The 230,686-nt window shown below is 64.6% G+C and carries 192 protein-coding genes, 1 tRNA gene and 1 pseudogene (1 of these 194 cut by a window edge); 89 read left to right on the top strand and 105 right to left on the bottom strand.

Annotated features, from left to right (window positions below; all coding sequences use genetic code 11):
* The 4 genes in view from NCR37_RS14680 to NCR37_RS14665 are tightly spaced (each overlapping or abutting the next) and all read right to left on the bottom strand, a layout consistent with a single transcriptional unit that may run on beyond the window.
* A protein-coding gene (locus tag NCR37_RS14680) for a dipeptide ABC transporter ATP-binding protein (protein ID WP_250473608.1) crosses the window boundary here: on the bottom strand, positions 1-1,191 show its 5' portion. 711 nt of this gene lie to the left of the window's left edge; only the first 1,191 of its 1,902 coding nucleotides appear in the window; it begins with the start codon at positions 1,189-1,191; the stop codon falls past the left edge of the window.
* Entirely contained in the window at positions 1,188-2,174 is a 987-nt protein-coding gene (locus NCR37_RS14675) for an isoaspartyl peptidase/L-asparaginase family protein (RefSeq protein WP_250473607.1), read from the bottom strand. The genes NCR37_RS14680 and NCR37_RS14675 overlap by 4 nt, the downstream gene beginning before the upstream one ends.
* Positions 2,171-3,175, bottom strand: coding sequence for a MurR/RpiR family transcriptional regulator (locus tag NCR37_RS14670; RefSeq protein ID WP_250473606.1), 1,005 nt, complete (start codon positions 3,173-3,175; stop codon positions 2,171-2,173). The genes NCR37_RS14675 and NCR37_RS14670 overlap by 4 nt, the downstream gene beginning before the upstream one ends.
* Positions 3,132-3,341, bottom strand: coding sequence for a hypothetical protein (locus tag NCR37_RS14665; RefSeq protein ID WP_250473605.1), 210 nt, complete (start codon positions 3,339-3,341; stop codon positions 3,132-3,134). The genes NCR37_RS14670 and NCR37_RS14665 overlap by 44 nt, the downstream gene beginning before the upstream one ends.
* A gap of 9 nt (positions 3,342-3,350) precedes the next feature.
* Here NCR37_RS14665 and NCR37_RS14660 point away from each other — a divergent pair, with 9 nt between their 5' ends.
* Both NCR37_RS14660 and NCR37_RS14655 read left to right on the top strand, forming a co-directional pair.
* Positions 3,351-4,616, top strand: coding sequence for a mechanosensitive ion channel family protein (locus tag NCR37_RS14660; protein WP_250473604.1), 1,266 nt, complete (start codon positions 3,351-3,353; stop codon positions 4,614-4,616).
* 155 nt (positions 4,617-4,771) lie between these two features.
* Positions 4,772-5,740: a LysR family transcriptional regulator gene (locus tag NCR37_RS14655; RefSeq protein WP_250473603.1), complete on the top strand. Its 969-nt coding sequence runs from the start codon at positions 4,772-4,774 to the stop codon at positions 5,738-5,740.
* A 16-nt stretch (positions 5,741-5,756) separates the two neighbouring features.
* Here the strand turns inward: NCR37_RS14655 and NCR37_RS14650 are convergent, their stop codons facing one another.
* Entirely contained in the window at positions 5,757-6,053 is a 297-nt protein-coding gene (locus NCR37_RS14650) for a YciI-like protein (RefSeq protein ID WP_250473602.1), read from the bottom strand.
* Between the two features lie 160 nt (positions 6,054-6,213).
* Here NCR37_RS14650 and NCR37_RS14645 point away from each other — a divergent pair, with 160 nt between their 5' ends.
* Both NCR37_RS14645 and NCR37_RS14640 read left to right on the top strand, forming a co-directional pair.
* Positions 6,214-6,450: a hypothetical protein gene (locus NCR37_RS14645; RefSeq protein WP_250473601.1), complete on the top strand. Its 237-nt coding sequence runs from the start codon at positions 6,214-6,216 to the stop codon at positions 6,448-6,450.
* Between the two features lie 162 nt (positions 6,451-6,612).
* Complete coding sequence (locus NCR37_RS14640; protein ID WP_250473600.1) at positions 6,613-8,436, top strand: OmpA family protein; 1,824 nt, start codon at positions 6,613-6,615, stop codon at positions 8,434-8,436.
* A gap of 83 nt (positions 8,437-8,519) precedes the next feature.
* Here NCR37_RS14640 and NCR37_RS14635 read toward each other — a convergent pair whose 3' ends face one another.
* Positions 8,520-9,008: a hypothetical protein gene (locus NCR37_RS14635; RefSeq protein WP_250473599.1), complete on the bottom strand. Its 489-nt coding sequence runs from the start codon at positions 9,006-9,008 to the stop codon at positions 8,520-8,522.
* Positions 9,009-9,222: 214 nt separating this feature from the next.
* On the opposite strand from NCR37_RS14635, the gene NCR37_RS14630 reads away from it, so the two are divergent.
* Positions 9,223-9,477, top strand: coding sequence for a GlsB/YeaQ/YmgE family stress response membrane protein (locus NCR37_RS14630; protein ID WP_175941172.1), 255 nt, complete (start codon positions 9,223-9,225; stop codon positions 9,475-9,477).
* A gap of 51 nt (positions 9,478-9,528) precedes the next feature.
* Here the strand turns inward: NCR37_RS14630 and hutI are convergent, their stop codons facing one another.
* Together hutI and hutU are read right to left on the bottom strand one after the other, a co-directional pair.
* Positions 9,529-10,749 carry an imidazolonepropionase gene (gene hutI / locus NCR37_RS14625; RefSeq protein ID WP_250473598.1) on the bottom strand — a complete coding sequence of 407 codons (1,221 nt, stop codon included), beginning with the start codon at positions 10,747-10,749 and terminating at the stop codon, positions 9,529-9,531.
* Positions 10,746-12,419: a urocanate hydratase gene (hutU, locus tag NCR37_RS14620; protein WP_250473597.1), complete on the bottom strand. Its 1,674-nt coding sequence runs from the start codon at positions 12,417-12,419 to the stop codon at positions 10,746-10,748. Before hutU ends, hutI begins: the two co-directional genes overlap by 4 nt.
* Positions 12,420-12,664: 245 nt before the next feature.
* Here hutU and NCR37_RS14615 point away from each other — a divergent pair, with 245 nt between their 5' ends.
* Positions 12,665-12,874 carry a hypothetical protein gene (locus tag NCR37_RS14615; RefSeq protein ID WP_250473596.1) on the top strand — a complete coding sequence of 70 codons (210 nt, stop codon included), beginning with the start codon at positions 12,665-12,667 and terminating at the stop codon, positions 12,872-12,874.
* Positions 12,875-12,901: 27 nt separating this feature from the next.
* Here the strand turns inward: NCR37_RS14615 and NCR37_RS14610 are convergent, their stop codons facing one another.
* The 3 genes from NCR37_RS14610 to NCR37_RS14600 form a co-directional block, all read right to left on the bottom strand.
* Entirely contained in the window at positions 12,902-15,871 is a 2,970-nt protein-coding gene (locus tag NCR37_RS14610; protein WP_250473595.1) for a putative bifunctional diguanylate cyclase/phosphodiesterase, read from the bottom strand.
* Positions 15,872-16,036: 165 nt separating this feature from the next.
* Entirely contained in the window at positions 16,037-16,822 is a 786-nt protein-coding gene (locus NCR37_RS14605; protein WP_175941162.1) for an N-acyl amino acid synthase FeeM domain-containing protein, read from the bottom strand.
* Positions 16,823-17,296: 474 nt separating this feature from the next.
* Positions 17,297-17,719 (bottom strand): hypothetical protein, encoded by a 423-nt coding sequence (locus tag NCR37_RS14600; RefSeq protein WP_159834340.1) that lies wholly within the window; start codon positions 17,717-17,719, stop codon positions 17,297-17,299.
* Positions 17,720-18,020: 301 nt separating this feature from the next.
* Here NCR37_RS14600 and NCR37_RS14595 point away from each other — a divergent pair, with 301 nt between their 5' ends.
* Positions 18,021-19,259, top strand: coding sequence for an EAL domain-containing protein (locus tag NCR37_RS14595; RefSeq protein WP_250473594.1), 1,239 nt, complete (start codon positions 18,021-18,023; stop codon positions 19,257-19,259).
* Between the two features lie 785 nt (positions 19,260-20,044).
* On the opposite strand, the gene pip is transcribed toward NCR37_RS14595, so the two are convergent.
* A complete protein-coding gene (pip, locus tag NCR37_RS14590) occupies positions 20,045-21,016 on the bottom strand; it encodes a prolyl aminopeptidase (protein ID WP_250473593.1) in 972 nt (323 codons plus the stop codon).
* Between the two features lie 139 nt (positions 21,017-21,155).
* On the opposite strand from pip, the gene NCR37_RS14585 reads away from it, so the two are divergent.
* Positions 21,156-21,869, top strand: coding sequence for a lysophospholipid acyltransferase family protein (locus NCR37_RS14585; RefSeq protein ID WP_250473592.1), 714 nt, complete (start codon positions 21,156-21,158; stop codon positions 21,867-21,869).
* Here the strand turns inward: NCR37_RS14585 and NCR37_RS14580 are convergent.
* Positions 21,866-22,234 (bottom strand): response regulator, encoded by a 369-nt coding sequence (locus NCR37_RS14580; RefSeq protein ID WP_206469330.1) that lies wholly within the window; start codon positions 22,232-22,234, stop codon positions 21,866-21,868. The two genes, NCR37_RS14585 and NCR37_RS14580, sit on opposite strands and share 4 nt — an antisense overlap.
* A 190-nt stretch (positions 22,235-22,424) precedes the next feature.
* On the bottom strand, positions 22,425-23,363 hold the full coding sequence (gene pcaQ, locus NCR37_RS14575) for a pca operon transcription factor PcaQ (protein WP_250473591.1): 939 nt from the start codon (positions 23,361-23,363) through the stop codon (positions 22,425-22,427).
* 112 nt (positions 23,364-23,475) lie between these two features.
* Between pcaQ and pcaH the strand changes: the two genes are divergently transcribed.
* The 3 genes from pcaH to NCR37_RS14560 all read left to right on the top strand — a co-directional run bounded on the left by pcaH (position 23,476) and on the right by NCR37_RS14560 (position 25,174).
* Positions 23,476-24,177, top strand: coding sequence for a protocatechuate 3,4-dioxygenase subunit beta (gene pcaH, locus NCR37_RS14570; RefSeq protein WP_175941150.1), 702 nt, complete (start codon positions 23,476-23,478; stop codon positions 24,175-24,177).
* A 2-nt stretch (positions 24,178-24,179) separates the two neighbouring features.
* Complete coding sequence (gene pcaG / locus NCR37_RS14565) at positions 24,180-24,770, top strand: protocatechuate 3,4-dioxygenase subunit alpha (protein WP_250473590.1); 591 nt, start codon at positions 24,180-24,182, stop codon at positions 24,768-24,770.
* Positions 24,771-24,856: 86 nt separating this feature from the next.
* Positions 24,857-25,174, top strand: coding sequence for a DUF2288 domain-containing protein (locus NCR37_RS14560; protein WP_250473589.1), 318 nt, complete (start codon positions 24,857-24,859; stop codon positions 25,172-25,174).
* 13 nt (positions 25,175-25,187) lie between these two features.
* On the opposite strand, the gene NCR37_RS14555 is transcribed toward NCR37_RS14560, so the two are convergent.
* Positions 25,188-26,279, bottom strand: a complete 1,092-nt coding sequence (locus tag NCR37_RS14555) for an AI-2E family transporter (RefSeq protein ID WP_250473588.1) — start codon at positions 26,277-26,279, stop codon at positions 25,188-25,190.
* A gap of 169 nt (positions 26,280-26,448) precedes the next feature.
* Here NCR37_RS14555 and NCR37_RS14550 point away from each other — a divergent pair, with 169 nt between their 5' ends.
* Positions 26,449-26,973, top strand: coding sequence for an OmpA family protein (locus NCR37_RS14550; RefSeq protein ID WP_175941142.1), 525 nt, complete (start codon positions 26,449-26,451; stop codon positions 26,971-26,973).
* On the opposite strand, the gene NCR37_RS14545 is transcribed toward NCR37_RS14550, so the two are convergent.
* Genes NCR37_RS14545 through NCR37_RS14535 form a run of 3 tightly spaced genes read right to left on the bottom strand, consistent with a single transcriptional unit; the run spans position 26,970 to position 31,783 of the window.
* Positions 26,970-28,964 (bottom strand): acetyl/propionyl/methylcrotonyl-CoA carboxylase subunit alpha, encoded by a 1,995-nt coding sequence (locus NCR37_RS14545; RefSeq protein ID WP_250473587.1) that lies wholly within the window; start codon positions 28,962-28,964, stop codon positions 26,970-26,972. The genes NCR37_RS14550 and NCR37_RS14545 overlap by 4 nt on opposite strands.
* 18 nt (positions 28,965-28,982) lie before the next feature.
* The gene (locus tag NCR37_RS14540; protein ID WP_250473586.1) at positions 28,983-30,590 is read right to left on the bottom strand and encodes a carboxyl transferase domain-containing protein; all 1,608 of its coding nucleotides are present in this window, start codon (positions 30,588-30,590) and stop codon (positions 28,983-28,985) included.
* Between the two features lie 11 nt (positions 30,591-30,601).
* The gene (locus NCR37_RS14535) at positions 30,602-31,783 is read right to left on the bottom strand and encodes an isovaleryl-CoA dehydrogenase (RefSeq protein WP_250473585.1); all 1,182 of its coding nucleotides are present in this window, start codon (positions 31,781-31,783) and stop codon (positions 30,602-30,604) included.
* 163 nt (positions 31,784-31,946) lie between these two features.
* Between NCR37_RS14535 and NCR37_RS14530 the strand changes: the two genes are divergently transcribed.
* Positions 31,947-32,687, top strand: coding sequence for a TetR/AcrR family transcriptional regulator (locus NCR37_RS14530; RefSeq protein ID WP_250473584.1), 741 nt, complete (start codon positions 31,947-31,949; stop codon positions 32,685-32,687).
* On the opposite strand, the gene NCR37_RS14525 is transcribed toward NCR37_RS14530, so the two are convergent.
* Positions 32,680-33,573: a ferritin-like domain-containing protein gene (locus NCR37_RS14525; RefSeq protein ID WP_250473583.1), complete on the bottom strand. Its 894-nt coding sequence runs from the start codon at positions 33,571-33,573 to the stop codon at positions 32,680-32,682. The genes NCR37_RS14530 and NCR37_RS14525 overlap by 8 nt on opposite strands.
* Before the next feature lie 87 nt (positions 33,574-33,660).
* Positions 33,661-35,034: an MFS transporter gene (locus NCR37_RS14520; RefSeq protein ID WP_502800534.1), complete on the bottom strand. Its 1,374-nt coding sequence runs from the start codon at positions 35,032-35,034 to the stop codon at positions 33,661-33,663.
* 499 nt (positions 35,035-35,533) lie between these two features.
* Here NCR37_RS14520 and NCR37_RS14515 point away from each other — a divergent pair, with 499 nt between their 5' ends.
* A complete protein-coding gene (locus NCR37_RS14515; RefSeq protein ID WP_250473581.1) occupies positions 35,534-36,325 on the top strand; it encodes an ABC transporter substrate-binding protein in 792 nt (263 codons plus the stop codon).
* Positions 36,326-36,565: 240 nt separating this feature from the next.
* On the top strand, positions 36,566-37,681 hold the full coding sequence (locus tag NCR37_RS14510) for a succinylglutamate desuccinylase/aspartoacylase family protein (RefSeq protein ID WP_250473580.1): 1,116 nt from the start codon (positions 36,566-36,568) through the stop codon (positions 37,679-37,681).
* Positions 37,682-37,694: 13 nt separating this feature from the next.
* Here NCR37_RS14510 and NCR37_RS14505 read toward each other — a convergent pair whose 3' ends face one another.
* Positions 37,695-38,063, bottom strand: coding sequence for a nuclear transport factor 2 family protein (locus NCR37_RS14505; RefSeq protein WP_175941123.1), 369 nt, complete (start codon positions 38,061-38,063; stop codon positions 37,695-37,697).
* 256 nt (positions 38,064-38,319) lie between these two features.
* Here NCR37_RS14505 and NCR37_RS14500 point away from each other — a divergent pair, with 256 nt between their 5' ends.
* Positions 38,320-39,513 carry a porin gene (locus NCR37_RS14500; protein ID WP_250473579.1) on the top strand — a complete coding sequence of 398 codons (1,194 nt, stop codon included), beginning with the start codon at positions 38,320-38,322 and terminating at the stop codon, positions 39,511-39,513.
* Between the two features lie 55 nt (positions 39,514-39,568).
* On the opposite strand, the gene NCR37_RS14495 is transcribed toward NCR37_RS14500, so the two are convergent.
* The 4 genes from NCR37_RS14495 to NCR37_RS14480 all read right to left on the bottom strand — a co-directional run bounded on the left by NCR37_RS14495 (position 39,569) and on the right by NCR37_RS14480 (position 44,729).
* A complete protein-coding gene (locus NCR37_RS14495; protein ID WP_250473578.1) occupies positions 39,569-41,209 on the bottom strand; it encodes a bifunctional aspartate transaminase/aspartate 4-decarboxylase in 1,641 nt (546 codons plus the stop codon).
* 65 nt (positions 41,210-41,274) lie between these two features.
* Positions 41,275-42,966 (bottom strand): aspartate-alanine antiporter, encoded by a 1,692-nt coding sequence (aspT, locus tag NCR37_RS14490; protein ID WP_250473577.1) that lies wholly within the window; start codon positions 42,964-42,966, stop codon positions 41,275-41,277.
* Positions 42,967-43,312: 346 nt separating this feature from the next.
* A complete protein-coding gene (locus tag NCR37_RS14485; RefSeq protein WP_250473576.1) occupies positions 43,313-44,374 on the bottom strand; it encodes an alkene reductase in 1,062 nt (353 codons plus the stop codon).
* Positions 44,375-44,435: 61 nt separating this feature from the next.
* Positions 44,436-44,729, bottom strand: a complete 294-nt coding sequence (locus NCR37_RS14480; RefSeq protein WP_250473575.1) for an ArsR/SmtB family transcription factor — start codon at positions 44,727-44,729, stop codon at positions 44,436-44,438.
* A 611-nt stretch (positions 44,730-45,340) separates the two neighbouring features.
* Between NCR37_RS14480 and NCR37_RS14475 the strand changes: the two genes are divergently transcribed.
* From NCR37_RS14475 to NCR37_RS14450, 6 genes are all read left to right on the top strand, one after another.
* Positions 45,341-46,624, top strand: a complete 1,284-nt coding sequence (locus NCR37_RS14475) for an efflux RND transporter periplasmic adaptor subunit (RefSeq protein ID WP_250473574.1) — start codon at positions 45,341-45,343, stop codon at positions 46,622-46,624.
* Positions 46,625-46,686: 62 nt separating this feature from the next.
* Positions 46,687-49,926, top strand: coding sequence for an efflux RND transporter permease subunit (locus NCR37_RS14470; RefSeq protein ID WP_250473573.1), 3,240 nt, complete (start codon positions 46,687-46,689; stop codon positions 49,924-49,926).
* A gap of 1 nt (position 49,927) precedes the next feature.
* Positions 49,928-51,403 (top strand): efflux transporter outer membrane subunit, encoded by a 1,476-nt coding sequence (locus NCR37_RS14465; protein ID WP_250473572.1) that lies wholly within the window; start codon positions 49,928-49,930, stop codon positions 51,401-51,403.
* Complete coding sequence (locus NCR37_RS14460) at positions 51,400-52,695, top strand: paraquat-inducible protein A (protein ID WP_250473571.1); 1,296 nt, start codon at positions 51,400-51,402, stop codon at positions 52,693-52,695. Before NCR37_RS14465 ends, NCR37_RS14460 begins: the two co-directional genes overlap by 4 nt.
* Entirely contained in the window at positions 52,692-54,293 is a 1,602-nt protein-coding gene (locus NCR37_RS14455; RefSeq protein WP_250473570.1) for a PqiB family protein, read from the top strand. The genes NCR37_RS14460 and NCR37_RS14455 overlap by 4 nt, the downstream gene beginning before the upstream one ends.
* Positions 54,293-54,889: a PqiC family protein gene (locus NCR37_RS14450; RefSeq protein WP_250473569.1), complete on the top strand. Its 597-nt coding sequence runs from the start codon at positions 54,293-54,295 to the stop codon at positions 54,887-54,889. The genes NCR37_RS14455 and NCR37_RS14450 overlap by 1 nt, the downstream gene beginning before the upstream one ends.
* Before the next feature lie 53 nt (positions 54,890-54,942).
* Here NCR37_RS14450 and NCR37_RS14445 read toward each other — a convergent pair whose 3' ends face one another.
* Positions 54,943-55,407, bottom strand: a complete 465-nt coding sequence (locus NCR37_RS14445; RefSeq protein WP_250473778.1) for a glycine zipper family protein — start codon at positions 55,405-55,407, stop codon at positions 54,943-54,945.
* A gap of 446 nt (positions 55,408-55,853) precedes the next feature.
* Here NCR37_RS14445 and NCR37_RS14440 point away from each other — a divergent pair, with 446 nt between their 5' ends.
* On the top strand, positions 55,854-56,246 hold the full coding sequence (locus NCR37_RS14440; RefSeq protein WP_250473568.1) for a DUF6232 family protein: 393 nt from the start codon (positions 55,854-55,856) through the stop codon (positions 56,244-56,246).
* 47 nt (positions 56,247-56,293) lie between these two features.
* Here NCR37_RS14440 and NCR37_RS14435 read toward each other — a convergent pair whose 3' ends face one another.
* From NCR37_RS14435 to phnS, 5 genes are all read right to left on the bottom strand, one after another.
* On the bottom strand, positions 56,294-58,747 hold the full coding sequence (locus tag NCR37_RS14435; protein ID WP_250473567.1) for a glycogen/starch/alpha-glucan phosphorylase: 2,454 nt from the start codon (positions 58,745-58,747) through the stop codon (positions 56,294-56,296).
* Between the two features lie 223 nt (positions 58,748-58,970).
* Positions 58,971-59,741, bottom strand: coding sequence for a 2-aminoethylphosphonate ABC transport system, membrane component PhnV (phnV, locus tag NCR37_RS14430; RefSeq protein ID WP_250473566.1), 771 nt, complete (start codon positions 59,739-59,741; stop codon positions 58,971-58,973).
* A gap of 43 nt (positions 59,742-59,784) precedes the next feature.
* The gene (gene phnU, locus NCR37_RS14425) at positions 59,785-60,696 is read right to left on the bottom strand and encodes a 2-aminoethylphosphonate ABC transporter permease subunit (RefSeq protein WP_250473565.1); all 912 of its coding nucleotides are present in this window, start codon (positions 60,694-60,696) and stop codon (positions 59,785-59,787) included.
* Positions 60,674-61,750, bottom strand: coding sequence for a 2-aminoethylphosphonate ABC transport system ATP-binding subunit PhnT (gene phnT, locus NCR37_RS14420; protein ID WP_250473564.1), 1,077 nt, complete (start codon positions 61,748-61,750; stop codon positions 60,674-60,676). The genes phnU and phnT overlap by 23 nt, the downstream gene beginning before the upstream one ends.
* Entirely contained in the window at positions 61,747-62,835 is a 1,089-nt protein-coding gene (gene phnS / locus NCR37_RS14415) for a 2-aminoethylphosphonate ABC transporter substrate-binding protein (protein ID WP_250473563.1), read from the bottom strand. The genes phnT and phnS overlap by 4 nt, the downstream gene beginning before the upstream one ends.
* Positions 62,836-63,010: 175 nt before the next feature.
* Here phnS and NCR37_RS14410 point away from each other — a divergent pair, with 175 nt between their 5' ends.
* Entirely contained in the window at positions 63,011-63,892 is an 882-nt protein-coding gene (locus tag NCR37_RS14410) for a DMT family transporter (protein ID WP_250473562.1), read from the top strand.
* Positions 63,893-63,904: 12 nt separating this feature from the next.
* Here NCR37_RS14410 and NCR37_RS14405 read toward each other — a convergent pair whose 3' ends face one another.
* The 5 genes from NCR37_RS14405 to NCR37_RS14385 form a co-directional block, all read right to left on the bottom strand.
* Positions 63,905-65,077, bottom strand: coding sequence for a L,D-transpeptidase (locus NCR37_RS14405; protein WP_502800533.1), 1,173 nt, complete (start codon positions 65,075-65,077; stop codon positions 63,905-63,907).
* A gap of 650 nt (positions 65,078-65,727) precedes the next feature.
* A complete protein-coding gene (locus tag NCR37_RS14400) occupies positions 65,728-66,189 on the bottom strand; it encodes a hypothetical protein (protein ID WP_250473561.1) in 462 nt (153 codons plus the stop codon).
* Between the two features lie 188 nt (positions 66,190-66,377).
* The gene (locus tag NCR37_RS14395; RefSeq protein ID WP_250473560.1) at positions 66,378-69,791 is read right to left on the bottom strand and encodes an ATP-binding protein; all 3,414 of its coding nucleotides are present in this window, start codon (positions 69,789-69,791) and stop codon (positions 66,378-66,380) included.
* Between the two features lie 127 nt (positions 69,792-69,918).
* Positions 69,919-71,676, bottom strand: coding sequence for a S10 family peptidase (locus NCR37_RS14390; RefSeq protein WP_250473559.1), 1,758 nt, complete (start codon positions 71,674-71,676; stop codon positions 69,919-69,921).
* Between the two features lie 60 nt (positions 71,677-71,736).
* Positions 71,737-73,338, bottom strand: coding sequence for a S53 family peptidase (locus tag NCR37_RS14385; RefSeq protein WP_250473558.1), 1,602 nt, complete (start codon positions 73,336-73,338; stop codon positions 71,737-71,739).
* On the opposite strand from NCR37_RS14385, the gene NCR37_RS14380 reads away from it, so the two are divergent.
* A complete protein-coding gene (locus tag NCR37_RS14380) occupies positions 73,337-73,525 on the top strand; it encodes a hypothetical protein (RefSeq protein WP_250473557.1) in 189 nt (62 codons plus the stop codon). The two genes, NCR37_RS14385 and NCR37_RS14380, sit on opposite strands and share 2 nt — an antisense overlap.
* Positions 73,526-73,596: 71 nt before the next feature.
* Here NCR37_RS14380 and NCR37_RS14375 read toward each other — a convergent pair whose 3' ends face one another.
* Both NCR37_RS14375 and NCR37_RS14370 read right to left on the bottom strand, forming a co-directional pair.
* Positions 73,597-74,499: a DUF72 domain-containing protein gene (locus tag NCR37_RS14375; RefSeq protein ID WP_250473556.1), complete on the bottom strand. Its 903-nt coding sequence runs from the start codon at positions 74,497-74,499 to the stop codon at positions 73,597-73,599.
* A 40-nt stretch (positions 74,500-74,539) separates the two neighbouring features.
* Positions 74,540-74,938, bottom strand: coding sequence for a GFA family protein (locus NCR37_RS14370; protein ID WP_250473555.1), 399 nt, complete (start codon positions 74,936-74,938; stop codon positions 74,540-74,542).
* A 112-nt stretch (positions 74,939-75,050) separates the two neighbouring features.
* Here NCR37_RS14370 and NCR37_RS14365 point away from each other — a divergent pair, with 112 nt between their 5' ends.
* Positions 75,051-76,382: a GNAT family protein gene (locus tag NCR37_RS14365; protein WP_250473554.1), complete on the top strand. Its 1,332-nt coding sequence runs from the start codon at positions 75,051-75,053 to the stop codon at positions 76,380-76,382.
* Here the strand turns inward: NCR37_RS14365 and NCR37_RS14360 are convergent.
* Positions 76,363-78,417, bottom strand: coding sequence for a tetratricopeptide repeat protein (locus NCR37_RS14360; protein ID WP_250473553.1), 2,055 nt, complete (start codon positions 78,415-78,417; stop codon positions 76,363-76,365). The genes NCR37_RS14365 and NCR37_RS14360 overlap by 20 nt on opposite strands.
* 402 nt (positions 78,418-78,819) lie before the next feature.
* Between NCR37_RS14360 and NCR37_RS14355 the strand changes: the two genes are divergently transcribed.
* The 9 genes from NCR37_RS14355 (at position 78,820) to NCR37_RS14315 (ending at position 88,318) form a co-directional block, all read left to right on the top strand.
* On the top strand, positions 78,820-79,524 hold the full coding sequence (locus NCR37_RS14355; protein WP_250473552.1) for a 2Fe-2S iron-sulfur cluster-binding protein: 705 nt from the start codon (positions 78,820-78,822) through the stop codon (positions 79,522-79,524).
* 9 nt (positions 79,525-79,533) lie between these two features.
* Entirely contained in the window at positions 79,534-80,523 is a 990-nt protein-coding gene (locus NCR37_RS14350; RefSeq protein WP_250473551.1) for an FAD binding domain-containing protein, read from the top strand.
* Positions 80,520-82,739, top strand: coding sequence for a xanthine dehydrogenase family protein molybdopterin-binding subunit (locus tag NCR37_RS14345; protein WP_250473550.1), 2,220 nt, complete (start codon positions 80,520-80,522; stop codon positions 82,737-82,739). Before NCR37_RS14350 ends, NCR37_RS14345 begins: the two co-directional genes overlap by 4 nt.
* A gap of 101 nt (positions 82,740-82,840) precedes the next feature.
* A complete protein-coding gene (locus NCR37_RS14340) occupies positions 82,841-83,428 on the top strand; it encodes a nucleotidyltransferase family protein (protein ID WP_250473549.1) in 588 nt (195 codons plus the stop codon).
* A gap of 127 nt (positions 83,429-83,555) precedes the next feature.
* On the top strand, positions 83,556-85,064 hold the full coding sequence (locus NCR37_RS14335; RefSeq protein ID WP_250473548.1) for a UdgX family uracil-DNA binding protein: 1,509 nt from the start codon (positions 83,556-83,558) through the stop codon (positions 85,062-85,064).
* Positions 85,065-85,181: 117 nt separating this feature from the next.
* Positions 85,182-85,676, top strand: coding sequence for a hypothetical protein (locus NCR37_RS14330; RefSeq protein ID WP_250473547.1), 495 nt, complete (start codon positions 85,182-85,184; stop codon positions 85,674-85,676).
* A gap of 162 nt (positions 85,677-85,838) precedes the next feature.
* Positions 85,839-86,447: a glycosyltransferase family 9 protein gene (locus NCR37_RS14325; protein WP_250473546.1), complete on the top strand. Its 609-nt coding sequence runs from the start codon at positions 85,839-85,841 to the stop codon at positions 86,445-86,447.
* Between the two features lie 19 nt (positions 86,448-86,466).
* Positions 86,467-86,628: a hypothetical protein gene (locus NCR37_RS14320; protein WP_244829287.1), complete on the top strand. Its 162-nt coding sequence runs from the start codon at positions 86,467-86,469 to the stop codon at positions 86,626-86,628.
* Between the two features lie 148 nt (positions 86,629-86,776).
* Entirely contained in the window at positions 86,777-88,318 is a 1,542-nt protein-coding gene (locus NCR37_RS14315) for a methyl-accepting chemotaxis protein (protein ID WP_250473545.1), read from the top strand.
* Positions 88,319-88,338: 20 nt separating this feature from the next.
* On the opposite strand, the gene NCR37_RS14310 is transcribed toward NCR37_RS14315, so the two are convergent.
* Positions 88,339-89,538: a M20 aminoacylase family protein gene (locus tag NCR37_RS14310; protein WP_250473544.1), complete on the bottom strand. Its 1,200-nt coding sequence runs from the start codon at positions 89,536-89,538 to the stop codon at positions 88,339-88,341.
* Positions 89,539-89,934: 396 nt separating this feature from the next.
* On the opposite strand from NCR37_RS14310, the gene NCR37_RS14305 reads away from it, so the two are divergent.
* On the top strand, positions 89,935-91,095 hold the full coding sequence (locus tag NCR37_RS14305) for a metallophosphoesterase (RefSeq protein WP_250473543.1): 1,161 nt from the start codon (positions 89,935-89,937) through the stop codon (positions 91,093-91,095).
* Between the two features lie 288 nt (positions 91,096-91,383).
* Here NCR37_RS14305 and msrB read toward each other — a convergent pair whose 3' ends face one another.
* The 3 genes from msrB to NCR37_RS14290 are packed head-to-tail and all read right to left on the bottom strand — an operon-like array spanning position 91,384 to position 93,656.
* Positions 91,384-91,890: a peptide-methionine (R)-S-oxide reductase MsrB gene (gene msrB, locus NCR37_RS14300; RefSeq protein WP_250473542.1), complete on the bottom strand. Its 507-nt coding sequence runs from the start codon at positions 91,888-91,890 to the stop codon at positions 91,384-91,386.
* Between the two features lie 45 nt (positions 91,891-91,935).
* On the bottom strand, positions 91,936-92,697 hold the full coding sequence (locus NCR37_RS14295; protein WP_250473541.1) for an ABC transporter permease: 762 nt from the start codon (positions 92,695-92,697) through the stop codon (positions 91,936-91,938).
* Positions 92,694-93,656 (bottom strand): ABC transporter ATP-binding protein, encoded by a 963-nt coding sequence (locus NCR37_RS14290; protein WP_250473540.1) that lies wholly within the window; start codon positions 93,654-93,656, stop codon positions 92,694-92,696. The genes NCR37_RS14295 and NCR37_RS14290 overlap by 4 nt, the downstream gene beginning before the upstream one ends.
* 82 nt (positions 93,657-93,738) lie before the next feature.
* Between NCR37_RS14290 and NCR37_RS14285 the strand changes: the two genes are divergently transcribed.
* A complete protein-coding gene (locus NCR37_RS14285; protein WP_250473539.1) occupies positions 93,739-94,218 on the top strand; it encodes a 2,4'-dihydroxyacetophenone dioxygenase family protein in 480 nt (159 codons plus the stop codon).
* Positions 94,219-94,234: 16 nt separating this feature from the next.
* On the opposite strand, the gene NCR37_RS14280 is transcribed toward NCR37_RS14285, so the two are convergent.
* Both NCR37_RS14280 and NCR37_RS14275 read right to left on the bottom strand, forming a co-directional pair.
* Complete coding sequence (locus NCR37_RS14280) at positions 94,235-95,389, bottom strand: DUF2827 domain-containing protein (protein WP_250473538.1); 1,155 nt, start codon at positions 95,387-95,389, stop codon at positions 94,235-94,237.
* Complete coding sequence (locus NCR37_RS14275; protein WP_250473537.1) at positions 95,386-96,522, bottom strand: DUF2827 domain-containing protein; 1,137 nt, start codon at positions 96,520-96,522, stop codon at positions 95,386-95,388. Before NCR37_RS14275 ends, NCR37_RS14280 begins: the two co-directional genes overlap by 4 nt.
* 403 nt (positions 96,523-96,925) lie before the next feature.
* On the opposite strand from NCR37_RS14275, the gene NCR37_RS14270 reads away from it, so the two are divergent.
* The 3 genes from NCR37_RS14270 to NCR37_RS14260 all read left to right on the top strand — a co-directional run bounded on the left by NCR37_RS14270 (position 96,926) and on the right by NCR37_RS14260 (position 99,839).
* Positions 96,926-97,777: a 3-hydroxybutyryl-CoA dehydrogenase gene (locus tag NCR37_RS14270; protein WP_250473536.1), complete on the top strand. Its 852-nt coding sequence runs from the start codon at positions 96,926-96,928 to the stop codon at positions 97,775-97,777.
* A gap of 148 nt (positions 97,778-97,925) precedes the next feature.
* Positions 97,926-99,098: an AI-2E family transporter YdiK gene (ydiK, locus tag NCR37_RS14265; protein ID WP_250473535.1), complete on the top strand. Its 1,173-nt coding sequence runs from the start codon at positions 97,926-97,928 to the stop codon at positions 99,096-99,098.
* Between the two features lie 189 nt (positions 99,099-99,287).
* Positions 99,288-99,839: a DUF6572 domain-containing protein gene (locus tag NCR37_RS14260; RefSeq protein ID WP_250473534.1), complete on the top strand. Its 552-nt coding sequence runs from the start codon at positions 99,288-99,290 to the stop codon at positions 99,837-99,839.
* A 77-nt stretch (positions 99,840-99,916) separates the two neighbouring features.
* Here NCR37_RS14260 and NCR37_RS14255 read toward each other — a convergent pair whose 3' ends face one another.
* From NCR37_RS14255 to NCR37_RS14245, 3 genes are all read right to left on the bottom strand, one after another.
* Positions 99,917-100,624: a hypothetical protein gene (locus tag NCR37_RS14255; RefSeq protein WP_250473533.1), complete on the bottom strand. Its 708-nt coding sequence runs from the start codon at positions 100,622-100,624 to the stop codon at positions 99,917-99,919.
* Between the two features lie 137 nt (positions 100,625-100,761).
* Positions 100,762-102,477: an AMP-binding protein gene (locus NCR37_RS14250; protein ID WP_250473532.1), complete on the bottom strand. Its 1,716-nt coding sequence runs from the start codon at positions 102,475-102,477 to the stop codon at positions 100,762-100,764.
* A gap of 21 nt (positions 102,478-102,498) precedes the next feature.
* Positions 102,499-103,632, bottom strand: a complete 1,134-nt coding sequence (locus NCR37_RS14245; protein WP_350029064.1) for an acyl-CoA dehydrogenase family protein — start codon at positions 103,630-103,632, stop codon at positions 102,499-102,501.
* A gap of 103 nt (positions 103,633-103,735) precedes the next feature.
* On the opposite strand from NCR37_RS14245, the gene NCR37_RS14240 reads away from it, so the two are divergent.
* Both NCR37_RS14240 and NCR37_RS14235 read left to right on the top strand, forming a co-directional pair.
* A complete protein-coding gene (locus NCR37_RS14240; protein WP_284506885.1) occupies positions 103,736-104,800 on the top strand; it encodes an AraC family transcriptional regulator in 1,065 nt (354 codons plus the stop codon).
* A gap of 49 nt (positions 104,801-104,849) precedes the next feature.
* Entirely contained in the window at positions 104,850-105,011 is a 162-nt protein-coding gene (locus NCR37_RS14235; RefSeq protein WP_250473529.1) for a hypothetical protein, read from the top strand.
* Position 105,012: 1 nt separating this feature from the next.
* On the opposite strand, the gene NCR37_RS14230 is transcribed toward NCR37_RS14235, so the two are convergent.
* On the bottom strand, positions 105,013-105,687 hold the full coding sequence (locus NCR37_RS14230) for a hypothetical protein (RefSeq protein WP_244849881.1): 675 nt from the start codon (positions 105,685-105,687) through the stop codon (positions 105,013-105,015).
* Between the two features lie 240 nt (positions 105,688-105,927).
* Complete coding sequence (locus NCR37_RS14225) at positions 105,928-107,223, bottom strand: MFS family transporter (RefSeq protein ID WP_250473528.1); 1,296 nt, start codon at positions 107,221-107,223, stop codon at positions 105,928-105,930.
* 310 nt (positions 107,224-107,533) lie between these two features.
* Here NCR37_RS14225 and NCR37_RS14220 point away from each other — a divergent pair, with 310 nt between their 5' ends.
* The gene (locus NCR37_RS14220; RefSeq protein ID WP_250473527.1) at positions 107,534-108,556 is read left to right on the top strand and encodes a DUF2891 domain-containing protein; all 1,023 of its coding nucleotides are present in this window, start codon (positions 107,534-107,536) and stop codon (positions 108,554-108,556) included.
* Positions 108,557-108,571: 15 nt separating this feature from the next.
* Here NCR37_RS14220 and NCR37_RS14215 read toward each other — a convergent pair whose 3' ends face one another.
* Positions 108,572-108,889 carry a YnfA family protein gene (locus NCR37_RS14215; protein ID WP_250473526.1) on the bottom strand — a complete coding sequence of 106 codons (318 nt, stop codon included), beginning with the start codon at positions 108,887-108,889 and terminating at the stop codon, positions 108,572-108,574.
* A 112-nt stretch (positions 108,890-109,001) separates the two neighbouring features.
* On the opposite strand from NCR37_RS14215, the gene NCR37_RS14210 reads away from it, so the two are divergent.
* A complete protein-coding gene (locus NCR37_RS14210; protein WP_250473525.1) occupies positions 109,002-110,360 on the top strand; it encodes an MATE family efflux transporter in 1,359 nt (452 codons plus the stop codon).
* 4 nt (positions 110,361-110,364) lie between these two features.
* Here the strand turns inward: NCR37_RS14210 and NCR37_RS14205 are convergent, their stop codons facing one another.
* Complete coding sequence (locus NCR37_RS14205) at positions 110,365-111,405, bottom strand: alpha/beta fold hydrolase (protein ID WP_502800528.1); 1,041 nt, start codon at positions 111,403-111,405, stop codon at positions 110,365-110,367.
* 143 nt (positions 111,406-111,548) lie between these two features.
* On the opposite strand from NCR37_RS14205, the gene NCR37_RS14200 reads away from it, so the two are divergent.
* Genes NCR37_RS14200 through NCR37_RS14190 form a run of 3 tightly spaced genes read left to right on the top strand, consistent with a single transcriptional unit; the run spans position 111,549 to position 113,106 of the window.
* Entirely contained in the window at positions 111,549-112,307 is a 759-nt protein-coding gene (locus NCR37_RS14200) for a DNA/RNA non-specific endonuclease (protein ID WP_250473524.1), read from the top strand.
* Positions 112,300-112,560 (top strand): hypothetical protein, encoded by a 261-nt coding sequence (locus tag NCR37_RS14195; RefSeq protein ID WP_175941054.1) that lies wholly within the window; start codon positions 112,300-112,302, stop codon positions 112,558-112,560. Before NCR37_RS14200 ends, NCR37_RS14195 begins: the two co-directional genes overlap by 8 nt.
* A 27-nt stretch (positions 112,561-112,587) precedes the next feature.
* Positions 112,588-113,106, top strand: coding sequence for a methylated-DNA--[protein]-cysteine S-methyltransferase (locus tag NCR37_RS14190; RefSeq protein ID WP_250473523.1), 519 nt, complete (start codon positions 112,588-112,590; stop codon positions 113,104-113,106).
* Positions 113,107-113,180: 74 nt separating this feature from the next.
* Here the strand turns inward: NCR37_RS14190 and NCR37_RS14185 are convergent, their stop codons facing one another.
* The 3 genes from NCR37_RS14185 to NCR37_RS14175 form a co-directional block, all read right to left on the bottom strand.
* Complete coding sequence (locus NCR37_RS14185) at positions 113,181-113,885, bottom strand: OmpA family protein (RefSeq protein WP_250473522.1); 705 nt, start codon at positions 113,883-113,885, stop codon at positions 113,181-113,183.
* 186 nt (positions 113,886-114,071) lie between these two features.
* Positions 114,072-114,470, bottom strand: coding sequence for a DUF2968 domain-containing protein (locus NCR37_RS14180; protein WP_250473521.1), 399 nt, complete (start codon positions 114,468-114,470; stop codon positions 114,072-114,074).
* Positions 114,467-114,712 (bottom strand): DUF2968 domain-containing protein, encoded by a 246-nt coding sequence (locus tag NCR37_RS14175; RefSeq protein WP_250473520.1) that lies wholly within the window; start codon positions 114,710-114,712, stop codon positions 114,467-114,469. The genes NCR37_RS14180 and NCR37_RS14175 overlap by 4 nt, the downstream gene beginning before the upstream one ends.
* Positions 114,713-115,436: 724 nt before the next feature.
* Here NCR37_RS14175 and NCR37_RS14170 point away from each other — a divergent pair.
* From NCR37_RS14170 to NCR37_RS14160, 3 genes are all read left to right on the top strand, one after another.
* Complete coding sequence (locus NCR37_RS14170) at positions 115,437-116,948, top strand: ATPase domain-containing protein (protein ID WP_250473519.1); 1,512 nt, start codon at positions 115,437-115,439, stop codon at positions 116,946-116,948.
* Positions 116,945-117,301 carry a response regulator gene (locus NCR37_RS14165; RefSeq protein WP_250473518.1) on the top strand — a complete coding sequence of 119 codons (357 nt, stop codon included), beginning with the start codon at positions 116,945-116,947 and terminating at the stop codon, positions 117,299-117,301. The genes NCR37_RS14170 and NCR37_RS14165 overlap by 4 nt, the downstream gene beginning before the upstream one ends.
* Positions 117,302-117,419: 118 nt before the next feature.
* Positions 117,420-117,671, top strand: a complete 252-nt coding sequence (locus NCR37_RS14160) for a CsbD family protein (protein WP_250473517.1) — start codon at positions 117,420-117,422, stop codon at positions 117,669-117,671.
* A gap of 106 nt (positions 117,672-117,777) precedes the next feature.
* Here the strand turns inward: NCR37_RS14160 and NCR37_RS14155 are convergent, their stop codons facing one another.
* The 4 genes from NCR37_RS14155 to NCR37_RS14140 form a co-directional block, all read right to left on the bottom strand.
* On the bottom strand, positions 117,778-118,557 hold the full coding sequence (locus tag NCR37_RS14155) for a fumarylacetoacetate hydrolase family protein (RefSeq protein WP_250473516.1): 780 nt from the start codon (positions 118,555-118,557) through the stop codon (positions 117,778-117,780).
* A 50-nt stretch (positions 118,558-118,607) separates the two neighbouring features.
* Positions 118,608-120,815, bottom strand: coding sequence for an acetate--CoA ligase family protein (locus NCR37_RS14150; protein WP_250473515.1), 2,208 nt, complete (start codon positions 120,813-120,815; stop codon positions 118,608-118,610).
* 90 nt (positions 120,816-120,905) lie between these two features.
* Positions 120,906-122,162 (bottom strand): formyl-CoA transferase, encoded by a 1,257-nt coding sequence (gene frc, locus NCR37_RS14145; protein ID WP_250473514.1) that lies wholly within the window; start codon positions 122,160-122,162, stop codon positions 120,906-120,908.
* Between the two features lie 31 nt (positions 122,163-122,193).
* On the bottom strand, positions 122,194-123,960 hold the full coding sequence (locus NCR37_RS14140) for a thiamine pyrophosphate-binding protein (RefSeq protein WP_206469230.1): 1,767 nt from the start codon (positions 123,958-123,960) through the stop codon (positions 122,194-122,196).
* 337 nt (positions 123,961-124,297) lie between these two features.
* Here NCR37_RS14140 and sucC point away from each other — a divergent pair, with 337 nt between their 5' ends.
* Positions 124,298-125,488, top strand: coding sequence for an ADP-forming succinate--CoA ligase subunit beta (gene sucC / locus NCR37_RS14135; protein ID WP_250473513.1), 1,191 nt, complete (start codon positions 124,298-124,300; stop codon positions 125,486-125,488).
* A gap of 11 nt (positions 125,489-125,499) precedes the next feature.
* Positions 125,500-126,372 (top strand): succinate--CoA ligase subunit alpha, encoded by an 873-nt coding sequence (sucD, locus tag NCR37_RS14130; RefSeq protein ID WP_250473512.1) that lies wholly within the window; start codon positions 125,500-125,502, stop codon positions 126,370-126,372.
* A gap of 81 nt (positions 126,373-126,453) precedes the next feature.
* Here the strand turns inward: sucD and NCR37_RS14125 are convergent, their stop codons facing one another.
* From NCR37_RS14125 to oxlT, 5 genes are all read right to left on the bottom strand, one after another.
* Positions 126,454-127,185 (bottom strand): GntR family transcriptional regulator, encoded by a 732-nt coding sequence (locus tag NCR37_RS14125; RefSeq protein WP_175941041.1) that lies wholly within the window; start codon positions 127,183-127,185, stop codon positions 126,454-126,456.
* Positions 127,175-127,396, bottom strand: a complete 222-nt coding sequence (locus tag NCR37_RS14120) for a hypothetical protein (protein ID WP_250473511.1) — start codon at positions 127,394-127,396, stop codon at positions 127,175-127,177. Before NCR37_RS14120 ends, NCR37_RS14125 begins: the two co-directional genes overlap by 11 nt.
* A 115-nt stretch (positions 127,397-127,511) precedes the next feature.
* A complete protein-coding gene (locus NCR37_RS14115) occupies positions 127,512-128,525 on the bottom strand; it encodes a 2-dehydropantoate 2-reductase (protein ID WP_250473510.1) in 1,014 nt (337 codons plus the stop codon).
* 157 nt (positions 128,526-128,682) lie between these two features.
* Entirely contained in the window at positions 128,683-129,630 is a 948-nt protein-coding gene (locus NCR37_RS14110) for a LysR family transcriptional regulator (RefSeq protein ID WP_250473509.1), read from the bottom strand.
* A gap of 22 nt (positions 129,631-129,652) precedes the next feature.
* Complete coding sequence (oxlT, locus tag NCR37_RS14105) at positions 129,653-131,005, bottom strand: oxalate/formate MFS antiporter (protein WP_250473508.1); 1,353 nt, start codon at positions 131,003-131,005, stop codon at positions 129,653-129,655.
* 404 nt (positions 131,006-131,409) lie between these two features.
* On the opposite strand from oxlT, the gene NCR37_RS14100 reads away from it, so the two are divergent.
* Both NCR37_RS14100 and NCR37_RS14095 read left to right on the top strand, forming a co-directional pair.
* Positions 131,410-132,354 (top strand): LysR family transcriptional regulator, encoded by a 945-nt coding sequence (locus NCR37_RS14100; RefSeq protein ID WP_206469568.1) that lies wholly within the window; start codon positions 131,410-131,412, stop codon positions 132,352-132,354.
* 97 nt (positions 132,355-132,451) lie between these two features.
* The gene (locus NCR37_RS14095; protein ID WP_250473507.1) at positions 132,452-132,796 is read left to right on the top strand and encodes a hypothetical protein; all 345 of its coding nucleotides are present in this window, start codon (positions 132,452-132,454) and stop codon (positions 132,794-132,796) included.
* Between the two features lie 98 nt (positions 132,797-132,894).
* Here NCR37_RS14095 and NCR37_RS14090 read toward each other — a convergent pair whose 3' ends face one another.
* The gene (locus NCR37_RS14090) at positions 132,895-134,346 is read right to left on the bottom strand and encodes an aldehyde dehydrogenase family protein (protein ID WP_250473506.1); all 1,452 of its coding nucleotides are present in this window, start codon (positions 134,344-134,346) and stop codon (positions 132,895-132,897) included.
* A gap of 279 nt (positions 134,347-134,625) precedes the next feature.
* On the opposite strand from NCR37_RS14090, the gene NCR37_RS14085 reads away from it, so the two are divergent.
* Complete coding sequence (locus tag NCR37_RS14085) at positions 134,626-135,012, top strand: RcnB family protein (protein WP_250473505.1); 387 nt, start codon at positions 134,626-134,628, stop codon at positions 135,010-135,012.
* 56 nt (positions 135,013-135,068) lie between these two features.
* On the opposite strand, the gene NCR37_RS14080 is transcribed toward NCR37_RS14085, so the two are convergent.
* A complete protein-coding gene (locus NCR37_RS14080) occupies positions 135,069-135,428 on the bottom strand; it encodes an H-NS histone family protein (protein WP_250473504.1) in 360 nt (119 codons plus the stop codon).
* A 723-nt stretch (positions 135,429-136,151) separates the two neighbouring features.
* On the opposite strand from NCR37_RS14080, the gene NCR37_RS14075 reads away from it, so the two are divergent.
* Positions 136,152-137,249 carry a lipopolysaccharide biosynthesis protein gene (locus tag NCR37_RS14075; protein WP_250473503.1) on the top strand — a complete coding sequence of 366 codons (1,098 nt, stop codon included), beginning with the start codon at positions 136,152-136,154 and terminating at the stop codon, positions 137,247-137,249.
* A 622-nt stretch (positions 137,250-137,871) separates the two neighbouring features.
* Here the strand turns inward: NCR37_RS14075 and NCR37_RS14070 are convergent.
* The 7 genes and pseudogenes from NCR37_RS14070 to NCR37_RS14040 all read right to left on the bottom strand — a co-directional run.
* A pseudogene (locus tag NCR37_RS14070) lies at positions 137,872-138,135 on the bottom strand (phage tail fiber protein); the annotation flags it as partial.
* A 1,122-nt stretch (positions 138,136-139,257) separates the two neighbouring features.
* On the bottom strand, positions 139,258-139,812 hold the full coding sequence (locus NCR37_RS14065) for a phage tail protein (protein ID WP_250473501.1): 555 nt from the start codon (positions 139,810-139,812) through the stop codon (positions 139,258-139,260).
* Between the two features lie 49 nt (positions 139,813-139,861).
* Positions 139,862-139,938 (bottom strand) — tRNA-Ile (locus NCR37_RS14060).
* A gap of 132 nt (positions 139,939-140,070) precedes the next feature.
* Complete coding sequence (rpoD, locus tag NCR37_RS14055; RefSeq protein ID WP_206469201.1) at positions 140,071-142,125, bottom strand: RNA polymerase sigma factor RpoD; 2,055 nt, start codon at positions 142,123-142,125, stop codon at positions 140,071-140,073.
* Positions 142,126-142,529: 404 nt separating this feature from the next.
* Positions 142,530-144,413, bottom strand: a complete 1,884-nt coding sequence (gene dnaG / locus NCR37_RS14050) for a DNA primase (RefSeq protein WP_250473500.1) — start codon at positions 144,411-144,413, stop codon at positions 142,530-142,532.
* A 21-nt stretch (positions 144,414-144,434) separates the two neighbouring features.
* The gene (locus tag NCR37_RS14045) at positions 144,435-144,881 is read right to left on the bottom strand and encodes a GatB/YqeY domain-containing protein (RefSeq protein ID WP_159835794.1); all 447 of its coding nucleotides are present in this window, start codon (positions 144,879-144,881) and stop codon (positions 144,435-144,437) included.
* Between the two features lie 253 nt (positions 144,882-145,134).
* A complete protein-coding gene (locus NCR37_RS14040) occupies positions 145,135-146,562 on the bottom strand; it encodes a BaiN/RdsA family NAD(P)/FAD-dependent oxidoreductase (protein ID WP_284506884.1) in 1,428 nt (475 codons plus the stop codon).
* On the opposite strand from NCR37_RS14040, the gene tsaD reads away from it, so the two are divergent.
* Entirely contained in the window at positions 146,455-147,492 is a 1,038-nt protein-coding gene (gene tsaD, locus NCR37_RS14035) for a tRNA (adenosine(37)-N6)-threonylcarbamoyltransferase complex transferase subunit TsaD (RefSeq protein WP_250473775.1), read from the top strand. The genes NCR37_RS14040 and tsaD overlap by 108 nt on opposite strands.
* Before the next feature lie 4 nt (positions 147,493-147,496).
* On the opposite strand, the gene NCR37_RS14030 is transcribed toward tsaD, so the two are convergent.
* The 5 genes from NCR37_RS14030 to NCR37_RS14010 form a co-directional block, all read right to left on the bottom strand.
* Entirely contained in the window at positions 147,497-148,123 is a 627-nt protein-coding gene (locus tag NCR37_RS14030) for a glutathione S-transferase family protein (RefSeq protein ID WP_250473498.1), read from the bottom strand.
* A 179-nt stretch (positions 148,124-148,302) separates the two neighbouring features.
* Complete coding sequence (gene folE2 / locus NCR37_RS14025; protein WP_250473497.1) at positions 148,303-149,100, bottom strand: GTP cyclohydrolase FolE2; 798 nt, start codon at positions 149,098-149,100, stop codon at positions 148,303-148,305.
* A gap of 150 nt (positions 149,101-149,250) precedes the next feature.
* Entirely contained in the window at positions 149,251-151,161 is a 1,911-nt protein-coding gene (gene dxs / locus NCR37_RS14020) for a 1-deoxy-D-xylulose-5-phosphate synthase (RefSeq protein WP_250473496.1), read from the bottom strand.
* Positions 151,162-151,247: 86 nt separating this feature from the next.
* Positions 151,248-152,135, bottom strand: a complete 888-nt coding sequence (locus tag NCR37_RS14015) for a polyprenyl synthetase family protein (protein ID WP_250473495.1) — start codon at positions 152,133-152,135, stop codon at positions 151,248-151,250.
* Positions 152,132-152,449: an exodeoxyribonuclease VII small subunit gene (locus tag NCR37_RS14010; RefSeq protein ID WP_250473494.1), complete on the bottom strand. Its 318-nt coding sequence runs from the start codon at positions 152,447-152,449 to the stop codon at positions 152,132-152,134. The genes NCR37_RS14015 and NCR37_RS14010 overlap by 4 nt, the downstream gene beginning before the upstream one ends.
* Before the next feature lie 320 nt (positions 152,450-152,769).
* Here NCR37_RS14010 and NCR37_RS14005 point away from each other — a divergent pair, with 320 nt between their 5' ends.
* On the top strand, positions 152,770-153,876 hold the full coding sequence (locus tag NCR37_RS14005; RefSeq protein ID WP_250473493.1) for an aromatic ring-hydroxylating oxygenase subunit alpha: 1,107 nt from the start codon (positions 152,770-152,772) through the stop codon (positions 153,874-153,876).
* Positions 153,877-153,979: 103 nt separating this feature from the next.
* Positions 153,980-154,849 carry a sulfurtransferase gene (locus NCR37_RS14000; protein ID WP_250473492.1) on the top strand — a complete coding sequence of 290 codons (870 nt, stop codon included), beginning with the start codon at positions 153,980-153,982 and terminating at the stop codon, positions 154,847-154,849.
* A 6-nt stretch (positions 154,850-154,855) separates the two neighbouring features.
* On the opposite strand, the gene NCR37_RS13995 is transcribed toward NCR37_RS14000, so the two are convergent.
* The 3 genes from NCR37_RS13995 to polA form a co-directional block, all read right to left on the bottom strand.
* The gene (locus tag NCR37_RS13995) at positions 154,856-155,731 is read right to left on the bottom strand and encodes a dienelactone hydrolase family protein (RefSeq protein ID WP_250473491.1); all 876 of its coding nucleotides are present in this window, start codon (positions 155,729-155,731) and stop codon (positions 154,856-154,858) included.
* Between the two features lie 228 nt (positions 155,732-155,959).
* A complete protein-coding gene (locus tag NCR37_RS13990) occupies positions 155,960-157,339 on the bottom strand; it encodes an NAD(P)/FAD-dependent oxidoreductase (RefSeq protein WP_250473490.1) in 1,380 nt (459 codons plus the stop codon).
* A gap of 153 nt (positions 157,340-157,492) precedes the next feature.
* The gene (gene polA / locus NCR37_RS13985; protein ID WP_250473774.1) at positions 157,493-160,231 is read right to left on the bottom strand and encodes a DNA polymerase I; all 2,739 of its coding nucleotides are present in this window, start codon (positions 160,229-160,231) and stop codon (positions 157,493-157,495) included.
* 1 nt (position 160,232) lies between these two features.
* Between polA and NCR37_RS13980 the strand changes: the two genes are divergently transcribed.
* Positions 160,233-160,982: an LOG family protein gene (locus NCR37_RS13980; protein ID WP_250473489.1), complete on the top strand. Its 750-nt coding sequence runs from the start codon at positions 160,233-160,235 to the stop codon at positions 160,980-160,982.
* Between the two features lie 269 nt (positions 160,983-161,251).
* The gene (locus NCR37_RS13975) at positions 161,252-162,097 is read left to right on the top strand and encodes a hypothetical protein (RefSeq protein WP_250473488.1); all 846 of its coding nucleotides are present in this window, start codon (positions 161,252-161,254) and stop codon (positions 162,095-162,097) included.
* Between the two features lie 49 nt (positions 162,098-162,146).
* On the opposite strand, the gene NCR37_RS13970 is transcribed toward NCR37_RS13975, so the two are convergent.
* Positions 162,147-163,673, bottom strand: coding sequence for an AMP nucleosidase (locus NCR37_RS13970; RefSeq protein ID WP_206469192.1), 1,527 nt, complete (start codon positions 163,671-163,673; stop codon positions 162,147-162,149).
* 177 nt (positions 163,674-163,850) lie between these two features.
* On the opposite strand from NCR37_RS13970, the gene NCR37_RS13965 reads away from it, so the two are divergent.
* The 3 genes from NCR37_RS13965 (at position 163,851) to NCR37_RS13955 (ending at position 166,160) form a co-directional block, all read left to right on the top strand.
* Positions 163,851-164,261: a hypothetical protein gene (locus NCR37_RS13965; protein WP_250473487.1), complete on the top strand. Its 411-nt coding sequence runs from the start codon at positions 163,851-163,853 to the stop codon at positions 164,259-164,261.
* 91 nt (positions 164,262-164,352) lie between these two features.
* Complete coding sequence (locus NCR37_RS13960; RefSeq protein ID WP_250473486.1) at positions 164,353-165,324, top strand: homoserine kinase; 972 nt, start codon at positions 164,353-164,355, stop codon at positions 165,322-165,324.
* A gap of 14 nt (positions 165,325-165,338) precedes the next feature.
* A complete protein-coding gene (locus tag NCR37_RS13955; protein WP_250473485.1) occupies positions 165,339-166,160 on the top strand; it encodes a BPSS1780 family membrane protein in 822 nt (273 codons plus the stop codon).
* 90 nt (positions 166,161-166,250) lie between these two features.
* Here the strand turns inward: NCR37_RS13955 and NCR37_RS13950 are convergent, their stop codons facing one another.
* Both NCR37_RS13950 and NCR37_RS13945 read right to left on the bottom strand, forming a co-directional pair.
* On the bottom strand, positions 166,251-166,424 hold the full coding sequence (locus tag NCR37_RS13950) for a DUF3563 family protein (protein ID WP_175940956.1): 174 nt from the start codon (positions 166,422-166,424) through the stop codon (positions 166,251-166,253).
* A gap of 135 nt (positions 166,425-166,559) precedes the next feature.
* Positions 166,560-167,720, bottom strand: coding sequence for an extracellular catalytic domain type 1 short-chain-length polyhydroxyalkanoate depolymerase (locus NCR37_RS13945; protein ID WP_250473484.1), 1,161 nt, complete (start codon positions 167,718-167,720; stop codon positions 166,560-166,562).
* Positions 167,721-168,008: 288 nt separating this feature from the next.
* On the opposite strand from NCR37_RS13945, the gene NCR37_RS13940 reads away from it, so the two are divergent.
* Complete coding sequence (locus tag NCR37_RS13940) at positions 168,009-168,698, top strand: phosphatase PAP2 family protein (protein ID WP_250473483.1); 690 nt, start codon at positions 168,009-168,011, stop codon at positions 168,696-168,698.
* Positions 168,699-168,714: 16 nt separating this feature from the next.
* On the opposite strand, the gene NCR37_RS13935 is transcribed toward NCR37_RS13940, so the two are convergent.
* Positions 168,715-169,539 (bottom strand): TOBE domain-containing protein, encoded by an 825-nt coding sequence (locus NCR37_RS13935; protein ID WP_250473482.1) that lies wholly within the window; start codon positions 169,537-169,539, stop codon positions 168,715-168,717.
* 222 nt (positions 169,540-169,761) lie between these two features.
* Between NCR37_RS13935 and NCR37_RS13930 the strand changes: the two genes are divergently transcribed.
* Together NCR37_RS13930 and NCR37_RS13925 are read left to right on the top strand one after the other, a co-directional pair.
* Positions 169,762-171,345, top strand: a complete 1,584-nt coding sequence (locus tag NCR37_RS13930) for an inorganic phosphate transporter (RefSeq protein WP_250473481.1) — start codon at positions 169,762-169,764, stop codon at positions 171,343-171,345.
* A gap of 281 nt (positions 171,346-171,626) precedes the next feature.
* Entirely contained in the window at positions 171,627-171,785 is a 159-nt protein-coding gene (locus NCR37_RS13925; protein WP_040050372.1) for a DUF3309 family protein, read from the top strand.
* 93 nt (positions 171,786-171,878) lie between these two features.
* On the opposite strand, the gene NCR37_RS13920 is transcribed toward NCR37_RS13925, so the two are convergent.
* Both NCR37_RS13920 and NCR37_RS13915 read right to left on the bottom strand, forming a co-directional pair.
* Entirely contained in the window at positions 171,879-172,193 is a 315-nt protein-coding gene (locus NCR37_RS13920; protein WP_250473480.1) for a hypothetical protein, read from the bottom strand.
* Positions 172,194-172,229: 36 nt separating this feature from the next.
* Positions 172,230-172,460 (bottom strand): hypothetical protein, encoded by a 231-nt coding sequence (locus NCR37_RS13915; protein WP_250473479.1) that lies wholly within the window; start codon positions 172,458-172,460, stop codon positions 172,230-172,232.
* Between the two features lie 265 nt (positions 172,461-172,725).
* Here NCR37_RS13915 and NCR37_RS13910 point away from each other — a divergent pair, with 265 nt between their 5' ends.
* The 3 genes from NCR37_RS13910 to NCR37_RS13900 all read left to right on the top strand — a co-directional run bounded on the left by NCR37_RS13910 (position 172,726) and on the right by NCR37_RS13900 (position 174,247).
* Positions 172,726-172,995 (top strand): DUF2866 domain-containing protein, encoded by a 270-nt coding sequence (locus NCR37_RS13910; protein WP_250473478.1) that lies wholly within the window; start codon positions 172,726-172,728, stop codon positions 172,993-172,995.
* Between the two features lie 92 nt (positions 172,996-173,087).
* Complete coding sequence (locus tag NCR37_RS13905) at positions 173,088-173,525, top strand: MbcA/ParS/Xre antitoxin family protein (RefSeq protein ID WP_250473477.1); 438 nt, start codon at positions 173,088-173,090, stop codon at positions 173,523-173,525.
* A complete protein-coding gene (locus tag NCR37_RS13900) occupies positions 173,522-174,247 on the top strand; it encodes an RES family NAD+ phosphorylase (protein ID WP_250473476.1) in 726 nt (241 codons plus the stop codon). The genes NCR37_RS13905 and NCR37_RS13900 overlap by 4 nt, the downstream gene beginning before the upstream one ends.
* Before the next feature lie 7 nt (positions 174,248-174,254).
* Here the strand turns inward: NCR37_RS13900 and NCR37_RS13895 are convergent, their stop codons facing one another.
* From NCR37_RS13895 to NCR37_RS13875, 5 genes are all read right to left on the bottom strand, one after another.
* Entirely contained in the window at positions 174,255-175,604 is a 1,350-nt protein-coding gene (locus NCR37_RS13895) for a DNA topoisomerase IB (RefSeq protein WP_502800527.1), read from the bottom strand.
* An 82-nt stretch (positions 175,605-175,686) separates the two neighbouring features.
* Complete coding sequence (locus NCR37_RS13890; protein WP_250473475.1) at positions 175,687-176,424, bottom strand: metallophosphoesterase; 738 nt, start codon at positions 176,422-176,424, stop codon at positions 175,687-175,689.
* Positions 176,425-176,595: 171 nt separating this feature from the next.
* Positions 176,596-178,809, bottom strand: a complete 2,214-nt coding sequence (locus NCR37_RS13885; RefSeq protein WP_250473474.1) for a c-type cytochrome — start codon at positions 178,807-178,809, stop codon at positions 176,596-176,598.
* On the bottom strand, positions 178,806-180,401 hold the full coding sequence (locus tag NCR37_RS13880) for a GMC family oxidoreductase (RefSeq protein ID WP_250473473.1): 1,596 nt from the start codon (positions 180,399-180,401) through the stop codon (positions 178,806-178,808). The genes NCR37_RS13885 and NCR37_RS13880 overlap by 4 nt, the downstream gene beginning before the upstream one ends.
* Before the next feature lie 65 nt (positions 180,402-180,466).
* Positions 180,467-180,964, bottom strand: a complete 498-nt coding sequence (locus tag NCR37_RS13875) for a sugar dehydrogenase complex small subunit (protein WP_250473472.1) — start codon at positions 180,962-180,964, stop codon at positions 180,467-180,469.
* 75 nt (positions 180,965-181,039) lie between these two features.
* On the opposite strand from NCR37_RS13875, the gene NCR37_RS13870 reads away from it, so the two are divergent.
* From NCR37_RS13870 to treY, 9 genes are all read left to right on the top strand, one after another.
* Positions 181,040-181,693 (top strand): DUF1345 domain-containing protein, encoded by a 654-nt coding sequence (locus tag NCR37_RS13870; RefSeq protein ID WP_250473471.1) that lies wholly within the window; start codon positions 181,040-181,042, stop codon positions 181,691-181,693.
* 401 nt (positions 181,694-182,094) lie between these two features.
* Complete coding sequence (gene glgA, locus NCR37_RS13865; RefSeq protein ID WP_250473470.1) at positions 182,095-183,744, top strand: glycogen synthase GlgA; 1,650 nt, start codon at positions 182,095-182,097, stop codon at positions 183,742-183,744.
* 383 nt (positions 183,745-184,127) lie between these two features.
* The gene (locus tag NCR37_RS13860; protein WP_250473469.1) at positions 184,128-187,526 is read left to right on the top strand and encodes a maltotransferase domain-containing protein; all 3,399 of its coding nucleotides are present in this window, start codon (positions 184,128-184,130) and stop codon (positions 187,524-187,526) included.
* A 105-nt stretch (positions 187,527-187,631) separates the two neighbouring features.
* On the top strand, positions 187,632-191,012 hold the full coding sequence (gene treS / locus NCR37_RS13855; RefSeq protein ID WP_502800532.1) for a maltose alpha-D-glucosyltransferase: 3,381 nt from the start codon (positions 187,632-187,634) through the stop codon (positions 191,010-191,012).
* Complete coding sequence (gene glgB, locus NCR37_RS13850; RefSeq protein ID WP_250473467.1) at positions 191,005-193,233, top strand: 1,4-alpha-glucan branching protein GlgB; 2,229 nt, start codon at positions 191,005-191,007, stop codon at positions 193,231-193,233. The genes treS and glgB overlap by 8 nt, the downstream gene beginning before the upstream one ends.
* Positions 193,234-194,032: 799 nt before the next feature.
* Positions 194,033-196,258: a glycogen debranching protein GlgX gene (gene glgX, locus NCR37_RS13845; protein ID WP_250473466.1), complete on the top strand. Its 2,226-nt coding sequence runs from the start codon at positions 194,033-194,035 to the stop codon at positions 196,256-196,258.
* Between the two features lie 82 nt (positions 196,259-196,340).
* Complete coding sequence (gene treZ, locus NCR37_RS13840) at positions 196,341-198,236, top strand: malto-oligosyltrehalose trehalohydrolase (protein WP_250473465.1); 1,896 nt, start codon at positions 196,341-196,343, stop codon at positions 198,234-198,236.
* Positions 198,233-200,440 carry a 4-alpha-glucanotransferase gene (gene malQ / locus NCR37_RS13835; RefSeq protein WP_250473464.1) on the top strand — a complete coding sequence of 736 codons (2,208 nt, stop codon included), beginning with the start codon at positions 198,233-198,235 and terminating at the stop codon, positions 200,438-200,440. Before treZ ends, malQ begins: the two co-directional genes overlap by 4 nt.
* Positions 200,437-203,385, top strand: coding sequence for a malto-oligosyltrehalose synthase (gene treY, locus NCR37_RS13830; RefSeq protein ID WP_250473463.1), 2,949 nt, complete (start codon positions 200,437-200,439; stop codon positions 203,383-203,385). The genes malQ and treY overlap by 4 nt, the downstream gene beginning before the upstream one ends.
* Before the next feature lie 55 nt (positions 203,386-203,440).
* Here treY and NCR37_RS13825 read toward each other — a convergent pair whose 3' ends face one another.
* Positions 203,441-204,802 (bottom strand): hemolysin family protein, encoded by a 1,362-nt coding sequence (locus tag NCR37_RS13825; RefSeq protein ID WP_250473462.1) that lies wholly within the window; start codon positions 204,800-204,802, stop codon positions 203,441-203,443.
* 61 nt (positions 204,803-204,863) lie between these two features.
* A complete protein-coding gene (locus NCR37_RS13820; protein ID WP_250473461.1) occupies positions 204,864-205,982 on the bottom strand; it encodes a sensor histidine kinase in 1,119 nt (372 codons plus the stop codon).
* A gap of 865 nt (positions 205,983-206,847) precedes the next feature.
* Between NCR37_RS13820 and NCR37_RS13815 the strand changes: the two genes are divergently transcribed.
* From NCR37_RS13815 to NCR37_RS13770, 10 genes are all read left to right on the top strand, one after another.
* Positions 206,848-208,113 (top strand): flippase, encoded by a 1,266-nt coding sequence (locus tag NCR37_RS13815; RefSeq protein WP_250473460.1) that lies wholly within the window; start codon positions 206,848-206,850, stop codon positions 208,111-208,113.
* Positions 208,114-208,376: 263 nt separating this feature from the next.
* The gene (locus NCR37_RS13810) at positions 208,377-208,556 is read left to right on the top strand and encodes a hypothetical protein (RefSeq protein ID WP_250473459.1); all 180 of its coding nucleotides are present in this window, start codon (positions 208,377-208,379) and stop codon (positions 208,554-208,556) included.
* Positions 208,557-209,126: 570 nt separating this feature from the next.
* The gene (locus tag NCR37_RS13805) at positions 209,127-210,278 is read left to right on the top strand and encodes a glycosyltransferase (protein ID WP_250473458.1); all 1,152 of its coding nucleotides are present in this window, start codon (positions 209,127-209,129) and stop codon (positions 210,276-210,278) included.
* Positions 210,279-210,288: 10 nt separating this feature from the next.
* On the top strand, positions 210,289-211,368 hold the full coding sequence (locus tag NCR37_RS13800) for a glycosyltransferase family 4 protein (protein WP_250473457.1): 1,080 nt from the start codon (positions 210,289-210,291) through the stop codon (positions 211,366-211,368).
* A 32-nt stretch (positions 211,369-211,400) separates the two neighbouring features.
* A complete protein-coding gene (locus NCR37_RS13795; protein ID WP_250473456.1) occupies positions 211,401-212,591 on the top strand; it encodes a glycosyltransferase in 1,191 nt (396 codons plus the stop codon).
* A 23-nt stretch (positions 212,592-212,614) separates the two neighbouring features.
* A complete protein-coding gene (locus tag NCR37_RS13790) occupies positions 212,615-213,679 on the top strand; it encodes a glycosyl hydrolase (RefSeq protein WP_250473455.1) in 1,065 nt (354 codons plus the stop codon).
* Positions 213,680-214,091: 412 nt separating this feature from the next.
* A complete protein-coding gene (locus NCR37_RS13785) occupies positions 214,092-216,449 on the top strand; it encodes a polysaccharide biosynthesis tyrosine autokinase (RefSeq protein WP_502800526.1) in 2,358 nt (785 codons plus the stop codon).
* 127 nt (positions 216,450-216,576) lie between these two features.
* A complete protein-coding gene (locus tag NCR37_RS13780) occupies positions 216,577-218,010 on the top strand; it encodes an O-antigen ligase family protein (protein ID WP_250473453.1) in 1,434 nt (477 codons plus the stop codon).
* Between the two features lie 81 nt (positions 218,011-218,091).
* On the top strand, positions 218,092-218,433 hold the full coding sequence (locus NCR37_RS13775; RefSeq protein WP_040049973.1) for an FKBP-type peptidyl-prolyl cis-trans isomerase: 342 nt from the start codon (positions 218,092-218,094) through the stop codon (positions 218,431-218,433).
* 10 nt (positions 218,434-218,443) lie between these two features.
* Complete coding sequence (locus NCR37_RS13770) at positions 218,444-219,247, top strand: AraC family transcriptional regulator (RefSeq protein ID WP_250473452.1); 804 nt, start codon at positions 218,444-218,446, stop codon at positions 219,245-219,247.
* Positions 219,248-219,283: 36 nt separating this feature from the next.
* Here NCR37_RS13770 and purF read toward each other — a convergent pair whose 3' ends face one another.
* The 11 genes from purF to NCR37_RS13715 form a co-directional block, all read right to left on the bottom strand.
* Entirely contained in the window at positions 219,284-220,831 is a 1,548-nt protein-coding gene (purF, locus tag NCR37_RS13765; protein WP_250473451.1) for an amidophosphoribosyltransferase, read from the bottom strand.
* 133 nt (positions 220,832-220,964) lie between these two features.
* The gene (locus tag NCR37_RS13760; protein ID WP_250473772.1) at positions 220,965-221,498 is read right to left on the bottom strand and encodes a CvpA family protein; all 534 of its coding nucleotides are present in this window, start codon (positions 221,496-221,498) and stop codon (positions 220,965-220,967) included.
* Between the two features lie 12 nt (positions 221,499-221,510).
* Positions 221,511-222,347 carry an SPOR domain-containing protein gene (locus tag NCR37_RS13755; protein WP_250473450.1) on the bottom strand — a complete coding sequence of 279 codons (837 nt, stop codon included), beginning with the start codon at positions 222,345-222,347 and terminating at the stop codon, positions 221,511-221,513.
* Positions 222,348-222,385: 38 nt separating this feature from the next.
* On the bottom strand, positions 222,386-223,696 hold the full coding sequence (folC, locus tag NCR37_RS13750) for a bifunctional tetrahydrofolate synthase/dihydrofolate synthase (RefSeq protein WP_250473449.1): 1,311 nt from the start codon (positions 223,694-223,696) through the stop codon (positions 222,386-222,388).
* A gap of 78 nt (positions 223,697-223,774) precedes the next feature.
* Positions 223,775-224,647: an acetyl-CoA carboxylase, carboxyltransferase subunit beta gene (accD, locus tag NCR37_RS13745; RefSeq protein WP_250473448.1), complete on the bottom strand. Its 873-nt coding sequence runs from the start codon at positions 224,645-224,647 to the stop codon at positions 223,775-223,777.
* Positions 224,648-224,711: 64 nt separating this feature from the next.
* Entirely contained in the window at positions 224,712-225,515 is an 804-nt protein-coding gene (gene trpA / locus NCR37_RS13740; protein WP_250473447.1) for a tryptophan synthase subunit alpha, read from the bottom strand.
* A 71-nt stretch (positions 225,516-225,586) separates the two neighbouring features.
* The gene (locus NCR37_RS13735; RefSeq protein ID WP_250473446.1) at positions 225,587-226,414 is read right to left on the bottom strand and encodes a DNA-methyltransferase; all 828 of its coding nucleotides are present in this window, start codon (positions 226,412-226,414) and stop codon (positions 225,587-225,589) included.
* Between the two features lie 7 nt (positions 226,415-226,421).
* Complete coding sequence (trpB, locus tag NCR37_RS13730; RefSeq protein ID WP_250473445.1) at positions 226,422-227,615, bottom strand: tryptophan synthase subunit beta; 1,194 nt, start codon at positions 227,613-227,615, stop codon at positions 226,422-226,424.
* A 46-nt stretch (positions 227,616-227,661) separates the two neighbouring features.
* Positions 227,662-228,330 (bottom strand): phosphoribosylanthranilate isomerase, encoded by a 669-nt coding sequence (locus NCR37_RS13725; RefSeq protein WP_250473771.1) that lies wholly within the window; start codon positions 228,328-228,330, stop codon positions 227,662-227,664.
* Positions 228,327-229,130, bottom strand: coding sequence for a tRNA pseudouridine(38-40) synthase TruA (gene truA / locus NCR37_RS13720; RefSeq protein WP_250473444.1), 804 nt, complete (start codon positions 229,128-229,130; stop codon positions 228,327-228,329). Before truA ends, NCR37_RS13725 begins: the two co-directional genes overlap by 4 nt.
* 1 nt (position 229,131) lies before the next feature.
* Positions 229,132-230,686, bottom strand: a 1,555-nt coding sequence (locus NCR37_RS13715; RefSeq protein ID WP_250473443.1) for a FimV C-terminal domain-containing protein, incomplete at its 5' end; no start/stop codon positions are given.

Genomic DNA, 230,686 nt, shown 5'->3' with positions numbered 1-230,686 from the left:
GTCGAATTCGATCGAACCGCTCTGGCTTTCCACCAAGCGCAACAGCGAGCGCCCGGTCGTCGATTTTCCGCAGCCCGATTCGCCGACGAGCGCGAGCGTTTCGCCGCGGCGCAGATCGAAGCTCACGCGTTCGACAGCATGCACCGCCGCCGTCATGCGCCCGAAGATGCCGCTTCTCACAGGAAAGCGCGTGACGAGATCCTGCACGCGCAAAATCGGCTGACTGGTTTCATCGACGGCGGGCTGCACCTCGTGCTCCACTGCCGCCGATGGCCGCAGCGCGCTCGCGTCGTCAGGAGCCACGTCTGCCGGAGCGACTTCGAGAATCGGGAACTTGGCGGGACGGTCGGTGCCGTGCATTGCGCCGAGCGTCGGCACCGCAGCGAGCAATGCCTTCGTGTATGCATGCTTCGGGTTCCGAAACAGTTCGTCGGAGCGGCCCTCTTCCACTTTCTCGCCGCGATACATCACCAGCACGCGGTCCGCCACTTCCGCTACCACGCCCATGTCGTGCGTGATGAAGATCACCGCCATGTTCATTTCGTCCTGCAAGCCGCGCACGAGTTGCAGAATCTGCGCCTGAATGGTCACATCAAGCGCGGTGGTCGGTTCGTCGGCAATCAGCAGCGCGGGCTTGCAGGAAAGCGCCATTGCGATCATCACGCGCTGGCGCATGCCGCCCGACAACTGATGCGGATAACGCGCGAATACGCGGCGCGCTTCGGGAATGCGCACGAGATCGAGCAGCCGCAGCGCTTCGGCGCGCGCCTGTGCGCGGCTCTTGTTCTGATGCAGCGCGATGGCCTCGGCAATCTGGTCGCCCACCGTGAACACCGGATTGAGCGATGTCATCGGCTCCTGAAAGATCATCGCGATATCCGCGCCGCGCACGCCGCGCATCGTCGCCGACGACGCGCGCGTGAGGTCGAGCACCTGTCCGCTGCGCCGCCGGAACGCGATGCTGCCCGATGCAATGGAGCCGCCGCCATGCTCGACGAGCCGCATCAATGCAAGCGACGTCACGGATTTGCCCGATCCCGATTCGCCGACGATCGCGAGCGTCTCCCCGCGATCCACGTTGAACGTGATGTTGCGCACCGCTTCCACGGTCCGCGAGCGCGAGCGGAATGTGACGGACAGATCGCGCACGTCGATGACGCGCGAGTCCGGCAGGGTCGGCGTCGCGCTCATGAGCGGTAGATGGCCGTGACCGCCTGCTCGCCGACTCGCGCGAACCCGCGATACATGCCTTCGGTGTTGAACGGCAGCGTGACGTTGCCGCGCGCATCGACGGCGATGAGCCCGCCGCGTCCGTCGATACGCGGCAGCTTTCTCATCACGACGTCTTCCGCAGCGGCCTGGAGCGTCAGGCCGCGATATTCCATCTGCGCGGAGACGTCGTAGGCCGCGAGCATGCGGATGAACATCTCGCCGGTGCCGGTGGTCGATACCGCGCACGTCGCGTCGTTCGCGTAGCAGCCCGCACCGATCAGCGGCGCATCGCCGACGCGGCCCGCTTGCTTGTTGGTCATGCCGCCCGTGGACGTGGCCGCCGCGAGATGGCCTCGTGCATCGAGCGCTACTGCGCCGACCGTCCCGAACTTCTTCTTCGGATCGATGGGGTCGTCCTCGCCAGTCTGGTGCGACTCTTGCGCGGCTCGCGTGGCCGCATCGTGATCCAGTAGCGTGCCGGACTGGCCCCGCGCGTTGAGCCATTGCTGATAGCGCGCATCGGTATGAAAGTACGACGGATCGACGAACTGCAGCCCTTGCGCCTGCGCGAACGCCTCCGCGCCTGCACCGGTGAACATCACGTGCTCGCTCACGTCGAGCACGCGGCGCGCGGCGCGCACGGGGTTTCTCACGCGCGTCACGCAACTGATTGCGCCGGCGTCTAGCGTCGCGCCATCCATGATCGACGCGTCCAGTTCGTGCGTGCCCGCTGCGGTGAACACCGCGCCGTGGCCCGCGTTGAAGAGCGGACAGTCTTCGAGCAGGCGCACGGCTTCGGTCACGGCATCGAGCGCGCTGCCGCCATCGGCGAGCACGCGCTGGCCCGCGCGCAAGATATCGCCGAGCGCGGCGTGATAGCGCGCTTCGGCGTCGGTGCTCATGGCCGAGCGCAGGATCGTGCCCGCGCCGCCGTGAAGGGCGATGACTGGAATGGCGCTCATGTTTCGCGCGGCTCCGTGTGAGTGTGTCGTTTGGCGGATGCGCGACGCGGCGCGCGCGCGGACGTAGCCGACTGCGCAACTGAAGGCACGGCTGGAGCCCCGTTCAACATCGGCGGCGCGACGAGCCACGGCAACACGAATTCGGTGAGGCCCGATGCCGCTTCCACCGAGCGTTTTGCGCGATGCGCGACTGCGTCGCACAGTGCTTCGATGACGGCGAGCACCGCCGTATCGCAATTGGCGGCAAGGCGGCGCTCGGCGCGGATCGTCAGTACGAGATCCGCGATGCTTGCGAGCGGCGACGCGCCGCTGTCCGTGAGCGCCACGACGCGCACGCCCCGCTGCCGCGCTTGCCGCGCGAGCACGATGGTGTCGTCGACATAGCGCGGAAATGCGAGGGCGACGAGCACGTCGTCGCGCGATGCCGTAAAGAGCCGCCGAGCCGCATGCGACGGCCCGCCGTGGAGCGCGAGCGACTGCACGTTCGCGCAGTACGGCGTGAGGCCGTGTTCCATGAGACCCGCGAGAAACGCGCTCGCGCCGTAGCCGAGCACGAACACGCGTTGCGCGTTCAGGACGGCCTCGACGAGCGCTTCGGCCTTCGCGGCATCGACCGAATTTTGCGCGAGACGCACGTTGGCTGCTGCCTGCGCGAGCGACGATTCGAAGACTTCGGCGCCGCTCGCCGGCGATTCCAGCGACGAGCGCAGACGTTCGACCGGCGCGATGGTCGCCTCGAAGCCGCGCACGAGCGCCTCGCGGAACGCCGGATAGCCCGAGAAACCGAGCGCCCGCGCGAAGCGGTTCGCCGTCGCGATCGAGGCGCCGACGGCGTCCGCCAGTTCGTCGATGCGCATGGTCGCCGAGCGGAACAGGTTCGCCAGCACGAACGCGCCCATGCGCTGATGAATTGGCGTGAGCATCGGCATGGCGGCGGCGATGCGCGTCGAAATCAGCTCATCGGCACTCGCGGGCGAAACGACCGGTGGGCGGCGGGACATACGCGGCGGCAGGCTGCTCGGAAGTCGTGGTGAAAGTATGTTTACCCAAAACCGCCGCCGAAAAAAATTCATTTTCATCGGACTGGGGTTTTCGATAAGCGGACTGTGCGTTCAACGAGCCGTGCGCGTTCATGCACAATACGGGACGCATCACTTCTTTGGCCATGATCCACGCATGAATCTCGACTGGCTTCCAGACACGCTTTCACGGCATCTTCCGACGCAGCCCTGGGCGCAACTCCTTCTCGGGCTCGTCGCCCTCTTCGTCATCGCCGAGTTCGCGCAATGGGTCATCGCGCGCGTGCTGCTGCGTATCGCGCACCGGCTGCTGGTGCTGGCCGGTCATGCGGCGTGGGATCAGGCGTTCATCCGGCATCGCGCGTATCACCGGCTCTGGTATGCGGCGCCGTTCGCGGTCGTCGCCCTCGGCATCGGCGAAGTCCCGCATATCGGACACTGGGCGACGGCCGTGGCACGCGTCGCGCACGGCGCGGCATGGGTGTGCGTGTTCCTCGCGACGGGCAGCGCGCTCTCGGCGTGGCAGGACGTCTACGCCGCGAGCAAGGAAGCGCAGACGCGCTCGATCAAGGGCTACATTCAGATCGGCAAGCTCGCGCTCGCGCTGATCTGCTTCGTGCTGGTGCTGTCCATTCTCATCGACCGTTCGCCGCTCTGGATGCTCTCCGGGCTCGGCGCCCTCTCCGCCGTGCTGCTGCTCGTCTTCAAGGACACGCTGCTATCGCTCGTCGCGAGCACGCAACTCACGTCGAACGACATGCTGCGCATCGGCGACTGGATCGAAATGCCGCAAGCACTGGCCGACGGCGCGGTGCGGGACATTGCGCTGCATACGGTGAAGGTCCAGAACTGGGACAACACGATCACGACCGTGCCCACGTACAAGCTCTTTTCGGAGAGCTATCGCAACTATCGGCACATGTTCGAATCGGGCGGGCGGCGTATCAAGCGGACCATGCGGATCGACGCGCAATGCGTGCGCTTTCTCACCGATGAGGAGACGCAACGCATGATGCGCTTTCGCCTGCTGCACGATTATCTGCTGCAAAAACAGACGGAAGTCGAACAGGCGAACCGCAATCTCGGCGAACTCGCGGCCGAGCCTGCGAACCGGCGGCGGCTCACGAACATCGGCACATTTCGCGAGTACGGGCTCGCGTACCTGAAGCATCATCCCGAGATACGGCAGGACATGGCGATCATGGTTCGGATGATGGAGCCGGAATCGCAGGGCATTCCGGTCGAGGTCTATTGTTTCACCGCGACGACCGCGTGGACGCAATACGAGCGCATTCAGGGCGACGTGTTCGATCATCTGCTCGCGATCCTGCCCGAGATGGGCCTGCGGCTCTATCAGGCGCCTTCGGGCACCGACTTCGCCGGCGTCGCGGGGCGTCTGCGCGGCGAAATGCCGACGCTCTGAGGCACTGAGTTTTCTGCCGGAAGAATCAGGCAAGAATCGTCCAGTTTTGTGTATTCACGCATCGCGCACCGGTCCTTACGATGTGACCATTCGCCGATGCGCCCTCGGCTTGCCGGGCGCGCATCGCCATCCATCGCGAACAAGGAAAACTCACCGTGATCGATCGCGTCCATGCCATGCGTGTCTTTACGCGTGTCGTCGATACGAACAGCTTCACGCGCGCCGCCGAATCGCTCGGCATGCCGCGTGCAAGCGTCTCGACGACCGTGCAACAACTCGAAGCGCTCGTCGGCGTGCAACTGCTCGCACGCACGACGCGGCGGCTGAACCTGACCGTCGACGGCGCCGCCTACTACGAACGCTGCGCGCAGATTCTCGCCGACATCGACGAACTCGAATCCGGCTTCGCCGCGGGCGAAGAACGGCTGCGCGGACGCCTGCGCGTCGAGATGCCGGATACGGTCGCGACGTCGATCGTCGTCCCCGCGCTGCCGGAGTTTCACGCGCGTTATCCGCAGATCGAACTGTCGATCGGCATCGGGATTCGCAATGTGGATCTCGTCGGCGAAGGCGTCGATTGCAGCATTCAGCTGGGCGAATTGCCCGATTCGGGGTTGATCGCGCGGCGGCTCGGCATGCTCGAACAGGTGACGTGCGCGAGCCCCGCTTATCTCGAGAAGCACGGCACGCCCGCGACCCTCGATGAACTCGCGCAGCATGTCGCTGTGAACTGCGTGCCGGAGAAAAGCGGCCGCCCCGCGGATTTCGAATTCGACGTGGATGGCAAGCCGTTCACCGTGAGCATGCGCGGCTTCGTGCAGGTCGCCGACGAGCACGCGTACCTCGCGTGCGGGCTCGAAGGGCTCGGCCTGATCCAGCCGCTTTCCATCGCGGCGCAGCCGTATCTGCGCTCCGGACAACTGCGGGAAGTGCTGCCGCAATGGAAATCGCCGCCGCTCAAGGTGTCGGTCGCGTTCCTGAAAAGCAGGCAGGCGACGCCGCGCGTTTCCGTTTTCGTCGACTGGCTCGCGGAATTGTTCGAACGCTCGCAACAGATGGACGACACGCTCACGAGCCTCTATCGCGCGGCACGGCGTCGGCCCGAGGAAACGGCGGACGCCTGAGCCCGCCGCCTTCGGTCTAGCGAACGGGCGTGGCCGCGTCCTCGCCCACCACCGTGTTCCATTTGCGCACTTCCCAGCGTTCGACCAGTTTGTTCGTCACATACGGATCGTTGCGCGCGAACGCTTCGGCGGCGTCGGGCGAGTCGCCTTGAAACAGCAGCATCGCGCGATCCGCCGGCGCATCCAGCGCGCCCGCCAGCACGATCTCCCCGCGCTCGACGGCTTCCCACGCCAGCTTCAGATGCGCATCGCGATATTGCGCGCGGCGCTCCAGATAGTCCGCGCACAGGTGATAAACCAGCAGATAGTGCATGTGAATGTCTCCTTGCTTGAAGTCGTGCCATAGCCCGAACGGCTATCCGATGGAATTTTGCCCCGTTTGCGGGCAATTTTGAGATTCAATCAGAACCGTCTGATCGTCAATCGTTACAAGATGGCACATCATGCGCGGGTACTCGAATCAGGACCCTCCCATGTATCGCGATCAACCTCCCTGCAACACCTGCGCGAAGCACGATTGCCGCTCTTGCGCGTGGACCTCGCCGCTCGACGCATCGTATCGCAGATTCATCCACGCCCATTCCGTCTTGTCGTTGCTCGCCGTCGCTGCGCGCAATCTCGACACGCCCGCCGCGAAGCCGTCGTGGTTCGAGGGCGTGAAGGCGCGCCTTGCGCGCATTTTTTCGGATTCGTCCGCGCGTTCGCGCTAAAAACGAGCTGTCAAGCGTTGCAAGCGCCTTCTTTAATGAAGTGGCGTGCGCGCGGCACATATGTAAAGAAATATCCCGTCAACTTTTCAGGATACCTGCACATATAGAATGCGCACGTCATTGCGCCCGCGCTCGGCGTCATAGTAAAAGGATAGGCAGTCGATGAGTATCAATCTGGTTCAGGCGGTCAACACCGCGATCTCCGGCGAGATTGCGGAACAGTTGTCGCAGAAGTTCGGCATTCCTGCGCAGATCGTGCAGCAACTGGCCGCGCGCACCGCGCCGGGGCTGGTGGCCTCGGTGATGGACCGGTCGGCGCTCGCCGACGGCGCGCGTGCCGTGTATTCCGTCATCATGTCGCCCGACGCGAACGCCTTCGTGGCCGAGCAGTTGCGAAACGTCATCACGACGACCGCCGGCCTGAAGCATCTGGAGGCGTCGGGCCATCTGCTCGCTTCCCGCGCGACGGGCCAGCGCATCGACGCGCTGACCGACGCGGTGTCGGCCGAGACCGGCGTGCCCGTACAGGCCACCTCCGCGCTTGCGGGCATGTTGTCGGCCATCATGTTCGGCATTCTCAAGCATCACTTCCTGCTTTCGCAGGCGAACCTGTCGCAGTTGCCGGCCTTGCTGCGCGACCAGATCGGCGAAATGCGCGCATCGCTCACGCATAACGCGGCGAGTGCAATCGGCGTGGGCAACGTGGATGGCTTCGTGAGCAGCATCGGCGCGCGGCTCGACGCGGTCGGATCAACGCTGGATCTCGCCGACGAGCCTCCCGTGCCGGCAGCGGGCTCCGCGAGCTACGCAACACCCGCGCCGACGCGAAACACGCCGCCGGTCGTCGCGCCCCCGCCTCCGCCCGCGCCCCCCGTGGCACCGCCGCCGACGATGTCCGCGCCGCTGCGCGCCCCCGTGCGCAAGCCCGCGCCGAAGCGGTCCAACAAGGCGGTGTGGCTGCTTTTCGCGGTGCTCGCCGCGATTCTCGCGCTCGTGTATTACCGCGGTTTCACCCACAACCCGAACGTCGATCTGAGCTCGAACGCGGCAACGACGCCCGTTGCGACGGTCGCGCAGCCCGCTTCGCAGGCCACGGCCCCGGTGGACACGGCGTCGACCGCTATCCCCGCTTCCGTCTCGGCCGCCGCCGCCCGTTCCGGCGCGGCGAGCGAAGCAGCAGCCAGCACGCCGGTTGCGGCAGCGAAGGACGCGCAGATGGTGTTTTCCGTCAATGAAGCGGGCGTCCCGTCCATTCAGGCGACGGTCGGCACGGACGCTGAAAAGCAGCAGCTCGTTGCGGCGCTAGAGCATCGTTTCGGACAAGGCTACAGCGCAGAAGTGACGGTGGCGCCGGGTACACCGCCCGCCCCGTGGCTTGCGCGGCTCAAGGAATTGACGCCGTTGATGGCGGTGCCGGGCGCGGAGGCGAAGGTCATCGGCTCCAAGGTCGAGTTGAGCGGCGCCGCGGCGGACGCCAAGCTCGGCTGGACCGAGCGCCTGAAGAACTCGCTCGGCGGCATGTTTCAGGTCAGCTCGTTCGACGTGGACGGCGCGGTGGCGCGCGCCACGCAATCGTTTCGCAGCGCAATGAAGACGCTGCTGGCCACCGACGACGCCTGCTCCGGACCGAAACTCACGGCGGTGCTCGACCTGCAGGTGGTCAACTTCGGACGTTCGAGCGCCACGGTGCCGGAAGGCGCGGCCGCGACGCTCGGCGAAACGGCGCAGTTGCTTAAGAATTGCGCGGCGAAAGGTTCGATGGTGAACCTCGACATCGCGGGCTATTCGGACGGCGTAGGCGCGCCGCCCGCGAAGCTGGAAATGTCGAGAGAACGTGCGCAGGCTGTCCGCGCGTTTCTCGTGAAGAACGGCGTGCCGCCGCAGTCGCTCACGGCGACGGGCTACGGCGACGCCAACCCTGTGGCCGACAACGCGACCGCCAGCGGACGCTTCGCGAACCGTCGAATCGAGTTCGTCGTGAAGTAAACGCTGCCCGCTCTAGCGCACAGAAGAATGCCGTCACGTTCGCGTGACGGCATTTTGTTTTTCGCGGCAAGCGCGCCAGCTGCTTAATTCGGCTTGGCGAAGTCGTTCTCGGCCCACCGCTCAGCGCTCGCCTTGTTCAGCTTGAACGCCGGCGAGACGCGTACGTGCGCCAGTTGCGCACCGAACGCATCGATGGCTTTCAGGTCGGCGTACGGGTCGTCGTCATCGGGAACGATATCGAGCGTGACCGTGATCTCCTCGCCGCGCACGTCGATCGTGACGTTCTTGTGCAGCATCGCGTGACGCTGTTGCTCATGGCGGCGCAGCACCTCGGAGGCCGTCTTTACTAGCGTGCGGAACGCGGCGGCGTCCAGCGGCTTCGGGTTCTTCTTGTCGCGGCCCATCGTCCACGGCCCGACGAGAGCAGGTTCCGCCTCGCCCGCCTGAATCATCTCGACGGCCCAGCCGTCGTCATCTTCGTTCTTGATTACGCGGGCGGTCCAGCCGTCGTCGCGCCAGAGGCGGTCTTCGTGAAGCGGCTCGTCGGTGGAAGGGATTGCGGAGTCGGTCATCGTGCGGTGCAGTGTCTGTGCGTGAAGCATGCAACGAATTCTACCTGCTGTATTGCGTGGCATCCCGCGTGCTACCCGCATTAGCCGAACGGCCTATGCCGTCCACGGCCGGCGCGGCCATACTTAAACGCGACCGGCCGTGCTACGTTGAAGCACCGGGCGACGCCCGGACCCTATCTGCTAACACGCAGCAATTACGTGAAGGAGCAACCGCATGCTTGCATTCATCGGTACCTTGATCGTTGGACTGGTCGTCGGTCTGATCGCCCGCGCCATCAAGCCGGGCGACGACAGCATGGGCTGGATCATGACCATCGTGCTCGGCATTGCCGGATCGCTGATCGCGGGATACGTGGGTCGGGCGCTCGGCTGGTATCAGCCGGGACAGCCTGCGGGATGGATCGCATCGGTCATTGGCGCGATCATTCTGCTCGTCATCTATGGGATGGTGCGCGGACGGCGCGCTTAAGCACGCAATTAGCGGAAAGCCGCGCCCCGTCGCAAGCGTCGGGGCGTCGTGTTATCCGGCGAGCGTATCGAAGGCGATTTCCTCGCCTTTCCGAACGACCCGATTCGGCAGCGCGCCGCCGAGCCAGTATGCGAGTTCCGCAGGCCGGTTGATGCGCCAAGCCACGAAATCGGCCGCCTTTCCCGCCTCCAGCGAGCCATGCGTTTCCTTTAGGCCGAGCGCCTGAGCGGCGTGAATCGTGACACCCGCCAGCGCTTCCTCCGGCGTCAGGCGGAATAGCGTGCAGCCCATGTTCAGCATCATGCGCAGCGAGAGCGCGGGCGATGTGCCCGGATTCAGATCACTCGCCAGCGCGATCGGCACGCCGTGCCGGCGCAGCGCGTCGACGGGCGGGACTTGCGTTTCGCGCAACATGTAGAACGCGCCGGGCAGCAGCACAGCGACGGTCCCGGCGTGCGCCATCGCGATCGCGTCGTCCTCCGTCATGTATTCCAGATGGTCCGCCGATAGCGCCTCGTAGCGCGCCGCCAGCGTCGCGCCGCGCAACGACGACAACTGCTCCGCGTGCAGCTTGACCGGCACGCCGAGCTCGCGCGCCGTCCGGAACACGCGCTCCACCTGCTGCGGCGAGAACGCGAGATGCTCGCAAAAGGCATCGACGGCATCGACGAGACGTTCATCGACGAGCGCCGGCAGCATGCTTTCGCAGACGTAGGCGATGTAGTCGTCCGCGCGGCCCGTGTACTCGGGCGGCAGCGCATGCGCCGCGAGGCAGGTTGCGCGCACCGTGAGCGGCAGCGCGCCGGCGAGACGCCGCGCGACGCGCAGCATCTTGCGTTCGTTCGCCAGGTCGAGGCCGTAGCCGGATTTCACTTCGATGGTCGTCACGCCGTCGCGCATCAGGGCCAGCGCGCGAGAGCGGGCCGCGTCGAACAACGCGTCTTCGCTCGCTTCGCGCGTCGCTCGCACCGTGCTCGCGATACCGCCGCCGCGCGCCGCGATTTCCGCGTAAGTCGCGCCTTCGAGACGCGCCTCGAACTCGCCGCTTCGCTCGCCGCCGAAGACGAGGTGCGTATGACAATCGATCAGCCCGGGCGTCACCCACGCGCCGCCGAGATCGACTCGCTCGCAACCGCTATCGCGCGGCGCATCGGCAAGCGGCCCGATCCACTCGATGCGCCCGCCGTCCGTCAGAATCGCGGCGTTCTCGATGGTCGAATACCTGCCGCCTGTCATCGTTGCCGCGTGACAGTGATGCCAGAGCGTGCTCATCGCGAAATCATCGGCAGATCGAGGTTCTGCTCGCGCGCGCATTCGATTGCGCTGTCATAGCCCGCGTCCGCGTGGCGCATGACGCCGGTCGCCGGATCGTTGTGCAGCACCCGCGCGATGCGCTCGTCGGCTTCGCGGCTGCCGTCGCACACGATCACGACGCCTGCATGCTGCGAAAAGCCCATGCCGACGCCGCCGCCGTGGTGAATCGACACCCACGTCGCGCCGCTTGCCGTGTTCAACAGCGCATTGAGCAGCGGCCAGTCGGAGACGGCGTCGGAGCCGTCCTTCATCGCTTCGGTTTCGCGATTCGGACTTGCGACCGATCCCGAGTCCAGATGATCGCGCCCGATCACCACCGGCGCCGACAGTTCGCCGTTGCGCACCATTTCGTTGAACGCGAGGCCGAGCTTCGCGCGCTGGCCGAGCCCGACCCAGCAAATGCGCGCTGGCAAGCCCTGAAAGCGGATGCGCTCGCGCGCCATGTCGAGCCAGCGATGCAGATGCGCGTCATCGGCGATCAGCTCTTTTACCTTGGCGTCCGTCTTGTAGATGTCCTCGGGATCGCCCGAGAGCGCCGCCCAGCGGAACGGCCCGACGCCGCGGCAAAACAGCGGCCGGATATACGCGGGCACGAAGCCGGGAAAGTCGAACGCGTTCTCGACGCCTTCTTCCTTGGCCATCTGGCGGATGTTGTTGCCGTAATCGAACGTCGGCACGCCCTGCTCACGGAACGCGAGCATCGCGCGCACGTGCTCCGCCATCGACTGCTTCGCGGCCTTCACGGTCGCCGCCGGATCGCTCTGCGCGCGGTCGCGGTATTGCGTCCACGTCCAGCCTCGCGGCAGATAGCCGTTCAGCGGATCATGCGCGCTCGTCTGGTCCGTGACGAGGTCCGGCCGCACGCCGCGCCGGACGAGCTCGGGCAGCACGTCGGCGGCATTCGCGCACAACGCGACCGACACCGCGCGGCCCTCCGACGTGTAGCGGCCGATGCGCGCGAGGGCATCGTCGAGATCGCTGGCTTGCTCATCGACGTAGCGCGTTTTCAGACGAAAGTCGATGCGGCTCTGCTGGCATTCGATGTTCAGCGAGCACGCGCCCGCAAGCGTTGCGGCGAGCGGCTGCGCGCCGCCCATGCCGCCTAAGCCCGCCGTGAGCACCCAGCGACCTTTGAGGTTGCCGCCGTAATGCTGCCTTCCCGCTTCGACGAACGTCTCGTACGTGCCCTGCACAATGCCCTGGCTGCCGATGTAGATCCAGCTCCCCGCCGTCATCTGCCCGTACATGGCGAGCCCTTTCGCGTCGAGCGCGTTGAAGTGCTCCCAGTTCGCCCAGTGCGGCACGAGATTCGAATTCGCGATGAGCACTCGCGGCGCGTTCTCATGCGTGCGGAAGACGCCGACCGGCTTGCCTGACTGGATCAGCAGCGTTTCATCGGATTCGAGGCGCTTGAGCGTCTCGACGATTTTGTCGTAGCAGGCCCAATCGCGCGCCGCCCGCCCGATGCCGCCATAGACCACGAGTTCGTTCGGATTCTCGGCGACGTCCGGGTCCAGATTGTTCATCAGCATGCGCAGCGGCGCTTCGGTCAGCCAGCTTTTCGCGTTGAGTTGGCTACCGCGCGGCGCGCGGATCTGGGTATCGCGGAAACGGGAGGAAGAAGTCACGGTGGCTCCTGCACACGGGCATTGAGGGGTTCACCGCATGTTCTTGTATATACAACTTGCGTTGTATTAGGGAATTCCCGACCATTCCGCAGCATTCTTCGCCCCTTCTTGTATAGACAGGAAATGCCGCGGCGCGCACGGTGAAGATACCGCGAATGATGAAACCGGCCGGCTATTTCATCCGCGTATTTTGGCCGGTTATGTTGAAGGCCGTTCCGCAATGCCCCGATTGAGACAAACGCGATATGAGCACACTCGAAGCTTTTCACGCAGTCATCACAGACGATAATGCGCCGCAAATCATTCGCGATCACGTTGTCGATGCGCTTCAATATGCCCTTCGAAATCACGCCGGCTATTTCACGCGCAAAGAACTGCAATGGCTTGCGCAATGGGATGACTCGCGCATTCCCATTGCGGCGGAAAAGATTCTGAGTGAAATGAAGGCGGCCTGAGCCCGGCCGCCAAAAACGCGCCGATTATCAGTGCGTGCTTGCGGCGCGCGCGCGCCGCTCGAAGTCGATGGCAATGGCCTGCGCCGGTTCCGACAGACACTGCACGAAGCTGACGACCTCCGGGTCTTTGACGAAGCTCGCCGCCGAGCGTGCCGCCAGAATGGCCGAACTGTCCTGCGGCCGCGCGACCAGAAAGCCCTGCACGTAATCGACGCCGATTTCCTGCAACGCGCGCAGCGTATCGATATCTTCGACCCACTCCGCCACGCTTCGCATGCCGAGATTGCGCGCCAGCGCGACGATAGCCTCCACGATCGCGATATCCGCCGGATGCTCGCACATCGAGCGCACGAATTCGCCGTCGATCTTGAGCGCATCCGCCGAAAGCGACTTCAGGTATTTGAACGACGTATAACCCGCGCCGAAATCGTCGAGCGCGATCTTGCCGCCCATCTCGTGAACGCGCGCAATGAAACGCTGCGTGTTTTCGAGGTCGTGCAGCGCGACGCTCTCGGTAATCTCGAGGCACAGATACTGGACGACCGACTGGTGCCGCGCGAAGAGCGCGAAGATGTCCTCCATGAACTGCTCGTCGTTGAGCGAGCCGCCGGACAAGTTCACGCAGATGAACTGCGTGTTCTTCAATTCGTGGCGGTGCGTCTCGATCCATTCGAGCAGCGTCGAAATCACCCAGCGGTCGATCGCCGCGATATTCCCCGATTCCTCCGCCGCCACAATGACCTTGCCCGCCGGCAGCGTTGTCCCGTCGGGCGCGCGCATGCGCAGCAGCACTTCGAAGTTCAGCGATTCGTTCGGCGCGCGCAGCGACATGATCGGCTGCATCACGAGAAAGAGGCCGGGCGGCAGGCGATTGCGGCCCAGCGTTTCGACGAGCTTCAGTTCTTCCGCGCGTTCCTCGAACGCCGCCGCGCCCTTGCGATACGTGACCAAGTGCGTGTGCGCGACCTTCTTGGCTTCGCGGCACGCGCGGTCGGCGTGCGAAAGCGCGTCTTGCACGCGCACGCCCTGCGAACATTCCACGAGCCCGATCGACGCCTTCACCTGAAACGCGCGATTGCCGACCTGATACGGCGCGTCGCTCAGTATGGAGATGAGCTCGCGGCATTGCGCGATGGCGTCTTCGATCGACGTGTCGTTCATCACGCATACGAACTCGTCGCCGCCAATGCGGCCGACCGGATAGCTGCGCGCAAAATGCGCCCGCGTGCGCGCGGCAACTTGCCGCAAGACTTCGTCCCCGCTGCGATGCCCGAAGAGATCGTTGACGAGCTTGAAGCGGTCGAGATCGACATACGCGAGCGCCCAAGGCAGCGATTCCTCGTTCTGCGCGGCGATCGCTTTCTCGACGCCGCGGCGGTTCAGCGAACCGGTGAGCGGATCGTGTTCGGCGAGAAAGCGCAAGCGCTCGACCGCTTTCGAACGTTCGGTCGTGTCCTGCAGTGAACCTTCTATCCAGCCGTTCGAGCGTATAGCCTTCAGCAGGTAGCGCCGCTCGCCGGTGCCGCGTTCCACCGAACCGCTCATTTCCAGTTCGCCGTCGCTGCCCTTCGACGCAAGCGCCTGCAACGCGCCCCACGCGCCGGGCTCGAAGTAGTCATGCCAGTGACGCAGCTTGTACTCGCCTTTTTGCAGGTCGAGCATGGCGCGCAACGCGGGGTTGGCGCGGACGAAGTGGCCGTTCTCGTCGAGCGTGAAGAGCCCGATGGGCGTGACTTCATAGGTATTGCGCAGTTCCATCTGCGCCTGCCGGCGGACGTCGCGTTCGGCGCGCATCTGCTCGGCGATGGCGAACGCGGCCATCATGCTCGACGACAGCGCGGCCATGACCGTGTTGACGCCGCTCAGGAGCAGCTTCACGCCGAACGCGGCCCCGAGCACCTCCGAAAAAGTGGCGAACAGCACGATGGCAAGCGACGCGACATACCACAGCACGGTCCGCGAACGCGCCATCCACACGAGGCGCACGAGGAAGAACACCAGCACGCAGATGCCGAATCCCGCGATGATCCACAGCGTCGGGATGAACAGCGAATAAGGCAACGCGAGCGCCGCCACTAGCAGCACGATGCCCACGTACTGAATGACCCTTAGCAGCCACCGATAACCGACCACGCGTAGCTCGCGACGGAACAGCTGCGCAAAGAGCGCGGCGGTCAGCAGATAGTAGGCGGCGAACGTGATCTGCCGCAGCGGCATCATGAATTCCGACGGGAGCACGCGGCCGAGCCACTGCATGTCCCAACCCATCGCGTTCGCGCAGAGCCGAAGATTGCCGACGAGCCATACCGCGAAGATGACGTACGTCCACTCGCGGTTGATGAGAGCCGTGACGAAAACGAAGACGGCGAGCGTCAGGAGGCCGCCCGCGATCAGACCGGAGCTTTCCTGAAAGTCGAGCGCGGAACTGCGCAGGCCCTGCCAGTCCCACGCGAGCGCGTTGATCTGCGCCGGACCGGAATACGTGCCGCGGCAAAGGATGGTCTCGGGTTGCGCGAGGCGTCCCGCCTGAATGAAAAAGCCGGCCTTGACCGGATGCATCGACCCGCTCGCCGAATCCCGGTCGGCGCGGCCGAGCGGAAGCAACGTTGCTGCGTCCCAGCAGGCAAGCGTTTGCGCATGACGCGAAGGCAATTCCACCGTGGTCGTCAGCTCGCCGCCCATTGGGGGCGCAGTGAACATGAACCACACGGGCTTCTCAGAAAGATGGGTGCTGTAACGCTGGACGGGCGCCGCTCCGCTCAGCGCAGTGAGCGCCTCGGCGGGCTGCAACTGCTCGCCTTCGTCCGCCACGACGCGCAGCGGCAGCGCAATGGCCCCGCGCGATTCGTACTGGCGCGGCAGGAAGTAAAGCGTGGCGATGGTGCCGATCGCGATGAGCAACGGCACCGCATAGACGGCAACCGCGTACAGCGCGTCGTCGATCCACGAGCCGCTTCTTTTGAATCTCGATAAGGAAGCTGGAATAACCGACGCCATACCTGGACAACCCCCGTTCACGCCGCCAGCGCCCCGTCGCGCCAGCATTGGCGAACAGCGGGACGGCACGCCGTCACCGCTGCCTTTTTGGCCAACCGGACCGCGCCGGGGTCCGGTTAATTACTTTTTACCTTCGTTGGTGCAACCCTAAAAACGGCGGTGCCATTAACGGCCATAAGCCATCAACGGCGCCTCCGGGCATCCTACCGTTTCCCAATCAAAAGATAAATCGACAGATTGCAGATCGATGTCCGGATGATGCGTGTTCACCATATAGTTGAACAATGGATGACGCGCTTCTTCCCAACGCTGCCGCGCGACAGCCACTTCTTTCGCCAATACTCGGTGCGGTAACCCACCGACATGCGACATCGGCAGATATTCATTCGCACCGAAAACATCTCTGAACAACATTGCCTCATATTCGCGGTCGAGCGGCGCGCGCGCGGTAATCACCATCCAGTCGATGTCGTGCAATTCGCAGAACATCCACAACGCCTTGCACAGCGCCACCTTCACGACACGGCCGACCATGCCGCCCGCCACTCCCAGCCGCGTCGCTTCGGCGAGACGGCTCGTCGCGAGGTGATCCGGCAGCGTGATCGACTGTTCGACGGCGAGCGGGCCGTACGCATTGGTTTGAATGCGCATGGTGCCGAGCGGCGCGCCGTCGAGCTTCGACTCCGCGAGCAGCACAGCCGTGCCGGGATCGCGATCGGAACGCTCGACCGCCATTTTCTCGGCGAACTCCGGCAGATGCCGCCCATAAGCAGAACGTCGGATGCTTACGGCTTTTTGCAGCCCGTCATCGTCGCGGACGATACGAATAGTAAACGGCATGCGCTCGGTTTTCTGAAGCGAGGGCACGACCGTAAGCGTCGGGCGAAGCGCGCTGTCGAATTGATTTGCTTGGTTGACGGCGGCGTGATTGGCAAGATCCAGACGTTCCATTTGTTAAACCCCATTTTTTCTCGGCGATTAGGATGTGCCGCGTGATGAGGGCTGATGGTAGGTAGGACCCTCAATGCGGCGTGTCGAGCCTCTCACGAAGTCAAATAACGGGGTGCGCGCTTGCCGCTGTTCAGGAGCAACTTTCGGGCAATGTCGGTGGAGGAAAGCTTCTAAAACGAATTATCGACCGGTAGGCTTCGACAAGCGAATAAGCATCTGCCGTACGGGAATAATCGTGCACGAAAATGGTGAACCGAAACGAGGGCAAGCCAGAGACAAAACCCCGCGCGAGAGGCAATTCGAAGAATAGCTGTCAATGCAGAAATAAGACATGACTCTTAAGCGGTTGCGAAATAGAAAACCACCGACGGAAACGTTTGCGCGGTCGCATTCGACGCTGACAGACGCCGTCAAAAGAAAACGCGGATCCAGCCGCAGCCGCTATCCGCGTTCGTGGAGCTGGCAGAGGCCGCTTTAGTCTTCTTCGTCGAGCCAGGGAATATCGACGTCTGTAATGAAGGCGACCATGGCGAGCGGGCGGCCTTCCTGGCGGCCGAGATTGCCGTCTGCGCGCTGCCATTCGCACCGGAACACCGTGCCCGGCGTGTCGGCGAGCAGCGTAACCGTGCGGATCTCGTCCGGATCGTTCTCTTCGACCGGGCCGTCGAGCGAGACGAGCAATTGCTGCGGCCAGACACCGTCGGCGGGATCGTAGATCTTGTCGCCATCGTGGATGACGACGTGCGCCTCGACGCCGATGGTCGCCGATGCCTCCACGATCATCTTGCCGAGCGCGCGCAGCACCGCGGTGGCGCGGCCCGAGTTGGCCTGACGGATCGCAAGATCGCCGCGCGTCAGCGCCTGCTCAAGTTTCGGATTGGTTTTCTGTTGCGCCATCGATGTCTCTCTTGAAGTTCGAATGCAGCGTTCGACGAGCCGCGCGCCAGGTAGTTGCAGCGCGATCGTATCACCGCAACCTCAAAGATAGGTCGCGGGACGTGGACCGGCAAACCCGGCGCGCCCTCAAGTTCGTGTGGGTCACGCCGATAACGTGTGCATCCCATTTCAAGTTTTGCATCGCCGCCGTGCTGCCGTTCTCCGATCTGTGTGCCGACCCGTGCGCGTCCTCGTCTGTTCTGGCTGACGACCGCTGGCGGGCGCGCGCCTGCCGCGCCCCGCGCGAACGGGTGAAAGATTGATGCGGCGCGCCGAAGTCGTCGACGGCATCACGCTCTCGACGCACGTCCAGCCCATCTTCAGCCTTTCGCATCAACGCGAAATCGGCTATGAGGCGCTGCTGCGCGGCAAAAAAGTAGCGAGCGATGACGAACCGCTAATCGGTCCGTTCGATCTCTTCGGCCGCGCGATCGTAGCGGGCACGGTCGTCGAGCTGGACCGCCTGAGCCATCTCACGCATCTGCGCAGCGCCGCCGGCTTCTTGCCGAGCGCGCAGTGGCTCTTCGTCAACATGAATCCGGCGACCTTCACCGATCCGGGCTATGCGCGCGAATTCGCGCAGCACACGCGCGATGCCGGGCTCGCGCCGGAGCAGCTCGTGATCGAAGTGCTGGAGTCAGGCGGCATCGATGTCGAACGCATTGCCGGCGCGACGCGGGCGTTTCGCGCGGAGGGCTTTCTCGTCGCGGTCGATGACTTCGGCGCCGGCCACTCCAACGTCGACCGGCTGCTGACGATGCGCCCGGACATCGTCAAGCTCGATCGCAGTCTCATTCGCGTGCAAAACGCGCAGAAGCGCGCGCATCTGAGCGACTGGGTGCTGCCGAAGCTCGTCGATCTGCTGCATCAGTCGGGCATGTTCGTGGTGGCGGAAGGCATTGAGACGCGCGAGGATCTGCTGCTCGCCGCGCGTGCCAACGTCGATTTCGTGCAGGGCTATCTCCTCGGCAAGCCGAGCGAAGGGCTGATGCCGGGCGGCGCGGCTACCGCGTTGATCGAGGAGGCTTTCGACACGCTCGCGCAGACGCGCCGCACCGAGCGCCTGACGCGTGACCTCTTGCTGATGCCGTATCGCGCCGGGCTCGCGCAGGCGGCGCGACGCCTCGCGGGCGGCGCGAGCGGCGAGTCCGCGTGCGCCGAGATTCTGGCGCTGCCGAGCACCGTAAGCTGTTTCTTTCTCGACGAAGCCGGCCGTGAGTTCATGCCCGCGCTGCCCGGCGTCTGCGCGAAGCGGCGCAGCGAGCGTTTCGCGCCGATTGCGGATCCGTCGCGCGGCCGCTGGGATAATCGCTCGTATTTCGTCGATGCCTGCGCGCAGCCGCAGCAGGTCATCACGTCGGCGCCGTATCTGTCCGTGACCGGCACGTCGCTGTGCGTGACGCTCGCTATCGCCACGCGGCGCGGGGAGCGGACCATCGTCGCGGGCGTCGATCTGGACTGGCGACGTCTCGCGGAAGCCGCGCGCACGCCGTTGCCTTGATCGGTCGTCTGCGCACGCTAGCAGGCAGGTGACGGGCCGCGCTTGCCATCGTCGCAAGCAGAACCTTTGACTGGCGAACGCTCGCCGATGTCGCCCGCACCGCTGCCTTCAAGGCTCGTCCGCATCTTCACCGGCAGGTGGCGAGCAACTCGCTCTGTCAGCCTCGCGTCGTCCTGCGGCGACCGCACCACCTTCCCCTGCGCAACTGCCGACTCGCAACCGCTCGCCGAAGCCGCGCGCACGCCGCTGCCCCGATCGCTCGTCCGCACACGCTAGCAGGGAGATGACGGGACACGCTTGGCCATCGTCACAAGCCCAAGCCTCGACTGGCGAAGGTTGGCGAAGCCGCGGACGCCGCTGCCTCGCTCGTCCGCCCACGCCAGCAGACAGGTGACGCGCTCGCCATCGTCGCAGGCGCAACCCTTAACAGGCGACCGCTCGCCGAAGCCGCGCGCACGCCGCTGCCCCGATCGCTCGTTCGCACACGCTAGCAGGCAGGTGACAGGACACGCTTGCCATCGTCACAAGCCCAACCCTCGACTGGCGAAGCCGCAGACGCCGCTGCCTCGCTCGCTCGTCCGCCCACGCCATCAGACAGGTGACGCGCTCGCCATCGTCGCAAGCGCAACCCGTAACAGCCGACCGCTCGCCGAAGCCGCGCGCACGCCGCTGCCCCGATCGTTGAACTGCGCACGTCACCCGCCGGTGACATTAGCCTCGCCATCGTCGCAGACGCGACCGTCGACTACCGACGACGCGCCGCCGACGCGCCGACGCCCGCCCCTTCACACACCGCGAATCGCTTCCGCAAGCGCCGCCGCGCCCGTGCGCAGCGCCGCCACGTTGCCCGGCTCGAACGTCCAATGTCCCGCGCCGCTCACGACGGCCAGTTCCGCGCCCGGCCACTGCGCCGCGAGCGCCACCGCCTGATCCGCCGGACACACCATGTCGAAGCGCCCGTGAACGATTCGGCACGGCAGATGCGCGATGCGCGCGACGCGCGGCAACAGCGGCGTCGGCGGCAACTCTTCCGCCATGTAGTGACGCTCGAGCAGCGCCATGGACACCGCGGCGGCGTTGGCTTCGGCGCTCGGCCGCTTGTCCTCGTCGGCGGGTTCCGTGGCCGGCTTGTTGACGACCGATAGCGTCGTTTCATACAGCGTCCACGCTCGCGCGAGCCGAGCGCCGGCCTCGTCGAAGCGCGCAAGCGGCGCCTCGGTGAGCGTCAGAATTTCCTGTGCGTTCGCCGGGCGCTGGCCGCATGCGGTTTCGATCGCGTCGAGAAACGCGCGGTGCGCCTCCGGAAACACGCGACGCACGTCCCACAGGAACCAGTCGATATCCTCCTGGCGCGCGAGGAACACGCCGCGCAGCAGAAAGCCCGTGCAACGTTCCGGATGCGCGACGCCGTACGCGAGTCCGAGCGTCGTGCCCCACGAACCGCCGAAAATCGCCCATCGCTCGATGCGAAGCGCGACGCGCAGCTTTTCCATGTCGCCGACGAGCGCGTCGAGGCCGTTGTGTTCGAGCTTGCCGAAAGGCGTCGACTTGCCACAGCCGCGCTGGTCGAAGAACACGACGCGCCACGCGTCCGCGCCGAGCACCTCCGCCCACTTCACGTTCATCGCGCCGCCGGGGCCGCCGTGCACGACGAGCAGCGCGGGCGCGTCGCGCGGGCCCTGCGCGCGCCAGTAGATCGAATGTCCGTCGCCGACGTCGAGCATGCCCTCGTCGAAATTAACCGGCACTGCATCCATCGCGTCTTTCCCGAAAGTGTTGAATGGCGACCATTGTTGCATTCGGACACGGGAGAGCGCATGAAAGCTCCCGAAAGAGCGATACGCTATGCTTCTGCCCTTACCCGCCTTCCTTCAATTCGATACCTTCCCACGCCCGATGCGCCGCACTCTCGTCAAGTGGCTCTTCGCTACCTATCTGCTGGGCAGCGGCACGCTCTGGTCCATCCTGATCCTGCCGCTCTTCCCGTTCGTCGGCCGAAACGGGCGCTACTGGCTCGCGAAGCTCTGGTGCCGCGCGATGGTCGCGATGATGCGCGTCATCGCCGGCGTGACGTGCTCGGTCGAAGGGCTGGAGCATCTGCCGCAAGGACCGTTCATCATCCTGAGCCGGCACGAATCGACGTGGGAGACGCTTGCGTTCATGGCGCTCTTCCCGCGCCGCATCAGCTTCGTCTTCAAGCGCGAACTGATGAAGATTCCGTTTTTCGGCTGGGTTTTGCGCGGTCTCGACATGGTGAGCCTCGATCGCGGCTCGATCCGCCAGGCGCATCAGGCGGTCACGCGGGAATGCGCGGCGCGGCTCAAAAAGGGCGATGCCGTCGTCATTTTTCCGGAAGGCACGCGCGTTGCCCACGATGCGCCGCTCAAGCTCGCCTCGGGCGGCGTGCGGCTCGCCTGCGCGACGAAAGTACCCGTGGTGCCGGTCGTACACGACGCCGGGAAGGTATGGCCCGCGAAAGGCTGGCCGGACCGCGGCGGGCACATTCGCGTGATCGTCACGCCGCCGCTGCCGCTGGATTGCGAAATTCCTCAGGAATTGAACCGGCTCGCGCAGCACCAGATGGACGACGCGCTCGCCGAACTACGTTAATAAAGCGGGCGTTTCTTCGCAGCGCACAGCCGGTTCACCGCCGAGAGCAACGTTTCCGTGTCCACCGGCTTGCGCAGATACCCGTCGTAGCTGACGAACGCGGGCGGGTTCGGATGCCCCGAAATCATCAGAAACGGAATGTGCGCGAGCGACGCGTCGTTTTTCATCGTCTGGCAGAGCAGCGCGCCGCCTAAGCCCGGCATCATCCAGTCGGACACGACGATGTCCACCGCCTGCTCGCCAAGGATCGATAACGCCCGGTTGCCGTCGAATGCGCTGAGGACAGTGCAATCCTCGCCCTGCATGCAGAGAGTCCAGGCTTCGATGGTGCTGGGGTCGTCGTCGACGAGAAGTACGGTCTTCATGGTGCGAACGGTGCGGGCACGGGTTGAATGCGGGAACGAGGGCCGGGCGGCAGCGAGTGGTTGACCGTGAACGTTTGCTTTGGATGCCGCGAGCACGCCATATTCGCCCTTTCGTCATAGTATTTTGTTCCCGCGAAATTTGCGCGGTAAATGCTGCCTGAGCAAACAGCGGGCCGCGCGCAGGCGTCGGTCATTTGGTCGCCGCGCGCGAGCGTCCCGCCTCGCGGATGGCATCCACGAGCGATTCCTCCACCGCCGTGCGCGCGGCGTCGTTGCGGCGAATAAGTCCGATGGGCTCGTCGGTGCCGGCGAACGGCATCGGCAGCGCGACCAGCAGCCCGAGCGCGATGTCGTGCTCGACCGCGCCGGCAGGCACGAACCAGACGGCGTCGTTATGAAGCGCGAGCGAGCGTCCGAGCGAGACCGACAGCGTTTCGACGAGCGCCGTGAGCGCATGCGCGCCGAACGCGGTCAGCATGCTCTCGGCGGACTGCCGGATGAGCGTGCCGAACGGCGGCACGACGATGGCGAAGCGCGTGAGCAGCGCCGGCGTGAGCGGCGTTTCGAACACGAGCGGATGATCGCGCCGCACCGCCACCGCGAGCGGCTCGCGATAAATCTGCTCGAACGACAGCCCGTGCATGGCCTCCGGTTCCGACAGCCGCCCAACCACCAGATCGACTTCGCCGGCCTTCAGACGGTCGAGCAGCGGCGCGTTGGAGTCGGTCTGCACGCTTAGCGAGACCGCGGGCCATTGCTGCCGGAAGGCGGCGAACGCGGGCGGCAGCAACGCGTTGGCGACCGTCGGCAGCACGCCGATCGACACCGCGCCCGGCACGTCTCCGCGCTCCCGCAGCAGCATGTCGACGCCCTCGCGCAGCGATGCCACGCACGCGCTCGCGTGCGGCGCGAAAAGCCGCCCCTCGCGCGTGGGCACCGCGCCACGCCGTCCTCGCTCGAAGAGCCGCACGCCTAGAATGGATTCGAGTTCGCCGATCGTTTTCGACACGGCTGGCTGCGTGATCGACAGGCTATCGGCCGCGCGCTGGACGCTGCCGAGTTGCGTCACAGCCAGGAAGCACTGCAAGTGTCGGAACTTGACGCGCGTGTTGGTGAAGTCCGTATCCATGAAGAGCCGTTATGGTTCGCCGCATAAAACGTCATTTTCCATAACTCGGCGCGTTCGATAAAGTAGTCGCCAGAAATATCCTATTCACGTCACATCATCAGGAGACAGTGACATGACGTCCCCCATTCTCACGCCGCGCGACTGGGAATCGCATCCGCCGTACTTGTCGCCGGGCTACCGGTCGTCGGTGTCGCGCAGTCCTTCGCTGCCGCTCATCCCGCTCAAGGAAAACCTGCGCAACCGCCGCGTGCCCGTGTACGGCGCGGACGATCTCGGCATGTACGACAACGACCTCACGCGCAATGCCGCGAAAAACGGCGCGCCGCTCGGCGAGCGCATCATCGTGACGGGCCGCGTGCTCGACGAAGGCGGTCGCCCCGTGCGCAACACGCTCGTCGAAGTGTGGCAGGCGAATGCCGCCGGGCGCTACGTGCACAAGGCCGACCAGCACGACGCCCCGCTCGACCCGAACTTCCTCGGCGCGGGCCGCTGCCTGACCGACGATCAGGGCCGCTACCGCTTCATGACCATCAAGCCGGGCGCGTATCCGTGGGGCAACCATCCGAACGCGTGGCGGCCGAATCACATTCACTTCTCGCTCTTCGGCGAATACTTCGGCTCGCGCCTCGTCACGCAGATGTACTTCCCCGGCGACCCGCTGCTCGAACTCGATCCCATCTTCCAGGGCATTCCGGAGCATGCGCGGCATCGCCTGGTTTCGCGCTTCTCCATCGATACGACGCAGGAAAACTACGCGCTCGGCTACGAATTCGACATCGTGCTGCGCGGCCCGGACGAGACCCCGACGGAGTGACCATGACGACCCTCAAGCAAACGCCCTCGCAGACCGTCGGACCGTATTTCGCATACGGCCTCGTGCCCGAACAGTACAACTTCGACCTGAAGAGCCTGTTCACCGCATCCGCGGCGGACCGCGAAGTGCCGGGCGAGCACATTGCCGTGGTCGGCAACGTGTTCGACGCGGAAGGCAAGCCGATCGGCGATGCGCTGATCGAAGTCGCCCAGGCCGACGCGAACGGCCGCTACGTGCAAAGCGTGGAAGAAGCGCGCGAGTCGGGCTTTCGCGGCTTTGCGCGCGTCGGCACCGGCACGGACCCGAAGCTGCGCTTTATCGTCGATACGGTGAAGCCCGGCGCGACCGCCGACGATTCCGCGCCGCACCTCGACGTGATCGTGTTGATGCGCGGCATGCTGCTGCACTCGTACACGCGCATTTACTTCGACGACGAAGCCGAAGCGAACGAGAAGGACACCGTGCTGCAAAGCGTGCCGGCCGAGCGCCGCCACACGCTGATCGCGAAGCGCGAGCCGGGCACGGCCTCGACCATTTACCGCTTCGACATTCATCTGCGCGGACCGAACGAGACCGTGTTCTTCGACCTGTAATCGCTGCTCGTCGCCTAGGCGGCAAAGAAGGCGTCCGGCACTGCGCTATAGTGTCGGACGCCTTTCGTTTTTATCGCATTCCCGCCATGACCGACGCCGCCAACGCCGCCAATCCCAGCCCGCTCTATGTGAAGCTCCTCGCCGAAACCGCGCAGATCGGCTGGTCGGAACTCGAACGTTTCTTCGCGAAGGGCGTGCTGATCTGGGTGAAGCGCGATCTCGATCTCGTGAGCGTGGCCGAAGCCGTCGCCAGCGACGACACCCGGCAGGTCACGCAATGGCTTTCGGCGGGGCTCGTCGAGCGCGTGCAGGCCGAAACAGCCGCCGATCTCGCCGCGCGCGATCCCGAGTTGTGGGCCGTGGTCGTGTCGCCGTGGGTGTGCGTGCAGGAACGCGGCGACTGACTCAACGCACGGATCAGGCGCGAATCCAGTCGGTCCACAGCACGACGAGAATCGTCATCAGCGCCGGACCGATGAAAAGCCCGAGCAGCCCGAAGGTCTCCGCGCCGCCTAGAATGCCGAACAGCACGAGCAGAAACGGCAGGCGCGTCGAACCGCCGATCAGCACCGGCCGCACGAAGTGCTCCGAGACGAACACCACGACGAGCCCGAAGATCGCCACGCCCGCCGCCGCGACCATCGAGCCTTGCGCCAGCAGCCACAATGCCGAGCCGAGAAAGACGATCGGCGCGCAGAACGGCAGCATCGCGGCGACCGCCGTCAACATGCCGAGCAGCGTCGCGTGCGGCACGCCCGTCACGGCGTAGGCGATGCCGAGCAATGCGCCCTCGCCCAATCCCACGACTACCAGTCCGACGACCGTGCTGCGCACCGAATCGGCCATGCGCTGCAAGAGCGCCGCGCCGTCCGCGCCCAGCGCGCGCCGCGAGCCCGCGATCAGTTGCCTGCCGAGCTTCGCGCCCGCCTGAAAGATGAAGAAGAGCGTCATCAGCATGAAGCCGAAGATCACGAGGCCATGCACGACGCGGCTGCCGAAGTGCCGCGTCATCGCCACGAACGTCGCGCTGTGCAGGTTCTTGACCGCCGGCGACGATTCGAGCGGCGTCGCGAGATTGGCCTGCCACCAGTGCGCGACCTGCTGCGCGCCGGTCGGCAGCCGCTGTATGAACGCGGGCATCGGAATGCCGGTGCGCAGGACGTCATGGAACCATTGCAGCATGTCGTGCGCTTCGTCGGCGGTCTGCGCGGCGACGACGGCGAACGGCACCACGAATAGCAAGCCGACCGCGAGCGTCAGCAGCACCGCGAGCAGCGTATGACGCTGCCGGAAGATTGGACGCCGCTCGAGCCAGCCGAACGCCGGCCACAACGCAATAGCGATCACGATGGCCCAGACGACCGCGGGAATGAAGGTGCGCGCGGTGTAAGCCGCGACCAGCACGAGAACGGTATAGAGCACCGCCGACGCCGCGCGCTGCATCCTGCGCGTGCGATCGGCCGCTTCAGCCGCGGCGGGCGTGTTCTCGGTGCGCGAAGAAATCGCCATGAAAGGAGCCTCTGAGGGAATCGACGACAAGCGAAAGCGATAGAGCCGGGTGCATTGTAATCGCACGATTCGTTCCACTCCGCGCCAACGATTGATGCAACGTTCTTTACAAAACTGCGCTCAGTCGTCCCTATAATCGCGGCTCGGGCATCAACGCAGGAATCTCGGAATGGTCGGCAAAGGCTTACTGGCGGTAGCAGCATGTGCGTCGCTCGCGCTGTTGACGGGCTGCGGGACCAAGCTGGACCGCTCGACGGAAGAGCGTCTGAATGCGCAATACGGCATCTCGATGCAGCAGGTGAACGGCGGCGTGGAGATGCGGCTCCCCGAAGTCGCGCTTTTCGATACCGACGAAGCGGAGATTCGCCGCGGCAGTCTGCCGGCGCTGGACCGCGCGGCAACTGTGCTCAAGCGCAGCATGCGGCCCGTGCTGATCGAAGGCCACACCGATAACGACGGCACGCTCGCCTATAACAAGACGCTTTCGCAGGCGCGCGCGGAAGCGGTCGCGCGCGCGCTGATCGCGCGGGGCGTGCCGGCCGAGCGCCTCACGACCAAGGGCATGGCGTATCTGCGGCCCATCGCCAGCAACGACACGCCGCAAGGCCGCGCGATGAACCGGCGCGTCGAGATTCTCGTGCGCGCGGAGAGCGAAGAAACGCTGCTCGGCCGCCCGCCGAAGAAGAAGCGCTAGGCCGGCTGCGCTTCCAGCACGAGCAGTTGCGAGCCGTCGGCGACCTGATCGCCGACATCGAAGAGAATCTCGCCGATCTTGCCCGCCGTCGGCGCGACGATCGTGTGCTCCATCTTCATCGCTTCCATCACGATCAGCGGCGCGCCCTTCTCCACCGACGCGCCCGCTTCCACCAACACTGCAATCACCTTGCCCGGCATCGGCGCGGTCAGACGCCCTTCGTGCTCGGCGTCGCCTGCGTGCGCCATCAGGTTCTGCCATTCGAAAGCGAACGCCGCGCCTTCGTAAAAGACGTGGAACGTGTCGCCGTCCGTGAAGACATGACCTTTGATGAGCGCATCGTCGAGCTGGACCGTGAACGACGTTTCTCCGCGATGCGACCAGTCGAAGCGCGCGGTTTTCCCGTCCCATTGCAGGCGCTTTTCGCGATCTTTCGTGAAGACGACCTTCAGCGATTCATCCGTGTCGGCCGCGCGCCAGTTCAGGTCCTGGCTGTAGCCGCCCGCCATGCGCCAGTGCGAGAGCGCGTCCCACGGCGAATGGCCGTGCGCTTCGCCGCCCTCGCGCGTGAGCAGCGCGGCGCACGCGAGCGCGAGCGCCTTGCCGCGCGATACCGGCGACGGCGCAAAGAGCGCATCGCGATGACGCTCGATGAGGCCCGTATCGAGCTCGCCTTGCGAGAACGGCTCGCTTTTCACGATCCGTTGCAGGAACTCGACGTTCGTCTGCAAGCCGACGATCTCGCACTGCGCGAGCGCGCGCGCCATGCGAGCGAGCGCATCGCGGCGGTCGCGGCCATGCACGATCAGCTTCGCGATCATCGGATCGTAGAACGGCGTGATGGCGTCGCCTTCGCGCACGCCGCTGTCGATGCGCACGTTGCCATCGAGCGTGAATTCGACCGCTTCCGGCAGCGCCAGATGCTTGAGCGTGCCCGTCGACGGCAAGAAGCCGCGCGACGGACTTTCGGCATAGATGCGCGCTTCGATCGCGTGGCCGTTCACGCGCAGCTCGTCCTGCTTCAGCGGCAGCGGCTCGCCCGCTGCCACGCGCAATTGCCATTCGACCAGATCGAGCCCCGTCACCATCTCCGTCACCGGATGCTCGACTTGCAGCCGCGTGTTCATCTCCATGAAATAGAACTGGCCGTCCTGCGTCATGATGAACTCGACCGTGCCCGCACCGACGTAATTCACGGCGCGCGCAGCGGCAACGGCGGCTTCGCCCATCGCGCGGCGCGTTTCATCGGCGAGGCCGGGCGCGGGCGCTTCTTCCAGCACCTTCTGGTGACGCCGCTGCACCGAGCAATCGCGATCGAACAGATACACCGCGTTGCCGTGCGTGTCCGCGAAGACCTGCACTTCGACGTGTCGCGGACGCAGCAGATACTTCTCGATCAACACGCGATCGTTGCCGAAGCTCGACGCCGCCTCGCGTTTGCACGACGCGAGCGCCTGCGTGAAGTCCTCGCTGCGCTCGACCACGCGCATGCCCTTGCCGCCGCCGCCCGCGCTCGCCTTCAGCAGCACCGGATAACCGATGCGGTCCGCTTCGCGTTGCAGCAGCGCCGCGTCCTGATCGTCGCCGTGATAGCCGGGCACGAGCGGCACGGATGCGGACTGCATCAGCGCCTTCGCCGCGGCTTTGGAACCCATCGCGCGGATCGCTTCCACCGGCGGCCCGATGAACACGATGCCCGCCTGTTCGCACGCATTGGCGAACGCTTCGTTCTCCGAAAGAAACCCATAGCCCGGATGAACGGCCTGCGCGCCGGTCGCTTTCGCCGCTTCGACAATGCGCTCGATGCGCAAATAGCTCTCCGACGCAGCCGATCCGCCGACGTGCACCGCTTCATCGCAGACATCGACGTGCTTGGCTTTCGCATCCGCATCCGAATACACGGCGACGCTCGCCACGTTCAGGCGCTTCGCGGTCGCCGCCACGCGGCATGCAATCTCGCCGCGGTTCGCAATCAGTATCTTGTTGAACATGGGCATGAGGTCCGTGAGTTACATCCGGAACACGCCGAAGCGCGTGTCTTCGATAGGCGCGTTCATCGTCGCCGCGAGTCCGAGGCCGAGCACGTCGCGCGTCTGCGCCGGATCGATCACGCCGTCGTCCCACAGGCGCGCGCTCGCATAGTACGGATGGCCTTGCGCCTCGTACTGCTCGCGAATCGGCGCTTTAAACGCTTCCTCATCTTCCTTCGACCATGTGCCGCCCTTCTTCTCGATGCCGTCGCGCCGCACGGTCGCGAGCACCGACGCGGCTTGTTCGCCGCCCATCACCGAGATGCGCGCATTCGGCCACATCCACAGGAAACGCGGCGAATACGCGCGGCCGCACATGCCGTAGTTGCCCGCGCCGAACGAGCCGCCGATGATGACCGTGAACTTCGGCACTTTCGCCGTTGCCACCGCCGTGACCATCTTCGCGCCGTTACGCGCGATGCCCTCGTTCTCGTACTTGCGGCCAACCATGAAGCCCGTGATGTTCTGCAAGAACACCAGCGGAATCTTGCGCTGGCAGCACAGTTCGATGAAATGCGCACCCTTCAACGCGGATTCGGAAAACAGAATGCCGTTGTTCGCGACGATACCGACCGGATGCCCCCAGATATGCGCGAAGCCGCAAACGAGCGTGGTGCCGTAACGCGCCTTGAACTCGTCGAACGCGGAATCGTCGACGATGCGCGCGATCACTTCGCGCACGTCGAACGGTTTGCGCGTATCGACCGGAATCACGCCGTAGACGCTCTCCGGCTCATAACGCGGCGGCCGCGGTTCCTTGAGCGCCAGCGTCGGCGCTTTGACGCGATTCAGATTACCGACGATGCTGCGCGCGATGCCGAGCGCGTGCGCGTCGTTCTGCGCGAGATGATCGACGACGCCCGAGAGCCGCGTGTGAACATCGCCCCCGCCCAGGTCTTCCGCGCTCACTTCTTCACCCGTTGCTGCTTTTACAAGCGGCGGACCGCCCAGGAAGATCGTGCCCTGATCTTTCACGATGATCGATTCGTCGCTCATCGCGGGCACATACGCGCCGCCTGCCGTGCACGATCCCATGACGACGGCGATCTGCGCGATGCCCTGCGCCGACATGTTCGCCTGGTTATAGAAGATGCGGCCGAAGTGATCACGGTCGGGAAACACGTCGTCCTGATTCGGCAGGTTCGCGCCGCCCGAATCGACAAGATACACGCACGGCAAGCGATTCTGCTCGGCGATTTCCTGCGCGCGCAGATGCTTCTTCACCGTGACCGGATAATACGTGCCGCCTTTCACCGTGGCGTCGTTGCAGACGATTACGCACTCCTGCCCCGCAATGCGCCCGATGCCGGTGATGATGCCCGCGCCCGGCGCTTCATCGTTGTACATGCCGTACGCCGCGAGTGGCGAGAGTTCGAGAAACGGCGTGCCGGGATCGAGCAACTGCGCGATGCGATCGCGCGGCAGCAGCTTGTTGCGCGACAGATGACGGTCGCGCGCCGCCTGCCCGCCGCCTTCCGCGATCTTCGCGACCTTCTCTTTCAGGTCCGCGACGAGTGCTTCGAGCGCGGCCGCGTTGCTGCGGAAATCCTCGCTGCGCGGATTCAGCTTCGATTCGATGATGGTCATGACACGCGCCCTTATGCCGTCTCTGCAAACAGTTCGCGCCCGATCAGCATGCGGCGAATTTCGCTCGTGCCCGCGCCGATTTCATAGAGCTTCGCATCGCGCCAGAGACGCCCGACCGGATATTCGTTGATATAACCGTTGCCGCCGAGAATCTGAATCGCTTCGCCCGCCATCCACGTCGCTTTTTCGGCGGTATAGAGGATGACGCCTGCGCAGTCCTTGCGCACGTCGCGCACGTGGCCGGTGCCGAGCGTATCGAGCTGGCGGCCCACGGCGTACAGATAAGCGCGGCACGCTTGCAGCGTCGTATAAAGGTCCGCGACCTTGCCTTGAATGAGCTGAAATTCGCCGATGGCTTGCCCAAACTGCTTGCGGTCGTGAATATACGGCACGACCGCGTCCATGCACGCGAGCATGATGCCCGTCGGACCGCCCGCGAGCACGGCGCGTTCATAGTCGAGACCGCTCATCAGCACCTTCACGCCGCCGTTCAACGCGCCGAGGATGTTCTCTTTCGGCACTTCGACATTTTCAAACACGAGCTCGCCCGTATGCGAGCCGCGCATGCCGAGCTTGTCCAGCTTCTGCGCGACGGAAAAGCCTTTCATGCCCTTCTCGACGATGAACGCGGTAATGCCTCTCGCGCCCGCTTCGATGTCCGTCTTCGCATACACGACGAGCGTGTCGCAATCCGGGCCGTTGGTGATCCACATCTTCGTGCCGTTGAGCACGTAGTGGTCGCCCCTTTCGTCGGCGCGCAGCTTCATGCTGACCACATCCGACCCGGCGTTGGGCTCACTCATCGCCAGGGCGCCGACGTGCTCGCCGGACACGAGCTTCGGCAGATACTTGCGCTTCTGCGCTTCCGTGCCGTTGCGATGAATCTGGTTCACGCACAGATTCGAATGCGCGCCGTACGACAGCCCGACCGACGCCGACGCGCGCGAAATTTCCTCCATTGCGACCATGTGCGCCGTGTAGCCCATGTTGGCGCCGCCGTATTCCTCGGACACCGTCATGCCGAGCACGCCGAGATCGCCGAATTTTTTCCACAGGTCCATCGGGAACTGGTCGGTACGGTCGATTTCCGCGGCGCGCGGCGCAATCTCCTTCGCTGCGAAGTTGACGAGCGTATCGCGCAACATGTCGATGTCTTCGCCCAGCGCGAAGTTCAGGCCCGGCACGGTGCTCATGGGTGTCTCCTCGATATACAGTGGGGTCGGCGTACCTGAATCTGAGCCTGGCTCACAACGGGCAGCTAACCGAATGGTGGCTTATTTCACGCTCAAATCGGGTAGCCGTCAATAGGGTTTTGAGCTACGCTCACATTTGTTCCCGACAATCTTCGGCACGATCATGTCCACGCAATCCACCGCCACCGGCCGCCGCACGCCCGCCGGCGTCAAATCGCAGCAACGCGTGCGCGACATCCTGCAAGCAGGCCGCGATGTCTTCGCCGAAAAAGGCTACGACGCGGCGACCACGGCGGAAATCGCGCAGCGCGCGGGCATTTCGGAGGCGACCGTCTTCAGCTACTTCAGCGGCAAACGGGCGCTGTGCGCGCGCGTGATCGCCGACTGGTATGACGAGATCATCGACGCGTTCGAAAGCGGGTTGCCGCGCGAAGGCTCCGTCAGGCAACAGTTCGCGTTCATCGTGCGGACGCATTTGCGGCTGATGCTCGTCAACGGCACCGGCTTATGTTCGCTGGTGCTGTCGGAAGGCCGCACGAAACAGCATGATCTCTCGGACACGCTGACTGAATTGCAGCGCCGCTACACCGCGCCGCTGATGGACGTGCTCGCGCGCGGGCAGGCGCTCGGGCACATACGCGCGGACGTGTCGCTACGCCTTTTGCGCTCGCTCGTTTTCGGGCCGATGGAGCATGTGCTGTGGGACGCGACGCTGGCGAAGCGCCGCCTGAGTCAGGCTCAGATCGAGACGACGGCGGATGAACTGGTGGACGTGTTGTGGGCCGCGCTGCAGCCGCCGGACGCGCAGCTCGCGGCGCTGGCACGGTTCAGGCAGGACGTGGAGGATGCGTCGCGGCGGTATGAGGAGCGTGCGAAAGGTTCCGGACCGGGTTCGGCTACTTAACAAACCGCCGCGCCAGCCGCGCGAGCATCGGCACGGTGGTCGGGCGCAGCAACCGCGCGTCGTAGCCCGCCATGCGACGCTCGTTCTCGACGAGACACAGATCGATCAACGCGCCCACCGACACGTTCCCGGCCACCGAATCCCCGACATTCGCCGGGAAATTCGCGTCCTGCGCCGCGCCGCTCTTGTCGAAACCGCGCGCAAGCGAGATGCGATCCCGGATCAGCGAAAGCCACACGCCCGCCGTCTTCAGCAGGAAGCCGGGCTTGCGATACCACGGCAAGCTGTGCCGATACCACGCCACCCAGTTCGCAAAGAACAGGATGTGCCGCGCCTCTTCCTGAATTACCGGCTCGAACGTCTCGACGAGCGCTTCCGGAAAATAGCCGGACTGACGCGCCGCCTCGAAAAGACCGAACGCGAAGAAACTGTCGATGCACTCGCTGTAGCCCGTGAGCATCCACGCGCGCAAGGCGTCGTCAGGCGCCGGATACGGCGGCTCGGGCGCGAGTTCGATGCCGTACGCCTCGACGAGCTTCGACAGCACGAGCTTGTGCCGCGCCTCCTCGCCGCCGTTCATGCGCAGCGCTTCGTTGAGCAGCGGATCGGCGACGCTCGCCGCATAGGTCGCCACGCGAATCGACGCCCGGCCTTCGGTCTGCACCGCGATATCCCAGATGGGCAGCGACGTGACGCGCCTGAGCGCCGCCGGGTCCAGCTTCGGCCACTCGATGACGGCAGGCTTATAAGGATTGTGCGTCGTCAGCAGCATCTCGCAGAACATGCGCTTGTGCATCTCGGAACCGATCCTGATCCGGCCTTCGGATCGATAGATCCAGTTGCGCATCGCATGATCTGCTTCGACTGGGGTGAGCGTGTCGGACATATTCGAATAGTGGGCGGCTATAAGGAACGTCCTGCGGATTCTGGCATACAGAACGCTCACACGCAGCAATCGGCACGCCGCTTCGTCTCAATGCGAGATCTTCTCCAGCGCCATGTCGCGCGTTCTCGGCCCCATCAGCCCGATTGCCGCCATCACGATCAACATGGCGCCCGCGCTGAACACGAACACGCCCGTGGTGCCGAAACCCTTCAACACGCCCGCGATGATGAAGGACGTGAAGATCGCGGAGAACCGGCTCCACGAATAGACGAAGCCGACCGCGCGCGCCCGGATGCTGGTCGGAAACAGCTCGGCCTGATAGGCGTGAAAGCTGTACGACATGATGTTCGAGGACAGCGTGAGCCCGACGCCCATCGCAATGAGAAACGCGGCGTTCGACGACTGGCTGAACAGCAGCCCGCACACGATATTGGCCGCCGCCATCGCGACGATCGCCGTCTTTCGCTCGATCTTGTCGGCAATCGCGAGGCCGATCATCGGACCGATGGGCGCGGCGATCGCGATGATGCTCGAATACATCAGGCTCGACGTCACCGTAATGCCCTGCTTGATGAGGAGCGTCGGCACCCAGTTCGCGAAGCCGTAGAAGCCGACCGTCTGAAACACGTTGAAGATAATCATCATCGTCGCGCGCTTGCCGTAGGGCGGGCGCCACATGCGGGCGAACGAGCCGCCTTTCGCGCTCTCGGCGTCCAGAACCGGCTCCGGCTCGGCGGGCGGCGGCAGCGGCTTGCCGTATTCGCGTTGCACCTGCGCTTCTAGCGCGGACATCACGCGGTCGGCTTCGTCCAGCCGCCCCTTCTGCGCGAGCCAGCGCGGGCTTTCGGGCAAGCGGCGGCGAATCCACCAGACGAAAAGCGCGCCATGCGCGCCGATCACGACGACCCAGCGCCAGCCGTCGATGCCGAACGGCGCGTGCGGCACGAGCAGATACGCGAGAAATGCGACCACCGGCACCGCCATGAAACCCACCGCCTGCTCGCAGGCGAACGCGCGGCCGCGAATGTGCTTCGGCGCGAGTTCGGAGATATACGTGCCGATGGTCACCAGTTCCACGCCGATGCCCACCCCCGCCATGAAGCGCCAGAAGTTGAGGCCCGTCGCGGTCTCCTGAAACGCCATCACGACGTTGGCCGCCGTGTACCAGAGCAGCGAATACGTGAACACCGCGCGACGGCCGAAGCGGTCGGCGAGCCAGCCGCACGCCACCGTGCCGATAAAGAGCCCCGCGAACAGCGACGCGATGAAGCTCGCCACGCCCGTCATGCCGAAGAAGCCGTTCGTAGTCGGCGTCAGAATGCCGCTTCGCACGAGGCCCGGCGCGACATAGCCCGAATACAGCAAGTCGTAAAGCTCGAAGAAGAACCCGAGACTCAGCAGCACGACGAGCGTCCATACCGTGCGCGTGGCCGGCAGACGGTCCAGGCGCGCGGAAATCATGCCGGCGGACAGCGCGGGCGCGGCCGCATCGGCGGATGCGCGGCGCGTTTGCGCCGCGGGGGAGGTTGCCATCGGTGTCGTCTCCTGATTCATGTGTGGCTCGCATCGGGCCATGCGCGCGGGCTTTCGTCGCGCTATCGAACAAAGTCGCGCCAAGTGAAGGCCGCATCTTAACCGGATGGATCATTCGTGCCGAGCGTCGCCTTTTGGCGCAGATCCGCTGTTCATCGGCCGCAAACGCGTGTGCCGCGCCCAGCGCTTCTGCACCGATGCCGAAATAATCCTGTGCGCCGTAAGGAGGAAGTGCTCTAATCCACCGCTATTCGGGGTTTCACTAGGTCCCGAACTATTTTGGCTTGGTAACCTTCTGCCGATTCTGCACGGACACGATCCGCGGAATGCGCGCCTTCCGGCCTGTTTCAGGCGACCGCCCGCCTCGCCGGACGGCACCGGAACGAGACCTTCCGGGCCGAACTGACCACCTTCTGGAGTTAAAACAGTGAAGAAACTGCTTGCCGCCTTGTCGATGTCCCTTCTCGCCGTCACGTCGTTCACCGCCGTCACGGCCCATGCCAAGGACTATTCGACGATCCGCTTCGGCGTCGACGCAAGTTATCCCCCGTTCGAATCGAAGGGTTCGGATGGCAAGCTGGTCGGTTTCGACATCGATCTCGGCAACGAAATCTGCACGCGCCTGAAGGCCAAGTGCGTGTGGGTGGAGAACGATTTCGACGGCATGATCCCCGCGTTGAAGGCGAAGAAGTTCGACGGCGTGCTCTCGTCGATGTCCATGACGCCGCAACGCGCCGAGCAGATCGCTTTCTCCAGCAAGCTCTTCAATACGCCGACGCGCCTCGTCGCGAAGAAAGGCAGCGGCATTCAGCCGACGGCCGACAGCCTGAAGGGCAAGAACGTCGGCGTCGAGCAGGGCACGATTCAGGAAACCTACGCCAAGACGTACTGGGCGCCGAAGGGCGTGACCGTCACGCCTTACCAGAACCAGGATCAGGTCTACGCCGACCTGACCTCGGGCCGTCTGGACGCCGCGCTGCAAGACGCGGTGCAGGCCGACATCGGCTTTCTGAAGACGCCGCGCGGCGCGGGCTTCGACTTCGCGGGCAAGGATATCGTCGACGAGAAGATCCTCGGCAATGGCGCCGGTATCGGTCTGCGCAAGGAAGACACCGACCTGAAGGCGAAGATCGACAAGGCGATCGCCGACATCATCAAGGACGGCACGTACAAGAAGATCGAGAAGAAGTACTTCGACTTCGACGTGTACGGCGGCTAATTCTCCGGAAGCAGCCAAAGACCGAACGGGCTCCGCGGAGCCCGTTTTTTATTGCGCGCCGTACATCCCGTGCCGACAAGCCGGCCGCCCGCCACGCCGATTTCGGCTAAGATCGAACGTCTGAGGCGGCGCCGGCGGACGGAGACACCGCGGCGCCCCACTCGCCCCGCACTGGAGCGCCTCAGCCTGTCCAGCAACCATCGAGGCAAGACCTCGCGCACTCGCGTGCGCGCGAACACTATGCAGACCAGAACCCACCAGCTCATCTCGCCGACGCTCGGCACCTCACGCAGCATCGCCAGTTTTCATTACGGTCCGGGTGACGGACAGAAGATCTACATTCAGTCGTCGCTGCACGCGGACGAACTGCCGGGCATGCTGGTCGCGTGGAAGCTGCGCCGCCAGCTTGCCGCTTTCGAAGCCGCCGGCAAGCTGCGCGGCGAAGTGGTGATCGTGCCGGTGCCGAATCCCATCGGCCTCAATCAGTTCCTGCACGGCAATCTGCTCGGCCGGTTCGATACCAACAGCGGCCACAACTTCAACCGCAATTTCCACGATCTCGCCGCGCTGATCGCGCCGCGCATCGAAGCGCGCCTGACGAACGACGCGGAGGCCAACCGCCTCGCCGTGCGCGCCGCGATGAAAGAGGCGCTCGACGAACAGACGCCGCGCACCGAGCTCGAATCGCAACGCCTCGCGCTGCAAAAGCTCTCCTACGACGCGGACGTCGTGCTCGACCTGCACTGCGACCTTGACGCCGCGCTGCATCTGTACACAAACCCGGACATCTGGACGGAAGTCGAGCCGCTCGCGCGTTATCTCGACTCGAAGGCATCGCTGCTCGCGCTCAATTCGGTCGGCAATCCGTTCGACGAGATTCACAGCTTCTGCTGGTCGGATCTGCGCGCGCGTTACGGCGATCGCTTCCCGATCCCGAACGGCGGCATCTCGGTGACGGTGGAATTGCGCAGTCAGCATGACGTGTCGCACGAACTCGCGGACAAGGACGCGCAGGCTATCGTCAACTACCTGATTCACCGCGGCGTGATCGATGCGCCCGAAGCGCCGCTGCCCGCGCTCGCGTACCCCGCGACGCCGCTTGCCGGCGCGGAGCCGATCGTGGCGCCCGTGTCGGGCGTACTCGTGTTTCGCGCGCAAGTGGGCGCGTTCATCGATGCGGGCGAAGCGATCGCCGATATCGTCGATCCGCTGACCGACACGGTGACCACGGTCAAGTGCAGCACCTCGGGCGTCATGTACGCGCGGCATATCACGCGCTTCGCGACGGCGGGTCTCGAAGTCGCGCGCATCGCGGGCGCGAAGGCGTATCGCACGGGCTCGCTGCTTTCGGCCTGATCGTTTCTTAGTTTTAGAAAGCCATGAGACCGCATTGCGCCGCGACCACGCGCCAGGCGCCTGCGGTCTCGCCCCACGTCCGCGTATAGCGCAGGCTGCCCGTAAACGGCGCGCCGCCGAACGTGCCCGATATCGCCACGCGCGTCACCGTGATCGCAAACGCGCCGTACACGCGGATGCTCTGCTCCTCGATACTCAGCGTGTCGATTCGCTGCATGCCATAGCGATGTCCGTTCAGGTCGTCGGCCTTCGTCCAGACCTTGCCCGTTGCGTCGACGAAGCTCAGATCGTCGGCGAGAAGCGCATCGAGCGCTTTCACGTCTGAGGCGATCATCGCCTGTCTCAGCCGTTCCTCCAGTTCGCGGATTCCCTGTTCGTCCATGTCCATGCGCTCGCGGTAATGAACCGCCAGCATAGCGCGGCCGCGCGTGCGCGCGTTGGCACAGCTGAGCGCGATGCGCCAGCCCCGTTGCACCTGCGAGACACGCGAGGTCAACGTAAACCCTGTCACATTTCGTTCTTCAGTCATCGCTACATTTGCGCCCGTCGCCGCCACGCGCCAGCCAGAGCGCGACGCGCCGCAGACAGGCGCTGCCCTCGCAGCGCACCACACCGCGAACTCACTGACGGAGCATGTTTTGAAGAAGAATCTTTTGGCTACTGCCGCCCTCGCCGCTTTCGCCACGATGGCCACGTCCGCTCATGCGCAGAGCAGCGTGACGCTGTACGGCATCATCGACGCCGGCATCAGCTATGTGAACAACAGCTCGACCAGCACGACGCGCGCCGGCAAGTCGCTCGTGAAGTACGACGACGGCGTGGCTCAAGCCAGCCGTTGGGGCATGCGTGGCGCCGAAGACCTGGGCGGCGGCCTCAAGGCGATCTTCACGTTGGAGAACGGCTTCAACAGCGGCACGGGCACGCTCGGTCAGGGTGGCGCGGAATTCGGCCGTCAGGCCTATGTGGGTATTTCGAAGAACGACGTCGGCTCGCTGACCTTCGGTCGTCAATACAGCTTCAGCACCGACTATCTCGGCTCCGCGTATTCCATCGGCGGCCAGACCGTCGCCGGCAACTACGCGTACCACATGAACGACTTCGACCAGTTGACGTCGAGCCGGATCAACAACGCCGTCAAGTTCTCGAGCGCGAACTTCTACGGCTTCACGTTCGGCGCGTTGTACGGCTTCTCGAACACGGCCGGCGCGTTCGCGGGCACGCCCAACACGACGGTCGGCACCACGACCACGCAGGGCTCGTCGCGCGCCTACAGCTTCGGCCTGAACTACAAGGCCGGTGCGCTCGGCATCGGCGCGGCGTACACGGACATTCACTATCCGACGGCTGCCACGCCGGCATTCAGCTCGACGATCGCCAACATCAACACCACCGGCACCACCAACAACGCGAAGGACCTGCGCTCGTTCGGCGTCGGCGCGACTTACGCCTTCGGCGCGGCGACGGTCTTCGGTCTGTGGACGAACACGCGCTTCGAGCCGATCGTCGGTTCGAGCTCGCGCATCAATGCGTTCGATATCGGCGGCAAGTACGCCATCACGCCGGCGATGACGGCAGGTCTCGGCTACACCTACATGGACCTGTACGACAACCTGAAGGGCCACTGGCAGCAGATCGACGCGAGCTTCGACTATGCGTTGAGCAAGCGCACCGACGTGTACCTGCTCGCCATCTATCAGAAGGCTTCGGGTTCGAACAACGGCGTGGAGAATCAGGCGTCGATCGGTTCGTCGTCGTCGAGCTACTTCGGCACATCGGGCGCGGGCGAGAACAATCAGCTGGCGTTCCGCATCGCCATGCGCCACAAGTTCTAAGCGTCGCGCTCGATGAACCGAACAATCGGGCCGCCTTGCGCGGCCCGATTGCTTTCTACTTGCCCTTCTTGCCGTTCTGCGCGTGATATTGCGCGACGTGCTCGTCGAGCATCTTGCGAATCGCGCGGCCAATCTGCATGTAGTCGCTTTCGTTGAGATTGGCGAGCGACACGCGTCCCGAAGGATGCTGCGTGCCGAAGCCGCGCCCCGGCAGCAGCACGACGCGCGCTTCCTGCGCGAGCCGGAAGAGCAGCTCTGTCGGCTTCGTGTTCTTCATGACCCAGTCGACATAGTCGCGCCCATACATGCGCTCGCCGAGGTATTCCATATCCAGAATCGTGTAGTAATCGACGAGATTCTTGTCGTCGTCTTCCAGCGGAATACCGATCTCGCGATAGAGCGCCTGCTTGCGATTGCGAATGAGCCGCTTCAGCGCGTTCTTGTACGCGTCGGGCGTGTCCATGAGCGCGAAGAGCGAGAACAGCACCATCTGCACCTGCTGCGGCGTGGAGAGGCCCGCCGTGTGATTCAGCGCGACCGTGCGGCTATCGGCCACCAGCCGGTCGATGAACTTCAGCTTGTCGGGCTCCGTCGTGATGGATTCATAACGCTCGTGCAAGATCGCCTTCTGCTCTTTCGGAAGCGCGGCGAGTTGTTCATCGATGATGTTCTCGCGATGCGTGGCGATGGTCCCGAGCCGCCAGCCGGTCGCACCGAAGTACTTCGAATAGGAGTACACGAGAATCGTATTCTTCGGACAGAGCGCGAAGAGCGACACGAAGTCGTCGGCGAAGGTGCCGTAGACGTCATCGGTCAGAAGAATCAGATCTGGCCGTTCTTTCACGATCTCCGCGATATACCGCAGGCTCTCGTCGTCCATCTTCACGGAAGGCGGATTGCTCGGATTCACGAGGAAGAACGCCTTGATCTTCGGGTCGCGCAGCTTGTCCAGTTCTTCTTTCGAATATTGCCAGCCTTGCGCGACGTCCGCGTTGAGATTCACGACTTCGAGCTTATAGTCGTTGAGCTTCGGAATCTCGATATACGGCGTGAAAATCGGCATGCCTAGCGCAATGGTGTCCCCTTGCTTGATGAGGAAATTCTCGCGCATCGTGTTGAAGATGTACGTCATCGCGGCGGTGCCGCCCTCGACCGCGAAGATGTCGAATTCGCCGACGAACGGATGCTTGCCGATCATCTCGCGCCGCAGATATTGCCCGACGATGACCTCGGACAACTTGAGCATGCGGTCCGGCACCGGATAATTCGACGCGAGAATGCCCTCGCACATCTCGTAGAGGAAGTCGCCTGCGTTGAGGCCGAGCTGATCTCGCACATACGACACCGCGCCCGTCAAGAACGCGATGCCCGGCGTCCCCTTGTTCTCGCGCGCAAAGATTTCGAAGCGTTCTTCGAGACCTTCATGCTTCGGAAAACCGCCTATGCCTTCGGGCATGTACGCGAAAGAACGCTCCGATTCGCGCATTGCGAAAAGACCGAGTTGCCAGAAGCCATGGCGCGGAATGGTCGCCAGGAAATTCGGATTGCCGCGGCCCGCGTTGAGCATCGCCACGTTCGCGGGACGCTCCACCACGCCGCCGCCCGCTGCCTTGATGAGTTCGTCCTTAAGTTCGAACGGGCTGAGCGAGGCCATCGCTGCACGATCGTCGGAACCGGACTTCGAGGACTTTGACATCCAACACCCCCAGTAAAAGAGCAATCAGGTACAGGAAAAAACGATGAGACACGCAGCGTCCGTCTTCACGTGATCAGCATCACCATGACCATCCCCCAGATGGTGAGCAGCGTATTGCCGACCGCATACGTGACCGTGTAGCCCAAGCCCGGCACCTGACTCTTGGCCGCATCGCAGATCATGCCGAGCGCAGCCGTCGTCGTGCGCGCGCCCGCGCAGATGCCGAGCAGAATTGCGGGATGGAATTTGAAGACGTATTTGGCGATATACATGCCGATGATGAGCGGCACAGACGACGCGAAAATACCCCATAAAAACAGGCTCACGCCGAGCTTCTGAAGGCCCGCGACGAAGCCCGGCCCCGCCGATATGCCGACGACCGCGATGAAGACATTCAGGCCCACTGAATTCATGAACCAGATGGTCGGCGACGGAATGCGGCCGAACGTCGGATGGATCGCGCGCAGCCAGCCGAAGATGATGCCCGCGATCAGCGCGCCGCCCGCCGTCGAGAGCGTGATCGGCACCGCGCCGAAGCGGATCACGAATGCGCCGACGAGCGCGCCGAGTGTGATGGCGAGCCCGACGAACGCCATGTCCGCCATGTCGCTCGGGCGGTCGATGACGCCCACTGCGTTCGCCACCGCAGTCGTATCCTGCGTGCGTCCGACGAGCGTCACCGTGTCGCCGCGATACAGCTTGGTGCTCGGCAGCACGGGAATCAGCGTCTCCGTCGCGCCACGCTTGATGCGCCGTATGAACACGCCGCGCGCGCCCGGCGTTTGCCCCAGTTCGGCAAGCGTGCGCCCTTCCACGTTCTTGCTGGTGATATAGACATCGACGCCTTCGACTGGCACTGCGAGCAGTTCGGCGTCATCGACCTCGGTCGCGGTGCCGCCGATGAGATCGATGAGATGCTCCCGCCGCCCGACGACCGCGACGACATCGCCCGGCTGAAGCACATCGTCGAGCTTCGCTTCCTGAATCTTGCCCTCGCGCCGTATGCGTTCGACGAAAAGCCGCGCGCCGGCGGGCCTCAGCGCCTCCAGCTGGCTCACGCTCATGCCGGCTGCGCGGCCCTGGTCGGCGACGCGATACGCGCGCAGCGCGAACTGGTGCCATCCGCTGCCCGGCCCGCCGAGTTCGGCCGTTCCGCCGAGCTGTTGCTCGTAGTCCTTGCACGCGGCAACGAGATCGATGTTCAGCAGCTTCGGCCCGAGCATCGCGAGAATGATCGCGGAGCCGATGGTGCCGTAGATGTAGGTGACGGCGTACGCGGTCGGCATCGCGTCGAGCAATGCCTTGGTCTCGGTGGCGGGCAGGCCCAGGCGATTGATCGCGTCGGTGGCGAGGCCCATCGACGCCGAGATGGTCTGCGATCCCGCGAAGAGTCCGGCCGCCGATCCGACGTCATAGCCCGCGATCTTCGCCGCGGCATACGGTGCGGCGAGACAGAGCACGCACTGGATAACCGAGAAAAGCGCCTGCGGCAAGCCGTCTTTCGCGATGCCGCGCACGAATTGCGGGCCGACGCCATAGCCGACCGCGAACAGAAACATCAGAAAGAAGACGGCCTTCACATTCGACGAGATGGCGATGCCGAGTTGCCCGATGGCGATGGCGGCGAGCAGCGTCGCGGTCACCGCACCGAGGCTGAATCCTTTGAACGATTTTCCGCCGACCCAGTACCCGATGCCGAGCGAGAGAAAGATGGCGATCTCCGGGTAACTGCGCAGCGTTTGCGTAAGCCACGACATATGCGCTCCTTTGCGGGATGAACCCGAGACCGTCAGATGCCCGACGGGCACGGGAGAAACGTAAGGAATGAGCGGCGTCTTGAATCGTTCATGACACGAATCGCGGCATGCGCCGGGTTGGTGTCGTTCCGGCGCGGGTGCGCGTGGTTGAGAACGGCCGGCAGAAAGTCAAACGCACCAATACACTATTTTCGCGGCGCGGTAGAGAGCGAAAATGATAATTTCGAAGCGCGTTCGGAGAGATGAGGTCGTTGCACGACGTAGCAGCGCATGAGACCGACCGTGAGGCGAAAAAAAACAGCGGCCGAAGCCGCTGTTTCACAAACATACGCAAAGCGTGCGTTGCTTACTCTGCCGTCTCCAGCAACGGGTAATCCGTATAGCCCTTCGCACCCGGTGCGTAGAACGTCGTGGTATCCGGCTGATTCAGCGGCGCGTCGATCTCGAAGCGGCGCACTAGGTCCGCGTTCGCAATGAACGGCTTGCCCCACGCCACGGCGTCGGCATCGCCACGCTCGATGATGGCCTCGGCGCTTTGCTTCGTGAAGCCTTCGTTGGCGATATACACGCCGCCGAATGCCTTCTTCAGTTGCGGTCCGAGGCTATCCGGACCTTCCGCCTCGCGCGCTGCGATGAAGGCAATCTTGCGCTTGCCGAGCTCACGCGCGACATAGCCGAAGGTGGCTGCGCGGTCGCTGTCGCCCATGGTATGCGAATCGGCGCGCGGCGCGAGATGCACGCCCACGCGATCCGGGCCCCACACCGCGATGCACTCGTCGACCACTTCGAGCATCAGGCGCGCGCGATTTTCGATCGGGCCGCCGTACTCGTCGGTGCGCTTGTTGGTGCTGTCCTGCAGGAACTGGTCGAGCAGATATCCGTTCGCGCCGTGCACTTCCACGCCGTCGAAGCCCGCGCGCTTCGCGTTCTCCGCGCCCTTGCGATAAGCCGCGACCACGCCTGCGATCTCATCGAGTTCCAGCGCGCGCGGCGTGACGTAAGGACGCTGCGGACGCACGAGGCTCACATGTCCTGCTGCTGCGATCGCGCTCGGCGCGACCGGCAGTTCGCCGTTCAGGAAGATGGGGTCCGAAATGCGGCCCACGTGCCACAACTGCAGGAAGATCTTGCCGCCTGCTTCATGCACGGCGCGCGTGACGAGCTTCCAGCCTTCGACTTGCTCGTCCGACCAGATGCCCGGGGTATCGGCATAACCGACGCCCTGCGGCGTGACGGAAGTCGCTTCGCTGAGAATGAGACCGGCCGATGCGCGATCGGCGTAGTACTGCGCCATCATTGCGTTCGGCACGCGTTCGACGCCTGCGCGCTGGCGCGTGAGCGGCGCCATGACGATGCGGTTCTTGAGCGTGATTGCGCCTACCTGAAGCGGATCGAAAAGAGTCGGCATAACGATAAGATATCCTAATTGAATTGAAATGATGCTGTCGCCTCGAAGCGCATCCGCACGCTCAAAGATTCCCGATGGAATCGCGAAACGCCTGAATGACCGCTTCGTCGCGCTTGAAGAACACCCACTGCCCTACGCGCTTGGTGGTGACGAGCCCGGCTTTATGCAGAGTGGCAAGATGCGCGGAAACGGTGGACTGCGACATGCCGCAGCGCCCATCGATCTGGCCCGCGCAGACGCCATGCGACAGCGGCAGTTCCTGATCGGGGAAATGTCGCTCCGGCTCCTTCAGCCATTCGAGAATCTCGCGGCGAAGGGGGTTGGCAAGGGCCTTGTGTATTGCGTCGATGTCCATTTCGTTGTTCGTGCGCCTGACGGCCGGCACATGCGGCGGTGAGCACGCACGTTCCAAATCGTCTTGAAGCGAAGTATATATCGTTAATTTGCGATATGCAAGTCGACACGTAACCCGGAATGAAGGCAGAGAAAAATTCGGGCGTGTGCATAGTTGCGACTATTGTTTCCACAATCGATATATCCGTCGCGAACGATAATAAGTAATCCCTACATTCATGCACGGTGACGATTCGTCAGCCTTTAGCACCGCGCACGCAGAGGCATTCCTTCGCCCGTGATCCCCACCAAATTTTTTATGGCGTTTTGGATCGTCTTCGTTTATTACTGAACTCATCGAAAACGTCACGCCTGACGGTGGAAAGCCGACCTTTCCGGCGCTTCGCACCGTTACGATCGGAGTCCGCTAACACATCACAAGTATCAGGCTCGCGCTCATTGACGTCGCTTGGCCATTCGGTTGTATCGATGGCGTCGCTCGGGAAGCCGATGCTTCCGCGGCACGCCGTCGTTTAGTACGCAGTCGCCAATTGCATCGCGCGAGCATGCCGTGGCGAGCACGCGTCAGCGCGTTCGCTCCCGACTATCGGCCATCCCAGGGGGGAGGCGCTCATGGCGTTCATGTGCAAACAGATGCTCGACTGCAAGCGGTTCTACGAACTGCCGCGCCGGATGCTCGCACTGCGCTTGCGTTGCTCTGCCTCGATCGTGCTGCTCGCGCTCGCGGCGTGCAACAAGCCGCCTCCCGAAGCGCCGCGGCCGGCCGTCGATGTCACCGTCGTCACCGTCACGTCAAAGTCCACGCCAGTGAACTTCGAGTTCACCGCGCAGACACAGAGTTCGCGCGAAGTGGAAATACGCGCACGGGTCGACGGCTTTCTCGAGAAGCGCATGTACACCGAAGGCGCGCTGGTCGAAGCCGGACAGGTGATGTTCCTCATGGACAAGCGCCCCTTCGAGGCCGCATTGCAAACGGCCAAGGGCGCACTCGCGCAGCAGCAGGCGCGGCTCTTCGTCACGAAGCAGAATCTCGCGCGCGTGGTGCCGCTCGCCGCGATGAACGCGTTGAGCAAGAAGGATCTCGACGACGCCACCGGTAATGAAAAGCAGGCCGAAGCCGCCGTCATCGCCGCGCAAGGCGAAGTGCAGACCGCGCAACTGAACCTGAGCTATACGACGATCCGTTCGCCGCTCAAGGGGTTGTCGAGTTTTGCGCGCGTGCAGGAAGGCAGCTACGTCACGCCGACGCAATCGGGCCTCCTCACCTACATCTATCAGTTGGACCCGATGTGGGTGAACTTCAGCATCTCGGAGAACGAGTTGTTGAGATGGCGCGAGGAGATCCGCAAAGACGAACTGCACTTTCCGCCCGGAAACAAGTTCGATGTGACCGTCATTCAGGCAGACGGATCTGTCTACCCGCAAACTGGCCACATCGACTTCACGAATCCGGCGTTCAGCACGGAGACGGGCACGTTCCTCGTGCGCGCGGTGTTCGCAAACCCGCGCGGCACGCTGCGCCCCGGCCAGTTCGTGAAGGCGCGCGTGGCGGGCGCGGTGCGCCCCAACGCCATTCTGGTGCCGCAGCGCGCGATTCTGCAGGGCGCGAAAAGTCATTTCGTCTGGGTGCTCGATGACCAATCCAAGCCGCGTCAGCGCGTAGTCGAAGTCGGCGAATGGCATGGCGACGACTGGTTCGTGACGAGCGGCCTGAAGGCGGGGGAGCGCGTGATCGTCGACGGCGCCGTGCGCGTCGGAGCCGATTCTCAAGTGCGCGTGGTCAGCGCGCCGACGCCGGGCGAAGCACCGGCAGCGGCGCCAGCCGCGACGTCCGCTCCCGGCGCGCAGGCGTCCCTGACCCAAACAAAAAACGAAGGCGGCGGCACCGAGAAGTGATCTGAAGAGCCGACTACCGGAAGCAATGGAAGCATCGGAAGCACGTCGCGCGGAAGAGGCCAATGAACATCTCACATTTCTGCATTGACCGCCCGATTTTTGCCTCGGTCATTTCCATCGTCATCACGCTGGGCGGCGCGCTTGCGATGCTCGCGCTGCCGACAGCGCAGTATCCCGACATCACGCCGCCGCAAATCACCATCTCCGCGACGTATCCGGGCGCGAGCGCCGATGTCGTCGCGAACAACGTAGCCGCGCCGATCGAACAGCAGGTCAATGGCGCCGACCGGATGATCTACATGAGTTCGTCGAGTTCCTCGACGGGCAACCTGACCATCAACGCGTACTTCGAGATCGGCACCAACCCGGAGCTGGCGCAAGTGGACGTGCAGAACCGCGTCAACCTCGCGTTGCCGCAACTGCCGCAATCGGTCACGGCGCAAGGCGTGCAGGTGCAGAAGAAGTCGCAGGCGTTCATGATGGTGATCGCCATCTATTCGCCCGACGAGCGTTACGACGCCACCTATATCGCCAACTACGCGAACGTCTACGTGCTGGATGCCCTCAAGCGCATTCCCGGCGCGAATCAGGCGAGCATATTCGGCACGCCCGATTACGCCATGCGCATCTGGCTCAAGCCCGACCGCATGGCGCAACTCGGCGTTACGGCCGCCGATGTGCAGACAGCCGTCGCCAACCAGAACCAGCAGTTCGCGGTGGGACGCCTCGGGCAATCGCCGACGGGCGCGCCCGTCGAGCAGTCGTTCGCGGTGACGACATCGGGGCGGCTCACGGAGCCGTCGCAGTTCGAGAACATCATCATCCGCGCGGAGTCGGGCGGCGCGGCTATCGTGCGTCTGAAGGACGTGGGCCGCGCGGAACTCGGCCAGAAAGACTATTCCATTCGCAGCCGCTTTCAGGGCAAGTCCGCGACGGTGCTCGCGGTGTATCAGCAGCCGGGCGCGAATGCGCTCGACGTCTCGAAGCAAGTGCGCGCGCGTCTCGCCGAAATGAAGAAGTCGTTTCCGGAAGGCATCGACTACCAGATCGCGATGGACACGACCGAATTCACGCGGGCCTCCATTTCCGATGTCGTGCATACGTTCTTCGAAGCGGTCGTGCTCGTGGTGATCGTCGTGTTCGTGTTTCTGCAAAGCCTGCGCGCCACGCTGATTCCGGTGCTCGCGGTGCCCGTGTCCATCGTCGGCACGTTCATGGGCATGTCGGCGCTCGGCTTCTCCATCAACATGCTGACCCTCTTCGGCATGGTGCTGGCTATCGGCATTGTCGTGGACGATGCGATCGTCGTGATCGAAAACGTCGAGCGCAACATGACGGTGCACAAGCTCGATCCGAAGGCGGCCGCGAAACTTGCGATGGACGAAGTGGCCGGGCCGGTGGTCGCCATCGTTCTCGTGCTGTGCGCCGTGTTCGTGCCCGTGGCGTTTCTCGGCGGCATCACGGGGCAGATGTACAAGCAGTTCGCCATTACCATCGCGATATCGGTCATCATCTCGGGCATCGTCGCACTGACCTTGTCGCCTGCCCTCGCCTCGCTGCTGCTCAAGCCGGGGCATCACGAGAAGAAGGGCTTCTTCCGCTGGTTCGACCGCCAGTTCGCGCGCATGACGGCGGGCTACACGTCGGTGGTGCGCGTCGCGATTAAACGCTTCGTCATCGCGTTGTTGCTGTTCGTCGGAATGATTGCGCTTGCTGTCGTCATGATGCGCGACATTCCCACGGCGTTCCTGCCGCCCGAAGATCAGGGCTATCTGCTGGGCGCGGTCATCATGCCGGACGCGGCATCTTTGGATCGAACGGGAGAAGTGTCAGACCGCGTCACCGAATATTTCCTGAAGCAGCCGGCAGTCGGCAGCATCGCGACCGTCGACGGCTTCAGTCTTCTTGACAGCCAGAACAAGAACAATGCGTCGACGTTCTTCGTGGGCTTCAAGAGCTTCGACGAGCGCTACAAGTCCGCGAACATCCGCACGCAGAACGCGCGCTCCGTGCTGGTCGATGCCTACAAGGCGCTCTCGCAGATCAGGGAAGGCATTGTCGTGCCGCTCAATCCGCCGTCGATACCGGGCCTCGGCACCACGGGCGGCACGGAAATGTGGATTCAGAGCAAGGGCGACGCGCCCACCGCGCAGTTCGCGGCGATCGTCGACGACTTCGTGGCCAAGGCCAAGCGCCGGCCTGAACTGACCGGCGTCACGTCGACCTTCAACGCGGCTTCGCAGCAGTTGCTCGCGGACGTGGATCGCGACAAGGCCGAGACGCTCGGCGTGCCCGTCGAGGACGTGTACAGCGCGATGCAGACGATGTTCGGCTCGCTCTATGTATCGCAATTCAACCGGTCGAGCCGCCTCTGGCAAGTGATCCTTCAGGCCGAGCCTTCGTATCGGCTGCGGCCCGACGATCTCACGCAGATCTTCGTGAAGAGCAAGAGCGGCAGCATGGTGCCGCTCAAGTCGGTGGTCAACACGCGTTACGTCACGGGGCCCGACCTCATCACGCGCTTCAACAACTTCCCGGCAGTCAAGATCACCGCGAACGCCGCGCCCGGTTATGCGTCCGGGCAGGTCATCCAGGCGCTGGAAGAAGTGGCTGCCGGATTGCCGTCCGATTACGGCATTGCGTGGAGCGGCGAGGCGTTCGAAGCGAAGCAGTCGGGCAGTTCGTCGGCACTCGTTTTCATATTCGGGCTCGTGATGGTGTTCCTGATTCTCGCCGCCCAGTACGAGAAGTGGAGCCTGCCGTTCGGCGTCTTGATGGCCGTGCCCTTCGCCATCTTCGGCGCGCTGCTCGCCATCCTGCTGCGCGGGCTCAACAACGACGTGTATTTCCAGATCGGCCTCACCATGCTCGTCGCGCTGGCCGCCAAGAACGCGATTCTCATCTTCGAATTCGCCGTGATCAACCGCGAGTCGGGCAAATCCGTGTTCGACGCGACGATGATTGCCGCGGAAGAACGTCTGCGGCCGATCGTCATGACATCGCTCGCGTTCATCCTCGGCTGCGTGCCGCTCGCCATCGCGACGGGCGCATCGGCGAACAGCCGGCATTCCATCGGCACAGGCGTGATCGGCGGGATGCTCGGCGCAACGGTCATCGCCGTATTCTTTATTCCGATGTTCTTCTACGTGCTCGAAACGATGTCCTCGCGCTCGAGCAAGAAAAGCGGACACGCCCCGCCGGCCGCGGCCGCGCCGGCACACGCTTCCGATGCCGCGCAAGCTCACGGCGCATCGGGCGGCGGCGCCGACGCGCGGCCTTCCGCTCCCAACGAGGGGAACTGACATGCGGCGCGCCCGGCTCTTTCTCTCGCTCGCGGGTCTCGTCGGCGTCGTGTCGCTGAACGGCTGCCTGCTCGGGCCGAACTATTCGCGCGAGCCCGTGCCGACGCCCGCGACCTTTCGCTTCGCCGCCACCGAAGTCGCCGACACCGCGAACACCGAATGGTGGAAGCAGTTCCAGGACCCTGTTCTCGACGACCTCATCGCCACCGCGCTCGTCAACAACAAGGACGTGAAGATAGCAGCGGCGCGCGTCGAACAGTTCATGGGCCAGTTCGTCACGACGCGCTCGGCGCTGTTCCCGCAGATCTCGGCAGGCGCGACGGCGGGACGGCAGCGTATCTCGCAGGCGGGACCGCAGCCTACGCTGCCGGGCGTCGGACCGGTCTTCAACGACTTCGAGCTTTCGGTGTCGGCGGCGTGGGAGATCGACCTCTTCGGCCGCATTCGCAGGCTGACGGAAGCGGCGCGCGCGAATCTGCTGTCGAGCGAGGAGGCTCGCCGGGCGACGATCCTGTCGCTCGTGGCATCGGTCGCGTCGTCGTATCTGAACCTGCGCAGCCTCGATCAGCAGCTTGCCATCGCGAAGGCGACCACCGAAAGCCGCGCGGAATCGGTGCACGTGTTCACGCTGCGCTTTCAGGGCGGCGAAGTCTCGCAGATGGAACTCGCGCAGAGCCAGTCCGAATACGAAGCCTCGCTCGCCACGATTCCGCAACTGGAAACGCAAATCGCGCAGCAGGAAGACGCGCTTTCCATCCTGCTCGGCGACAACCCGCGGCCGATCGTGCGCGGCCGCGAACTCGGCGCGCTCGCCACGCCCGTGATTCCGGCGGGACTGCCTTCCGATCTGCTCGAGCGCCGGCCCGACCTGCTGCAGGCCGAGCAGAACCTGATTGCAGCGAATGCGCTCATCGGCGCGGCGCGGGCGCTGTACTTCCCGCAAATCTCGATCACCGGCTTGTTCGGCACGGCGAGCGGCCAGTTCTCGTCGCTCTTCACCGGGCCGTCGCGCGTGTGGTCGTTCGCGGGCGCGGTGACGCAGCCCATCTTCACGGCGGGCAACATCTCCGGTCAGGTGCAGACGGCCGAAGCGCAGCAGCGGGCTGCGCTGCTGTCGTATCAGAAAGCCATTCAGGTTGCCTTTCAGGAAGTCGACGACGCGCTCATCGCTTCCGAAAAGCTGCACACGCAGCTCGAAGTGCAAGGCCGCCAGGTCACGGCGCTCAGCACCTATGCGCGGCTTGCGCGGGCGCGCTACGAGGGCGGCTATACGAGCTACATCGAAGTGCTCGATGCCGAGCGCAGTCTCTTCGACGCGCAACTTGCGCAGACGCAGACGCAGGCGGCCGCGCTCACGTCCTTCGTCACCCTGTACAAGGTGATGGGCGGCGGCTGGGTCGTCGAGGCGGACAAGATGACCGGACAGGCGAGCGCGGGCACGAACGCTCCAGCCGGGACCGCTCAGGCGCTGCAATGAGCACGCTGCCATCCGCGCCGGCCGCCTCGAGCGGCGCCCGTCCGCTGATCGCGTGCCACGAATGCGATCTCATTCAGCGGGAGAATCCGGTGCCGCCCGGCGGCGCGCTGACCTGCTGCCGATGCGGCGCCGTGCTCTACCGGCGCCGTCGAAAGGGATTCGACCGCGCGCTCGCCTACGCGCTCACGGCCTGCGTGCTGTGGATCATCTCGAACGCGTTTCCGATCGTGGGTCTTTCGGTCAGCGGCTCGCTCGTGCGGACCACGCTCATTGGCGCGGCGCGCGTGCTGTATCGCGACGGCATGTGGCCGCTCGCCGGGCTCGTCTTCTTCACGACGGTTCTCATGCCCGGCTTGCAGGCGCTCGGCATGGTCTGGCTGCTGCTGCCGCTGCACTTGAATCGCAGGCCGTGGCGCGCGTATGCCGTCTTCCGCCTGCTCCGCGTCGCGCGCGAATGGGGCATGACCGAAGTGCTGATGCTCGGCCTTCTCGTCGCGGTCGTGAAGCTCGCGCACATCGCGTCGGTGGTGACGGGTCCGGCGCTGTGGTCGCTCGCGGCGTTGATGCTGCTGCTCGTCGCGGCATCGTCGGCATTCGACGAGCGGGCCATGTGGGCGCGCATCGAAGGCGCGCCGCCCGGCATGCCGGCGGACACGCCGCTGCAGGGCGCGACCGCCGCCGCCAACGGCATTTTCATCTGCCACGACTGCGGCCTGTGCACGCGCGGCGCGCGCCGGCACGCTCACTTGTGCTGTCCGCGCTGCGGCGCGCGCGTGCATCTGCGCAAGCCCGCCAGCCTGTCGCGCACATGGGCTTACCTGAGCGCGGCCGCTGTCCTCTACATCCCGGCCAACACGCTGCCGGTGATGAACACGAGCTCGCTCTTCGGCGCGCAGAAGGACACGATTCTGAGCGGCGTCGCCTATCTGTGGCAGTCGGGGTCGTGGCCGCTCGCCATTATCGTGTTCATTGCGAGCATCGCGGTGCCGATGCTCAAGATCCTCGCCATCGGCTATCTCGCCGCGAGCGCCAACCTGCACATGACACAGCGCAACGAAACGCGCGCCCGTATCTACCGGATCGTCGAACTGGTGGGCCGCTGGTCGATGCTCGATATCTACGTGATCGCGGTGCTCGTCGCGCTCGTGCAGTTCAGCGCGGTGGCGACCATCGAGGCCGGTCCCGCGTCGATTGCGTTCGGCGCGGTCGTCGTGCTGACCATGCTCGCCGCCATGTCGTTCGATCCGCGCCTCATCTGGGACACCGCGACGCCGCGCAAGGAGGCACGATGAGCACGCCGGACGAGACGCCCGACGCCGAGGTCGTGCCGAGACGCCGCTGGCGCATTCCGTGGGTGTGGATCGTGCCGGCCATCGCGGTGGCGATCGGCATCTGGCTCGCGGCGCAGGCCGTGCTCGCACAAGGGCCGACCGTCACCATCAGCTTCAGAACCGGCGAAGGCCTCGAAGCGGGCAAGACGAAGATCAAGTTCAAGGACGTGGAAATCGGGCTCGTCAAATCGGTGGCGCTGTCGAAGGACTATTCGCGCGTCGTCGCCACGGCGGAGCTGACGCGCGACGCCAGCAAGATGCTCGTCGACGACACGCGCTTCTGGGTCGTGCGGCCGCGCGTGGCGGGCGGCTCGGTCTCGGGCATCAGCACGCTGCTTTCGGGCGCGTATATCGGCATGGACATCGGCCGCACGAAGCGCGAGCGGCGCGACTACGTGGGCCTCGAAACGCCGCCCGTCTTCTCGAACGACGTTCCGGGACGGCAGTTCATTTTGAAAGCGGCGGATCTCGGCTCGATCGATGTCGGCGCGCCGATCTACTTCCGTCGCCTGCAAGTGGGCCAGGTGACATCGTTCGAACTGGACCCGGACGGCAGCGGCGTCACCCTTCACGTCTTCGTGAACGCGCCGTACGACCGCTATGTGAACGCGGATTCGCGCTTCTGGCAGGCAAGCGGCATCGACCTCACGCTCAGCACCGACGGGCTCAAGCTCAACACGCAGTCTCTGGTTTCGATGGTGATCGGCGGCCTCGCGTTCGAGACGCCCGCAGCATCGCTGACCTGGGCCGAGGCGCCCGCGAACACGACGTTCTCGCTTTTCCCGACGCGCGCCGACGCGCTGCGCGTGCAGGAGCGCATCGTCGAGACGTACTCGTTGGACTTTCACGGCTCCGTGCGCGGGCTTGCTGTCGGCGCGCCGGTGGATTTCCGGGGCATCACCATCGGCGAGGTATCGGCCATCTACACGCGCTTCGATCCGGCGACGCGGCAGATCAGCATTCCCGTCGACGTGAGGCTCTATCCGGAGCGATTCACGTCCCGTTTCGCCAACGGCGCGAAGGGCGGCCGGATGGTGAGCGACCCGCGCGCGCTCGCGGAACTGCTGGTCGCTCGCGGCTTACGCGGACAGTTGCGAACGGGCAGTCTGCTCACCGGACAACTGTACGTGGCGCTCGACTTCTTCCCGACTGCGAAGAAGGCGAGCATCGACTGGAACCGCACGCCGCCGCTTCTGCCCACCACGCCGAGCGGCCTCGCGTCGTTGCAGGATTCGGTCAACCGCATCATGACGCGCATCGACAAGCTGCCGATCGAGGAACTCACGGCGAGCGCGAAGCAGACTCTCGACAACACCAGTCATCTGATGAGCAACCTGAATACGCAGATCGTCCCGCAAGCCGCGACGACGCTCGCCGCCGCCCGCGCCGCGCTCGATGCCGCGCATTCCACGCTCATGCCCGATTCCGGCCTGCAGCAGGACACGGCCGAAGCGGTGCGCGAACTGACGCGCACGGCGGCCTCGTTCCGCAGTCTCGCGGACTATTTGCAGGAGCATCCCGAAGCGCTGCTGCGCGGCAAGCCGGAGGACAAGAAGTGATGCGCGCCGCTCTCGTCTCCGTCGCTTTGTCCGTAGCTTTTTCCGCCGCGATCTGCGCGGGCTGCGCGTCGCCGCGCGCGAGCTTCTACCGGCTGAGCGCGGAACCGTCGCTTACCGCGACGACCCATTTCGCACCGGGGCGGCCGCTGATCGTCGGCCCCGTGACGGTGCCGGAACTGGTCGATCGTCCGCAGATCGTCACGCGCGATTCGGCCAACCAGGTCACGCTCAACGAATACGCGCGCTGGGGCGCGCCGCTCAAAAGCAGCATCGCCGATGCCATTGCCGGGGATCTCACGCTGTTGCTCGGCTCCGACCGCGTGGCGGTGGCGTCGCGCGCGGTGGCGGACGCACAGGCGTGGCGCGTGCGCGTCGATATCCAGCAGTTCGAATCCGTTCCCGGCGAAACGGTCGTGATCGATGCTCAGTGGACCGTGCGCAGCGTCGCCGGCGACACGGCGCAGAGCGGCCGCTCGGTCGTGCGCGAACCGGTGACCGGAACCGGCTTCGATGCGCTCGTCGCCGCGCATAGCCGCGCGCTCGCGAGCGTGAGCCGCGACATCGCGGCCGGAATCGGCCGCGGCGCAGGGCCGTGAGGCGCGATGCCCACGAACCCGGCCGCGAGTGGATGCGTCGGACCGTCCCGGCGCTACTGGATCGAATAGCCGCGCCCCTGCATGCAGGCGGCCCACGCCCGGTAGTAGGTGTCCATCGCGCCCTGGCTTTGCGCCTGCGCGTTCGCCTGCTGCGCGCGCCGGTTCTGCCGCGCTCTCGCGCCGCCCGCCATGGTGCCGGCTGTCGCGCCGATGGCCGCGCCCTTGCCTGCATCGCCCGCAATGGCGCCGATCACTGCGCCGCCCGCCGCACCGCGCGCCGCGCCGCCCACGCGCTCGCCCCCGCCTACTGCTGGACCGGAAGGCGGCGGCGGCGCGGCGGACGCCGTCGCGGGATCGATGCCGGTGTTGCTCTTGGCCCAGCTGTAGCACGCGCCGTCGTCGCTCTGCTGTTGCTGCGGGCTCTGCCCCTTCGACGGATAAGCGATCGGCTTGCTTTGCGCCGCGACGTTCTGCGCCAGCGCGGCGATCACGACGGCACTGACCGCGCGCCCTCTCATTGCATTCATGGTGACTCCTTGTCCTCGTCGACCACGTTCGAGCACTGCGCATGCGATGCAGTTAATCACGCGCTCGACATTCACAGGGACCGCATGTCGTTACGTGATGCGCGAACGGGCACACGTACCCGCTCGTCGCGCGGATACACGAACATTAAAGGCGCTTTGCACCGCTCAGTCCAGCGATGTTTGCGCATCGCCAGTCGAACGGATGCGGCATGAACGAAGTGCCAACAACATGCGATATATGTTTCGGCATCCGAACTGAATAAGTTGGCGAAACGCTTATAAGGCTACTTTCGCAAAGAAGCTTACCGGCTGACAGATTTCGACAGCCGGAGTCCGGCGGCCACTTACAATTCCCCTCGTTCGCGACTTCTTCGCTCAACTCCGGCGTCTGGTAATCTGCCCGGTTTCTTCGCCGTCAATACATAATCGAACCGCTTATGGATACACCCTTCAACGAACGCGGCGTGACGCTCTCGCGCGCCGGCCTCTCCGCTTCCGGACAGATGATTCCGCTGCGCGAATTGCGCGCGGCGCGGGTCGTGAAGGTCGAGCGCAAGAAGCCGCTGCCTGTCGTTATCGCGCTGATCGGACTGGTGGCGCTCGGCGCCGGGTTCGTGACCGGCTCGGGCGCGGCGCTCGTGCTCGGCGTGATGATCGTCGTGGTCGGTTATTTGTCGTGGATCACGCAGGACGTGATCTACCAACTGATGGTCACGACTTCCGATGGCGAGCGCGAAGTGCTGATTACGAAGGATCAGGAATTCGCGGACCGCGTGGCGGCGCTCGTCGGCGAAGCCGTCGCAAAGCACGCGGCACGGCCGCAGGTCTGACGCAAAGCCGGCCGCACGGTCCCGCGCGGCCAGCGTGTCGACGCGCATCAAGTGAAACTCAAGGGCTCCACGTGCCAGATTTCCCGCGCGTACTCGGCGATCGTGCGGTCCGATGAAAAGATGCCCATGCCCGCTACGTTCTCGATGGCGCTTCTCGTCCACGCATCCTTGTCGCGGAACTTGAGATCGACTTCGCTCTGCGTCTTGTCGAAGCTCTCGAAGTCGGCGAGCACCATGTAGTGATCGCCCCAGTCCACGAGCGTGTGGAAGATGTCATAGAAGCGATGCGGCTCGTCCGGCGAAAAATGCCCGAGACGGATCTGGTCGAGCGCGAGCTTCAGCTCCGGATTCTCTTCATAGATCAGCCGCGGCCGATACCCCGCCGCGCGCAGCGATTCGATTTCGTCGGTCGTATTGCCGAAGATGAAGATGTTTTCGCGCCCGACCGCTTCGCATATCTCGATGTTCGCGCCGTCCAGCGTGCCGATGGTCAGCGCGCCGTTGAGCGCGAGCTTCATGTTGCCGGTGCCCGAGGCTTCGGTGCCCGCCATCGAAATCTGCTGTGAAAGATCCGCAGCCGGAATGATGAGTTCCGCGACGCTCACGCCGTAGTTCGGAATGAAGCCGATCTTCAGCCGGTCGCCGACGAGCGGGTCCGAATTCACCTTGCGCGCGACCTCGTTGATGAGCTTGATGATGTTCTTCGCCATCTTGTAGGCCGACGCCGCCTTGCCCGCGAACATCACCACGCGCGGCGTCCAGTCCCGTTCCGGATTCTCGCGAATGCGGTTGTAGCGCACGATCACATACAGAATGTTGAGCAACTGCCGCTTGTATTCGTGAATGCGCTTCACCTGCAGGTCGAACAGCGCCTCCGGATTGATGATGGCGTTGGCTTCGCGCCGCGCGCGTTCCACGAGACGCAGCTTGTTGGCGAACTTCGCGTCGTGGAATGCCTTGCGGAACTCGGGATCGTCGCGCCATTCACGCAGGCGTCCGAGCTCGAAGAGGTCCGTGCGCCAGCGCGGCCCGATGCGCTTGTCGATCAGCGACGACAGCGACGGACTCGCCTGCGCGAGCCAGCGTCGCGGCGTGATGCCGTTCGTCACGTTCGTGAAGCGGTCCGGATACATGCGCGCGAAGTCGGAGAAGATGTTCTGCACCATGAGTTGCGAATGCAGCTTCGAGACGCCGTTCACCTTCTGGCTCGCGACGATCGCGAGATGCGCCATGCGCACGCGGCGCTGGCCGAATTCATCGACGAGCGAGATACGGCGGATCAGCTCGACATCGCGCCCGAACTTCTCCGTGACCTGTTTCAGGAATTGCGCGTTGATCTCGAAGATGATCTCCAGATGCCGCGGCAACAGGCGCGCGAGCATCTCCACGTCCCACGTTTCGAGCGCTTCCGGCATCAACGTGTGATTCGTGTACGAGAACATCTGCTGCACGAGCTTCCAGGCCTTGTCCCACGGCACGCGGTGCGTATCGACGAGCAGGCGCATCAGTTCGGGAATGGCCAGCACCGGATGCGTGTCGTTCAGATGCACGGCGACCTTCTCCGCGAGCCGGCCGAAATGCGTGTGCGTGCGCTGATAGCGGCGAATCAGGTCCTGCATCGTCGCGGACACGAAGAAGTATTCCTGACGCAGACGCAATTCCCGGCCGGCCTGCGTCGAATCGTCGGGATACAGAAGACGCGACACATGCTCGGACGTGTTCTTCGCTTCCACCGCGCGGCGGTAGTCGCCCTGATTGAACGCAGAGAGATCGAATTCGTCGGTCGCGCGCGCGGACCACAGGCGCAGCGTGTTCGTCGCCGTCGTCGCGAAGCCGGGAATGACCGTGTCGTAGGCCATCGCGTTGACGTGCTCGGTGTCGATCCAGTCGATGCGGTCGTCGTGCTGCACCGTCCGCCCGCCGAAGTGCACGGTGTACACCACTTCCGGCCGCGGGAATTCCCACGGGTTGCCCGCGCGCAGCCAGTAATCGGGCATTTCGACCTGATTGCCGTCCACGATCGTCTGCCGGAACATGCCGTATTCGTAGCGGATGCCGTAGCCGAAGCCCGGCACGCCGACCGTCGCCATCGAATCCAGAAAGCAGGCCGCGAGCCGCCCGAGACCGCCGTTGCCGAGCGCGGCGTCGGGTTCAAGATCCTCTAGCGTGGCCAGATCGACGCCGAGACTCGCGAGCGCGTCGCGCACTTCGTCGTGAATGCCGAGCGCGAGCAGCGCGTTGGTGAAGGTGCGGCCGATGAGAAATTCCATCGACAGGTAATAGACGCGCTTGACGTCCTGCTCGTATTGCTGGCGCGTCGTGCGCATCCAGCGCGCGACGAGCCGGTCGCGCACGGCGAGTTCCGCCGCATGCAGCCAGTCGCGCGGCTGCGCGGTCGCCGCGTCCTTGCCTACGCCGTACATCAGGCGGTTCGAGATGGAGCGCCGCAGCGCCTCGACGGTGCTATTGAGCTGGTCGAATTCCAGGTCGACTGATGTCATCGAAACCTCCGGTGTTTTCAACTTATGCAACGACAGCGACGGGCGCCGCGAGTTCGGCCGGATTTCGCATGACCGACTGATTTCGCGCACAGGCGCGCGGACGCGGTCGCCCGAAAAAGGCAGGTTACGCCAGTTTTATTTTTTTTGGTATGACGAGCCGTGCGAAGGTTTCTGCCTGTGTGGCGCGAAAACCCGGTAAATTTTATTTCGGATATCGAAGTATCTAGCCTTCACGACGCGGCGCACGGCCCGCGATCACGAAGAGCGCGGCCAGCGAAACGGCCAGCAGAATGAAAGAAAGCGCCGACGCGGGCAGATAGTAGCCGCGATTGACCTGCCCGACCACGACGATAGGCACGGTCGCGAAGCCCGGCGGATACACGGTGAGCGTCGCGCCGAGTTCGCCGAGCGACAGCGCGAAGCCGAGCGCGAGGCTCGCCCGCACGGCGGGCAGCAGTTGCGGCAGCACGACGCGGGCCAGCACCATGCGCGGCGGCGCGCCGAGACTCGCGGCGGCTTCGCGCAGCGTGGTCACCTCCGGGCGCAACGCGGCGGCGGCGCAGCGGTAGCAGAACGGCAGCACGAGCGCGAGCTGCACGAGAACGACGATGGCCGCGGACCCGGACAAATCGACCGGCCGCTTGTGATACGCGATCAGCACCGCGAGCCCCAGCACGACGCTCGGCACGCCGCTGCCCGCCATCGCCACGGCATCGACGAGGGCGCCGAGCCCGCGACGGTCGCGCCCTTCGAGCGCCAGCGCGAGCCACAACCCGAGCGCGGTGCCGAGCACGGCGACGGCGAAGCCGGTCGTGAGGCTCGTCGTGAGCGCGTCGAATTCGCTGGATCCGAGCCGCGCGAACCAGCGCGCGCTGAAGCCGTCAGGAAGAATCGTGCCCGACCAGTGCGACGCCACGCTCGACAGCGCGACCACGATCACCGGCAACACGAAGAGCCAGAAGCACACGAGCGCGACAAGACACAATGCCGTCATGCGCAACAGCGAGACCGGTTTGCAAGACGCCGAAAGCTGCATGTCAGCGACCCTTCGTGCGCGCATCGACGCGGCGGTACAGCGCGTAGAGCGAAAGCGACATCAGCAGCATGACGACCGAGCCCGCCGCCGCCGCGCGCAGGTCGAGATCGACCGTAGCGGCGCTGTATATGGCGATGGGCAAGGTAATCAGACGCGCGCTGCCGAGCACGAGCAGAACGCCGAATTCATTCAACGTCAGCAGAAAGCACAGAATGGTCCCCGCCGCGATGCCCGGCCACGCGATCGGCAGCACCACTTTTGTCCCGACCATCCAGCCATCCGCGCCGAGGCTTTTCGCGGCTTCGACGAGACGCATGTCGAGCGTGGCGTAGGAAGCGAGCGTCGGGCGCACGACGAACGGCGCATAGAACACGACTTCGGCCAGAATCACGCCGCCGATGCCAAACAGGAAATCGAGCGGCGGCGCTTCCAGCGCGAACATCCGCTGCAAGCCGATACTCACCGCGCCCTGCGATCCGTACAGGAAGATCAGCGTGAACGCGACGAGAAACGACGGAAACGCGACGAAGAGTTCGAGAAAGCGCGTGAGCAGCTTCGCGCCCGGAAACGGCCGGAAGAACAGCATCGAAGCCAGCGCGACGCCGAGCAGCGAGGCAATCGACGCGCTCGCGAAGAGAACGCCGAGCGTCGTGCCGATCACGCCGCGCGTCTCCGGGTTGCCGAAGAACGCGGTGTAGGCATCGAAGGTAAGGCCGTGCGGACCCGTTGCACTCAGCCACACGAGGCGCGCGAGCGGATACACGACGAGCGGCCCGAGCACGACGACGAGAATGAAGAGCAACTGCCACTGCGCGCGCTTTTCCCGACGCTGCGCCGCCGCCCGATGCGCGGCGAAGTTGCTCTCGTTCGCTGCCGTTCTGGCGACGCTGTCAGGGACGAACAAGGACGACATCGTCAGCCTCGAATCGAAGAGAAACGCGCGCGCCCTTTTCGGGCATGCGCGCGTGGCCGCGCTGCATCGTGACGAGCACGGGCTCGCCGGGCAGCGCATCGAGCGCGACGGCAATGGACAGCGCCGCGCCGTACCAGTCCACCGATGCGACCGTGCCGTGCAGCGGGCCATCGCCGAGCGGCGCAATCGCGAAACGCTCGGGACGGATGCACGCAAGACGCTCGCGCTCGTCGTGACGCGCATCGCCGACCGGATAGACCACGCGCGGCGGCAGCAGATTCGCCGCGCCGAGATAACGCGCCACGAAGCCGTCGTTGGGCGCGTCGTAGAGCTCGCGCGGCGAGCCGAGTTGCGCGATGCGGCCATCGCGCATCAGAAGCGTGCGATCGGACAGCACGAGGGCGTCGTCCTGATCGTGCGTCACGCAGACGATCGTCAGATTCGGCAGACGCTCGTGCAGCGACTTCAGTTCGCTGCGCACGGACGCGCGCAGATTCGCGTCGAGCGCGGAGAGCGGTTCGTCGAGCAAGAGCACGTCCGGCTCGATGACGAGCGCGCGCGCCAGCGCCACGCGCTGCTGCATGCCGCCGGAAAGCTGCGCGGGCATGACGTGACCGGCATCGGCGAGTTGCACGAGCTTGAGCGCATCGGCGACGCGGCGCGCGATTTCCGCCGCTTTCAGCTTGCGCGCGTGCAACCCGAAGGCGACGTTCTCGAACACGGACAGATGCGGGAAGAGCGCGTAGTTCTGAAACAGCAGGCCGAGATTGCGACGATGCGCGGCTACATGCGTCAAATCCCGCCCGGCGATGCTGAGCGTGCCCGCGAGCGCGTCCGCGTTGACGAATCCTGCGATGAAGCGCAAAAGCGTGGTCTTGCCGCAGCCGCTTCGGCCGAGCACGGTCAGGAACTCGCCGCGCTCGATATTGAGCGTGAGGTCGTCGAGCACCGTGCGCGCGCCGAAGCGCACGGTCAGGCGCTCGATGCGCACGCCGGATGTCGCGGCGAGCGCCGGTTCCTCGCGCGCCGCCGGCGACAGTGCAATCGTGCTCACGACTTCGGCTTCACGACTTCGGTTTGCTTCCCCGAATTGCCGATGACTTCGTTCTTCCATCGGTCAGTCCAGCCGGCCTTCTTCTGCATCACCTGATTCCAGTCCACGGGAATCAGCTTGACGCCGGAAATGGCCTGCTTGACGGTGTCGCCGTTCTTGCCGGCGAGCGGCACGTCCGTGCGCGCCGGGATGCCGTAGATATCGGGCACTTTCGCCTGCACGTCGGCCGACATCAGATAGTCGATCAGCTTCTTTCCTTCCGCGTGATTCGGCGCGCCCTTGATGAGACCGATGGCGTACGGAAGCTGGAACGTGGTCGGCGCTTCGCCTGCGGCGTGCGAGAGAAAGAGCGGCTTGATCGACAAACCGCCGTTCGCGGCATCGTCGAGATCCATTTGCAGGTCGCCGTTCGCGAACGCGATTTCGTTACGCGAGAGCAGCACGTCGAGATAACCCGTGCCCTTCGTGTGGAACTTGGCGCTTTGTTCGAGCGACTTCAGATAGTCGAACGCCTTGTCCTCGCCCATCAGCGCGGACGTCAGGATGATGACCGCCATGCCGTCGCCGGCGGTGGCAGGGTTCGAATACGCCACCTTGCCCGCGTAGTTCGGATGCAGAAGGTCCGCGAACGTCTTCGGCGCGGTCTTCGTGACTTCCGGATTGATCGCGAAGGAGAAGTAGTTGTTCACGAACGTGGCCCACGCGCCGTCCGGCGCCTTCGCGATGGCGGGCACGTTCTTGTAGTTCACGCTCTGATAGTTTTGCAGCAGCCCGCTTTGCGCGGCCTGTTGAATGAACGGCGGCAGCGTGACGAGGACATCGGCCTTCGGCGAGTCCTTCTCGACGGTCGCTCGGTTCACCACTTCGCCGCTTCCCGCCGTCACTATATTCACCTTCACGCCTTCTTTCTTCTCGAAGGCGGGCAGCACGTCCTTATAGAGATTCTCGAGGCCGTCGGCGGTGTACAAAACCACCGCGTCGGCGGCCAGCGCGGGCGTCGCCGCGAATGAAGCCAGTGCAGCCAGTGCAATCGATGCGCACGCGCCGGGCAGCAGCCGGCGCGCGAAGGATGAATCGCGGGTCATGTAGAGTCTCGTGGCTGGATGACAGAGGACGGTAGAGCCGAAGCATTGCAGAGCTCTGTGACATCGGCGTGACTGCGCGGCGCTGTCATGTGCGGCTTCGGCAGTGCACGGTTGAACAAGACGGCGCGCGTGATTGCGTCGATACTGCTGCCTTTCCGGTCTGCCACACTCGCTCATGCTCTCCTTGCTCATCGCGCCCGTATTCGTGTTTCTATGGTCGACGGGCTTTATCGTCGCGCGGGCGATCACGCCTTACGTCGACCCGAATCTATATCTGCTCGCGCGCTTTAGCGGCACGGCGCTGCTGTTCGTCGTGCTGGCGCTCGCTGCCCGCGTGGCATGGCCGAATGCACGGGATGCCGCGCGGCATCTCTTCGCGGGCGCGCTGCTGCAAGGCGTGTATCTCGGCGCGGGCTACTGGGCGGTGGCGCAAGGTCTGGGCGTCGGCGTGATGGCGCTGCTGGGGGCGCTTCAGCCGCTTTTGACGGCGGCCATCGCGGCGCGCGTGTTCGGCGAGCGGCTTTCGGCGCGATCGTGGAGCGGGCTGCTCGTGGGTCTCGCGGGCGTCGGGCTCGTTCTCGCGCCGAAGCTCGCGCAAAGCGGCGCGCCGGCGGCCCATACCGCGAACGCCGCGCCGCAATGGCTCGTCGTGACGGTCGCGGTAGTGTCCGTTTTCGCGATCACCGCAGGCACGCTGTATCAGAAGACATCGCTCGCGAGCGCCGATATCCGCAGCGCAAGCGCGCTGCAAAACGCGGGCGCGGCCATCGTCGCGGCGGTGCTCGCCCTGTCGCTCGGCGAACACCGCTTCATTCCGACGATGACGACGTGGGCCTGCATCGCGTGGGGCGTGCTCATGCTCTCGGGCGTCGCGACGACGCTGCTCGTGTGGATGGTCCGGCGCGGCGATGCGTCGCGCGCGACGGCCCTGCTCTTTCTCGCGCCGCCGCTCGCCGCGCTGATGAGCTTTCTCGCGTTCGGCGAGACGCTAGGCGTGGTGCAATTGGCGGGCTTTGCCGTCGCGTTGGCGGGCGTAGTGCTCGCGCGGTCGAAATAGCGTTCGCCGCGTTCAGTCGACGGAATTCGCGCCCACGGGCGTACGTGCCCGCGCCGCCTTGCCCGGTCCGGGCGACCACGCCGGCCGCGCCTTCGCGCCGCTATCGACGACGACGAGGTAATGCCCCGCCCACGGCGTCGTCTGCCGCGTGGGCTTCAGCACCCACATGGATTCCCCTTCGGCCGCGCGCGCTTCGTACTGCGCATCGAGGATGCCGTGGTGATCGAAAAACGCGTTGAGCGTCGACGGGATGCGCACGCAGCCTTTTGAATGCCGCATGCCAAGTAGCGGCTCAAGCTTTTCGGGATCGGTGGCGTGCATCTGGAAGCGCATCGGCGAGACGCCGCCTTTGCCCCAGCCGCGTTCGCCATCGGCCCAGCCGAAGTCGTAGATGCGCATGTCGCGCGCTCCGTACCCGCGAATTTTGAATTCGTTCTCCGTGCCCTCGGCGCGAAAGTCCATGTTGCCCGGCACGTGCTGGAAAACGCCGAGCGGCGTCAGGAAGTGGTCGTATGTGCCGGGCCGTCCGGTCGATACGGGCGATGCGCCGATCATCGACCAGGCATCGCCCGGCTTCGCGCGAAAGTAGACGAAGAGCGCCTGCACGTTCTCGCTGCGATCGACGAGCACGACGAATTCGTTTGCAAGTGCGCCGTGGCCGTGATCGTCGAGCGCATGCTGCAGGAGGCGGCCATTAGCCTGCTGTGCGGCGAGCGGCACGTTCAGACGGCGATCCACTTCTTTCGCGAACGTCTGACGCATCGCGTAGGCGCCCGTCGCCGGCAGGCCGGTGCGCTGCGCGACGTTCGGCTCGGGCGGCTCCGGCGGAAGCGGGACCTCGGGCACGGCGGCTTCGGATGCGGCGGATGCGGCCTCGGCGGCTTCGGCGGCTGATGCTGCGGATGCTGCGGATGCTTCACTTGCTGCGGGTGCTTCGCTTGCCGCTGACGGGCCGCTTCCGGCCGATGCTCTGCGTGCCGTTGATGCCTTGCTTGCTGCGGGTGCTTCGCTTGATACGGGTGCTTCGCTTGCCGTTGATGCCCCGCTTGCCGCTGATGCCCCGCTTGCCGCTGATGCCCCGCGTTCCGCTGATGCTCCGCCTTCCGCTGATGCCCGGCTTGCTGCCGATGCACCCAATCGCGCTGACGCCGCCGATGCGCCTTGCGGTGTCATTGGCACCGGCATCGCGGGCAACGCGCGAGGCGGCGCGCTCGCTACCTGCGGCGCACTGGCGCTGCGCAAAAGCGGCGGCGCGGGCGGTAGAAGCGCAGGGGCGACGCGTCCTTGCACGACCGACCCCGGTTCCGCGCGAGCTTGCGGCATGCAGGCGAACAGTGCGATCAGTGCCGCGACCCCGATGATTCGTGCGCCGATTGGCGTCTCGTTGTTTCCTTCGGGCTGCATTGAAAGATCCGCTTGAGCCTCGACCACGGACGGTTCGCTGGACCGTCCGCTGGAATGAGCGCGCATCGACGAAGAAGCCGGTGCTTTCGATGGCACCGGCTAGCTGTGATGTTGAGTTCGTCACTATGGTGGAAGCAAGGTCTGTTCCGGCGCGGTGGTGCGATTGGAGGGATGCGCGATGGCGCCGTACGAGTGCGGCAGTGCGCGGCTCGCGGCTCGCGGTTCTCGATTCTCGATTCTCGATTCTCGATTCTCGATTCTCGATTCTCGATTCTCGGTTCTCGGTTCTCGGTTCTCGGTTCTCGGCTAGCAACTGGCCGTGCGCGTCGCGCTCGCCATTCGATGCGTGGCGGGGTGCCCGCGTGCCCGGTTTTGCATTCGGCGTTTTGCGTTCTGCCTTTTGCGTTGGCGTTTGCATCCTTCCTACCCCGTTAGAACCCCTGACAAGACATACTAGAAAGATTCGGAAAGAGATTCGCCCAGTCCCCCGCCATCGCCGACTGCGCGGCCTTAAGCGTCATGTCGCCGGTGCACACGCAACGCTTGAGATAGACCGCGAGCCGCTCCTTGCGACGTTGACCGTCGCGCCCTTCCCAGCGGCGCACATCCAGGTTGGCGGGCGAATTCGGCGAGCCGCCGAGCAGCACCGGCATGCGGTGATCCAGCGCGTATTCCGACGCGAACGAAGCATCGATGCTTCGCTGCTTCAAGAGCCGCTCCTTCTGGCGCATCTGCGTCTCGAAGGACGGCAGCACGCGATCGACGTAACCGGGCACGCAGATGGTGTCGACGATGGTGGCCTGCGTGACGTGCGGGTCGAGCCAGTCCGGCTGCTGCGCGCGCGCCGCATCGGTGCGAAGCGTCGCCGCCGTCGCGATGAGCGCGAGAAGCACGAAGGCCGCCGCCCGGACGACGCCGCGAGAACGACGACGGATTGCGTATGTATCCCTTCGATTCATGCCTCGTTGGCGCAAGCTGATCGCGCGGCCAACGCATGGCCGCTAATTCGAGATGAACGGAGGTTCAATTAGAACACACGATCGCGAACATACGATCGAGACGCGGCGCGCAAGCGCGTCGGTCACACGGATGGCCGCGCAACGGCGGCGTCGAGCGCGGCATCGAGTGTCAGGGCGGCATGCTCGAAGGCGGCGAACGATGCGTCAATCGAAGCATCGTCCTCGCCGTTGCGATCTTCGTCGATGGCGCGGTCGCAGTCGCGCTGAAGGGCGACGCACGTCTCTTTGAACCGCGCCGCGCCGATGACCGCCGCCGCACCCTTCATCCGATGCGCGATCTCGCGCAGGCGCTCGTGATCGCACGCGTTTCTCGCCGCATGAGCCTCGTCGAGATCGTGCGCGTTGGCCGATCGGAGCGTTTCGAGGAGCGTCGCGGCCTGATCGCCGAAGGTGGCGAGCGTCGCGGAGTCGAAAGGCGGCGTGGTGTCGGCGTCTGGTGTGACATCGCGGGTCTGTTGCGGGGGCGTCGACCGCGTTGTCGTGGCTTGTGTGGTCTCGAACGCCGCCGTCGCTTGCATCGCGGGCGCAGGCCTGGCGGGCACACTCCAGTCGGCTTCTCCAGGTCGCTCGCTTTCAGCGAAACGTCCCGCCTGCCCTGGTCCAGTTTCCCGCTCGTCCATGCTCCCCGCGACCGCCTGCGCATGCTTCCCCGCAGCCGCCGCCGCAAGCGCATCGCGCAGCGCATCCAGGCCGATCGGCTTCACGAGACACATCGTCATGCCCGCCGCCACCGCGCGCCGGGCCGCTTCGGGCTGCGCATTCGCCGTCAGTCCGACAATGGGCGTCGCGCGTGCGCCGAACGCGTGCGCCGCCTCGTCGGCGCGGATGGCTTCGGCCAGTTCCTCGCCGCTCATCTCGGGCATCGAGCAGTCGGTGAGAATCACGTCGAACGCGCCCGGATGGTCGCGCCAGCGCGCGAACGCGCTGCGGCCGTCCACCGCGAGTTCGGTCGAGCCGCCGAGCAGCCGGATCTGTCCGTCGAGCACCATGCGGTTCGCGGGATGATCGTCCACGACGAGCACGCGCAAGCCCCTGAGCGCACGCGCGGCCTCGGGCGCCGCATCGCGCGTTTCGGAAGGCTGTGGCTGCGCCGTCTCCTGCGCTTCGGGAAACGCGGCGCGTACCGTGAAGCGGGTTCCCTGTCCGGGCGTGCTGGCAAACGCGATGCTGCCGCCCATCATCGACACGAGCCGCTTGCAGATGGTGAGCCCGAGCCCCGTGCCGCCGAAACGCCGCGCGCCGCCGTCGTGGGCCTGCACGAACGGCGTGAAGAGCGACGCCTGCCGCTCCGGCGCAATGCCGACGCCCGTATCCGACACGACCAACGTGACCGCGCGCTTGCCGTCGCGCGGCGGCGCGACATCGCACGCCAGCGTGACCGCGCCGGCATCGGTGAACTTGATCGCGTTCGACAGCAGATTGCCGACGATCTGCCGCAGCCGCTGCGCGTCGGCCACGATCCACGCCGGACCGTCGCGCTCGCCGTGCCGCTCGACGACGAGCGCGATGCCCTTCGCCCGCGCCGCCGGCTCGTAGATGGCCGCAACGCCCGCGATCCACGCAAAGAGCTCGACCGGCGACGGCGCCAGCACGAGCCGCTCGGCTTCGATCTTCGCGACGTCGAGCAGATCGTCGATCATGCCGAGCAGATCGCGCGCTGCGTGATGCGCCGTGCGCAGCGACCGCTCGGAGGCTTCGCGGTTGCCGGGCGCGCGCAATTCGAGTTCGAGCAGGCCGAGCACCGCGTTCATCGGCGTGCGGATTTCGTGGCTCATCGTCGCGAGAAAGGTGGACTTCGCGCGGTTCGCGGTCTCCGCTTCCTCCTTGGCGACGCGCATCGCGTTTTCAGCGGCGATGCGTCGCACGATCTGCGCGCGCAGCGACACCGCCCACCCGGCGAGCACAAGCACGAGCGCGCCACCGAGCGCCGCGCCCAGCTCCACGCGCGGGCGCCTTTGCTCCCACAATGTTTCGGGATGCTCAGCAAGCTGCCAACGGGCACGAATGGCTTCGAGTTCGTGAGGCGGCAAGGCCGCGATCGCGCGATTCAGAATGTCGAGCAACACCGGCTGATTGCGCGCGACGAGAAACACGTGCGGCGACGGCTTCGACGACAGCACGCCGCTGATGTCGAGCCTGCCGCGATACGGATTGCCGATCGCGTAATTGGCGAGCTTCATGTCGAGCAGCGCCGCGTCGGCCCGGCCGTTGGCGACAGCGGCGAGTTGGCTTTCGATCGAACTGACTTCGACGATGCGGGCCGTCGGCGCCTTGCCGGTCAGCGTCGGCGGCGCGGGAAGGCCGGCGGGCAACGCGACGCGCTTGCCGGCGAGCGCGGCGGCATCGGCGAGCGGCGGCGAGCCCGAGCGCGTCACGATGGCGACAAGCCCTTCGCCGAACGGCACCGACGCGACGAAGTCCGGATCGTCAGGACCGCGCGGCACGCTGATCGGCAGGAATGCGGATTCGCCGGTCTTCACGTCGCGCTCGATCCGCGTGATATCGCGGCGCAGGCGTCCCTCGAAGCGCAGCCCGGTCGTGCGCGAGACCGCCGCGAGCAGGTCCGGCGCGAGACCGGCGGGCTGACCGCGCGCGTCGCGGAACATGAGCGGTGGCGCGTGCGACAGCATCGAGTAATAGACGACCGGATGCGCCGCGATCCACGCCTTCTGCGCGGGCGTCAGTTCGGGCGTGCCCTGCGCCGAAACTGCCGTCATCGCCACTTCCCAGCGAGCGCGGGCCACGATCATGAAGCGCGGCGGCAGGCGCGCCAGCGCGGCATCGACCCGCTGCGCCAGCGCTTGCGCGTCGGGCCGGGCTGACGCGAACGCGAAGCTGTAGCCGCTCTCGTCGAAGGGCGCAAAGCCCGTGACCGCGAGACCGGGCAAATCGAGGTGTCCGATGCAGTACGCGGCAGCCGTCACGTCGCCGGCGAATGCATCGGCCTGACCGAGCGAAACCGCGAGCAATGCCGAAACGGTATCGGGGTAAGCTGCGAGCGTCATCGAAGGATACGCGGCCGCAAGCCGCGCGGGCGATGTCTGCGTCTGCACGTACGCCATGCGATGTGTGGCCGCGTGCTTTGCAAGCGGCTCGACGATGACCGTCTTGATGGGCAGATAAGGCCGCGAGAGCAGCAGCGGGCCGCCGGGATCGTCGCCGGTCGCGCCGGTGGCCATGTCGATTTCGCCGCGCGAGAGCGCGTCGAGGAGCGCGGCGCGATTGGGATAGCGCCGCCATTGCGGCGCCATCCCGAGCGATTCGGCGACCGCCTGCGCGAACTCGATGGAGACGCCGCGCGGCGCGGCGTTCGCGTCCGGGCCCGCGGCGACATCCAGCGGAGGAACCATGCCCGGCACCGCGCCGATCACGAGCCGCGCGGCGGCATGAGAAGCGCCCGCCGTCAGCGCCGCGAGGAGCCATGCGACAGCGAGCAGAAAGCGCAACGCGCGTTGCGGCCTCGAAGAATGCGACACGCTGCACCCCCAATCCGAGCGGTGCAGCTAGTGTGTCAGAAAGCGCAGGACGCGCCAATCGGACAGCGGACGAGCCTTTGACACGTTCGCGCGTGCCGTTGCGATAACCGAAACGGCACGCGCCGCCTTACTGCGCGTTCTCCGGCGAAAGCGCCTTGCCCGCCTTGTCCGCCGTGATCTTCTGCAGCGTGATGATCCGGCTCATCGCTTCGTGGTTCGACGTCGCTTCGCTATACATCTTCGCGAGATCCGCCTTCAGTTGCGTGCGCGAACCGCCGTCCAGATAGACCATGTGTCCCGACGGATAGAACGTCGCCGAGAGGTTCTGCCGCACGGTCTTGTCGATGAGCGGCATCTGCTGAAGATCGAGGATGGTCTGGTAGAACGGCGTCACGAAGTCGTACATGCCGTTCGCGGCCAGCACCTTCAGATCCACGTTCAGCGCCATCACCGCGGCCAGATCGCCCGCCGTGTACAGCACGACGTTGCCCTTCGCATCGACGCCCTTCTCCTCACCGGTCGGATCGGTGTGCTTGAAGTCCCAGTTGATGAATGCCTGATCGTTGAGGTCCGTGAACGAAGACGTGGACGTGAACTTCAACTGCTCGTTCAGATAGCTGTTCCACATCGCCGTGTACACGCCGCTCACCGCCGTCATCGTCGGGTCGTTGCCGCCGCTGTTCGGGTCGATCTTGCCCGCGATGCCCGTCGATACCGCCGTCACGCGTCCATCGTAAGAGCCGAGCGACTCGCCTTTGGACTTCAGCAGCGTCGTCAGGAACAGCGAGTTGCCGCGGCTGTCGTAGGCGGCGATGTCGAGGCTCCACGCGAGCAGCGTCACCTTGTCGATGCCCGTGTATTCGGCGAGCTTCTCGACGACTTCGTCGTCCGTCTGCGGGAACTTGCGCAGCGCGTTCAGATAATCCGTGCGCGCGAATTCCGCGACTTCCTCCATGAAGTTGAGCAGGTTCGTCGGCGTCGGATGCACACCGAGCTTCTTGTGGTACCACGCATCGGCGGCGGCGGTCGGCAGCGCGCCCACCGGATTGCCCGCCTGCCGGTAGTCGAGAATCGACGATTGCAGCGTAATGCCGTTCAGATCGACGCCATCTTCGTGCAGCCGGTACGCGAGCACGCAACTGCGCGCCGTGCCGTACGATTCGCCGAACAGAAACTTCGGCGAATTCCAGCGGTTGTTCTTCGTCAGATAACGCTTGATGAACTGCTTGATCGAATCGGCGTCCTGATCGACGCCCCAGAAATCGCGGTTCTTGTTCGGCGCGATCGCCGCCGAATAGCCGGTGCCCACCGGGTTGATGAAGATCAGGTCGCTCTTGTCGAGCAGGCTATCCGGGTTGTCCTCCATCTCGTACGGCGCGGGCGGCGTGAAGCTCGGCATGGCCGTCTTGATGCGGCGCGGCCCGAACGAGCCGAGCAGCACGAACACCGACGACGAGCCGGGCCCGCCGTTATAGAAGAACGTGAGCGGGCGCTCTTCCTCCTTCGCGCCGTCCTTCGTGAACGCGACGTAGAACATCTTCGCGTCCGGCTTCGAGCTGCTCGGGTCCACCGTCACCAGATGGCCGACGGTCGCGGTGTACGCGATCTTCTCGCCGCCGATGGTCGCCGTGTGGTGCGTGATCGCGGCGTTCTCGTCGGCTTCGGTGGCTTCCACGGAGTCGTCAGGGCCGTTGCCGTAGGCGACCGGATCGAAATACGGCTGGTCTTTCTTGCCCGTGCTCCTGGCGGGTGTTTTCGCCGCCCGTTCGCCCGCCGCGGGCTCGTTCGCCTCGGCCGGCCGCGGCGCGACGGCGCCCGCATCGGGCGCGACGCCCGTGCCGGTGTGGCCGTGAATCGTCTTCGTTGTCAGTGGATCGGAGTTCATCGTGGTCGCTCCAGAATCATCGTCGTGGTTGTTGTTCACTGTCGTGCCTCCGCTTGTGGCTCAGCTCGTGCTCGACTGCCGTGCCTGGCCGCCGGCGGGCGTGAGCGCGGCCGCGATCTTCCCGCCGTCGGGGCTGCCTAAACCCGTGCATGCATCCCATCCGGCCGATGCCGCAAAGCTGCCGTTATTGCCCTGCGTGATATCGCGAAACGCGGTCTTCGCCTTGTACAGCTTCGGATTGACGAAGCCGCTCGGCGCGCCGTTGATGGCGTTGATCCGCGCGATCAGCGCGGCCCACAGCGGCGCGACGGCGCTCGTCCCGCCGACGACGGTTTCCTCGCCGTCGATTACGACTTCGTAGCCGGTTTGCGGCGATGCGTCGCCGGCCACGTCAGGCACGCCGCGCTTCGAAAGCGGCGTGTGCTTGCCGCCCGTGTGCGCGACGCTCAAGCCCTTCTGCCACGCGGGCAGCGCAAAGACCGCGCTGACGCCGCCGCCGCCCGAGCCGCCCTGATCGCCGTCGTTCCACACCACTTCATGCGTGATGGACTGCGCCGAGGTCGCGAGGCTCGTGCCGCCGCAGCCGAGCACATAGGGGCTCGACGCCGGGAAATCGACGTGGTTCGAGCCGTCGCCCACGCCGTCCGACGAGCCGCTGTCGCCCGCTGCCGCGCACACCGTCACGCCGAGCGCGGCGGCGCTTTGCAGCACGTCGTTGAACGCGTTGATGGACTGCGAGGTCCAGTTCGTCTCCGGCCCGCCCCAGCTGATCGACACGACGGACGGCTTGTTCGTGTTGTCATGAATCGCGCGGTTGACGGCATCGACGAAACCGGCGTCGCTGTTCGGCGCGAAATACACCGCGATGCGCGCGCCGGGCGCGATGGCACCCGCGATTTCGATATCCAGCGTCACTTCGCCGTCCGGCCCGTTCGGATTGCCGGTCGGCGCGTTCTTCGCGTTGTCCACGCTCACCGACACGACTTTCGGCGACTTCACGCCGAGCTTCGCGAAGTACGCGGAAAGATCGGTGTCGCGATAGCCGCCCCCGAGTTCGATGATCGCGATGCACTGGCCCGCGCCATCGCCTTCGGGGAAGTCGTAAAGAGCGGCGAGATCGACGGGCGAAAACGACGCGGGCGTGACGCCGCGCGCCGGCTTGAACGGCGGCCGGAAGCGGAAATGCGGGCGCGCCTGCGGCCGGCTGTCGAGGCCGAGCACGGCGGTGACCGCGTCGTGGATATCGTCCGGCACGTTCACCGGGCCGCTGCGCCCGCGATACTCGCCGATGTTGTGATGCTGGAAGCGTTCGAGCTTCACGTCGAACGCCTTCTGGAACTGCTCGATGCTGCCTTTGAGCACGACGCTGCGCGTGCTCGGCTCGGCGCGCACGACGGTCAGGCCGTTCTCTGCGGCGAAATTCTTGATCTTCTCGACATCGTGCTCGGATGCGCCGAAGCGCTTGTCGAATTCGTCTCGCGTGACGGACTGCGCGGGGGCATCGCCCGCGTCGATGCGCGCCATCATCTGGCGAAAGCCCGCTTCGTCCTTGCGCCGCAGCATGACGATGACTTCGATCTGCTCGCCGAGGTCGCACGCGCCGATGCACTTCGCGCCCTCGGGATGGGTTTTCTCGCTGCCGCTAACCGGTTGCTTCGCCATGGTATCGATGCTCCTCGTAGGCTTTGAAGGTCAAAGGTTCTCGATCCTGCCGCTCGTCGCGCATCCGGCGCGCGTGCTTCGCTCGTCGCTTTCTCAAGCGCTTTTTCTTTCGCGCGAAGCACGCCGCTTATCGTCTTATTTTCCTGACGTGAATGCAATCGATGCAATGAGTCGGACCGTTGAATGAAGAATGCAGTTCCGGCGGGACAATCCGTGTCCCGGTCGATTCGGACACGAATTAGCTCGATGCGACACGTTTCAGCCGCCGTTTTCGGGCTTCACGCCGAGGCGTTCCATCAGGCGGCGGGCATCGAAAGGCGCTTGTACTTTCTGATCGTTGTCGAAGTAGCAGTACACGTCGCGCGATGCGCGGCGGCGCGCGGCCGCCGTCGAAATAAGCCGCGCGTCCTCGACCTGCCCGCCCGCCGCCCATCGCTCGATGCGCCGCGCCCAGCCGTCGAGCGCGTCGTCGGAATACGCGCCGCCGTAAAGCGTTTCGGTGCCGTGCAGCCGCAGATACATGAAGTCGGACGTGAGGTCTTCGGCATACGGCCAGTCCGCCACCGAATCCGATACGACCAGCGCCGCGCCGTACTTGCGCAGAAGCCGCACGAAGGCATCGGTGCAGAAGCTCGGATGGCGGATCTCGATGGCATGGCGCAGCGCCCGCTTGCGCCGCGCCTCGAACCACGGCTCTTTCACGCGCGTGTCGTGCTGCTGGGCGAGCGCGGCGGCGGCGTGCGTGTCCTTCGGCAACAGTTCGAGAAACCGTTCGAACGATTCGGGCTTGAAACTGAAGTTCGGCGGAAACTGCCACAGAAAAGGCCCGAGTTTCTCGTCGAGCGCGAGCACGCCCGAAGCGAAGAAATTCGCGATGGCGGGAATCGCCGTTTCATCGCGGAAACGCAGCATGTGGGTCAGATAGCGCGGCCCTTTCACGCTGAAAACGAAGCCGTCCGGCGTGGCCTCGTGCCACGCGCGCCAGCTCGTGAGGCTTTGCAGCGAATAATGCGATCCGTTAATCTCGACCGTCTGCACCGCGCGCGACGCGAATTCGAGTTCGCGCGCCTGCGCGAGCTTCTTCGGGTAAAACACGCCGCGCCAGCCGGCATAACGCCAGCCCGAAATGCCGATGCGAATGCGTCCCTCGCGTCCCGGCATGGCGCTCACCTTTCGGGATGCAAACAACGGCGGAGCGCGATCATGCCGTCCGTTCCTCGGCGTATTCCGGGCGCGCGCCACTCGGCAGCCACGGCTCGCGGTGCATGCACCAAAGTTCGTAGGTCGGCTCGAAGAGGCCGGCTTCATCGAATGCGCCGAGCGGCAGATCCACTTCCGGGCGGCTCACGAACTCCATATACGCCACCGATCCGCACGCCGGACAGAAATGGCGCCGCCCGTCTTCCGAGCTTTCCCACGTTTTGAGCGCGCCGCTCATTTCCACTTGATCGCGAGGAAAGATCGCGTACGCGCCGAACGCCGAGCCGTGCACGCGCCGGCACGTCATGCAGTGACACAGCGCGACGCGCCGCGGCGCGCCCTTCGCGCGAAAGCGAAACGCGCCGCACGCGCAACCGCCTTCGTAGATCTCGCTGTTCATGGCGTTTCTCCACCACCGGGTCGAAGTGTCGAGCGAGAAGCACGTCCTGCGCCCGCTCTCGTGAAGCGGCACGGTTTGTTACGATAGCCGTTCACGATCGGAGACGGCACTCATGAGCACCTCGGGCACCATCGGCACCATCGGCAACCCCATCGCCTTACCTCTTCTGAAGCTGCTTCCCGGGCCGGGTTCGGAATTCGGTCCCGCCGCGTCCGACCTCGCCGCGCATGTCCTGTCCCACGCCCGTTTCGACTCGGCGGCCAACGCGCCGCTGCCGCGCGAGACCTTCGTCTCCGTCACCGTGGACGAAGCGATGTCGGACGAGTACGTGTTCCCGCTCGGCGATACCGGCCAGTCGGTCGTGCTGACGGGCTACCGGATCGCGGCGGGCTTCATCGCCGAACGCGCCGCCGACGAATGGCTCGAACTAGCGCACAAGGCGCGCGTCGCGCAGGGTTTGCCGGCCGCGCCGCAAGCCGACGAACCGCCGCTCGCGCCCGACCCCGCCGAGGCCGATCAACTGCTCGACCGCGCGCTCGAATGCGCCCAGCGCATTCTCGATCCGGTCGCGAGCCAGCCGGTCGCATCGCTCTTCGAAGCGCATTACCGGGGCGGACGCGAGTTCCTGCGTCTTTCGTGGGAAGGGCTGCCGGAAGATCTCGTGCCGGAATCGCGCCGGCCGCTTGCCGCGCTCGCGTCGTCGGTGGAAAGCGGCGAGCGCCGCGAAAAGCGCGACTATGATCCGTACGGCCTGCAAGGCACCGACGACTACGACGTGGACCGCCCGCTCGCCTATCGCGAGAAGATCGGCCCGCTGCTCTTCACCATGACGTATCGCCACGAGTATCCGCAAGTCGACGACGAGCGGCTCGGCACCGCGTTTGCCGTCTTTCATGAAGCGGGCAGCGATATCGTCGCGGCGGCGGTCGAACTGAAGCTCGTCAAGGTGCCGCCGCTCACGAAGAGCGCCGATCTCGTCTACACGCTCGACACCTATTCGGGCGAAATGCTCTCGCTCGCGCTGGCATCGACGGAAGCGCTCGGGCACGAGCGGCTCTGCGAAATCTACAGCACGCACCGCGTGATCTACATCAGCAAGTGGGAAGTGCGTAAGCCGTGGCGCGGCGAAGGGCTCGGCGTCGCGCTTTTGCATCAGGCGCTGGAGCGCCTTCCCGCCGATGTCGACGGCCGCCCGAACGCGCTGTGCGTCGCGCCGGAGCCGTATCAGACGGACATGCGCCACTTCGAGAAGCTGCCGCCGGTTTTGCGCGAGGAGCTGCGAGCGCCCGCGCGCCGGCTGGAAGCGCATCTGACAAACTGGCTCGAAAGGTCGAAGCTGCCGATCGCCATGCATTTCTTCGTGCCGATGGCGAAGCACGCGGGCATCGGATCGGCGGGCGAGAACGCGCGGTGGATCGACCGGATCATGGAGAGCGAGGCGTAACGCCTTCAAGGCGACGCCACTCGGCGAGCGCATCGGCGACGCCCTCGATCACATCGCCCCACTGACCCGGCGCGCGCTGGCGGAAAAGCCGCGCGCCCGGGTACCACGGCGAGTCGTCGCGGCGTTCCAGCCAGCGCCAGCAGGCGTTCGCGCACAGGAGTATCCACACCGGCTTGCCCAGCGCGCCGGCCAGATGCGCAACCGCCGTATCCACCGAAATCACCAGGTCCAGTGACGCGATGATCGCGGCCGTATCGGCGAAATCGGCGACGTCGTTCATCAGGTCGAGCGGGCGCAGCCGGGCGGGCAGCGCGGCAAGCTGGGCGCGCGCGGTCGGCCCTTTTTGCAGGCTCACGAACGTCACGCCGGGCGTGTCGAAAAGCGGCTCGCACAGAGGCGCGTCGAGCCAGCGGCGGCTGAACGCGCCGAACGAGTCCGGCATCCACGGGCGCGGCTCGCCCGACCATGCGATACCTACCTTCGGCGTATCCGGCAAGCGGCTCCGCCAATACTCGATGCGCGATGCGCTCGCGTGCAGATAAGGCGTCGCGCGGGGAATCGTGTCCAGCGTCGTGCCGGCGCGCGCGGGCAGGCTCATCAGAAAGCACCAGTAGTCGTGCGGCGGCAGCGCGGCGAGCGCATCGGGCGTGACGCATTGCATGGTGAATTGCGAGGTGACATCGGCGGATTCGAGCAGCGCGACGAGCGCCGGCGGGCAGACGACTGTGAGCTTCGCCGCGCCTTGCGCCTTCAGCATCGGCAGATAGCGGATGAACTGGATGCTGTCGCCGAAGCCCTGCTCCGTGACCACGAGCAGCGATTTGCCCGCGAGCGGTTCACCGCGCCATTGCGGATACGGAACGTCCGGCGGAAGAACCGAACGCTGCGAGAGACGCGCGTCGTAGCGGGCTTCGAAGCATGTCCAACCTTGCGCGAAGTCTCCCGCGCGCAAGAGCGTCGTCGCGAGATTGAGCCGCGCATCGGCCGATTCGGGATCGACGCGCAGCGCTTCGCGGAACACAGCCTGCGCCTCCGCCGAACGCGCGCCGTCCTCGCGCAGCAGATTGCCGAGGTTGATCAACGCGGCGGCAAAGCCCGGCCGAAGCGCTAGCGCCCGGCGATACGATGCTTCGGCTTCCGCCAGCCGCTCGCGACGGCCGAGCGCGACATCGCGATAAATCACGTTCGCCAGGTTGCAGTGCGCGTCCGCCGAATCCGGCTCGATGGCAAGCACCCGCCGATAGGCCGCTTCGGCGTCCTTCAGGTAGCCGAGCGCGTCCAGCACGCCGCCGAGATTGTTCAGCGCGCCGGCGAAATCCGGGCGCAGCGCGACAGCATTCCGGTAGGCGCTGCGGGCATCGCCGAGCGACGCTCGCGCGGTGTGCGCGTTGCCGAGATTGAAGTGCGCGTCCGCCCAGTCCGGACGAGCGGCGACAGCCTGCCGAAGGTGCGCGACCGCTTCATCGAACCGGCCGGCATCTTTAAGCAGATTGCCGAGGTTGTTATGCGCTTCCGCGTAGCCGGGCCGCGCGGCCAGCGCTTGCCGGTATGCCGCCTCCGCTTCGGGCAGGCGGCCCGCGTGCGCGAGCAACGCCGCCAGGTTCAGATGCGCTTCCGCGAAATCCGGTTTCAGGCGCAGCGCCTGCCGAAACGACACTTCGGCTTCGTCCATTTGACCGAGCTTCTGCGACACGTTCGCGAGGTTGTAGTGCGCCTCGACGAAATCCGGCCGCAGTTCGATCGCCCGGCGATAGAGCGCCCGCGCCTCGCTCAGGCGGCCGCGCGCGGTCAGCGCGCTCGCGAAGTTGCTGTACGACCCCGCGTCGTTCGGATGCTCTTTCATCGCGCGTTGCCAATAAGCATCGGCCAGTTCGTGACGATCGGCACGGAACGCGCACATCGCCGCGAGGTTCAGCACTTCGCTCGTGGCGGGATGGCGCGCGAGCATGGGCGCGAGCAGCGCGAGCGCGTCGGCGAAGCGGGCGTTCGAATAGTGCGAAAAGGCGGCGTGATAGCGATCGGCGTCGGCTGTCATGGACGAATTCGGAGCGGACTGCGTGCGATTGTGCGACCTGCGCGGCCGAAAAAACGTCACAAAGTGCGCCTCGTCCCTGACAAATACCGAAACGATGGCAAGCGCCGGGCGAACGCGGATTTACTCGCGGATGCAGGATTTACGCGCAGTCTTCGGACCTTCCACGACGGAACGCCCGCGCGACAAGCCGTGGCACCCGACTTGCATAGACATGCGGTCGCGAATTGCCGAACGTTCGGTCGCCTTACAGTCGACTGCGCTTCGGCTCGCAGACACCTTGCGCCGCGCGGACCCGGGCACCGGCGCTCATCGGCCGAAAGTCGCGTCGGCCGCGAGCGATCATCCCACGAAGACCCGAGCCGGACGACGCCCTTCCGAACGAGCGAGGAGCCTTCTTTCGCCATGTCTCCAGTCAATAAAGCTTCACCTCCCGTCGACGACGCGGCGCAAAAGCCGTCGCGCAGGCGTTTTCTTCAATCGGCTGCGGCGGCAGCGGCCGTGACCGCGACGCCGCTTGCGCACGCGCAGCAAGCCGGCTCGCAACAAGCGGACGCGCAGGCATCCACGCCGATGCCGCCATCCGCCGCGCCGGTCATGCCGGTCAAGCTGACCATCAACGGCCATCCGTACGAATTGCAGGTCGAAGCGCGCACCACGCTGCTCGACGCGTTGCGTGAATACGCGGGCCTCACCGGCACGAAGAAAGGCTGCGACCGCGGCCAGTGCGGCGCGTGCACGGTCATCGTCGGCGGCAGGCGGATCAATTCGTGTCTCACGCTGGCCGTCATGCACGAGGGCGAAAGCGTGACGACCGTCGAGGGTCTCGCGCCCGCCGCCGACAGCCTGAGCCCGCTGCAACAGGCGTTCATCGAAAAGGACGCCTTCCAGTGCGGCTACTGCACACCGGGTCAGTTGTGCTCGGCGACGGCGCTGATCGACGAATACCGCAACGGCGACGCGAGCGCCGCGACCGCCGACGTGCGCTTTCGCCCGCCGCAACTCTCGGACGACGAAATCCGCGAGCGCATGAGCGGCAACATCTGCCGCTGCGGCGCGTATCCGAACATCGTCGCGGCGGTGAAGACCGTCGCTTCGACGCGCAGTTAAGGAGACGACATGGACGCGATCTCCTATCAGCGCGCCGCCGACATCGGTTCGGCGGTGCAGGCGGGCGGCCAGCCGGGCACGGTATTCATCGGCGGCGGCACGAACCTGCTCGATCTCATGAAGAACGGCGTCGCGCGCCCGGCGCGGCTCGTCGATATCACGCATATCGACGGCCTCGGCGGCGTGACGCCGTTGCCGGACGGCGGCTTGCGCATCGGCGCGCTCGTGCGCAACAGCGACGCCGCCAATCACACGTGGGTGCGCGAGCGGTATCCGCTGCTGTCGCAGGCGCTGCTCGCGGGCGCGTCGGCGCAACTGCGCAACATGGCGACCGTCGGCGGCAATCTGATGCAGCGCACGCGCTGCTATTACTTCTACGACACCGGCTTTCCCCAGTGCAACAAGCGCGCGCCGGGCAGCGGGTGCGCCGCGCTCGACGGCAACACGCGCATTCACGCGATTCTCGGCGCGAGCAATCAGTGCATCGCGACGAATCCGTCGGACATGAGCGTGGCGCTCGCCGCGCTCGATGCCGTCGTGCGCGTGACCGGCCCGAGCGGCGAGCGCGTCATTCCGTTCGCGGAGTTTCATCGGCTGCCGGGCGACCGGCCCGATCTCGATACGACGCTCAAGCCGGGCGAGTTGATCACCGCCGTCGATCTGCCGCCGCCGCTCTTCGCCGACCACTCGAAGTATCTGAAGATCCGTGACCGCGCGAGCTACGCGTTCGCGCTCGTTTCAGTCGCGGCCGCGTTACAGATGGATGGCAACACGGTCAGGAGCGCGCGCATCGCGCTCGGCGGCGTGGCGCACAAGCCGTGGCGCGCGAGCGCGACCGAGGCGGCGCTCGCCGGCAGGACGCTCGATGCCGCCACGCTGCAAAGCGCCGCCGCGCTCGCCGTGCAGGGCGCGCAACCGCGACGCGACAACGCGTTCAAGGTGACGCTCGCGCAACGGGCGATCGTCCGCGCCGTTCAACAAGCAGGAGGTGTCGCATGAGTGTCATCGGTCAACCGATGGATCGCACGGACGGCGTGCTGAAGGTCACCGGCCAGGCGCGCTATTGCGGCGACAACAGCGAAGCCAAGCTCGCGCACGCGGTGCTCATCACGAGCACGGTGGCGAAAGGCCGCATTGCGTCGATCGACGCGAGCCGCGCGCAGTCCATGCCCGGCGTGCTCTTCGTGATGACGTACCGCAACGCGATGCGCCTGCCGCACAGCGGCGTGCCCGACGCGCAGCCGCCCGCGATTCGCGGCCTGTCGCTCCTGCAGAACAACGACGTGCGCTACAGCAACGAGCCGGTGGCGGTCGTCGTTGCGGATACGCTCGAACATGCGCGGGGCGCGGCCCGTTTCGTCGATATCCGCTATGACGCCGCCACGCCGAACGCCGATTTCGACCGCGCGAGGCACACGGCATATCAGCCGCAAAAGATGATGGGCCGCGCGATCACGACGCAGCGCGGCGACGTGGACGCCGGCCTGCGCCAGGGTCCGACGCGGCTGAACACGGTTTATACGACGCCTATCGAGCATCACAATCCGATGGAGCCGCACGCGACGCTCGCGCGCTGGGACGGCCCGAAGCTCACACTCTACGACACGACGCAAGGCGTCTCCGGCGCGCGCAGTTCGGTGGCGAAATTCTTCGGCATTCCGGAGGACGACGTGCGCGTGATCTGCCCGTTCGTCGGCGGCGGTTTCGGCTGCAAGGGCTCGGTGTGGTCGCATGTCGTTTTGGCGGCAATGGCCGCGAAGCAGACGGGGCGGCCGGTCAAGCTCGTGCTCGATCGCACGCAGATGTTCGGCATGGTCGGCAACCGGCCGTTCACCGAGCAGCGCATCGCGGTGAGCGCGCGCGAGGACGGCACGATGACCGGCATGCGCCACGACGTCGTGTCGACGACGTCGACCTTCGAGGACTGGACTGAAAGCTCGGCGATCGTCACGCGCATGGCGTACGCGGTGCCGAATCTTTCCACGTCGCACAAGCTCGTGAAGCTGGATGTCGGCACGCCGACCTTCATGCGCGCGCCGGGCGAGATGAGCGGCTCGTTCGCGCTGGAAACGGCGATGGACGAAATGGCGTATCAGCTCGCGATGGACCCGCTCGCGTTGCGCATCAAGAATTACGCGAATAGGGAGCCGCAGGAAAAGAAGCCGTGGTCCAGCAAGGCGCTGATGGAGTGCTATCAGGAAGGCGCGCAGAAGTTCGGCTGGTCCAGGCGCCGCGCCGCGCCGAAGTCGATGCGCGAAGGCAATACGCTCATCGGCTGGGGCGTGGCGACGGCGACGTATCCGGCCAATCGCAGCGAATCGTCCGCGATCGCGCGCATTCTGCCCGACGGCACCGCGATGGTCGCCGCCGGCACGCAGGATCTCGGCACCGGCACGTACACCGTGATGACGCAAGTGGCGGCGGACGCGCTCGGCTTTCCGCCCGCCTACGTCAACTTCGCGCTCGGCGACTCGTCGCTGCCGAAAGCGCCCGGCTCGGGCGGCTCGCAGTCGGTCGCGAGCGTGTCGCCGGCGGTGCAGGCGGCGTCGAGACAGGCGCGCGATCAGCTCATCGCGATGGCGATCGCCGACCGCGGCTCGCCCCTCGCGGGACTGTCGCGCGAGGACGTGACCGTGAACAACGGCTGGGTGGTCAGTCGCTCGAACCCGGACAAGCGCGATCCGGCGGCGGCCGTGATCGCGCGCAACGGCGGCAAGCCGATCGAAGCCATCGCGACGACGAAGCCCGGCGACGAGAAGAAGGAATACGCGTTCCACTCGTTCGGCGCGGTGTTCGCGGAAGTGCACGTCGATGCGGACTTGGGCACGATCCGCGTGCCGCGCATCGTCGGCGTGTACGACGTCGGCAATCTGCTCAACGAAAAGACCGCGCATAGCCAGTTGATGGGCGGCATCGTGTGGGGCGTCGGCTCGGCGCTGATGGAAAAAAGCGATCTCGATCCGCGCTATGGCCGCTACACCAACGCCAATCTCGCGGAGTACCACGTGCCGGTGAACGCGGATATCGGACAGATCGACATCGCGTTCGTCGGCAAGCCCGATCCGTTCATCAATCCGCTGGGCGTGCGGGGAATCGGCGAGATCGGCATTACGGGCGTGGCCGGGGCGATCGGCAATGCGGTGTATCACGCGACGGGCGTGCGCGTGCGGGATCTGCCGATCACGCTCGACAAAGTGATGCCGCGCACGGCCTGAACGGCGCATCACGGCGGGGTTCAAGGCGCAGCATTTCTTCGCGCTTGCCCCGCCTCTCGTCGCACTGCACAATCGGCTTTCCTTGTCCTTCGAGCCGCGCGATGAGCTACTCGTCCACTGCGACCGGCATCCTGCTGGCGGCGGGCCTCGGCACCCGCTTCGATCCTTCCGGCCTGCAAAACAAGCTGCTTGCGACGCTGCCCGGCGGGACGCCGGTCGTGTTCCAGTCCGCGCGACGGCTGCTTTCCGTTGCGTCCGACGTGGTCGCGGTCGTGCGGCCGGGCGCCGAAAAGCTCGCTGACGTGCTCAACGAAGCCGGCTGCAACGTGATCTTCAGCGCGGACGCCGCGCGCGGCATGGGCGCGACGCTCGCCGCCGCGGTGCGCGCGACGGCCGAAGCCGAAGGATGGATCGTCGCGCTCGGCGACATGCCGTGGATCGAACCCTCGACGATCGAAGCCGTCGCGCGGCCGCTGGATGCGGGCGCGGCGCTCGTCGCGCCGACGTATCGCGGGCAGCGCGGGCATCCGGTCGGCTTCGGCCTGGCGCACCGCGCGACGCTCGCCGCGCTCGACGGCGACGCCGGAGCGCGCGCCATCTTCGCGACAGCGGCGCCGCTTTTGGTGGAAGTCGACGACCCGAACGTGTTGCGCGACGTCGATCAGCCGGGCGATCTGCCGCAAGGCTGATTCCACGCGGCCCGCAGCGTCAAAAGGGCACGACCATCTTAAAAAGGTTGCCTACCGGCCGGAGCCATCGCTAGAATTACTGTATGGATATACAGTACTTTTCGGCTTTTTCTGGTTCCGGTTTCCGATGAAAAGCGTCACTCTTGATCCGTCGTTCGCTGCATGGCGCACCGTTGCGCGCTCGCTCGTCATGGAGGGCGTGCCGCCGGAAGACGTGCTGTGGCGGGAGTCGAGCGCATCGGCAACCGTGTTCGGCACCGTCGGTTCGCCGTGCGGCCCGGCGAACCCGAATGCGCCGAAGCCGGTGAAAATCGCCCGCGAATTTCTCGCCATGCTGGAAACGGCGGCGTGTTACCGCGCGCCGGACCGCTGGCCGTTTCTTTACAAGGTGCTGTGGCGCTGGACGCAGGGCGATCGCGCGGTGGCATCGCCGGAAGACGAAGACGGGCAGCGGCTCCTTCGAATGATCGAAATCGTGGAGGCGGAAGAAACCAGAATGCGCAAGACGCTGCGCTTCAGGCACCGTGATTCGTCGCTCGGGCCGCCGGAGTTCATTAGCTGGTGCGAGCCGGTGCACGACCTGCTGGAGCACGCCGCCATGTATTTCGCCACGCGCATGGGCAGCGCCACGTGGATGATCGCCACGCCGCACGGCGCGGCGTTCTGGGACGGCGCCCTGCTGCGCGTGGACCGCACGAGCGAGCCGGAGGAAAAACCCATGGACTTCGGCGTGGGCCCGGACGCCATGAGCGGCGAGGCGGTGAGCGGCGACGCCATCGAGGCATTGTGGCTCGCGTATTACGAGAGCACCTTCACGCCGGCGCAGGAAAATGCCGCCGAAATGGCGTCGCACATGCCGGTGCGCTACTGGAAGAACTCCGAGAACAAGCGCGCCGATCCCGCGCTGATCGCCCGCGCCGATCCTTACACGCGGCGCGACCGCCATCCGTGCAACGTGCCGGCGGACATGGAAGTCGCGCTGAATACGGATCTGGAGCCGCTCAACGGCACGTCGCTGAAGGAGCCGCCCTCGCTTGACGCGTGCAAACGCTGCTCGCTCTGGCGCAACGCGAGGCAGGCCGTGCCGGGCGCGGGTCCGGCGGGCGCGCGCGTCATGCTGGTCGGCGAGCAGCCGGGCGATCACGAAGACCGCGAGGGCAAGCCGTTCGTCGGTCCGGCGGGGAAACTGCTCGACGAGGCCATCCGCGAGGCACAGCTCGACCGCGAGTCGCTTTATCTGACCAACGCGGTGAAGCATTTCAAGTGGGACGCGCACGGGCAGAACAACGAGCGGCTGCACGTCACGCCGTCGCAGCGCGAGCGCGAAGCCTGCCGTCACTGGCTCGACGAAGAACTAACGCGCATCGGGCCGAAGGTGGTCGTCGCGCTCGGGGCCACGGCGCTCAAGGCGCTGACCGGGCATCGCACGGCGCTTTCCGAGTATCTCGGCAAAACGATCGAGCACAAGGGGCGCACTGTCGTGCCGACCTATCATCCATCGTATCTGCTGCGCCTGACCGACGACAAAATCCGCGCGGAAGTGTTCGGAACCATTGTCGAGGCGCTCGTGTTCGCGCAGCAGATCGCCGACGGCACCGCCACCGTGCGCACGCCGGTAAAGGACCCGACGCGCTGACGTCAATTGCAACAACCGGAAACAGAGCGCAACAAGACGAAAGCATGGTCAACGGCCGTGTAAGCAAAGCGTTATACCGGTGTCGCGCCGCTTGGGCGCTTTCTTCAAGACACTTTCATGGCCGCTCTCCCGCTCGACGCCTTGCAGACGCAACTTTCCGTGACCGCGCTCGTGCCAAAGTCGGCGCGCCAGTTGCGGACCGAACGCGAGCGCATCGTCGCCCGCGCCGGCTGGCTGCTCAACGCGACTATCGCGCTGGCGGTCGTCGGTGCGGCGCTCGTCGCGTGGCTGCCCTTTTCGCCGCTGCCGCGCGAAATCCGCTTCGGCGCGCAGGAAGTGCTGGGGGTCGCGGCGTTCGCCTCGTGCCTGTTCCTGCTTCACGAGCGTGCCGAACTCATGCTCGGCCTCTATGATTACGAGCCCGTCGAGCAGACGACGCAGGGCGAATTGCGCGCGCTCTTGCATCGCGTGCCCGAAGGCGCGTCGTATCAGCAGGCGCTCGCCGCCGACAACCGCACCTTCGTGACCGGCGAAATCGACGGCATCCGCCGCCGCGCCGACGCCTTCACGCCGCAAGTCTTGCCCGCCGACGACGGTCCTACCGAAACCTGACCTTCTCGCATCCTCCGGCAACGAAAACCGCCGCTCTCGCTCGACGCGAAGCGGCGGTTTTCCTTTGACTCTGCGCCTCAGCGCACGGTCAACTGGGCATGCGACGTGCTGGAACCACTCCCGCAGTCCGCTCACGCGGCCACGCCCTTTGCAGGAGTCAGAATGCGAGCCGATCCCCTTTTTCCGTTGTCCCAGCTGACCGACGTGCTCTCACCGGATCTCGCGCTCGTCCCAGATGCGCCGAGCGCCGGGCCGCGCGCGCCGTCGGGCGACATGTCGGACGCGGCATACGACGAACTCGTCGCGTTTCACGGCATCGAGCGCGAGCGGCTGGTGCTGATTCATCCGGGCAGCCACATGTCGACGCCCGCGTGGAGCGCCGAGCAATACGCCGAAGTCGCCGATCAGCTCGCCGCCGATGGCTGGCAGATCGCGATCGTCGGCGACGCGCCCGATCCCGAGCGCACCGCCGGCGTGCTCGGCGCGATGCAGACGGCGGCGCTCTTTCTGGCGGGCGCGGTCGGGCCGCGCACGCTGCCGCGCCTGATCGCGGATGCGCAGCTTCTCCTCTCCGACGACGCCGCCGCGCCCTCGCCCGTCGCGGTCGCGCGCGCGCTCGGCACGCCGCATATCGTGCTCGCCGAGCAGCCGCGCGCTGTCGCCAGCGACACGATCATGCGACGCGCGCGCGCCGAACTATCCGATGTCGAGCACGCGCATCCGGGCCGTCCGTTCACGCTGCACATGCCAGCCGTGTACGATGCCTCGTGACCTTCTTTCGGGGACCATCATGAAATTCGACTTGCAGACCAGTCCCGTTCCGGACCCGATTGCGGACCCGAACCGTGATCCGGAAGCCGATCCGCTCACGCCGCCTTCGCCGGGGCATCGCCCGGACGAGCCGCAGCATCCGGACGCGCCGCCCGACAAGGACCCGATCCGGCGTTTCTGAGCCGCCGCGCGAGCCTCGCTTTACGGGTATCCCCGCCCTACAACCGCCGCATCGCCTGCCGTAAAGCAGACGAGCGGCGGCGCGCGCCGTCGCTTCGTGGAAGACACGTAAATCCAACGAAGACATTGCGGGCGCACCTATGAACAGAATGACGTTGAACAAAAAGCTCGGCTCGCTGATCGCCGTGCTGTGGATCGGACTGGTCGCCATCGGCGTGATCGGCGCGTGGCAGAACCGCGCGTCGATGATCGACGACCGCAAGGAGCAATTGAAGTCGCTCGTCGGCGAGGCGCACGCGATCGTGTCGCACTACGCCGCGCTCGCCGCCAACAAGACCATGACCGACGACGAGGCCAAGAAACAGGCGCTGGCCGTGGTCGCCGCGATCCGTTACGGCACGGACGGTTATCTGTCGATCAACGACTCGCACCCGACCATGGTCATGCACCCGATCAAGCCCGCGATGATCGGCCAGGACATGTCGAACTACACCGATCCGGCGGGCACGCGGCTTTTCGTCGATATCGTCAAGGCAGGCGACCAGCCGGGCGGCGGTTTCGTGAACTATCTCTGGTCGAAGCCGGGCAACGACAAGCCGGTCGCGAAACTCTCGTATTCGCAACGGTTTGCGCCGTGGGACTGGTACATCGTGACCGGCATGTACATGGACGACGTGCAAAGCGCTTTCTACGCGAGCGCCCTGCGCTGGCTGCTCGTCACGGTGCTTCTCGGCGCGGCGGCGACGGTGGCGATGCTCGTCGTCGTGCGCAGCATCAAACGCAATCTCGGCGGCGAACTGGAGTGGGCAGTGGGCGCCGCGCACCGCATGGCGCAGGGCGATCTGACGACCGCCGTGAACGTGCATCCGGACGACACGACGAGCCTTTTGCACGCCCTTTCGACAATGCAGCGCGGACTCGTCGAAACCGTCTCGCGCGTGCGCAACGGAACCGAGAACATCAACGTGGGCGCGTCCGAAATCGCGGCGGGCAACACCGACCTCTCGCAACGCACCGAGGAACAGGCGGCCGCGCTCGTGCAGACGGCGTCGAGCATGGACGAAATGACCGCCAACGTGAAGAACAACGCGCAAAGCGCAGCGCAAGCCGCGCGGCTCGCGGAACAGGCGGCGGACGTGGCGACGCGCGGCAGCGGCGTGGTCAGCGAAGTCATCGACACAATGACGCGCATCACGGCGAGTTCACAGCAGATCGGCGACATCATCGGCGTGATCGACGGCATCGCGTTCCAGACGAACATTCTGGCGCTGAACGCCGCGGTGGAAGCGGCGCGCGCCGGCGAACAGGGCCGCGGCTTCGCGGTGGTCGCAGCGGAAGTGCGCAGCCTCGCGCAACGCTCGGCGACGGCGGCCAAGGAAATCAAGGCGCTGATCGAGACGTCGACGCAGACGGTGCAGCAAGGCGCGTCGCTCGTCTCGAACGCGGGCGCGACGATGGGCGAGATCGTGCAGTCGGTGCGCCGCGTGAACGAGATTCTCGACGAAATCAGCGATGCCTCGCGCGAGCAAAGCGCGGGCATCGAACAGGTCAATCGCGCGGTCGTCGAGATGGATCAGGTGACGCAGCAAAACGCGGCGCTCGTCGAAGAAGCCGCCGCCGCCGCGCATTCGCTGAAGGATCAGGTGGACGTGCTGCGCGAGGCGATCGGCAGTTTCAGGCTGCCTGCGTAGTTTTCAGGCAGCCGGGCGGCTCACGCTTCGAGAAACCGCTCTACGAGCCGCGCCCAGTACGCCGCGCCGACCGGCAGATTCTTGTCGTTGAAGTCGTAATGCGGGTTGTGGACCATGCAGCCGTCCTCGCCCGCACCGTTGCCGATGCGCAGGAACGTGCCCGGCCGCTCCTGCAACATGAACGCAAAGTCCTCGCTGCCCATCAGCAGATCGGCGTGCGCGACGACGTTTTCCTCGCCGACCAGCTCGCGCGCCACTTGCGTCGCGAACTCGGTCTGCGCATCCGAATTGACGACGACCGGATAGCCTTCGAGATACTTCACCGTCGCCTTCGCGCCGTAACTCGCCGCCTGCGACTCCACCAGTTCCTGAATGCGGCGCTTGAGCAGCGCGCGCACCTCGGGGCTGAACGAGCGCACCGACAGTTCGAGCGTCGCGCGGTTCGGAATGACGTTGTTGACCGTCCCCGCGTGCATGGAGCCGACCGTCACGACGGCGGGCTGCGCCGGGTCGACGTTGCGCGCGACGATCGTCTGAAGCGCCATCACGATGCTCGCCGCGACGACCACCGGATCGACCGACAGATGCGGCCGCGCCGCATGACCGCCGACGCCTTCGATCACGATCGACACCTGATCGCCCGCCGCCATGAACGGCCCCTTGCGGAACAGGAAGGTGCCCGGCTGCGCGCCCGGATGGTTGTGCACGCCGAACACGGCATCGCAATGAAAGCGGTCGAAGAGACCCTCCTCGATCATCTTTTGCGCGCCGCTCGGCACGCCGTGCTCTTCTGCCGGCTGAAAGTACAGGTGCACCGTGCCGTTGAAGCGCCGCGTGCGCGCGAGATGGCGGGCCGCGCCGAGCAGCATGGTGGTGTGGCCGTCGTGACCGCACGCGTGCATTTTCCCGGGCGTTTCGCTCGCGTACGGTTTACCGGATTGCTCGAGAATCGGCAGCGCGTCCATGTCCGCGCGCAAGCCGATGCTTTTGGTCCCGTCGCCCGCCTTCAGCGTGCCGACGACGCCCGTGCCGCCGACGCCGCGCGTCACCTGCCAGCCCCACTCCGTCAGCTTCGCGGCGACGAGCGCAGCGGTGCGCGTCTCTTCGTACGACAACTCCGGATGCCGGTGGATGTCGTGGCGAATCTCGCGCAGCGAGAGCGCGTCGTCGGCGAGATCGGCGATTTCGGTGTAGCGGTAGTCGGACGAAACGGTCGTCATGGAAGAAGCCCTTGCTAAAGATGAGTCTGGCGGCGCGCCGCAAAGCTCCGAAGCCGCGCAGCCGCGAAAGCAGAAAGGCGCACATCTTCCTCCAGTCGGGCGATGCTTGCCAGTTTCGCGTTTTGCGGCTGTGCGTTTTTTGCACGGTGCCTCTGAAATCTGAGCCGACGAGACCTGAGCACTGGAGGTCGGTCGCGCCGAAGCAAATGTGCAACATCGTAGATCCGACGCTCATCTGCACCGACTTCCACCGCCCAAGGCGGGATTCCCGGCGAACCGGTAGAATCGGCTGCCTGATGGCGACCGTCTGCGTCGCGTCTTGTGAATCCACACCAACCTTCTTTCATGGGGCGGAGCGCAGCGCAACGAGCGCCGACCCGGCCCGACAGGGGCGCTATGCGACGTTCCGCATTCTTCATCCGGTTCATCGGTGTCGGTGTTTTGTTTCACGTCTATGTCGGCTGGCGGCTCATTCCCGCCGCGCCCGTCGGCATGCCGCTCAAGGTGCTCGCGGCCGCGTGGCTCGTCGCGTCGCTGGTTCTGATTCCACTCGGGATGATGGCGCGCAACATCGAGGCGCAGCCGCTTTCCGACCGCCTCGCGTGGTGCGGCCTAACCGCGATGGGCTTCTTCTCGTCGCTGCTGTTGTTGACCTTCGCGCGCGATGTGCTGCTCCTGTGCGTGCATCTCGCCGACTGGCTGCGCGGCGCGCCCATCGGTTCACCCGCGCTCGTCGCCGACAGCGCGCTCGCGGTGCCGATATTGGCCATCCTCCTGTCGGCGATCGGCTTCTACAACGCGCGCAAGCGGGCGCCGATCGTGACCGTCGACGTGCCGATCGCCAACCTGCCCGCCGCGCTCGACGGCTTCACCATCGTGCAGATCAGCGACATTCACGTCGGCCCGACGATCAAGCGGCCGTACGTGGAGCGCATCGTCGCGGCGGTGAACGGCCTCGCGCCGGACCTGATCGCGGTGACGGGCGATGTCGTCGACGGCGCGGTGCCGCATCTCGCGGACCACACGCGCCCGCTCGCCGGCTTGAGCGCGCGGCACGGCGCATATGTCGTGACGGGCAACCACGAGTATTACTCGGGCGCGGACAAGTGGATCGCGGAATTTCGTCGGCTCGGGCTGACGGTGCTGCTGAATCAGCACGTGGTGGTGGATCATGATGGCGCGCAGGCCGTGATCGCCGGCGTCACCGATTACAGCGCGGGCAGCTTCGACCCCGCGCACAGCAGCGATCCGGCAAAGGCGCTCGACGGCGCACCGCCCGATGCGCTCGTGCGCGTCTTGCTGGCGCACCAGCCGCGCAGCGCGCCGGCGGCGGCGGAAGCGGGCTTCACGTTGCAGCTTTCGGGACACACGCACGGCGGCCAGTTTCTGCCGTGGAATTTCTTCGTGCGCCTCCAGCAACCGTTCGTCGCGGGACTCGTGAAGTTCAACGGGCTCTGGGTCTACACGAGTCGCGGGACGGGATACTGGGGTCCGCCGAAACGGCTCGGCGCGCCGTCCGAGATTACGCGCGTGCGGCTGGTGGCCGCGACCGCGTAGATGGGAGAAAGTGGACGCGCGTCGATGCCGCGCGTCCGGCGCTCAGGGAAAGCGCGACGTCCGGACACGGGAATGAACGGACGCCCTCCGTCGGCGAGCGGGATCCCTGCCAACGAAGTAGCGACAACTTAAAGAAGTGCCGGATCATCGGCCACTAGATATTTCTTAATATGCCACCGGCGCGCGGCGGCTCTTGTCGATTGTCACGGAGTACGAACTTCTTATCCCGGCTGGCGAAGCAGCGCATAGCCGAAAGGAAACGCGCCTCGCGATGCCGCCGACAGCATCTCACGTCGTTTGAAAAACGAGCGCCGCGCCGTTGATGCAATAGCGCAGGCCCGTCGGATTCGGGCCGTCGTCGAACACATGGCCCAAATGACCGCCGCAACGCCGGCAATGCACTTCGTTCGGCAACGGTATCGACGCACTGCTCGCGTGCGTCGATACGGCGCCGTCCAGCGGCACCCAAAAGCTCGGCCAGCCGGTCGCGCTGTCGAACTTGGTGTCCGATGAAAACAGCGGCAATCCGCAGCCCGCGCACGCGAACGTGCCCGTCCTGCTTTCTTCGAGAAGCGGACTGGAGAACGGCGGCTCGGTCGCCCCGCGCCGCAACACGCGATACTGCCGCGCGGACAAGCGCCGGCGCCAGTGCGTGCGGCTGTGTTCGACCTCGAATTCAGCAATCGCGCCGGTCCGCGTGCCCGCCATTCCCTGCCGCCACGGCGCAATGCCGCCCGCCAGCGTCGCGGCCATCGCGCCGAGGAAATTTCGTTTCGTGCGTCTGATGATTTTCATCGGATGAACGCCTCCTTCTTTCCCGTCGCGTGGCGCCGCTCTTTGCTAAGCCTTCAGTCGATACCCGGTCTTGAAGATCCACGCGACGATGGCGATGAAGATTGCCAGGAACACGAGCGTCATCGCAAGGCTTGTGCCGACTTGCACGTCCGCGAGGCCATAAAAGCTCCAGCGGAATCCACTGATGAGATAGACGACCGGATTGAACAGCGCGACCGTCTTCCAGAACGGCGGAAGGATATTGATCGAATAAAAGCTGCCGCCGAGAAACGTGAGCGGCGTCACGATCAGAAGCGGAATGATCTGTAGTTTCTCGAAGCCGTCGGCCCATATCCCGATGATGAAACCGAGCAGGCTGAACGTAACGGACGTCAGTAGAAGAAACAGAATCATCCAGACCGGATGGTCGATGCGCAGCGGCACGAAGAGCCGCGCTGTCGCAAGAATGATGAGGCCGAGCAGAATCGACTTCGTAGCTGCCGCGCCGACGTAGCTGATGACCAGTTCCATATACGACACCGGCGCGGACAGCAGTTCGTAGATGGTGCCGGTGAAGCGCGGAAAGTAGATGCCGAACGACGCATTCGCGATGCTCTGCGTGAGCAGCGACAACATGACGAGCCCCGGCACGATGAACGCGCCGTAGCTGATGCCGTCCACTTGCGGAATGCGCGTGCCGATGGCCGCGCCGAACACGACGAAGTAAAGCGATGTGGAGATGACCGGCGACACGATGCTTTGCATCAGCGTGCGCCCGGCGCGCGCCGTCTCGAAGCGGTAGATTGCACGAACTGCGTGTAGATTCATTTGGCGTCCCTGACGAGGCTCACGAAGATATCTTCCAGCGAGCTTTGCGTCGTTTGCAGATCCTTGAAGCGCACGCCGGCTTCGTCGACATGGCGCAAGAGCGCGATAATGCGCCCCGGCTCGTCGTGCGCGTCATACGTATAAGTGAGTTCCGTGCCGCTCGCCGACAGCGTGAGACCGTACGGCGCGAGCGGCGCGGGAACGGCGGCGAGCGGTTGCTCCAGTTGCAGCGTGAGATTTTTCTGTCCGAGCTTGCGCATCAGCTCGGCTTTCTCTTCGACGAGCACGATCTCCCCGCGATTGATGACGCCGATGCGGTCGGCCATCTCCTCCGCTTCTTCGATGTAATGCGTCGTCAGGATGATGGTGACGCCCTTCTCCTTCAGCGCCCGCACGAGGTTCCACATATCGCGGCGCAGTTCGACATCGACGCCGGCTGTCGGCTCGTCGAGAAAGAGAATGTCCGGCTCATGCGAGAGCGCCTTGGCAATGAGGACGCGCCGTTTCATGCCGCCGGAGAGCGTCATGATTTTGTTGTCCTTCTTGCTCCACAGCGACAGTGACTTCAAGACACGCTCGATGTGCGCCGGATCCGGCGCGCGCCCGAACAGTCCCCGGCTGAACGATACGGTGGCCCACACGGTCTCGAACGCGTCGGTCGTGAGTTCTTGCGGCACGAGCCCGATCATCGCGCGGGCGGCGCGATAGTCGGTGACGATATCGTGACCCGCGACGGTGACCTGCCCTTGGCTCGCTCGCACGATGCCGCAGACGGTGGAGATGAGCGTCGTCTTGCCCGCCCCGTTCGGACCGAGCAGCGCAAAAATTTCGCCGCGCCGGATCTCCAGGTTCACGTCCTTGAGGGCGGAAAATCCCGACGCGTAGGTCTTGGAGAGATTGGAAATAGTGATGATGTTCGGCATGGCGTGGACGATAGCAGATACCGCGCGATTCGGCATGAACGAAGGGGTCGTCCGAATGGCCGATGTCCGGCGCGCCGGGCGGTGCCTACAATGTGTCCGCCAAAGCCACGGAGCCGACATGTTTTTCGAACAGATTCAGACCGCCTGCCTCAACGACGCGGACGTGCCGTGGGTGCCCTTCACGCCCTACAGCGAACATGTGATGGTGAAGTACTTCAAACTGGACGCGATTCGCGGCGAGACTATCGCGCTATTGAAAGCGCCGGCGAAAGGCGCGATGCCGCGCCACCGGCATACCGGCACGGTCATCGTCTATACGGTGCAAGGGCGCTGGAAGTATCGCGAGCACGACTGGATCGCCGAGACAGGCAGCATCGTGTATGAAACCGCCGGGTCGAGTCACACGCCGGAAGCCGTCGCGCCGCAGCCGGGCGCGCCGGACATCATCACGCTCAATATCATTCACGGCGAACTCGTGTTCGTCGACGAAAACGGGCGCGCGCTCGCCACGGAAAACTGGCGCAGCGACTGGGAACGATACGCGAGTTTTTGCCGCGCGCATGGCCTGACGCCGAAAGATCTGACGGCATTCGGCTAGCGCGCGGGCGATTGCATCAAGGCTTCACGAAGAGCGCGTCGAGCGCGTCCGAATAGGCGCGCACGTTGGCTTCATGCAGCGGGTCGAGCGTCCGCAGAAACGCCTGCGCGGTCGCCCGGTAAGCATCCAGATTCGCGTCGTGTTGCTCGAACGCCGTGCGCAGCGCGCGGCCGCCGTCTTCGCAGTCGAAACCGTGATAGCGGTAGCCGCACGCCCCGATGAGATGCGAGTTGTGGATCAGCGGATAGCCGCCGTGAAGCGCCTCGTAATACAGATAATTCTGCGCGTTCTCCCAGTGATGACTGACGACCGCATCGACTTCGCGCGGCACGATCTGCGCAAACGGAAAGCGCGCTTCGAACGAAGCGAGGTTATGCCTGACTACGTCGAGACTGCGCGCGAACTCGACGAACGTCGGCTGCTCTTTCAGCTTGGCGGTGCCGTAGACGCGCACGGCGTCGATCACGTTCGGGTCGGCCCGATGCGCGCACTCGCAACTGAGCAGCGGCACGTAACTCGTCTTCACCATCGAGACGTTCGGTTCGAAGATGCCGATGCGCCAGCGCCGCTTGCCCGGCTGATAGCCGAACGCGAGGCCATCGGGCAGATTGCGCGCATCCTGTTCGAGAAGCATCGGGCTCCAGATGTGCGGCACGATGGTGACCGGCGCGCGGCCGAGCGCCTGAAAGTACGGCTTGCACGACTTTTCGTACTCGGGCAGCGTCCATACGGCATCGTATGGCACTTGCGGCACGAGCCCCGCCGGTGGCAACGAGAAGATCATCCGCTCGATGTCGAGCACGTAGTCATTGCCGACGCGCATCGAGACGATCTTCCCGCCGCGCTCACGAAACCTGAGCACCCAATCGCGCTGAAGCTGCGCGTGCAGTTCGATCATCACATCCAGACGGCCGAGCGCCGATTCCGGCTCGATGATCGGCGCGGGTGCATCGGCCATGAAGCGTTTCGCGTCCTCGCGCGTGCCGTCGCCGCTCGCGACGATGTACACCGCGTCCACGCGCGGCGAGCGTGCCAGCAGCTGGATGAGGAACAGCGCGTTCTGAGCAATGCCGCTCTCGAACATCGACTGTCCGCCTGCGCGGACATACACGGACACGCCCACGCGCAGGCGGCGCGGCGTTTTCTTGCTGGCGGTGTTGATGGAACTCATCGTGCGGCGCTCCCGTTCGGTCGGTTCCAAAGATGCATCAGACGATGCGCGTAAGCGTCGAGATTGGCCGGATTGAACGGATGCACAGCGTCGATCACGCGAGCGGCGCGCGCCCGGTAATCGTCGAGCGCGGCGTCGTGCTCGCGCAGCGCGCGCAACAACTGGCGCGCGCCCGCCTGAACGTCGAAGTCGGGATAGTAGTAACCCGCGTCTGCAAGCCACGGCGAGTTGTGGATGAGCGGATAGCCGCCGTACAGCGCATCGAGGTAAAGATAATTCTGGTCGTTGGCCCATTGATGCGACACGATCGCGTCGCCGTGCATAGCCATGAAGCTCACGACATCGTGCCGCCCCTCGAAAAGCGCGCGATGGTCCCGCACGAGGTCGAGCGAATTCGCCATGTGCAGAAGCGTCGGGTGTTCCTTCATGTGGACGGTGTTGAGCGCGATCATGGACGCGACACTGCCGCTCTCGGCGCGATACGCCTCTTCGCAGATCAGCATGGGAATGGCCGAGGCTTTCTGCACCGAAATGTTCGGTTCGAGGATCCCGACGCGCAGCCCCTGCGCGCCCGCGTCCGCCCGCGTGCGGTAACCGTAGTGGTAGCCGTGTTGCGCGACATGCGCAATGCGCGCCTGCAAGAACTGCGGATGCCAGATATACGGCACCTCGAACACGTCGCAGCGATGCAGGGTGCGCATGATCGGCGCGGACGACGCGTCCTTCGACAGCAGCCAGACTTCGTCGCAGCGGTCGGGGCGCGACAGGTGGCTCGGCCTCTCGAACACGGCAGGTTCCACGAGTCCGAGATACGGCTGACCCACCACATGGAACACGACCTTGCGCCCGCGCGCGCGCATCAGGTCGAGCCAGCCGACATCGAGCGCGCCGCCCAGTTCGATCACGACATCGACGGCATCGGTGGCCTCGCGAGTGTTGATCACGCGCAGCTTGTTGCCGGCCACGTCGACGTCCTGCGGCATGGCCGCAAGCGCGCCGACATCGATCAGGACGACGGACGAAACGAACGGCAGACGCTGAAACAGTTCCGCGAGAAAGACGATGTTCTGGCCCATTCCGTTGGACCAGATGCTTTGCCCTTCGTAGCTCGCCATCGAAATGCCGATTCTCATTGACACCACTTTGAAGACTCCGAAAAGACGCTGCCGGACGTCCGGCGAGGCAAGCACGACACAGCGCCGTTTCGCAAGACCGGCGCGGCTTCAAAAGTTGATTCAGGACAATGACCGAAGCGCAAAACGAAATAAAGTGAAGCGGCGCGACGCTCGGGCACCGCTTGCTGCGTGGCCCGAACCGGAAGCCGCGCGATGTTCACGCTGCATCGAATGCCATGACGGGCGAATCAAGGGCCGCGCATTCTATCAACTGCTTGCCGGCCGTCGTTTGATGAACTGAGTGTAGGTCAAAGATTAGGAAATATCGCATCGCCAAGGCGTGGCTCAACGCTGCTGTTTAGAATCAGCGTGGGCGCGCGGATCAACTATCTCAACACATCACGAACAGGAGGAACGCAGCATGAACATTCAGACCGTCGGTATCGTCGGGGCAGGAACGATGGGCAACGGCATCGCGCAGGTCGCGGCCGTCGCGGGCTTCGACGTCGTGATGATCGACGTCACCGACGCCGCGCTCGCCAAGGGCGTCGCCACGCTGACTGCGAGTCTCGAACGCCTCGTCGCGAAGGACAAGCTCGACGCCGCCACGCGCGACGCGGCCATCGCGCGCATCGAGACGTCCACGGACTATGCGCGGCTTTCGAAAGCGGACATCGTGATCGAAGCAGCGACCGAAAACGTCGAGCTCAAGCATCGCATTCTCGGGCAGATCGAGGCGGCGGCGCGGGCGGACGCGATCATCGCATCGAACACGTCGTCCATTTCGATTACGGCGCTCGCCGCGACGCTCGCGCATTCGGAGCGGTTAATCGGCATGCACTTCTTCAATCCGGTGCCGCTGTTGCAACTGGTGGAAGTGATCCGCGGCGTGCAGACGAGCGACGAAACGGTGGCAGCCGTGCGTGAACTCACCGAGAAGCTCGACAAATCGCCGATCGGCGTGCGCAATTCGCCCGGCTTCGTCGTCAATCGCGTGCTCGTGCCGATGATCAACGAGGCGTTTTTCGTGCTGTATGAAGGGGTGGCAACGGCCGAGGAGATCGACACGGGCATGAAACTCGGCGCGAATCACCCGATCGGCCCGCTCGCGCTCGCGGATCTGATCGGCCTCGACGTGTGCCTCTCCGTGATGGACGTTTTCCTGAAAGACTTCGGCGATTCCAAGTACCGCGCGTGCCCGTTGCTGCGCGAACTCGTCGCCGCGGGGCATCTCGGACGCAAGACCAAGCGCGGCGTGTACCGCTACGACTGAGCGGTCGGGCGGCGGCGGGCCATGCATCGGATACCGTATGATCGCGGTCTGCCGCTGCAAGGCGCTTGCTTGCGCAACCGCTTTCGCTTATTCCTTAGCAGATGCGCCGCTCGCCGCGCGCATCGAATCATCCCGACACGTTCGCATCATGCAAATTTCTCCCAACGGGCAGCCGAACCTGAATCCGCGACAGCCGGTCGACATCGCCCGCATTCTGCTCGTGATCGCCATTCTTTCGGCGCTCGCGGCCGGCAGCCTGTTCATCCTGCGGCCGTTTCTGCCGGGTCTCATCTGGGCGACGACCATCGTCGTCGCCACGTGGCCGCTGATGCTCGCGGTGCAGCGCCGTTGCCGCAATCGCCGCTGGATCGCGACCACGGTCATGCTGCTCGGACTGCTGATCGTGATCGTGCTGCCGCTCTATCAGGCGATCAGCACGCTCGCGCTGCATGGCGGCGAGATCATGTCCGCGATCAAGAGCCTGCCGACGTACGCGCTGCCGCCGCCGCCCGCCTGGGTCCACGACGTTCCGCTCGTCGGGCAGCGCGTCTCGGCCGAATGGCAATCGCTTTCCGACGCCGGCCCCGGCGGCATGCTCGCGAAGCTCGAACCTTACGTGACCATCGCGGCGCGCTGGATGCTCTCGCACGCGGCGGTCGTCGGCGTGTTCGTGATGCACATGGTCATCACCATCATCATCGCCGGGATTCTGTACACGCGCGGCGAGGCGGCGGGCAGCTTCGTGGTGCGCTTCGCGACGCGCGTCGCGGCGCAGCGCGGCGCCGAGGCCGTCAAGCTCGCCGGGCTGGCCGTGCGCGCGGTGGCGCTGGGCATCGTCGTGACGGCGGTGACGCAGTCGGCGCTCGGCGGAATCGGTTTGTGGATCGCCGGTGTGCCGGCCGCCGGCGTCATCACGGCGGTCATGCTCATGCTGTGTCTCGCGCAGATCGGCCCGCTCCTGCCGCTGCTCGGCGGCGTCGCATGGCTTTTCTGGCACGGCTCGCACGTCGCGGCAGCTTTGTTGCTCGTGTGGTCGCTCATGATCGCGATGCTCGACAACTTTCTGCGTCCGCTCCTGATTCAGCGCGGCGTCAATCTGTCGATGCTGCTGATTCTCTCCGGCGTACTCGGCGGCATGTTCGCATTCGGAATAGTCGGATTATTCATCGGGCCCGTTATTCTTGCCGTCACTTCGACCATTTTGAATGCGTGGATTAACGAGCAGCCGTCCATGCCTCAAGTCGAGGCAATCTCCAACGAGGAAATCGCCCGCGCGGCGCCGGAAAAGGGATTGGCGGATGAGTCGCGGCCGCGTCCGTGATTTATCTCAAAATGAGTTTTTACACAATCGCGCGGAATTGTCGGATTTATTCCAAATGTGTCTTAGGAGTGTGACTAAAAACGCTGTTGCGCCTTACCGCACGCGGCGTTTCAAGCGAAATCGACGGCACACATCCGTTACAATGCGGGTCTTTGATACTTGCCCGCTGAAGGGCGTAGGGGAAAGACCATGTCTCTGCGCGACGTGGACGCCATCGATTACATCGGAATCAATATTCTGTTCAAGCAGGTATATGTTGGCCTTTTCGACGAACTCGACTGGCAAGACGAAGAACTGCACCAGGATTTACTGACGAAGAAAATCGACCGCTACACCCGATATATCCGGTCGGGTAAATTACTGCTGAATTACCCCAAAGTCCGGGGCTATGAAATCGTGATCGAATATGTGTCGATGCACGCCATGCCCCCGTCCGCCGCCGCGTTCTGGAGAACGCGCGAGAGTCTAATCCGCAGCGCGGGCTTCACCGTCCGCACGCGTGGCGTGGATGTGCGTCGTTCGCTCGGGCTCAAAGCCGAAGAGCCCGCGCGAGTCCTGGTGGCAGAAGAAGTCGAAGAACTCGTCGAGCCGCCTGCGCTCGAAGTGCTCGACCCGGAACCCCGCATGCATCTGGCGGAGAGCGCCGAGATCTCTTTTTTGCCGCCGCTGGTGTCGCAGCAGCGTCGCGCGCATACGCTTCCCATCCTGACGCGGCTGTCGCTGCGGCGTGCTTCGATGTAGTCATCGAAGGGAGCGAGCTCACGAAATAAAAAGGCGAGGCCCCGTGCCTCGCCTTTTTTTGTTCGCGATACTGCCGCTTACTTGCCCATGCCGAGCGCGGAGCTCGCAATGGACGGCACCGAGATGCCGTTCGTCTTCGCGTACTGCACGGCCTGTGTCAAAGTTTGCACGAGCGATTGCAGTTGCCCCGGCGCCGACTGCGCGATGTAAGTGGCCGCCTGCGCCGTCGCCGGGTTCGATCCCGCCTGCAGAAGCGACGACACGTTCATCGTGTTCTTCACCGCGCCCAGGTCCGACTGAAGCCCGGCATACTGCTTCACGCCTTGGCCGAGCGACGCCAGTCCGTCCGTGAACGTCTGCTTGCTCGCGGCGGTCGGCGGCGTTGCCGACTTGTTCGCGAACGCCTGCATGAGCGATTGCGACACGCTCTGCTGCGTGCCGCCGAGCTGCGACAACATGCTGGTGCTCGGCGCGCCGCCGCTCGTCGCGCTCGACAACATGCCCGCCGCCGACTGCGCCTGGCTCGCGACGCTCGACATGCCCATCGCCGAGGCAAGACTCGACTGCCCGCTCAACACTTGCTGGTTCGCGCCGAGATAGTTCTGCACGAGCGAGCCGAGCGCGGACGGCTGCGCCGCGCTATCGCCGGCCTGGCCCGACGACTCCGACTTGTTGCCGAAGCCGAACTGCTGGAGATTGATTTGTGCGTAAGACGCGGCCGGCGTCGCGAGCGCGCCTGCGAGAGCCGTTGCAAAAAGCGCGTTCCGTAGCGACCGATTCGACATGATCGGGTTCCTCCTTCAAATGTTCCGACGTGAATGAGCCGTTTCGACCAGCAGCCCTCCCGACGGTTCGCGGCGCGCTGCCCCGCGTTACATTTGCTTGCCAATTCCTCCGACCGACGATGCAACGCCTCGCCCGATCATTTCGCTGCATCGGCCACGCCCGACTGTCGCAGTTCGGGGAAATCGTCCTCCCAGAATTCGAATGCGCCGCGCGCGCCGTCGGGCGCGCGGGCCGCTTCCTGCCGGCGCAAATCGACGCGCCGGATCTTGCCGGAGATCGTCTTGGGCAATTCGGCGAATTCGATACGCCGGATGCGCTTGTACGGCGCCAGCCGCTCGCGCGAGAACGCGAAGACGCTGCGCGCGAGGTCCGGGCCCATCGTGAAGCCGTGCCGCAGCGTGACGAACGCTTTCGGCACCGAAAGCCGGAGCGGATCGGGGCTCGGCACGACCGCGGCCTCGGCAATCGCTTCGTGTTCGATCAGCACGCTCTCCAGTTCGAACGGGCTCAGACGGTAATCGGAAGACTTGAACACGTCGTCGGCGCGGCCGACATACGTGAAGTAGCCGTCCGCGCCGCATGCCGCGACGTCGGATGTGCGATAAAAGCCGCCGCGCATCGCGTTCTCGGTGGCGGCGGGGTTGTCCGCGTAACCGGTCATGAGCCCGAGCGGCGGCGGATCGAGCGAGAGCGCAATCTCGCCTTCGTCGGCGCGATTGCCCTCCGCATCGAGCAGCACCACGCGATACCCCGGCAGCGGACGTCCCATCGAACCGGGCACGAGCCGCTGGCCCGGCGAGTTGGCGATCTGCGCGGTGGTTTCCGTCTGTCCGTAGCCATCGCGGATCGGCACCCCCCACGCTGCCTGCACGCGCTCGACGACTTCCGGATTCAACGGCTCGCCCGCCCCGACGATCTCGCGCAGCTTCACCTTGTACGACGCCAGCGGTTCCTGCACGAGCATGCGCCACACGGTCGGCGGCGCGCAGAGCGTGGTGACGTCGTGCGTCACGAGCACGTTCAGCGTGCGCGCGGCGTCGAAGCGGCTGAAGTTGTAGATGAACACGCACGCCTGCGCATTCCACGGCGCGAAGAAGCAGCTCCACGCGTGTTTCGCCCAGCCGGGTGAACTGATGTTCCAGTGCACGTCGCCGGGTTGCAGGCCGATCCAGTACATCGTCGAAAGATGCCCGGCCGGATAGCTTTCGTGGGTATGCGCGACGAGCTTCGGCTTCGACGTGGTGCCCGACGTGAAGTACAGCAGATACGGATCGCTCGCCTTGGTTTCGCCGTCCGCGTGAAATTCGGGCGATGCATCGTACGCCGCGTCGTAGCCGAGCCAGCCGTCGCGCGCGCCGCCGACGGACATACGCAGTCCGCGCAAGTCGATGCCGTCGAACTTGTGCGTCTCGATCGCATCCACGATGACGTGGTCCACGCGCCCGAGCGCGATGCGATCGCGCAGATCGCCGCTCGCGAGCTGCGTCGTCGCGGGCAGCACGACTGCGCCGAGCTTCATCGCGGCGAGCATGGTTTCCCACAGCTCGACGCGATTAGGCAGCATCAGCAGGATGCGCTCCCCGCGCTTTACACCGATTGCGTGCAGGTGATTCGCTACACGCGCCGACCGCTCGCTCATTTCCGCAAAGCTGAGGCGCGTTTCATCGCCGCTTTCATCCACGATGCAAAGCGCAGGCGCGTCGTTGCCGCGCGCCATCGGATCGAAATAATCGAGCGCCCAGTTGAAGCGGTCGAGCACGGGCCATTTGAACTCGCGATACGCGGTGTCGTAGTCGGTACGGTGACGCAGCAGAAAGTCTCTCGCTTCGATGAACGGCCGGGCTCGATTCATGGCGTCTCCTTTTATATGCCGCTAGACATTGCGCGCAATCACCATGCGCTGGACTTCGCTCGTGCCTTCGTATATCTGCGTGATGCGCGCATCGCGATAATGCCGCTCCACCGGGTAATCCTGAAGATAGCCGTAGCCACCGTGAATCTGGATCGCGTCCGAGCACACGCGCTCGGCCATCTCGGACGCGAAGAGCTTCGCCTGCGACGCCTCCGACAGACACGGCACGCCCTCCGTGCGCATGCGCGCCGCGTGCAGCACCAGAAGCCGCGCGGCGTTGATCTGCGTCTGCATGTCGGCGAGCATGTTCGCGACCGACTGATGCTCGCGGATCGGCTTGCCGAACTGCACGCGATCGCGCGAGTAAGCGCGGGCTGCGTCGAAGGCCGCGCGCGCGATGCCGAGCGCCTGCGCCGCAATGCCGATGCGCCCGCCTTCCAGGTTGGACAGCGCGATCTTGAGCCCCTCGCCGCGCGCGCCGAGCAGATTCGCGGCGGGAACCGCGCAGTCGTCGAAGGTGATCGGACACGTATCGGATGCGCGGATGCCGAGCTTGTGCTCCTGCGGCCCGACGTTGAAGCCCGGTGTGTTCGTCGGCACGATGAACGCCGAAATGCCGCGCTTGCCCGCTTCCGGATCGGTCACGGCGAACACGATGGCGACGCCCGCGCGCCGCCCGTTCGTCACGAACTGCTTGCTGCCCGAGATGACCCACTGTCCGTCGCGCTCGACCGCGCGCACGCGCAGGTTGTTCGCCTCGGAGCCGGCTTGCGGCTCGGTCAGGCAGAACGCGCCGATCACTTCGCCGCTCGCGAGCTTCGGCAGCCATTCGGCCTTTTGCGGGTCGGTGCCGTACGCGAGAATCGGCCCGCAGCCGACGGAGTTGTGCACGCTCATCATCGTCGCGCACGACGCGCAGCCCGCGGCGATTTCCTCCATCGCGAGCGCGTAGGCGGTGTAGTCGCTGTAGGTGCCGCCGAGTTCCGCCGGCACGATCATGCCGAGCAGGCCGAGTTCGCCCAACTGGCGCACGACGGCATCGGGAATCGCGCCGTCGCGGTCCCACTGGCCCGCGTTCGGCGCGAGCACTTCAGCCGAAAACTGGCGCGCCGCATCGCGGATCATGCGCTGCTCTTCGGTGAGAAAACTGTCGATCATGGTTGAACTCGCAAATGGCCTCGTCAGTCGTTCGGATACACTGGCTCGCCGGTCGGCGGCGGGCGCTTCGCCAGTCTAGGCAATCATCCGTGCCCGGCCGATGACCAGAACGATCACGCTAACTGAACGCTTTCGCCACCTAGTGACAACCCCAATCCGCAGAAGAGATTTCGAGCGCGATTCGATCGCCGTCAGTCTCGTCGATGCGGCGCTGCGCTGCGCCGAAGCGCGCGGCATGGCGCGCGCGGCGCTGCTACAGAGCGCGGGCATCGCGCCGGCGATGCTGGATTCGCCGCGCGCCCGCGTCTCGCCCGCGCAGTACGGCCGACTGTGGCACGCGATAGCCGACGCGCTCGACGACGAATTCTTCGGCCAGGACCCGCACCCGATGCGGCGCGGCAGCTTCGTGCTGATGTCGCAGGCGGCGCTCGGCGCGCGCGACGGCGCGCAGGCGCTCGGACGCATCGCGGCTTTCATGCGGCTCGTGCTCGACGAGTTGACGTTCGAGCCGCACATCGACGAGAAACGCGTGCGGATCGTGCTGCGCGACGCGCACGCGCCGAAGACGATGTTCGCCTACGCGACGGGCTTCATCCTCGTATATGGCTTGCTGTGCTGGCTCGTCGGGCGGCGTATTCCGGTGCTCGCCGCGAATCTTCGCTGCGCACAGCCGCACGACAGCGACGAATACCGCCTGATGTTCTGCGACGCAATGCGCTTCGATCAGCCGCAAAGCTATGTCGATCTCGCGCCCGAGTGCGCGGCGCTTGCCGTGGTGCAGACAGCGTCGACACTGAAGACGTTTCTGCGCGATGCGCCCGCCAACTTCATCGTGAAGTATCGCAATCCCGAGTCGCTTGCGGCGCGCATCCGCAAGCGCCTACGCGAGACTGCGCCAGCCGACTGGCCGGACGCGGATCGCATGGCGGTGTCGCTGAATATGGCCGAAGCCACGCTGCGGCGGCGTCTGAAACAGGAAGGGCTGACGCTTCAGGCGATCAAGGATGCGCTGCGCCGCGACCTCGCCATCTCGCGCCTCGCGGACACGAACGAGACCATTCCGGAAATCGCCGCCGCGCTCGGCTTCTCGGAACCGAGCGCGTTCCGGCGCGCGTTTCGCAAATGGACAGGCGTGCGCCCGGTGGACTACCGGTGGGCGCGCTGATGGCGCGACTGCTATATTGAGACGTCCGACTCACATCGCGGAGCGCGCCATGACCCAGCCACGCCAGAAAGAACCGACGAAAGAGCAGAACCCGGCGAACGAGGAGGACTTGCTCGACGAAGCCCTCGAAGAGACGTTCCCGGCCAGCGATCCGATTGCGGTGCATCCTGAGCCGGAGTCACAAGCCGAAGACAAGCGAGCGAAGAAGTAAATCAGCTGTCGTTCGGACCCGGCTCGTCCGGCGTCGAAAGCAGCGCGACGAGTTTCTCGACGTGCTGATGCAGCAGCTTCACGTGCTTGTCGATCTGTTCGAGCCGCCCGGACAGATCGGCCTTTGCCGCTTCGCTCATGCGGTCGGAGGCGATGAGTTCGTCGGCTCGCGGCAGCATCGGTTCCACTTGCAGCAGTCCGAGCTGGCGTTCCAGCCGGCGCAAATCCTGTGACAGCAGTTCCCGATTCTTCCTGAAAAGCAGATCGCGCCGGTTGACTTCCGCCTGCTGTTGCGCGAGATCGGCGACGCGCCGCGTGGCTTCCGTCTGCGAGAGAAGCGGCTCCGGGCCGCGCAACACGGAACGCTTCGGCGCGGGGTGCGCGGTGCCGCGAAAGACGGCGAACGGCCTTTCTTCGTCGAGCGCGCGCTTGACTTCGGCGGGCACGTCGGCGGCATTGCGGCGCTCGTCCATCCAATGAGGCGGCAGGCCGGACACGAGTTCGATGCCGCGCACGAACTCCTCGTTGAAGTCCCGTTGACCCGCGACGATGAGCTTCATGAACGACGGCGAGAAGTTCATCATGCGCGCAAGACGCGCCGCGCCGCCAGGCGAACCGACCAGAACGTTCAGGTTCGATCGCCAGACGACAAACAACGTTTCGTCGAAATCTTCCATGGACAGGCTCCCTGCAGACCGGGACGCAGCACGCCGCGCCTCGCTGTAGCGCGCGATCCGGCCGCGCGCATGCTTATCCTGTTTCCAGTTGCCACCGCGCGCCGGGCCCGGCGCGTCGTCTACCGATACATACCGCATAAAACACCATACTACCGACATCGGCAAGCCGGGCGGACTTCGATGTCCGCGCCGGGTGCGCCGGATTGAGAATGCCGCGCTGGTCCGGACGCGGCAGAAAGCTTACGGTTCGTTGCGCAGATACCCTTCCTTGCTCGGGTCCATCATCCTCCAAGACACCAGAAGCGAGATCGCGCACATGACCGTTACATACCAGTAAAAGCCGGACTCCATGCCCTCCGTCTTGAACTTGAGGGCGACATATTCCGCCGATCCGCCGAACACGGCGTTCGCTACCGCATACGAAAGACCCACGCCCAGCGCGCGCACTTCCGGCGGAAACATCTCGGCCTTGATGAGACCGCTGATCGACGTATAAAAGCTCACGATGGCGAGCGCCGCGACGACGAGCACGAACGCCATGACCGGACTCGTCACGTCGCGCAGCGCGTGCAGCAGCGGCACCGTGCACAGCGTGGCGAGCGCGCCGAACCACAGCATCGACTGGCGGCGGCCGATGCGGTCCGACAGCGCGCCGAACACCGGTTGCAACAGCATATAGACGAGGAGCGCGACCGTCATCACGTTGCTCGCGGTCTTCGCGTGCATGCCCGCGGTGTTGACCAGATACTTCTGCATGTACGTGGTGAACGTGTAGAAGATGAGCGAGCCGCCCGCCGTGAAGCCGACCACGGTCATGAACGCGCCCTTGTGCTGCATCAGCCCGGCGAGCGTGCCGGCTTCCTTGCGCTCGCGGATTTCGGCGGTCGTCGTTTCATTGAGCGATCGGCGCAGATACAGCGAAACGAGCGCCGCGCACGCGCCCACGAAAAACGGAATCCGCCAGCCCCACGCCTTCAGTTCTTCCGTCGACAGAAAAAGCTGGAGGATGACGAGCACGAGCAGCGCGGCGAGCTGCCCGCCGATCAGCGTGACGTACTGGAATGACGCAAAGAATCCGCGCCGGCCGCGCAGCGCCACTTCGCTCATATACGTGGCGCTCGTGCCATATTCGCCGCCCACCGACAAGCCCTGAAACAGCCGCGCGATCAAGAGCAGGAGCGGCGCCCATGCGCCGATGCTCGCGTAAGTCGGCAGAAAGGTGATGACGAGCGAGCCGCCGCACATCATGAGCACGGAGATCATCATCGCGTTTCGGCGGCCGTGCTTGTCGGCGATCCGGCCGAACAGCCAGCCGCCGATCGGACGCATCAGAAAGCCCGCCGCGAACACGCCCGCCGTGTTGAGCAGCTGCACGGTCGGATTGCTTCCGGGGAAGAACGCGGCCGAGAAGTACAGCGCAAGGAACGAATAGATATAGAAGTCGAACCATTCGACGAGATTGCCCGACGATGCGCCGACGATGGCGAAAACGCGTCGCCGGGTGTCCTCTGCGGTGTATTGGGGAAGATCGGTCATGTGTGCTGAACTCTTGTGTCTCTGTCGGATGGCAAGCCCGGCGCTCAAGTCCGGGACGGAACGCTCTTTCGGCGTTCGGGCGCAAGTTTAAACGACGCGTCGGCGCGTCGGCGCGCGAAACCGCGTGTCATGTGATCGGCGCGAAGCCCTTTCTCGCAGCTTGCAACGAGTGTATGCACGGCGGGCGGCGGACGAGCGGCCTTCTTCTCGCCCATGGCTAGGTGATTTCCCCAGTGAGAGACTTTATCGAGCATTTATCGATAAAGTCTCGGTTTCAGGCCGAATCGGATAACGGAAACGCGAGGTTTGCATGGACAAGCAGAAACCGGTCACGCTCGACGCCGCGCTCGCGTCGAAGTTCGCGCAAGTGGCGCTCGGCCATTTGACGCGCGAGTACCCGAACAAGCTCGATCACGTGCTGGCGAGCGATGCGGACGCGCAAAGCCCGCGCGCGCTGCATCCGATCTTCTACGGCAGCTTCGACTGGCATTCGTGCGTGCACGGCTACTGGCTGATTGCGTGCCTCTTCGATCGCTTTCCCGGCCTGGCCGAAGCCGGGCGCATTCGCGCGGTCATCGACGAGCATTTTACCGAGGCGAATGTCGCCGCCGAAGTCGCTTATCTGGAGCGCCCCGCGTCGCGTGGTTTCGAGCGGCCGTACGGCTGGGCGTGGCTGCTAGCGCTCGCGGGCCAGTTGCACGCGATGCAATCGACCGACGGCGCGCGCTGGGCACGCGCGCTGCAACCGCTCGCGGATGCGTTCGTCGATCGCTTCACGGAGTTCCTGCCTAAGTCGACGTATCCGCTGCGCGTGGGCACACATTTCAACATGGCGTTCGCGCTGACGCTCTCGCTCGGCTACGCGCGCGCCGTCGGCAATGCGTCGTTCGAACGGCTGCTCGTCGCAACCGCGAGGCGCTGGTTCGAGAACGACGCGGGGTGTCAGGCGTGGGAGCCTGCGGGCGACGAATTTCTGTCGCCTTCGCTGATGGAAGCCGTGCTCATGCGTCACGTCCTGCCCGACGCACGCTTCGCCGGCTGGCTCGATGCCTTCCTGCCGCGCCTCGCCGACCGGGAACCGGCGACGCTGTTCCTGCCCGCCACCGTCACGGACCGCAGCGACGGCAAGCTTGCGCATCTCGACGGCCTGAACCTGAGCCGCGCGTGGTGTCAGCGCACGATCGCGCGGGCGCTGCCGCCCGGCGATGCGCGCGTCGCCGTGCTGGAGGCGAGCGCCGCCGAGCACCTCGCGGCCGGCATCGAACATGTCGCGGGCGACTACATGGGCGAGCACTGGCTCGCGACCTTCGCGCTGCTCGCGCTCGAAGCGTGATGTGACCGTGACGCGTCAACGCGGCTGAAAGGCGATCACGCACATGCCGACGAGCGCGATCGCCGCGCCTGCCACGTCCCACGCGCTCGGCCGGATGCGCTCGACCGCCCATAGCCACGCAATCGCCACGCCGATATAGACGCCGCCATACGCCGCATAGACGCGTCCGGCGGCGGCATCGTGCAAGGTCAGCAGCCACGCGAAGAGCGCGAGCGACAGCGCGCCCGGCACGATCAGCCACGGCGAGCCGCCGCCTTTGAGCCATCGGTACGGGAAATAGCAGCCCGCGATTTCGGCTATGGCGGTCAGGACATACAGCAGGAAAGTTCTCATCGAAGGGCGAAGGCGCTGACTGGATTCGCATTATCGGCTGGGCTCGGACGTTGCGCCGTCGCCCTGCGCTGACGACAATGTCGCGTTTCCCTCCGACGCCCTTCTAAGCCACTTGACCGCTCCCGACGATTCCTCGCAACGCGCCGCCCTGCCCACGCACTGGCATCGCCGCGTGCTGACGCTCGCTTTCCCCATCGTCCTCGCGAATCTGACTCAGCCGATTCTCGGCGCGGTCGATACCGCCGTCGCCGGCCATCTCGACGGCCCGCAGTATCTCGGCGGCGTGGCGCTCGGCGGGCTCGTCTTCAGCTTCGTGTTCTGGGGCTTCGGCTTTCTGCGCATGGGCACGACCGGGCTCGTGGCGCAGGCGTTCGGCGCGCGCGATGCCGCCGCGCTGCGCGCACACGTGCTGCGCGCGCTGATGCTGGCGCTCGCGATCGGCGTGGCCGTGCTCGCGCTGCAAGCGCCGATCATCCGCTATGCGCTCGCCGCGCTCGGCGGCAGCGCGGCCGTGCAGCAGACGGCGAGCGCGTATTGCCACGCGCGCATCTGGGCCGCGCCGTTCGCGCTCGGCAACTACGCGGTGCTCGGCTATCTGCTCGGCTGCCAGCGCGTGCGGCTCGCGCTCGCGTCGCAGGTGTTCATCAACGCCGTGAACATCGTCGCGGTGCTGCTTTTCGTGTATCGCTTCGGCTGGAGCATCGCGGGCATCGGCGCGGCAACCGCCTTCGCCGATTTCTGCGGCTTCGCGTTCGGTCTCGCCATTCTCTGGCATCTGCGCGAGCGCGGCTTGCCGCCGCTCGCGCTCCGCAGCCTGATCGATGCACGCGCGATCAGGCGCCTCGTCGCCCTCAACCGCGATATTTTCGTGCGCACGCTGTGTCTGCTGGGCGCGTTCGGCTGGTTCGCGCACGTGGGCGCGCGTCAGGGCGACACGATTCTCGCCGCTAACGCGCTCCTGCTGAACTTTCAGACGTTCATGGCATTCGGACTCGACGGCTTCGCGCACGCCGCCGAAGCGCTGGTCGGCGCGGCCGCCGGTGCGCGCGACCGCCACGCGTTCCGTCAGGCCGTCAAGGTGACGATGCTGTGGTCCGCCATCGGCGCGGCGGGCTTTTCCGTCGTCTATTGGCTGGGCGGCGAATGGATCATCGGACGGCTGACGGATCAGGCCGCCGTGCGCGCGGCGGCGCTGCGCTTTCTGCCGTGGGCGGCGATTCTGCCGCTCGTGTCCGTCGCCGGCTTTCAGCTCGACGGCGTGTTCATCGGCGCGACCGGCACGCGCGAACTGATGCGCGCGATGCCCGCGTCAGCCGCCATCTTTCTGCTCGCGGCTTGGGCCTTCACGGGCGCGCTCGGCAATCACGGGTTATGGCTCGCGCTCGCCGTTTTCATGGTCGCGCGAGGCGTCACGCTGCTGGTTCAGCTGCCTTCGGTCGAGCGGGCGTCGTGCGCGGGCCATTCGCGGTGAAGCGTCATTCGGCTTTCGGATGCACCGCCGCGAGCCCATCGAGCAACGCCTTATGGAACGCCGCCGGCTCCTGCATCTGCGGCGCGTGCCCGGCGTCCGGAAACTCGACAAGCGTCGCGTTCGGAATCCGCTCCTTCGCCAGTTTCGCCAATTCGGGGTAGCGCCCGAGCGTCGCGCGAATGTCGGGCGGCGCGAGGTCCTTGCCGATGGCTGTCGTATCCTTGTCGCCGATCAGCAGCAGCGTCGGCGGCTTGATGCGGTCGAACTCGTAGACGACGGGCTGCGTATAAATCATGTCGTACAGCAGCGCCGAATTCCACGCGACGATATCCTTCCCCGGCCCGCGATACATGCCCGCGAGCATCTGCACCCACGGCTCGTAGTCGTCGCGCCACTGACCCGCGTAATACGTGTTCTTCTCGTAATTGCGAATGCCCTCGGCGCTCGTCTTGAGCTCGCGCGCATACCAGTCGTCGATGGAAATGGACGGCACACCCTTCGCCTTCCAGTCCTCCAGCCCGATCGGATTGACGAGCGCCAGTTGCTCGGTCTCCTGCGGATACATGAGCGCGTACCGAACCGCGATCATGCCGCCGGTCGAATGCGCGATCAGCGTCGCGCGATTCACGCCGAGCGCGCCGAGCAGCGCGTGCGTGTTGCGCGCCAGTTGCTGGAAACTGTACTGATACCGCTCGGGCTTCGTCGACTTGCAAAAGCCGATCTGATCCGGCGCAATCACGCGATAGCCCGCATCGGACAACGTCTCGATGGTCTGTTTCCACGTCGCCGCGCAGAAGTTCTTCCCGTGCAGCAGCACCGCCGTGCGCCCGTTGGGGTGCGCCGGATGCACGTCCATATACGCCATGCGCAGCACCTGCCGCTGCGACGTGAACGCGAAGCGCGCGACCGGATACGGATAGTCGAAGCCCTGCAACTCGGGACCGTAGGCGGGTTCATCGGCGGACGCGGGCGCTGCCGCGATCAACGACGCGCACGAGGCCAGAGTCAGCAGCAGGGATCGCGCGAAGACAGGCATCGATTTCATGGGCTGTTTTTATCGAGATGAATGGCCCGAGCGATTCTAGCGCGCGGCAAGCCCTTATACTGTGCCGCCCTCGCTGGCCGCGCATCGAATCGGGCGCGGCCGGGGGTGTTCGAAGCATCGCAATCAGTCGGGAATTTCAAAGCATGCAAGCAAGGTTCAAGGCACTCGTCGCCGCGCTTCTCGGCGCCGTGTGCATCAGCGCGGTCGCGAACGACTGCCCGCAGTTCAGCCCGTCCGGGCGCGAACCCGTCGTGACGAACGCGAAGATGCGAGCGTCCACGCAGGAAATCTGCTACTCGGACTTCGCGCTCCTGCACTCGGGCGTTACGCACGGGCCGCTGTGGTCGGCGGAACATCTCACGGCGCAGAGCGTCGATGATGCGAAGGACAACACGCGCACCAATCGCTTCTTCGTCGACAAGCGGCTGCCGCGCGGCGACAGCGCGCAACTCGACGACTACAAGCGCAGCGGCTACGACCGCGGCCACATGAGTCCGGCGGGTGATCGCGCGAGCAAGCAGGGCATGGCCGAGTCGTTCTCGCTCGCGAACATCGTGCCGCAGGACCCGTCGAACAACCGGCGCATCTGGTCGCGCATCGAGCAGGCGGTGCGCCGGCTCACGGAGGAATCGGGCGAGGCGTACGTCGTCACCGGGCCGCTCTTTTCGGGCCGGCAATTGCAGACGATCGGCGAATCGCGCGTGTTCGTGCCGACGCAGTTGTACAAGGTCGTGTATTTGCCGCAGCGGCAGATTGCGTTCGCGGTGGTCGTCGAGAACACGCCGACGGATACCTATACGATGAAGACCGTGCGCGAACTCGAAGCCATGAGCGGTCTCGCGTTTCCCGGCATTCCGGACGCGCTCAAAGACAAACGAATTGGAGGATTGAGAGGTGTTTAAGCCCTTTGCCAACGATACCGACGCCCTGAACATCGCGGGCGACGCCATCAACATCGTCAACGGCAAGACGCGCGTGACGATCAGCGGCGATCTGACCATCGCGCGGGACCAGGCCGGCCTCGCCGCCGCGAAGGCGCTGCACGACGCGCTCGGCGCAATCGTCGAGTCGCTCGCGAAGGACGCGCATCTGCCGGCAAAGCTGCCGGACGAGCCGCCCGCGCCCACCGGCACGGCCGACAATCCGTTCATCTGACGGCATCGCGGGTCTGGAGAGCGCAGCGTGACCGAATGCCACGTCCGCCCGAGTCCGCTCGGCCCGATTCTGTATCGCGCCGAGGACGCGTGTCTGACCGGCCTCTTTTTCGTCGGGCAGAAACACTTTCCCGCCGGGCTGCCGCCGCACGCGATTGACCACGACGACCGGCCCGCTCCGCGCGTGATCGAAGCCGCGCGCGATGAAATCGCCCAATATTTCGCCGGTGAGCGGCTGACGTTTTCAGTGCCGGTCAGGCTGCGCGGCACGCCGTTTCAGCAGCAGGTCTGGGACCTTTTGCGCCAGATTCCTTTCGGCGACGCGTGGACCTACGGCGATCTCGCGCGGCGGCTCGGCTTGCCGCCCGGGGCATCGCGGGCCGTGGGCGGCGCGAACGGGCGCAATCCGGTGGCGATCATCGTGCCGTGCCACCGCGTGATCGGCGGCGACGGCGAGTTGACGGGCTATGCAGGCGGCGTGGACCGGAAGCGATCGCTCCTGACGCTCGAAGGCGGCCGGGGACGGGAGCAACTCGCCCTCTTCTGAGGATCGCGACGACGAAAAAAAGCTCGCGGACTGTGCGGTCCGCGAGCTTTTTTTCATGGCGACGCCTCAGCGCGTTATTGCGTCAGCACGACTTCCACGCGACGGTTTTCGGCGCGGCCGACGCTCGTCGCGTTCGATGCAATGGGATGCGACTCGCCGTAAGCCTTCGTCGCGAAGTCCTGCGCTTGCAGGCCGTGGGTCTTCAGGTATTCCAGCACGGCGCGCGCGCGGCGCTGGGACAATGCGACGTTGTACGACGCCGATCCGATGGAATCCGTATAACCCTGCACCACGACCGAAGAGAACGTCACGCCACGACCTTCGGCGATGAGCTTGTCGAGAATGGCGCGGGCTTTCGGCGTGAGTTGCGCGCTGTCGAACGCGAAGTTGGTCTTCTCGTCGAGCGTGACCTTGCGCACCGGCGCGATGACCGGCGTGGCGGCGACCACAGGCTGCGGTTCGGCTTGCTGAACCGGCGTCTGCACAACCGGTGCTTGCTGCGGCATGCCGCACGTGAAGACGACTTCGCCCGCATTGCCCGGCGCATTCGTGCCTTCGACGTTCTGCAACACATTCACCGGCTGATTGCCGCACATTTTCTGCGCGGCTTGCATGCACGCACTGCCGTTCTGGAATACGCCGTAGCATTCGGAACGGAACGCCTTCTGCCCGCTCGATGTCTGGATTTCATTGATATTGAACGTCGGCCCGGAAGTTGTGGAGCAACCGGCGAGCACAGCGGCGGCAGCGAGAACGGCGGCAACGGTTTTTCTAAGCATCTTTAATTCGATTGGAGAAAGCGAGATCTGGATTCAGGCACGCCATGCAATACGACATGACGCCTGATTTTCCCGGCTTGAATGGAAGCGGGCGTTTTGAAGCGTTGCGATTTTAGCAACGCATTTTGGCTCTCCCGCAGGGATAAATCCCAATTTCTCGAACTTTTCCGAGCCGAGAATGAGGCGTTATTTCCCGGCTGCAGGAAGATCGCCGTCGGCCTGCTTCTGCAACCCCTGCACGCGCAATTGCAGCGTGTGGAGTTGCGCGCGCGCCGCCGCTTGCTCAGTGCGCAATCGGCGAATGGCGTCCTGCTCCGCTTGCTGATGGCTCGCCGCTTCGCTTTGCTGCGCCTGAGCGACATCGAGATCGGCCGGCAAGCGATTAGCTCGTTCCTGTTGCGCGGCGATCTGCCGCTGAAGGTAGGCGGTTTCAGCTTCGAGCTTGATGCGGCGTATCTCCGAATCGGCCAGCGTCACCGACGACTTCGCGAAATCCGAAAAGACCGATTCGGCGCGCGCCTCGTTCTGCGTCTTCAATACGCGCCAGATTTTATCGATTTGAAACAACGCCGCGTAATACGTCATTTGCTCGCGATAATATGGAGACTCGCGCCGAAACTGCCCTTCACGGTTTTCCGCAGGACGATGATCTTGCCGTCGCGGGTCAACACTTCGAGTTCCGCGACGTCGCCGTTTGCCAATGATGCATTCTCTGGCGTATCGGGCGGGCGGGCGGATTGCGCTTCGCCGGGCGCGCCGAAAACGCTTATCGATAGCGCGCAGAAGCACGCGATCAGCGCCAGTTTCAAAACAGCCACGCGTTTCATTGCAATATCCCCGGGCCATCGACAATGGGATTAACCCGAATTATGACGAGACGCCGCGATTAATGCGAGCCTGTTTCAAACGGACGTTATGCGAATTGCTGATGCCTTATCCGCGCCTCCGATAATTCCACCGTTTCGCGGCCAACCGGCGTTTGAAGCGGAGAAAATATGCGCGAGTCCGTAGGCGAAACAGGCATTGGCGAGAAAATGCCGCGATCGGCGGTGAAAGCAAACGGCGCGGCGGAAAGAATATGCGCGTCGGGCAACGGCTCGGCGGCTCGTGAAGGCGTAGCCGACGAAAGCAAATACGAAGTCAGACAGGCGGCGAGCGCGACGGCGCTCCAGATCGAGTGCGAACGGTTCATGGCTAGATAAAGAGAGGCTGGCGCAACGCGCCGGGAGGCGGAGCCGGAGAACGCGCGGCTCCACGACATCGAAGACCGTATTTGACCAGCGGCGACGTCCGCCGCCCATGAGAAGGTTCTCAAATCGCCGTTGTCCGCGACAAAGCGGCAATCTGAGCGCCACGGGCTCGGATTATGCAAGGCGGAAACGCCAGTGCACTTGTGAGGACCGCTTGCGACGGCAGCGCGGACGCTCGACGGAGCCGCCCGCTCAAAGCCCGCGCAGGAATGCGAGCGATTCAAACGGCGACATGTTGCCGGTAGTCAGCCATAATTCGCGTTCTTTACGAGCCTGTCCGCCAAGTAAAAACGAAAATTCCATGAGCCAAGACGACAATCTTCCCTCCGAATCTTCACCCGAGCGCGCCGCTAACGACGACAACGTCACCACGGGCGTCCCGGGCCTGGACGAAATACTCGGCGGCGGCTTTGTCGAAGGCGGGCTCTACATGATCGAAGGCATGGCGGGCGCGGGCAAGACGATCCTCTCGTCGCAAATCGGCTTTCATCGCGTCGCGCAGGGCGACAAGGTGCTGTACATCACGCTCATCGCGGAATCGCACGCCAAGTTGCTCTCGCATCTGCGCGCGCTGTCCTTCTACGACGCCAACGCCATTTCCGGCCGCATGCTCTTCGTGAGCGGCTACCACGAACTCATGCGCGAGGGCCTTTCCGGCTTTCTCGCGCTGATCGCTTCCACGATCAAGTCGAGCCGCCCGCGCTTCATGGTGATCGACGGCTTTCGCAGCGCGCGCGAGTTCAGCTCGACGGAGCTGGAACTCTCGCAGTTCATCCACGAGCTTTCGGCGTTCGTCAGCGCGGCGCGGTGCACGACGCTGATTCTCGCGCCGCTCTCGGGCAACGAGCCGCATCCGGAGCACACGCTGGTCGACGGACTGATCGAACTGAACCGCTTCAGCACCGGCATGCGCCGGGCGCGCGAGATCGAGGTGCATAAGCTGCGCGCCCGCGATCATCTGCTCGGCAAGCATTTTTTCAGCATCTCGAATGGCGGCGTCATCGCGTATCCGCGTCTCGAGGCATCGGCCGCGAACCAGCACGCGCCACGCCACTACGATTCGAAACTTTCGTTCAGCTTCCCCGAATTCGACCGCATGATGGGCGGCGGCGTGGCGCGCGGCTCGACCACGACGCTCGTCGGGCCGTCCGGCGTCGGCAAGACGCTGCTCGGGCTCAAGTTTTTGCAGGCGGGTGTGGAACGGGGCGAGCGGTGTGTCTATTTCGGCCTGTACGAATCGCCGGACCGGCTGCTCGCGAAGGCGCGGTCGGTGAATATCGATCTGACCGACGCGGCGAAGGACGGGCGCCTTGCGATCGAGTGGCACTCGGCGGTCGAACTGTCCATCGACGAACTTGCCGCGCAACTGCTCGGCGTCGTCGCGCGCACGAACGCGTCGCGGCTCGTGGTGGACGGCATCGATGGCTTTCTTCAGTCGGCGAACCGCGCGGAACGTTTCGGACTGTTCCTGAACGCGCTCACTTTGCGACTGCGCGATGTCGGCGTCACGACCATCGTCACGGAAGAACTGCCGCTCTACGGCGAATCCGCGCCGCCCACCACCATGCGCGCGTCCGCGATGACCGAGAACATCGTCCTCATGCGCTACGTCGAGGCGAATTCCGCGCTTTGCCGCATGGTGTCGGTCGTCAAGCAGCGCGAGAGCGCGCACGATTCCGGAATCCGCCGCCTGACGATCGATGCGCGCGGCCTGCATATCACGGAGAGCTTCATCGGGCCGACAGGCATCCTGTCCGGCCATGCGTCGCTCTCGCCTGCGCTGTCCGTGACCGATCCCGGCCCGCGCACATGAAAAAGATCCTGGTCGTCGACGACGAATTCGACATCCTGACCACCTGGCGGCTCGTGCTGGAGATGGAAGGCTACGAGGTGACGACGGCGTCGAACGGACGCATTGCGCTCGATGCCGCCAGGATGAACGCGCCGGACGTCATCATCACCGACTGGATGATGCCGCACATGGACGGCGTAGAGTTGATCCGCAGTCTCGCGGCAAGCGATACGCTCAACAAGGTGCCGGTCATTCTGATGAGCGCCGCCGCGAACGCGCCGGAACTCGATCATCCGGACGCGCGGTTTCGCAGAAAGCCGCTTTCCATCGACGATTTGCTCGCGCTGGTGGCGGATCTGGTGAGCCGCAGGTGAGCGGGCGGCGCGCTGGGCACGAAGCGTGCTCTATCGTCCGTTCCGGCGCTGCCGGTTGAATCGAAGCAGTAACGGGGCAATACCAACGCAAACCGCTTCAACGAGAATGGGAGGCACCATGGTGCAAGATCAAGTGGAAGGCACGGCTCAAAACGTGGTCGGCAAGGTGCAAGACGCGGTCGGCGCGCTGACGGGCGATTCGGGCACGCAGGTCGAGGGCAAGGCGCGTCAGGCGCTCGGCTCGCTGCAGCAGACGTACGGGCAGACGCTCGACAACGTTCGCAGTGCCGTCTCGGATCAGCCGATCAACGGCATTCTGATCGCTGCGGCCGTCGGATTCCTGCTGGGCGCGTTGTGGAATCGCGATTAGTAGTCTGAAGCGCGACGCGCTGCGTATCGCCGCAGCGCGCACGCGGTTTGAGCGACAAAGCCGGCGCCTCGCGCGCCGGCTTTGTCGTTTTTGGCAGTCTTATGCTCTACGCGGCGAGCACATTCGACAACGTGCCGATCCCCGCGATGGACACATCGACGCGCGCGCCGTCCCTGATCGACCCGACGCCGATGGATGTTCCGCACGCGATCACGTCGCCGGGCGCGAGCGACATGTCGTGTGAAATCAGGCTGACCTGCTCGGCGGGCGAGAAAATCATGTCGTCGAGCGGGTAGTTCTGGCGCTCGACGCCTTCCACCGTGGTCACGACATTCGCGCTGCGCCAGTCGAAACCGCTGACGATTCCCGGCCCGAGGCACGTGAATGTGTCGAAACCTTTCGAGCGGCACCACTGCGCGAAGTTGGGATCTTCCTGAAGCAGTTCGATCGCGGTGACGTCGTTCACGCAGGTAAAACCGAAAATCGCATCCTCGGCTTCTTCCACCGACGCGCACGATACCGCTTTGCCGATCACGATGCCCAGTTCGCCCTCGTAGGCAATCTTGCCGTGATAATTCTTCGGCCGGCGGATCGATTCGTTCGGCCCGATCACCGACATCGGCGGCTTGATGAGGAAAAGCGGATGCTGCGGCGGCGCCTTGTCGAGCTTCTGCGACAGCGCGTAGTAGTTGTTCCACAGCGCGATGACCTTGCTCGGCTCGCACGGCGCGAGCAGCGTGAGGTCGTCGACGGGAAAGGAGATGTCAGTCGGGCGCGGCTGGTCGAACAGCGCGCCGTCGTGCTGCACGACGCGGCCCGAGCGCTCGTCGAGCGTGCCGAAGCCGATATGCCCGTCGGCATCGCGGAAACGTATCCAGGTGGTCACGGGAGTCCTTTGTTGTGGGCGCGAGCCGCAGCCCGCGCCGTATCCTCGGATCAGATCAGGCCCGCGCCGCGCGCCCATTTGTATTTCGCGCCGAGCACCGCGACGGGCAACTCGGTCGAATACGCGTAGGCCGGCACGCCGTGTTCGTACAGATACTCGGCGGCTTCCTCCACCTGCACATCGCCGGCGAGCGACGCAACAATCGGCTTTTCGATGCCGCGCGCCTTCATCTCCTCCTTCACTTCGATCACGAGTTTGGCGAAGACCATCGGCGGCGTGATGATCGTGTGCCAGTAGCCGAGAATGATCGAATGGATACGGTCGTCTTCGAGCCCGAGCTTAATCGTGTTCTTGTACGTCGTCGGCGGCTCGCCGCCCGTGATATCGACCGGATTGCCCGCTGCGCCGAACGGCGGAATGAACTTGCGGAACGCGGCGTCGAGATCGTCGGGCATGGTCATGAGCGACAGGCCGTTGTCCACGCAGGCGTCCGAGAGCAGCACGCCCGAGCCGCCCGCGCCGGTGATGATGACCGTGTTCTCGCCCTTCGGCGTCGGCAGCTTCGGAATGCCGCGCGCGAATTCGAGCAGATCGCGCAGCGACCGCGCGCGGATCACGCCGCATTGCGCGAACACGTCCTCGTAGATTTTGTCGTTGCCCGCGAGCGCGCCCGTGTGCGAACTCGCCGCCCGCGCGCCCAAGCTCGTCCTGCCCGCCTTCAGCACGACGACCGGCTTTTTCTTCGACACACGCCGCGCGGCTTCCGCGAAGGAACGCCCGTCCTTCAAATCTTCGCAGTGCTGCGCGATGATTTCCGTGTTGTCGTCCTGCTCGAAGAACGTGAGCAGATCGTCCTCGTCGATATCGCTCTTGTTGCCGAGGCCGACGATGGCGGACACGCCCATCTTCGCCGAGCGCGAAAAGCCGATGATCGCCATGCCGATGCCGCCCGATTGCGACGAGAGCGCGGCCTTGCCCTTCACGTCATACGGCGTGCAGAACGTTGCGCACAGGTTCTTCGGCGTGTAGTAGAAGCCGTAGATGTTCGGGCCCATCATGCGGATATCGTACTGACGCGCGATCCGCACCAATTCTTCCTGCCCGGCCTGATTGCCCGTTTCGGCGAAGCCGGACGGAATCAGCACCGCGCCGGGAATCTGCTTCTCGCCCACTTCGACGAGCGCCTGCGCGACGAACTTCGCGGGAATCGCGAACACGGCCACGTCGATCACGCCGGGCACGTCTTTCACGCTCTTGTACGCCTTGCGGCCCATGATTTCGTCGGCTTTCGGGTGAATCGGATAGATCTCGCCCTGATAGCCGCCGTTGATCAGGTTCTTCATGACCGAATTGCCGATCTTGCCGTCCTCGTTCGACGCGCCGATCACCGCGACCGCATCCGGTTTCATGATGCGGTTCATCTGCTTGACGATCTGCTCCTGCGTCGGGCGATAACGCGGCTCGGCCGGCTCGAAGTCCATCACAATGCGCACGTCCGCCGCCACCGCACCGTTCGGGCTCGCGAAGACAGGGTTCAGGTCCATTTCGGAGATTTGCGGGAAGTCGTCGACGAGGCGCGACACGCGCTCGACGAGCGTCACGAGCGCCTCGCGATTCACGGCCTCCGAACCGCGCACGCCGCGCAGGACATCGGCGGCCTGAATGCCGTCGAGCATCGACGCGGCCTCTTCGCGCGTAACAGGAGCCAAGCGGAACGTCACGTCCTTCAGCACTTCGACGAGCACGCCGCCGAGCCCGAACGCGATCAGCTTGCCGAACGACGGGTCCGTGACCGCGCCGATGATGACTTCCTGTCCCGCGCCGACCATCTGCTGAACCTGCACGCCGACGATGGTCGCGTTCGCGTCGTACTTCTTCGCGTTCTCGATGATGGTCGCGAAGCCCGCCTTCACGTCCGCTTCGTTCTTCACGCCGACGAGCACGCCGCCCGCCTCCGTCTTGTGCAGAATCTCCGGCGAGACGATCTTCAGCACCACCGGAAAGCCGATGAAGGACGCGAGCTTGGCGGCATCGTCCGCGCTCGTCGCAACGCCTTCCTGCGGCACCGCGATGCCGTAGGCGTCGCAGACGAGCTTGCCTTCCGGCGCGGTCAGCGACGTACGGCCTTCGGCCTTCACGCGCTCGAAGATTTCCGCGACGCGGCGCTTGGCGTCGGCCGCATGCAACGGCACGACGTTCGATGCCGGCGTGGAAGATTGGACTGTTTCGCTGCGTTCCTGGACGACCGTGCTGTTCATGTTGGCGTGTCTCCGTTTATTAGAGGACGTGTCTCGTCCGCGCGCCGCCCATGACGGACAGCGCGCGATATTCGCATCGGGAGTGAAGGTTCAGATCGCGCCGAGGCTCTTCAGCGTGGCGATCTGGTCAGGCGTGTAGCCGAGCTCGGCCATGACTTCATCGGTATGCTCACCGAGCAGCGGCGAGCGCACGACGTCCGTCGGGCTGTCCGAGAGCTTGATCGGGTTGCCGACCGTCAGGTATTTGCCGCGCACCGGATGGTCCACTTCCACGACCGTGCCGGTCTTTCTCAGCGACGGTTCTTCGGCGATTTCTTTCATCGAGAGAATCGGGCCGCAGGGAATGTCGTGCTTGTTCAGGATCTCCATCGCCTGGAACTTGGTTTTCGACATGGTCCAGCGCTCGATTTCCGCGAAGATTTCTTTGAGACGCGGCAGGCGGGCATTCGGCGTCTTGTAGTCCGGATGCTCGATCCACTCTTCCTTGCCGATCACCTTGCAGATCTCGCCCCACACCGGCGCCTGCGTAATGAAGTAGATGTACGCGTTCGGATCGGTTTCCCAGCCCTTGCACTTCAGGATCCAGCCCGGCTGGCCGCCGCCCGACGCGTTGCCCGCGCGCGGCACCGCGTCGCCGAACGTGCCGTTCGGATACTGCGGGTACTCCTTCATGACGCCGGTGCGCTCGAGGCGCTGCTGGTCGCGCAATTTCACGCGGCACAGATTGAGCACGCCGTCTTGCATGGCGGCGAGCACTTTCTGCCCCCGCCCCGTGCGGTTGCGCTGATAGAGCGCCGTCACGATGCCGAGCGCCAGATGCAGCCCCGTGCCCGAATCGCCGATCTGCGCGCCGGTGACGGTCGGCGGGCCGTCGTCGAAACCCGTGGTCGATGCCGCGCCGCCCGCGCATTGCGCGACGTTCTCGTAGACCTTGCAGTCTTCGTACGGCCCCGGCCCGAAGCCCTTGACGGACGCCACGATCATCGCGGGATTCAGTTCCTGAATGCGCTCCCACGTGAAGCCCATGCGGTCGAGCGCGCCCGGCGCGAAGTTCTCGACCAGCACGTCGCACTTCTTGACGAGCGTTTCGAGCACCTTCTTGCCCTCGGGATTCTTCGTGTCGATGGTGATAGACCGCTTGTTGTGGTTCAGCATCGTGAAGTAGAGGCTGTCGGCATCGGGGATATCGCGCAGTTGTTCCCGCGTGATGTCGCCCGCGCCGGCGCGCTCCACCTTGATGACGTCCGCGCCGAACCACGCCAGCAGCTGCGTGCAGGTCGGACCCGATTGAACGTGCGTGAAATCGAGGATGCGTACGCCATCCAGTGCCTTGCCCGAGGAATTCATGGCTGTCTCCCTGTGTCTTCGATCGCGTTCTTTATTTGTACATCGTCTGGGCCATCGTGCCAGGCGCGTATACCGTAGGATCGACCCAGATATTGATGACCGCGCTCTTGCCGGTCTTCGCGATCGACTCGCGCGCCCGCTGCAACGCGCCCGCGATCTTCGACGCTTCGTACACTTCCTCGCCGTAGCCGCCGAGCATTTCGGCGAAGCGGCCGTACGGGACGTCCGAGAGCAGATTGCCGACGTTGCCGCGCTCCTCGCCGTATTTCGCGAGCTGGCCGTAGCGAATCTGGTTCATCGCCGAGTTGTTGCCGATCACCGCGATGTACGGCACGCCGAAGCGGTTGGCCGTTTCCATGTCGAACGAGGTCATGGAGAACGCGCCGTCGCCGTAGTAGCAGAGCACCTCCTTCTCCGGATTGGCGAGGCCTGCCGCGATGGCGAAGCCCGTGCCGACGCCGAGCGAGCCGAGCGCGCCGGGGTCCATCCACTGGCCGGGGCGGCGCGGACGCACGGCTTGCGCCGAGATCGTCACGACGTCGCCGCCATCGCCGATATAAATGGTGTCGTCGGAGAGAAACTGGTTGATCTCGTGCGCGACGCGATACGGATGGATCGGGCTCGCATCGGACGTGAAGAGCGGCATGAGCTTCGCGGTCGCGGTTTCTTCCGCCGCCGCGAGTTCGCGCATCCACGCCTGGCGCGACTGGCGCTTGTCGTTCTTCAGCCGCCCGCTCGCGGCTTGCAGCACTGCGCCGAGAATCGCGCCCGGATCGCCGACGAGCCCGAGGTCGATATCGCGATTCTTGCCGACGGTCCGGTAGTCCATGTCGATCTGCACCAGCTTCAGTTCCTTGCTGATGCGCTTGCCGTAGCCCATGCGGAAATCGAACGGCGTGCCGACGATCACGATCAGATCCGCCTTCGCGAAAGCCTGCGAGCGCGTGCGGTCGAAGTGATGCGGATCGCCCGGCGGCAAGAGGCCGCGGCTCGCGCCGTTGAAGTAGCCGGGAATGTCGAGGCCGCGCAGCAGCGCGATCGCTTCTTCGTGGCCGCGCGCCGTCCACACTTGCTGGCCGTACAGAATCGCCGGGCGCTCGGAGTTCACGAGCAGATCGGCGAGCTTCTCGATGTCCTTCGGATCGCCGACCGATTTCGTCGATGCGCGATAGCGTCCGGGCTGCGGAATTACGGCCTTGCTGACGTCGATTTCACGGTCCAGCACGTCGCGCGGAATTTCCAGATACGCCGGGCCGGGCGCGCCGTTGAAGGCTTCGCGGGCAGCCATCGAGACCATGTCGGCGACGCGCTCGGTGCTCGGCACGGTCGCCGCGAACTTGGTGATGGGCGACATCATGTCGACGTGCGGAAGGTCTTGCAACGAGCCCATCTTGTGCTGCGTGAGCGCGCCCTGCCCGCCGATGTGGATGATCGGGCTTTCCGAGCGGAACGCCGTGGCGACGCCCGTGACCGCGTTCGTGCAGCCGGGGCCGGCCGTCGTCACCACGCAGCCGAGCTTGCCGGTCTGACGCGCGTAGCCGTCGGCGGCGTGGGCGGCGACCTGCTCGTGGCGCACGTCGATGATGCGGATGCCTTCATCGACGCAGCCGTCGTAGATATCGATGATATGACCGCCGCACAGCGTGAAGATGGTATCGACGCCTTCGTTCTTGAGCGCTCGCGCGACGAGATGGCCGCCCGAGACGACGCCCGCGCCGCGCGTCTTTTGCTTGAGCGTGTCATCGGCGGTGGTGGTGGCTGGAGCGACTTCCGGACGGCTGCTGACGACTTCGGACATGTGTTGTCTCCTCCTCGAATGGGGTGATGTTCTTCGCTTAGGACGCCGCGCTGCTGTCCCGTTGCTGTGATATACAATATTCCACACACAGTATTAGTCAACGATGTTGTGATTGGAATAAACCCTGTGATGCGATGCACGAACGGCTCTCCAAGCCGTCCGACCTCGCTTGCACGCTGAAACATGTTGCGACGCAAAACAGCGCAGCGCTATCGTCGACGCCTTGATATGTGATATATCTAATATCAGCGCGGACCGCTCTATTCGTCACGCGCATCCACGACAACGTCCGGAGCGCTCGGGCTGTCCGCACGCGCCGGACGCAACAGGAGACGCAATGAACATTCACGAATACCAAGCGAAGGCGCTGCTGCGAAAGTACGGCGTCGCGGTGCCGCAAGGCCGCGTCGCTTTCACGGCGCAGGAGGCCGCCGATGCCGCCAGCGCGCTGGGCGGCCCGGTCTGGGTCGTCAAGTCGCAGATTCATGCGGGGGGACGCGGCGCGGGCCGGTTTGCCAACGATCCCGACGGCAAAGGCGGCGTGCGCGTGGTGAAGTCGGTGGAGGACGTGCGCGACAACGCGCAGAAGATGCTGTCGTCCGTGCTCGTCACGAAGCAGACCGGACCGGCCGGCAAGGAAGTAAAGCGCCTCTATATCGAGGAAGGCTGCGACATCGCGCGCGAACTGTATCTCGGCATGCTGGTCGACCGGGCGACGTCGCGCATCACGATCATGGCGTCGACGGAAGGCGGAATAGAAATCGAGGAAGTCGCGCATCGCACGCCCGAGAAGATTCTCAAGGTCGCGATCGATCCCGCGACCGGCCTTCAGCCCTTTCACACGCGGCAGGTCGCGTTCGGGCTCGGGCTCACCGGCAATCAGGTGAAAGCGGCGTCGAAGTTCATCGCCGCGCTGTATCAGGCGTTCGTCGATCTGGACGCGTCCGTGGTCGAGGTCAATCCGCTCGTGGTAACCGGTTCCGGCGACGTCATGGCGCTCGACGCGAAGCTCAATTTCGACGACAACGCGCTGTATCGCCATCCGGACGTCGAAGCCCTGCGCGACGAAGACGAAGAAGACCCCGCCGAAATCGAGGCCGCGAAGCACGGCCTCAACTACGTGAAGCTCGACGGCAGCATCGGCTGCATGGTGAACGGCGCGGGCCTTGCGATGGCCACCATGGACATCATCAAACTTTATGGCGGCGAGCCGGCGAACTTTCTGGACGTGGGCGGCGGCGCGACGCAGGAACGCGTCGCGACCGCATTCAAGCTGATTCTGCGCGATACAAAGGTGCAAGGCATTCTCGTCAACATCTTCGGCGGCATCATGCGCTGCGATGTGATTGCGCAAGGCGTCGTCGCGGCGGCGCGCGAAGTCGACCTGCGCGTGCCGCTCGTCGTCCGTCTGGCCGGCACCAATGTCGATGCGGGCCGCGAAATTCTGCGCACGTCCGGTCTCACCATCATCTCCGCCGAAAACCTCGCCGATGCCGCCGACAAGATCGTCAGCGCCGTCCACCATTGAGAGGAAGTCTCATGAGCGTCTTGATCGACAAGAACACGAAGGTGATCTGCCAGGGCTTCACCGGCGCGCAAGGCACCTTTCACTCCGAGCAGGCGATTGCATACGGCACGCGAATGGTCGGCGGCGTCACGCCCGGCAAGGGCGGCACGACGCATCTCGACCTGCCGGTCTTCGACACGGTGGCCGATGCGGTCGGGAAAACCGGCGCCGACGCGTCCGTGATCTACGTGCCGCCGCCCTTTGCCGCCGATGCGATCCTCGAAGCCATCGACTCCGACGTGCCGCTGATCGTCTGCATCACGGAAGGCATTCCGGTGCTCGACATGCTGCGCGTGAAGCGCGCGCTCGCCGGTTCCGCGAGCCGGCTCGTCGGGCCGAACTGTCCGGGCGTCATCACGCCGGGCGCGTGCAAAATCGGCATCATGCCGGGACACATTCATCAGCCGGGAAAGATCGGCGTGGTGTCGCGCTCGGGCACGCTGACCTACGAGGCCGTCGCGCAGACGACCGCGGCCGGGCTCGGCCAGACGACGTGCATCGGCATTGGCGGCGATCCGGTGAACGGGACGAACTTTATCGACTGCCTGTCGCTTTTCCTCGCCGACGACGCCACCGAAGGCATCATCATGATCGGCGAGATCGGCGGATCGGCGGAGGAAGAAGCGGCGCAGTTCCTGAAGGACGCGAAGACGAAAAAGCCGGTGGTTGGCTTCATCGCCGGGACGACCGCGCCGCCGGGACGCCGCATGGGCCACGCGGGCGCGATCATCTCGGGCGGCTCGGGCACGGCAAGCGCGAAGATCGACGCGATGAAATCGGCGGGCATCCACGTCGCCGATTCGCCGGCGGCGCTCGGCGAAACGATGCTGCGGGCGATGCGCTAGCGCGTCTATCGGGCGCATGAAAAAAAGGCCGCGCGGCGATGCCGTGCGGCCTTCTGCTTTACTGCTCACGCTGCTCGGAACTCAATCCAGAAAATCGCAGTTCGCCTCGACGAACGCCGCAAGATCCAGCGAATGCTGCCTCACGAGCCGCTCGACGAGCTCGGTGTCGCGCTTCTCCAGCGCCTCGATGATGCGCATGTGATCGACGATCGAGCGCGACGCGCGGTCGCTCTGCGAGATCGTCATCTTCCGGATCGCGCGCACGTGCACGAAGATGTTCTTGATCGTGTCGAAGATGATCTGCGACTTCGACAGCCGCACGATGGCCTGATGGAACGCGATATTCGCTTCCGAATACTCGTCGATATGCTCGGCCGGCGTGCTGTCGCGGAAATTGTCGAACATGTGGCGAAGCTGGGCGATTTCCTCGTCCGTCGCGCGCTGCGTGGCAAGGCGCGCCGCCATGCTTTCGAGGGCGGCCCACATGTGAATCATCTCGACGATCTCGCGCTTGGTCTTGCGCAGGATATACACCCCGCGGCGCGGCACCGTGCGCAGGAAGCCTTCCTGCTCCAGAAGCGTCATGGCTTCGCGGATAGGCGTTCGCGAGACGCCCAACGCTTCCGTCAGCTCTTTCTCGTCCAGACGGATTTCTTCCCGCGAACGGTAGATGTCCGCCTCCGCGATGGCCTGCCGCAGTTTCGCGTACGCCTGATCGCGCAGCGAGACCGTGGCGTTGATCGGCTCCAGCGAAAGCGTCAGCCCGTTCGGGCGAACTTCCGGCCTGTCTACGGATTGAGTATCAGATGGCATTGATGGCTTGGTTTCCCATTTGCGGCCGGTTCGCGACGACGCGCTTGCCCGAACCGCCGTTCTGGTCGTCCGCCGCGAGTCCGGCAAAGCGACCGTGTTCCTGTGCGCGCTGCAGCATGTCCTGCGGCACCGCCGACGCAATCATAAACGTAACGCCCACACCCGCAGCAACCAGCGCGATTCCAACGACAACCAACAAGGCGATGCTCATTTCAGGCTCCGGTTCAAATCACTAAAGAGCCTCTAGTATATGTTGCGTCGCAGCAGGACGCAACATATTTTGCATCTTGTATATCAGAAACAACGCTCGCCGCTTTGATTCCAGTCTAGGCCGCTTTTTGCGTTTGCGGCGGCGCTGGCGCCCGGGCGGTGCCCTGATTCACCGCTTCGCGCAGCTTGATCAATGCGAGGACAGCATCGATCATCGGCGTTTCAACGTGCACCAGGCGGCCGATTTCCTGCACGACCGTGATGAGCGGGTCGATTTCCATCGGCCGGCCGGCTTCGCAGTCCATCAGCATTGACGTTTTGTGCGCGCCGACGGCCCCTGCGCCGTTGATGCGCCGCTCCACGTCGACCCGGAAGTTGACGCCGATCTTGTCGCCGATCGCCTTCGCTTCGAGCATCATCGCCTTCGACAGCGCGCGGGTGCCGGGGTCGCTCGTGAGGACATCGAGCGTCGCGTGCGTGAGCGCGCTGATCGGGTTGAAGCAAAGGTTGCCCCAGAGCTTCAGCCAGATTTCGTCGCGGATGTTGTCGCGCATCGGCGCTTCCATGTCGGCGGCTGCCATGATGTCGTGCAGTGCCTGAAGGCGCGGCGTGATCTCCCCGCTCGGCTCGCCAATCGGAAACTTCTTGCCGTAGTGATGCTCGATGACGCCCGGCTCCACGATTTCCGCCGCCGGCAGCAGCACGCAGCCGATGGCCCGCTCCGGCCCGAACACGCTCCATTGCCTGCCGCCCGGATCGATGCTTTGCAGCGTCGTGCCGGCAAGCGCGCCGCCGTGCTGATAAAAGTACCAGTAAGGCAAGCCGTTGACCGCGGTGACGATGGCCGTGTCCGGACCGAGCAGCGGCGGCATCAGGTCGACCACGCCGGGCACCGAATGCGCCTTCAACGCAATGATCACGTAGTCCTGCGGCCCGAGCTCGGCGGGATTGTTCGTGCAGCGCACTTTGACCGTGTGCTCTTCCCCGTCGATTCTGAGCCGCACGCCGTTCGCCTGCATCGCCGCGAGGTGCGGCCCGCGCGCCACGAAGCTGACGTCCGCTCCGGCCCGGGCGAATTGCGCGCCCATGTAACCGCCGATAGCTCCGGCGCCATACACGCAGATCTTCATGCTCGTCTCCTAGAGTCGTAGTCTTGCATGCTTCTGATATACAAGATACTACATTCCATGTTCACGCGGGACAAGGCGATTCGTGCTGCGGCAGACGAGCAAAAACCCGCATGCGGCGGCGGCCTTGCGGTGTCGTCGGGATGAATGGACGCGTCGCTCAGGCCTCGATGGCCTGTGACGTGTTGAGAGTATGCGTCGAGGTTGCGATGAAGTGCGACCAGACATGCGCCGCGCTCTCGCGCAGCGCGCGGCCACGGCGGCGCACGATCATCACCGCGCGCGCGGTGTCGGGCGCAAGGGGAATGAAGCGCGTGCGGGCGCTATCGCAAGACAGACGAGCGTGCATCGGCAATACGCCGACGCCGAGACCGGCCTGCGCCATGCGGGCCACCGCCATCGGCTGCGTCAGCCGCTGCCGCACTGCGCCCGCCACCGCGTGACGCGCGAGCGCGGCTTCGACGGCGGCGAGGCTGCCGGTGTCGTCGTCGAGCAGAAGGAGCGGCATGCCGCGCAACTGAGTCCACTCCAGACGCGCGGCATCCGCCAGCCGATGCGACGCGCCGACCACCGCTGCGAAACCATCGGCGAATAGCGGTTCGAAGGCGAGTTCGTCGAGATTGTCCGGCGCAATGACGACGCCGATTTCCGCCTCGCCGGAGCGCACGAGCTGGAGCACGGCGCTCTGCGGCCGGTCCATCACGGTTATCGTCACATCCGGCAGCCGCTCCTTGCACGACGCGAGTAGCGCAGGAAGCACGCTCGCCGTGAGGCCGCAACTGCTCGCCACGTGGACCATGCCCTGCCCGGCTCGACTGTCGGCGCGCGGCCGCAGCGTCGCTTCCAGTTCCTCGACGAGCGGAGCGATGCGCGCCAGCAGATTGCGTCCGGTGTCGGTGAGCGTGACCTGGCGCGTGGTCCGGTCGAAAAGCCGCAGCGCGATTTCGTCTTCGAGTTCTCGAATGCTGCGGCTCACCGCCGATTGCGTGATGCCGAATTCGTCGCCGGCGCGGGTGAAGCTGCGGTATCGCGCGAGCGTCACGAAAAGCCGCAACTGATGCAGCGACACCGAAGGCGCATGAGCGGGAGCGGCCGGGCGTTCGCGCATGCGCTGCGTTCCTCTGCGTTCGTTATTGAACCGACGTCTTGCCCGGCGCTTCGGGCCAGCCCGCCTGAAACGACGCGTTGATCGACGAATCGCCCGAAGTGGCGGCGACCGTGTTCTCGATCCAGCGCTTTCTCATTGGCGCCAGCACGAACTTGGCGCACAAACCGGCGGCAATCGACGTCGTCGCGGCCGTGATGAACACCGCATTCCACGATCCGATCGACGCGAGCACCGACGCGAGCGGCACCAGCATCGAGGCCGTGCCCTTCGCCGTGTACAGCGTGCCCGCGTTGGCGGCGGCGTACTTGCTGCCGAAGGTGTCGGCGCACGTGGCAGGAAAGATCGAGAAGATCTCGCCCCAGCAGAGGAACGTCATCGCGGCGAACAGCATGAAGAGATACGGATGATGTCCGAACTGCATCAGCCCGAGCAGCGCCACGCCCTCGCCCAGAAAGATGATGAACATCGTGTTCTCGCGGCCGATCTTGTCCGAGATGAAGCCGCACAGCGGCCGCGTGAAGCCGTTGCAGAGGTTGTCGATGGAAAGCGTCATGGCGAGCAGCGGCAGCGTGATGCCGAACAGGTTCACCGGCATCTTGGCGAAGCCGTATTCCTTCGCGATGGGCCCGAACTGCGCGGTGGCGATCACGCCGCCCGCCGCGACGAACACGAACATCAGGTAGAGCACCCAGAAGAGCGGCGAGCGCACCATCTGGCCGGTCGTGTAGTCGATCTTGGTGGATACGATCCGCTTGGCCGGCGCCACGTGCACCGGGGGCTTCGGACGCACGAGCATCAGCGCGAGCAGGAAGATGCACACACCCTGGAAGATGCCGAAGAACATGAACGCGTGCTCGTAGCCCGAGGACTGGATCATGTTGGAGATCGGAATGACCGTGACCGCCGCGCCGGCGCCGAAGCCCGCCGCCGTCAGGCCCGCCGCGAGACCGCGCTTGTCCGGGAACCATTTGAGCGCCGTGCCGACGCAGGTGCCGTACACGCATCCCGCGCCGATGCCCGCGACGACCGCCGCGATATAGAGATGGACGAGGCTCGTCGCGTGCGCGTCGATGACCCAACCGATGGCCGCGCACACCGATCCGCCGATCACGACCGGACGCGGCCCGAACTTGTCGACCAGCCAGCCTTCGACCGGCACGAGCCAGGTTTCCGTGACGATGAAGATGGTGAACGCCGTCTGGATGGCCGCTTGACCCCAATGGTGCTTCGCATCCATCGGTACGACGAAAAGGGTCCATGCGTACTGAAGGTTGGCGACGAGGCCCATGCATAGAATGCCGATCGCCAGCTGGATCCAACGGTTGTGATGACGCCCGTGCGACTGCCCGGACACCACCGTGTCTGCGCTTGCCATGTCTGTCTCCGATATCTGTCTCTGCGCTCGTGCGGCGCTTGATGTACAGCGAGATCACCGGCGCGGGGCCGGCGGGCGTTGCGGTCGGTCAGGGAAGGTGCTCCGGCCAGGCGGCGCGGGCGTGGCGTCGCGTGTCCAGAAGGGCGATGGGTTCGCGCTTGGGGCCAACATCCGCGTCAGGCGATCGAAGAATCATTTCGAGCGATTCCCAAGAAGTCCGGATGGTCGATGCAGCCCTGTCGGGCTCGATGCTGCGTGCTCCCCGGCGCTCGCTTGCGTCGGCTGAAAGTTGGCTTACAACTGCGGGGCACGTGAAAGCATCGTGGGGGACAAAAATGATTAAGGAAAGTTAAAAAAAATTATTGTATAAGTTAGCTATCGTGAATGGATGAGGGCCTGCCGTGCTGCGAAATGCCACTCTGCGCCAACTCAAAATCTTCGAAACGGTCGCGCGACGCCTGAGTTTTTCGCGGGCGGCGGAAGAGCTCTATCTCACGCAGCCGGCCGTCTCCACGCAGGTCAAGCAACTCGAAGAGCACGCCGGCTTGCCTCTTTTCGAACAGCTCGGCAAGAAAATCTATCTCACTCCGGCGGGGAACGAAATGCTCCATTACAGCAGGGCGATCCTCGAGCAATTCCGCGAAGCCGACGACGCGATGGCCCGTCTCAAGGGTATTTCCGGAGGCACGCTCAACGTCGCCGTGATTAGCGCGGGCGATTACTTCTTTCCTCGCCTTCTGGCCGAATTCACCAAACGTAATACGGATGTCCGGCTCAATCTCGCCGTGCATAACCGCGAGGAACTGCTGCATCAACTGTCCGACAATTTGACGGATCTTGCGGTCATGGTGCGCCCGCCGCGCGATATGGATACGGTCAATGTGTCGTTTGCGCCGCATCCTTACGTGATTGTCGCGCCGCCGGACCATCCGCTTGTCGGACAAAGCGATATCCCGCTGGAGTCGCTCGCCGATGAACCTTTCATCGTGCGCGAGCGTGGCTCCGATACGTGGAATTCAATGGAAGAAGGCTTCGCCGGCAGGCTCACGAACTTGAATGTCGCGATGGAGATCACGAGCACTGAAACCATCAAGCAGGCCGTGATCGCCGGAATGGGTCTGAGTTTCTTATCCGCGCATACGATCAGCATGGAATTGCAGGTCGGCAAACTAGCCGTGCTGGATATAGAAGGCTTTCCCGTGATGCTCAACTGGTTTGTCGTGCATCGCAACAACAAGCGCTTGCCGCCGGTGGCGCTCGCGTTCAAGCAGTTTCTAATTGAGGAAGGCGCCGCGCAGATCGAAGCGATCACGCATATCGTCGCAAAGACGGGTAAGCCCGATTCATAAATCAAACCGAATGGTTAGCCGAAGAAACTTTGACTGTCCTGTATGAATGGCTTTTTCTATCCTGCGTGTATGCCCTGCGGCCACTATGGAGACGATCATGAGCCACGCCATGCACAGCGACGACCGCGAAGTTCTGGCGCAAGTCTGCGCGTTCAATACCGCTTTCGAAGAACTCGACCTGATGTTCCGCTGGGACGCGGACACGTATCGCTCGCTGGCATCGGCAGACAGCGACTACGGCAAGATCGCGCAGTACATCGGGACGCAGTGTCCGCATTTGCTCAAGGCATATAGCGCGGAGTTTCTCTGCCAGGCGATCGTCGAGCGCAAGAACTCGACGATCGAGGCATGCCGTCAAAACACGGTTCAATACGAGGACAGCACACAGCGCGCTCGGCTTTGGCGGGCGCGCGACAAGGAAGGCGTGCAGGCGCGCGTTTAAGTCTTCTTTCGGCGATGCAACCAGGGCGGCTTCGGCCGCCTTTCGCGCTTTGTTCGAGAACCACCGCGCGTATTCGACGCGCGGCGCTCAGCGGTCGCTCAGGGCGTCAGCGACACCCACACTGCCTTTGGCTCCGTGAAGTTCTCGATGGCCACGTCGCCATGCTCGCGGCCAAAGCCCGAATCGCCCGAACCGCCCCACGGCAGCCGCACGTCCGTATAGCCGTACGTATTGACCCAGACCGTGCCCGCCTTGAGTTCGGCCGCCATGCGATGCACCCGCCCGATGTCCGCGCTCCACACGCCCGCCGCCAGACTGTAGGCGGTGCCGTTGGCGATGCGCAGCGCGTCCGCTTCGTCGTCGAAAGGAATGACGCTCGCCACCGGACCGAAGATCTCTTCCTGCGAAATACGCATTTCGTGTTGGACGTTCGCGAACACTGTCGGTTCGACGAAGTAGCCTTGCTCGCCCGAGCGCCGCCCGCCCGTCACGAGCGACGCGCCCTCGGCCTTGCCGATATCGACGTAATCGAGCACGGTCTTCATTTGCTTGGCGGAGATGAGCGGACCCATGTTCGTCTCGCGCTTCGATGGATCGCCAAGTTTGATGGTTTGCGCGCGCTCGGAAAGGCGCTCGACCACTTCGTCATAGGCGGCGCGCTGCACCAGCACGCGCGACCCCGCCGAGCACACTTGTCCCGCGTTGAAGAAGATGCCCGATGCCGCCGCGCGCACCGCGCTGTCGATGTTGGCATCGGCGAAGATGACGTTGGCCGACTTGCCGCCCAACTCCAGCGTCACGCGCTTGAAGTTGCCCGCCGCCCCTTGCAGGATCCCCCGCCCGACCGAAGGCGAACCCGTGAAGGTGATCTTGTCGATGCCCGGATGCGCGACCATCGAATCGCCGACCACCGAACCCTTGCCCGTAACGATGTTCAGCACGCCGGGCGGCACGCCCGCTTCCAGCGCGAGGCGGCCGATCATCAGCGCGGACAGCGGCGTGATCTCGGCAGGCTTCACGATCAGCGTGCAACCGCAGGCGAGCGCCGGCGCGATCTTCCACATGCCGATCATCAGCGGGAAATTCCACGGGACGATGGCGCCGACCACGCCCACCGGCTCGCGCACCGTGTAGGTCAGCGCATCGGGCCGCGCCGGCACGACCTGACCGTTGATCTTGTCGCACCAGCCGGCGTAGTAGGCGAGCGTATCGATGGCGGCGGGCACGTCCTGGCGCTGGACGCCGGCAATGGGCTTGCCCGCATCGAGGCTTTCGAGCGCGGCGAGTTCTTCTTGATTTTCGCGGAGCAGTTCGGCAAGCCGCATCAGGATGCGGCCGCGCTCGGCGGCGCGAATCGCGTTCCAGGGTTTCAACGCGGCGCGCGCCGCCTGCACAGCGCGGTCTACATCGGCCGACGTGCCCTGCGCGACATACCCGATCGGCTCTTCGGTTGCGGGATTGAGATTGGTCGAATATGCGCCGCCGCTCGGAGCGACGAATTCGCCGCCTATCAATAACTCGTAGCGCTTCAAATCCGCTCTGCTTTCCATGTCTCTCTCCATGCTTTATTAAATCGTTTCATGGTGAGCCAGAAAGCCGCCCGGCGATAGAAAAACATTTTTATCGTTCTTATTCAGCGTCATCTATGGGCGGAGATGACATCGCGACGCCCTGCCTGTCAAAGCTTACCTCCCGATCCGCGTAATGCGCGTAATGCGAAGTAAGCGTTGCTTACACAATCTCACGTCATCGCGCAGCCTTGCAACGTAGAGTGACCGCCTGTTCGCGCACAAGGGCAATAACCCCTACTCTACGAGGAGAAACGTTCCATGAAAAAACGAATTGTCGTTGCGCTGCTGTCTGCCGGTCTCGGACTTACTGCGGGCGCGGCTTTCGCGCAGCAGTGGCACGGTCCGGATGAGAATCACGGCCCTGGAGCCAACCATGCGCCGATGATGCACGGCCACGACGCACACGACAGCCACGACGCGCCCCGGCCGCCGGAGCATGCGGATCGCGACCGCGGTCATCCGGACTGGCACAAGGGCGATCGCCTTTCGAGCGAATATCGCGACCATCAGTATGTGGTCGACGATTGGCGCGGCCACGGCCTGCGTCAGCCGCCGCGCGGCTATCAATGGGTCGGCGTCGGCGCGGACTACGTGCTCGTCGCGGCAGCGACCGGCCTCATCGCCCAAGTCGTATTGGCGCAGTAAACGGCGCTCGAGCGCGCAGGATGGGCTTACGCGAAGCCTTCAGCCCTGCGCGCGCTTCAGTCTTCGTCTGCGAAAAGCGAAGCCTGTGAAGCCTGTCGCGGCGACAGGCTCGCGGACTGTTCGACCAGAAACGCGTCCCGATCCTTGCCCGCGATCCACTGCGGCGCGCGACCGCGCCCGCTCCACGTCGCACCGCTTTCCGGATCGCGATACTTGATGGCCGCGTCCGGTGCCGAATGCTGCATGCCGGGCTTGCGGTCCATCAGTTCGTTCAACGAGATGCCGTACTGACGCATCTTCTGGACGATCTCGATCAGCGCGAGACGCTCTTCTTTGCGCCGTGCTTCGGCCAGTTCCTTCTCCAGCGACTCCCTTTGCGCCATCAACTCGGCGACTTGCGGACTTCTGTACGTCATGTTCGTGATGTGCGATTGAATTGACAGCGGCCGATGCCCCGCCGCCGCGACAAAAACGAGAGGCTATCATGATCGGGCTTGGCGCGAGCAGCCGGTGCCATTTGCTCGCTAGGGCATTTTTCGCAGAGGCACGAACGAATCCTCATATCGATGCCGTTCATTCGTCCTCCGAATCATCACCGAACGCGGTGAATCTCTTCTCCTGCAATGGATGCACCGTTGCGCCGCATGATGCGACCTTCCTTAGGACGTCGAACTGTATGGCGTATCCGCGCGCGATGATGACGCAATGATTCGCGCAGAAGGTTTACATCGAAGCGAGAACAAAGTAATCTTTCGCCGCTGCCTCGGGTTCCCGGCAACGCTTGCCTATTTGACGCATCGCTTCGCATAGAACGGGTAAATCTGACTGCTCAACATTGATGCGCGGATTCGAGTCAGCGTGGATCGACCGCGCTGCTTGCGTGCTTCATCGCGAATCCGCCTTTCATGCGCGATGAGTCGTGCATGACCGAACGCATCGGCGACCTTTTTGTTCGCCCTTGACTGCCTTTGCTTCTGGCTGGCAATAAGTTTCAACCATCTGCTTCATCCATTCGTGGGTTGATGTGCGCCGCGATGTTTTTTCGCGGCCTGCTTCCCTTTCCGTCCGAGCCATCTGAGACGATGAAAGCACACTCTCATCCGTGCAGGACTCGGCGTGCATTTAGTACGACTAATAACATGAAAAAATCGACTCGCTTTTGTTCCTTCGTTACCCGGCCTTTCACGTCGCTTAAGCGCGGCGCGCTAGTCAGCGCGGCGATGACGAGCCTATTGCTTGCAGCCTGCGGCGGAGAAAGCGGAAGTCCCGTTGACGCAGCCACCGACAAGAGCAGCACGCTCGCAGCGACGGTGAAAAGTGCGAGCACCAACGGCTCGATCTTCTATGGCATGAATGGCCATAACAACAGCGGCGGCGCATACGACATTTCCAGCCCTGAGACTCAGCTTTCGCAACTCCACGATCTCGGCGCGACGATCTACCGGAACGAGGTCTACAACCAGGCCTCGGCGAACAAGCTCGCGGGCATTGCACGAACCATGGCGGACGGCGGCGTGACCGTGTATCCGGTCATGCTGCTGGGTCTTGGCTATAGCAACGAGCAAGATGCGTATAACGCGGGCTATAGGCTCGGCAAGCAGACGGCGAGCGCGTACCACTACAAGTACTACGAGGTCGGCAACGAACTGGAGGCGCGCACGCTCAACGGAAATGTCGACGGCGTCTATTGGCAACATTACGACAATCACCGCTATGAGATAGCCCGAGGCATCATTCGCGGCCTGATCGCGGGCGTGAGATCGGAGGACACGGAAGGGAAGATCGTTCTGGGCGGCACATGGCTGCACTATGCGTTCTACCAGATGCTTGGCGACGGGTCGCAGCCTGACGGCTCGTGGGGCCATCCGACCGTGAACTGGGACATTACGGCATGGCACTGGTACTCGAACGAAGGCGATATCACGAACGCCTGCGGCGGTACGGGCTGCCACGACGTGCTGGCGGTGCTGCATCAAATGGGCAAGCCGATCTGGATCAACGAATTCGGCGTGCGCCCGAGTTTGGGATCGCTTTTGCAGATCGCAAGGTATCTTACCGGCGGCGACATGATGTCGGAGTATGTGGATGTCGCGTCGAAGTACAACATTCAGTCTATTCAGGCGTATGAGCTTTACGACGATGCGGAAGGCGCGTATGGAATGATCCGGGGTGACGGGCATACGCAGAAGCCGGCGTATGCGTCTTATCGCGATTTTGTGCGGAATCATCCGCGGTGATGGTGGTGTGACGGGGGATGAGGGAACTCGTTTGTGGCGAGGCGTTAGGGATTGCTTCGTGGGATAACACCACCAGGGCGGTTACCACGGTTGCACGATGTTGTGATCCACGCCGTGCGTCATGTTTCCGTTTTATGCATACGTCGACACGATGTCTTGACGCTGACGACTGATGCAGCGTCTGGTCCGTGTTGTTGACCGCCGTCGCACGCACTGTCCCGCTCTAATCGGCTACGCCGGCTCGCGCCGCGTTGCCAAACTGAATCGCGTACACCTAGCCGATCGGGCTATCGTGCCGACGTTTACCAGCCTCATGACGCGCCCGCGAGCAGTGGCGCTTGCGGGCCACTCACGCGACTCTTTGGCGTGGTTGTGGTCGTCGTTCGATCCACTTCGATACGGGGCCAGCCCCTTTGCGCGCCGGTCGCCGGGTGAACTTGATGTGCGGATCGGAGTCGGCCCCATAGTTGATGGTGAGCGTGCCGTCAGCGCTGGTGACGAGGGTGTCGTTATAGAGCGTCGTGGGCGTGTCTTTGATGTGATCCCCTATACACGCGCGCCCATTATTCTCTAGCAGGCGATTACATACGACACGTACTCGAGCACTTCTTCGCGTTGACGATCAATTGCCCGACTTCAGGATGCCGTTCCGCAGCGTGTACTTGCCCGCGATCGACGGAATCGAGATCGAACCGTTCGCATGAAACACCTCGCGCACGGTGCGCCGAAGCGTCATCCAGTCCTCGAAGATCGTCAGCGACGGCGAATCGGGCATGATCGCCACCTTCAGCATCGACGGGTGGAAGATGATGCCGCCCGACATGTGGCCCTCCACGCCCATGACGATCCCGGCCAGCTCGACGGGTTCCGCGCTGAATGCATTGTCGGCGGCATAGGCCTAAATCGCCGGCGGCGCCGGGTACAGGTCCGTTGCTGCGAGGCTAAAGGCCAGATTCGCGGAAGTGATGGTGGCCATGGGACACTCCTCACGCCACGCAGACGCTCGCCAGGTTCAGCGTCTGAACGCTCGCGGCGGCCGGTCGTTCCCCGGTCAGTCGTGCTTCTTTCCGGGCTGGCCCGTCGCAAGACTCTCAGAAAGCTAGCCGCTGGCAGGGAAACCGAATGCGGCGCGTTCGATGCTGAATTGAGAAGACACCTAAGCGTCGCTCAAAGGGCTGGACGGAACGCAGATGATAGTCGGCGACGCGTCGCGAACGTCAATTGGACGAGGCGACGGTCGAAGGACCTGTGGGTCACGTAACCCATCAGCGTCCCCAATTGTCCCCAGAGTGCTCCTGAAGCCACCCGTTAGGGACCAAACCCCCGCTAACCCTTGATCTTTTGAAGTAAGCGTTGGTCGGCCGGGTGGGACTTGAATTCTGCGAGTGGGGCATGGAGGGGCATACAAGGGCATTGAGTGTCTGATAACACGAAGGTCATGCCCCTGAATGCCCCTCAAGTGTCCCCGGAGTGTCCCCGCCGACTTTCAGGTTTTAGCAGGCTGGACCGCAGACGCCCGTCTGGCGGACCTTTGGCCCGTGCGCGCCCCCGTCGTGCCCCCCGTCGTGCGCCTTATGCCGGAATTAGCCATCCACGTCTTAACGCATGCGCTTAACCTCGTCTCTCGCGTACCTTAGCCGCCAGCCGTTCGGGCACGACATTCCCCGCTTAATCGACCCCGGTCAAGAATCGACAGCTTGGACTTCATAGCCAACCTTTGGAAGCAAGAAAAATGAACATACCGTGGCGTGCCTGCAAGCGCAGGCCGCCCGTCAATCGGCACGCGATGTTGGCCCGCGCTATCCCTCGAAGTGCCATCGTTGGCGCGACCGACGCTTCTGCGCCATGTCGAGGTTCGCGCAGTTTCGGCACCACGCACCCCGCTTGATTACTTCGGGCGTGGTTTGCCATACGTGCCCGCGATGGCATTCCCACGTGAGCTTGACTCCGCTGCCGGCATACCGGTCCGATAGACAGCGCCCGCCCCGTTGCGCCGCTATTTGCTGCATCAACTCGAGAGTGTCGCGTCTTCCCTCATGCCCGCATCGCGGGCACCACGTTCCTCTCGAGATATTCGCGGGCGTCGCCTCCCACACGTGAACGGCGTGACGGGCAGGCCGCCCGCGTCGAGCCAAAGGTTCGGCGCGAAGGTCTGCGACTGCGCGCAAGCCGCGAGCAGCGCCTGTAGGTGGCAGAGGCTGTCCGCATCGCATGGGAACAGCCCTTGATGGCCGGCGGCTGTCGTGGAACTCACCGGCTGCTGAACCATCGCCTGATACGCCGAGCGCAGCGCCGCCACCTGCGCGGTCTTGGTCGAGCCGTTGCCCGCGCCGTAGAGGGTGCCGATGGCCGCAAAGAGCGCCGCATACGCCTGGCGCGACACCGCCGCGCCGTTCGCCAGCAGGTAGCCCGCCGGCACGGCGCTGCCCATGTACGGCAATAAGGCGCCGGGTGGAATGAAGGCGCTGGGTGCACCCATCAGGTCGCTGTACTGGCCGGTTGTCGCGACCTTCGCGAGATTGGGCCGATTCAGAATCACGCCCGGCCACTCTGCGCGTTCCACCCGCCGGGGACCAAACCCAGCTAACCTTTTGATATTCTGGAGCAACTACTGGTGGGCCGGGTGGGACTCGAACCCACTGTCGGTCGATTATGAGTCGACAGCTTATACCAGTTAAGCTTCCGGCCCCTCTCGAAAACCGAGGGCAAAAAGAAAGCGCCGTGCGGCGCTTTCTGATGCTTCAGAATGATGCCAAAGGCGACTCTCGAAGGTCTGCGAGTTTGCCTTACAACGCCTCTCAATACAAGCCCGCGACGCGCATCAATTGCCTTCGAGGAACGACTTCAACTTGTCCGACCGGCTCGGGTGACGCAGTTTGCGCAGCGCCTTTGCCTCGATCTGGCGAATGCGCTCACGCGTCACGTCGAACTGCTTGCCCACTTCCTCGAGCGTGTGATCCGTGCTCATCTCGATGCCGAAGCGCATGCGCAGCACCTTCGCCTCACGCGGTGTCAGCGAGTCGAGCACGTCCTTCACCACATCGCGCATGCTGGCGTGCAAGGCCGCATCGGAAGGCGCCACCGTGTTCGTATCCTCGATGAAATCGCCAAGATGCGAGTCGTCGTCGTCGCCAATCGGCGTTTCCATGGAGATCGGCTCCTTCGCGATCTTCATGATCTTGCGAATCTTGTCCTCGGGCATTTCCATCTTCTCGGCAAGCGTCGCCGGATCGGGTTCCAGGCCCGTCTCCTGCAGAATCTGCCGGGAAATACGGTTCATCTTGTTGATCGTCTCGATCATGTGAACCGGAATACGAATGGTGCGCGCCTGATCCGCAATCGACCGCGTAATGGCCTGGCGAATCCACCACGTCGCGTAAGTCGAAAACTTGTAGCCGCGACGATATTCGAACTTGTCCACCGCCTTCATCAACCCGATATTGCCTTCCTGAATCAGATCGAGGAATTGCAGTCCGCGGTTCGTGTATTTCTTCGCGATCGAAATCACGAGACGCAGATTGGCCTCCGTCATTTCGCGCTTCGCCTGCCGCGCCTTCAGTTCGCCCGCCGCCATCTGGCGATTGGTTTCCTTCAGGTCCTTCAGCGGCAACACCACGCGCGCCTGCAAATCCAGCAGACGCTGCTGCTGTTCGCGGATCGCCGGAATGTTGCGTTCGAGCACCGCGCTGTAATCGTGCCCTTCCGCGACGACCTTGTCGGCCCAGTCGAGGTCCGTCTCATTGCCCGGAAAGCGGGCGATGAACTCGGCGCGCGGCATGCCGCACTTGTCGACGACCGTATGCAGGATCTGCCGCTCGACCTGACGCACTTCATCGACCTGCGCGCGCAGCGTGTCGCACAGGCGCTCGACGGTGCGCGCCGTGAAGCGGATCGACATGAGTTCGGTCTGAATGGCTTCCTGCGCCTTCAGGTACGCCTTCGACTTGTAGCCTTCCTTCTCGTAGGCGCGGCGCATCTTGTCGAACCACTCGCTGATGAGCGAGAACTTCTCGAGCGACTGGCGCTTGAGCGCTTCCAGTTGGGCGGCGTTGGCGCTCGCCTGCGCGGCGCCGTCATCGTCGTCCTCTTCTTCGTCGCTTTCCTCGTCGGCTTCCTCGTCCTCGGATTCGATCGCCTCGGCTTCCTGCTCGGAGAAGCCGTCGGTATCTTCGGCGTTCGGATCGATGAGCCCATCGACAAGTTCGTCCACGCGCGTTTCCTCGTTCTGCACGCGCTCGGCCATCGCGAGGATGTCCGCGATGGTCGTCGGGCAGGCGGAAATCGCCATGACCATGTGCTTGAGGCCGTCCTCGATGCGCTTTGCGATCTCGATTTCGCCTTCGCGCGTCAGCAGCTCGACCGTGCCCATCTCGCGCATGTACATGCGCACGGGATCGGTGGTGCGGCCGAATTCGGAATCGACCGTGGAGAGCGCGACTTCGGCTTCTTCCTCGACTTCGTCGTCGGCCGAGGCGTTCGGCGCGTTGTCGTTCAGAAGCAGCGTCTCGGCGTCGGGCGCCTGCTCGTACACCGCCACGCCCATGTCGTTGAACGTGCTGATGATGCCTTCGATCGCCTCGGTTTCCGTGAAGTTGTCCGGAAGGTGATCGTTGATTTCAGCGTACGTGAGGAACCCGCGCTCCTTGCCGAGCTTGATGAGCGCGCGCAGTTTCGAGCGGCGCTCCTCCAGCTCTTCGACCGTGCCGGGCGCGCTCGAAGCGAACGCGTCTTTCAGCAGCGCCTTCTCCTTGGCGCGGCGGTCGCGTGCCTTGGCCTTTTCGACCTTCGCCGCTGGCGCGGCGGCCGGCTCTGCAGTTTGCGGTGCGTCGTCTTCGACGGGTACATCGTTCAGCTTTTTCGTCATGGAGTTCGCCATACAGGCTCTAGTCTCGACTCGCGGCTGCCGGACGGCAACCGATGGAACCGTGAATACCCAATGCGCACGTGCCTCGATCTGCTTGGCCGCGTGCCCTGCCCGGGGCGCTACCGCGGTTCGAGCGATGCGCTCGAACGCGAATCGCTCCTACCCGCAATAGCAGCCGCTTCCCTTGCGCCCGTCTGTTCGTCGGCGTGCTTATCCGCCTGTTTTGTGTGTCGCGCCCCGCTCGGGCGAAACCGCCGCTTTCGCGCGCCGCGACAGCCGATTCAGCCAGCGCCCTTGCAACTCTCGCAAATTCCCTCAAAGCTTCCGTACGTCTCGCCGCGCAGACTGCCTAAGCTAGCGAAATCGTACAAATCGTTGAAAAAAAGCAACGAATTTCAACTTTTTATTATAGCAGTTCACTTTTCCCGATCCGGGCTCGCGGCCCGTCCCGCCTTGATCTGCGCGACTCTCGCCGACAGATCCGAGAATTCCGCCACCTCCTCCGCCGAGAGGCTCGCCTGCCGCGCCAGTTGATCGAGCCTTGCGCGATAACTGTCGTGCCGCAGCTTGACGACTGTCGCCAGCAACTCCTCCGTCAACAAGCGCTTCTGCTCGTCGACGCGTTGCGCGGCGTCTTCGTCCGTGGGGTCGCGTAACAGCAAATCCCGCACGTTTTCATCATAGGCGAGAATTTCCTGGAAGATATCCTCGTAGGTCGGCGCATTTGCTGCATTTCTCAAAACGTCCGACAACATCTGAAATTCCGCCGCGCCGCCCAATTCGCGCACGTGGCCAAGCACTTCGCTGAACAGTTCGCCGTGCTCCGTCATGGTCACGAGCGTGCGTTCGCTCTCTTCATCGAGCGATGCCGCGATGCCCGGATACATCACCAGATTGCGCAGCGCCCGCTGTTCCTGCCCGGTCACGCGACGCCGCTCGCTCTTCGGCACCGACGCGCGGGCGACGGCCGCCGCGCGGGAATCGATATCGCAAAGCGCCGCAATTTCCGTGAACGGCGTCGCGAGCCGGTCTGCCAGCATATGCAGGATCTGCACCCGCAGCGCATTCGCTGGAAGCGCCTGCAGGAGCGGCTTCGCGTCGAAGAGCGCCTTCGCGCGACCCTCGGGCTGCTCCAGCTCCTTGTCGTTCAGCACTTCGTTCAGCAGGAACTGCGACAACGGCATGGCGCGGTCGACCTGCTCGCCGAATCCGTCCGCGCCGAACTCGCGCACGTAGCTGTCGGGATCATGCTCCTTCGGCAGAAAGAGAAACTTGACGGTCCGGTTGTCCGCCGCGTGCGGCAGCGCCGCTTCGAGCGCGCGGCGCGCGGCGCGTCGGCCGGCCGAATCGCCGTCGAAGCTGAACACCACGGTGTCGGTCTGGCGGAAGAGCTTCTGCACATGGACGGGCGTGCAGGCCGTGCCCAACGTAGCGACCGCGTTTGCAAAGCCGAGCTGCGCGAGCGCGACGACATCCATATACCCTTCGACGACGAGCGCATAGCCCAATTCCCGGATCGCGAGACGCGCTTCGAACAGGCCGTAAAGCTCGCTGCCTTTGCTAAATAAAGGCGTTTCGGGGGAGTTCAAATACTTCGGCTCGCCGCCGTCCAGCACGCGCCCGCCGAAGCCGATGACGTTGCCCTTCACGTTGCGAATCGGGAACATCACGCGCTCGCGGAAGCGGTCGTAGCGGCGCGGCTGGCCTTGCGCGTCGGTCTTCTCGCTGACGATGACGAGGCCCGCTTCGACGAGATTGTCGTTGCGGTAATCGGGGAACGCGGCTTCCAGATTCTGCCAGCCGTCCGGCGCGTAGCCGAGGCCGAAGCGCGCCGCGATCTCGCCGGTCAGCCCGCGCTTCTTGAGATACGCGATGGCGTTCGGCGCCGCGCGCAACTGCTTCCGGTAGAAGTCGCAGGCGGTCTGCATGACTTCGGTGAGCGCGACGCTCACCGCCTTGCTCGGCGCGCTTTCGCTGCCATAGCCGCCGCCACGGAACGAATTCGATGGCTCCTGCGGCACCGTCAATCCCGCGCCTTGCGCCAGATCCTTGACGGCTTCGGGGAACGTGAGGCCCGTGTGCTCCATCAGAAAGCCGATGGCCGTGCCGTGCGCGCCACAGCCGAAGCAATGGTAGAACTGCTTCGTCGGACTGACCGTGAACGACGGGCTCTTCTCGTTGTGGAACGGGCACAGGCCCATGAAGTTCGCGCCGCCCTTCTTCAACTGGACGTAGCGGCCCACCACGTCGACGATATCGACGCGGTTGAGCAAATCCTGCAGAAAGGCGTGAGGAATCACCGGATGCGAGCGCGGGGTCGGTTACTTCGCGAGCGCCGCTTTCACCTGCGCGGAAACGGCGGTCATGTCCGCCTTGCCCGCGAGCTTCGGCTTGAGCACGCCCATCACCTTGCCCATGTCCTGCGGGCCGGCCGCGCCCGTCGCGGCGACCGCGGCCTGCACTTCGGCGGCGATCGCATCGGCGGAAAGCTGCTCGGGCATGTACGCGGCGAGAACGGCGAGTTCGGCGTTTTCCTTCGCGACGAGATCGTCGCGGCCCGCGGCCTGGAACTGGCTCACCGAGTCCTTGCGCTGCTTGATCATTTTGTCGATGACGGCGGTCACGCCCGCGTCGTCGAGGGTCACGCGATCGTCGACTTCACGCTGCTTGATGGCTGCGAGCAGTAGGCGAATCGTGCCGAGGCGCTCGGTTTCGCGCGCGCGCATGGCCGTCTTCATGTCGTCGTTGATCTGGTCCTTGAGGCTCATCTTTCACCCGGTGCAATTGCAAAAAGATTTTCGGCTGACTTCCTGCGCTGCGAAAGCAAAAACCCGCTTGGGGACGTTCCTCAAGCGGGACTGTAAGCGGGCCTTCTGGAGCTTGCAGCGATGCGCGCCGCCGGTCGCGTCAGCCAGAGCGAAGAAGCGCGGCAAAAGGCGCGCGAACTCCTTCGATGACCGTCCGAGTATAGCAAACGGGTTTGCGATTCGAGACCGGTGAAACACCTGCCGCGAGGACGTTTCAGGCGACTTTCGCGGCGCCGTGCGTGTACTCCGACGCCGCCTTTCCCGCCGCCACGCCGGATGCCCACGCCCACTGGAAGTTATAGCCGCCGAGCGAGCCGGTGACGTCCACCGCCTCGCCGACGAAAAAGAGGCCGGGCACGCGTTCGCTCATCATCGTGGCTGACGAGAGTTCGCGCGTATCGACGCCGCCGCGCGTGACTTCCGCCTTGCGGTAGCCCTCGGTGCCGCTCGGCGTGAGCGTCCAGCCCGACAGCGACGCGCCGATCGCCTTCAGCGTGCGGTCGGGGAGATCGGCGAGGCGCGCATCGACCGGCACGCGCTGTGCGTCGAGCCACGCGTGCGCGAGGCGCGCCGGCACGTGTTCGGCGAGAAAGTTGCCGATCTGTTTGCGCGATCCGGCTTTCGCTTCCAGAAGCGTTTCGGTGGCGTCGAGTTCCGGGAGCAGATCGACGTGAATCGGCTCCGATGGATTCCAGTAGCTCGAAATTTGCAGCACGCCCGGACCCGAGAGCCCGCGATGCGTGAGCAGCAGGTCTTCGTCGAATTCGCCGCGCGTCTTGCCGCCTCCCGTGCTGATGCGCACCGGAAGCGACAGACCGGACAGCGCCGCGAACGGCGCCCAGTCGGCGGAGGTGAACGTGAGCGGCACGAGCGCGGGCCGCGTGTCGACGAGCTTATGGCCGAACTGCTTCGCGATGCGGTAGCCGAAGTCGGTCGCGCCTATCTTCGGGATCGACAGCCCGCCGGTCGCGATTACGAGCGCGGCCGCGCCGATCGCGCCGGCGGTCGTATCGAGCGCGAAACGCGCGCCGTCGTGACGGATCGCGTGCACGCTCACCGGACGCCGCCACGCGACGCCGCCCGCGTCGCACTCGCGGCGCAAGACGTCGATGATCGTCTCGCTGGAGTCGTCGCAAAAGAGCTGGCCTTTGTGCTTCTCGTGCCACTTCACGCGATGCTGCTTCAGCAGGGCGAGAAAGTCGCCGGGCGTGTAGCGGGCGAGCGCAGAACGGCAAAAATGCGGATTCGCGGACAGAAAGTTGGCCGGCTGCGCGTTGACGTTCGTGAAGTTGCAGCGCCCGCCGCCGGAGATGCGGATTTTCTCGGCGAGACGCTCGGCGTGGTCGATCAGGACGACGCGCCGGCCCGTCTGAGCCGCAACGGCCGCGCACATCATGCCGGCCGCGCCCGCGCCGATGACGGCGATATCGAAGGATTCCATGCCGCGCATTGTAACTGCCGCCGTGAAACGCGCCGTGCGGCCCGCTGCTATACTTTTCGGTTCGCTTTGATGCACCCAATGGATGTCACTCCCATGCTCGTTCTCGGCATCGAAAGTTCTTGCGACGAAACCGGCCTCGCGCTCTACGACACCGAGCGCGGCCTGCTTTCGCACGCCCTTCACTCGCAAATCGCCATGCATCGCGAGTACGGCGGCGTCGTGCCGGAACTTGCGTCGCGCGATCATATCCGCCGCGCGCTGCCGCTCCTCGAACAGGTGATGAACGAGGCGCGCGTCGAGCGCGAGAGCATCGACGCGATTGCGTTCACACAAGGGCCGGGGCTCGCAGGCGCGCTTCTGGTCGGCGCGAGCATCGCCAATGCGCTCGCGATGGCGTGGGACAAGCCGACTGTCGGCATCCACCATCTGGAAGGGCATCTGCTCTCGCCGCTTCTCGTCGATTCGCCACCGCCGTTTCCGTTCGTCGCGCTGCTGGTGTCGGGCGGCCATACGCAACTGATGCGCGTCACGGACGTAGGCGTCTACGAGACGCTCGGCGAAACGCTGGACGATGCCGCCGGCGAAGCCTTCGACAAGACCGCGAAGCTGCTCGGGCTCGGCTATCCGGGCGGGCCGGAAGTCTCGCGCCTGGCCGAATTCGGCACGCCGGGCGCCGTCGCGCTGCCGCGCCCGATGCTGCATTCCGGCGATCTCGACTTCAGCTTCAGCGGGCTGAAAACCGCCGTGCTGACGCACAGCCGCAAGCTCGGCGCATCCGGCGGCAATGTCTGCGAACAGGCGAAGGCGGATCTGGCGCGCGGTTTCGTCGATGCCGCCGTGGATGTGCTCGTCGCGAAATCGCTGGCGGCGCTGAAGAAGACCGGCCTCAAGCGGCTCGTCGTGGCGGGCGGCGTCGGCGCGAACCGGCAGTTGCGCGAGGCGCTGTCCGCAGCGGCGAAGAAGCGGCGCTTCGACGTTCACTATCCGGACTTGTCGCTCTGCACCGATAACGGCGCGATGATCGCGCTGGCCGGCGCGCTCAGACTCGCGCGCTGGCCCGAGCAGGCCGTGCGCGACTACGCGTTCACGGTAAAGCCGCGCTGGGATCTCACTGCGCTCGCGCGCGCCTGACTGCCTATTTCGGCGGATTGAACGGCTGCACGATAGCTGCGAACACCGGCAGCGTTTCGCAGCGATCCGCGTGACCGATCAGCGACGGCCAGCGCGTTTGCGCGAACACCTGCGGATGTGCTTCGCGCGCAAAGCGCAGCGCGCACGCCACGGCGATGTCCGCATGACCGATCGAATCGCCGAACCAGTACGGCGCCGGGCGCGCGGCGCGGTCGGCTTCGAGCACGTCCAGCACGCGCTCGACCTGCCCGGTGCAGCGATCCACCCACGCCTGCGATTTCTCCTTGTGCAGCACACGTTCGTAGACAAGCGCGACGGCTTTGTCGGCGAGGCCCGTGGCAAGCGCGCACACCTTCAGCGCCTCGCGCCGCGCTGGGCCCGCTGAGGCAATCAGCGCGCGTCCGGGGGCCGCCTGCTCATCGAGATAATCGAGAATCATCGCGCTTTCGATCAGCACGTCGCCCGAATCGAGCACGAGCGTCGGCACGCGAATCAGCGGGTTGAACGGCGCGATCTTGTCGGCGTCGCCGAACACGGACCACGGGCGATGCTCGAACGCCCTGTCGTACAGCGTCAGCGCGATGGCGACGCGCCTTACGAACGGAGAATCGTATTGGCCGATCAGGATCAAGATGCCCTCCGTATGCTCGTGAAGGTCGGGAGAGCATTCTACGGGCGGGGGCGTTCCGGAGACAATGGCGGCGAGCCGAACGACCAGCACGCGCCAGTGTGCGCAAGAGGAAGAGGAAGCCGCAAGAGAAAAGCCGGTCGCTGGGACCGGCTTTCGCTCAACTCGACCACTTCGCGCGATCAGCGTTTGTCGCGCTCGATCACCGCATACGCGCTGTGATTGTGTATCGACTCGAAGTTCTCCGCTTCGAGCACGTAGGCGACGATGCGCTCGTCGGCGTTCAGCCGCGTCGCAATGTCGCGCACGAAGTCTTCGACGAACTTCGGGTTTTCATACGCGCGCTCGGTCACGAACTTCTCGTCGGGACGCTTGAGCAGCCCCCACAACTCGCAAGACGCCTCTTCTTCCGCGATGCGTACGAGTTCCTCCACCGCCACCTCGCCCGCCAGTTCCGCCGTGATGGTCACGTGCGACCGCTGATTGTGCGCGCCGTACTGCGAGATCTTCTTCGAGCACGGGCACAGGCTCGTGACCGGCACGAGCACTTTCAACGTCAGACGCGTTCGGCCGTCGCGCTTCTCGGCGATGAACGTCGCCTCGTAATCAAGCAGGCTCTGCACGCCGGACACCGGCGCGGTTTTCATCACGAAATACGGCAGCGTCACTTCGATACGGCCGGAATGCGCTTCCAGCTTCGCGAGCATCGACGCGAGCATGGTGCAGAGCGCAGCCTGATCGAGCGGCTCGCGATGTTCTTCGAGCAGCGCGACGAAGCGCGACATGTGCGTGCCTTTCTGTTCGGCCGGCAAATGCACGTCGAGATTCCACACGCCGACGCTCGGCTGCACGCCGCTTTCCGTGCGCACCGACAACGGATGCCGCACGCCTTTCACGCCGACGCGCTGAATGGCGATCTGACGCGTGTCGGGCGTGCTCTGAACGTCCGGCATCACGAAGGCGGGATTCATCTGATTCATGTTGTTATGTCTTAATCGCACCGACGCGTACGCGAGCGGCGCCAAACGGTGAAACGCATACGGCGCGGGACGAAGCCCGCGCCGTATGCGAACACACTGCGGCCCTTGCCGATGAACGGCGCGCCCCGAGCGCCCGTGGCCGATTCCGCGTCAGGCGACGCGCTTGGTCAGCTTGCCCGCCGCTTCGACTGCGGACAGGAAACGCTCGCGGACGGAGTGCGCAATGCCGGCCGCATCCAGCCCGACGCTCGCGAGCAGCTTGGCAGGATCGCCGTGGTCGATGAACACGTCCGGCAGGCCGAGTTGCAGCACCGGCTTCACGACGCCGCTTGCCAAAAGCGCTTCGACGCACGCGGAACCCGCGCCGCCCATTACCGTGCCTTCCTCGACCGTCACGAGCGCGTCGTGCGTTGCAGCCAGTTCGCGCAGCAGGTCGGCGTCGACGGGCTTCACGAAACGCATGTTCGCCACGGTCGCGTCCAGTTCCTCGGCGGCGGCCAGCGACGGCGCGACCATCGTTCCGAACGCGAGAATCGCGATGCGCTTGCCGGAACCCATCTTCTGCGACGACTGACGGCGGATTTCGCCCTTGCCAAGCGGAATCGCGGTCATCTGCTTGACGGTGGCGACGCCCGTGCCCGCGCCGCGCGGATAGCGCACGGCCGTCGGGTTCGGCTGCTGTAGCGCCGTGTAGAGCATCTGGCGGCATTCGTTTTCATCGGATGCGGCCATCACCGTCATGTTCGGGATGCAGCGCAGGAACGCGAGATCGTAATTGCCCGCGTGCGTCGCGCCGTCGGCACCGACCAGACCCGCGCGGTCGATTGCAAAAACGACCGGCAGATTCTGCAATGCGACGTCGTGGATCAGCTGGTCGTACGCGCGTTGCAGGAAAGTCGAGTAAATGGCGACGACCGGCTTCATGCCGTCCGCGGCCAGACCGCCTGCGAACGTGACGGCGTGCTGCTCGGCGATGCCGACGTCGAAGTAACGGTCCGGGAAACGCTTCTCGAACTCGACCATGCCCGAGCCTTCGCGCATCGCCGGCGTGATGCCGACCACGCGCGAATCCTGCGCGGCAGCGTCGCACAACCATTCGCCGAAGACCTGCGTGTAGGTCTTTTTCGCCGGCGCGGTCGAGGGCTTGATGCCTTCTGCCGGATTGAACTTGCCGGGGCCGTGATACAGCACGGGATCGGCTTCCGCGAGCTTGTAGCCCTGACCTTTCTTCGTGACGACGTGCAGGAATTGCGGACCGCGCAGTTCCTTGATGTTTTGCAGCGTCGGAATGAGCGAGTCGAGGTCGTGGCCATCGATCGGGCCGATGTAGTTGAAGCCGAACTCTTCGAAGAGCGTGGCCGGCACGATCATGCCTTTCGCGTGCTCTTCGAGCTTGCGCGCGAGATCGAGCACCGGCGGCGCGGCGCGCAGCACCCGCTCCACGCCCGCGCGGGCGGCGGCATAGAAGCGGCCCGACATCAGACGCGCGAGATGGCGGTTCAGCGCGCCGACAGGCGGCGAGATCGACATGTCGTTGTCGTTGAGGATGACGAGCAGCGGCAGGTCGTCGGCGACGCCCGCGTTGTTCATCGCTTCGAACGCCATGCCCGCGGTCATCGCGCCGTCGCCGATCACGGCGATGGAATAGCGGTTGTCGCCCTGCAGCTTGTTCGCGATGGCCATGCCGAGCGCCGCCGAAATCGACGTGCTCGAATGGGCCGTGCCGAACGTGTCGTACTCGGATTCGCTGCGGCGCGGAAAGCCCGAAATGCCGTTGAACTGACGCAGCGTCGGCATCCGGTCGCGGCGTCCGGTGAGAATCTTGTGAGGATACGTCTGATGGCCGACGTCCCAGACGATACGGTCGTTCGGCGTATCGAACACATAATGCAGCGCGATCGTCAGCTCGACCGTGCCGAGGTTGGACGACAGATGGCCACCCGTTTGCGACACGCTGTCGAGCACGTAGGCCCGCAGTTCGTCGGCAAGCGGCTGCAGTTGGCGTCGATCGAGGGCACGCAAATCGGCCGGATCGTCGATGGTTTTCAGCAAGTCGTACATCGTCGTCCCATTTTAGGAAAACTGGCGTGATTCGTTCAGCGCGACGATTCGGTTTCGCGCCGTGGGCTTCGTCACGCGTTCAACAATTAATGCGCCCGGTTCACGACCAGGTCGGCGAGTTCGGCGAGGCGCTGCGCGCGAGCGCCGAACGGCTGGATAGCGGCGTGCGCGTCGCGGCCGAGCTGCGCCGCGAGTTCGCGCGACGCGTCGAGTCCAATGATCGACACGTAAGTCGGCTTGTCATGTTGCGCGTCTTTGCCGGCGGTCTTGCCGAGCGTCGCGGAATCGGCCGTGACGTCGAGAATGTCGTCGACGACCTGGAACGCGAGCCCGACGGCGGCGGCGTATTGATCAAGCGCGGCGAGCACGTCCGCGCCCGGCTCAACGCCCGCAAGCGCGCCCATGCGCACCGACGCGCGCAGCAACGCGCCCGTCTTCTTGCGATGCATGGTTTCGAGCTCGGGCCGCGACAGCTTGCGCCCGACGCTTTCGAGGTCGATGGCCTGCCCGCCCGCCATGCCGACGGAGCCGCTCGCGACCGCCAGTTCGCGCACGAGCGCGGCCTGCTGACGGTCCGACAGACCATTGCCCTCGGCCGTCAGCGCGACGAACGCCTGCGACTGAAGCGCGTCGCCGACGAGCAGCGCCGTCGCTTCGTCATATTGAATGTGTACCGTGGGCTTGCCGCGACGCAGCGCGTCGTCGTCCATCGCGGGCATGTCGTCGTGCACGAGCGAATAGACGTGGATCATCTCCAGCGCGGCGCTCGCGGCTTCGACCGCCTGCGCGCTCGCGCCCGTCAGTTCGCCGGCCGCGTGAACCAGAAGCGGACGCACGCGCTTGCCGCCGCCGAGCACGGCATAGCGCATGGCTTCATGCAAACGCGCCGGCGCGACGTCCGTGCCGGGAAGATAGTGCTCGAGGGCGGTTTCGACGCGGTCGAGCGTGGCGCGCATCCATTGTTCGAAGGTCATAGATCGTCGTCCCCGTTGTCGTTCGTCGCGCGTTCTGCGTCACCGGGCAGCGGCTTGAGCGTTTCGCCGTCGAGCACGCGAACCTGCTGCTCGACTTTTTCGAGCTGTTGTTGGCAAAAGCCGACAAGCGCCGCGCCTCGGCGGTACGCGGCAAGCGATTCTTCGAGGCTCAACGCGCCCTCTTCCATGCGCGCGACGAGCGATTCGAGTTCGGCCAGCGCCGCTTCGTAATTCTGCGGAAGCGGCGAGCTGTCCGGGCCCGGCGCATCGGCGCGGGCTTCTTCGCTTGTTGCGTCTTCTGCGGTCTTCGCCATGAATCGTGGATGTGCGGTGAAAATTGGAACCAAGTCGCACATTCTACGGCAAAAGCCAATTTTTCGACCCGCATCCCGTGCGCGTGCGACGACGGCGACCCGCGCGCCCGGCGGCGCGACCTCGCGCGGCATGCGGGCGGAACGACGCTTGCGCAAAATCAGCGAAATGCGCATTTGTAGGAACTCTCGCGACAATTTATACCCAAATCAAGACCTTATGCGCCCCGGCGAGGCGGATTTCGGTATAATCGCGGGCTCCCTAAATCGAATCTTCGATGGTTGGGTTGTTCACTGCTTTCACGTCTTCATCGGGAGTGGGAATGTCCAATCTGAGCAATGCATTGCAGTTGAAGGCTGTTCATAGTCAACTGCCAGTCACGGCTTACTTTGACGAAGCGCTTCTTACGCGCGAACTCGACGTACTTTTCAAGCAAGGTCCACGCTATATCGGGCACGAACTCATGGTCCCCGGAACGGGGAACTATTTCGCGCTTCCGGGCGAAGGCGAAGGGCGCGTGCTCGTCCGCAATCAGCAGAACAACATCGAACTGCTGTCCAACGTGTGCCGTCACCGTCAGGCCATCATGCTGAACGGGCGCGGCAGCGCGGAGAACATTGTCTGTCCGCTGCATCGCTGGACCTACGACCTGAGCGGCCAGTTGCTCGGCGCGCCGCATTTCGCCGACAAACCGTGCCTGAATCTCGGCGCTACGCCGTTGCAGAACTGGCAAGGCCTGCTCTTCGAGGCCGAGGGCCGCAACGTCGCGGCCGATCTCGCCAAACTCGGCACGGCGCGTCACTTCGATTTTTCGGGCTTCATGTTCGATCACGTCGAAGTGCATGAGTGCAACTACAACTGGAAGACCTTTATCGAGGTCTATCTGGAGGACTACCACGTCGCGCCTTTCCATCCGGGTCTCGGCAGTTTCGTGTCGTGCGACAACCTCGAATGGGAATTCGGCGACTGGTACAGCGTGCAGACGGTGGGCGTCCACAAGAATCTGGAAAAGCCCGGCAGCCCGACGTACCGCAAGTGGCACGACGAGGTTCTGCGCTTTCGCAACGGCGCGCCGCCGGAGTTCGGCGCCATCTGGATGGTGTACTACCCGGGTCTCATGATCGAGTGGTATCCGCACGTGCTCGTCGTGTCGTGGCTCATTCCGCGCGGCACGCAGAAGACGACGAACATCGTCGAGTTCTATTATCCCGAGGAAATCGCGCTCTTCGAGCGTGAGTTCATCGAGGCCGAACGCGCCGCCTACATGGAAACCGCGCGCGAGGACGACGAGATCGCCGAGCGCATGGACGCCGGCCGTCGCGCGCTCATGTCGCGTGGCGAGAATCAGGTCGGACCGTATCAAAGTCCGATGGAATCGGGCATGCAGCACTTCCACGAGTTCCTTCGGCATCAGCTCGGCAGCATTTGAGCGCAGCGAATCATCGCAAGAGACGGGCTTTCGGGCCCGTTTTCTTGTTTACACTAGGCGTTCATCCACTTCGAAGTTCGTGCCGAAGATATCAGGAGCCGCCATGCCGCACACTCACTACACCACGCTCATTTCAGCGGCCAATCTCGCCCAATGGCTCGCCGACGCGCCCGGCAGCGTGCTCGTCTTCGACTGCCGCTTCGACTTGGCCGCGCCGGAAGCCGGAGAAACCGCCTACGCCGCCGGCCACATTCCCGGCGCGCATTACCTCCATCTCGACCGCGACCTCTCCGGCGCGAAAACCGGCACGAACGGCCGGCATCCGTTGCCGGAGCGCGCCGCGCTCGTCGAGAAGCTAGCCGGCTTTGGCCTGAACGAAGGCCAGCAGGTCGTGGCTTACGACGCGCAAGGCGGCATGTACGCCGCGCGTCTCTGGTGGCTTCTGCGCTGGCTCGGGCATGATTCCGTCGCCTTGCTCGATGGCGGCCTGCAAGCGTGGGAGGCTGCGGGCAAGCCGCTCGACACCGCCGTGCCGCCGAAGACGCAGGGCACGTTCAAGGCCGGCCAGCCGCTGCAAGTGACCGTGGATGCGCGAGCCATCGAACGCAGTATCGGCACGCGCGATCATCTGCTGATCGATGCGCGCGCAGCCGACCGTTATCGCGGCGAGAACGAAACGATCGATCCGGTCGGCGGCCACATTCCCGGCGCGCTGAATCACTTCTTCAAGAACAATCTGACGCAGGAAGGCCGTTTCAAGACGGCGCACGAACTGCGCGAAGCGTTCGCCTCGCTCATCGGCGAGACGCCCGCGGATCGCGTGGTGCTGCAATGCGGATCGGGCGTGACGGCGTGTCACAACGCGCTCGCGATGGAAATCGCCGGACTGCACGGCGCCGCGCTCTATCCCGGCTCGTGGAGCGAATGGAGCGCCGATCCGGGCCGCCCCGTCGCGACCGGCGCGAATCCCTGATTCGTCTTACTTGACGCCGTGCTCGCGGAACCACGCGAGCGCGCGCTTCCAGCCGTCTTCCGCGTCGGCCTTGCGGTAGCTCGGACGATAATCCGCGAAAAACGCGTGCGGCGCGTCGTCATAGACCACGAACTGCGAGCCCCGCGCGCTCGGCGGGCCGTTCGCGATAGCCTGTTTCATCTGCTCGATGGTGTCCTGCGGAATGCTCGGGTCCTGCCGTCCATATAGGCCGAGCACGGGCACCTTCAGTTCGCCGGCGTTGTCGATCGGATTGCTCGGCGAATTGCCCGTCTTGTTGCCGGCGAGGCGCCCGTACCACGCGACCGCCGCCTTCACGCGCGGATTGTGCTCTGCGTACAGCCACGTGATGCGCCCGCCCCAGCAGAAGCCGGTGATGCCGAGCCGCTTCAGGTCGCCGCCATGCTCGCCGGCCCATTTAACCGTCTCGTCGATATCCGATAGCACCTGCGAATCCGGCACCTTCGAGACGATCTGATCGTTGAGTTGCTGAATCGACGGATACACCGACGCATCGCCTTGCCGCGTGTAAAGATCCGGCGCGATGGCGAGATAGCCGAGCTTGGCGAAGCGGCGGCAGACATCGGCGATATGCTCGTGCACGCCGAAAATCTCGTGAATCACGATGATGACCGGCAGATGCGTCTTGCCGAGCGGCTGCGCGCGATACGCGGGAATGAGCGTGCCGTCCGCGCCGCGCACGCCGATCGCGCCGGCTTCGAGGCCGTCCGCATCGGTATGAATGGTCTGCGCGGAGACGGGCAGCACGGCGGCCGCGAAGCCGGTGCCGAAAGCGGCCTTGATGAAGGTGCGTCGATCGAACGGAACGCGCGGGATGAGGCTGTCGACTTCGGGACTCAGCATACGAAGCTCCTGCGGCAAGCGCCGCAAACGCGCCGCCGATGCCGTCGCTCGCGTCGTCGAGCCACAGCCGCACCGATGGCGCTGAACCGGAAACCGCGCTAATTCCAGAAGAGAATGCAGCGCGGCGCTAAACGACTGTCTCGGGCGGCAAGCCGCATCGCCCGGGCGCGCGCGACACCGCGCGCGCCGCCCATTCTAAACAGCTTTGTTCCGCGAGCGCTCAAGCGGTCAGTGCAGCTTGACGCGCGGCGCGGTGGACCGGCGCAGCCAGTGCGCGAAGGTATCGAGCACCATGCGCGCGTAGCCATGTAGCGCAGCCACATGGAGCCGGTACAGCGACATGTACATGAAGCGGGCGAAGAGCCCTTCGATCAGCATGTTTCCGCCGATCAGCCCGCCCATCAGATTCCCGACCGCGCTGTAATGCCCGAGCGAAACCAGCGAGCCGAAATCGCGATAGGTATATTCGGGCAGCGGCTTGCCGTCCATGCGCCGCGCGAACGCCTTGAACAGAAAGCTCGCCTGCTGATGCGCCGCCTGCGCGCGCGGCGGCACGTTGCGCTCGTTGCCGGGCCACGGACAGGCCGCGCAATCGCCGAGCGCGAAGACGTTGTCGTCGATTTCGGTTTGCAGCGTGCGGCGCACGATCAACTGGCCTAAGCGATTGGTCGGCAGGCCGTCGAGTTGCGACAGCACGGCCGGCGCCTTGATGCCCGCCGCCCACACCGTCAGGTCCGCGCGAATGATCTTGCCGCTCGCCGTGCGGATCGAGTCGCGCGAAACCTGCGCGACGGTCTCGCCCGTCATCAGCTTCACGCCGAGCTTCGTGAGCAGTTCCGCCGTGGCGGTCGACACGCGCTCCTGCAACGCCGGCAGAATGCGCGGCCCCGCTTCTATCAGCACGATGCCGATGTCGTGCTTCGGATCGAGCTTGTGCAAGCCGTACGCCGACAGCACTTGCGCGGTGTTGCGTAGTTCCGCCGACAGTTCGACGCCCGTCGCGCCCGCGCCGACAATCGCGATCTGAATGCGCGGCGCGGCCTCCACGACGACCGGCTCTTGCGCCGGCCCTTCGACGGCCAGTTCGGGCACGACGTGCTCGGCCCGCATGCACGCGGCGATCAGCCGTTTGCGGAAAAGCTCGGCCTGGCCGACCGTATCGAGCGCGATCGAATACTGCTGCGCGCCCTCGACGCCGAAGAAATGCGTCGTGCTGCCGATTGCGATCACGAGCGTGTCGTATTCCAGTTCGCGCTCGGGGAGGAGCTCGCCAGCTTCGTCGTCGCGCAGCGCGCCTATCGTGATGCGCTTTGCCGCGCGGTTCAGGCCGATCATCTCGCCTTGCTGAAACTCGAAGCCGTGCCACAGCGCCTGCGCCGCGTATTCGAGTTCCTGCGTGAACGGGTCCATGCTGCCCGCCGCGACTTCGTGCAACAACGGCTTCCAGATGTGCGTCGGATTACGGTCCACGAGCGTGATCTGCGCGCGCGGCGCTTTGGCGTCCGTCTTCGCGTCCGTCTTGCCTTCGCCCGAACCGAAGCGGTCACCGAGACGCGTCGCGAGTTCGAGACCGCCCGCCCCGCCGCCGACGATAATGAAGCGATGCATGAAGAGCTCTCCCTTTGCCTGATGGATTGCACGGCGCTGTCCGCTCGCCTCGCTGCCTCATTGTGCGTGATGCGACGCGGCATTCACAAGCGCCGCCGTCGCATGAACGGCATATGCCCGATGCCGGCCGCTCAGCGCGCCCTCGGTGCGCCCTCAGTGTGCTTCTTCCCAGTTGTTGCCGACGCCTACTTCGGCGACAAGCGGCACCTTCAGTTCGGCGACGCCGCACATCAGTTCGGGAAGACGCTTGCGCACGTCCGGCAGCTCTTCTTCGGGCACTTCGAGCACGAGTTCGTCGTGCACCTGCATGATCATCTTCGTGCGCATGCCCGCTTTCTCGATCCAGTCCTGCACCGCGATCATCGACAATTTGATGAGGTCGGCGGCGGTGCCCTGCATCGGCGCGTTGATCGCGGCGCGCTCGGCCGCCTGACGGCGCGGACCGCTGCCGCCGTTGATCTCGGGCAGCCACAGCCGCCGCCCGAACACGGTCTCGACGAAGCCGTTCATCTTCGCAGTGACGCGCGTGGTTTCCATGTAGGCGGCCACGCCCGGATAGCGCGCGAAATAGCGGTCGATATAGAGCTTCGCCGCGTCACGCGTGATGCCGAGATTCGACGCGAGACCGAACGAGCTCATGCCATAGATCAAGCCGAAGTTGATGACCTTCGCGATGCGCCGCTGGTCGTTGTCCACTTCGAGCGGCGTCACGCTGAACACTTCGGATGCCGTCGCGCGGTGCACGTCCTCGCCTTGCGTGAACGCGCGCATGAGCGATGCATCGCCCGAAATGTGCGCCATGATGCGAAGTTCGATCTGCGAATAATCCGCCGACACGATCTTGCTGCCCGGCGGCGCGATGAACGCCTCGCGAATGCGCCGGCCTTCGCCCGTTCGCACCGGAATGTTTTGCAGATTCGGTTCGTTCGACGACAAGCGCCCCGTCACCGCGACGGCCTGCGCGTAGTTCGTGTGCACGCGGCCCGTGGACGGATTGACCATGCGCGGCAGCTTATCCGTGTACGTCGACTTCAGCTTGGACAGCGCGCGATGTTCGAGCAGCACCTTCGGCAGCGGATAGTCTTCGGCGAGCTTTTGCAGCACTTCTTCGTCCGTGGAAGGCGCGCCGCTCGGCGTCTTTTTCACGACGGGCAATTGCAGCTTCTCGAAGAAAATCTGGCCGATCTGCTTGGGCGATCCGAGATTGAATTCGCCGCCCGCGTGCTCGTAGGCTTCCGTCTGTAGCTCGATCAGGCGCTTGGCGATTTCGTTGCTTTGCGCGTCGAGTTTCTCGCGGTCGATCAGCACGCCGTTGCGCTCCATCTTGCGCAGCACGCGGGCGGTCGGCATTTCGATATCGCGATACACGCGCAGCAGCCCTTCTTCTTCCGCGACCTGCGGATAAAGCGTCTGATGCAGGCGGAACGTCACGTCGGCGTCTTCGGCTGCGTATTCAGCGGCCTTTTCCAGCGCCACTTCGTCGAAGCCGATCTGCGCCGCGCCCTTGCCCGCTACGTCTTCGTACTTGATGGTCTTCACGCCCAGATGCCGCAGCGCGAGGTTGTCCATGTCGTGCGGACGATGCGACTCCAGCACGTAGGATTGCAACAGCGTGTCGTGCTCGACGCCGTTCAGTTCGATGCCGTGATTCGCCAGCACTTGCTCGTCGTATTTCAGATGCTGGCCGACCTTCTTCTTCGATGCGTCTTCGAGCCAGGGCTTGAGCTTCGCGAGCACTTCGTCGCGCGGCAACTGCGCGGGCGCGTCCGGTCCGCGATGCGCGACCGGAATATACGCGGCATGTCCCGGCTCGACGGCCACGGAGAGGCCGACGATCTGCGCGACCATCGGATCGAGCGACGTGGTTTCCGTATCGAACGAAGTGATCTCGGCGGCCTGAATGCGCGCGAGCCATGCATCGAACTGCTCCCACGTCTGCACGGTCTCGTAGTGATGGACGATCTCGGTGACTTCGGCGGGCGGCGTATCGGTTGGCCCCTCGACGGCATCCGCAATTTCGATCTCGCGCAGCCACGTCTTGAAGCCATGACGCAGGAACACGTCGCGCAACTCGTCGCGGGCTTCGGGACGCGTTTGCAGCGTCTCTTCGATAGAGTCGATCTGCGAAGTGAGGTCGCATGCCGTGTGCACGGTGACGAGCTTTCTCGCCATCGGCAGGAAGTCCAGAGCCTTGCGCAGATTGTCTCCTACCGCACCTTTGATCTCGCTCGCGTGTGCGACGATGCCATCGAGCGTTTCGTATGCGGTAAGCCACTTGAGCGCGGTTTTGGGTCCGCATTTTTCGACGCCGGGCACGTTGTCGACCGTATCGCCAATGAGCGACAGATAGTCGACGATGCGCTCCGGAGGCACGCCGAATTTGTTCACGACGCCTGCGCGATCGAGCGTTTCGTTGGTCATCGTATTGATGAGGGTGACATGATCCGTCACGAGCTGAGCCAGATCCTTGTCGCCCGTCGACACGATTACCTTCATGCCGCGCTTTTCGGCCTGCACGGCAAGTGTGCCGATGACGTCGTCGGCCTCGACGCCTTCGATCATCACGAGCGGCCAGCCGAGCGCGCGCACCGCGACATGGATGGGCTCGATCTGCTTGCTCAGGTCTTCGGGCATCGAAGGACGGTTGGCTTTGTACTCGGCGTACCAGTCGTCGCGGAAGGTCTTACCCTTTGCGTCGAAGATGCACGCGCTATACTCTGCATTGATTTCGCGGCGAAGGCGCCGCAGCATGTTCACCATCCCATACAGTGCGCCGGTGGGACCGCCGTCGGGACCACGCAGGTCAGGCATCGCATGGTAAGCCCGGTACAAGTAGCTAGAACCGTCGACCAATAGCAGGGTCTTACCTTCAAGACTGAGTTCTTCAGGCATTATGAACAAGAGAAAAGTGATTCCGAGTCTGCGATCACTCGCAGATCAAGAGCGCGCAACAGCCAAGAAGGCCCGCGCGTCGTGGCAGATGTTCACGATTATGGCAGAGTTTATCGAGGCGACCGAGTACCTCTCGGAGATCCGCCCTGCCATCAGCATCTATGGTTCGGCCCGTCTGAAACCGGAGTCGCCGTACTATCAGCGCACCATCGAAATCGCGCAAAAATTCTCTGATGCAGGCTTCGCCGTCATTTCGGGCGGCGGTCCGGGCATCATGGAAGCGGCCAACAAGGGCGCGCACGCGGGCAAGTCGCCGTCGGTGGGATTGAACATCGAATTGCCGCACGAGCAGTCGGGCAATCAGTGGCAGGACATCTCGCTGCGCTTCCGTCACTTCTTCACGCGCAAGGTCACGTTCGTGAAGAATTCGGATGCGGTCGTGGTGATGCCGGGCGGCTTCGGCACGCTCGACGAACTCGCCGAAGTGCTCACGCTCATCCAGACGAAGAAGTCGCGCCATGTGCCGATCGTGCTCGTCGGCGCGGAGTTCTGGGCGGGGCTGCTCGACTGGTTCAAGAAGACGCTGTTGACCAATGGCGTGATCAGCGAGAAGGACCTCGATCTGATGCAGGTCATCGACGAGCCGGATCAGGTGCTCGATGCCGTGCTGCGGTTCTATGAAGACCGCGTAGAGAAGGTTGAAGAGCCGGCTGAGGGCAAGTCGGACGAGGATCGGATGTTTTATTTGTAAGGCTGTCGATTCAGCCCGGGAAGGACCGCGCTTGGTCCTTCCTTTTCTTCTTCCCGGCAAGGCCTTGCCGCGGCTTCACACTTTTCCATAAACGACCGCGTTATGAACGGTATGCTCGCGCCCGCGCCGCATTGGGAACGCGCATACCGGCCGCATGAGCGGTACTTCGCGTCGATTCCACGGCTTCCATTAATAGTCTCGGCTCTTCCGGATGGCGTCTGATCGAAGAGCCGCCGTCATTTGCCCCCAGTGGCAAGCCTGGAGCAAGCATGAAGCAAGCGCTGTATCGAACACTCCATCTGACCGTCGCGACGGCAATGGCCGTCTCGCTAATCGCTGGTTGCGAGAAGGAGGCCAATACGCTAGCCGTCGCTCCGTCCGCCACCGCGCAGAACGCGAAACTCGCTCTCCTGAAGGACGTATCCGGCGTGTGGAGCTCGTCGTCCGCAATCGGACTTACGACGATTCAATACTCCGACAACCGCTTGCAAATCCTCCAGGGCGACACACCGTTAGCGGTGACGCTGGGTGATGTCGATCCTGGCGAGGAGACCGTGAACGTCAACACTGTCGTTAATCGCAAGGAGGAGATCCTCACGCTCCGCAAGAAGTGGAACGCGGACCACACGGCTTACAACCTGACGATGACGGGCAGTGACGGACAACAGGATGTGCTCGGCTTCGTGCGCCGCATCAGCAACGACGATCTCAACAGAATCAGCCGGCTCAGCGTCGCGCGGGCGTCGTCCCCGGCGCCAAGTCAGCCGACAGAATCGGCACCTGCGCCCGTCGCTTCGAGCGACCGCGGCATCATCGACATGTGGCTTGGCGGCATCGACATGAATTTGCGTTCGTGTCCCGGCTCGACTTGCGCAGCGCTGCTGATCGTTCCAAAGGACTCAAAGGTAAGCGCCGATACATCCACGATTCGGAACGTCACCGAGTCGTCGGGAGCGAACACGCCGTGGGTTCGGGTGACGTATGAAGGCGCGTACTGCACGCCTGAAGAACTGGATCAGCAAACCGGCTGCACACCCTCCCACGGCACGGACGCACCCGTCACCGGCTGGATGAACTACACGCGCTTGTTGAGCGCGCCGCGCCCGCAGCAATAAGCAACGTCATTGCGGGCGGCGATCTTACGCCGCCCGCTTCGAACATGCGTCACTGAAACGCCACCTCCGCAAAACTGCGCAGCTTGCGCGAGTGCAGCCTCGACAAGCCGTTCATCCGCAGCAGTTCCATCGCTTTCACGCCGATCTGCAAGTGCTGATCCACCTGCGCGCGATAAAACTGGTCCGCCATCCCCGGCAGCTTCAGTTCACCGTGCAGCGGCTTGTCCGATACACATAGCAACGTCCCGTACGGCACGCGAAAGCGGAAGCCGTTCGCGGCGATGGTCGCGCTTTCCATATCGAGCGCGATCGCCCGGCTTTGCGACAACCGCTGCACCGGCTCGCGATGATCGCGCAGTTCCCAGTTGCGGTTATCGACACTCGCGACCGTCCCGGTGCGCATGACGCGCTTCAGCTCGACACCTTCCAGTTGCGTCACCTGCGCCACCGCTTTTTCGAGCGCGACCTGCACTTCCGCGAGCGCGGGCACGGGCACCCATAGCGGCAGATCGGCATCAAGCACGTGATCTTCGCGCACATAGCCATGCGCGAGTACGTAATCGCCGAGACGCTGCGTGTTGCGCAGGCCCGCGCAATGGCCGAGCATGACCCACGCATGCGGACGCAGCACCGCGATGTGATCCGTGATCGTCTTCGCGTTCGACGGTCCCACGCCGATATTGACCATCGTGATGCCGCTGCCGTCCGCCCGCTTCAGGTGATAGGCGGGCATCTGCGGCAAACGCGCCAGCGCGGTGCCTTCGTCCGGCTGCTCGCCGAGATTCGCGTTGTACGTGATGACATCGCCCGGCTCGACGAACGACGAATATTCGCTGCGATACGCGCGCGTCTCTTCGTCATCGGCGCGCGACATCAGCGTGCGTCCCAGCTTCACGAATTCGTCGATATAGAACTGATAGTTCGTGTACAGCACGTAATTCTGAAAGTGCGTCGGCGACGTCGCCGTGTAATGGCGCAGCCGATGCAGCGAGAAATCCACGCGCGCCGCCGTGAACAGCGCAAGCGGATGCGGCTCGCCCGGTCCCGGCTCGTACGTGCCGTTGACGATGCGGTCGTCGAGCAGCGCGAGGTCCGGCGTATCGAAGACATTGCGCATCGCGAGCAGGCGGTCGCGGTCGAGATCGCCTTCGAGGTGAATGCCTTCCGCAAACGCGAAATGAATCGGAATGGGCTGCGCCGATACGCCCACTTCGATGCCCACGTGATGATTCTTCGTGAGCAGCCGCAATTGCTCGCGGTAGTAGTCGCCGAAGAGGTCGGGCCGCGTGAGCGTCGTCTCGAAGATGCCCGGCCCCGCGACGAAGCCGTACGACCGGCGCGAGTCGATGTGCGTGTTCAGCTCCGTTCGCACTCGCACGAACGGATAACACGCGCGCACCCGATGCGTGAACTGCTCGTTGCGCCGGTATCGCGCGAAGGCGTCGCGCAGGAATGCGGTGTTCGCTTCGTAAATGGCGGAAAGGCGCGTGACGGCGGCGACCGGGTCATCGAAGGATTCGGTCGGAAAATCGTTGGCCGGCGTGCCTTGAGTGGTTTGAGTGCGGTCGTTTGTCATGGTTTTGTGTGCGTGTGCTTCAATGCCCTGTCGATGAAACGACATTAACACGGAAGAAAGTGCGGACCATGAAGCCCCTACCGCGCGCCTTCCGATAAGCCGAACACGCGCCGGGCAACGCGGGCCGTTACGCTTCGATAGGGTTTGTTAGAATCCGGCCATCCCTGGAGAATTATCATGAAGCCGCTTCTTTCTGTCGCCACGGCGGCAGTCCTCGCCGCCGCAAGCGTTGGCGCCTTCGCGCAGCCGATATCCAACGCGAACCCGCCGGCGGAGCAACCGGCTCAGCACACTCTGTCGGCGGAAGAAGCCGCAGGTCTTCCGGATCTCAAGGCCATCAACCGGCCGCCCGCCAACGTCAGCTCCAAGGTCGAGATTTCGCCGCCGCGCACGCCGAGCTTTCACGAATTGAGCCCCAACGGAACCGAAATAACCGAATACCGCGACAAGGGCAAGCCTGTCGAAATCAACGTCCACTCGAATTTCGGCACGCATTATCAGATGAGCGCGCCCGCGGATACGTCGCCGCAAGTGCGCGACAACGGCCGCGCAAGCACGCGCCTGCCGTCCGTGAATCTGCGTTATTGAGTCAAGTAAGATAGCTTCGAGCCCGCTCTCCGTGAGCGGGCTTCGTCATTCGGCCCCGCGCGGGCCAATCAACCAGACCGACGTTTCCTGCATGGCCGTATTCACTCCCGTCTCTGACGCCGAGCTCGGCGACTGGCTGCAACACTACGATCTCGGCGATGTCGTCGAATTTCGCGGCATCCAATCGGGCATCGAAAACAGCAACTTCTTCCTCACGACCACGCACGGCGAATACGTGCTGACGATCTTCGAGAATCTGACGGCCACGCAGCTTCCGTTCTATCTGGATCTGATGCGGCATCTCGCCTCGCATCGCGTGCCGGTTCCCGATCCGATGCCGCGCAGCGACGGCTCGCTCTTCGGCATGTTGCGCGGCAAGCCGGCCGCCATCGTCACGAAGCTCGAAGGCGCGCCCGAACTGGCGCCGACGCCCGCGCACTGCATCGAAGTCGGCAACATGCTCGCGCGCATGCATCTCGCGGGGCGCGACTTCCCGCGGCATCAGCCGAATCTGCGCAGCCTGCCGTGGTGGCAGGAGAATGTGCCGGCTGTCATCGATTTTCTGAGCAACAGCCAGCGCGAACTGATCGAATCCGAACTCGCGCATCAGACCGCCTTTTTCGCCTCGGCCGACTACGCCGCGCTGCCCGCCGGCGCGTGCCATTGCGACCTCTTTCGCGACAACGTGCTCTTCGCGCACGGGCGGCAGCACGCGCGGCTCGGCGGCTTCTTCGATTTCTATTTCGCGGGCGTCGACAAGTGGCTGTTCGACGTGGCCGTGACCGTAAACGACTGGTGCGTCGACCTGGCGACCGGCGCGCTCGAAGCGGCCCGCGTCGATGCGCTTTTGCGCGCCTATCAAACCGTGCGTCCTTTCACGCCGGCCGAGGAACGCCACTGGAACGACATGCTGCGCGCGGGCGCCATGCGCTTCTGGGTGTCGCGGCTCTATGACTTTCATCGTCCGCGCGAAGCGCAGATGCTAAAGCCGCACGATCCCGGCCATTTCGAGCGCATTCTGCGCGAGCGCGTCCAAGCCGCGTCCTCTTCCGCCCAACGGTAATTCAGCGACTCCCCATGCGACTGATCGAAGTTCCCGCCAAAACCGGCTACGTGTGGTTTCGCCAGGGCATCTGGCTCTTCCGCCGCAACCCGTTCGCGTTCCTCACGGTGTTCTTCGCCTATTTGTTCGTGATGACGCTGATTTCGCGCGTGCCGCTCGTCGGTCCGTTGCTGCCGCTCTTGTTCATTCCCGGCGTCGCCGTGGGTTTCATGGCCGCGTGCAGAAACACCATCGCGGGCAAGCCCGTCTGGCCGACCATCCTCGTCGACGGATTCCGCTCGTACGGAAGCGTTGTCGCGCGCCGCTTGCTGGTGCTGGGCGCGCTTTATGTCGTCGCGATGGCGGCGATTTTCGGCATCTCCGCCCTCGTGGATGGCGGCGCGCTTCTCAACCTGATGATGGGCAACGCGCCGTCCAGCGAGCCGGAGACCGTCGCGGCCGGCTTCAGTCCGCTGGCCGTGCTGGTGGCCATGGCGTGTTACCTGCCGGTCGCCATGCTTTTCTGGTTCTCGCCGATTCTGATTGCATGGCACGAAGTTCCGACAGCGAAGGCGCTGTTCTTCAGCCTCGTTTCCTGCTGGCGCAATCGCGGCGCGTTCATCCTGTACGGCGTCCTATGGATGGCGGTGGCGCTCGCGATCTCCTTCGGCCTCACGGCGCTGATGCAAGCCCTCGGCGTCGGGCAGGAGATGGCGTTCGCGGTGCTGATGCCGGCGTCGATTCTCGTGACCACCGCGCTGTACTGCTCTTTCTACGCGACGTATCGCGGCTGCTTCGGCGTGCAGACGCCGGACGCGCCGGACCTGCCGAACACGTCTGGCGCTTCTGGGGGCTGACGGTGCCGCGTGCATGCAGCGAGTAGGTAACAAAAAAGCCGGCTGACTGCCGGCTTTTTCACATCGACTCAAGCTCGCGCCGAGGCCGACTCAGTTCGCCATCCACGACGGATGACGGGCTGCGGCACGCTGGTCCAACTTCTTCATGCGATATTCGAGATCGTAGATGTCGGTGGCTTCAGCGAGGTACGCGTCGTCACGCTCGCGGTCACGCTCTTCAGCGGTCTTGGTCAGGAACAGGAAAATACGGGAAAGCAGGAACATGATTGGCCTCGCTGGATACTGGGGTAACTACCTATAAGCGTGATTATAGGGTATTCCCTGAGCCAACGCCAGCATTTACCGCTAGAACGCTGATACTAAAGACGAAATTGCAACACCTGAAACACAGCCGCGCGTTCAGGCGACGAACGCCGCGCGCGCGGCCTCGCTGGAGCGGCGCTGATGCTTGAAGAACTCCCACAGCACAGCAGACGAATCGGGCCCTTTGGACGAATGGAAGGCCACGGTGTCGTCGCCGCCCGACCACGCATGGCCGAGCCCGCGCACGATCGACGTCTTGACCACGCGCCGCCCGTTCTTGAAATAGTCGCGCACGACGCCATCGGAATGCGTTTCCTCCCGTACTTCGCCCGCGCGCGGCTTGCCGGCCGCGTCGATGAAGCCGTTCAGCCGAAGGAACTGCTGCGTCAGTTGCTCGGCGTTCTCGGCGGACACCACCGAATCCAGTTCGCCGTGAATGATGACCGCCGGCATGCCCGGGTAGTCGCCCACGTCGAGCGCGGCGTCGATCAGCGTCACCGGGTCGGTGCGGCTTGCGCGGCGCATGACGTCCATCGCGCCGATCGCCGAGTTCGCCTCGCCGAAAACGACGCCCGAATGCAGCCCAACCGCAGCGAACAAATCGGGATACCGGAGCGCGAGCAGTGCGGCCAGTCCCGCGCCCGCCGACATGCCCGCAAGGTAGACGCGTTCAGGATCGAAATGGTGCTCGGCAACCGTCGCGCGAATCAGCGATACGACGGACGCCGCCTCGCCGCCGCCACCGCTGCTGGAATCGTCGTACCAGCGCCAGCAGCGATGCGGATGGTCATGCTTCGACTGCTCCGGGTACAGCACCGCGAAGCCGTATTTGTCCGCGAGGAGATTCATTCGCGTGCCCTGCGCGAAGTCGTCGGCGCTTTGCTTGCAGCCGTGGAGCATCACGACGACAGGCAGGCGGCCGAGGCCGGTTCTCGGCGGCACATACAACGCGTAGGAAAGATGGTTGACGAAGCGGCCGGCGGTCGGCGGGGCAGAATGGTACGAGCGATCCCATTTGCCGCGCGCCCATGCGGACGCACGCGGCCGCACGCGGGATTCGCCCGTTTCAGGGCGGCGGGCAGCGGGGGCGAAAGCCGCGGCCTTCGCGGCGGCGCCCGATTTGAACTTGGACCGGACGGTCTTGGAACGCGCGGGCTTCGCAGCCGGGCGCGCCTTGGGCGGGCGAATGCTTTCGACTTGGACAGCGACCAGGCGTCTCAAGCCACGCAACCAGAGTTTGGTAAGGCTCTTTGACATTTGGCTGGTTCTCCTAAAGCGTGTTTCAGATGACGCGCGGTTGGCTGCGTCGTGTTGCAGTGCACAATACCATTAAATGGAACGATTCGCTGACTGCTGTGCCTGCAACGGTCGCGTCATTCGCACCACTTGGCGACAAAAGCCTGCAAATACTGTCTAATGTGCCAGGTTGTCGATCGTCCGCCAGCGAACCTTTCGTCTTCTTCCCAACCGGTATACTTCTGCTCGCAACGGCTTTCCGATCCCGTGCCTGCCGCAGTGCAGCAACTGCTATTCCTATCGCCCTCGATGAACGTTGAAATTCCCGTTTCGCTCTGGTTGAGCATCACCGCGCTCGGCAGCGTCGGCGTCATGCTGCCCGTCGGGCTCGCCGCTGCGGCGTGGCTCGCGCTCGGTTATCGCTGGAAGTACACGCTGGAATGGCTCGCGCTCCTCGGCGCGGGCAGCGCATGCGTCGCTTTGAGCAAGATCGCGTTTATCGGCTGGGGAATCGGCGTGCGCAATATCGACTTCACGGGCATCAGCGGCCACGCCTTCATGGCGACGGCGGTGCTCCCCGTGGCGCTCTTCGTCGCGCTGCTGCCGGCACGCGGCCCGTTGCGCGCGGGCGGCGTTGGCGTGGGTCTGCTGCTGGGCGCCCTGATCGGCGGGTCGCGCGTGGTCGTCAACGCGCATTCGGTATCGGAAGTCGTCGCGGGTTGCGCGCTCGGCGGCGCGGTTGCAATCGCGTTCGTGAGCATCGCGTGGAAAGCGGAAGCCGGCAAGCTATCGCCCGCGCCGGTCGTGGCAAGCCTCGGCGCGGTCGTCGTGGCGCTGCATGGCGTGCCGGTGCCGACGCAGCACTGGATCACGGAGATTGCGCTCGGGTTATCGGGCCACGAGCGCCCGTACGTTCGGGCGCGCTGGAAGGCGAAGATCTATCGCGTGCCGGACCGGCGCGCCGACTCGCACGCGCCGCGCGAGCCCGCAGCCGCGTGAAGCAACAGAAACCGCGTCAGTCGTTGACGCCAATGATGACGCTCGACGCCTTCACGACGGCGACAGCCTTCTGGCCCTCCGCCAGCCCAAGCGCCTGTGCGCTCTGATTCGTGATGATCGCAGTGACGGTCGTCGACTCGTCGAGCGAGAGCGTCACTTCGGCGTTGACCGCGCCGCGCGTCACGCTGGCAATGGTCCCACGCAACTGGTTGCGCGCGGACAGCTTCGCGGGCCCGTCCTCCATCAGCATGACCCACGACGCCTTGATGAGCGCGAACGCGTCGCTGCCCTGCTGCAAGCCGAGCGCCTCCGTGCTCTCATGGGTAACCACCGCGACGATGGTCTGACCGCCCGGCAAGCCGAGTTCCACTTCGTCGTTCACGGCGCCGCGCGTGATTTTCGTGATCTTGCCCGCCAACTGGTTCCGCGCACTCGTTCTCATCCCCAATCTCCCGATAAGCCGCCAATCGCGGTCGAAGCCTTCGATGGCCTCGCCCACGTGTTCAAGAAACTTGCGATGCTCGCGCTCCACCGCGTGATAGGTGTCGATGAGCCGCAGCGCCGACGCAGTCAGTCTGGTTCCGCCGCCGCCCCGGCCGCCGGTCGCGCTGGCCACGAGCGGCTCGCCCGCGAGGTTGTTCATCGTATCCACCGCGTCCCACGCCGCCTTGTAGCTCATGCCGACGCGTTTCGCGGCCGAGGTGATCGATCCGGTATCGCGAATCGCTGCCAGCAGCGCGATGCGCCCCGCGCCGCCGAGCGTTTCGCCACCGCTCTTAACCCAGACCGAGCCGCCGAACTCGAGCGGTTCGGGGACGGCGGGCGGTGTTTCCTTGGGCATCGGTCGACTCTCGAGTGAGGAAATGCGCGAAACGTGCCGCCGAATTATATCGACGCCCTCAGCGCCAGCGATGCTTTCACGCCCGATGGCGGCACACATAAGAGGAAATGGGAATTGTTCCGAGAGTCATGAAATCGACACATGCACCATGAAACATGACCTTTTCCCTTCGCCGGCCTATTGCTTCGACATTGCCGGAGTTCCTCGCCTCAAGGACGCGCCATGAACCAGGTTGTCTTTCCCCAAACGCAAGGCCGCACGCCAGGGCAACGCTTCGCGTTTCTGGTGTTTCTGCTCGCCATCGGAGCGGGCGTCGTGTATTGCATCCTGCACCTGTTCGAGGATCTCGCGCCGGTGCGCGAATCGTCGGTGTTTCCTTACCTTCTGCTCGGCGTCGCGCTCGTCATCGCGCTCGGCTTCGAGTTCGTCAACGGCTTTCACGACACGGCCAACGCCGTCGCGACCGTCATCTACACGCACTCGTTGACGCCCAATCTGGCGGTCGTGTGGTCCGGCGCGTGGAACTTCATCGGCGTGCTGATTTCGAGCGGCGCAGTCGCGTTCGGCATCCTTCAGTTGCTGCCGGTTGAACTGATCATCGGCGTCGGCAGTTCGCAGGGCTTTGCGATGGTCTTCGCGCTGCTGATCGCGGCGATCATCTGGAATCTCGGCACGTGGGCGCTCGGCCTGCCGTCGTCGAGTTCGCATACGCTGATCGGCTCGGTCATCGGCGTCGGCCTCATGAATCAGATGCTGCACGGAAGCAACGACACGTCGGGCGTCGACTGGAGCCAGGCAGTGTCGGTCGGTAAGTCGCTGCTGTTTTCGCCGCTTGTCGGTTTCGTGCTCGCGGGCTTTTTGCTGTACGTGCTGAAGCTCGTCGTGCGCGTGCCGGAGCTGTACCAGGAGCCGAAGAAGAACACGCCGCCGCCTTTCTGGATTCGCTGTCTGCTGATCCTGACGTGTACCGGCGTGTCGTTCGCCCACGGCTCCAACGACGGCCAGAAAGGCATGGGCCTCATCATGCTGATCTTGATAGGCACGGTGCCGACGGCCTACGCGCTCAACAAGGCAGTCACGCCGGCCGAGACGCAGACGTTTCTCGCGGTGAGCCACAGCGCGACCGAGGTGCTCCAGCGGTATAGCGGCGGCGCGTCCCCGGCGCCGGACGCGCGCGCGCAGGTGGAGAAGTTCGTGCAGACGAAGACGCTCGCGCCCGACACCATCGCCTCGTTGCAGGCGCTGATCGGCTCGATCGAATCGCAGATCCGCCCCAGCGAGACGATCGCTTCCGTGCCGCAAGGCAACGTCCGCAACGTGCGAAACGAGATGTACATCGCGTCCGAGGCCCTACGAGTGATGGAGAAGCAGAAGTCGCCCGCGTTCGCGCCCGCCGACGTCGCCGTGCTCGACAACTACAAGCATCAACTCGATCACGCGACGAAGTTCATTCCGACGTGGGTAAAAGTAGCGGTCGCCGTGGCGCTCGGGCTGGGGACGATGGTCGGCTGGAAGCGCATCGTCGTGACGGTGGGCGAACGCATCGGCAAGACGCATCTGACGTATGGGCAAGGCGCGTCGGCGGAACTCGTCGCGATGCTGACCATCGGCGCCGCCGACGTCTACGGCCTGCCCGTGAGCACGACGCACGTGCTGTCTTCCGGTGTCGCGGGCACGATGGCCGCCAACGGCTCCGGTCTGCAGTGGCGAACCGTGCGCAGTCTTGCGCTCGCGTGGCTGCTCACGCTGCCGGTTTCGATCGCGCTTGCCGGCGCGCTCTTCTGGGCGTTCCGCGGACTCTTCTGACGCATAGCCGGGCGCGCGCTTTTCGCTTTGAAAATTTTGCGCGCGCCGCTACCCCGTCTTTCATTTTGACAATCAGCATCGCCGCACGCGGCCTCGCGCACGCGTGCGGCGCCTTGCTGCCGCGCCCGCGCCCATGTCGGCACGGGCCTTGCTTCCCGCTCCTTGTCGATCGCAACGCCGGACGGCCAGCGGCTTTGATGCCGCTGCGCTAAGACGTGTAGTGGGTTGGGAGGTGCACGTCGAGCCGGATGGTCGCGCGGTCTTTTATAAGGAGAAGTCAAATGACGATCGGAACCATCCTGCTCATCATCCTGATTCTGCTGTTGATCGGCGCTATTCCGTCTTGGCCACACAGCCGAAGCTGGGGCTACGGACCCAGCGGAATTCTCGGCGTCGTGTTGATCGTGGTGATCGTTTTGTTGTTGATGGGCCGTATATGACACCGGGCGGGCGCCCCCAAGCGTCCGCCGCTTCGCTGGAAAAAAGAAGGGCGCTCGACGGAGCGCCCTTCTTTTTATGCTGTAACCCGCGGCTCAAACCCGCATGACCTGGCCATTCGGCTCGATCTTGCGTGGAATGACAGGCTCCGTCTGCCGGGGCGACGCCGCCTTCGCGCGCGGCGCGACCGTCGGTGCCTCGATGGCAGCTTTGTCTGCAATCTGCTTGACCGCCGCCCCGCTTCGGGCTTTCTTCTTTGCGGCTGTTCGCGATGCGGCGTGCGTCTTCGCCTTGCTCGTCGCCGATTGCGACTTCGCTTCCGGCGGATTCCAGACTTCCGTGTACCGCTGCGCCGCCATCACCGGCGACGTTCCGAGTACGAAAGCCATCGTCAGGAATGCGAGTTTCAATTCGTTGCGCTCCATCGGTTGAGTATTGGTTGTCACTCAGTGACCCTGACGCGCGCTGCGCGACAGAATCGCGTCGAGCGAGCGTTCGGAGGTTTCCAGTTCGCGTAGCGCGGCGTCGAGGCGTGCGAGCGAACGCGCGACGGATTGCGTGCCCTCCTCGAACTGCGGCTCGCCTCGCGTGGCGTCGAAGGCGGCGTTCACGGCGCGGCTTGCGCGCATGAAGCGTTCGAGCGCGGCAGCTTCGAGCGAATCGTTGCGAGAGATCATCGGCAAGCTCCTTGTTGCAGACAAGCTGTACGAATATACAGTAATGCGGCGGGCCGGCAAACAGGCGATGCGCCCCGTGGCGAAAATGCCGAAGCGACTATTGACCGTACAAGCGGCGCATTGCAGAACGCGCGGTGAGCGGCGTTCGCCGCATCTCGCTCGCAACGGATTACGGATTAAGCCGGGCTTAATTGTCGGCGCACACACTCGATGCGCGATTCACGCCCGGCCGCCGACAGCCGGGCATCCACGTGAGGAATGTGCCATGTCCGCCAACCCCGCCGCGCGCCCTTTCGCCAACCTCGCCCGCGCCATGCGCCGCCACACGGCGCTCCAGTTGAGCCGCTGCCGCCTGTCCGCGCCCATCGAGCCGCCTTGGGGCGAGCCGTATCGTACCGTCGAATGGACGCTCAAGAGCGACCCGCGCGTGCAGCGGCGCGTCCTGCGGGCCGATTGCACGCCGTCCGATATCGCGGATGCGCTTCAATCTCACACGCCAGGCCGTTGCTATGGTCCGGCCGACGACGATGATTGACCGCATGAGCGGCGCGTGAAAGCTAGATTTAGCTTGTATAAATCTCTATATGGACTAACATGCGTTAAAGGTTCCTTTGGAGACTTAACGACATGCCCCATGCCGCACGCGCCGCATCGTCGGCGGCCGGCCAACCGGCGCCGCGTCCCGCGCCGGATCTCGGCGACCTGTCCGCTGCCGGCCTGCGCGCCTTTTTCAGGATCGCGGAAGCGTGGTCCCTCTCAGCCGACGAGCAAATCGTCCTGCTGGGCAAACCCGGGCGGTCGACCTTCTTCAAGTGGAAGAATGCGCCGCAAGCCGCGCGCGTCGGGCGCGACACGCTCGAACGCCTGTCGCTGATTCTCGGCATCTACAAGGCGCTGCAAATCCTCTTGCCCGATCCTCAAGCCGCCGACACCTGGGTCAAGCGCCCGAACACCGCGCCCGCATTCGGCGGACGGCCCGCGCTCGAACGCATGCTCGCGGGCAATGTCAGCGATCTCGTCGCCGTCCGGCAATATCTCGACGCAATGCGGGGCGGCTGGGCGTGACGGGCACTCAGGCTGTATCGAACTGGCGGGACCGCTGGCCGCACACCGAACTGGATTGGTCGCCGGCGTTTCGCGTGATACCGACTCGCTTTCCCGCCGTGAATCTCTTCGACCGGGTCGCATCGCCGCAAGATTTCGACGCGCTGTATGCGCTCGAAGCCATGACCAACGACCGCCTGCGCACCGAAGTCGGCGAACTCGATCTCGTGCCGCCGGAAGAACGTTGTTTCGGGCCCGGCTGCGGCCCAATCATGGCGGCCTTCACGCATCTGAACCCGAACGGCAGCCGTTTCTCGGACGGCAGCTACGGCGTGTTCTATTGCGCCCGCGACCGGCAAACCGCGATTGCCGAGACGCGCTATCACGCCGGCCTCTTTCTCGCCGCGACGAAGGAAGCGCCGCTGCGTCAGCAAATGCGGCTGTATCGCGTGACGGCGCGCGGCGAAGTCGTGGATGTGAGGGGCGATCGCCTTGCGCGGGCGGGGCTCGATCCGCAGATTCTCGCGCCGGACGATTACGCGCCCGGCATGGCGCTCGGCCGGGCGGTGCGGGCGGCGGGCGCGCCGGGCATCGTTTATCCGTCGGTGCGCGATCCGCAAGGCGAATGTCTCGCCGCGCTGCGCACGACGCTCTTGCGCGACTGTCATCACGCCGCGTATCTCGAATACAACTGGAACGGTCGCGCAATCGATTGCGTGTTCGAGCTGAACCAGGTCGGCTAGCTTCGGGCTAGTTGATTGCGACGGCCGTCGAACTGCGCGTGCGCGACAGCTTCTTCGTCGCGGGCCGCGCGGCTTTCGGCGACGTCTTGCGCGCCACCGTCTGAAGCGCCTGCGCCGCCGCGTCCTTCGCGCTCCCCTTCAGCGCGCCTGCGCGCGCCTTCTTGCTCGATTCCGCGAGCAGCCCGGTGAGCCGCGCGTCGCTCGCCGCTGCGCCCTTGCGGTTCGCGCGGGCCGCCTCGCGGGCGCGGCGCTTCGCGTCCTTCTCCAAAAAGATGACGAGCGCGGCCTCGTCCGTCTTGAGCCCGTGCCGCCGCGACGCCGGCAAGGCCTCGGCGAGTGCGCCCGCCTCGAACGCCTCGATCACGGCCGGATGCACGTAGCACTTGCGGCACACCGCCGGCGTATTGCGCAGCAGTTGCGACACTTCCTTGATCGTGCCGACCACATGCTTGCGCGCTTCCGTCACCGTCTCCCACTGGAGCTTGCGCAGCGCCGCCAGCGCGAACACGCTGCCTGCCCACGTGCGGTAATCCTTAGCGGTGAAATCCGCGCCGGTGATCTCGCGCAGATAATCGTTGATGTCGGACGAACTGACCGAGTGCCGCTCGCCGTCGGCATCGAGATACTGAAAGAGGTCTTGTCCCGGTAAATCCATGCAGCGCTTGACGATGCGGGCAACGCGCGCATCGCTCACGGCAACGTCGTGCTCGATGCCGCTCTTGCCGCGAAACTTGAAGCGCAGCGTCCCCGACGACACCTTCAGGTGGCGCTTTCTCAGCGTCGTCAGTCCGTAAGAGCGGTTTTCTCGCGCATATTCCTCGCTGCCGATGCGGATGAGCGTCGTATCGAGCAAGCGGACGACCGTGGCGAGCACCTTGTCGCGAGGCATGCCGTCGAGCGTGAGATCGCGCGACACGCGGGCGCGCACCTTCGGCAGCACCGCGCCGAACGCGAGCATGCGTTCGTACTTGTTGGCGTCGCGCGTTTCCCGCCATTGCGGGTGATACCGATACTGCTTGCGGCCGCGCGCGTCGCGCCCCGTCGCCTGCAAATGGCCGCGCGAGTCCGGGCAGATCCAGACATCGACGTAAGCGGGCGGAATGGCGAGCGCGTTGATGCGCCGGATTTCGGCTTCGTCCTCTATGCGCTTGCCTTGCGTGTTGAAGTAGACGAACGCGCCGTCGATCCATTCGCGCGTGTAGCCCCGACGGGAATCGTCCACGTAACGCAGGCCGGGCGGGAGTTCTTCCGCGAGCGACTGCGCAAGAACGTTCTGTGCGCCGCGCGGATCGTCCCCGACCCCGTTGCCGCCGCTGCGTGCGGCGTTTTGTCCAGCGTTGCTTCCGATTCTCGCCACTGCGTGCCTCGACTCGTTGCTTTTGGTTTGTGGCCAGACTGCGAGCAACGGCCGTGCCGCGCGCTAATCTTGAACGCGACGCTCAAGGCAAAGCGAGTTCGCGCGCTCCTTCCGACGCCGCCCAGCGTTCCTTGACCGACCAGATTTCGTCGCTGCCGACTTCCACGATGGTCAGCCGTCCTTCCGCAGCGAACGCGCCGGTATCGATATAAATCTGCGAGCCGATCTGCCGCACTGCGCGCATTGGCGTGTGGCCGCAATAGGTCGGCGACAGCCCGCGCTGGCGCGACGGTTCCGCGTTGCCGAGCGCGAGGCTGCGACCCCAAAGCATCTGGCTGCGCGTGTCGTCCGAGAACTCGGCTGCATCCAGATCGGCGTCGCTGCCGAAGAATTCCGCGTGCAGCACGTTGAAGCGCCGCGCGCCTTCGCCCACGACGCGTACGAGCGGCAGCGTCGAGAGCCGGGTGGCGAGGGCGGCGAGTTGGTCGTCGGGAAGCGTCTCGGCCCACGCGCCGCCGATGGCGTACCACGACTGACGGCGCATCTGGCCCGCCGCCACCGCGATCAGCGAATCCTCGTGATTGCCGAGCACCGGATAGAACCACGGCTTGTCGATGAGCTCGACGGCCGCGAGCGAATCCGTGCCGCGGTCGACCAGATCGCCGACCGAAAAAAGGCGGTCGCGCGAGCCGTCGAAACCGATCTCGCGCAGAAGATAGCGCAGCGCATCGACGCAGCCATGCAGATCGCCGACGACGAAGTCGCGGCCGATATCGTTGGCGGGATGCCTGCAGACGGCGGAATAGGTCGGATCATTCATGCGTCGATCTTAGCGCCGGGACAATGGAACGTGTGCGTGTTGGGTCGCTTTCGCTGCGGATTTCGGAGCGTCGGCGGGCGGCGTTTCGCAAGCTGGTTCGCTGTTGGTTCGCTGTTGGTTCGCTGCCCCGCTTCATTGACTCTCGACAGGAAGCGAAGTGAGCGAGCCCTATTATTGCGCGATCGAGCGCAGCCGCGCGACATCTTCGGCCCGCGTCGTCGCGCGAGGGTCGCCGAACTGGTGCGTCACGTAATTGGCGAGCGCCGCGACGTCCTCATCAGATAACGACGCGCCGAACGCCGGCATCAGCACGGGCGCAGCGCGGGTTTCACGATTCACGCCGTGCAAGATCACGAGGACGAGGTTGCTCGTGTCCATGGAGCCGAACGCGGCAGTCACGCCGTCGTGGACGAGCGACGGGAACGCGCCGCCCGCGCCCTCGCCCGAGACGCCGTGGCAACTTGCGCAGGCGGCGGCGTAGAGCCGGGCGCCTCGGGGATGGGCGGCGTTGGCTGCGCCGGGGTCGGCTTGGGTGGCGTGTTGCGGCTTCTTTCGGGCGTCTGGGCTGACGCGGTCGGCGTTCGTTGCGGGGGCCGGCGTTTTCGCGGTGCTTGCGTTGTCGCGGGCGGGATGCGTTGAGGCGGTCGGCGTCTTCGCGGTGTTTGCGCTGTCGTGGCTAGATTCCGTCGCGATGGCTTTTTTTGTCTCGTTGCTCCCGGTGTCGGGAGCAGGCTCCAGCGGGATGGCAGGCGCCTTTTCGGTGTTCACGCTGTCGCGGCCAAGTTCCGTCGCGGTGTCCGGCGCTTTTGCGGTGCTCGCGCTCTGGCGGGCAGACTCCATCGGGATGGCCGGCGTCTTCGCGGTGTTCACGCTGTCGCGGCCGAGCTCCGTCGCGGTGTCCGGCGTTTTGGCTGTGCGCGGGTCGTCACAAGCAAGCTCGGTCGCTGGCGATCTCGCAGTGCTCTTGCTGCCGCGGCCACAATCCGTCGCAGTGGCTGGCGTTTTAACGGTGCTCGCGCCGTCGCGAGCAATGCCAGTCGCGGCGGCCGGCGTTTTCGCGGTGTTCACGCTGTCGCGGCCAAGTTCCGTCGCGGTGGCTGGCGCTTTTGCGGTGCGTTCGTCTTCAAGAGCAAGCTCGGTCGCTGGCGATTTCGCAATGCTCTTGCTGTCGCGGCCAGATTCCGTCGCGTCGGCCGACGTTTTGGCGGTGCTCACGCTGTCGCGGCCAAGTTCCGTCGCGGTGTCCGGCGTTTTCCCTGTGCGCGCGTCTTCAAGAGCAAGCTCGGTCGCTGGCGATTTCGCAGTGCTCTTGCTGTCGCGGCCAGGCTCCGTCGCGGTGCCCGGCGTTTCTGCAGTGCTCACGCTGCCACGCTCCGAACCGATCCCCGCAGCCCGCCCTCTCCCGCCGTCGCCCCCAAACGCGCCCACCGCGTCCAGCGTCGTGATGTCAGCCTGCCCCGCCGCGCCAAAGCTCCATCGCGAACGCATGCCGCTCTGCCCGGCGACAACCGGCATCGAGCGAAGATAAGCAATCATCGCCCGAAGATCGTCATCGGTCAGAAACTGCGTGCTGTTCGCGACGACCTCCGCCATCGGTCCGATCGCGTACGCGCGCCCCGGCGCAGCGCCGCTCGCCAGGTAGCGCAGCAACTCGTCGTCGCGCCATGCGCCGATGCCCGCCACCCGATCGGGCGTCAGATTGCCCGCGCGCCACCCCGCCACCGACGCGCCGCCGAGCCGCTCGCTCTCCTTCAACCCGCCTAACGCGTTGCGCGGCGTGTGGCACTGTCCGCAATGCGCGAGGGCTTCGACGAGATACGCGCCGCGATTCCATTCCGCCCGCTTGGCCGGGTCCGGCACGAACCGGCCCGGCGTGAAGTTGAACGCGTTCCACGCGGCCATCAGCCAGCGCCAGCCGAACGGAAACCGCAGCGCGTGCGGCGGCGGCGTGTAGCGCACGGGCGGCACGGTCGCGAGATAGGCGCGCATGGCGAGCACGTCGGCGTCGGAGAGCCGCGTGTAGGCCGTGTAGGGAAACGCGGGATACAGATGCTCGCCGTTCCTGCCGATGCCCTCGCGCATCGCGCGGACGAACTGCGCGTCGGTCCACGCGCCGATGCCGGTCGCGCGGTCGCTCGTGATGTTCGGCGTGTAGAAGGTGCCGAAGCGCGTCGGCATGGCGCGGCCGCCCGCGAACGGCCGCGCCGGGTCCGCCGTGTGGCACGCCATGCAGCCGCCCGCGCGCACCAGATATTCGCCCCGCGCGACGCTCTCGGCCCGCGCGGGCGCGGCCGTCTCGCCGTGTTGCGATTGCGCCGGGAGATGGCCGAACGTGACCGCGAGCGCAAGCATCGCGGTCACGACGAGCGAACGCCGCCGCGTCATCGCAGCGACGCTTCGATGGCGCTCGCGAGCCGCAGCGCCAGCGCCGCAATCGTCAGCGTGCAGTTGACCGAGCCGCCCGCCGGCATCACGGCGCTTCCCGCGACGAAGAGATTCGGATGATCGTGCGCGCGGCAGTCGGCATCGACGACAGAATCGCTCGCGTCTCGTCCCATGATCGCCGTGCCCATGATGTGGCTGCTCGGCTCCAGACCGTCGTCGTGCTCGATCTGCTCGCCGCCGAACCATCCGGCAATGCGCTCGAAGACCGCCCGCGTGTCGGCGGCGCTGCGGCGAACGTAATCGTCGATGGCGTAGCGGATTTCCGGGCGCGGCAAACCGAGCGCGTCCTTCTGCGCGGACAGCGTCACGCGATTGTCCGGAGACCCCAGTTGTTCGTGAAAGCTGCCGAGCGTCAGCCGTCGCGCGGACTGCTCGCGGATTTGCCGGTCGAGCTCGCCGCCGGTCAGCCCGGCTTCGATCAGCTTCGACGTGACCACGAGCGTCGGCGATGCATTCGACAGATGCAGCTTCTTCGCCGCCTGCTGCGCGCGGAATGGGCCGTCACGGAAATCGACGACCGAACTCATCTCCACCGGGCCGCGCCCCGGCCAGAGCGCCTCGTTCGCAAGGAAGCTCACGGCTACACCCGGATGGTCCATCAGATTGCGTCCGACCTGATCCGACGCATTTGCGATGCCCTTCGGAAAGCGCGCCGACGCCGACATCAGCAAGAGCTTCGGCGTTTCGATGCCGTTTGCCGCGATCACGAAGCGCCTGCCGGTCACGCGCGTGCTCGCGCCGTTCGGGTCTTTGTAGTGAATGGCGATGATTTCGCCCTTGTCGTTCGCTTCGATGCGATACGCGACCGCCTGAGCGATCAGCGTCGCGCCGGCGCGTTCGGCCTTGTCGGCGTGCGTGCCGCCGTGATACAGCGCGCCGATCGGGCACACGGGCATGCAACTGTTCGCGCCACAGCACGGCGGCCGCGCGTCGTACGCGCGGCTGTTGCGCGCCATCGGCTCGGGCACCGCGCGCATCGACTGCGCCGCAAGCACCTGCGCGAACCGCTGATCCAGATACGAGAGCGGCAACGGCGGCATGGGATACGGCGTCGAGCGCGGCGAGCCGAGATCGACGTCCGGCCCGGCCACGCCCAGCTCGCGTTCGGCCTGCCCGTACCACGGTTCCAGCGTTTCATAGGGAAACGGCCAGTCACGGCCGACGCCATGCAGCGTGCGGAGCCGAAAGTCCGCCGGCAAGAGACGCCACGCCGCGCCTGCCCAATGCCACGTCGTGCCGCCGACGAGCCGCAGAAACTGCGGTTCGTACGCCTTGTCCCCGCGATTCACGAGATAGCTGCCCGGATTCGCCGGATCAGGGCGCGGCGCGTGGCGAACGAGCGGATACGGCGCGCACAGATCGCGCTTCTCCGGCGCGCGGCGGAAGTTCTCCACGATCTGCCAGCGCGCGAGACGCGGCCCCGCTTCGAGCAGGATCACCGACGCGCCCGCCTTCGCCAGCCGGTACGCGACGAGACTGCCCGCCACCCCCGACCCGACGATGACCACGTCCGCCGCTGTCGATCCCGCCATGCGCTTCGCCTTTGTTCGTCGTTTTCGTTGTCGTTGTCGTTGTCGTTGGGGAGCCGGGATGCCGGCTACGGCTTTTTCGCCCAGTCGGCGGGCGCGCCGCGGCAGTACGAAGGAACCGTGAGCATGTCGCGGACGGGATCGAACATCAGTGCGCGTTCGAACGCAACGACCTCCGCCTGCTCGCCTTCGCCCACGACGCCCAGATACCACGCGCGCACCACGCTGCCGACGGCCTTCGCGAGATCGGGCTGCGTCGCCCGCAGCGCGGCGGTGACGACGTCGCTCGGCGTGCCGCCGTGCGTCGCGAGCCAGTGTTCGAGCCGCTTCATCTTGTCGGCGAAATTCGCATCGGCGCGAAGGAGCGCCGCGTGAACGCGCCCGGCGACGAGTGGATCGAAGGCGGCGCGGCCGGTCAGCTTCATCGAGACCGCGATGAACGTGTCGAAGTCTTCGGCGACAGCAGGCGCTGCACGCGACGGCGCGACAGCCAAGGCAGCCGACGCCGCCGCGCCTGCCAGCATGCCTCGACGCATCGCGAAAGACACGCGCTTACGTTCAGCCATCGGTCGTCCTCATGTCCATGTAAGGCGCGTCAGTGATAATCGCTTGCGTCGATCCATTCGAGCCGTTGCCACGCGATGAACCTTATCCCGCCCGTTTTGCGCACTCGTCCGCGAGCCATGATCGGCCTGCTCGTTGGTTTCGTCATCGCGGCTTTGGTTCCGGCGCACGTGCGGCCGGCCGCCCGCGCGCTGATCGGCTGGGACTCGGCTGTCTGGCTCTATCTCGCGCTGATCTGGCTCCAGATGGGCACCGCGCGCCAGAGCAACGTGCAGGCGCTCGCCGAACGCGAAGACGAGAACGCCGCCGCCGTGCTCGTGATCGTGAGCCTCGCGGCCATCGCGAGCCTCGTGGCGATCGTCGTCGAACTCGCCGCAGCGAAGAGCCTCGGCGTTCGCGCGTTTCCCAACTATCTGCTGACCGGCGCGACGATGCTCGGCGCCTGGTTCCTCATTCCCACGATGTTCACGCTGCACTATGCCCGGCACTACTACCGTTCGCCGCGAGGCGATGCGGCGCTCAAGTTTCCCGACCGGCATCTGAAACCCGATTATTGGGATTTCCTCTACTTCTCGTTCACCATCGCGGTCGCCTCGCAGACTTCCGACGTCGTGCTGTGCTCGACAAGTGCGCGACGCACCGCGCTCGCGCAATCTGTCCTGTCGTTCTTCTTCAACCTCGCGGTGCTGGGCCTGTCCGTGAACATCGCCGCGAGCCTCGTCGGCGGCTGACGCCGAATCATTCGTCTCCCTCCCATCCGACGCGGCGCGCAACGCGCCTGTCACACATCGTCCTTAATCTCCCTGCAAACGCCCGGCGACACGGGTCATGTAAAAACGCGGCGCGCGCGGCTGTCAGTTTTACATGCGCGACGGCTTCGCGCGCTTAGCGTTTCCGCCTGCGCGCGAGCAGACCCTCGTCGAGCATCAGTCCGAAATGATCGTGGTCCAGCGCACATACCGCACCGAGCAGTGGCACGTAGATTGCTGCACTGCGCCAGCACTAAGAATAAACCCCGATCAGCACCAGGATCGCGCGGCCCGGCCTTTTCCTCTTCACCCGAATACGCACGTCGATGCACGTGAACGAGGCGCATGGTCATCGTCCGCGTCTGCCCGCACAGGAGCCCATTTTGCCTTTGAACGTACTGCTGGTCGCCTCCGAGGCCGTTCCGCTCGCCAAGACGGGCGGCCTCGGCGATATGGTCAGCGCCTACGCCGCCGCCCTGCGCGCAGCAGGCGTCGATGCCACCATCCTTCTTCCCGCCTACCCGAAAGCACTCGCGCAGGCCGAAGGCGTGAGCAAGCTGTGCACCTTGCGCGGCCTGCCGGGCGGCGACGCCGCGCTCTTGCGCGCCCGCATGCCGGACACCGGCGTCCCGGTTCTTTTGCTGCGCTGCGATGCACTTTATGCGCGCACCGGGCTCTATCAGGATGCGCAGGGCCGCGACTATCCGGACAACGCGGTGCGTTTCGCGACGCTTTCGGCCGCCGCCGTGCGCATTGCGCAAGGCGTGCGCGGCGTGAAGAAGCCTGACATCGTTCATGCGCACGACTGGCATGCCGGCCTCACGCCGCTTCTGATGAAGGATGCGGGCGTGCAGGCGAAAAGCGTCTACACGATCCATAACCTCGCGTTTCAGGGCAACTACGCGCTGTCGCTGGGCGCATCGCTCGGCGTGCCGGCGAAATGGCTGGTTCATGCGTTCAGCAATCCGGAAAGCATCGAATTCTATGGCGCGCTGAGCCTCATGAAAGCCGGCATCGTCCATAGCGACCGCGTGACGACCGTCAGTGAAACGTATGCGCGCGAGATCCTGACGCCGCGCTTTGGGCACCTGATGGAAGGCGTGCTGCAAAGCTGCGCGGACAAGCTCTCGGGCGTGGTGAACGGCATCGACGAAGACGTGTGGAATCCGGCTACTGACCCGCTGATCGAGCGCGCCTATTCCTTCGACGACATGCGCGGCAAGCACGCGTGCAAGCGCCGTCTTCAGCGCATGTTCGGGCTGCCGGCCGATCCCTTCGCGCCGCTCATGGCGATCGGCAGCCGCATGACCGGCCAGAAGCTCGCGGACGTCGTGATCGACGCCTTGCCGCGCCTGCTCGAAAAGCATCCTCGTCTGCAACTGGCCGTGATCGGTCAGGGCGAGGCATACATCGAGCGCGGTTTCCGGCAGCTCGCGCAGCAATGGCCGGATCGCGTCGGCGTCCATATCGGCTATGACGAGCGCCGCGCGCACGCGCTGCACGCGGGCGCCGACATTCTTCTGCACGGCAGCCGTTTCGAGCCGTGCGGGCTCACGCAGATGTACGCCATGCGTTACGGCACGCTGCCCGTGGCCTCGCGCGTGGGCGGGCTCGCCGATACCATCGTCGATGCCGGACACCACGCCGAACTGGCCTCGCGCGAGACGATCTATGTCCGCGACGGCACGCATGACGCGCCCATCGCGATGCACGACACGCACGACACGGCGCCCGCGCCGACGGGCTTTCTCTTCGACGGCGAAACGCCCGACGACGTGATCGCCGCCGCGAGCCGCGCCATCGACGCCTATATGCGCCCGCCGGTCTGGCGCGCGATGCAGCGCAACGCGATGTCGAGCGATTTCGGCTGGGGCGAAACCGTCGCGAAGATGGTCGCGCTCTACAGCGATCTCACCGGCCTGCGCCCGAGCCGCACCGCCGTCCGTCTGCGCCGCGCGGCCGATGTCGACGCCCACGCGCTCGGCCACCGCACGCACGAGAGCGGCAAGCCGCTTGTCGCGAAGACCGCCTGACCACCGCGCGAGCCCATGCCGCGCGCGTCCGCCCGCCTGAGCGCACAGCAGCGATGCAGCGAATGCGTCGCTGTTGCGCCGGGCGCGGCACGTAACGTGCTCCCAAGCCCGTGCAATGCCCGCAGGAAATCCCATTTGGGACCGTGGCGCCCACCGGCGAGCGCGACCAGGCGGCAACTGCGCTCGATGCATGGTGCACACGAGACGCGACCGGGACTTGCGCCGCTCGACGGCGCGGCGGTGTCCCACGGTTCGCGACGCGCGATGCGTGCCATGCTGCGTAACGTGCGGACCGGCTCTTCAGCCAGTTTGACCCGTGAGCGTGATCGCGATTGGTTGCCCGCATCCCCGCCACCGCAGGACGACTCTGGAAAAGACGAACGATGGAAAACCATCAAGCTCATCATGCGTACGCACCCCGTATTTATTTCATCGATCCCCTGCTCGTCGGCCCGCTCGCCAACTGGCCTGCCCAGTTCGAGCACGCGGCGGCGCTCGGTTTCGATCATGTCCTGATCGGCTCTCCGTTCGTGCCCGGCAGCAACGGGCATCGCGAGGCCGTCGCCGATCATCATCGTCTGCACCCTGTCTTCGAATGCGACGCGAGCGCCGCGGACGGCCTGCGCCAGCTCGCCGACGCAGCGAAAACGCATGGCCTGACGCTGCTCGTCGATATCGTGATCAACCGCGTGAGCGCGGAAGGCGGTCTGTATCAGGACAACAAGCACTGGTTTCAGCCGTTCGAGAGCGCGGATGCGCGGCTCGATCCGCGCCGTCCGCCGCAGCAGCGCGACGTGGCCTATGCCAATTTCGCCGATGGCGAAGCCGCGCATCAGCTGACGCAGTGGTGGGCGCGCGAGCTGAGCGTAATCGCGGATGCGGGCATCGGCGGCTTTCGCTTCGACTCGCCGCATGCTGTGCCGGCGCATGTGTGGCGGCGGCTCGGGGCCGCGGTGCGGGAAAAGCATCCGGAGACGCGCTGGCTCGCGTGGACCGTCGGCGTATCGCGCGATGACTTGCGCGCGCTCGCCGATGCCGAGTTCGATGCCGTCTTCGCCTCGACGCGCTGGTGGGACTTCAAGGGCGCCTGGCTCGTGGACGAGCACGCAGCGCTCTCGCGCATCGCGCCGCCGGTCTCGTTTCCGGAGGAGCCGTTCGGCAAGCGCCTGATCGCCGATCTGAGCGATACGAGCGACACCGCGCTCGTCGAACGCGCGTATCGCCGCGCGCTCTACACGGCCACCGCGCTCGGCACGGGCCTGCTCGTGCCGATGGGCTTCGAATACGGCGTCGGCTTGCCGATGTCGCAGCAGTACGGCGTCGCAGCCGAGTATCAGCGCGCGAAGAGCGAGGCGCGCATCGACCTGTGCGATCAGATCAAGCGCGCGAACGGATTGCAGCGCGATACCGCGACGCTTTCCGATGTCGGCGAACTGCGCTCGCTGACAGGCGCGGGCACGCCGTACGCCGCGATGATTCGCGCCGCCGGCGGCGACTTGCGCGACAGCGCGTCGGCGGTGCTCGTGCTGGTCAACCCCGATCTTGTCGCGCCGGTGCAGGTGGACACGCGCCATCTGCTGGAAGGCGTGCCCGGCAACTACACGCGTTTCGCGCCGCTCGGCGACGCGAGCGCCCCGGCGGAGCGTCTCGCGGCGCTGTCGCTCAAAGCCGGCGAAGTGCGCCTCTTCCGCGCCGAAGCCGAGCCGTTCATTCTGCTTGCGCAGCCGCAAGTGAAGCGCGGCGCGAAGACCGCCGACAAGAAGTCCGTGAACGAAGCGATCACCGCGCCGCGCGTGTCGATCGAGAGCGTCACGCCTTCGGTCGATCACGGGCGCTTTCCGGCCAAGCGCATCGTCGGCGAGGCGGTCGAGATTCAGGCCGCGATTTTCGCGGAAGGTCACGACAAGATCGCGGCAGCGGTGCAATGGCGCGCCGCGGACGAAACCGAGTGGCACGAAACGCCGATGTCGCTCGTGCTTCCGCTCGGCAACGACCTGTGGACGGCGCGCATTCCGCTCGAACGCGTGGGACGACACGAATTCGTGGTGATGGCGTGGCGCGACGACTTCGCGTCGCTCGTCGATCACATGCAGAAAAAGCTGAAGGCCGGGCAAACGGTCGAACTCGAACTCGAAGAAGCCAAGCACCTGTTCGCGCTGATTCTCGCCGAAGTGAAGACCGTCGAGGACTCGGACAGCGCGCCGCTCGAAGCCATCGTCAAGGAGTTCACGAAGGCCGAGCCCGAGCGCAAGCTCGAACTGGTGCTGTCGGCCGCGACGGCGAAGGCGGTCGCGGCGGCGCGGCACCGGCCGTTCCTGTCGCGTGATCCGGTCGTGTATCGCATCGACTCCGAACGCGCGGCGGCGCGCTTCGCAAGCTGGTACGAGATCTTCCCGCGCTCGATGAGCGACGACGAGAACCGTCACGGCACGTTCATCGACGTGATCGGCAAGATGCCGCGCATTCGCGAGATGGGGTTCGACGTGCTGTATTTCCCGCCGATCCATCCCATCGGCATGGCCAATCGCAAGGGCAAGAACAATTCGCTGACGGCCGAACCGGGCGACGTGGGCAGCCCCTACGCGATCGGCGCGAAGGAAGGCGGTCACGATGCGGTGCATCCCGAGCTCGGCAACTTCGACGACTTCAAGCGCATGCTCGAAGCCGCGCACGAACACGGGCTGGAAATCGCGCTGGACTTCGCGGTGCAGTGCTCGCCGGATCATCCGTGGCTGAAGGAGCATCCGACGTGGTTCGCGTGGCGGCCCGACGGCACGCTGCGCTACGCGGAGAATCCGCCGAAGAAGTATCAGGACATCGTGAATCCGGACTTCTATGCGCAGGACGCAAAGCCCGATCTATGGCTCGCATTGCGCGACGTGTTCCTGCACTGGATCGCGGCGGGCGTGCGTATCTTCCGCGTCGATAATCCGCATACGAAGCCGTTCCCGTTCTGGGAATGGGTCATCGGCGACGTGCGCGCGCGTCATCCGGATGTGATGTTCCTTGCCGAAGCGTTCACGCGGCCGCGCGTGATGAACCGGCTCGCGAAGCTCGGTTTCTCGCAGTCGTACACGTACTTCACGTGGCGCGAGACCAAGCGCGATTTCCTCGAATACATGCACGACCTGACGCAGACGGACGCGAAGGATTACTTCCGGCCAAACTTCTTCGTCAACACGCCGGACATCAATCCGCGCTTCCTGCAAAGCTCGGGGCGTCCGGGCTTCGTGATTCGCGCCGCGCTCGCCGCCACGCTCTCCGGGCTGTGGGGCGTGTACAGCGGCTTCGAATTGTGCGAGTCCGCCGCGCTGCCGAATAGCGAAGAGTATCTGGATTCCGAGAAGTATCAGCTGAAGGCGTGGGACTGGAACCGGCCCGGCAATATCGTCGCGGAAGTGACGGCGCTCAACCGCATTCGACGCGCGAATCCCGCGTTGCAGACGCATCTCGGCGTGAATTTCCTGCCCGCGCATAACGACCACATTCTGTTCTTCGAGAAGGCCAACGCGTCGCGCGACAACGTCGTGCTCGTCGCGATCAATCTCGATCCGTTCAACGAGCAAGGCGCGGATATCGAACTGCCGTGGCAGACGCTGGAGAGCTGGGGCGTTCGCGAATGGGACGCCATCGCCGTCGAGGACCAAATGACGGGCGAGCGTTTCGAGTGGCGCGGCCGGCGTCAGCACGTGCGCCTGAATCCGCATTCGCTGCCGTTCGCGATCTGGCGCATCTCGCCGACGTGGGGTTTGCCGAAGCCTTCGCCGGACGGAGAACGTTAATTGCGAGGCGATACGAACGCGCAGCGAACGGCAGCGCCGACAGCGAACCGATAACAGGGCAGAGATTCGCCTACAAGAGCACTGGAGCAAACCGTGGATACAAGGGTGAAGCGCAGCAAGAAGTCGTCGACTCTCAGCGACGATCCGCTGTGGTACAAGGACGCGATCATCTATCAGGTGCACATCAAGTCGTTCTTCGATGCGAACAACGACGGCATCGGCGACTTCCCGGGCTTGCTCGCGAAGCTGGATTACATCGCGGAACTGGGCGTCGACGCCATCTGGCTGCTGCCGTTCTATCCCTCGCCGCGCCGTGACGATGGGTACGACATCGCCGACTATCGCAACGTGCATCCGGACTACGGCACTATCGCCGATGTCAAACGCTTCATTCAGGAAGCGCACGCGCGCGGCATTCGCGTCATCACGGAACTGGTCATCAATCACACGTCGGACCAGCATCCGTGGTTTCAGCGCGCGCGCCGCGCGAAGCCGGGATCGAATCACCGCAACTTCTACGTGTGGTCCGATACCGACAAGAAGTACGAAGAGACGCGCATCATCTTCATCGACACCGAGCCTTCGAACTGGACGCATGATCCCGTCGCGGGTCAGTACTACTGGCACCGCTTCTATTCGCACCAGCCGGACCTGAACTTCGACAATCCGGCCGTGATGAAGGAAGTGCTGCAAATCATGCGCTTCTGGCTCGACATGGGCATCGACGGTCTGCGGCTGGATGCGGTGCCGTATCTGGTCGAACGCGAAGGCACCAACAACGAGAATCTGCCCGAGACGCACGCCATCCTGAAGCAGATTCGCGCGACCATCGACGCCGAGTATCCGAACCGCATGCTGCTCGCCGAAGCGAACCAGTGGCCGGAAGACGTGAAGGAGTACTTCGGCGACGAAGACGAATGCCACATGGCGTTCCACTTCCCGCTGATGCCGCGCATTTACATGTCGATTGCGAGCGAAGACCGCTTTCCGATCACCGACATCATGCGGCAGACGCCGGACCTCGCCGAAACGAACCAGTGGGCGATCTTCCTGCGCAATCACGACGAACTCACGCTCGAAATGGTCACGGACTCCGAGCGCGATTACTTGTGGAATACGTACGCGAGCGACCGTCGCGCGCGCCTGAACCTGGGCATCCGCCGGCGTCTCGCGCCGCTGATGGAACGCGACCGCCGCCGCATCGAGCTCATCAATTCGCTGCTCTTTTCGATGCCGGGCACGCCCGTCATCTACTACGGCGACGAGCTCGGCATGGGCGACAACATTCACCTCGGCGACCGCGACGGCGTGCGCACGCCGATGCAATGGTCGTCCGATCGCAACGGCGGCTTTTCGCGCGCCGATCCCGAACAACTCGTGCTGCCGCCCGTCATGGGCTCGCTCTACGGCTACGACGCGATCAACGTCGAAGCGCAAAGCCGCGACCCGCACTCGCTTTTGAACTGGACGCGCAAGATGCTCGCGGTGCGCCGCTCAAAGCATGCGTTCGGACGCGGCACCATTCGCTTCCTGAAGCCGAGCAACCGCAAGATCCTCGCGTATCTGCGTGAACTGAAGGGCGAGCCGCCTATTCTCTGCGTCGCGAATCTATCGCGCGCGCCGCAAGCGGTGGAGCTGGATCTGTCGGAATTCGCGGGCTCCGTGCCGCTCGAAATGACGGCGGACCAGCCCTTCCCCGCCATCGGTCAACTCACTTATCTGCTGACCTTCCCGCCTTACGGCTTCTTGTGGTTCCAGCTTTGCCCCGGCAACATGCGTCCTGCATGGTCGCAGGCACCGTCGGAGCAGTTACCGGAGTTCGTCACCATGGTGATTCGCGCAGGGCAAACGGGACCGACGCCCGAGAACGTGCGTCTGCTCGAATCGGAAGTGCTGCCGAGCTATCTCAGCAAGCGCCGCTGGTTTGCATCGAAGGATCAGAAGCTGCATGCGGTGCGCCTCGCCGCGCTCACAACGATAGAAGGCGCAGGCTTCGCGTTCACCGAAATCGAAGCGGACGTCGGCGATCACACCGAACGCTACGTGCTGCCGCTTTCCATCGCGTGGGGCACGGAAACCACGTCGCCGCTCTACATGCAGCTTGCGCTTGCGCGGGTGCGGCGCGGCCGCACGATCGGGCACATCACGGATGCCTTCGCGGTGCCGCAATTCACCTACGGCATCTTGCAGAAGCTCGCGCAGCGCGCCGTGGTGCCGACCGTGCAGAAGAGCGAGATCCGCTTCGTGCCGACCGAACGCTTGGGCACGCTCGACATGAATCCCGCGTCGCCGCCCGAGATTCGCTGGCTCGCGGCGGAACAGAGCAACAGCTCGCTCGTGATCGGCGACAAGATCGTGCTGAAGCTCGTGCGGCGCGTGGTCGGCGGCATTCATCCCGAAGCGGAAATGAGCCGCTATCTGACGAAGCTCGGCTATGCGAACACCGGCCCGCTGTATGGCGAAGTCGTGCGCGTCGATCCGCAAGGCGTGCCGCATACGCTCGTGATTCTGCAAGGCTTTGTCGACAATCAGGGCGATGCGTGGAACTACGCGCTCGACTATCTGCGCCGCGTGGTGGATGAGCTTGCCGTCACGGTCGATACCGAAGATAGCAAGCCGGATCACAGCGCCCAATTGAACGGCTTCGAAGGCTACGGCAACATCATCGGCATCATCGGCAAGCGGCTGGGTGAACTGCACGTCGCGCTCGCCACGCCGACCGACGACGAAGCGTTCTCGCCGCGCCGCGCGACGGCCGAAGACGTGCAAGGCTGGATCGACGGCACGCTGCAACTGCTGACGAGCGCGCTCGATATCCTCGCGCAGAAAATCAGCGGCTTCAACGAGCACGACCGCTTCCTCGCGCAAAGCCTGCTGGACCGCCGCGAGAAGCTCACCGAAGCGGTGAAGCAGCTCGTGATGTCCGACGCCGATGCGCTGTGCATCCGCATCCACGGCGACTTCCACCTCGGTCAGGTGTTGATGGCGCAGGGCGACGCGTATCTGATCGACTTCGAAGGCGAGCCCGCGCGCACGCTCGAAGAGCGTCGCAAGAAGACGAGCCCGCTGCGCGACGTGGCCGGTCTCTTGCGTTCGCTGTCGTATGCAAGCGCCGCCGCACAGCCGACCACCGAAGCCGCGCCCGCGCAAACGGCCGACCGCAAGCGCGCGCTGTTCGAACGCATGCGCGCCGTCGCGGAAGAGAGCTTCATGCGGCAATACCGCGAGGCGATTGCGTCGTCGCCCGAACCGATTGCGGGCGAGAGCGTGTTGTCTGCGCTGCTCGATCTCTTCCTGATCGAGAAAGCCGCTTACGAAATCCGCTACGAAGCGGCGAACCGGCCGACGTGGATCGGTCTTCCGCTGCGGGGCCTCGCGTCGCTCGCGAGCCGCCTGCTCGGCGACACGGGTGAGCCGCCCGCGCCCGGCACGCGCCCCGTGTTCGAAGCAAACAAGGACAATCCGGATGGAACTCACCATGAATAACCGTAGCGATCCGGGAGCGGATACGAGGAATCCGGCACACGGCCTGAATCCGCTCGACATCGATGCGCTCGTCGAGGCGCGGCATCCCGATCCGTTCTCGATGCTCGGCCTGCATCAGACCGAGCACGGCCATGTCGTGCGCGTGTTTCTGCCGAACGCGGCCGGCGTGAGCGTCCTGGATGCGGGCAGCGGCGAGCCGCTCGGGACGCTCACGCGCATTCACGATGCGGGTCTTTTCGCGGGATTCGTCGAGAGGCCCACGGCTTACCGGCTTCTGATCGACTGGCACGGCACGCCGCAGGAAACGCACGATACATATTCCTTCGGCCCCGTGCTCTCCGACGAATGGCTGCACCGCCTCTCGCAGGCCGATCCGTACGCGGTGCTCGAATGTCTCGGCTCGCGGCCGATCACGCATGGCGGCGTGGCGGGCGTGCGCTTCGCGGTATGGGCGCCGAATGCGCGGCGCGTCTCGGTGGTCGGCGACTTCAACACATGGGACGGACGCCGTCATCCCATGCGTCTGCGTCATAACGCGGGCGTTTGGGAACTCTTCATTCCGGGCATCGGCGCGGGCACGCGTTACAAGTACGAGATCGTCGCGCGCGAAGGCAACACGTTGCCGCTGAAGGCCGATCCGTGCGCGATGCAAAGCGAGAAGCCGCCTTCGACGGCATCGGTGGTGGCGGATGCGGATGCCATCGACCATTACGCATGGACCGACACCGAATGGATGGACTCGCGCGCCGGCAAGCAGACGCCGCAAGCGCCGATCGCCATTTACGAAGCGCATGCCGAGTCGTGGCTGCGCGTGCCGGAGGAAGGCAATCGCGGCATGAACTGGCACGAGCTCGCCGAGCGCCTCATTCCGTACGCGAAGGGCATGGGCTTCACGCATATCGAGTTCATGCCGGTCGCGGAGCATCCGTTCGGCGGGTCGTGGGGCTATCAGCCGCTCGGCCAGTTCGCGCCGTCCGCGCGCTTCGGCACGCCGGAGCAGTTCGCGGAGTTCGTGAATCGCGCGCATGAGGCGGGGCTCGGCGTGATTATCGACTGGGTGCCGGCGCACTTTCCGAACGATGCGCATGGTCTCATCCAGTTCGACGGCACGCCGCTCTACGAACATGCCGATCCGCGCGAGGGGTATCACCAGGACTGGAACACGATGATCTACAACCTCGGCCGCAACGAGGTGAGCGCGTTCCTGATCGCATCGGGGCTCGCGTGGCTGAAGCGTTATCACGTGGATGGCCTGCGTGTGGATGCGGTGGCGTCGATGCTGTATCGCGACTATTCGCGCAAGGCGGGCGAGTGGGTGCCGAATATCTATGGCGGCCGCGAGAATCTGGAATCGATTGCGTTTCTCAAGCGGCTGAATCAGGAAGTGCGGCATATACCGGGCGCGATCACGATTGCGGAAGAATCGACGGCGTGGCCGGGCGTGACGGCAAGCGTGGATAGCGGCGGACTCGGTTTCGACTTCAAATGGAACATGGGCTGGATGCACGACACGCTGCACTACATGCAGGAAAACCCGGTGTATCGGCAATACCACCATCACCTGTTCACGTTCGGCATGGTGTACGCGTATTCCGAGCGATTCGTGCTGCCGCTTTCGCACGATGAAGTGGTGCATGGCAAGGGATCGCTCATCGGCAAGATGCCGGGCGACCGCTGGCAGAAATTCGCGAATCTGCGGGCGTATTTGAGCTTTATGTGGACGCATCCGGGCAAGAAGCTGCTCTTCATGGGCGGCGAGTTCGGTCAGGTCGCGGAGTTCAATCACGATCAGTCGCCGCATTGGCATCTGCTCGATGACGCGATGCACGGCGGGCTTCAGAAGCTCGTGCGCGATCTGAACAGGCTCTATGCTCATGAGCCTGCGCTGCACAAGCTCGATAGCGATCCGCGCGGCTTCGAGTGGATTGTCGGCGATGACAATGGCAATAGCGTGTTCGCGTTTCGGCGGACGGATGCCGAGGGGCGCGAACTCGTGGTCATATGCAATATGACGCCGGTGCCCCGGCAGGGTTATCGCGTGGGGTTGCCGCGTGGCGGGCGCTGGAGTGAGATCCTCAATTCAGATGCCGCCATTTATGGCGGGTCCAATATGGGGAATGGAGGCGTTATTCATGCTGATGACCTTGCCAGTCATGGGAAGCAGCAGTCTGCTGCACTGACTTTGCCTCCTTTGGCGGCTATCGTGCTTCGGGCTGATTGAATTTTTTGCTTTTGCCAGCGGCGCTCTTTCGGGGAACTTGGTTTCGCGTCGGTCTATTAGCGTTGCCCCTCCCCGGGGCGGGGGTCACTTTCTTTGCTGCTGCAAAGAAAGTAACCAAAGAAAGCAGCTTTTTCTTGGGCCCGCAGCACTGAGAAGGTGGTCACTGCGCAGAGAGACTGTGGCACTCAGTTGGATACAGCCTTGAATCACCTTCCGCGCCCGCTGCCCGCCACGTCATCCGAGCCCCTTGGCTCGTTAACACCGACGCGTGTTTGTGCGTGTCGCTTGCATGAAAGGGAGTGCCGGTGTCGAACGGCGTCGCGTGCTTGTCCAGGTTCAACGCGTGCAGCGTCTGTCGCGCGGAACCCACGCCGCGTGCTCGACGGTTTGGCCTGGGCAACATGAGAGGAACAACATGAGCGATGTTCCCGAAGGTTTTGACGAGCCAAGGGGCTCGGAGGACGTGGTGTTCAGCGGGCGTGGAGGGTGATTCAGGGTTGATTCAAACTGAGTGCCAATGCCTTGCTGCGAAGTGACCACGCTCGTGTTGCTGCGGGCCAAGAAAAGCTGCTTTCTTTGGTTACTTTCTTTGCAGCAGCAAAGAAAGTGACCCCCGCCCCGGGGAGGGGCAACGCAAATAGACCGACACGAGAACAAGTTCCACGAAGAAAGAAGCCGACCAGCCCCGAAGATTGGCGCAGCTAACAGACCGACACGAGAACACGTTCCCCGACAAAGAAATAACCGGGCAACCCGCAAAAACCCATGCACCCCTGAGCGAAGCTCAAAAAAACCAATCATGCCAAACGCACTCCCCGAAAAGTTGCTCCCGGGCGCTCCGTACCCGCTCGGAGCCAACTGGGACGGTTTGGGCGTCAACTTCGCCGTGTTCTCGTCGAACGCGCACCGCATCGAGGTGTGTCTCTTCGACAGCACCGGCCGCAAGGAGTTGATGCGCTTCGACCTGCCCGAATGCACCGACGAAATCTGGCACGGCTATCTGCCAGGCGCGCATCCCGGCACCGTGTACGGCTTTCGCGCGCACGGGCCGTATCAGCCGCAGCACGGGCATCGCTTCAATCCGCACAAGCTGCTGCTCGACCCGTACGCGAAGAAGCTCGTCGGCCCGTGGCGATGGTCCGATGCGCTCTTCGGTTATCGCGTGCATTCGAACCGGCTCGACATGTCGATGGACCGCCGCGATTCCGCGCCCGCCATGCCCAAGTGCATCGTCACCGACGACGCCTTCGACTGGTCCCGCGACGTGCGCCCCGATACGCCCTGGGGCGAAACCATCATCTACGAAACGCACGTGCGCGGCGCATCCATGCTGCGCGGCGATATCCGTCAGCACGAACGCGGCACGTTCGCGGCGCTCTCCTCGCCGTGGTTCATCGAGCACTTGCAGAAGCTCGGTATCACGGCCGTCGAGTTCCTGCCGGTGCACGCGTTTCTGAACGACCGCTTCCTCATCGAGCGCGGCCTTCGCAATTACTGGGGCTATAACACCGCCGCGTTCTTCGCGCCCGAGCCCACGTATCTGTCCACGCATCGGCTCAACGAAATGCGCATCGCCGTGCGGCAACTGCATGCGGCAGGCATCGAAGTAATACTCGATGTCGTCTACAACCACACGTGCGAAGGCAGCGAACTCGGGCCGACGCTGTCGTGGCGCGGGCTCGACAACGCCAGCTACTATCGTCTAATTCCCGGCGACGAACGGCATTACATCAACGAGACCGGCTGCGGCAACACCGTGAATCTCTCGCATCCGCGGGTGCTGCAAATGGTGATGGATTCGCTGCGCTACTGGTGCACCGCGTTCAACATCGACGGTTTTCGTTTCGATCTCGGCGTCACGCTCGGGCGCGAAGGCCACGGCTTCGATCCGGGCTCCGGCTTTTTCGACGCCATTCGGCAAGATCCGATTCTCTCCACGCGCAAGCTCATTTCCGAGCCGTGGGATATCGGGCCCGACGGCTATCAGGTCGGCAATCATCCCCCGGGCTTCGCGGAATGGAACGACAAGTTCCGCGACGGCGTGCGGCGCTTCTGGCGCGGCGACGCCGGCATGCGGCCCGATCTCGCCGCGCGTCTCACGGGCTCGGCGGAACTCTTCAACCGGCGCTTTCGCAAGCCGTGGGCGTCGGTCAACTTCGTCGCGTCGCACGACGGCTTCCCGCTCGCCGACGTGACCGCCTATACGCACAAGCACAACGAAGCGAATCAGGAAGGCAACAACGACGGCCACAACGAAAATTGCAGCGCGAACTGGGGCGTGGAAGGCCCGACCGAGGACCCGAAGATCCTCGACATCCGCGCGCGTCTCGCGCGTTCGATGATCGCCACGACGCTGCTCTCGCTCGGCACGCCGATGATCCTGGGCGGCGACGAATTTCTTCGCACCCAGCGCGGCAACAACAACGCGTACTGTCAGGACAACGAGTTGTCGTGGATGGACTGGGAAGCGGCGCAAAGCCCGCGCGGCGTCGAGATGACAGAGTTCGTCGCGCGCGTGATCGCGCTGCGCAAAAAATACCCGGTGCTGCGTGAAACGCGCTTTCTGTACGGCGACCGCGAAGTGCTGCCCGGCCTGTACGACGTCAGCTGGTTCGACGAACGCGGCAACGCGCTCGCCATCGAAGCATGGCAGGACCCCGAAGGCCGCGCGTTGACTTTGCGTCGCGCGGGACCCGGCGTCCACAGCGAAATCGACGTCATCCTCATCATGATCAACGGCTCCGCGAGCCCGCTCGCGTTCGCGCCGCCCGCGCCGCACTTGGAATGGAACGTGCTGCTAGACAGCGCGGAACCTGACGCCGTCGAACGGCCGCTCGTGGGCAGCGAACTGCAGCTGGAAGCGCATAGCATCGTCGTGCTGCTGGCGCAGCCGTCGGGCCAAGCGGACTGGCAGGCTGTCTGGATGGCGGGCGCGCATCAGGGCCCGCGACTTCTGACCGCGCTGCCGCCGGACCCCGGCACGTTGCCGTCGAACCGGCCACACGAGACCGATTCGACGCAGTAGCGCCACGTCGGACGCACGACGTCGAGGCTCGCGCGGCACGCTCCACCGTAGGCAATGCGACAAGCAAACCTGGCACTCAATCATGTCCGAACGTCCGATCGATCCTCATCAGCATCAACACGCGCATTGCCTTCCTTTCGGCGCGCATCTCACCGGCGCGGCGGGCGACAATCCGCGCACGCGCTTTCGCTTCTGGGCGCCATCCCGCGACCACGTTCAAGTGGAGATTCAGCGCCCCGGCAACACGACGCCCGACCTCGTCGATATGCAGCCGGCCGGCGACGGATGGTTCGAAGCCGAAGCCGATGGCGGCGCGGGCACGCTGTATCGCTATCGTCTGGATGCGGACCTCGCCGTGCCCGATCCGGCCTCGCGCTTTCAGCCGCAGGACGTGCACGGTCCGAGCGAAGTGGTCGATCCGCGCGCCTATCGCTGGACGAATACCAACTGGCACGGCCGGCCGTGGGAAGAGACCGTGCTCTACGAGCTGCACGTCGGCGCGATGGGCGGCTACGCGGGCGTTACCGCGCGTCTGCCGGAACTCGCGCAACTCGGCGTCACGGCCATCGAACTGATGCCGCTCAACGACTTCTCCGGCACGCGCAACTGGGGCTATGACGGCGTGCTGCCGTATGCGCCCGATTCGGCATATGGCCGTCCGGAAGAACTCAAGCAGTTGATCGACACCGCGCATGGCTTAGGTCTCATGGTCTTTCTCGATGTGGTCTACAACCACTTCGGCCCGGACGGCAACTATCTGCATGCCTACGCGAAGACCTTCTTCCGCGAAGGCGTGAACACGCCGTGGGGCCCGGCAATCGACTTCGAGCGTCCGCAAGTACGCGACTTCTTCTTCGACAACGCACTGTACTGGCTCAACGAGTACCGTTTCGACGGACTGCGCCTCGACGCGGTGCACGCGATCAACGACGACGAATGGCTGCGCGAACTCGCGGACCGCGTGCGCAGTTCCGTGGAAGCGGGACGTCACGTGCATCTCGTGCTCGAGAACGAGCACAACACGGCGAGCCTGCTGGAGAACCACTTCAACGCGCAGTGGAGCGACGACGCGCATAACACGCTGCACGTGCTGCTCACGGGCGAAAACGAAAGCTACTACGGCGCGTATGCGGAAGAGCCCATTCAAAAGCTCGCGCGCGTACTGTCCGAAGGCTTCGTGTATCAGGGCGATCCGTCGCCGATTCACGACGGCGCGCCGCGCGGCGAACCCAGCGGTCACTTGCCGCCCACGGCCTTCGTCATGTTTCTGCAGAATCACGATCAGGTCGGCAACCGCGCGATGGGCGACCGCCTGCGCGCGCTGACCGACGACGAATCGCTCTACGCGGCCACCGGCCTTCTGCTGCTGTCGCCGCAAATCCCGATGCTTTTCATGGAAGAGCAATACGGCTCGAAGCAGCCGTTCCTGTTCTTCACCGACTATCACGATGAACTGGCCGACGCCGTGCGCGAAGGACGCCGCAAGGAGTTCGCAAAGTTTTCCGCTTTCACGGATGAAAAGCGCCGCGCGCAGATTCCCGATCCGAACGAAAAGCGCACCTTCGAGATGTCCTCGCCGAACATCGCGAACAAGGAAGACGAACTCGATCGCCTCGAATGGCTGCATTTCTATCGCTCGGGGCTGACGGTGCGCGCGAAGCTCATCACGCCGCGTCTGAAAGGCGCGAAGGCGCTCGGCGCGAACGTGCTCGGCGAGAAGGCGCTCGTCGCGCGCTGGAAGCTCGGCGACGGCGAGACGCTCACCATCGCGCTGAATCTGGCCGATGCGCCGGTCGCGCTTTCCGATGCGCCACAGGGCAAGGTGATCTTCGAGACGCCGCCGCGCGCGCAGGATCGCACGGCAGAAGGCGAACTGGGCAGCCGCACGTTCGTCGCGTGGCTGACCGGCGAAGTGAACGAATACGCGACCGCGCACGACGCGCGCCGCTTCGAACCGACTGAAGGACAACGCTCGTGACCGCCGCGAATCAAGGCCAAAGTGAGCGCCCGCGCTCGTCGATCGAAACCCTCGCCGAGCGCGCGGGCTTCGAAGTCGAGTGGCAGGACGCGCACAAGAAGACGCAGCGCGTGCCGGAAAACACGCTGCGCATCCTGCTCGAAAAGCTCGGCCTGCCGTGTGGCAACGCCACGCAGATCAAGCAAAGCATGGCCGCCGTCGATGCCGAAATGAGCGGCCGCAAGCTGCCGCCGCTCATCACGGCGGAAGTGGACCGCGGCATCGCGCTGCCGGCGGCGGCGGCGAAGTCAGGCGCGCGTTATCGCGTCGAGCTGGAGAACGGCGAGATCATCGACGGGCGCTTCACGTCGCCCAAAGGCGAGACCGCGCTGCTCGCGCCGATTGCCGAGCCGGGCTATCACACGCTCGTCATCAACGACCACCGCACGACGCTCGCCGTCGCGCCGACGCGCTGCTATACGGTCGATGACGCATGGCGCGCGTTGCATGACGACGCCGACGACGCTGAAGTCGCGCCGCCGCTCTGGGGCATCGCCGCGCAAGTGTATGGCTTGCGCCGCAACGGCGACGGCGGCGTGGGCGACTTCACCGCGCTGGCATCGCTCGCGACGCAGGCGGCGAAGCAAGGCAGTCATGCGCTCGCCATCAGCCCGATGCACGCCATGTTCACCGCCGAGCCGAACAAGTGCAGCCCGTACTCGCCGTCGTCGCGGCTCTTCGTCAACATCGCGCATATCGATCCGGCCGCCGTGCTGGGCGCGCCGGCTGCGCGCGCCGCGATCGAGAAAGCCGGCGTCGCCGATGAACTCGCCGCGCTCGAAGGACTACCGCTGATCGACTGGCCGCGTGCGATGAAGGCGCGCGTGGCCGTGCTGCGCGCCCTCTTCGACGGCTTCTCGCAAGACGACGATTCGCCGTTCGCGAAGGACTTTGCAACGTTCGTCGAGAAAGGCGGCCGCGCGCTCTTAGACCACGCGCGCTTCGAGGCGCTGCAAGCGGAACAGATCGCGCAGAACGGCGGAGGCCACTGGCGCGACTGGCCCGATGAACTGCGCGACCCGCGCAGCGAAGCGGTGGCCGCGTTCGCTGAAGCGCATCGGCGCGAAGTGGACTTCTATCTCTTCACGCAATGGCTCGCGGCCAAGGGACTCGCGCACGCCCAGCACGCCGCGCGCGATGCGGGCATGGCGGTCGGACTCGTGGCGGATCTCGCCGTCGGCTGCGATAGCGCGGGCAGTCACGCATGGTCGTATCGCGATGACATGCTGACGGGCGTTTCCGTCGGCGCGCCGCCCGACCTTTTCAATCAGGCCGGGCAATCGTGGGGACTCACGACGTTCTCGCCGCGCGCCATGCGCATGCAGGGCTTCGCCGCGTTCATCGACATGCTGCGCGCCGCGTTCGCGCACGCGGGCGGCATCCGCATCGACCATATTCTCGGGCTGCGCCGGCTGTGGCTCGTGCCCGAAGGCGAAAGCGCAAAAGACGGCGCGTATCTGCGCTATCCGTTCGAAGACCTGTTGCGGCTGATCGCGCTGGAATCGTGGCGGCATCGCGCGATCGTGGTCGGCGAAGACCTCGGCACCGTGCCGCCGGGTTTCAGCGAGCGCTTGCAGGAGCAGGGTTTGCTAGGCATACGGGTACTCTGGTTCGAACGTGCTCAGGATGGCGAAGGATTCAAGCCGCCGGGCGAATGGAGCGATGGCGTGACCGCAACGACGACGACGCACGACCTGCCGACCGTCAACGGATGGTGGCGCGGCGAAGACATCGAATGGCGCTCGAAGATCGGCCAGACGATGGCGCGCGCCGATGGCCGCGATCCGGTCGAGGCGGCGATGGAAGAGCGCGGCGTGGATCGCGGGCATCTGTGGCAGGCGTTTCAGGAAGCCGGCATTGCGCCGAAGGATGTCCCGCCGCCTTCCGTCGACAACGCGCCGGTGGACGAGGCGTTGGCCTTCGTCGGCATGACGCCCGCGCCGCTCGTCACGTATCCGCTCGAAGACCTGCTCGGACTCGTGGAGCAGCCGAATCTGCCCGGTTCCATCGACGAGCATCCGAACTGGAGGCGTCGTCTCGCGCTGCCGGTGGACGAGATGATGAACGACGATGCGTTCCGCGACCGTCTGCTCGCCGTCGATTCAGCCCGCAAGCGCGCCGTGCGCCCTGACAACTCAGACACACCCAAATCCGAAACACCATGACCGTACCGCGCTCCACGCTAAGGCTTCAGCTTCACAAGGACTTCACCTTCGACGACGCCGCCGCGCAAGTGGACTACTTCGCGTCGCTCGGGGTGAGCCACGCGTATGCGTCGCCGATCACGACCGCGACCTCCGGTTCCACGCACGGCTACGACACCGTCGACTACACGAAGGTCAACCCCGAGCTCGGCGGCGAAGAAGGCTTGCGCCGCTTCGTCGAGAAGCTGCGCGCGCATGACATGGGACTGATCGTCGACGTCGTGCCGAACCACATGGGCGTCGGCGGATCGGAGAACGCCTGGTGGCAGGACATCCTCGAATGGGGACGCCACGCGGCGCATGCGCGCTTCTTCGATGTCGACTGGCACTCGCCTGATCCCGCGCTGCGCGGCAAGGTGCTCGCGCCTTTTCTCGGCGCGGCTTACGGCGAAGAGCTGCAAGGCGGCAAGATCAAGCTCGCGTATCGTCAGGAGGAAGGGCGCTTCGTCATCGAGTATTACTCGCATGTGTTCCCGGTATGTCCGGTGGATTACCCCGCCGTGCTTCAGGAAGCGCCCGAGCTTGCGCAACGCTTCGCCGGCCTGACGACGCAGCCCGTCGATCAGCCGCGCGCCGCCGACGCGCGCACGGCGCTCGCGACCATCGCGAATACGGATGGCGGCCGGGCCGCGATCGAAGCGGTGCTCGCCGCGCATTCGCCGCAAACGCCGGCGGGCCGCGAGCGTCTGCACCGGCTGCTGGAGCGCCAGCACTACCGGCTCGCATGGTGGCGCACGGCGGCGGACGAAGTGAACTGGCGGCGCTTCTTCGACGTGAGCACATTGGGCGGCGTGCGCGTCGAGCGGCCAGAAGTGTTCGAGGCATCGCATGCTCTGATTTTCCGGCTCTTCACCGAAGGGCTGATCGACGGCGTTCGGATCGATCACGTCGATGGTCTCGCGGAACCGCGCGAGTATTGCCAGCGCCTGCGCGCGCGGCTCGAAGAATTGTCGGCGGAGCGGCCCGAAGCGTTGCGCGACGGCAATGGCCACACGTATTTCGTCGTCGAGAAGATTCTGGCGCGCGGCGAGCCTCTGCGCCGCGACTGGCAGGTGGACGGCACGACCGGCTACGACTTCATGAACGACGTCGGCGCGCTGCTGCATGATCCGGCGGGCGCGGAGCCGCTTGCCAAGCTGTGGGCCGAACTTACTGGCAAGAGCAGCGAATTCTCGGACGAAGCGCTGATCGCGCGCCGCAAGATTCTCGCGGAGAATCTGTCGGCGGAACTGGATCGCGTGACGCGGGCGCTGCATCGCATTGCACGCGACGCGCAGACCACGCGCGATTACACGTTCACGTCGATTCGCCGCGTGGTGGCGGAACTCGTCGTGCATTTTCCGGTGTATCGCATTTATCCGGTCGGCGGCGTGCGCAGTGCCGAGGACGACCGGTACTTCTCGAAGGCGCTGGAGGCCGCGCGCGCGTCGCTCGCGCATGCGGACCACCAGATACTCGATCAGGTCGCGCAATGGCTCGGCGGCAAACTGCCCGACGACGGCGCGCAGCACGAGCGCGGCGACAAGAACGACCGTCAGCGAGATCGCGCAGCCGAACGCAATCGCGACCGCAATCACGCGCAGGTTCACGCGGGTCAAGGCCAGAACCCGAATCAGAATCCGCAGGCATCCGCGGGATCGCAGCGGCGGGCGGCGCAGACGTTGTTCTCGCAACTCACCTCGCCTGTCGCGGCGAAGGCGGTCGAGGATACCGCGTGCTATCGCTATGGGCGCCTCATCTCGCGCAACGAAGTGGGCGCCGATCCAGGCGAGTTTTCGCTGTCGCTCGAAGAGTTCCACAAGGCCAATCGCGAGCGCCTCGCAACCTTCCCGCACGCGATGCTCTGCACCGCGACGCACGACCACAAACGCGGCGAGGACGTGCGCGCGCGCATCGCCGCATTGAGCGAGATTCCCGACGAATGGGCCGCGACGCAGAAGGCGTGGTCCACGCTGAACGCACCGTTGCGGCGCGGCCCGAACGGCGGCCACAACGAGACGAGCGACAGCCACGACTGGGCGCCCGGTCCCGCCGCCGAATCGATGCTGTATCAGACGCTCGTCGGCTGCTGGCCGCTCACGCTCTCGCCGGACGACGAAGCGGGCGTGCAGGAACTCGCCGAACGCGTCGCGCAATGGCAACTGAAGGCATTGCGCGAAGGCAAGCTGCGCACGAGCTGGTTCGCGCCCGACGAGGCTTACGAGCAGGCGTGCCGCGACTTCCTGTTCGATATCGTCGCGCCGCAGCGCCGCAGCGGCTTTCTTCAGGAGCTATCGAAGTTCGTCGAGCGTCTTGGGCCGCTCGGCGCCATCGACAGCTTCCAGCAGACGCTCTTGCGGCTCACATCGCCGGGCGTGCCGGACCTGTATCAAGGCACCGAGCTGTGGGATTTCAGTCTCGTCGATCCGGACAATCGGCGTCCGGTGGATTACGCGCTGCGCCGCAAGTGGCTCGAAGAGATCGACGAGAAAGGCCCGCCGTCCGAACAGATGGAAAACTGGCGCGACGGCCGCGTGAAGCTCGGGCTGGTGCGGCGCGCGCTGGCGCTGCGCAAGCACTGCGAGTCGTTGTTCGCGCAGGGCGATTACGTGCCGCTCACCGTGCAGGGCGAACACGCGAAACATGTGATCGCCTATGCGCGGCATGCGGGCAGCGCGTATGCGATCGTCGTCGCGACGCGGCATGCGGCGCGGTTGCTCGGCGATAAGCGCGATGTGCCGTTGGTCGAGCCTTCGGTCTGGGGCGATACGTCGATCGTGCTGCCGGAAGCGCTGCATTCGCGCGCGCTCTTCGACTGGCTCAGTCCCAACGCGCCGAAGGCCGACGGCGAGCGCTTGTTCGTGCGCGACGTGCTCGGCGTGATGCCGGTGGCGTTGCTCGTGGAGGAAGGCGTTCCGGGCGGTTGATAGTTTGATATTGCGATGGCTGCGTTGGCCGCGAGCGCACGCGCGCGGCCACGCGTTATTCCGCCCCTTCGAGCGCCTCTTCGCGGGGATACACGCGAACGAGCACGATTCTCGGCCCGTTCATCTTCTTGACGACGATATCGAAGTGGTCGAAGCCCACGCGCTGCCCTTCCGATGGCAGATCGCCCAGCGCGTTGATGACGAGCCCGCCGACCGACTCTGCGCGGCCTTCGTCGATATCGATACCGAGCGCACGCTCCAGCGACACCACGGGCAACGAGCCTTTGCCCATCAGCGTGCCGTCGTCCATGCGCGACCAGTCCGCGTCGCCCTGACGGAATTCATCGTGAATCTGCCCGACGAGCGCGCCGAGCAGGTTATCGAGCGTGATGAAGCCGATCGGCTTCGCGCCCTTCCTGCCGACGATGGCGAGATGCGGCGCGCCCTTGCGAAAGCGCCGGAAGAGTTCGAGCGCGGACAGATTCGGCGCGACGTACTGTACCGGCCGCGCATAGCGCGAGAGCTTCTCCAGCTTGCTCGCGTCCTTCGTGATGCTGAAGCTGAACGTGCGGCTCGCTAGCCCGCGATCCAGCAGCAAGTCCTTCAGATGGACCATGCCGATCACGCGCTCGCCGGAAGCATCCGCATACAGCGGATAGCGGCTGAAGCGATGCCGCGAAATGATCGCGAGATTGTCGCGGGCGGGCAAGTCGTTGCGCAGGCCGACGAGTTCGTGCGCCGGCCGCATCAGATCGGAGACCGTCATGCGGCTGAAGTCGAGCGAATGCGCGATGGTGTTCCACTCGTCCGTGTTATACGACGACGCGCCGCCATGACGCCGGCCGCGCAGGATCAGCTTGAGTTCGTCGGTCGAATAGTGGGCGTCGTGCCCGTGCTCGCCGGACATGCCGAAAAGCCGCAGCACGAGATTCGCGCTCGTGTTCAGCACCCAGATGAACGGGTACATGAGCCAATAGAAACCGTAGAGCGGCGTGGCGAGCCATAAGCCCACCTGTTCGGCGCGGCGAATGGCCCACGACTTGGGCGCGAGTTCGCCGACGACGATATGCAGGAACGAAATGACGGAGAACGCGAAGAACAGCGAGACGGACTCGATCACCTGCTCCGAGTGCACGCCGACGAGCGCGAAGAGCGGATGCAGCAGCGTGGCGAATGCCGGTTCGCCGATCCAGCCGAGCCCGAGCGATGCCAGCGTGATGCCGAGCTGGCATGCGGACAGATAGGCGTCGAGCTGCCCGTGCACTTTGGCGAGCAAGCGGCCGGGCAAGCCGTTGGTCCGCGCGATGGCCTTGACGCGCGTCGCCCTCAGTTTGACGAGGCCGAATTCAGCCGCAACGAAAAAGCCGTTGAGGGCGACCAACAACAATGCGCCGATCAGCGCGACAACCTGAGCCAAAGCAACTCTCTTCGAGAATGGAAAGCGTCAGTATATGGGCGACAGGTAATCGAAAGTCAACTTACATGCCTGCGACCGCGATACGCACCGACAGCACGGCCTCCTGCCCGTCGACGATGTTCGCGTGCTCGAAGCCGCCGCCGTGCGCCTCGGCAACGCGCTTGCAGAGCGCGAGCCCCCACGCGATGCGACCGGCCTCGCGCGGCTCGAGCGACTGCCTGCGCGCGAACGCTTCGAGCGCGTGCGGCGATGACGCATCGGTCAGCGCCTGCGCCGATGTCGTGAAGCGCACGTCCGTACGCCACATGCCGCCTTCCATGACGCTCGACACCTGCACGCTCGCGTCGCGCGCGCTCGCTTCCGCGGCGAACGTCAGCATGAGCCAGAGCATTTGGGTGAGACGCTCGGCATCGCCTTCGACCTGCTCTTCGGCCAACGACGATTCCACCGCGAACGCGATGCCACGCGAGTGCGCAATGCTCCCACGCGCGAGCGCCACGCTCTTGTCGAGCAGCGGACGCACGGCGACCGGCGCAAGCGACAGCGCAACGGCACGCGTTTCGGCGCGCGTGGTATCGACGGATTGCTCGATCAGCTTGACCTGCTGTTCGACGCCCGAGCGGATGCCCGTCAGCGCGCGTTGCGCGGCGGGATCCTTGGCGTCGACTTTGCGTTCGAGGACGTAGCCCCAGCTGTGAATGGCATTGAGCGGCCCGCGCAGGTCATGCGAGACGATGGACAGCACGTGATCGCGCATGAAGAGCGCAGCCTCCGCCCGAAGATGCGCGATGCGGCCCGGCGCCACTTCCTGCGACGCATCGGCCGACGGCGAGACCACGACCGTCACCGCTCCTGCCGATGGCAACGCGAGAATGGTGAAGCCGCGCGAGGCGGCATCGTCTTCGAACGTCACCCGCGCGCGGCTGATGCCGTTGCCGGCGAGCGCGGCGTCCGCGGCTTCGCCGAGCGCGGCCGCGAGCGGCTTGGGCAGCGGCGTGTCGGCGAGCGCGCGGTTGGCGAGACCCGAGGCGTCCAGTTCGAAGAGATGGGCGAAGGTGGCGTCGGCCGAGACGCAGCGCAAGGCCGCGTCCAGCACCAGCACGCCGTCGTTACCTGCGACGACCGGATCGCCGGACTGCGCGCCTGTGCGTTCGACCGTACTTGAGAAAGACGTGGTCACGGTTGTTAGTCCTTGCATGTATCGATGTTGCAGTTGATGACGCTGGAGCCGATGCGTTCCGGTCGCCGATGAGCGCCCTGAGCGATGCAAGCCGTGCGGCCAATCTTTGTAGCCCTATCCCTATCGTCAGCCCATTATATGTGAGCGCCGAACGCGCAGGCGGGGCGAAAGCGCGCCACTTGCGTACATCCCGACTCGCGGCAATCCCCTGCCGGGTGAGCAAGCGGCGTGCGTGACACGGCTTACGCCTTGTGCGTCATGCACGCCCGTGCGGCGAGCGTGCGTCGTCGAACGTCGCCGCTGTAGAGGAAGGTCTATGCTGCGGTTCTCGATAGCGCAATGACTTCATGTCCGCGACGCGTACTCGCTCGTCGGCACACGCGCTAATACACCCGGCGCGAGCGCGAATCCATGTATTGGCGCACGGGAAGCTGCCTGGTCGGCACGCTCGCCGACCCTCCCATCTCCGGCGCTTCGCTCTTTTGCGGCGCGCATGCACACGCGCGCCGGTTCGTGCGTGTGGCAACCCACTGAACAATTCTTTTTTTTCCTGTTAAATACGCGTTACTTGTGTCCGCGTCATACTCGTGCCCCGTGGTGCGATACTGACGCGACTCGGTCATGTCGTTGCATCGTTACCTCGCATGTTCCTTCGCTCACTCGCCGTCTGGCCACGACGCGGGTGCTTCACCGTCTACGGCCTACGTCCTGCCGCTGCAACGCGCGCGTCCGACGAAACTATTCGTCCGATGCGTTGTCTGGCAATGGCTCGCCGAAAGGGCGAACATGCATGGGTCACGTATGAGTCAGCATTTTTTGCGTCATCGAAATCAAGCGCAGCACTCAAGCCGGGAAAAATCGCTCAATGGCATCTTTTCGAAAGAACTTCACGATTCTGATGACGTTGCAGGTATCGACGTACCTCGCACCGCTCCTGACGCTGCCGTGGCTTGCACGCGTCCTGGGCCCGAGCGAGTATGGCCGGCTTTCGTTTGCAATGGCCTTCACGGCCTATTTCATCACCCTCACGAATTTCAGTTTTTCGCTGACCGCGACACCCAAGATATCCATCAATCGCGAGAACCGCGCGGTGCGTTCCCAGATCTTCTGGGAAACCATGTATGCGCAGGTGGCGCTTTCGGTAGCCGGCTTTCTCGTGCTGCTCGTACTGACGTTCGTCGTGCCGACGCTCGCGGAAAATCGCCAGTTGCTGCTCGTGGGCTTCGGCATGGCCATCGGCTCGATGCTGATTCCCACCTGGTACTTTCAGGGCGTCGAAGATCTCGGCGTGATCAGCGCGCTCGTGTTCGTGGGCCGCGCGCTCAGTATTCCCGCGATGTATCTCTTCGTGCGTCACCATGACGACGTGAACAACGCCATGCTCGTCAACACGCTCGTGCCGCTCGGCTCGGGCATCGCGATCTGCATCTACTTGTACTTCCGGCGCGATATCGACTTCGTTCACGTCTCGCTCAGAACCGTCATCGATCGCCTGAAAGACGGATGGAGCGTCTTCATGGCGACATCGCTCGTGGACATCTATGCGTCGAGCAACATCGTGCTGCTGACGTTCATCTCGGGCAACGTCGCGGGCGGTTACTTCGCTGCGGCGGACAAGCTGATTCGCGCGGCGCTGAACATGCTGAGACCGCTCAAGACGGCGGCTTATCCGCGCGTGAGCTTCCTCATGCATCACGCACGCGAAGACGCCTTCGCGTTCCTGCGCAAGATGTTCGTCGTGCAAGGCACGATCGTTTCACTCATCTCCGTGGGCATTTTCTTCGGCGCGCCGCTTGCCGTGAAGCTGCTGTACGGTCCGCAGTTCGCACCGACCGTCGATGTGCTGCGCTGGATGGCCTTCGTGCCGCTGATGTCCGGCCTGACCGATCTCTTCGGCGTTCAGACCATGCTTCCGCTCGGCATGAAGTCGCACTTCAGCCGCGTGCTGATCGGCTCCGCGATCCTGAACTTCAGCTTGCTCGCCGTGCTGGCCGTGCTCTTCGGCGAACAGGGCGCGGCGGCAACCGTCCTCATCGTGGAGACCGCCATTGCCGCAGCCATGGCCTTCACGCTGCATCTCGAAGGCGTGCCCTTGCTGAAGCGTCCCATGACGCCTGGTGGAGCGGGTTGAGACCTGGCCCGTTTCCTGCGTCTTCACGTGGGCTGTCTTGCCTGACAGCCCCGGTTTTCCTTCGCACCCCGACTCTGCCTGCACTGTCCTGCTATAGAACTTTCACAGGCGACATGCCAAAGCTGCACGTCGCTCGGTGAAACATTTGCATCTTGCTTGCCTGCTACTCCTAAAGTTGCACCGGTGTATGTGGGCGAGCGCACGGACGGATAATGATTCGGGGCTTAAGGTACTAGGTATCAATCCTTATTGTGAGCGGTGGCATGAAACCAGACGACCTATCGTTCGAACGCGTGCAAAGGCTGGTCGAGCGCGCTGAAAACTTGCGTATGCAATCCGCTGCGGTTCCGGTGAAGGATCTTCGTATCCTGCTGGACGTATGCGAAGTAGCCTTTGCACAACGGACCATGTCCGACATCAAAACAGAACCTGAAGTCAACTGACTTCACCATCATCAGTAGAGTCCGCGTAGGTCGGCCGGCACGGCAATGCGTAACATGCCCGGCGTGTCGGCACAGGCTATCGTCGAACCGGTTGGTTTCGACTGATTGCATGACAAATGGACTTTACGTTTCCGTACGGATTTTTAAGCAGACTCGATAACCTCGCTTGCGCGGCGATTCGCGCGCGCGAACGGGCCTGCGTTATCTGTTCGGAAAGATCGATTGAGCATTACCTGACTCGCCTGCTCGGACGAACAGACGAGTGCTGACGGGATGGCGCGTCTCACGAATGTCGCAGGAACAGCAGAAGACAGACGATACGTTCTAGTGGCTGGCGGCGTGCGCAGCGACGCAAGCCGACCGAGTGGTCGAAACCACACTCGATAAGCGATGCTGCGCGCCTAGTTCTGTTTTTTGTGTTTTCCTTTGAACGTGGATGCGCCCTTGCCTTCAGAGCATGCTGCACATGGCGATATGTGGGTTACCGACCATTGATAACGACAAGACCGCTGTTCTTCTCCATTGCGATTGCCGCGGGGCGCAGGTAATACGCTATTCGAAGAGTCAAACATGAAAGAGATCGTCCATATAACAGAAGCGTTCGGAGGCGGGGTTCTCTCGATGCTGACCCAGCTTTCCAACCGCGCAGCGGCCGCAGGAGTCGGCGTAACGATCCTTCATTCCATCCGGCAGGAAACCCCAGCGAACTTCGAGAAGCTGTTCCACCCCGCGGTCAGGCTCAAGCACGTCAACATGTGCCGCGAAGTGCATCCGAAAAACGACTGGGTCGGCGTTCGTGATCTGTCGCGCGCGCTGCGCGAATGCGATCCGTCGGTCGTGCATCTGCATTCCTCGAAGGCCGGCGTGCTGGGCCGCATCGCTGCTCGAATCGCCGCGCCGCGAGCACGCGTCTTCTATTCGCCGCATGGACTCTCGTTCCTGCGCCGCGATGTATCGCCTGCCAAGCAGTTCGCGTATCTCACGTTCGAGCGCATCGCGGCGCGCATGGGCGGCACCATCGTCGCGTGTTCGACGAGCGAGCTGCGCGAGATCGAAACGAAGGTCAGGCCGCCTGACGCGCGGATGATCGAGAACGGCGTGAACGTAGCCGAGATTCCGCCTCGCATCGAGAAGACGAGCGGCGAGCTCGTCATCGGCATGAGTGGCCGCGCTTCGTACCAGAAGAATCACGAGGCGTTCGTGAAGCTCGCGACCGACTTGCATGCGCCATCGGTCAAGTTTCTGTGGATCGGCGGCAATGTCGAAGAACTGCCGGGCCAGTCGAAGAGCGCGGTCGAATGCAGCGGCTGGGTGACGCGCGAGCGCGCACTCGAGCTCACAGCGGAACTCGACATCTATGTGCAGACGTCGCGCTGGGAAGGCATGCCTATCGCGCTGATCGAAGCGCAGGTGGCGGGCATTCCGGCAGTGGTCACCGATGTGGTGGGCAACCGCGACGTGGTTCAGCACGGCGTGACGGGCTTCGTCGCGAAGAGCGAGGAAGAAATGGAAGGCTATATAGCGCGTCTGCGCGACGACTCGGCGTTGCGCGCACGCATGGGCGCTGAAGCGCGCGCGTCGGCTTGCAAACGCTTTTCGATGGACGCGATCTTCCGCCAGTGGCTCTCGATGTATGAGTTCGGCTCGGACCGTCATTCGCGCGAACCGCTCGGCGCGAATGAAGTGGCATCGTATGAGACGAGCTCCGATTCACAGTTCTGACGCGTAAGACATGAATACCTCCTTCGCCCCAAACAAGCTCGTCTACAACGGCCGCTTCACGAGCCAGAAGACTACCGGTGTGCAGCGCGTCGCGCGCGAACTCGTCGCCGCGCTGATGAAGCTGCCCGAGGGCTCGCATGTGACCCTGGCCGTGCCGCCGCAGCCGGGCCTCGTGCCGGTGGACGGCGTGCCGACCGTCGAACTCGGATTCGGCAAGGGCGTGTTCTGGGAGCAGATCGTGCTGCCGCTGTTCGCGGGGCGCTCGCGCATCGTCAATCTCAGCAACTCGGGCTCGATCTTCCGGCCAAACCAGATCATCTACATGCACGATGCCGCGGTATTCGACACGCCCGCGCATTTCTCGTGGAAATTCCGCATGTGGTACCGCGTGATGTTCTGGATTCTCGCGCGTACTTCGAGCTGCGTGATGACGAACTCCGAGTTCTCGCGTGACCGTCTCGCGCATCATGTCGGCGTGGATCCGAAGCGGATCGGCGTCGTGCCGCTCGCCGCGGACCATCTGGATCACATCGTGCCGGATACGTCGGTTATCGGCGACCTGAAACTCACGCCGAACCGCTACGTTCTGGCCGTGAGCAGCATGAATCCGACGAAGAACTTCAAGCGTCTCGTGGAAGCGTTCATGCGCCTGAACGATCCTTCCATCGATCTCGTCATTGTCGGCATGAAGAATGCGACGATCTTCGGCAAGGCGCAGGATTTGTCGAGCGCTCCGAACATCAAGCAAGCGGGCTACGTGAGCGATGAAAAGCTCAAGGCGCTGTACCAGCATGCGGCCTGCTTTCTTTACCCTTCGATATATGAAGGCTTCGGCATTCCGCCACTGGAAGCAATGCGTAACGGATGTCCCACGCTCGTCGGCCGCGCAGCCGCGCTGCCCGAAACGTGCGGCGATGCGTCCGTCTACTGCGATCCCTTCTCGGTGGAAGACATAGCCGCGAAGCTGCGTGAATTGCTGGACTCGCCGCAACTAAGCGAAGAGCTCCGACGCCGTGGGCTCGCGCATGCGGAGCGGTATCGCTGGACCGAGAGTGCTCGAATGCTGTTGCAGTTTATAAATAGACGATGAAGCACGCCAACGCGTGCGACAGGGGAACCACAGTGAACGTTGGAATCTATTGCGATTCGGGCATCAACGGTGGGCACGAGGAGATGCTCAAGCGTTTCATGCTCGCGCTTATCTCGAGCGGGAATGTCGACACGCTCCACATTCTCGTGCCGCGGACGAACGCAGCCCTTTATCGTTATGTCAGCGATCTGAGCCGCCAGCATCCGAAGGTCCGCACCGTCGGGCTCGCTTACACGGCGGAGTCCATACGCGGCGACCTCTTTGCGCTCTTGCGCGCGATTCGCTCCACGGCAGCGACGCTGCGCACGCTGAACCTCTCGAAGCTGCTGATTGCACAGGGCACGATCGCATCGGGCCTCGCCGGGCTCTTGGGCGCGCGTTATGCGCGCGTGCCGACCCTGAGCTATCTACCGCTCGTCGATGGAGCGCCCGAACACGCCGGCGTCACCGACAAGATCAAGTGGCTCGTCAAACGCGTGCTGTACCGCATGCCGGACGAATTCGTCACGCTCAACGAACATCTGCGCGGCCAGTTGCACGCGCTCGCGCCTCAGGCGCGCACGATGATCCTCGAAAACTACGTCGACGATCGCTTCAGCCGTTCCATGCTGACGAAGCCCGCCGCGCGCGCTGCGTTGGGCTTGCCGGACGATGGCACGACGATCATCGCGCATATCGGCCGCATCAACTTCAAGCAGAAGCGTCAGGACTTCCTGATGGAAGCCATCGAGCGGCATGCGGACGCGTTCAGGCATGCGATCGTGCTGATCGTCGGCGAAGGACCGGATGCCGCGCGGCTTGCGCAGATGGTCGATGCAAGCCCGGTCTTGTCCGCGTGCGTGCGCATCGTCGGGCCGAAGCATGACGTGCTGCCGTACATCGTCGCAAGCGATACGCTCGTGCTGCCGTCGGCCTTCGAAGGCGTGCCGCTCGTGATGATCGAGGCGGTGCTGGCCGAGCGGCCCATCGTCGTGTCGCGTATCTCGGGACTCGATTCGTACTTGCCGAATGCGCTGCTCTTCCGTCCCGGCGATCACGAGGCGTTTGTCGAGCGCATCTTCGCCGCGCGCGATGTGCCGATAACCGCGCTTGCCAACAGCTTCCGTCGCCGCTTCTCGCGCGAAGCGTTCGATGCGCAAGCGCAAAACGTGATGCTGCCCGCCATGCCGTGCCGCGGCGCATTCGATCCGGCATCGCCTCAGCACTCCGATGTTCCGGGCTGATCTGGTTTTCTCATGAGGGATGCATGTTGAAGCAAAGGCTGTGGGTTGCAATCTCGTTGGTCGGCTCGCTGCTGTGCGGCGCTGCCGTGGTGCAGGCGCGAACCGGCGCGGTGCAGCCCGCACCATCCGATGCTCCGAAGATGGACTGCGGTGATCGCACGAACGGCGTGTTCTACGGCGTCGTCGGTCATCTCGAACATCGCGGCGTTTATCGCACCACCGACTTCAGCTCGCAAATTTCGCAGTTGCGCGATCTTGGCGTCACGATGTATGCGCAGGACGTGTCGAGCGAAGACAGCGCGCATCTCGTCGCGGATTTCGCGCGTCAGGCTGCGAAATCCTGCATCGGCGTGCTCGCGCTCGTGACGCCGTTCGAACCGCAGAAGCGCGCGAACGAGCAGGAGACCTTCGAGCGCGGCTATGCGCTCGGCAAGACGGCGGGGCGCGTGTTGAAGGGCCTCGTGACCTACTATCAGGTCGGCAACGAGTACGACAACTGGACCATCCTGGGCTCGGATCGCAGTGGCGAGCATCCGTCGGACTACGACAACGCGAGGTTCATGAAGGCGCGCGGCTCGATTCTCGGCCTTATCAAAGGCATACGCGAAGCGAATCCGGATGCGAAGATCCTGCTCACGTCCTTCGGATGGCTGCATTACGGCTTCACGGACATGCTCTTCGCCGGCACCCAGCCGGACGGAACCAAAGGGCATCCCATCCCTCAATGCGATATCACCGCGTGGCACTGGTATTCCAACATGGGTTCGATCACGGCGGCCGGCCCGAAGAAGGTCAATGTGCTCGAACGTCTGCGCGATAGCTATGGCAAGCCCATCTGGATCACGGAATTCGGCGTGCGCCCGAATCATGCGGACCCCGGCGGCTTCCTGACCGGCAAGGACGCACTTGCGGGCTTCGTGAAGGCGGCCAAGACCTACGACATCCAGAACGTCACGCTCTACGAGCTTTACGACGACCAGCGCTTCGGCGGCGACGGAAACTACGGCGTCATTCACGACGACGGGCAGACGCGCAAGCCGCGCTTCGACGTTGTGCGCGACTTCATCAAAGCGAATCCGATGCCGTAACGGAAAAAACGTAATGTGTGACGAATGGCGCCTGGGCCAAACCAGTAAGTATGGCCTGTTGCGACGTGGATGCAAGTGCGCTAACCGTCATTACGCTTATATTTGGTTCGCTACTTAACAGACGGAAGCACTTCGAGGCCGGAAGATTAGTCTGACGCTACGTATTTTGGGCGTACTGGTGTCGATTCGCACACACGGCGTGGGGCGAACACCCTGCCGTTGCAGATCGATAGAGCGACTTGCCGATTCGCGCTCTTCTCGTTCGGGCGCAACTCGACGAGCCGTACCGCCTGACGCCCTTTGACTCTCCCGGCCACGCCGGATACACACACGAACGACGTAACGCGGCCAACCGCGCGGGCTTTGCATTTTTGTCTGGCCCGGAAAACCACGCTCAACATTCGAACAGAGGATGCCGCCTTTGAACACGCTATACGTCAACTCCGGATCTTCGCGTCCTGGCAAGGACGACAATGAATTCACTGCGGGCGACATGATCAAGCTGCTGCGCGATCACATCGGCATGTTGCTGGTGTTCATCGTCGCGGCCGCAGCGCTCGCCGCCGCTTATGCTTTCCTCGCGGAACCGATCTATTCGGCCGACGTCGTCGTGCGTGTCGATCCTCCGGATCCCAACGCGCTCGGCATCGCGCCGCAAAACCAGATGCAGGCGCAGCAGCAGCAAACGCCGGTCACTCAGCTCGCGCCGGCTGAAATCTCGGTGATGAAGAGCCGCTCGGTGCTGGAGCCGGTCGTCAACCAGTTCCACTTCGACATCAAGGTCAAGCCGCATACCATGCCGGTGCTCGGCTGGATCGCGGGCATGTTCGCCCAGCGCGGCCATCTCGCGCCCGCGTGGTTCGGCATGAAGTCGTACGCGTGGGGCGGTGAGGACCTGCGCATCGCGCGTCTCGACGTTCCGCCGTCGCTTGAAGACGCGAAGCTCGACTTCACGCTGCTCGACAACAATCAGTACCAGCTCGAAGATCCGGACGGCAACGTGCTGTTGCGCGGCACGATCGGCCGCCCCGCTTCGGCGCACGGCGTGTCGATGCTCGTCGAGGGCGCGGTCGGTCATCCGGGCGTGCACTTCACGGTCACGCGTTACAACACGCTCGATGCCATCGATCTGCTGCTGAAGTCGATCAAGGTGGCCGAGTCCACGAAGGACACGGGCATCGTCGAAATCTCGTATAACGGCGACGATCCCGACCAAACCGCCGATGTCGCAAACGCGCTGGGTCAGGCGTATCTCGCCGCCGCCGTCGCGAGCCGTCAGGCCAACGATACGAAGACGCTCGAATTCATCCGCTCGGAACTGCCGCGCCTCGAGCGCGACCTGAAGGACGCCGAAGGCCGCCTGAGCGCATTCCGCGCGAAGTCGCAGTCGGTGCAGCCGATCAACGAAGCGCAGGCGTATCTGCAAGGCAGCATCACCTCGATGCAGCAACTCGCGATGCTGCAACTGCAACGCACGCAAGCGTTGCAGCGCTTCACGCCGGACAGCCCGCAGGTTCGCAACCTCGATCAGCAGATCGCGCAATACGAGCAGACCAACAAGCAAATCCAGTCGCGCTTCGACAGCATGCCCGCCTCGGAACGCCAAAGCGCCGAACTCACGCGTGATGCGCGGGTGGCGGAGACGGTCTACCTCGGCATGATGAACAAGGCCGAAGAGCTGTCGATTCGTCGCGCCAGCACGAGCGGCGGCGCGCATATCGTCGATAACGCACTGCGTCCGCATCGTCCGGTGAAGCCGAACAAGCCGCTCGTGATCGTCGCGGGCACGGCGCTCGGCTTCTTCGTCGGCACGTTCTTCATCTTCCTGCGCCGTCACGCGATGATCGGCGTCACCGATCCGATGTTCGTCGAACGTACCCTCTCCGTGCCGGTGCTCGGCGAAGTGCTCTTCAGCCGTCAGCAGCAGTTGCTCGATCACGAGATCTCGGTGTCGCCTGTGGGTCACGCGCTTGGGTCTTCGGGCATGCAAACGGGCAGCGCGCCGAAGGCGTTGCCGCACGTCAAGCGCGAAGCGCACGACGACATCACCATGCCGAATCTCGGCGACAACGACCGCGACGCCTTCGTGCTCGCCACGCGCTATCCGCACGATCCGGCCGTCGAAGCCCTGCGCGCGGTACGCACGGAGCTGTATCGCGACCTCGTGAACGCGCCGAACAACATCGTGATGCTGACCGGTCCGATTCCGTCGGCGGGCAAGAGCTTCGTCGCAGCCAACCTGTCCGTGCTGCTCGCGGAAATCGGCCTGCGCGTGCTCCTGATCGACGGCGACTTGCGCCGCGGCCATATCGCGTCGTTTTTCAAGCAGTCGAATCCGGGTGGTCTGTCGGAAGTGCTGAAGGGGCAAGTGGGCACGGCCGAGGCCATTCGTCAGGTCGGCGTGTCGGGGCTTTCGTTCATGTCGTGCGGCAGCTACCCGGAGAATCCGTCGGAACTGCTGATGATGCCGGGCTTCCGCGACATGCTCGCGCGCCTGAGCGATCAGTACGACCTCGTGCTCATCGATACCCCGCCGTTCCTCGCCGTCACGGACGCGGCCATCGTCGCAAGCGATGCAGGCTCGACGGTTCTGGTTCTGCGCTCGGGCATCCAGAGCGAAGAGGAGATCGAAGAGACCGTGAAGAAGGTGCACCGCGCAGGCGGACGTCTCGTCGGCTCGGTGTTCAACGCCATTCCGAAGCGTCGCAGCAACCGCCGCACGTATGGTTACGCGGCGGCCTACACGAGCAGCTTCAAGTCGGCGAACTAATGTACGTCTCGAAGCACGCATGATTGCTTGAGCGAAACGCCGCGTGCCTGCCACGCGGCGTTGCGTTTCAGGGCACGGCCTTCAGGCAACGGCATGCAAAACAAAAGACGCAGCCACACTCTCTACGATGAAAGACAAAGCAACGCTGATCGACAACTACTACCGCATCTGGGCCTTCGCGATGCCGGTTACGTCGTTCCTCGTGTTCCCGTCCATTCAGGGCACGACGATCGGCTATCTCATGTGCTTCCTTTCCGTGCCGCTCGTGCTTTTTTTCGGCGGCCGTTCGCGCAAGAACTACTTGCACTTCGTGGGCGCGGTTATCCTCGTCTGGCTTCTGATGCTCTGCACGACGCAACTCGCGGACGTGATGGCGCCGTTCGATCCCGACTTCAGCAAGATCGCGCTCGTCGACGACAAGGACCCGGTCACGTTCATCCTGCGCAAGAGCATGTTCACGCAGTCCATCTACGTGGCGGCGGTCGTGCTGTACGCGGCGTACGTGTACTACTACTACCGGCCGACGTGGGACCAGTGGATCTTCGCGGCGGTGACGCTCTTCGCCCTCTACGGCATCTATGAAGTGGTGTTCTACGTGCTGACGGGCTCGCCCGGCGACTTCATTTCGAACCGCGCGTTCGGCGACCAGTTCGGCCGCGGCATCGTGCGCTCGGACGGCACCGTGAACGGCAGCTCGTTTCAGGTTGTGAGCGCGGGCGGCATGTCGATACAGCGTCTCAAGGCGCTGACCGGCGAACCGTCGATGTACGCGATGTCCATCTTCCCCTTCTGGATCTACTTCAACGCGACGGCCCGCCTGCGCTGGCCGGTGTGGATCATCGGGCTGTCGCTTGTCATGAGCACGTCGTCGACTGTGCTGATCGGCTATGCCGTCTTCGCGCTCATTCGCATGCGCAAGCTCGGTATCAATCCGATTAAGGCGCTCATCGGCGTCTTCCTCCTGGCGGTGGTCGCGTTCGTGTTGCAGGACTATATCGCCGACCTGTTCCAGCAGATGGTGATGGACAAGCTCGAAGGGAAGAACGAGTCCGGTTCCGACCGCGCCATGCTCTTTTTCGAGTCGTTGCGCCTGTGGGTGCATGCATCGCCGTTGAACCAGTTATTCGGCATCGGCTTCGGCTATATCCGGTCCACCGACCTGTTCTCGACCTTGCTCGTCAACACGGGGGTGATCGGTCTCGTCGGCATCAGCGCGCTGATGCTCTACCCCGCGTTCAAGCTCGACTGGGACGCGCGGGGCATGGCGCTGCGCCAGTGCTGCGTCGCGACCTGGACCATGATGATGGTCTCGGTGCCCGAGTTCGCGTACCTCGCGCCGTGGACGTTCATCGCGATGGCGTACGTGCGCGTGCGGGCGCTGAAGCTCGCGCGGAAGAACACGCGCGAGCTCATGCCGGGCCATGCGATGGAGCCTTCGTACATCAGCCCGGAATTCGGCGTGAGCGTGAGTCCGAACGTCGGCGCCCGAGTCGGTTCGCCGATGAACGCGGACCGCCCGCGCATCGGCAGCCGCATGAATCCGCGCGGCCGTCACTCGTGATCCCCATGACTCGCTTCGTTGCTACGCTCTACAATGGTGGTTTCGACCATCGGCGTAGAGCCGTGCAACCAGGAGCAAACAATGTCGACAGTCACGACCGATTCCGGTCTCAAGTATGAAGACGTCACCGTCGGCGAAGGCGCCGAAGCCGTCGCGGGCAAGACCGTCAGCGTGCACTACACCGGCTGGCTGACCGACGGCCAGAAGTTCGACTCCAGCAAGGACCGCAACGATCCTTTCGCCTTCGTGCTCGGGGGCGGCATGGTCATCAAGGGCTGGGACGAAGGCGTGCAGGGCATGAAGGTCGGCGGCGTGCGCCGGCTCACCATTCCGCCGCAACTCGGTTACGGCGCGCGCGGCGCGGGCGGCGTGATTCCGCCGAACGCCACGCTCGTCTTCGAAGTGGAACTGCTCGACGTCTGAGCATGACGGCATGAACGCGCCGGCCCCCCGCCCTACCGTTTCGCTGCGCCGCTATGAAGCGGTGCAGGCGTCGGACGAGCACGACTTCCATCAGATCGTGCTCGGCTTCGATGGCGCAATGGGCATGGCGGTGGATGGCGGCGAATCGCTCATCGACCGTCATCGCGCGTGGATCATTCCTGCCGGCGCGCGCCACGAGTACTGGGCCGAAGGCGTCAATCGCCAGCTCGTGCTCGATCTTCCTGCTTCGTCGGTCGCGGTGCCCGCGCGCTTTTTCGAGCGCGCGCGCACCGTCGATCTCGATTCATCGGTCACGCAGCTTGTCGCGAGCGTCGCCGGGCGCCTCCCTACCGACGATACCGCCCTGCCCGCGCGTTTAGGCTGGCAAGCAGCGACGCATTTGTGCGGCGCCTTGATGGCCGGCGCGGGCGCATCGCTCAATGCGGAGTCGCGCGGCCTCGACTTTGCGCGCATCGACCGGTGGCTGCGCGCGCATCTTTGCGAGCCGCTGCGCATCGCGGATCTCGCCGCGCATTGTGGCTTCGGCATGCGGCGCTTTCACCAGTTGTTCAGCGAGGCGTTCGGCGAGACGCCGCATCGCTATCTTCATCGGCTGCGTCTGGACACCGCGCTGACCCTGCTCGCCGATCCGCGCGCCTCGCTCACGCATGTCGCGCTCGAAGTCGGCTTCGCGGATCAAAGCGCGTTCACGCATGCGTTCTCGAAGCGCTTCGGCATCGCGCCGGGGCAATGGCGCAGCGGCGCGTTCACGACGCCGCGCGAGCAACAGACGCAAAAAAGCCCGCTCGTCTGATCGACCGAGCGGGCTTCTCGAAGCCACTACGAAGGCTTATTCCACCGACAGTTGCAGATGCAATTGCGAACGCGCGGGACCGCCTTCGAGCGCCTCGCCCGCGATGTCGCGGTCCGTCTGCTCTTGCGGCGCGAGACGCGCGGTTTCGATGCGATCCAGATAGTCGGTCGTGACATCGCCGGTAATGTAGTGACCGTCGAAGCAGGACGCCTCGAAATCCTTCAGCGCCGGATTGATGTCGCGCACCGCGTTCTTCAGGTCCTCGACGTCCTGATACACCAGATAATCAGCGCCGATCATGCGCGCCACTTCGTCGTCGCTGCGGCCGTGCGCGACCAGTTCGCCACGCGTCGGCATGTCGATGCCGTACACGTTCGGGAACTTCACCGGCGGCGCGGCAGACGCGAAGATCACCTTGTTTGCGCCGGCATCGCGGGCCATCTGCACGATTTCATGCGATGTCGTGCCGCGCACGATCGAATCGTCGACGATCAGGACGTTCTTGCCCTTGAACTCGATGCCCATCGCGTTCAGCTTCTGGCGCACCGATTTCTTCCGCACCGCCTGGCCCGGCATGATGAACGTGCGGCCCACGTAGCGGTTCTTGAAGAAGCCTTCGCGATATTCGACGCCGAGCTTCGCGGCCACCTGCATCGCGGCGGGGCGGGACGAATCCGGAATCGGCATCACGACGTCGATCGGCACGTCCGGCAGCACGCGCTTGATCTTCTCGGCGAGATAGTCGCCCATGCGCAAACGCGCGTTGTAGACCGGCACGCCGTCGAGGCACGAATCCGGACGCGCCAGATACACGAGCTCGAAAATGCAGGGATTGAGCACCGGCTTTTCGGCGCATTGGTGACTGTGCAGATTGCCGTCGGCGTCGATAAAGATCGCTTCGCCCGGCTCGATGTCGCGCACGAATTCGAATCCGATGCCTTCGATCGCCACCGATTCCGACGCCACCATCCACTCGACGCCGGTCGACGTTTCCAGCTTGCCGAGGACGAGCGGGCGAATGCCGAACGGATCGCGGAACGCCACGAGCCCGTAGCCCGCGATCAGCGAGACGATTGCGTAGGACCCCTTCACCCGCCGATGCACGCCCGCGACCGCCTTCCACAGCGCGGCTTCGTCGAGTTCGAGGCCGGAGCTCGCCAGTTGCAGTTCGTGCGCGAAGACGTTCAGCAGCACTTCGGTGTCGGACGCGGTGTTGATGTGCCGGCGGTCGATCCGGAACATCTCGTCCTTCAGCTGCATCCAGTTCGTCAGATTGCCGTTGTGCGCGAGGATGATGCCGAACGGCGCGTTGACGTAGAACGGCTGCGCTTCCTCCTCGTTCGAGGCCGAACCGGCCGTCGGATAGCGCACTTGCCCGATGCCGACGTTGCCCGGCAGGCTGCGCATGTTGCGCGTGCGGAACACGTCGCGCACCATGCCGTTGGCTTTGTGCATGTGGAAGTTGTTGCCGTTCGCTGTCGCGATTCCCGCCGCATCCTGCCCGCGATGCTGCAAGAGCAGCAGGCTGTCATAGATGAGCTGATTGACGGGGCTTTGGGAAACTACACCTACGATGCCGCACATGGCATGGTCCTTCAAAGAGTCGAAACGGTAGAGAGGCGTGCCGGCGTTGCGCCAGGTCGAACGAGCCCCGCCAGCGGGCGCGTTCGGCGGCGCAAGTGGCCGTCGCGCGTTCCTCGTGTAGCCTGCCGTTCGTCTATTGTGCGGCGCTTGGCGCCGTGTCGCCTGATTGCGGTGCGACGTGCACATACGCGGCGAGCGTATCGGGGAGAAGCGGTCTCAATTCGCGCACGCCTTGCTCGGCCATGGGCCGCAACAGCGCGTAACGCCAAAAATCCTTCTGCGGCAATTCGGTCAGACCTGCGAGCGCGACCAGAATCACCACCAATATAGCGCCTCGGACGAGGCCGAACAGCAGGCCCAGCGAACGATCCACGCCGCGCAGGCCCGTCACTTCCGTGATGCGCGTGAGCAGCGCCGACAGCACGCTCGACAGCAGCAGCACCGCGCCGACCACCAGCAGGAAGGCGACGAGCCACTGAGTGAGCGCGCCGCCCGGCCAGTATGCCGGGATGTACGGCACCACCACGCTCACGAACCGGCCCGCGATCAAAATGGCAGCGACCCAGCCGACCAGCCCGAAGGCTTCGGCGAGCAACCCGCGCCACATGCCGCGCAATGCGGAGAGGCCGATCACGGCCATCACGGCGTAGTCGAAGCTCGTGAACATCGACATCGACGCTTAGTTCGACGCCGACCGCTTGCCGCCGGCCAGACCCGCCTGCCGCACCTTGACGAGCGCGGCGGACGCCGACGCGCGATCCGGGAACGGTCCTGCGCGCAACAGCGCGCGGGAGGAGCCGTCCGACTGCTGACGATGTTCGAGATATGCGGGCACGCCCGCGGCTTTCAACTTGTTGACCCAGTTTTGCGCTGCCGTGTCGTCGTCGAACGTGCCGATCTGAAGCACGAAGCGGCTGCCGGCCGGCGACGCGGGCGTGTTCGCCGCGCTCGATGCGGGACTTGCCGTGGTGTCCTTTTCCGCGGCCGGTTGAGCCTGCGGCTTGGCGGCTTCCTTGGCGACGGGTGCCGGCTTGCTTTCAGCCTTCGCTTCGGGCTTCGCCTGCGCGGTGGCAGCGGGCGCCGAAGCCGACGGTTGCGGCTGGGTCACGCCTGCGGCCGCATTCGCCGTATCGGTTGCCGCAGCAGGCGACTCATGCGCGACGCCTGCCTGCGTGTCCGCGTCGTTCGCTTCGCGGGACTGCTTCGCGGCGGGCGCGGCGCGGTTAGGGATATCGATGGAAATGTCGTCGGCGACAGGTTTCGGGCGCGAATCCAGCACCATCGGCAGGACGATGACCGCCGCCAGCACCAGCGCGATGGCCCCGACGAGCCTGCGCCGCGCGCGCTGCTTCTCGGGAAGCGTGGGGTCGAGCATCATGGCGTCGGCATCGGGACGGTCCGTGCGGCGCGTGCGGCGCTCCGTGCGCACGGTATGACGCGAGCCGCGCGGGGAATCGGAGTATGCGTCGCTCGCGGCGCGGGCGTCGTCTTTCTTGCCGAACGAGAAAAGTCCCATGTATGGCTTGGTGCGAGAAGCTCAGACGGCCTGCCGTCTTAGTGATGCTGCGATTTACGGTAGGCCATGACGCCAGCCACCGTATAGAAACTACCGAAAACCACGATTCTATCATTTTCGGACGCGCGGCTTAACGCATCTCGAAATGCGTCGGCGGGAGTCTCGAATTGTGCAACGCTGCTGTCGGGGCCGTCGTTGACACCGGCATCGCGCAGGACGGCTTCCAGACGGTCGGCGGTGGCTGCACGCGGCGTCGGCAGCGCGGTCACGTTCCAGTGGTCGATCTCGCCCGCGAGCTGCTTCACGATGCCCTCGATGTCCTTGTCGCCCATCGCGCCGAAAACCGCGTAGGTGTACGGGAAATAGCCCATGTTGCCGAGGTTTTGCGCGAGCACGGCGGCGGCGTGCGGATTGTGCGCCACGTCGAGAATGATCTGCGGCTTGCCCGGCAGCACCTGGAAGCGCCCCGGGAGTTCCACGTTCGCGAGCCCCAGACGTATGTCCTGCGCGGAAACCGGCAGCCGGTCGCGCAGCGCCTCCAGCGCGGCGAGTGCCGCCGACGTGTTGATGAGCTGATTGGCCCCGCGCAGCGCCGGATATGCGAGCGCCGCGCGCCGCTGCATGCGGCCGATGTAGCTCCACTGCTGGCGTTCGTTGCCCGGCTGCGCTTCATAGCGGAAATCGCGGCCGACCAGCCACAGATCCGCGCCGACAGCGGCGGCATGGTCGATCAGCGTATGCGGCGGCGAGGGATCGCCGCACACCGCCGGCTTTTCCGGACGGAAGATGCCCGCCTTCTCGAAGCCGATCTTCTCGCGGGTGTCGCCGAGATAGTCCGCATGGTCGATGTCGATGCTCGTCACCACGGCGCAGTCCGTATCGACGATATTCACGGCATCCAGCCGCCCGCCGAGCCCCACTTCGAGGATGACGACATCCAGCCCGCGCGACGCGAACAGATGCAGGATGGCGAGCGTCGTAAATTCGAAATACGTCAGCGAAACGGGATCGGGCAAGCTGGCGCGCGCCTTCTCGACCGCTTCGAAGTGTTCCAGCAACTCGGCGTCGGTGGCTTCCGCGCCGTCGATGCGCGCGCGCTCATTGAACGACAGCAGATGCGGCGACGTATGGCAGCCCACGCGATAGCCCGCGCGCAGCAGAATGCTTTCGAGGATCGCGCACGTCGAGCCCTTGCCGTTCGTACCGCCGACGGTGATCACCGGGCAGTCGAAGCGCAGGCCGAGCGCCTTCTTGACGCGCCCGATGCGCGCGAGGCCCATGTCGATGCCGACCGGATGTGCCGCTTCCAGATGGGCGAGCCACGCGTCGAGGGTGGGAAATGTGGTCATGTTCGGTAGTCGAAAAAGCAAAAACGCCGCGCGGAACCTCGCGGTTCACGCGCGGCGCTGCGCGGGCACAAAGCGGCGTCAAGCCACCGAATCGGCCGGCTGTCGCGTCATCAGCGCCATTAACTGAGCGATTTCCTCGCGCATTTTGCGGCGGTCCACGATCATGTCGATCGCGCCCTTCTGCAACAGGAATTCCGCGCGCTGGAAGCCTTCGGGCAGCTTCTCGCGCACCGTCTGCTCGATCACGCGCGGGCCGGCAAAGCCGATCAGCGCCTTGGGCTCCGCGATCACGACGTCGCCGAGAAATGCGAAGCTCGCGGACACGCCGCCCATCGTCGGGTCGGTGAGAACGGAAATGAACGGCAGTTTCGCGTCGGCGAGCTTGGTCAGCATGGCCGTGGTCTTGGCCATCTGCATCAGCGAAAGCAGGCTTTCCTGCATGCGCGCGCCGCCCGACGCCGTGAAGCAGATGAACGGCACGTTCTGCTCCAGCGCGTTGCGCGCGCCGCGAGCGAAGCGTTCGCCGACCACCGAGCCCATTGAGCCGCCCATGAACGCGAACTCGAAGCACGCGACCACGCACGGCAACGTATGGATCGCGCCGCCCATGACGACCATCGCGTCGGTTTCGTCGGTGTCTTCCATCGCCTCTTTCAGGCGGTCCGGATACTTGCGGCTGTCCTTGAACTTCAGCGCGTCGACCGGCACGATTTCCTGGCCGATTTCATAGCGGCCTTCCGGGTCCAGCAAGCGGTCGAGCCGCTCGCGCGCGCCGATACGCATGTGGTGGCTGCACTTCGGGCAAACATGCAGATTCGCCTCGACGTCGTTGCGGTACAGCACCGCCTCGCACGACGGACACTTCACCCACAGCCCTTCCGGGATGCCCTTGCGGCTCTTGGGATCGGTTTGCTTGATCTTGGGCGGCAGCAGTTTGTCGAGCCAGCTCATCGTTGTTCCTTGACTGATCGGGGCAGCGCCGCGCACCGTCGACGACGGCCGCGGCGGCAAAATGTTATTTGGCGGAATCGAGCGCCGCGCGAATTTCCGCGATGAAGCTCGTGAGCGACGCGGCGGCCGTGTCCGGCGGCGCCTCTTCGAGCAACTGCACGAGCCGGCTTCCGATGACGACCGCGTCCGCGACCTCCGCGACGGCGCGGGCCGTCTCTGCGTCGCGAATGCCGAAACCGACGCCGACCGGCAGCGGCACCTGCGACTTGATGGCCGGGATTTTACTCGCGATGCTGGAAACGTCCAGATTTGCCGCGCCCGTCACGCCCTTGAGCGACACGTAATACACGTAGCCGCTCGCAATCTTGCCGACCGCCGCCACGCGCTCGTCGGTGGATGTCGGCGCGAGCAGGAAGATCGGATCGATGCCGGCCGCGCGCATCGACGCGCCGAAATCGCTAGCTTCTTCGGGCGGATAGTCGACGACGAGCACGCCGTCCACGCCCGCCTGCTTCGCGGCCTGCGCGAACGCGTCCGCGCCCATGCGCTCTATCGGATTGGCGTAGCCCATCAGCACGACGGGCGTATTGGCGTCGGTCTCGCGAAACCGCGCCACATCGGCGAGGACGCGCTTGAGCGTGACGCCGCGCGCCAGCGCGCGCTCCGACGAACGCTGGATGACAGGGCCATCGGCCATCGGATCGGAAAACGGCACCCCCAGTTCGATGACGTCCGCGCCGCCCTTGGCGAGCGCATGCATGAATTCGACGGTTTGCTCGGGGTTCGGATCGCCCGCCGTGATGAACGGAATCAGCCCTTTGCGGCCTTGCGCGGCAAGCGTCGCGAAAGTGTTCTTGATACGGGACATGAGAATTCTCGTAAGCGTATTCGTTAGCGTCGGTCATCGACGCGATCAGCGACGAAGCGGCGGCTCGCGCGTTATCCGGCGGTCTCGGCTTCGGTGGTCAGCGGCGCATCCAGCTTCGCCAGGCGGCTTTCTGCGATGGCGCAGTAGTCCGCATTGATCTCGAAGCCCGTGAAAAGCCGGCCGTGACGCGCGCAGGCAACGGCGGTCGTGCCGCTGCCCATGAACGGATCGAGCACGCGGCCGCCCGGCGGACAACTCGCCAGCACCATGCGCTCGATGATTTCCAGCGGCTTTTGCGTCGGATGATCGACCCGCTCCGCGTGCTGCCGGTGCAGCCGCGAGACAGACCAGACGTCCTTCGGGTTGTACCCCATCTCGAGCCACTTGCTGCCTTCGAAAATCTTGCGGGAGCGCGCCTTTTTCGTCGCTGCGTCGTAGGGAATGCGCACCGGATCGAGATCGAAGTAGTAATCCTTCGATACCGCGAAATAGCCGATGTTGTCGTGCACTGACGTGTATTTGCGCGTGGTTCCGCCCATGCTCGGCACGCGCCGGTCCCAGACGATCTCGTTGACCATCGTCATCCGACGCTTTAGGAACACAAACAGCTCAGGCGAATACTGCCAGGTGCAGAAGATGTACATCGAACCGCTTTTCTTCAGCTTCGGTAGCGCGATGTCCAGCCAGCGATACGTCCAGGCGAGAAAGGCTTCGCCGGACAACATGTCCGAATCGTTCCCGTAGTCCTTGCCGAGCCCATACGGCGGGTCGGCGACGATCAGATCGATCGACGCATCGGGAACGGCGGCGGCATCGGCGAGAAAGTCGCGGTTCCGAATGTCGATGCCGGCGCCTTGCAGCGCGCCGGCGGACATCGGTTCGTCGATAACGGTGCGCATCTGCGGCTTAGAACTGGATGCCCGATCGCTCGGCGACCGTGTGCATGTCCTTATCGCCGCGGCCCGACAGGTTGACGAGCAGCACCTTGTCGCGCGGCAGCGTCTTCGCGAGCTTCGCCCCGTACGCCAGCGCGTGACTCGACTCCAGCGCCGGAATGATGCCCTCGATGCGGCAGCAGTCGTGGAACGCCTTCAGCGCCTCCTCGTCCGTAATGCCGACGTACTCGGCCCGGCCGACGTCTTTGAGCCACGCGTGCTCCGGACCGACGCCCGGATAGTCGAGCCCCGCCGACACTGAATGCGTCTCGATGATCTGGCCGTTGTCGTCCTGCAATAGATAGGTGCGATTGCCGTGCAGCACGCCGGGGCTTCCGCCCATGAGCGACGCCGCGTGCCGGCCGGTGTCGATCCCGTCGCCCGCCGCTTCGACGCCGACCAGACGTACGGCTTCATCTTCGATATACGGATAAAAGATACCCATCGCATTCGATCCGCCGCCGACGCAGGCGATCACGGCATCCGGCTGGCGGCCCGTCATCTCCGGCATCTGCACGCGGCATTCGTCGCCGATCACGCGCTGGAAGTCCCGCACCATCATCGGGTAAGGATGTGGCCCGGCCACGGTGCCGATGATATAGAACGTGTTTTCGACGTTCGTCACCCAGTCGCGCATGGCCTCGTTGAGCGCGTCCTTCAGCGTGCGCGAGCCCGATTCCACCGGCACCACGGTCGCGCCCAGCAGTTTCATGCGGTAGACGTTTGCCGCCTGCCGCTTCACGTCCTCCGCGCCCATGTAGACCACGCACTCCATGCCGAAGCGCGCCGCGATGGTCGCGGTCGCCACGCCGTGCTGCCCCGCGCCGGTCTCGGCGATCACGCGCGGCTTGCCCATCTTGCGCGCGAGCAGCGCCTGCCCGATCACGTTGTTGACCTTGTGCGCGCCCGTGTGATTCAGATCTTCGCGCTTCAGATAAAGCTGCGCGCCGCCGAGCATGTCGCTCCAGCGTTTCGCGTGATAGATCGGGGAAGGACGGCCGACATAGTGCTTCAGCTCGTAGTCGTATTCGGCCTGGAATGCAGGGTCCTGGCGGGCTGCGTCGTAAGCCTGGCGCAGTTCGTCGAGCGCATGAATAAGCGTTTCGGAGACGAACACGCCGCCATATTGGCCGAAGTGGCCTCTTTCGTCAGGCAAGTTGTACATTGCGTCACTCTCTCGGTGGCGAGCCGTGGTTGGCTCGCAGTCGGAATCAGCCGGCGTCCGCTTCGCGCACTGCGCGCACGAACGCGGTCATTCGGGCGGAATCTTTCACGCCCTTTGCGCCCGGCACTTCGATGCCGCTCGAGACATCGACCGCGAACGGGCGCACGCGCCGGATGGCGTCACTGACGTTTTGCGCGTTCAACCCACCACTCAAAACGGCCCGATGCCCGAGATCTGTTGGAATAAGTGACCAATCGAATACCTGTCCACCGCCGCCGAAGCCCTCGACGAGTGCGTCGAGCAAAATACCGCCTGCAGCCGCATAGTTAAGCGACGATTCTACCAAATCGCTTGCGGCCGCATCAGGCCCTACACGCACTGCCCGCCACCAGGGCAAACCCGCAATCGCGGCCAGTTCGGCGCACTGCTCCGGCGTTTCGTCGCCGTGGAATTGCAGCAGAGAGAGCGGAACGTTCGACGTCACCTCGCGAACCCATTCGGGCGTCGCGTTGACGAACAGACCGACCGCCGCCACGAGCGGCGGCACGTAGCGGCACAGTTCCACCGCTTCGGACACGGTCAGCGAGCGCGGACTCGGCGGATAGAAGACGAAACCCACGGCATCCGCGCCCAGCGCGACAGCGTGCTTGACGTGCTCGACTGTGGAAAGCCCGCACAACTTGATTCTGGTCCGGTGCAAATCTTGAACTGTCATGGCTGGTCGGCCCAAACGGCGCTCCACGGCATGCTTGCAATATGAGGCGGCGGAATTGCGAACCGCTCGGGATATCCGACTTCCGCGAGATAAAGCCCGTCGGGCATGAAGGTCGGCGCGGCGGCGCGACGGTCGCGCGCTTCGAGCACGTCGGCCATCCACGACGGAGGAAATCGTCCGCGCCCGATCGCGACAAAGCAGCCCATCAAGTTGCGCACCATGTGATGCAGGAACGCATTCGCCCGAAAACGAAAGTGGATGAAATCCCCCTGTTCACGGACGTCGATCCGATAGAGATGCTTGACCGGCGTCTTCGACTGGCAATCGGCCGCGCGGAACGACGAGAAATCGTGCTCGCCGATGAGGCACGCGGCGGAATCGCGCATTGCGGCGACGTCGAGCGGCGTGTGCACCCAGCCCGCGCGTTTCGCCAACATGGGTGAACGCACCGGATTGACGTACAGAACGTAAAAATACGTGCGCTCGAAGGCCGCAAAACGGGCGTGGAAGTCGTCGGGCATCGGCTTCGCCCACTGCACCGCGACCGAACTCGGCAGAAACGCGTTCGTCCCGCGCACCCACGAAAAATCGGTACGGTCCAGTTCGGTGTCGAAGTGCACCACTTGCCCGAGGCCGTGAACGCCCGTGTCCGTGCGTCCGGCGACGACCGTCTGAACCGGTGTCTGCGTGAATTCCGCGAGCGCGCGCTCCAGTTCATTCTGCACCGTATTGCCGTGCGGCTGCGATTGCCAGCCACAAAACGCTGCGCCGTCGTACTGAACGCCTAACGCTATACGCATATCAAGAGTGCGGCGCGAGCGTCGAGAGCAGGCCGGCCGCTTGCTGGCGCGTCGCCTGATCGTTTGATGCGATCACTTCCTGCAACAGCGTGCGAGCGCCCGAAAGATCGCCCAATTCGATGTATTCGACGGCCAACTCCAGCTTATTTCGCGCGATGGTCGCCAGTTGCGCGGCGGTCAGCGCGGGCAGCGGCTCGGTGTGGCTGGATGGCAAGTCTAGGTTGAAGTCGAGACTCAACGGGCCGAACTGCGTCGCTCCCAGCCCTGCGACCGACGGCGCGCCGGCCGTTCCCGCTTCGATACGCGCTGCGGCGGACGACTGAACCTCGTCGGCAACCGACGGCAGCGCGAACGCCTGCGCCTCGTGGGCTGCATCGGTCTCGGCAATCGGCTGCGGAACGAAAGGCTCCTGCCCGACCGACGCGTGCGCTGGCGCGTCATGGCGCGCAGCGTGGTCATCGGAAGGCGGCGCCAGCGTCAGTTCCATGCGAGGCGGCAGACTCATGTCGAGCGAGTCCAGCGCCTGGACAGCTTCGGTCGGAAACTTGGGCATCGGGAAGCGGTCAGCGGACACCGGTTCGTCGTCCTCGACGCCTGCAGGATGCTGCTCGGCGTCGCGCGCGGCTTGCTCCTCGACGGCACGTTGTTGCGCTGCGCGCTGCTCCGCCGCTTGCTGCCGGGCGGCAACCGCCTGAGCTTCGCGCAACTCGGCTTCGCGAGCGATGATCTCGCGCGCCGCCGCCTCGCGAGCCTGATGCGCCTGCGCTTCCTGTTCGGCGGCTTCGCGAGACGCCGCGTCGCGCCCGGCAAGCTCGCGCTCCAGTGCTTCGCGCGCTGCGGCTTCGCGCGCGCGGACTTCGCGCTCCTCCGCTTCCCGAGCGGCGGCCTGCCGCGCGGCGGCTTCCCGTTCTTCGGCTTCCCACTTCTCGGCTTCGTGCGCGGCGGCTTCGCGCGCGGCGATTTCCCGCGCGTGGGCCTCCTGAGCGTCGCGCGTTTGCGCGTCGGCCGTTCCTGCGTGCGAAAGCGGTGGAACGAAGGCCGCGTGAGCCGCAGCCGGCGGCGTCGGAATGAACGGCTCGGCCGGCTCCGCGCGATTCGGCTGTTCCGTGCGCGCTTCGGGCACTCTGGCGGACTCGGGCGCGTCCTCCTCCGACGGCGTCGCGAAAGACTGCGCCGCATCGTAGCTTTCGAGGCTCGCGGCCACGGCGTTCAGTTCGGATTGATCGCGCGCGACGGCAGTGCCTTCCAGATCGGCTGCCGATTCAGCACGCGGCGGCGTTGGCGCGGGAACCGGCGCGGGCGGCTGCTGGCGGGCTTGCGCGTCGGCGTCGGCTTCGGCGTCGGCCTGAGCGCGGCGCTTGTTCCGGCGCAGTAGCAGAAACAGCAGTACGGCGATGACCGCGAGAACGAGCGCGATCACCTTCGGATCGATGCCACCGTGGGGCCGCGGCGCGCTGTCGGCCGCGGGCGCACTCGCGACAGGCGCGACGGCAGGGGCAGCCTCGGGCGCGGCTTGCGATGCCGCCGACGCCGTGGCCGGCGCCGCAGGCTCGCTC

It is taken from the genome of Caballeronia sp. GAFFF1 (assembly GCF_023630705.1).
GTDB lineage: Bacteria > Pseudomonadota > Gammaproteobacteria > Burkholderiales > Burkholderiaceae > Caballeronia.
This window is presented reverse-complemented; position numbering and strand designations above follow the sequence as displayed.

What these genes read in the sequence shown, in the direction of transcription:
- NCR37_RS14675 (WP_250473607.1), bottom strand. Translation starts at nt 2,174, where the DNA reads ATGAGCGCCATTCCAGTCATCGCCCTTCACGGCGGCGCGGGCACGATC.
- NCR37_RS14670 (WP_250473606.1), bottom strand. Translation starts at nt 3,175, where the DNA reads ATGTCCCGCCGCCCACCGGTCGTTTCGCCCGCGAGTGCCGATGAGCTG.
- NCR37_RS14665 (WP_250473605.1), bottom strand. Translation starts at nt 3,341, where the DNA reads ATGGCCAAAGAAGTGATGCGTCCCGTATTGTGCATGAACGCGCACGGC.
- NCR37_RS14660 (WP_250473604.1), top strand. Translation starts at nt 3,351, where the DNA reads ATGAATCTCGACTGGCTTCCAGACACGCTTTCACGGCATCTTCCGACG.
- NCR37_RS14650 (WP_250473602.1), bottom strand. Translation starts at nt 6,053, where the DNA reads ATGCACTATCTGCTGGTTTATCACCTGTGCGCGGACTATCTGGAGCGC.
- NCR37_RS14645 (WP_250473601.1), top strand. Translation starts at nt 6,214, where the DNA reads ATGTATCGCGATCAACCTCCCTGCAACACCTGCGCGAAGCACGATTGC.
- NCR37_RS14640 (WP_250473600.1), top strand. Translation starts at nt 6,613, where the DNA reads ATGAGTATCAATCTGGTTCAGGCGGTCAACACCGCGATCTCCGGCGAG.
- NCR37_RS14635 (WP_250473599.1), bottom strand. Translation starts at nt 9,008, where the DNA reads ATGACCGACTCCGCAATCCCTTCCACCGACGAGCCGCTTCACGAAGAC.
- NCR37_RS14630 (WP_175941172.1), top strand. Translation starts at nt 9,223, where the DNA reads ATGCTTGCATTCATCGGTACCTTGATCGTTGGACTGGTCGTCGGTCTG.
- hutI (WP_250473598.1), bottom strand. Translation starts at nt 10,749, where the DNA reads ATGAGCACGCTCTGGCATCACTGTCACGCGGCAACGATGACAGGCGGC.
- NCR37_RS14615 (WP_250473596.1), top strand. Translation starts at nt 12,665, where the DNA reads ATGAGCACACTCGAAGCTTTTCACGCAGTCATCACAGACGATAATGCG.
- NCR37_RS14610 (WP_250473595.1), bottom strand. Translation starts at nt 15,871, where the DNA reads ATGGCGTCGGTTATTCCAGCTTCCTTATCGAGATTCAAAAGAAGCGGC.
- NCR37_RS14605 (WP_175941162.1), bottom strand. Translation starts at nt 16,822, where the DNA reads ATGGAACGTCTGGATCTTGCCAATCACGCCGCCGTCAACCAAGCAAAT.
- NCR37_RS14600 (WP_159834340.1), bottom strand. Translation starts at nt 17,719, where the DNA reads ATGGCGCAACAGAAAACCAATCCGAAACTTGAGCAGGCGCTGACGCGC.
- NCR37_RS14595 (WP_250473594.1), top strand. Translation starts at nt 18,021, where the DNA reads ATGCGGCGCGCCGAAGTCGTCGACGGCATCACGCTCTCGACGCACGTC.
- pip (WP_250473593.1), bottom strand. Translation starts at nt 21,016, where the DNA reads ATGGATGCAGTGCCGGTTAATTTCGACGAGGGCATGCTCGACGTCGGC.
- NCR37_RS14585 (WP_250473592.1), top strand. Translation starts at nt 21,156, where the DNA reads ATGCGCCGCACTCTCGTCAAGTGGCTCTTCGCTACCTATCTGCTGGGC.
- NCR37_RS14580 (WP_206469330.1), bottom strand. Translation starts at nt 22,234, where the DNA reads ATGAAGACCGTACTTCTCGTCGACGACGACCCCAGCACCATCGAAGCC.
- pcaQ (WP_250473591.1), bottom strand. Translation starts at nt 23,363, where the DNA reads ATGGATACGGACTTCACCAACACGCGCGTCAAGTTCCGACACTTGCAG.
- pcaH (WP_175941150.1), top strand. Translation starts at nt 23,476, where the DNA reads ATGACGTCCCCCATTCTCACGCCGCGCGACTGGGAATCGCATCCGCCG.
- pcaG (WP_250473590.1), top strand. Translation starts at nt 24,180, where the DNA reads ATGACGACCCTCAAGCAAACGCCCTCGCAGACCGTCGGACCGTATTTC.
- NCR37_RS14560 (WP_250473589.1), top strand. Translation starts at nt 24,857, where the DNA reads ATGACCGACGCCGCCAACGCCGCCAATCCCAGCCCGCTCTATGTGAAG.
- NCR37_RS14555 (WP_250473588.1), bottom strand. Translation starts at nt 26,279, where the DNA reads ATGGCGATTTCTTCGCGCACCGAGAACACGCCCGCCGCGGCTGAAGCG.
- NCR37_RS14550 (WP_175941142.1), top strand. Translation starts at nt 26,449, where the DNA reads ATGGTCGGCAAAGGCTTACTGGCGGTAGCAGCATGTGCGTCGCTCGCG.
- NCR37_RS14545 (WP_250473587.1), bottom strand. Translation starts at nt 28,964, where the DNA reads ATGTTCAACAAGATACTGATTGCGAACCGCGGCGAGATTGCATGCCGC.
- NCR37_RS14540 (WP_250473586.1), bottom strand. Translation starts at nt 30,590, where the DNA reads ATGACCATCATCGAATCGAAGCTGAATCCGCGCAGCGAGGATTTCCGC.
- NCR37_RS14535 (WP_250473585.1), bottom strand. Translation starts at nt 31,783, where the DNA reads ATGAGCACCGTGCCGGGCCTGAACTTCGCGCTGGGCGAAGACATCGAC.
- NCR37_RS14530 (WP_250473584.1), top strand. Translation starts at nt 31,947, where the DNA reads ATGTCCACGCAATCCACCGCCACCGGCCGCCGCACGCCCGCCGGCGTC.
- NCR37_RS14525 (WP_250473583.1), bottom strand. Translation starts at nt 33,573, where the DNA reads ATGTCCGACACGCTCACCCCAGTCGAAGCAGATCATGCGATGCGCAAC.
- NCR37_RS14520 (WP_502800534.1), bottom strand. Translation starts at nt 35,034, where the DNA reads ATGATTTCCGCGCGCCTGGACCGTCTGCCGGCCACGCGCACGGTATGG.
- NCR37_RS14510 (WP_250473580.1), top strand. Translation starts at nt 36,566, where the DNA reads ATGCAGACCAGAACCCACCAGCTCATCTCGCCGACGCTCGGCACCTCA.
- NCR37_RS14505 (WP_175941123.1), bottom strand. Translation starts at nt 38,063, where the DNA reads ATGGACGAACAGGGAATCCGCGAACTGGAGGAACGGCTGAGACAGGCG.
- NCR37_RS14495 (WP_250473578.1), bottom strand. Translation starts at nt 41,209, where the DNA reads ATGTCAAAGTCCTCGAAGTCCGGTTCCGACGATCGTGCAGCGATGGCC.
- aspT (WP_250473577.1), bottom strand. Translation starts at nt 42,966, where the DNA reads ATGTCGTGGCTTACGCAAACGCTGCGCAGTTACCCGGAGATCGCCATC.
- NCR37_RS14485 (WP_250473576.1), bottom strand. Translation starts at nt 44,374, where the DNA reads ATGCCGACTCTTTTCGATCCGCTTCAGGTAGGCGCAATCACGCTCAAG.
- NCR37_RS14480 (WP_250473575.1), bottom strand. Translation starts at nt 44,729, where the DNA reads ATGGACATCGACGCAATACACAAGGCCCTTGCCAACCCCCTTCGCCGC.
- NCR37_RS14475 (WP_250473574.1), top strand. Translation starts at nt 45,341, where the DNA reads ATGGCGTTCATGTGCAAACAGATGCTCGACTGCAAGCGGTTCTACGAA.
- NCR37_RS14470 (WP_250473573.1), top strand. Translation starts at nt 46,687, where the DNA reads ATGAACATCTCACATTTCTGCATTGACCGCCCGATTTTTGCCTCGGTC.
- NCR37_RS14465 (WP_250473572.1), top strand. Translation starts at nt 49,928, where the DNA reads ATGCGGCGCGCCCGGCTCTTTCTCTCGCTCGCGGGTCTCGTCGGCGTC.
- NCR37_RS14460 (WP_250473571.1), top strand. Translation starts at nt 51,400, where the DNA reads ATGAGCACGCTGCCATCCGCGCCGGCCGCCTCGAGCGGCGCCCGTCCG.
- NCR37_RS14455 (WP_250473570.1), top strand. Translation starts at nt 52,692, where the DNA reads ATGAGCACGCCGGACGAGACGCCCGACGCCGAGGTCGTGCCGAGACGC.
- NCR37_RS14450 (WP_250473569.1), top strand. Translation starts at nt 54,293, where the DNA reads ATGCGCGCCGCTCTCGTCTCCGTCGCTTTGTCCGTAGCTTTTTCCGCC.
- NCR37_RS14445 (WP_250473778.1), bottom strand. Translation starts at nt 55,407, where the DNA reads ATGAGAGGGCGCGCGGTCAGTGCCGTCGTGATCGCCGCGCTGGCGCAG.
- NCR37_RS14440 (WP_250473568.1), top strand. Translation starts at nt 55,854, where the DNA reads ATGGATACACCCTTCAACGAACGCGGCGTGACGCTCTCGCGCGCCGGC.
- NCR37_RS14435 (WP_250473567.1), bottom strand. Translation starts at nt 58,747, where the DNA reads ATGACATCAGTCGACCTGGAATTCGACCAGCTCAATAGCACCGTCGAG.
- phnV (WP_250473566.1), bottom strand. Translation starts at nt 59,741, where the DNA reads ATGACGGCATTGTGTCTTGTCGCGCTCGTGTGCTTCTGGCTCTTCGTG.
- phnU (WP_250473565.1), bottom strand. Translation starts at nt 60,696, where the DNA reads ATGTCGTCCTTGTTCGTCCCTGACAGCGTCGCCAGAACGGCAGCGAAC.
- phnS (WP_250473563.1), bottom strand. Translation starts at nt 62,835, where the DNA reads ATGACCCGCGATTCATCCTTCGCGCGCCGGCTGCTGCCCGGCGCGTGC.
- NCR37_RS14410 (WP_250473562.1), top strand. Translation starts at nt 63,011, where the DNA reads ATGCTCTCCTTGCTCATCGCGCCCGTATTCGTGTTTCTATGGTCGACG.
- NCR37_RS14405 (WP_502800533.1), bottom strand. Translation starts at nt 65,077, where the DNA reads ATGCCGGTGCCAATGACACCGCAAGGCGCATCGGCGGCGTCAGCGCGA.
- NCR37_RS14390 (WP_250473559.1), bottom strand. Translation starts at nt 71,676, where the DNA reads ATGAACTCCGATCCACTGACAACGAAGACGATTCACGGCCACACCGGC.
- NCR37_RS14380 (WP_250473557.1), top strand. Translation starts at nt 73,337, where the DNA reads ATGGTATCGATGCTCCTCGTAGGCTTTGAAGGTCAAAGGTTCTCGATC.
- NCR37_RS14385 (WP_250473558.1), bottom strand. Translation starts at nt 73,338, where the DNA reads ATGGCGAAGCAACCGGTTAGCGGCAGCGAGAAAACCCATCCCGAGGGC.
- NCR37_RS14375 (WP_250473556.1), bottom strand. Translation starts at nt 74,499, where the DNA reads ATGCCGGGACGCGAGGGACGCATTCGCATCGGCATTTCGGGCTGGCGT.
- NCR37_RS14370 (WP_250473555.1), bottom strand. Translation starts at nt 74,938, where the DNA reads ATGAACAGCGAGATCTACGAAGGCGGTTGCGCGTGCGGCGCGTTTCGC.
- NCR37_RS14365 (WP_250473554.1), top strand. Translation starts at nt 75,051, where the DNA reads ATGAGCACCTCGGGCACCATCGGCACCATCGGCAACCCCATCGCCTTA.
- NCR37_RS14360 (WP_250473553.1), bottom strand. Translation starts at nt 78,417, where the DNA reads ATGACAGCCGACGCCGATCGCTATCACGCCGCCTTTTCGCACTATTCG.
- NCR37_RS14355 (WP_250473552.1), top strand. Translation starts at nt 78,820, where the DNA reads ATGTCTCCAGTCAATAAAGCTTCACCTCCCGTCGACGACGCGGCGCAA.
- NCR37_RS14350 (WP_250473551.1), top strand. Translation starts at nt 79,534, where the DNA reads ATGGACGCGATCTCCTATCAGCGCGCCGCCGACATCGGTTCGGCGGTG.
- NCR37_RS14345 (WP_250473550.1), top strand. Translation starts at nt 80,520, where the DNA reads ATGAGTGTCATCGGTCAACCGATGGATCGCACGGACGGCGTGCTGAAG.
- NCR37_RS14340 (WP_250473549.1), top strand. Translation starts at nt 82,841, where the DNA reads ATGAGCTACTCGTCCACTGCGACCGGCATCCTGCTGGCGGCGGGCCTC.
- NCR37_RS14335 (WP_250473548.1), top strand. Translation starts at nt 83,556, where the DNA reads ATGAAAAGCGTCACTCTTGATCCGTCGTTCGCTGCATGGCGCACCGTT.
- NCR37_RS14330 (WP_250473547.1), top strand. Translation starts at nt 85,182, where the DNA reads ATGGCCGCTCTCCCGCTCGACGCCTTGCAGACGCAACTTTCCGTGACC.
- NCR37_RS14325 (WP_250473546.1), top strand. Translation starts at nt 85,839, where the DNA reads ATGCGAGCCGATCCCCTTTTTCCGTTGTCCCAGCTGACCGACGTGCTC.
- NCR37_RS14320 (WP_244829287.1), top strand. Translation starts at nt 86,467, where the DNA reads ATGAAATTCGACTTGCAGACCAGTCCCGTTCCGGACCCGATTGCGGAC.
- NCR37_RS14315 (WP_250473545.1), top strand. Translation starts at nt 86,777, where the DNA reads ATGACGTTGAACAAAAAGCTCGGCTCGCTGATCGCCGTGCTGTGGATC.
- NCR37_RS14310 (WP_250473544.1), bottom strand. Translation starts at nt 89,538, where the DNA reads ATGACGACCGTTTCGTCCGACTACCGCTACACCGAAATCGCCGATCTC.
- NCR37_RS14305 (WP_250473543.1), top strand. Translation starts at nt 89,935, where the DNA reads ATGCGACGTTCCGCATTCTTCATCCGGTTCATCGGTGTCGGTGTTTTG.
- msrB (WP_250473542.1), bottom strand. Translation starts at nt 91,890, where the DNA reads ATGAAAATCATCAGACGCACGAAACGAAATTTCCTCGGCGCGATGGCC.
- NCR37_RS14295 (WP_250473541.1), bottom strand. Translation starts at nt 92,697, where the DNA reads ATGAATCTACACGCAGTTCGTGCAATCTACCGCTTCGAGACGGCGCGC.
- NCR37_RS14290 (WP_250473540.1), bottom strand. Translation starts at nt 93,656, where the DNA reads ATGCCGAATCGCGCGGTATCTGCTATCGTCCACGCCATGCCGAACATC.
- NCR37_RS14285 (WP_250473539.1), top strand. Translation starts at nt 93,739, where the DNA reads ATGTTTTTCGAACAGATTCAGACCGCCTGCCTCAACGACGCGGACGTG.
- NCR37_RS14280 (WP_250473538.1), bottom strand. Translation starts at nt 95,389, where the DNA reads ATGAGTTCCATCAACACCGCCAGCAAGAAAACGCCGCGCCGCCTGCGC.
- NCR37_RS14275 (WP_250473537.1), bottom strand. Translation starts at nt 96,522, where the DNA reads ATGAGAATCGGCATTTCGATGGCGAGCTACGAAGGGCAAAGCATCTGG.
- NCR37_RS14270 (WP_250473536.1), top strand. Translation starts at nt 96,926, where the DNA reads ATGAACATTCAGACCGTCGGTATCGTCGGGGCAGGAACGATGGGCAAC.
- ydiK (WP_250473535.1), top strand. Translation starts at nt 97,926, where the DNA reads ATGCAAATTTCTCCCAACGGGCAGCCGAACCTGAATCCGCGACAGCCG.
- NCR37_RS14260 (WP_250473534.1), top strand. Translation starts at nt 99,288, where the DNA reads ATGTCTCTGCGCGACGTGGACGCCATCGATTACATCGGAATCAATATT.
- NCR37_RS14255 (WP_250473533.1), bottom strand. Translation starts at nt 100,624, where the DNA reads ATGTCGAATCGGTCGCTACGGAACGCGCTTTTTGCAACGGCTCTCGCA.
- NCR37_RS14250 (WP_250473532.1), bottom strand. Translation starts at nt 102,477, where the DNA reads ATGAATCGAGCCCGGCCGTTCATCGAAGCGAGAGACTTTCTGCTGCGT.
- NCR37_RS14240 (WP_284506885.1), top strand. Translation starts at nt 103,736, where the DNA reads ATGACCAGAACGATCACGCTAACTGAACGCTTTCGCCACCTAGTGACA.
- NCR37_RS14235 (WP_250473529.1), top strand. Translation starts at nt 104,850, where the DNA reads ATGACCCAGCCACGCCAGAAAGAACCGACGAAAGAGCAGAACCCGGCG.
- NCR37_RS14230 (WP_244849881.1), bottom strand. Translation starts at nt 105,687, where the DNA reads ATGGAAGATTTCGACGAAACGTTGTTTGTCGTCTGGCGATCGAACCTG.
- NCR37_RS14225 (WP_250473528.1), bottom strand. Translation starts at nt 107,223, where the DNA reads ATGACCGATCTTCCCCAATACACCGCAGAGGACACCCGGCGACGCGTT.
- NCR37_RS14220 (WP_250473527.1), top strand. Translation starts at nt 107,534, where the DNA reads ATGGACAAGCAGAAACCGGTCACGCTCGACGCCGCGCTCGCGTCGAAG.
- NCR37_RS14215 (WP_250473526.1), bottom strand. Translation starts at nt 108,889, where the DNA reads ATGAGAACTTTCCTGCTGTATGTCCTGACCGCCATAGCCGAAATCGCG.
- NCR37_RS14205 (WP_502800528.1), bottom strand. Translation starts at nt 111,405, where the DNA reads ATGAAATCGATGCCTGTCTTCGCGCGATCCCTGCTGCTGACTCTGGCC.
- NCR37_RS14200 (WP_250473524.1), top strand. Translation starts at nt 111,549, where the DNA reads ATGCAAGCAAGGTTCAAGGCACTCGTCGCCGCGCTTCTCGGCGCCGTG.
- NCR37_RS14185 (WP_250473522.1), bottom strand. Translation starts at nt 113,885, where the DNA reads ATGCTTAGAAAAACCGTTGCCGCCGTTCTCGCTGCCGCCGCTGTGCTC.
- NCR37_RS14180 (WP_250473521.1), bottom strand. Translation starts at nt 114,470, where the DNA reads ATGACGTATTACGCGGCGTTGTTTCAAATCGATAAAATCTGGCGCGTA.
- NCR37_RS14175 (WP_250473520.1), bottom strand. Translation starts at nt 114,712, where the DNA reads ATGAAACGCGTGGCTGTTTTGAAACTGGCGCTGATCGCGTGCTTCTGC.
- NCR37_RS14170 (WP_250473519.1), top strand. Translation starts at nt 115,437, where the DNA reads ATGAGCCAAGACGACAATCTTCCCTCCGAATCTTCACCCGAGCGCGCC.
- NCR37_RS14165 (WP_250473518.1), top strand. Translation starts at nt 116,945, where the DNA reads ATGAAAAAGATCCTGGTCGTCGACGACGAATTCGACATCCTGACCACC.
- NCR37_RS14160 (WP_250473517.1), top strand. Translation starts at nt 117,420, where the DNA reads ATGGTGCAAGATCAAGTGGAAGGCACGGCTCAAAACGTGGTCGGCAAG.
- NCR37_RS14150 (WP_250473515.1), bottom strand. Translation starts at nt 120,815, where the DNA reads ATGAACAGCACGGTCGTCCAGGAACGCAGCGAAACAGTCCAATCTTCC.
- frc (WP_250473514.1), bottom strand. Translation starts at nt 122,162, where the DNA reads ATGAATTCCTCGGGCAAGGCACTGGATGGCGTACGCATCCTCGATTTC.
- NCR37_RS14140 (WP_206469230.1), bottom strand. Translation starts at nt 123,960, where the DNA reads ATGTCCGAAGTCGTCAGCAGCCGTCCGGAAGTCGCTCCAGCCACCACC.
- sucC (WP_250473513.1), top strand. Translation starts at nt 124,298, where the DNA reads ATGAACATTCACGAATACCAAGCGAAGGCGCTGCTGCGAAAGTACGGC.
- sucD (WP_250473512.1), top strand. Translation starts at nt 125,500, where the DNA reads ATGAGCGTCTTGATCGACAAGAACACGAAGGTGATCTGCCAGGGCTTC.
- NCR37_RS14125 (WP_175941041.1), bottom strand. Translation starts at nt 127,185, where the DNA reads ATGCCATCTGATACTCAATCCGTAGACAGGCCGGAAGTTCGCCCGAAC.
- NCR37_RS14120 (WP_250473511.1), bottom strand. Translation starts at nt 127,396, where the DNA reads ATGAGCATCGCCTTGTTGGTTGTCGTTGGAATCGCGCTGGTTGCTGCG.
- NCR37_RS14115 (WP_250473510.1), bottom strand. Translation starts at nt 128,525, where the DNA reads ATGAAGATCTGCGTGTATGGCGCCGGAGCTATCGGCGGTTACATGGGC.
- NCR37_RS14110 (WP_250473509.1), bottom strand. Translation starts at nt 129,630, where the DNA reads ATGCGCGAACGCCCGGCCGCTCCCGCTCATGCGCCTTCGGTGTCGCTG.
- oxlT (WP_250473508.1), bottom strand. Translation starts at nt 131,005, where the DNA reads ATGGCAAGCGCAGACACGGTGGTGTCCGGGCAGTCGCACGGGCGTCAT.
- NCR37_RS14095 (WP_250473507.1), top strand. Translation starts at nt 132,452, where the DNA reads ATGAGCCACGCCATGCACAGCGACGACCGCGAAGTTCTGGCGCAAGTC.
- NCR37_RS14090 (WP_250473506.1), bottom strand. Translation starts at nt 134,346, where the DNA reads ATGGAAAGCAGAGCGGATTTGAAGCGCTACGAGTTATTGATAGGCGGC.
- NCR37_RS14085 (WP_250473505.1), top strand. Translation starts at nt 134,626, where the DNA reads ATGAAAAAACGAATTGTCGTTGCGCTGCTGTCTGCCGGTCTCGGACTT.
- NCR37_RS14080 (WP_250473504.1), bottom strand. Translation starts at nt 135,428, where the DNA reads ATGACGTACAGAAGTCCGCAAGTCGCCGAGTTGATGGCGCAAAGGGAG.
- NCR37_RS14075 (WP_250473503.1), top strand. Translation starts at nt 136,152, where the DNA reads ATGAAAAAATCGACTCGCTTTTGTTCCTTCGTTACCCGGCCTTTCACG.
- rpoD (WP_206469201.1), bottom strand. Translation starts at nt 142,125, where the DNA reads ATGGCGAACTCCATGACGAAAAAGCTGAACGATGTACCCGTCGAAGAC.
- NCR37_RS14045 (WP_159835794.1), bottom strand. Translation starts at nt 144,881, where the DNA reads ATGAGCCTCAAGGACCAGATCAACGACGACATGAAGACGGCCATGCGC.
- tsaD (WP_250473775.1), top strand. Translation starts at nt 146,455, where the DNA reads ATGCTCGTTCTCGGCATCGAAAGTTCTTGCGACGAAACCGGCCTCGCG.
- NCR37_RS14040 (WP_284506884.1), bottom strand. Translation starts at nt 146,562, where the DNA reads ATGCATGGCGATTTGCGAGTGAAGGGCGTGCGAAAGCAGGCCGCGCTC.
- folE2 (WP_250473497.1), bottom strand. Translation starts at nt 149,100, where the DNA reads ATGAATCAGATGAATCCCGCCTTCGTGATGCCGGACGTTCAGAGCACG.
- dxs (WP_250473496.1), bottom strand. Translation starts at nt 151,161, where the DNA reads ATGTACGACTTGCTGAAAACCATCGACGATCCGGCCGATTTGCGTGCC.
- NCR37_RS14015 (WP_250473495.1), bottom strand. Translation starts at nt 152,135, where the DNA reads ATGACCTTCGAACAATGGATGCGCGCCACGCTCGACCGCGTCGAAACC.
- NCR37_RS14010 (WP_250473494.1), bottom strand. Translation starts at nt 152,449, where the DNA reads ATGGCGAAGACCGCAGAAGACGCAACAAGCGAAGAAGCCCGCGCCGAT.
- NCR37_RS14005 (WP_250473493.1), top strand. Translation starts at nt 152,770, where the DNA reads ATGTCCAATCTGAGCAATGCATTGCAGTTGAAGGCTGTTCATAGTCAA.
- NCR37_RS14000 (WP_250473492.1), top strand. Translation starts at nt 153,980, where the DNA reads ATGCCGCACACTCACTACACCACGCTCATTTCAGCGGCCAATCTCGCC.
- NCR37_RS13995 (WP_250473491.1), bottom strand. Translation starts at nt 155,731, where the DNA reads ATGCTGAGTCCCGAAGTCGACAGCCTCATCCCGCGCGTTCCGTTCGAT.
- NCR37_RS13990 (WP_250473490.1), bottom strand. Translation starts at nt 157,339, where the DNA reads ATGCATCGCTTCATTATCGTCGGCGGCGGGGCGGGCGGTCTCGAACTC.
- polA (WP_250473774.1), bottom strand. Translation starts at nt 160,231, where the DNA reads ATGCCTGAAGAACTCAGTCTTGAAGGTAAGACCCTGCTATTGGTCGAC.
- NCR37_RS13980 (WP_250473489.1), top strand. Translation starts at nt 160,233, where the DNA reads ATGAACAAGAGAAAAGTGATTCCGAGTCTGCGATCACTCGCAGATCAA.
- NCR37_RS13975 (WP_250473488.1), top strand. Translation starts at nt 161,252, where the DNA reads ATGAAGCAAGCGCTGTATCGAACACTCCATCTGACCGTCGCGACGGCA.
- NCR37_RS13970 (WP_206469192.1), bottom strand. Translation starts at nt 163,673, where the DNA reads ATGACAAACGACCGCACTCAAACCACTCAAGGCACGCCGGCCAACGAT.
- NCR37_RS13965 (WP_250473487.1), top strand. Translation starts at nt 163,851, where the DNA reads ATGAAGCCGCTTCTTTCTGTCGCCACGGCGGCAGTCCTCGCCGCCGCA.
- NCR37_RS13960 (WP_250473486.1), top strand. Translation starts at nt 164,353, where the DNA reads ATGGCCGTATTCACTCCCGTCTCTGACGCCGAGCTCGGCGACTGGCTG.
- NCR37_RS13955 (WP_250473485.1), top strand. Translation starts at nt 165,339, where the DNA reads ATGCGACTGATCGAAGTTCCCGCCAAAACCGGCTACGTGTGGTTTCGC.
- NCR37_RS13950 (WP_175940956.1), bottom strand. Translation starts at nt 166,424, where the DNA reads ATGTTCCTGCTTTCCCGTATTTTCCTGTTCCTGACCAAGACCGCTGAA.
- NCR37_RS13945 (WP_250473484.1), bottom strand. Translation starts at nt 167,720, where the DNA reads ATGTCAAAGAGCCTTACCAAACTCTGGTTGCGTGGCTTGAGACGCCTG.
- NCR37_RS13940 (WP_250473483.1), top strand. Translation starts at nt 168,009, where the DNA reads ATGAACGTTGAAATTCCCGTTTCGCTCTGGTTGAGCATCACCGCGCTC.
- NCR37_RS13935 (WP_250473482.1), bottom strand. Translation starts at nt 169,539, where the DNA reads ATGCCCAAGGAAACACCGCCCGCCGTCCCCGAACCGCTCGAGTTCGGC.
- NCR37_RS13930 (WP_250473481.1), top strand. Translation starts at nt 169,762, where the DNA reads ATGAACCAGGTTGTCTTTCCCCAAACGCAAGGCCGCACGCCAGGGCAA.
- NCR37_RS13925 (WP_040050372.1), top strand. Translation starts at nt 171,627, where the DNA reads ATGACGATCGGAACCATCCTGCTCATCATCCTGATTCTGCTGTTGATC.
- NCR37_RS13915 (WP_250473479.1), bottom strand. Translation starts at nt 172,460, where the DNA reads ATGATCTCTCGCAACGATTCGCTCGAAGCTGCCGCGCTCGAACGCTTC.
- NCR37_RS13910 (WP_250473478.1), top strand. Translation starts at nt 172,726, where the DNA reads ATGTCCGCCAACCCCGCCGCGCGCCCTTTCGCCAACCTCGCCCGCGCC.
- NCR37_RS13905 (WP_250473477.1), top strand. Translation starts at nt 173,088, where the DNA reads ATGCCCCATGCCGCACGCGCCGCATCGTCGGCGGCCGGCCAACCGGCG.
- NCR37_RS13890 (WP_250473475.1), bottom strand. Translation starts at nt 176,424, where the DNA reads ATGAATGATCCGACCTATTCCGCCGTCTGCAGGCATCCCGCCAACGAT.
- NCR37_RS13885 (WP_250473474.1), bottom strand. Translation starts at nt 178,809, where the DNA reads ATGACGCGGCGGCGTTCGCTCGTCGTGACCGCGATGCTTGCGCTCGCG.
- NCR37_RS13880 (WP_250473473.1), bottom strand. Translation starts at nt 180,401, where the DNA reads ATGGCGGGATCGACAGCGGCGGACGTGGTCATCGTCGGGTCGGGGGTG.
- NCR37_RS13875 (WP_250473472.1), bottom strand. Translation starts at nt 180,964, where the DNA reads ATGGCTGAACGTAAGCGCGTGTCTTTCGCGATGCGTCGAGGCATGCTG.
- NCR37_RS13870 (WP_250473471.1), top strand. Translation starts at nt 181,040, where the DNA reads ATGAACCTTATCCCGCCCGTTTTGCGCACTCGTCCGCGAGCCATGATC.
- NCR37_RS13860 (WP_250473469.1), top strand. Translation starts at nt 184,128, where the DNA reads ATGGAAAACCATCAAGCTCATCATGCGTACGCACCCCGTATTTATTTC.
- glgB (WP_250473467.1), top strand. Translation starts at nt 191,005, where the DNA reads ATGAATAACCGTAGCGATCCGGGAGCGGATACGAGGAATCCGGCACAC.
- glgX (WP_250473466.1), top strand. Translation starts at nt 194,033, where the DNA reads ATGCCAAACGCACTCCCCGAAAAGTTGCTCCCGGGCGCTCCGTACCCG.
- treZ (WP_250473465.1), top strand. Translation starts at nt 196,341, where the DNA reads ATGTCCGAACGTCCGATCGATCCTCATCAGCATCAACACGCGCATTGC.
- treY (WP_250473463.1), top strand. Translation starts at nt 200,437, where the DNA reads ATGACCGTACCGCGCTCCACGCTAAGGCTTCAGCTTCACAAGGACTTC.
- NCR37_RS13815 (WP_250473460.1), top strand. Translation starts at nt 206,848, where the DNA reads ATGGCATCTTTTCGAAAGAACTTCACGATTCTGATGACGTTGCAGGTA.
- NCR37_RS13810 (WP_250473459.1), top strand. Translation starts at nt 208,377, where the DNA reads ATGAAACCAGACGACCTATCGTTCGAACGCGTGCAAAGGCTGGTCGAG.
- NCR37_RS13805 (WP_250473458.1), top strand. Translation starts at nt 209,127, where the DNA reads ATGAAAGAGATCGTCCATATAACAGAAGCGTTCGGAGGCGGGGTTCTC.
- NCR37_RS13800 (WP_250473457.1), top strand. Translation starts at nt 210,289, where the DNA reads ATGAATACCTCCTTCGCCCCAAACAAGCTCGTCTACAACGGCCGCTTC.
- NCR37_RS13790 (WP_250473455.1), top strand. Translation starts at nt 212,615, where the DNA reads ATGTTGAAGCAAAGGCTGTGGGTTGCAATCTCGTTGGTCGGCTCGCTG.
- NCR37_RS13785 (WP_502800526.1), top strand. Translation starts at nt 214,092, where the DNA reads ATGCCGCCTTTGAACACGCTATACGTCAACTCCGGATCTTCGCGTCCT.
- NCR37_RS13780 (WP_250473453.1), top strand. Translation starts at nt 216,577, where the DNA reads ATGAAAGACAAAGCAACGCTGATCGACAACTACTACCGCATCTGGGCC.
- NCR37_RS13775 (WP_040049973.1), top strand. Translation starts at nt 218,092, where the DNA reads ATGTCGACAGTCACGACCGATTCCGGTCTCAAGTATGAAGACGTCACC.
- NCR37_RS13770 (WP_250473452.1), top strand. Translation starts at nt 218,444, where the DNA reads ATGAACGCGCCGGCCCCCCGCCCTACCGTTTCGCTGCGCCGCTATGAA.
- purF (WP_250473451.1), bottom strand. Translation starts at nt 220,831, where the DNA reads ATGTGCGGCATCGTAGGTGTAGTTTCCCAAAGCCCCGTCAATCAGCTC.
- NCR37_RS13760 (WP_250473772.1), bottom strand. Translation starts at nt 221,498, where the DNA reads ATGTTCACGAGCTTCGACTACGCCGTGATGGCCGTGATCGGCCTCTCC.
- NCR37_RS13755 (WP_250473450.1), bottom strand. Translation starts at nt 222,347, where the DNA reads ATGGGACTTTTCTCGTTCGGCAAGAAAGACGACGCCCGCGCCGCGAGC.
- folC (WP_250473449.1), bottom strand. Translation starts at nt 223,696, where the DNA reads ATGACCACATTTCCCACCCTCGACGCGTGGCTCGCCCATCTGGAAGCG.
- accD (WP_250473448.1), bottom strand. Translation starts at nt 224,647, where the DNA reads ATGAGCTGGCTCGACAAACTGCTGCCGCCCAAGATCAAGCAAACCGAT.
- trpA (WP_250473447.1), bottom strand. Translation starts at nt 225,515, where the DNA reads ATGTCCCGTATCAAGAACACTTTCGCGACGCTTGCCGCGCAAGGCCGC.
- NCR37_RS13735 (WP_250473446.1), bottom strand. Translation starts at nt 226,414, where the DNA reads ATGCGCACCGTTATCGACGAACCGATGTCCGCCGGCGCGCTGCAAGGC.
- trpB (WP_250473445.1), bottom strand. Translation starts at nt 227,615, where the DNA reads ATGTACAACTTGCCTGACGAAAGAGGCCACTTCGGCCAATATGGCGGC.
- NCR37_RS13725 (WP_250473771.1), bottom strand. Translation starts at nt 228,330, where the DNA reads ATGACAGTTCAAGATTTGCACCGGACCAGAATCAAGTTGTGCGGGCTT.
- truA (WP_250473444.1), bottom strand. Translation starts at nt 229,130, where the DNA reads ATGCGTATAGCGTTAGGCGTTCAGTACGACGGCGCAGCGTTTTGTGGC.